Origin of the sequence: Streptomyces sp. NPDC048484 (assembly GCF_040651415.1) — a bacterium.
Taxonomy (GTDB): Bacteria; Actinomycetota; Actinomycetes; order Streptomycetales; family Streptomycetaceae; genus Streptomyces.
The window spans coordinates 1-188,442 of sequence record NZ_JBEZJY010000016.1 but is presented as its reverse complement, the minus strand read 5'-3'; the positions used below and the strand labels follow the sequence as shown (position 1 = coordinate 188,442).

Below are 188,442 nucleotides of genomic sequence, written 5' to 3'. Positions count from 1 at the left end.
GTGCGAGAGGCCCCCAGCGACGCTGGGGGCCTCTCGCACATCCGGGCCCTGCTCGGTCCTGCTCTCCGGCAGGGTCCGGCCGGGTCAGACCGTCGTGATGACCTGGTCGGCCGTCAGGCGCGGGGAGCGCGGGAACCAGGCGTCCTCGGCGGGCCTGCCGATGTTGACCACCATCAGCGGGGTGTGGTCGCCGTCGAGGAACTCCTTCTGCACGCCCGCGAAGTCGAAGCCGGTCATCGGACCGGCGGCCAGGCCGGCGGCACGGACACCGATGATGAAGTACGCGGCCTGCAGTGCGGCGTTGAGCGCGGCGGCACCCTCGCGGGCCGGGCGCTCGGCGAAGAAGACGTCCTTGGCCTGCGGGAAGTGCGGGAAGAGGTGCGGCAGCTCGTCGTGGAACTCGTTGTCCGCGGAGAGGATCGCGACGAGCGGGGCGCCGGCCGTCTTCGGCTGGTTGCCCTCGGCCATGTGCTGCACCAGGCGCTCGCGGGCCTCGGCGGAGCGGACCAGGGTGATGCGCAGCGGCGACTGGTTGAAGGCGGTCGGGCCGTACTTGACCAGGTCGTAGATCGCCTGCACCTGCTCCTCGGTCACCGGCTCGTCGGTGAAGGCGTTGGCGGTGCGGGCCTCGCGGAACAGCAGGTCCTGGGCGGTGGGGTCAAGGACGAGAGACATGTGGCAGAACCTCTTCGGAGCGTGCGTCGAATCCTGTGTCGGATCCTGTGGGGGGATCAGATGACACGTGAAACGGTACGCCAGATAGGTTTAAGGTTCAATCAAAAATGGAGCATGGTGATCCGGTTCACAGAACGCATGGTCTGGCCAATGATTGCGCGAGGGCGCGAGGGCGCGAGAGCGCGAGGGGTCGCGTCACGGACGGGCGAGGGCTCGCGCAATGAACGGGCGAGCGCCAGGGCTACGGACCCGTGACTGGTCGCGCAGTGAACCGGCGACACCCATTCATGATTAGTCGCCGGTTCAGCCGCCGGTTCGGTCGCCGGAGAGAAGACCGCGCCCGGCTACTCGGAGCCGGCGTCCGCCGCAGTGCCCTGCGCCGCTGCCCCGTCCTTCTCCTGCTCATCTTCCCCGGCCAGCGCTGCGTCGAGGCGGGCGCGGGCCCCGTCCAGCCACCGCCGGCACACCTTCGCCAACTCCTCGCCGCGCTCCCACAGGGCGAGCGACTCCTCAAGTGTCGTACCGCCCGTCTCCAGGCGTCGTACGACCTCGATGAGCTCGTCCCGCGCCTGCTCGTACCCGAGCGCCTCGTCCGTCTTGCTGGTCATGCGCCCACCCTAGGGTCTGCCTCAGACATCGACTCGTACCGTGAACTCGCCCTCGGCGACCCGCGCCCGCAGAGGCTCGTCCGCCGTCACCTCGTCCGCGGACCGGACGGCGTGGCCGTCGGACTTCTGCAGTACCGCGTAACCCCGCTTGAGGGTCGCGGCGGGGGAGAGGGCCACCACGCGCGCGTGCGTGTGCGTCAGCTCGGAGTCGGCCCGGTCGAGGAGATGGCCGAGCGTGCGGCGGCCGCGGTCCAGGAGCGCGGCGACGTGGTCGGCCCGCTCGTTCACCATCCGGTGCGGATCCTCTATCGAGGGGCGGGCCAGCGCGTGCGCGAGGCCCCGCTCCTCGCGCTCGATGAAGGACCCGACGCACCGCCGGGCACGGTCCCGCAGGAACTGGACGCGCTCGTACTCCTCGCCGACGTCCGGTACGACCTTCTTGGCGGCATCGGTGGGAGTGGAGGCGCGCAGGTCGGCCACGTGGTCGAGGAGCGGGTTGTCGGGCTCGTGACCGATGGCCGACACCACGGGGGTACGGCAGGCCGCGACCGCCCGTACGAGCTGCTCGTCCGAGAACGGGAGCAGGTCCTCCACGCTGCCGCCGCCGCGCGCCACGATGATCACGTCGACGTCGGCGAGCGCGTCCAGCTCCTTCACCGCCTGGACGACCTGGGGAACCGCGTGGACGCCCTGCACGGCGACGTTGCGCACCTCGAAGCGGACGGCCGGCCAGCGGTGGTGCGCGTTCTCCAGGACGTCCCGCTCGGCGGCGGAGGCGCGACCGGTGACCAGCCCGACGAGCTGGGGCAGGAACGGGAGCGGCTTCTTGCGCTCGGTGGCGAACAGCCCTTCCGCGGTGAGGGACTTCTTCAACTGTTCGAGCCGGGCGAGCAGTTCACCGACGCCCACGGGCTTGATCTCGGCGGCCCGGAGCGACAGCTGCCCGCGCGGCGCGTACCACTCGGGCTTCGCGTGGACGACGACACGCGCGCCCTCGCTCACCACGTCGGCGACGGCGTCGAACACCTGCCGGTAGCAGGTCACGCCCACGGAGATGTCGTGCGACGGGTCGCGCAGCGTCAGGAAGACGACGCCCGCGCCCGGGCGGCGCGACAGCTGGGTGATCTGCCCCTCGACCCACACGGCACCGAGCCGGTCGATCCATCCCCCGATGAGCCGCGACACCTCGCCGACGGGCAGCGGGGCTTCCGCGGACGTGTTGAGAGCCATACCGCGAGCGTAGCGCCCGCCTCTGACAGGACCCCGCCTGGTATTGGCGCCGACAGGGCTGCGTCGGGCCGGGCTGTGTCGGGCGTCCGCGGGCTTTCAGAGGCGCGGGGAACGGCGCGACCAGCGCGGGGAACGGCGCGACCAGCCCTCACCGGGCCCGCACCCGCCCGACGCGCTCCGCCGGGGGGTCTGGGGCGCGGCCCCAGGGACGGGAAGGGTGAGGGCGGCGGGGGCGAAAACGTCCGGGTCAGCCGGCCACCGGCGTCCGGCCCCGCTGCACCACCAGCACCGCGAGCCCGATCGCGAGCCACACCGCGCCCACCACCTGCGCCGCCCCGGACGCCTCGAAGATCACGACGACGGTGATCGCCGCTCCGACGACGGGAATCAGCACATGCCGCCACCACACGACCGGCCCTCCCCGCCGGCGCACGGCGAACCAGCCGACCACGCTCGCGTGCAGCAGGGTGAAGGCGGTCAGCGCGCCCACGTCGACCACCGACACCAGGTGGTCCATCCCGTCGTCGCGCCGCGCGGCCCACACGGCGGCGACCATGGTGATGACGGCCGCGCAGAGCAGCGCGGCGCGCGGCACCCCGGAGTCGGTCCTCGACAGTGCCCGCGGCAGCCGACGCTCCCGGGACATCGCGAACAGCAGCCGCCCCGCCGCCGCTTGCCCGGCCAACGCGGCGAAGGCCGCCCCGATCGCCTTGCTCACGGCCACCAGATCGTGCAGCCACGTGCCGACCGAGGCGTCCACGGCGTCGTAGAAGGCCGATCCCTGCTTGACCGGATCGTCGGCGAGCTGCGCCGACGACATCGGCTCCAGCAGCGCGATGAGGTACGTCTGCGCGATGAACAGCACACCGGCCAGGGCGAGACAGAACAGCACCGCCCTGGCGACCTTCTCCGAACTGCCGGTGACCTCTTCCGCGAAGGAGGCGATCGCGTCGAAGCCGAGGTACGACAGCACGGCGACCGACACCGCGCCGAGAACCGCGGACAGTGCGAACGCCCCCTGGGAACCGTCTCCGGAGAGAGGCGACAGCCAGCCCCGCTGTGCTCCGTCGCGCGCGAGGACCACGATCGCCGACACGACGAAGACAAGGAGGACGACGATCTCCATGGCGAGCACCAGGAAACCGACGCGGGCCGCGGCCCGTACCCCCCACAGGTTCAGCAGCGTCGTGACGACGACCGCGAGCGCCGTCCACACCCAGCGCGAGACGTCGGGGACCAGGGAGTTCATCGCGATCCCGGAGAAGAGGTACGCCACCGCCGGGATGAGGAGGTAGTCCAGCATCGCCATCCACCCGGCGACGAACCCCGCCTCCTTGCCGAGCCCCACGCGCGCGTAGGCGAACACCGAACCGGCCTGGGGGACCACCCGCACCATCTGCGCGTAGCTGAACGCGGTGAACGCCATCGCGACCGTGGCGACGACGTAGACCAGCGCGACCGCCCCGTGCGACTTGGCGTCGAGGGTCCCGAAGACACCGACCGGTGCCATGGGAGCGATGAACAGCAGCCCGTACACGACCAGGTCGCGGAAGCCGAGACTGCGCCGCAGGCCTCGTTCCCCGTCGGCCGCGCGGGCCGGCGTTCCCGTGTCGGACATCCGTGCCTCCCGAGAGTCGTGCCGTGTCCCCCCTCCCAGCTCCCCAGCTTCTGACCAGTCTCCCCAAAGGGGCGATCCTTGGCCCGCCGGGGGCGGCCTTACGATGGGACGCATGACTGCTTCGACCGGCCGCCGTGTCCTGCTCGCCGCCCCCCGTGGCTACTGCGCGGGAGTCGACCGTGCCGTGATCGCCGTCGAGAAGGCCCTTGAGCAGTACGGGGCCCCGATCTACGTCCGCCACGAGATCGTCCACAACAAGTACGTCGTGCAGACCCTGGAGAAGAAGGGCGCGATCTTCGTCGAGCGGACGGAGGAGGTCCCCGAGGGGTCCATCGTCATGTTCTCGGCGCACGGTGTCGCGCCGGTCGTCCACGACGAGGCCGCGGCCGGCAGGCTCGCCACCATCGACGCGACCTGCCCCCTGGTGACCAAGGTCCACAAGGAAGCCGTCCGGTTCGCGGGCGACGACTTCGACATCCTCCTCATCGGCCACGAGGGTCACGAGGAGGTCATCGGTACGTCCGGTGAGGCGCCCGACCACATCACGCTGGTCGACGGCCCCGATGACGTGGCCAAGGTCGAGGTCCGTGACCCCTCCAAGGTCGTCTGGCTCTCCCAGACGACGCTGTCGGTCGACGAGACCATGGAGACGGTGGATGCCCTCAAGGAGAAGTTCCCCCAGCTCATCTCCCCGCCGAGCGACGACATCTGCTACGCCACGCAGAACCGCCAGATCGCGGTGAAGAAGCTCGCCGAGGACGCTCAGCTGGTGATCGTGGTGGGCTCGAAGAACTCCTCGAACTCGATCAGGATGGTCGAGGTCGCCCTGGACGCGGGCGCCTCCGCCGCGCACCTGGTGGACTTCGCGGCCGAGATCGACGAGGCCTGGCTCGAAGGCGTCACCACGGTCGGTCTGACCTCCGGCGCCTCGGTCCCGGACGTACTGGTGGACGGCGTGCTGGAGTGGCTGGCCGAGCGTGGCTACGGAGACGTGGAGACGGTGAAGACGGCCGAGGAGTCCATCACGTTCTCCCTGCCCAAGGAGCTGCGCCGTGACCTGCGCGCGGAGGCGGCGGCCCTGGTGGCGGAGCGCACCGGAACAGCACCCTCGGGCGAGTGACTGTCCGTCGTACGACGTAACGTAGAGCCATGCAGATCTTCGGCGTGGACATCGGCGGATCAGGGATCAAGGGCGCTCCCGTGGACCTGGACCGGGGCGACTTGGCGGAGGAGCGCTACAAGGTGCTCACGCCGCACCCGGCGACACCCGACGCGGTGGCGGACGGTGTGAAGGACGTCGTCGGCCACTTCGGCTGGACGGGTCCGGTCGGGATCACCTTCCCGGGCGTGGTCACCGGCGGCACCACCATCCGCACGGCGGCCAACGTGGACAAGGACTGGATCGACACCGACGCGCGCGCCCTGCTCGGCGACCGGCTGGGCGGCCTGCCGGTGACCGTGCTGAACGACGCGGACGCGGCGGGCGTCGCCGAGATGCAGTTCGGCGCAGGCCGGGGCCGCCGGGGCACGGTCATCCTCCTCACCTTCGGTACGGGGATCGGCAGCGCCCTCTTCGTGGACGGCGTCCTCGTCCCGAACACGGAGCTGGGCCACCTGGAGCTGAACGGCCACGACGCGGAGAAGCACGCCTCCACGAAGGCCAAGGAGGACCACGACCTCTCCTGGGAGCACTGGGCCCACCGCGTCCAGAAGTACCTCGCGCACGTGGAGATGCTCTTCTCGCCCGAACTCTTCGTCATCGGCGGCGGCGTCAGCCGCAAGTCCCACAAGTTCCTGCCGCTGATCGAGGGCATCAAGGCGGAGATGGTGCCGGCCCAGCTGCAGAACAACGCGGGGATCGTGGGCGCGGCGATGCGGGCGGCGAAGACGGACTAGTGCCGCGGCGCGGCAGGCAACGTCTGCCCGTCGCGACATCAGACCCCAGACCCCAGACCCCAGACCCCAGACCCCAGACCCCAGACCCCAGGCCCCAGACCCCAGGCCCCAGACCCCAGGCCCCAGACCCCAGGGCGCCAGGCCTCAGGCGCTGGGCGCGGGCACTGGGCACCAGGCGCTGGGCACCGGGCACCCCGCATCGGGCATGAGCGTCAGACCGAACGGCGTCGCTGTGCGGCCTTGCGGGTCATCATCCGCGCCTTGCGCACGGTCACGATGACCCCGGCCAGCAGCGTCCCCCCGTACAGCCATCCCGCGTGCATCGCGAGCGCGGTGACGAGTCCCATCAGCCGTCCGCCGAAGCCGCCGTCACTGTCGGCGATCGGCAGCAGTCCGACGGCGAAGGCGATCGGCACGGCGACGACCGAGGTGACGAGGTCGGCCCGCCGCACCCACACGGCGGTCAGCACGCAGACCGGCAGGAACAGCACCCCGTAGACGACGATCGACGCCCCGAACAGCAGCTGGATCAGACAGGCCAGCGTGAACATCGACGCGGCACAGAACAGCCCGCTGCCCAGACCGGTGAGCCGGGGGTTGGGGAACCGGCGTACCGCCTGTACGAGCGGTGAGACGGGCGCCGAGGTCTTCGCGACACCGGCTCCGGCCTGCCGGGGCGTACGGGCACCGCCCCGCCCGGCCTGCGGGGGAAGGGGCGGGCCGCCTCGTGGCGGCCGTGACTGGGGAGGACGCGTCCTGTGTTGCTCCACTGGTCCAACTTAGGTCGGGTTATGTGCGGAATAGGCGCCGAGACACGCGCTTTGGTCGACCTTGGCCAAGCGTTCGATACGTCGCCGGTGCGAGGCGCGGCACGCCGTAGACTGGTGGATCGGCCCGAGCATCAAGAAGTACGCAACCCGGGCCGGTCCCGGCCCGGCCCTCGTGGCCCCAGTCCTCGCCCCACAACCTCACGTACGGGAAGTCGCAACGTGTCGCTCACGATCGGAATCGTCGGTCTGCCGAATGTCGGCAAGTCGACCCTTTTCAACGCCCTGACCAAGAACGACGTGCTGGCGGCCAACTACCCGTTCGCCACGATCGAGCCGAACGTGGGCGTGGTCGGTGTCCCCGACGCCCGGCTGGCCAAGCTGGCGGAGATCTTCGGTTCGCAGAAGATCCTGCCCGCCACCGTGGACTTCGTCGACATCGCGGGCATCGTGCGCGGCGCGAGCGAGGGCGAGGGCCTCGGCAACAAGTTCCTCGCGAACATCCGCGAGTCGGACGCGATCTGCCAGGTCATCCGCGCCTTCCAGGACGAGAACGTCGTGCACGTGGACGGCAAGGTCTCGCCCAAGGACGACATCGAGACGATCAACACCGAGCTGATCCTCGCGGACCTGCAGACCATCGAGAAGGTCCTGCCGCGTCTCCAGAGGGAGTCGCGGATCAAGAAGGACGTCGTGGCGAAGGTGACCGCGATCGAGGCGGCGAAGGACATCCTGGACGCGGGGCAGACGCTGTTCGCGGCGGGCATCAAGCAGGGCTCGGAGGAGGAGGCACTCCTCCACGATCTGCACCTGCTCACGGTCAAGCCGTTCCTGTACGTCTTCAACGTCGACGAGGACGAGCTGGTCGACGAGACCTTCAAGGCCGAGCAGAGCGCTCTGGTCGCCCCCGCCGAGGCGATCTTCCTCAACGCCAAGCTGGAGTCGGAGCTCGCCGAGCTCGACGACGACGAGGCCCTGGAGCTCCTGCAGTCCGTCGGAGTCGAGGAGCCCGGCCTCGCCACACTCGCCCACGTCGGCTTCAACACCCTCGGCCTGCAGACGTACCTCACGGCCGGCCCGAAGGAATCCCGCGCCTGGACCATCAAGAAGGGCGCCACCGCCCCCGAGGCCGCCGGTGTCATCCACACCGACTTCCAGAAGGGCTTCATCAAGGCGGAGGTCATCTCTTTCGAGGACCTCGTCGAGATGGGCTCGGTCGCCGAGTCCCGCGCCAAGGGCAAGGCCCGCATGGAGGGCAAGGACTATGTGATGCAGGACGGGGACGTGGTGGAGTTCCGCTTCAATGTGTAGCGGGTGACATATCGCCACGTCGCTGATCTGACAAACATGCAGGTCGGAAGGGGCCCGACTCTTCGGAGTCGGGCCCCTGGCCTTTTCCCGTGCTGGGTCGTGGACCGAGCCGTGCTTGGCGTGAGGGGGCAGCTTGATGCGGGTTCGCGGTGGGTCACTTCCGTGAGCGTGGCGGTAACACCACGGTATGGTTGAGCATGGCGAAGACGAAGAAAGTCACGATCACGCTGCCGGAAGAGCTGCTGGAGAGCATGAAGTCGCATACGGACAACGTCTCCGGCTACATCACCGAGCTGGCGGAGAGGGCCGAGCGGCGCAGGCTTCTGCGGGAGGAACTGGATCGCTACCAAGGGGAGTTCGGGGTATTCACCGATGAGGAGATGGTCGAGGCCCGTGCGCTCCTGCATGGGACCGAGGAGGCGGGGCGCGCAGCGTGAACGTCGAATCGCTGGTGCTTGACTCACACGGTTTCTCCTCGTGCATCGACCGGGACCGCAAGGTGATGCGGCTTCTGGAGCAGGCGGAGCGCGACGGAGTCGATGTCGTGATGTCGGCCGCCACGATCATCGAGGTGTCGTACGGGGGCGTGGACATGACCCGGCTGAACTGGTTGCTGTCCCGCATCCGAGTGGAGGCGGTGACCAAGGAGAGTGCCCGCCGCAGCGCGGGGCTTCTGAAGGGGGCCGGGCTGCCCGGGCACAAGCACGCCATCGACGCCATGGTCGCCGAAGTGGCGCTTCGTCTGCCGGGGCCGGTGGTGGTGCTCACATCCGATGCCGACGACATGGTCAAGCTGTGTGGGCAGCGGGTGCGAGTCGTCAGTCTGTAGGCGCGTGCGCTCGCGACTCCGGTGACGGCACGGACCCCTCGACCCGCTTCATCGCCCATGGATCGGCAATGCGGGCAGAATGCAAGGCGTGCCGCCTTTCGATCAGACCCTTCTCCGGCTGCCCCGTGGCGTCCGCGCCGACGTCCTGCTGGCCGGTGTGGTGTTCGTCCTGGTGGCGCTCGCCGAGGGGCAGCGGCTGGAGCGTGGCGAGGGCTCGCCAATCTCGCTGGTCGCGTCCTGGCTGCTGATGGTCACCGTGTGCGGAGCCCTGCTCCTGCGCCGTCGGTATCCGGTGGGGACGGGCTGGTTCACGGTCGTGGGCACGGGTGCCTACTACGTGGTGAGCGCCGTCGACGGGCCGCTGGTGCTGGTTCCGATCGTGACGCTGTACGCCCTTGCGGCTCAGGGTCGGATGCGGGCGGCTATCGCCACGTCGGCGGCCATGGTGACCGGCGTGGGCGCGGCCACCCGCACGGCGACGAGCGATGTCACCGGTACGGCGCTGTTCATGCTGACCGGCTGGCTGGTCGCCGTCGTGGCCCTCGGCAGTGTGCGGCACGGCCGGGTGGCCTACGCCGAGGAGGCGGCGCGGCTGCGAGCCACCGAGGAACGGCTGCGCATCGCACGTGAACTGCACGACATGGTCGGGCACAACACTTCGATGATCAACGTGCAGGGCGGGTGCGGCCCTGTACCGGCTGAAGAAGGACCCGGCGCAGGCCGAGGAGGCGCTCGGCGCGATCAAGGCGGGCAGCCGGGAGACGCTGCGCGAACTGAGGGCCACGCTCGGCGTGCTCCGCCAGGTCGACGAGGAGGCGCCCACGGCACCCGCGACTGGGCCCGCCCGGGTGGATGCGCTGGTGGCCTCGGCGAAGCCGGCAGGGCTCACGGTGCGGATCGAGCGGACCGGGGCCGAGCGCCCGCTGCCCGCACCGGTGGATCTGGCGGCGTATCGGATCGTGCAGGAGTCGCTGACCAACGCCGCCAGGCACAGCGGTGCCGGACGGGTCACGATCCGGCTCGCCTACGGCGACGAGGAGTTGGCCCTGGCCGTCGAGGACGACGGCCGGGGCGTGGCCGCCCGCCCTGCTGAGGCGGGTGGCGGCAGCGGGATCGCCGGCATGACGGAACGGTCGCGGGTCCTGGGCGGCAAGCTGACCGCGGGCCCCCTCCCGGAGGGCGGATTCGTGGTGCGGGCATGGTTGCCGTACGGGATCACAGAAGAGCCGACGGAGCGGAGTGACCGATGATCAGAGTCCTGCTGGCGGATGACCAGCGGCTCGTCCGGGCCGGGTTCCGGTCGATCCTCGCCGACCAGGACGACATCGAGGTGGTGGGTGAGGCCGGCGACGGGGAGTCGGCGGTCTCGGCCTGCCGCGAGCTGCGTCCGGATGTGGTCCTGATGGATATCCGGATGCCGGGTATGGACGGTCTGGAAGCCTCCAGGGTGATCATCGGGGATGAGCGGCTCGCGGCGGTGAAGGTGGTCATCCTGACGACCTTCGACCTGGACGACTACGTGTACGGGGCGCTGCGCGCCGGGGCGACGGGCTTCCTGGTGAAGGACACCGAGCCGGAGGAACTGGTGCAGGCGGTGCGGGTCGCCGCCCGGGGCGATGCCCTGATCAGCCCGTCGATCACGCGGCGGCTGATCGCCGAGTTCGCGGGCCGCGTGAAGGGTCCGGAGCTGGATGACACCCGGATCGAGGCGCTCACCGACCGGGAGCGCGAGGTCATGCGGCTGATGGCCGCGGGATGCACGAACGACGAGATCGCCCAGCGGCTGGTCCTTGCACCATCGACGGCGAAGACACATGTCAGCCGGATCATGGCGAAGCTGGGGGCGCGGGACAGGTCGCAGGTCGTGGTGCTCGCGTACGAGTCCGGGATGGTCAGCCCGGGCTGGCTGGCCTGATGGATCGCCGGTCGCGCGTCGCCGGCAGCGGGCGGCCGGGCCGGCCGTAGGGCGGTACTCCTGGGGTACGCCACTGCGGCGCCTGCACCCGCTGGGGTACGCCCGGTGTCAGCCGGAGACTGATGCCCCCGGCCCCACCGCGCGTGCACGCTCAAGGGCATGAGAACGCCCGCCTTCCCCGCACGTGCCACTGCCGCCCATGTCGGTGTGCTCGTGGGAGCCGCTGCCGGAATGCTGCTGGTCGCAGCCGCAGGGGCCGTGGCTTCTGACGTCGCCGGCGTGTTTGCCGCCCTGGCGATCGGCGTGCCCGCGCTGTGCGGCGCGGTGGTGGGTGTGGTTCTCACGCCAGGCAACTCCCGTTCGAATCCGAGGTAGTCGCTCATGTCTCCCACCCGCGGCGCAGCCGCACCCCTTGCCCCGCCCGCGCCCCCGGGCCGGCCGGACGAGCCCCGCGTCGGCCGGTTCGGCGCCCTGGCCGGCTGGGCACAGCGTCACCGCTGGGCCGCGCTGCTGATCTGGGTGGCCGTCCTGGCCGCCGTCACCTTGGGTTCGAGTTCCGCAGGCTCGGCGTACAAGAATGACTTCGCCCTGCCGGGCACCGACTCCCAGACCGCCACCGACCTGTACACCAAGCATGGCGCTGCCCAGGCCGGCGACAGCGTCGACATCGTGCTGAAGGACAGCCGGGGCCTTGGGACCGACAAGGCCGCGGTCGACAAGATGCTGGCCGAGGCGAAGGGGCTGCCGGGAGTCGCCGAGGTGCGCAGCCCGTACGACGATGCCTCCGCCGTGTCGAAGGACGGAACGATCGGCTACGCCACCGTGACGCTCGACGGCAAGGCCGAGGCCGTGCCCAAGGACGAGATCACCGCGATCATCGACACCGCCAAGGGCGCCGAGACGGACGGTCTCCAGATCGAGCTCGGTGGAGACGCGGTGCGCGGCGCCGAGGAAAAGGGCAGCCCGACCGCCGAGTTGGCCGGTGTCGGCGCCGCCGTCATCATCCTCGGGCTGCTCTTCGGTTCCCTGGTGGCGGCCGCCGTACCGCTGATCACCGCTCTCTTCGCGGTCGGCTCGGCACTGTGCCTGATCGTGCTCGCTTCGCACATCTTCACGATCGCCGACTTCACACCGCCCATCACGATGCTGGTCGGGCTCGGCGTCGGCATCGACTACGCCCTGCTGATCTTCTACCGCTACCGGCACGAACTCACCGACGGCGCCGACCCGGCCGAAGCCGGCCGCAAGGCCCTGGATGCCGCCGGCCGTACGGTCTTCTTCGCCGGCTGCACCGTGATCATCGCGCTCCTCGGCCTGGTCGCACTCGGCCTCGGCTCACTGCAGGGTGTGGCGCTCGCCCTGGCCCTGACCGTGCTGACCACCATGGCTGCCTCGCTGCTCCTGCTGCCCGCACTGCTCGCCTTCTTCGGTCAGCGCATTCAGCGCCACGTACTGAAGCAGGCGGCGAAAGCGGCGGCCAAGGGCAAGGTGGAAGGCCGCCGTTGGCGGGCCATGGCCGCCGCCGTACAGCGCCGCCCGCTGCCGGCGCTGCTTGTCGCCGTACTCGGTCTGCTGGCGTTGTCGGCGCCGGCCCTCGGTATGCGCCTGGGCTTCGCCGACGCGGGCAACGACCCGAAGACCACGACCACCCGGCAGGCGTACGACCTGCTCGCCGAGGGTTTCGGCCCGGGCTTCAACGGTCCGCTGGTGGTCCTGGCCCAGGGTGACGAGGCCGCGAGCCAGGCCGTCCGGGCGGAGCTCGCGAAGGCCGACGGTGTGGCCGCCGCCAGCCCTGCAATGCCCTCCGAGGACGGCGCCCTGTCCACCGTGATCGTCTACCCGGCGACGTCGCCGCAGGACGCGGGCACTCCCGATCTCGTGCATCACCTGCGTGATGACCTGGCCCCTGAACTGGAGCGCGACACCGGTGCCAAGGTGCTGGTCGGCGGCGCGACCGCCGCCTCCCAGGACTTCGCGGACACCGTTTCGAAAAGGCTTCCGCTCTTCGTCGCCGTCGTCGTCGGACTGTCCTCCCTGCTGCTGATGCTGGTCTTCCGGTCGGTGCTGATCCCCCTCAAGGCAGCCCTGCTCAACCTGCTCTCGATCGCCGCCGCACTCGGCGTGATGACCCTGGTGTTCCAGCACGGCTGGTTCGGGGTGCAGTCGGGACCGATCGAAGCCTTCCTGCCTGTACTGATCTTCGCGATCGTCTTCGGCCTGTCCATGGACTACGAGGTGTTCCTGGTCGGCCGGATCCACGAGGAGTGGGAGCGCACGCAGGATCACTCCCTCGCCGTACGGGAAGGACTGGCCACCACCGGCAAGGTGATCACGGCGGCCGGGGCCATCATGATCGTGGTGTTCGGCGCGTTCATGCTGAGCGCCGACCGGATGCTCCAGCAGTTCGGACTCGGCCTCGCCGTGGCGATCCTGGTGGACGCGTTGGTCATCCGCTGCCTGATCGTCCCCGCGATCATGCAGCTGCTCGGCACGTGGGCCTGGTGGCTACCCGCCCCGCTCGCGCGGTGGCTGCCCAAGGTGGCGCTGGAACGTATCGCGGAAGCCCCGGAGCCCTCGCGGGACACACTGCCCGCCGAAGTCAACTAGCTCTGTCCATCCGAGAGTTCGTATGTCTGATCGTGAATATCCGCGGCCAGACCTACGCTGTCGGTGCACTGTCATGGCTCAAACGAGCACGGACAGGACGGTTCTCGCGGACGGGCGGATCGGCCCCGTCCGTGGCGGCCCGCAAGAACAGCGGCGCCTGCCCCTGGCCCGCCCCCCGCCTCCCGCACCCCGCATCTGTGTGGTCTTGACGCAGCTTGATGTAACCAATACTGTTACATCTATAGAAGTAACAATACCTGTTACATCAAGAGATCAATCGGCGGAGGAAGTCATGGGGCAGCTCACCGGCAAAGTCGCGGTCGTCACCGGAGGAACCACTGGGATCGGACTCGCCGCGGCCAAACGCTTCGCCACCGAGGGTGCGCAGGTGTACGTCACCGGACGCCGCAAGCCTGAACTGGACGCCGCCGTCCAGGACATCGGACGGGGCGCCGTCGGGATCCAGGGGGACATCTCCCTGCTCGGCGATCTGGACCGGCTCTACGAGACGCTGGACCGGAGCGGCCGGCGCATCGACGTACTGTTCGCCAACGCGGGCGGTGGTGAGTTCGCCACCCTGGAGGAGGCCACTGCGGAGCACTTCGACACGACGTTCGCCATCAACGTCCGCGGCCTGTTCTTCACCGTCCAAAAGGCCCTGCCCCTGCTCAATGAGGGCGCGTCGGTGATTCTGCCCGGCTCCAGCGCCGCCTCGACCGGCCACGAGGCGTTCGGCGTGTACGCCGCAACCAAGGCGGCGATACGGTCCTTCGCCCGCACCTGGGCCAATGAACTCAAGGGTCGCCGCATCCGGGTCAATGTCATCGTGCCCGGACCGGTCGACACTCCCGGCATCACCGGCCTCGCTGCCGACGCCGAGCAGGCCGGGCAGCTCAAGGCCGCGTTCGTCGACATGGTGCCGCTGGGCAGGATGGGCCGACCGGATGAGATCGCGAGCGCCGTCCTGTTCCTCGCCTCGGACCAGAGCAGCTTCACCACCGGCGCGGAGCTGCATGCCGATGGCGGTACGAACCAGGTGTGAGGCGTGCCGTCCGGCGGGTGCTCCCCTGGTGGTGCCGGTCATCCACCTCTACGACCTCTACGACCGTGGTCAGACCCGCTAGGCCCAGCTCCCGCCGCAGGGGCCCGGAGGGCTTGCCTCGCATTGATGTAACTCATACTGTTACGCCCGAAAGGTGAGTGAGTATGAGCGCGAACAGCAGGCTGACGGTTGCGGCTCACGCCCTGGCATGGATCGGTCTGTACCAGCGCCGTGGCCACGAGGTGGCCACCTCGGAGCAGATCGCCGCGAGCGTCAACACCAATCCGGTCGTGATCCGGCGCTTGCTGGCCGAGCTGCGCACGGCCGGTCTCGCCGACTCGCGGCGCGGCGCGGGGGCGGGGTGGATGCTCTCCCGGGAACCCGCGGCGATCACTCTGCTCGATGTCTACGAAGCCGTCCAGCCAGGGCCGGTCTTCGCACTGCACCGCTCGACACCCGCCCCCGAGTGTGTCGTGGGCCGGGGAATCGGCCCGGTCATGACCGCCGTGTACGACGACGTGGAGACCGTCCTGCGCGGGGAGCTTGCCAGGACCACGCTGGAGGACGTACTTCGGGACGTGCTCACCGTCGACCAGGACAGGTCCTAGCGCCGCTGCTCGGTTCGGCAACCTTCAGTCACAACCTTCAGTCAAGGGAGCTGCTCTTGGCCGAATACACGTGACCGGAGGGTTACCCGCTGATGGGTGGCCTGTCCGGACGGTCGTTGGAGGACACGCCGTGGCGGATGACGCGGGTCGGGACGGTGACGCGGCGGGAGGCGGGCGGCTCCGCGTCGCGGTGTTCGAGGCGGTCGATCAGCAGGCGTGCGGCCTGACGGCCGATCTCGTCGGCGTCGTAGGAGACGAGGGTGAGGGGAAGACCCAGGACGTCGGACAGGTCGAAGTCGTCGAAACCCGCGACGGGGAGTGTGGTCCCCGCCTTGTAGAGAGCCCGGATCGCACCCTGGCTGATGCGGTTGTTGGTGCAGAACAGTGCGGTGGGGCGCTCGGCCTGCTCAAGCAGTGCGAGGGTCGCCGCCTCTGCTGTCGCGGAGTCGACCAGGCCCTGGCGGATGAGGGTGTTGTCGGGCTCGATGCCGACCTCCTCGTGCGCTGCCCAGAACCCGCGCAGGCGCTCGGCGCCGGTGTAGAGCGCGGGCGGGTTGCCGAGAAAGGCGATGCGGGTGTGCCCTTCGGCCAGGAGACAGGTGGTGGCTTCGCGGGCCCCGTGGAAGTCCTCGACCAGTACGCAGTCGGTGTCGAGTCCGGCGGGCGGACGTGCGGCGAGGACGACCGGGACATGGCGCATGGCGTCGGCCAGGTGTTGCTGCCGACTGCCCGCCGGAACCACGATCAGCCCCTCGGCCTGGTGATCGATGAGGTCGTCGATGAGTTGGGGCTCTCGTTCGGCTTGCTCGGCGGAGTTGCTGAGCAGCATGCGAAAGCCGTACTCCGTGGCGACTTCCTGGACGCCGAGCGCGAGGCGCGAATAGAACGGGTTGGCGAGGTTGGTGACGACCAGGCCGATCATGCCGCTGCCGCCGAGGCGCAGGCTGCGTGCGGTCTGGTTGCGGCGGTAGCCCAGTCGGTCGACCGCTGCGAAGACCCGCTCGCGGGTCGCTTGGGACACGCCCGGGTCGTTCTTGAGCACCCGTGACACGGTCATGGCGCTGACCTCCGCGAGCTTGCCGACGTCATGCATGGTCGGCCCGCTGCCTCGGCGAGCGGTCATGCCCCTGCCCCTTCCTCCGCCTGCCTGAGTCGGCGCCCCGGCGTTCATGGGGCGCCCGGTGTGACCTGCGCCCAGTGGGCGGCCCCGATCAAGGGTGCCTCCGCGGGCTGCCGGGCCGGCAGAACAGGTGCATCCGCGCTGCCCCCCGAAGCCAGTCCTGCGGTGAGCGCGGGGTGGACCAAGTCCCACGACTGGGCCATGGAACCACCGACGACCACCGCGGTGCTGTCGAAGCGGTCGATCCATGGAGCCAGGGCCTGGCCAAGGGCGTCGAAAGCGTAGCGGAAAGCCTCCACCGCGGCGGCGTTGCCCTCCTTGGCACGCGCGGCGATCTCATGGACATCGGGATGGATATTGGGATGGGCGTCCCGATGGGCGTCGGGAACGTCCTGATCGTTCGCCGGCGACGTGAGGCGGGAGTAGTGGGCGCGGATGCCACGGCGCGAGACGGTGTCCTCCAGGGGTCGACCGCGCACCGTCAGCCGGTGCACGTGCCCGCTCGGCGGTACCCGGGGGTCGTCGTGGACGGGCCGGCCGGTGGACAGGAACGAAGACCCGACGCCCGTGCCCAGCGTCAGGCAGACCACACGGTCGTGACCGGCAGCGGCACCGGCGCGGTGTTCACCGATGGCGAAGGCATCGGCGTCGTTGAGGAAGCACAGTCGCTCGGCCCGGTCGGCCAGCCTCTGCCGCAGGCCGGCCCCGACGTCGACGCCGGACAGGGACTCGAACTTCCCCATGCCGGTGAAGCGGCCGACACCGGTGGCGTAGTCGAAGGGCCCTGGCATGGCCACACCCCAGGTCGGCCGGTGCCCGGCAGGCAGCTCCAGGGCGGCTGCGGCGATGGCGTCGAGGATGCCGTCGGCCGCGGCGTGAGCCCCGAGGGGCCTGCGGGTCACCGAGGACGGGACGGGGCGGTCGGTCGAGGGATCGACGAGCGCGGCTGTGACGTGCGTCCCGCCGACATCGAGAACGGGGATGGGCGCGAGCGCCCCCCGAGCGGAGGCAAGGGTCACGGCTCGTGGGGAGGCCGCGGTGAGGGTTTGCGGGGAGGCCGTGGCCACGGCTCGCGGGGAGGGCCCGGTCACGTCTCGACCACCAGGGCCTTGACGATGTGCACCTCGTCCGGACCCGACGCGCGGATGCGGTACGGGCCGGCCGCGGCGGGCACCGTGATGGTCTCCGCGAAGGCCAGGAAGCAGGTGCGGCCGTCACGGGTCTCGATGACAGCGCCCTCGCCGGCGGCGACGTTGAGGATGTGGAAGCGACCGCCGGTGTCGTCGGCGATGTCCGCGTCCGGTGCCACCACCAGGCGGTGCACCGCGTAGAACATCTCCGGCAGAGCGCCGATGACCTCTTCGCGCCACCCGTCGCCCGCGCGCAGCGTGCGCGGCTGCTGGATCAGATCCTTGGTCACGTCCTCCCCGCGCCTGGCGGTGTCCAGGTTGGCGAAACCGTGCTCGTAGGGCAGGGGCCGGGAGCGGCCGGCGGCGTCCTTGCGCAGCCAGTCGTAGAAGCGCAGGGAGTACAGGTACGGCGTCGCGCTCACCTCCAGCACCAGATTGCCCGCGCCGGAGGCGTGGGGGGTGCCCGCGGGAATCATGAACAGCTGGCCCACCGTGGCCGGATGGCTCTGCACGTGATCCTCGACCGGCATCGGGGTGCCGTTGGTGATGGCATCCTCCACCTGCTCGCGCATGGTGTCGACATCCGCCGGTTCGGTGAGCCCCAGCAGTACCCGCGAACCCTCCTCGCCGGCCGTGACGTAGTACGTCTCGTGCTGGGTGTACGGCCAGCCGAACACGTCCCGCATGTACTGCTCCTGCGGGTGAAGGTGCAGGGACAGGTTGCCGCCCCCCATCGTGTCGAGGTAGTCGAACCGGATCGGGAACGAGGTACCGAACCGGCGGTGCACCTCCTCGCCGAGCAGATCCTCGGGGTGCCACACGCACAGCAGCTGGAACGGCACCTCGACCTGGGCTCCGCCGTCCTCACCGACGAGGACACCCGCCTCGGGGGCGATCAGCTCGTAGCCCAGGGCCGTGTTGCCGGCCTGGGGGGTGAAGCCCAGTTCGCTCGCTGCCCACTGTCCGCCCCACATGGTGGAGTTGAAGTACGGGCGGGTACGCACCGGGCCCCGGGCCAGACGCGCGAAGGTGGTACGCAGCGCGTCACCGTCCAGCGAAGCGGGGGACAGGGGGTCCTGCACGTCGATCCACCGCTCGACGCGGCCCGCGATCGCGTCGCGGTGCCGGTCCAGGACAGGCCAGTCGGTGTAGAACAGGCGCACCAGATCGCCGGGCTCGTCGGGACGGCCCAGGTTCACGCCCGTCGGCAGCTCACCCTTGGCCACGGCGGCTTCGGCGTACCGCTTCGGCAGGTCCGCGTACCACAGCACATCCGGCGCGCACAGCGAAGCGCCCGGCCCGGACACCACCGTCACACCGCCTTCGGCGGGCCGCTCGGGCCGCGGGACGGAGTCGAACATGTCCGCGATCCGCGCCTCGGACAACGGGGCGAAGAACGGGTCGCCGGCGGGGACGGGCGGAGTGGCTATGCGCTCGCCGGCCGCCGTCGCGTAACAGCCGCGGACATCCAGCAGGTCCACCTCGCGGCCCGCCGAGCGCACGGCCGACATGAGGCCGTCGGTCAGCGCGTCCCAGTCCAGGGCGGCGGGACCGTCAACTGCCAGGACGAGTGCGCCGGGCGGCAGATCGGCGACCGCAGCCGGCCAGCCGGCCACCACCTGCCCGCCGGTCGGCTGGTAGCTGGGGTGGGGGTCGTACGAACGAGAGGCGGGCACATCTGCTCCTTACTCGGCTCCACAGCGTCAGTTAACGATAACAGGACTTGCTCAGGGGTGGCCATGATCGAGCTCGCGACCTGCCTGGATGTTCCCTCTCGCCTGAGCTGCAAGTTTGTAAGGGTAGGTCTCGAAGTTGGCCTCTTCTGCTGCCGAACCCTTGCCACCGTCGAAATGGTGTCGTTAACCTCCCAGCAATACGCACCGGGCAGCTCCGGGCGCTTTCCGGGGCCACATGTGCCCTATGCGCCCTATGTGCTCCACCTGTTCTGTGCGTCCTGTGGTTGAAATCCGGCGTGGTTCATATCCAGCCATGCAGATGGCTCGATTCCGTGAAGGTGATCAATGTCAGCATCGGGCAGGACCAGCAGCGCAGCCGCGCCGCTTGCTCGGCGTCGCTTCCTTGCCGGGACGGTCGCCGGCGCGGCCGCCCTGACGGCCGGGGGCTGCGCCCGAGGAGCGAGTACGTCAGCGCAGCCGGGGAGCACGAGCATCGCCAACGACAACGCCACCTGGGACGACGGCTACCGCTCGGCCGGCCGCGAGCTGAAGAAGATCACCGGGTATGAGCTCAGGCCGCTGTCGAATCCGTCGGTGACCTCGTACCAGCAGGTCGTCCAGATGACCCTGCAGACCTCGAAGGCCTCCGACCTCGTCAAGTGGGCGTCCGGATATCAGCTCAAGCGGCTTGCACGCGCGGGCGGGCTCACGGATCTGACCCGCGTCTGGGAGAGGTACGCGGCCAAGGGGTGGGTGCGCGGTACCTCGATGGAGGCCGTCTCCTACCGCGGCAAGGCTTTCGGTATCCCGCTGTACGAGTCGTACTACGTGCTCTTCTACAGCAAGCCGGTGTTCAAGAAGCTGGGGCTGTCCGCCCCCGGCAGCTGGGCCGAGCTGCTGCACTGCGCGGAGGTCCTCAAGCGCAACGGAATCACCCCGTTCCTCGCGAGCCAGGTGGGCGGCTGGCCCGCGATCGAATGGTTCCAGGAGCTGGTCAGCAAGGTCGACCCGCACTTCTACCAGCGGCTGGTGGCGGGCAAAGCCTCCTACACCGATGACGCGGCACGCCAGGCGATGGACATCTGGCACGACTTCACGCGCAAGGGCTGGATGACGCCGCCCGACTACGACCAGGCCCGCGGTCCCGGCGCGCTGAAGGAAGGAACGGTGGGCATGTTCCTGCACGGCACCTGGCAGGCGTCAGGGATGTCGGCGGCGGGCATGAAGCCGGGCACCGACTACGGCGCCTTCATCCTCCCCACGGTGCGGCCCTCCACGCCGAAGAGCGTGATCGCCGAGTCGGGTGTCTTCGTGGTGCCCAGCCGCGCCTCTTCGCACAAGGCCGCGATGGCCAATGTCGGCGCCTGGCTCGATCCGTCCGTCCAGCGGGTGTGGAGCGAGTTTCTGCAGGACAGCTCCGCGAACCCGAAAGTGCGCTCCAGCAACCCGGTGGTGGCCGCACTTCAGCGGGACATCGCCCGTGAGCGCAGGATCGCACTGGTCCGTTACTGGGAGGCCAGCCCGCCGAGCCTCATCCAGGGCAACACCAACGACCTGGGCGGATTCTTGGCCGGGCAGACCTCACCGGCCACCACGCTGCGCCGGATGCAGGAGCGTGCACACGACGAATGGGCGGCCTGGAGGCGCGACGAAGCATGAGTATTTCTCCTTCTCCTTCTCCTTCTACTTCTATGACCGGCCGGCGTCCCTCTGCCACAGGCGGCGGGCCGGGAGGTCCCCAGGACGAGGCCGGGCGTTCACCGGTCTCGCACGCGTGGCGCAGGAAGCGTGAACGCCTGGCGGCCGGCGGGTTCATGGCCCCGGCCGTCCTCCTGGTCACGCTGTTCCTGCTGGCCCCGTTCGTGTGGACCGTCTACCGCAGCTTCTTCAGCGACACGAGGACCTCGCCGTTCAGCTGGTTCGACAACTACTCGCTGTTCGCCTCCGACCCGGCGTTGACCCGCTCCATCCAGAACACCCTGATGTGGGTGGTGGGCACGGTCGTGCTCCCGTTCGTGCTCGGGCTCGCCATCGCCTGCATGACCGACGCCGGCCGCTTCTCACGCCTCGCGCGGCTGTGTGTCGTGCTCCCCTACGCGCTTTCGGGTTCCGCGGTGGCGGTGGTGTGGAACTTCATGCTCACCACGGACGGAGCCGTCAACCAGGTTCTGACCGCCCTGGGGCTGGACTCGGTGGCGCAGGGATGGCTGCTGACCTGGCCGGGCAACACCGTCGTGATGATCCTTGCCAACGCCTGGCAGGCCACCGGCGTGGCTGTGATCCTCTTCCTGGTCGGCCTGCAGTCCATCCCACCGGAGACCCTTGAGGCCGGCGCTCTGGACGGCGCGGGCGGCTGGCAGCAGTTCCGTCACATCGTCCTGCCCCAGCTCCGCCCGGTGTCGATCATCGTGATCGGGATGAGCCTGGTGAACGGCCTCAAGTCGTTCGACCTGGTGTGGGTGCTCACACAAGGCGGCCCCGGACGGGCCACGGAGACCCTCGCGGTGTCCATGTACAACGAGACCTTCCTGGAACTGCGGCCCGGCGCGGGAGCGGCGATCGCGGTCGTCCTCACCATGATCGTGCTCGCGGCGTCCTGGCTCTACCTGCGCCGTCAGCTCGACGTGAAAGGCGTATGACGATGTCCCTTGGCCGAGTTCTGCGCAACAGCACGATCACGGTACTTGCCCTGCTGTGGCTGGTCCCGACCTGGCTCCTCGTGGTCAACGCGCTGGTGCCCGCCGAGAGTTACTCCGGCAGCCCGCACTGGCTGCCGCAGGAGTTCGGGCTGTTCGACAACATGTCCCAGGCCTGGGACAAGGCCAACCTCGGTCCGGCACTCGGCAACAGCCTCCTGTATTCCGTGGTCAGCGCGGTGGCCGCCGCGGTGGTCGCCAGCTTTGCCGCCTTCGCCACGATCGTCATGCCCGTCAAGCGGCAGGCGCTGTGGTTCTGGGTGATCTACTCCGGCACACTGCTGCCGCTGCAGGTCTTCATCCGTCCCCTGTTCCTGTCGTACGCGCAGTCGTCTCTGTACGACACCCAGATCGGGCTTGTGCTGATCTACACGGCGATCGCGATCCCCTTCGCGTTCTTCGTCATGCGCAACTACGCCCTGACGCTGCCGCGGGAAGTCGTGGAAGCCGCCCGGGTCGACGGTGCGTCGTGGTGGCGGATGTTCTGGCAGATCCACGTACCGCTGACCAGGTCCGCCATGATCGCCGTGTTCGTGTTCCAATTCGTGGCCGTCTGGAACGACCTGATGTTCGGCATCACGCTGGTCACGAGCCGCAACATCCGGCCCGTCATGGCCGCGCTCGCCGATCTGCAGGGCAACTACTCCAACGTCGGGCCGCCCATCGTGCTGGCCGGCGCCCTCCTGGTGTCCCTGCCGACCGTGGTGCTGTTCTTCTCCGCCCAGCGCTTCTTCGTCAGCAGCCTCAAGATTCACCGCTAGCAGCCTCAAGATCCACCGCTGACCCCGCGGGCCCCCTCCTGACCTCGCACGCTTTGCCCAGACCCCCGCACGCTTCCCCCTGACCGTCGTGAAGGGACCATCATGCTGAGATCGCTGCTCCGCCGTGCCACCGTGCCCGCCGTCTGCGCCGGACTGTTGTGGGGCGCCCTCCCCGCGCACGCCCAGACCCCCGAGGGCAGCCCCCGGCCGGTCTCCTCCGACGACTGGGCCGACCGCGCCACCGGCACCTACCGCACCTTGCAGAGCCAGCTGTACGAGGGCCGCGACCAGCACGGCCTGTACCTGGAACACACACCCCGACAGGCCGGCGACCCGGAGCACTCCTACCTGTGGCCGTTCCGCGAGGCTGCCGCAGCCGCCGTCGACATGCAGGAACTGCCGCGCACCGGGCCGGCCTACCGGCGGGACGCGGCCGAGCGATTCGACACGGCCGAGCTGTACTTCACCGCCGGGGAACGCCCGGGCTACGAGTCCTATCTGCCCGCCCCGCTGGGAACGGGCGGCGACGTGTACTACGACGACAACGCCGTGGTCGCCCTGAGCCAGCTCGACCAGTACGAGGCAACCGGCGACCGCGGCCTCCTGAAGCGGGCCGAGCAGGTCGTGCCCGTCGTCGCCCGTGCCTGGGACGGCGACACCGCCAAGGCGTGTCCGGGCGGCATGGACTGGTACGACTCACCCGACAACAACATCCGGGCCACCAACGTCACCGCCCTCTCGGCCCAGCTCGCCGCCCGGCTCTACGAGCACACCCGCAACCGCACCTACCTCGACCAGGCCGAGAAGTGGTACGGCTGGGTGTACTCGTGCATGCGCAAGGCACCGGGGCTGTACCTCAACGACCGCGGCGACGACGGCAGCACCAACGAGACGCTGTGGACGTACAACTCGGGCTCCATGATCGGCACTGCCACCGCCCTCTACCGCGGCACCGGCGATGCCCGCTACCTGAAGAAGGCCGTCGCGGACGCCCGCGGTTCCCTCGCCCACTGGACCGAGGGCAGCCGCCTGCACGACCAGCCGGCCGTGTTCAACGCCTTCTACTTCAAGGACCTGCTCGACCTGGACGACGTCCGCCCCGACGCCGCTTACCTGAAGACCATGAGCGCCTACGCGGACAGCACGTACAAGACCAACCGGGACGCCTCCACCGGCCTGTTCCGCTTCCAGCCGTCCAACGGCGGAGACTACGACCCCGACGCGCCGGCCGCGACCCTCAACCAGTCGGCCATGGTCCAGATATTCGCCACACTCGCCGACGCCACCCACCACGACCGCCGTTCCTAGTGCCTGTCGCGGCACCAGACAGGGTCCAGTGCCTGTCGCGGCGTCAGCAGGGCTGTCAGCGCTGCTGACGCCGCGGGCCGCACCACCACATCTTCGACGCGAAGGACAGCACGCACCATGCCCAAGCCACCGCTGACCAGGCCTTCCTGGTGGGACTCCGACATCGCGCGCGACATCCTGCGGGAGCGCGTGGCCATCACCGCCGGCATCGGCGGTCTTCAGGTGCGGCTGTCGGGCGAGCCCCTGCTGCGGCGCGACAGCGCGGGCGGACTGCTCCAGTCCATCCGGGTGCGGGTGTCCAGCCGTGAGGACGGGCGCCCGCAACCGCGTGTCACAAGGGCCCGTGTCACGACCGGCGGGGGCACTCCCGTCCACTGCGAGATCCTGTCCGGCCCCGGGGACGGCATCCGCCTGCTGATCCCCGAGGTGGACGCCCCCACCCCGCTGCTGATCGAGCTTCCCGAACTGGAGGAAGGCACCCGGCTCGCGTTCGAGGCACGGCCCCAACGCCACTGGACCCTGCACCTGGTGCAGCACTCCCACCTCGACATCGGCTACACCGACCCGCAGGGCCGGGTCATGGCCGAGAGCCGCTCCTATCTCGACTCGCTCCTCGAACTGTGCCAGGACACCGACGACTGGCCGGAGCCCGCCCGGTTCCGCTGGGCCGTCGAGGGCTTCCACTCCTTCCAGGACTGGGCGGCCAACCGCCCCCGCCGCCGGATCGACAACTTCCTCGACCGCGTACGCGAAGGGCGCGTCGAACTCACGGCGATGCCGTTCAACCTCCACACGGAGACCTGCTCCACGGACGAGCTGCACGAGCTCCTCCGTCCCATGACGCAGCTACGCGACCGGCACGGCATCGACATCCGCACCGCCATGCAGACCGATGTGCCCGGACAGGTCGTCGGCCTGCCCGACGTGCTGGCCACCAACGGCATCCGCTACCTCTCCGTGGCGCACAACTGGGCCGGACGCGCCGTTCCGCACCACGTCGGCGGGCACGATCTGCCGCGGCTGTTCCGCTGGCAGGCCCCCAGCGGCAACAGTGTGCTGGTCTGGCGTACGGACACCCCGCACGGCCTGGCCTACATGGAGGGCTCCGTCCTCGGCTTCGACGAGTCCTACGACCGGGTCGACGACCTCCTGCCCGCCTACCTCAGTGCCCTGGCGGAGTTCCCCTATCCCCATGAGGGCCGCGGGATCCCCGGCTTCCCCATCCTCGACAACACCGTCACCGCCGACCCGTACCCCTGGGACGTGCTGCATCTGCGCGTGCTGGGCAAGTTCGCCGACAACGGGCCGCCCCGCCGCATCATCTCCGACACGGTGCGCCGCTGGAACGAGGAGTGGGCCTTCCCGCAGCTGCGTGCCTCACGCAATCAGGACTTCTTCGAGGACGCCGAGAAACGGGTCGGCGGCCGACTGGAGACCTATCGGGGCGACTGGAGCGACTGGTGGGTCGACGGCGTCGGGGCCGGCGCCGTCCCCCTCGCCGCCACCCGGCGCGGCCAGGCCGCCCTCGCCGAGGCCCAGACCGTGGCCGGCTACGCCCAGTTGCTGGGTGTACCCGGCAGCACGGCCGTCACCGAGACCGCACCCGCCGTCTACCGCGCGGCCTCGTTGTTCAACGAGCACACCTGGGGGGCGGGTGATCCCTGGACCCACGGCGACCACGGCCACGGATCCGGTGAGAAGCAGTGGCACTGGAAGTACTCCCAGGCCCTGCGCGCCCAGGACGACGCGGAGACCCTGCTGGACTCCGCCGCCGCACTGCTCGGCGAGGCCTTCGCCCCCCGGGCGGGCGCCCTGGCCTCCTTCTACGTGGTGAACACGTGCAGTTGGGAACGTACGGAGACGGCGCGGCTCTTTCTGCCCGAGGCCACCGTCGCCCTGACCGAGCCCGTCGAGGTCCTCGACGCCCGCACCGGTGCGCCCCTGCCCTGCACGGAGGAAGCGCAGAGCAACGAGCGTCACCGGGCGGCCGGCCGGTTCTTCCTCGTGCCCCTGGCCGACGTCCCGGCCTGCGGCAGCGTGCGCCTGGACATCGTCTCCGCCGCCCCGTCCTCCGCGGCCCCGTCCTCCGCCGACGGCGACATCGGCGGCGATATCGGCGGCGACGGCGACATCGGCGGCGACACCTCTGTGCCCGCAGAGCCGACCGTCCTGGAGAACGATCACCTGCGCGTCACGGTCGACCTGCGCCACGCCTGCATCGGCTCCATCCTCGACAAGCACACCGGCCGCGAGCTCGTCCGGCAGGACGCCGTCATCGGATTCAACGGCTACGTGTACGACGAGTACGCCACGGCCGGCGCCTTCAACCACCAGTCCAGCAAGACCGTGGCCGACGACTCGATGCACCTGCTCGCCTCGCGGAGCACCGCGCCCCCGGCGGCACTCGTCGACCGTGTCACGGACGCCACCGGCCACACGCTGACTTACGAATGCGCCCCGGCCGGCACCCGCCGCCTGCGCGTGAGGGTGCACCTTCCGCACAACGCGGCCCGCGTCGACATGGAGAACCGCGTCGACAAGACCGCGACGCTGACCAAGGAGAGCGCGTTCTTCGCGTTCCCCTTCGCCCTGGACAACCCGGCCGTGCGCATGGAGGCCACCGGCGGCGTCACCGGCACCGGGCTGGAGACCGTGCCCGGCTCGGCCACCCATATGCGTGCCGTCCGGCGCTGGATCAGCCTCAGTGACGGCACCCACCACGCCGCGCTCGCCACGATCGACAGCCCGCTCGTCCAGCTCGGCGGGATCGCGATCCCCTACGTTCCCTACCCGCAGTCGCTGCCGCGCCAGGAACCGGCCACCGTCTTCTCCTGGGTGCACAACAACATCTGGGACACGAACTTCCCCGCCCAGCAGGCCTTCGACCACGTCTTCCGCTACAGCGTCGGCTTCGCCGGCACCGGCACCGACAGCGCATCCGGTACGCCGGCACACGGAGAGCAGCTGGCCTCGCGCACGGCGGCCGTCACCGGCCACCCTCTGGTGCCGGTTCGTGCCCGCGCGGCAGCCGAGGCAGAACCGACGGCCCAGCTGCGGTTTCTGACCGTGGACGATCCTCGCGTGCGCCTGGTGGGCCTGACCGCGCCGGGCGAGGGCACCCTCATGATCCGGCTGCAGTCCCTGACCGACACCCCGGTCACCTGCCGCCTCACCACCCCGTTCGCCGTCGCGCGAGCTTTCCACACCAACTACCTCGGCCTCGCCCCCGGCGAACTCGGTCTGGAGCCGGGCGGGGGGATCGCGGTGGAGGTGCCGGCGCTCGGCACGGCGGCCGTCACCCTGCAGCTGAAGCACCGGCCGCCGGCACAGCAGCGTCAGACGGCGACGAGTTCGATGCCGAAGTAACCGCCGCCCACGGGGTACGTCTTCGAGCGGTTCCATCCCGAGGCGGTGAAGAGGGCGTCGAATTCGGCCAGGTCGCGTTCCATGCCGTTCGTCATCGTGAGCATGGCCATGTCGCCGAGGGTGGCGAAGTCGGGCCGGCCGGGTTCACCGATGACCATCTCGACGATCAGCGCGCGACCGCCCTCATTCACGGCGGACCGGCAATTGCTCAGGATGGCCGTGCACTGGGCGTCGTCCCAGTCGTGCAGGATCGTCTTCATCAGATAGAGGTCCGTCGGCGGACCTCTGCGAAGAAGTCGCCCGCCACCGCGGAGAAGCGGTCGGACAGACCACGCTTCTCGGCTTCGGCGCGTGCGCCGTCGACGACGTGCGGCAGATCGAGCACCTGCCCGATCAGCTCGGGGGCGGCCCCCATCAGCGCCAGGACGAAATCACCGTTCGAACCGCCGACGTCGACAACGGTGGACACGCCCGAGGTGGAGACAGCGGCCACGGCGCCCTGTGTCACCAGGGCGGACATCTCTCCCATCGCCACGGCACCTGGCGCTTCGCGCATCCACGCGGCATGGGCGAAGTCACCGTACCGGCCGGGCAGTTCATCGCGCGGCACAACGGCCCTCCGGTGCGGTTCGAAGTGGCACCGCGTACGACGGCGAAGGTGCTGATCCTGCCGGCCTCGCAGCTCAGGCCGCTGATCGGAGACCGCGCCGTCGTCGGTCCTGCCGACTCGGCCGAAGTGCGCCTGCTCACGGCCCACGCCAAGATCGTCAACGCGATGCTGAACGACCTCACCGCTGCCGGTGTGCAGGCCGCTCGCAACGCGCTGATCGAACTGGTCAAGGGAGTGCTTCTGCAGGCGTTCGACGACAAGGAGCCCCGGCTGGCTCCCGCGCTGGCCCAGGCGGCCAAGGACCTCGCGGACAGCCGTCTCACCGATCCTGATCTCTCCCCATCGGGCCTGGCCCGCGAACTCAAAGTCTCCGTACGGACGTTGCACCGGGCGTTCGCCGCGGCTGAGGAGTCGGTGACCGGGTATGTCCGCCGCAGGCGGCTGGAGCAGGCCCGGCTCGAACTGGAGGCGGAGGCCGGCCGGCCGAACATCTCAGAACTCGCCGCACACTGGCGATTTGCCGACAGCAGTCACTTCATCCGTGTATTCAAGAAGCAGTACGGCCAGACGCCCACCCAGTTCGTCCGGTCGATCAGGCGCAAGGCGCCCGAAAGTCCCACCACCCGGACCAGTGACGCGGATTCTTGAAGCGTCCAGATCCGGTTGTCCTGACATTGCCAGTCCCCTGGGGTTCCTGAGGTCCCTGAGGTCCCGGAAGTTCCGGAGATTCCGGAGAAAGGTGCGCCATGCGACGTGCCACCATCCTGACCCGCTTCTTCGGCGGTGCCGCACTCGTCGCGGTTGCCGTCGTGGTAAGTCTCACCCTTGTACGGCACGACCCTCCCACCCCCAGATGGGACATCATCGGGGTACTCGGGGTCGCTGCCCTGACCGCCGGCGGATGGGTGGTCGCGTGCCGGGTGGCGCCCGCGATGCGGGTCGTGCCGCCCGTGACGGCACCGGCCTCCATACCGCGCTCGCTGCGCAAACCTCCTCACGACTGGGGGCTGGCGGCGGGCACGGTGCTGACGATCGTCGCTCCGCTCGCCGTGCTGCGGTACGGATTCACTCTGTACGAGGGGCCGCTGACGGCATTCGTCGGGGTCATCGGCATAAGCTTCAGCTTCTGGCTGCTCATCTATGTCGCGACCGGCTTGCTGGGGCGCCGGCTGGGACCCCTCCAGCGTGTCCTGTGTGCGGACGCGGCCGACGGGCAGGTGCATGCCGTGCGCGTACGGATCAAGGAACCCGTCTGGACGCGGCACGAGAAGCGTGGCGACAAACCCGGCACGACCACGGCCGAGCACACGCAGTGGCTCGAGGTGTCACCGGTCGAAGGTGGCACGTCTCTGCGGGTCTACCCGATGTATCCGGCGGCCGGCGGCAACGGTCTTACGCGCACCACCACGGATCTGCTCCAGGCCGGACTCCAACTCGCCGACCATGAGGCGTGGTTGTGCCTGCCGACGCGCTGGAAGCTGATCGAGAAGCAACTTCCCGTAGCTCTCGTCGCCTCCACCGGGCACGTGGTGTGGGGCGAGCTCGCCCGCGACGCCGCCCGCCAGTACCTCGTCGCCCCCGGCAACGGCGCCCCCGTGCATCTGCACCCCACCTCTCCCGACCGGCCGAGCCTCGCTCTGCCCGGTCGCGCGAAGTTCCGCCCGGAGGTGCACGGACGTCAACTCCTCTGGCTGCTGACCGCCTGCGCACTGACCGCACCGGTTCTGCTCGGCGTCGTGGAGGGGTTCCCCGGCTCGTTGCTCTGCCTCGGCGCGGCCGTGACCGTGACGGCTTCCGGAGTGGGCGTCACCCGCCGCGTCAGTGACCTGCCCGGCGCGATCGGCTGGACAGTCCGCGAGCGCCGGGACCCGGCGATCAGGTAGCGCCGCGGGTCGTGTAGAAAGCCAGGGACTCGACGCCCCGCGATCATCACCGCCCGGTGGACACCTGCGCGTAGCTCTGAGGGGGGACAGCCCCCTGGAGAACAGCCCCCTAGAGAGCTGTCGGCAGGCCTGTTTTCAGGCCTGCGCCGCACAGCGGGACCACGGCCGTACGCGTTCCCAGGGCCCCCTCGCGCACCGCGGCCCAGCACGCCACGCCCGTCGACTCCACGTACAGGCCGTGTGACGCCAAGTCGGTCTGGGCGTGGCGGAGCTGGTCCTCCGTCGCCGTGAGGAAGGTGCCGCCGGACTCGCGTACCGCGCGCAGGATCTGGCGCGCTCTCGGCGGTTTCGGGATCGCGATGCCCTCGGCGAACGTGGGGGCCGCCGGGGTGACTCCGACCAGGTCGTCCGCGCCCTCCTGCCAGGCGTGGGCCAGCGGGGCGACGGCGGCGGACTGGACCGCGTACAGGGCGGGTCTGCGGTCGATCAGGCCCGCCGCGTGCAGTTCGGCGATGGCGAGTGCCGCGCCGAGCAGGAGCGTGCCGTTCCCGACGGGGACGACGATCACCTCCGGGAGCCGTCCGCCGAGTTCCTCCCACACCTCGTGGACATACGTCTTCGTACCGTGCAGGAAGTACGGGTTGAAGACGTGCGAGGCATAGAACGTGCCCTTCTCGTCCGCCGCCTCCCGGGCCGCCCTCGCGGCCGCCTCCCGGTCGCCCGGGACCACCTCCAGGCGGGCCCCGTGCGCCCCGATCTGCTCCAGTTTCTTGGCGGACGTGCCCTCGGGGACGTACACCGTGCACGACAGCCGGGCCCGGGCGCAGTACGCGGCGACGGCCGTGCCCGCGTTGCCGCTGCTGTCCGCGACCACCCGTTCGGGCCGCAGCCGCAGAGCCAGCTCGGCGAGCAGGACGGCCCCGCGGTCCTTGAAGGAGAGCGTCGGCATGAGGAAGTCCAGTTTGGCCGAAACCCCGTCCTTCAGCGGGACCAGCGGGGTGCGCCCCTCGCCCAGCGACACCGAGGGGGCCGACAGCGGCAGGCACTCCGTGTACCGCCACAGTGAATTCACCCTGCCGGTCAGGGACTTGAGGGTCGCGGGTGTGGGCGCGAAGTCCAGGTCCAGCGGGCCGCGGCAGACCGGGCAGCACCACGCGAGCGAGTCCGTGGGGACGCGCGTGCCGTCCACCGGGCAGAAACAATCCGGCAATGGAGTCATCTCCGCAGGTTAGATGCCCCGGTTGATGACGGGCTGTCATGACTGGGGTCGGGCACCCGCGTCACGTCGCCGCAACGACGCCGTCGGCAACGGCACACCACCCAGGACGGCCACAGCACGCGGATCGGCGGGCTCGTCCCCCACATTCCGTCCCCGTCCGTACCGCGCTTACCATGCGCTCTGTCGTACATGAGTTCCACGCCATCGGAACGCATCACCAGAACGCATCACCAGAACGCACCAGCAGAACGCATCACTCGGACGAGGAGCACGGTACTAGTGGAGATACCCCCGCCTGCCGGCCCCCAGCCTCCACAGGGGCCGCCGCCGCAGATCCCGTACGGCGCGTATCCGGGCCAGGGGCAGGGGCAGGGGCAGGGCGCGGGGCAGTATCCGCCGCAGGGGCCGGGACCGTACGGCTATCAGCCCTGGGGTCACGGCTACTCCCCGTACAACAGCCCGGCGCCCGTCAACGGGCTCGCGATCTCCGCGCTGGTGCTCGGCCTCCTGTGCTTCCTGCCGTTGGTCGGGCTGGTCCTCGGGTCCTTCGCGCTGGCGCAGATCAAGAGGAAGGGCGAACGCGGCAAGGGCATGGCGATCGCCGGGATGATCCTTTCCGGCATCGGCTCCGCGACCCTCGTGCTCGCCCTCGTCGCCGGCGCCGCGTCCGAGTTCTGGAAGGGCTTCGAGGGTGGCGCGCGCGACACGAGCGAGGGCGGCGCCGCCTTCTCCGTGAACACGGGCGAGTGCTTCGACACGCAGGGCGGCTCTCTGGAGGGCATGGCCTACGACGTCGACACGGTGCCCTGCGAGGACGAGCACGACGGTGAGGTCTTTGCCAACTTCGAGATGGAGGAGGGCGGTTACCCGGGCGACGACGCCGTCATCGAGGCAGCCGACGACAAGTGCTACACGCTTCAGTACTCCTACGCGATGGACTCCTGGGCCGTACCGGACGACGTCGACATCTACTACTTCACTCCCACACGCGACAGTTGGAGCCTCGGTGACCGCGAGATCAGCTGTCTGTTCGGCAACGTGGACGAGAAGGGCAGCCTGACCGGGTCGCTGCGTCAGGACTCGACGACCCTCGACGCCGACCAGCTCGTCTATCTGAAGGCGGCCCGGATCTTCACCGAGTCGATGGACTCGGGGCCCGAGAAGGCGTACGTCGAGGACGACCTGCCCGGGCACAAGGAGTGGGCCACCAGGGTCTCGGGTGCCATCACCGAGCAGGTCGGCCTGCTGCGCGGCCACGAGTGGCCCGCCGATGCGAAGGGACCGGTCGCCACGCTCGTCAAGGACCTGGTGTCGGCGAAGGAGGAGTGGGACGAGGCGGCGAAGACCTCCGACGCGGACACCTTCTACGAGCACTATGGCGCGGCGCTCATCCTCACCGACGCGAAGAAGACGGTCACGGCACGCAAGGCTCTGGGCCTCGCGTCGACGCCTCCGGCCTCCTACGAGGATGAGGATGAGGACGGGAACGGCGGCGGTGGCGGCGGCGAAGACGCCGGTACGGGGGGCGGCTCTGGGGGCGGTTCTGGAGGCGGTACGGGAGGCGGCGGCATCGAGGTGTGACGGCGGCGCGGAGGTGTGAGCGGTGGCCGCGGCGGGGAGGAATCGCCTGCCCAAAACCCTCCACGGCCCTACGTCATCACATCGAGTGATTCTTTGGCCTCCACTTGCCTGCTGCAACCCACGGTCGCCACCCTGTTGCTGTCTGTACAACCTGAGGGAGTGGCCAGTGACATTCGGTGAGCAGCCGGCGTATCTGCGCGTCGCAGGCGATCTTCGCAAGAAGATCGTCGACGGATCGCTGCCACCTCACACCCGGCTCCCGTCGCAGGCCAGAATCCGCTCGGAATACGGGGTCTCGGACACGGTCGCCCTGGAGGCCCGCAAGGTGCTGATGGCCGAGGGGCTGGTCGAGGGCCGCTCCGGGTCGGGTACGTATGTGCGCGAGCGCCCGGTGCCCCGCCGGGTCGCCCGCTCCGGGTACCGGCCGGACAGCGGCGCGACACCGTTCCGCCAGGAGCAGGCCGACGTAGCCGCGCGCGGTACCTGGGAGTCGCACAGCGCGCAGGCGGAGGCGAGCGGTGCCGTCGCCGAGAGGCTCGGCCTCCGGGCCGGCGAGCGGGTGATGTGCACGAAGTACGTCTTCCGGGACGCGGGCGAGGTGATGATGCTCTCCACCTCCTGGGAGCCTCTCGCCGTCACGGGCCGCACTCCGGTGATGCTTCCGGAGGAGGGCCCCCTCGGCGGTATGGGAGTGGTCGAGCGCATGGCCGCCATCGACGTGATCGTGGACAACGTCACGGAAGAGGTGGGTGCCAGGCCCGGCCTCGCCGAGGAGCTGTCGGCGCTGGGGGGCGTGCCGGGACATGTGGTGCTCGTCATCCAGCGGACGTACTACGCGTCGGGCCGGCCCGTGGAGACGGCGGACGTGGTCGTACCGGCGGACCGGTACCGGATCGCGTACCACCTACCGGTCAAGTAGGCCGTCCGGCAGGTCCGGGTCGGCAGGTGCGGGCCGTCAGGTGCGGGCGGGCAGTGCGGGCCGGTGTAATCCGGTCGTTCTGGCCGGGGGGCCGGGCCCGGTTTCCGCGCTGCTGACGCGACCCGGAGGGGGATGAGCGGGGAAGCAGGGGGTCAGAGGGAGGATCAGGGGGCGTATCCCGGCGGATGCGCCCCCTCCGTGCTGGCCGGTTGCTTACCTCATGGGTACCTCTTTGTGTAAATCCGTGTTCGCTGCGTGAAGGTTAGGCGTAGGCTCGGGCATATGCGGATTGCGGTTTCCTTGGGTGTTGGGACTGGGCGCGAACCGGGGGCAGGGAGTGGAGGGGCGCGATGAATGACGGCACGATCACACTTCCCTGGCTCGTCGTGCGACAGGACGACAACGGCAATCGCTACCGCGTCGGCAGGTACGCGACCAGGGCCGAGGCCGAGAAGATCGCGGACAGCCTCGATGGCCGCGGGCGCGAGAAGTTGTACTGGGTCGAGCGGGTCGCGCAGAACGGCGCCAGGTGACCGAGGCCAGGGGTTTCGTGTGGCTCCCGTAGGCTCCGGCGCATGACCGAACGGATCGTGGTGGGGGCCGCCGTGCTGAGCGACGGACGCCTTCTTGCCGCGCGTCGCAGTGCGCCCGCGGAGCTGTCCGGGCGCTGGGAACTGCCTGGGGGAAAGGTCGAGCAGGGGGAGAGCCCCGAGCAGGCTCTGGTGCGGGAGCTTCGTGAGGAACTCGGCGTCGAGTCGGAGCCGGTGGACCGGGTGCCGGGCGAGTTTCCCCTGAGATCGCCCTATGTGCTCCACGTGTGGACCGCCCGCCTGCTGCCTGGTTCGCCTGATCCCAAGGCCCTCCAGGACCACGACGAGCTGCGCTGGCTGACCCCCGACGAGCTCTGGGACGTCGACTGGCTGGACCAGGATGTGGCCGCGGTGCTCGAAGTCGCGCGCCGGTCCTTCTAGGAGTCGGGTCAAGGGTGCAGGCCAGGGGTTCGGATGTCGGCCGCTTCGGGTGTCGGCCGCTTCGAGTCAGCCGGTTCGGGTCGGCCGGTTCGGGTGTCACCGGCTTCGGGTCGGCCGGTTCGGGTCACAGATTCGGACCGCAGGTTCGGGACGGCCGCGGGGCGGGATGCGGCCCGGTTCCCGGTGAAGCGCTCCGTCCAGGTGTGACCATCGCAACTTCGTGCACTCGGGTCTGCGGGGTGCGATGTGCGCACCGTACGTGGGACGCTCGGCCTCGCGGGGCGCGTGTGGTGTCTGATGCGAGCGCGCAGTACGCCGTTCGTGCCACAGCACGCCCTCGCGCACGGTACTGCGCCCGGGATATCGGGTATGTGCCCATTACCCCATGAACCACATAAACCCCATGAAACCGGACATGGTCTGCTTCTGGCCTGGGAGTGATCTGCGTGATCCACACCGAGGGCGATGTCGCCGAGTGGACCTTCCCCGCGGATCCGGGTGCCGTCAGGACCGCCCGCACCGTCGTGCGGGCGCAGTTGCGTGTCTGGGGTCTCGACCCGTTGTGTGATGTGACCGCCTTGCTGGTCAGCGAGCTGGTGACCAATGCCCTGCGGCACGCGACCGGCCCCATCGGGGTGCGCCTCGTACGCCCGTCGAAACGACACGACGCCCTGCTCGTGGAGGTCTCCGACCCGTTGCCCGACCCGCCCCGGGAGCGCGCCGCCCGCCCCGATGACGAGACCGGCCGAGGGCTCCAACTGGTGGCGAACTCCTCGCGCCGCTGGGGTACCAGACCGGGCGAAAAGGGCAAGACGGTGTGGTTCGAGCTGGCCCTCCCCGGCTGATCGCGGGCCCGCCGGAAGGAGTCCCCGGGCGGTTCGGCCGGCCCCGGGTGCGGAGGGTGGCCGGGACGGTGGTTCGACGGGGTCTCTCGTGGTTAGAAGACTGGGAGTGTTTGTCGCAGCCGGTCCTAAAAGCATCGGGACCGTGCTGTGATCGTGAACACCGTGTTGTGCGGCACCGTAGTGCTGGATACTGCGGGCAGCCGCTGTCGGTGACTGGTGCCGGGCGCGGTGAGCTGGAGGGGACGGTTCGCGTGAGCGAGATACCAGCGAAGGCCACGGAGTCCGAGGACCCGTCGGGCGGCGCGATGGCTGATGCGACGACAGGCGATGGCGCCGCGCCCGCCGCGGGCAGAGCGCTGGGCGGAAGGCAGCCGGCCGGAAGGCCGGACGAGGTGTCCGGGGGTGCGTCGGGCGAGGTATCGGGGGCTGTGCCGGGCGAAATGCCGGGTGAGGCGCCCGGCGAGGTCGTGTGGCAGAGCAGCCCGCCCGGTTCGATCTACGACTACATAAAGGTCGCCTCGTTCTCGATCGGCCCCGACGGCCTCGTCGACCAGTGGAGCCTGCGCGCCCAGCAGTTGTTCGGCATCACGGTCGACCGTGCCGTGGGCATGGACCCCATCGAGGCCTTCCTCGCCGAGGACAGGCGCGACTTCGGCCAGCGGAAGATGGCCGAAGTTCTCGACGGCAAGGAGTGGACCGGTGTGGTCCCCTTCCGGCTGCCCGACCCCGAGGGCACCGGTGGTGTCACCGAGGGACTCGCCGAGGTCTACGTCATGCCGACGCGGACCGAGGAGGGCGAATGGGCCGCCGTGTGCATCGTCGTGGACGTACGCACGCTCCGCAGCATCGAGACGGACCTCGCCGCTTCGCAGGCCATTTTCGGCCAATCTCCCTTCGGGTTCCTGCTGATCGATCCGGACCTGCGGATTCGCCGCGCCAACGAGCAGTTCGCCTCGACCTTCGGTGGCACGGTCGACGACCACCGTGGCCGCACGGTCAAGGACTATCTCTCGCCGGGCGAGGCCGACCGCGTCTCGGCGATACTGCGCCGGGTCATGGAGACGGGCAACTCCGTCACCGAGATGCTGGTCACGGGCACCGTGCCCGGTTCCGCGGAGCGCCGCCACTGGTCCATCAACCTCTACCGCGTACACGGCGGTTCGGGCCGTCCGATCGGCATCGCGTGGCTGGGTACCGACATCACCGCGCGCCGCGCCGCCGCCCGTGAGGCCGCGCAGGCCCGGCGCAATCTCGCCCTTCTGAACGAGGCGGGCGCGCGGATAGGCAACTCGCTCGATCTGGAGACCACGGCGCGCGAACTCCTCGACGTGGCCGTCCCCGGCTTCTGTGACCTGGCGTCCGTCGATCTCTACCAAGGCCTCCTCGCCGGTGACGAGACCCCGCCGGGCCTCGCCGACGGCAGTGCGGACCTGCGCCGTGTCGCCTACGCCAGTGCCGTGTCCGACGCGCCCTTCGTCGGCGGACCGAAGCCCGTGAGCGTCGGCGCGGTCCACCACTTCGCCTTCAACTCCGCCTGTGCGGACGCCCTGCGCACCGCCAAGCCGCAGAGCGTCCCCGCCGAGGAGGGCGGGATGATCCAGTCCACGCTCGCGGTGCCGATGGTCGCGCACGACACAGTCGTCGGCCTGGTCAAGTTCTCCCGCACGAAGGGCAGCGAGCCGTTCGGCGAGCGCGACCGGTCGCTGGCAGTCGAGCTGGCCGCCCGGGCCGCCGTCTGTATGGACAACGCGCGCCTCTACCGCCGTGAGCACGAACGCGCCCTGATCCTCCAGCGCTCCCTCCTGCCTCCCGGCGACCCGGAGGCCTCCGGCCTGGACATCGCCTGCCGCTACCTCCCGGGGAACGCGGCCACGGAGGTCGGCGGCGACTGGTTCGACGTCATCGAACTGCCCGGCCATCGCACGGCGCTGGTGGTCGGCGACGTCATGGGGCGGGGCCTTCGGGCGGCCGTCGCGATGGGTGAACTCCGCACGGCCGTACGCACCCTGGCCCTGCTCGACCTCGAACCGGCCGAGGTCCTCTCCGCGTTGGACGAGGTCGCCCGAGGCCTCGGCACGCCAGGCGGCACCCAGCAATCTACGCGCGGTGCTCGTAAGCCCCGGGACGCGGACCTCTCCGAGGTGTATCTCGCCACCTGCGTGTACGCGGTCTACGACTCCGTCACCCGGCGCATCACGTTCGCCAACGCCGGCCATCTTCCGCCGGTCCTCGTCGAACCGGGCGAGAGCGCGCTCATGCTCGACGTACCGCCGGGGATACCGCTCGGCGTCGGCGGCGAACCGTTCGAGGAGGTGGAGGTCGACCTTCCGGAGGGCGCCCTCCTGGCGCTCTACACGGACGGCCTTGTCGAGTCCCGCGACCATCCCCTCGACGAGGGCCTGCAGGCCTTCGTGGGGGCCCTCACCGACCCCTCCGACCCTCTGGAGGACGTCTGCGACCACGTCCTCAACACCCTCGACACACACCACGGCGAGGACGACATCGCGTTGCTGTTGGCACGTGTCCAGGGGCTGCCCGCCGACTCGGTGGGCGACTGGACGCTGCCGCGCGAGCCGCGCAGTGTGGGCCGCGCACGCGAGTTCGCCCGGAACCAGCTGGTCGCCTGGGACCTGGAGCCGCTCGTCGACACGGCCGAACTGCTCGTCAGCGAACTCGTCACCAACGCCCTGCGCTACGGCGAGGGCGAGATCCGGCTCCGGCTCCTCCTCGACCGCACCCTGGTCTGTGAGGTCTGGGACGCCGGTCTCGTCCAGCCCCGGCGCCGCCGGGCCCGCGACACGGACGAGGGCGGCCGCGGACTCCAGCTGGTGGGCCTCCTCAGCGCCGCCTGGGGCTCCCGCCGCACCCCCCGCGGCAAGACGGTGTGGTTCGAACTCCCCCTGCCCAACGGCGGAAAGGGCCTCGCGGACCCGGCAGCGGCCCTGCTGAGCCTGTTCTGAGGCCCCGGGCCCCCGGAGCCCCGCCCTGACATCATCGGCGTCGAAGTAGAGCAGTGGGAGCACGTCTTCCTGCGGCAGCGCTTCCACGAGCACTACGAGGCGGCCCTGCACGCCGGGGGACTGGACGAGGACAGGCTGCGCCTCTACCGCCTGGCGATGCATCTGTCCCTCGTCGCGGGGCCGCTGCGGCTCCTCGACGAGGGCGACTTCCCGGACCCGGCGTTCATGCGGGGGATCGCGGAGCACAGCCTGGAACAGGCCCTCACCCTCCTGAAGTGCGCCTCCTGATCTTCGAGCCCAGCCAGACCAGCGGGTCGTACTTACGGTCGGCCGCCCGTTCCTTCAGGGGGATCAGCGCGTTGTCCGTGATCTTGATGCCCTCGGGGCAGACCTCCGTGCAGCACTTGGTGATGTTGCAGTAGCCGAGGCCGTGCTCGTCCTGGGCGGTCTTCTTGCGGTCCAGGCCGTTCTCGTCGGCCGCGTCCAGCGGATGCATGTCCAGCTCCGCCACCCGCATCAGGAAGCGCGGGCCGGCGAAGGCGGTCTTGTTCTCCTCGTGGTCGCGCACCACATGGCACGTGTCCTGGCACAGGAAGCACTCGATGCACTTGCGGAACTCCTGCGACCGGTCCACGTCCTCCTGCATCATCCGGTACTCACCGGGCCCGACACCGGCCGGCGGCACGAACGCGGGCACCTCCCGCGCCTTTATGTAGTTGAAGCCGACGTCGGTGACGAGGTCGCGGATCACAGGGAACGCCCGCAGGGGGGTGACGGTGATCGTCTCCTCCCGCGTGAACACCGACATCCGGGTCATACACAGCAGCCGCGGCCGGCCGTTGACCTCGGCCGAACACGAACCGCACTTGCCCGCCTTGCAGTTCCAGCGCACGGCGAGATCCGGGGCCTGGGTCGCCTGGAGACGGTGGATGATGTCGAGGACCACCTCGCCCTCGTTCACCTCGACCCCGAAGTCCTCCAGACCGCCGCCCCCGACATCCCCGCGCCACACCTTGAAGCGGGCCTCATAGCTGCTGCTCACTCGTAGAGCTCCTCTTCGGCGAGGTACTTGACCAGCTCCTCTTTCTCGAAGAGGGCGAGCAGGTCGGGGCGAATGGGTTCGGTGCTCTCCCGGACGAGGTCGATCTGGCCGTGCACCGGGTCCGTGGCCGCCAGGCCGCCGGTGGGATCGGTCAGTTGACAGAGCAGGTTGATACGCCGCCACGCCCGGTCCATCCCCGGGTGGTCCTCCCGGGTGTGGCCACCACGCGACTCGGTGCGCTCCAGCGCGGCCCGCGCCACGCACTCGCTGACGAGCAGCATGTTCCGCAGGTCGAGCGCGAGGTGCCAGCCCGGGTTGAACTGCCGGTGCCCCTCGACCCCGGCCCGCCGCGCCCGCACCCGCAGGTCCGCGAGTTTCTCCAGGGCCGTCTCCATCTCCGCCTCCCTGCGGATGATGCCGACGAGGTCGTTCATCGTCTGCTGGAGCACCTGATGGAGGGTGTACGGGTTCTCCGGCGGCCGGCCGTCCGACGCGTCCGGCGCGGGCCCCTCGGCGGAGAAGGGCCGCAGCGCCTCCGCGGCGGCCGTGTCGACCTGGACCTCGTCCACGACGGGACGCTTCCCGGCGAGTCCGGCGGCGTACCGCGCCGCGTGCAGTCCGGCCCGCCGGCCGAACACCAGCAGGTCGGAGAGCGAGTTCCCGCCGAGCCGGTTGGAGCCGTGCATACCGCCCGCGACCTCACCGGCCGCGAAAAGGCCGGGCACCCCGCGGGCCGCCGCGGTGTCCGACTCGACCGCGATCCCGCCCATCACGTAGTGACAGGTCGGCCCGACCTCCATCGCCTCGGCGGTGATGTCGACGTCCGCGAGTTCCTTGAACTGGTGGTACATGGACGGCAGCCGGCGCCGGATCACCTCGGCGGGCATCCGGGTGGAGACGTCGAGGAACACCCCGCCGTGGGGCGAGCCGCGCCCCGCCTTCACCTCCGAGTTGATGGCCCGCGCCACCTCGTCCCGGGGGAGCAGTTCAGGTGGGCGCCGGTTGTGGTCCGGATCCTCGTACCACCGGTCGCCCTCCTCCTCCGACTGCGCGTACTTCTCCTTGAACACGTCCGGGATGTACTCGAACATGAACCGCTTGCCCTCGGAGTTCCTGAGCACCCCGCCGTCCCCGCGCACCGACTCCGTGACGAGGATCCCCTTCACCGACGGCGGCCAGACCATGCCCGTCGGATGGAACTGCACGAACTCCATGTTCAGCAGCGGCGCCCCCGCGAGCAGCGCCAGCGCGTGCCCGTCGCCCGTGTACTCCCACGAGTTCGACGTCACCTTGAAGGACTTGCCGATGCCTCCGGTGGAGACCACGACCGAAGGTGCCTGCAGCACGAAGAACCGGCCGGACTCCCGCTCGTAGCAGAAGGCCCCGGAGACCCGGCTGCCCTCCTTCAGGATCCGGGTGACCGTGCACTCCTGATAGACCTTCAGGCGCGACTCGTAGTCACCGGTCTCCTTGAAGTCCTCCTGCTGGAGCGACACGATCTTCTGCTGGAGCGTCCGGATCAGTTCGAGACCCGTACGGTCGCCGACGTGCGCGAGCCGCGGGTACTCGTGCCCGCCGAAGTTGCGCTGGGAGATACGTCCGTCGCCCGTGCGGTCGAAGAGGGCGCCCCAGGTCTCCAGCTCCCACACGCGGTCGGGGGCCTCCTGCGCGTGCAGTTCGGCCATCCGCCACTGGTTCAGGAACTTGCCGCCGCGCAGGGTGTCGCGGAAGTGGACCTGCCAGTTGTCGCCGGAGTTCACGTTGCCCATGGCCGCCGCGATGCCGCCCTCGGCCATCACCGTGTGCGCCTTGCCGAACAGCGACTTGCAGATCACTGCCGTACGCGCCCCGCGCTCACGTGCCTCGATGGCGGCCCGCAGGCCGGCTCCTCCGGCACCGACCACGACGACATCCCACTCCTGCCGGTCGACCACGGACATCAGAAGCACCTTTGCCTGTTAGAAGAAGGTCGGATCATCGAAGGCCCCGGACGCGACCAGGTACACGTAGAAGTCGGCTAGTGCCACGCTGATCAACGAGGCCCAGGCAAGCAGCATGTGACGGTCATTCAGTCTGCCGACCAGCTGCCAGGCCCGGTAGCGCACGGGGTGCTTGGAGAAGTGCTTGAGCTTGCCGCCGACGATGTGCCGACACGAGTGACAGGAGAAGGTGTACGCCCAGATCAGCGTGATGTTGACGAGGAACAGGAGGCTGCCGAGCCCCATGTGCCCCCACTCGTAGTTCTCGTCACGGAAGGAGAGCACCGTGTCGTACGTGAGGATCCCGGCGACCGGCACCGCCGCGTAGAAGAAGTAGCGGTGCATGTTCTGCAGGATCAGCGGGAAGCGCGTCTCGCCGGAGTACTTCTTGTGCGGCTCGGCGACCGCGCAGGCCGGCGGCGAGGCCCAGAAGCCGCGGTAGTAGGCCTTGCGGTAGTAGTAGCAGGTCAGCCGGAAGCCGAGCGGGAAGATCAGGACGAGCAGGGCGGGGGACAGGCCCCACCAGCTGCCGAAGAGCTCCCAGTTGGGGCCGTTCCTCATCGGCTCGCAGTTCTCCGCGAGACACGGCGAGTAGAACGGCGAGACGTACGGGGCGGCGTAGTAGTCGGCGTTCGAGAACGCCCGCCAGGTCGAGTAGACGACGAAGGCCAGCAGCCCGGCCGCGGTCACGGCGGGCGCCAGCCACCAGCGGTCGGTCCGCAGATGCGGGGCGGTGATCGCGGCGCGCGTACCGCTGCGTACGCCGCCGCTCTTCAGATGAGGTTCCGTACCAGTGGCCAAGGAGAGCTCCGGTCGGGGATCAGGGGGCGTGGCGGTCGCGGGAGCCGAGACCCTCGTCGTCGGAGTCCGTCCACAGGCTGTTGTCGTACGGGGTGTCGGGGATGGACACGAGGTCGGGGCGCTTCGGTTTGGCGAGGCCGGGTGCGGCCTCGCGCAACAGCGCCACGCTCTCGCGAAGGTGGTCGGCGTCGGTGCGCACCCTGCGCATCTCCAGACCGCCGCCATCCATCTGCTGTTCCAGGCGCTTCACCGACCTCACGAGATCGTCGAGGCAGCGCTGGACTGACGTCAGGTCGTCGTGCACGGACATGACTTGCCCTCACTTCCGCGGACCCATCGGCCCAAGGCAGCAACGTTCATGCGGCTGCGAGTGTCGCGCGCCACACCGGCCGGTGTGAAGGGATGTGCATGGATTGGCAGGGGCGTGCGGGTGCAGAGCCGCTCCGGCGCGGGGGCCGGGGCGTTGCGCCGCACGGGTGAGCTTCTCTGTCGCCGTCGCCGTGTCGCCGCCCGGTGGCGAATCCTTTCCTCTTCAGTGGCCGCATAGATCTGATCAACTCCAAATATCACCAAACATGATCAGACCGCCCGTTTTCACCCGTGGAGCGGCCCACCGGAGGTACCAGTCATGTCCCACGACGGCGTCGGACTGCGCACGGCGGTGCGCTCGGTCGCGTTCCTCACGGCAGGTGTCCTCGTGGTGCCCGCTCTCGCCGGGTGCAGCGAGCAGGACGAGGCCGGCAAACCCGCCGCCGGCCAGGACATCGCCTCGGCGAAGCGCGAGCGGATCACCGACGGCGGCACCGTGCGCTGGGCCGTGGACAACGTTCCGGAGACCCTCAACACCTTCCAGGCGGATGCGGACACCACCACCTCCCGGATCGCCGGCGCCACGCTGCCCGCGCTGTACCGGCTCGACGCGAACGGCCGGCCGCAGCGCAACCCCGACTACCTGGAGTCGGCGAAGGTCGTCGACCGCGAGCCCAAGCAGGTCGTGGTCTACAAGCTCAACCAGCAGGCCGTCTGGAGCGACGGCCGCGAGATCGGTGCCCCGGACTTCTCCGCGCAGTGGCGCGCCCTGTCCGGCAAGGACACCGCGTACTGGACCGCCCGCAACGCCGGCTACGACCGCATCGAGAAGATCGAACGCGGTGCGAGCGACCTTGAGGTGCGGGTCACCTTCAAGAAGCCGTACGCGGACTGGCAGTCGCTGTACTCGCCGCTGTACCCGAAGGACGTCATGGGTGCCCCGGACACCTTCAACGACGGCGCCCGCCGCAGGCTGAAGGTCACCGCGGGGCCCTTCACCGTCGACGCGATCGACCGCGAGGCCGGCGACGTCACCCTGAAGCGCAACCCTCGCTGGTGGGGCCGCTCCGCCAAGCTCGCTGAGCTGGTCCTGCGTGCCGTACCCCGGGAGAAACGTGCCGCCGCGCTCGCCGACGGCCGGCTCGACCTGGCTGAGATCGAGGCGTCCGAGGTGCGCCGCATCACGTCCGCCGGGCGGGGCGAGGCGGCGGGCAAGGGTGCACCGCTCACCCACGGCCCCGGCGCCGCCCTCACGCCGGGCAGGGCGCTGCGGTCCTGGGCGATCGCCCACGGCTCCGACGAGGAGGCGGCCGACGAGGAGATCACAGCCCGCAGGAAGCGCGTCAAGGCCGCCCTGAAGTACGCCGGCCAGCAGGCCTCCCTGCGCGGTTTCGTGGTCCGCAAGTCCCTCGAACCCGCCTTCACGCAGCTCGCGTTGAACGGCTCCGAGGGCCCGCTGGCCGACGAACGGGTCCGCCGGGCGGTGGCCCGTGCCATCGACCGCAAGAAGCTCGCCCAGGTCGTACTGAAGCCCCTGGGCCTGCCCGCCGAGCCGGTCGGCAGCCATCTCGCGCTCGCCGGGCAGCACGCGTACGCCGACAACAGCGGAGCGCTCGGCGGGCAGGACACCCAGGAAGCACAGGCCCTGCTGTCCGACGCCGGGTGGGTGGCGGGCGGACCCGTCAAGGAGAAGAAGAAGCCCAAGAAGGCGGCCGGCGCCGAGACCACCAAGAACTCGGACGACTCGGACGACGCGGATGACACGGACGGCTCCGGCGACGACGGTACGTACATCGTCGGCGAGACGGACAGCGGGACGGGCAGCGAGACGGGCAGCGGGACGGACGACAAGCCGGGCGGCAACGAGAACTCGATCGTGCTCGCGCCCACGCTGGACGAGCGCCGTGTGGCCGAGGACGACCAGGACGGCGGGAAAACCAAGAACACCAAGAACACCAAGGAGACCAAGAAGACCAAGAAGCAGGAGAAGCACCTCGCCCAGGACGGAAAGCGGCAGCTCAAGCCCGGCGGCGCCCCGGGGGCGTACGCCCCGAAGGGCACGGCTGCCCCGGCCCGCGCCGCGGCAGCACCGCTCGCCAAGAACGGCAAACCGCTGTCGCTGCGCTTCGTGCTCCCGTCGGGCCCGGGTTCGCAGTCGCTGCGGGCGGTCGGGGACCGGATCGCCCGGATGCTGGACCGCGTCGGCATCCGTACGAAGATCTCCAAGGTCGCGGACGCCAGCTACTTCAAGGACCACATCGCCTCGGGCCAGTACGACCTGGCGCTGTACTCCTGGCCCGCGTCCGCGTTCCCCGCGACCGACGCCCGCCCCATCTACTCCAAGCCGGTCCCGGCGGCGGACGGTTCCCTGAACGTCGAGCAGAACTTCACGCGGGTCGGCACCGACCAGGTGGACCAGCTCTTCGACCAGGCCATCGCCGAGCTGGACGCGGGGGAGTCCCGCTCGCTGGTCCGCAAGGCCGACGCCCGTATCTGGGCCGCCGCGGGCTCGATCCCGCTCTACCAGCGCCCGCAGCTGACGGCGGTCCGCACCAACCTGGCCAACGCGGGCGCCTTCGGCTTCCAGACCCCCATCTATGAGGACATGGGATACCTGAAAAAGGGTAAAAGCCGCAGGTGAGAGGCGCGCGTCCACCGGCGCTGCGCGCACCGGCCAGAACCCCGTCGAGCCTGAGCGGTTGCGGCCCCGTACGATGGGGTAAGGCCGTGGCACGTTTCAGCCCGGCAGGGCCCCGCGCAGCGGATGGCCGTCAACTCACTCCGGGAGAAGCGCCTCAATATGGCCACGCGCCACGACATTCGCAACGTAGCCATCGTCGCCCACGTCGACCACGGCAAGACCACCCTGGTCGACGCCATGCTCAAGCAGGCCGGTGCCTTCGCCGCGCACGCCGCCGAGTCGCTCGACGACCGCATGATGGACTCCAACGACCTGGAACGTGAGAAGGGCATCACGATCCTGGCCAAGAACACGGCGGTCAAGTACCACCCGAAGGATGGCGGCGACGTCATCACGATCAACATCATCGACACCCCCGGTCACGCCGACTTCGGTGGCGAGGTCGAGCGCGGTCTGTCGATGGTGGACGCGGTCGTCCTGCTGGTCGACGCCTCCGAGGGCCCGCTGCCCCAGACCCGCTTCGTGCTGCGCAAGGCGCTCCAGCAGCGCCTGCCGGTCATCCTGTGCATCAACAAGACCGACCGCCCGGACTCCCGGATCGACGAGGTCGTCAACGAGACCTACGACCTCTTCCTGGACCTTGAGGCGGACGAGGAGCAGATCGAGTTCCCCATCGTCTACGCGTGTGCGCGTGACGGTGTGGCGTCGCTGACGAAGCCGGACGACGGCACGGTCCCGGCCGACAGCGACAGCCTGGAGCCGTTCTTCTCGACGATCCTGTCGCACGTCCCGGCCCCCGAGTACGACGAGGAGGCCCCCCTCCAGGCGCACGTCACCAACCTGGACGCGGACAACTTCCTCGGCCGTATCGCGCTGCTCCGCGTCGAGCAGGGCCATCTGCGCAAGGGCCAGACGGTCACGTGGATCAAGCGTGACGGCACGATGTCGAGTGTCCGCATCACCGAGCTGCTGATGACCGAGGCGCTCACCCGCAAGCCCGCGGAGAAGGCCGGCCCCGGTGACATCTGTGCCGTCGCCGGTATCCCGGACATCATGATCGGCGAGACCCTCGCCGACCCCGAGAACCCGATCGCGCTGCCGCTCATCACGGTCGACGAGCCGGCCATCTCGATGACCATCGGTACGAACACCTCGCCGCTGGTCGGTCGCGGCGGCACCGGCAAGGGCGCCTCCGCGAAGGCCGCCGTCAAGGACCGCAAGGTCACGGCCCGTCAGGTCAAGGACCGCCTCGACCGCGAGCTGGTCGGTAACGTCTCGCTGCGGGTCCTGGACACCGAGCGCCCCGACACCTGGGAGGTTCAGGGCCGCGGTGAGCTGGCGCTGGCCATCCTGGTCGAGCAGATGCGCCGCGAGGGCTTCGAGCTGACCATCGGCAAGCCGCAGGTCGTCACCCAGCAGATCGACGGCAAGACCCACGAGCCCGTCGAGCGCATGACGATCGACGTCCCCGAGGAGCACATGGGCGCGGTCACGCAGCTCATGGGCGTCCGCAAGGGCCGCATGGACAACATGTCGAACCACGGTTCGGGCTGGGTGCGGCTGGAGTTCGTCGTGCCGTCCCGCGGCCTCATCGGGTTCCGGACCGAGTTCCTCACCGGCACCCGTGGCACGGGCATCGCGCACTCGATCCACGAGGGTCACGAGCCCTGGTTCGGTGTGCTGACGACCCGTAACAACGGCTCCCTGGTCGCCGACCGCGCCGGCGCCGTCACCGCGTTCGCGATGACGAACCTCCAGGAGCGCGGTGTGCTCTTCACGGAGCCCGGCACCGAGGTGTACGAGGGCATGATCGTCGGTGAGAACTCGCGCGCCGACGACATGGACGTGAACATCACCAAGGAGAAGAAGCTCACCAACATGCGGTCGGCCGCGGCCGACTCGTTCGAGGCGATCGTTCCGCCGCGCAAGCTCTCGCTGGAGCAGTCGCTGGAGTTCTGCCGCGACGACGAGTGTGTCGAGGTGACCCCGGAGTCCGTGCGTATCCGCAAGGTCAACCTGGACGCCCGTGAGCGTGGCCGCGCCGCGAGCCGCGCCAAGCACGGCTGACCCTGCCCGTACAGCCGATCCGTCCGCACGGCTGATCTCCTCCCAAGGGCCCCCAGGAGTGCGCTCCTGGGGGCCCTTGGGGGCCTCTGAGGGGTCTTCTGTGAGGCCTCGATGACGGCCCGGTGACGGCCCACTGAAGAGCCCGGTTCTCCGCACGGCGGGAAGCCGGGCCTTCGGCATGCATGTACGGCGAAACGGGCTCAGTTCGGGCAACGCCGGAAACGATGCGGTGGCGTTCGAATATCGGTCAACGCTCAATCAAGTTTCGGACACGTAAACGAAATTTTAGCGACAGATGACCGTTTTGTCGGAGTGCTGTCTCGCCTGTCAAGCGCGCGTAGGTGTCATTCTCTGCAATTTTTGCACAATATTTCGACAGTAGGGAGATCCCTATGCCTTCCGCCCTTGACGCGCGTTGACCCACTTGGTGAAAGTTCCCTGAAACCACAGAACCTGCCGGTATCTGTGCTGCGCTCAACTCTCCATCCCCCGGGGGAAGAACAAAGATGACCAGTCCAACCAAGGCTGAGGGCTCCGGGTCGTCGGCGGCCTTGGATCCCGAGCTCGCGTCGAACTCCGAGCCCGCCGAGGCCAAGAAGCTGGAAGGCCGCTCCCCCGGGCAGTTGATGTGGCACCGCTTCAAGCGTGACCGTACCGGAGTGGTCTCCGCGCTCGTAGTGATTTTCTTCTTCGCGGTCGCGGCCCTCGCTCCGGTCATCTCGAAGCTGTACGGCAAGGATCCCTACACGCTCTACGCGCAGGAGCCGGACTACCCCTTCCTGCTCGACGACTTCGCCATGCCCTCCGGCTCCTTCGGGGGGATGTCCGGCGACTTCTGGTTCGGCGTCGAGCCCAAGCTGGGGCGCGATGTGTTCACCATGCTGGTGTACGGCATGCGCACCTCGCTCTACATGGCTGTGGTCGTCACGCTGTTCAGCGTCCTGACGGGCGTGATCATCGGTATGGTCAGCGGCTACTTCGGCGGCAAGGTCGACTACTGGCTGGGCCGGATTACCGACTTCTTCCTGGCCTTCCCGCAGCAGCTGTTCTTCATCGCCTTCATGCCTGTGGTCACCGCGCTGTTCGTCTCCCCGACGGACGAGACCCCCACTTATCTGCGTGCCGTGGCGATCATCCTGGTGATGTGGTTCCTCGGCTGGATGGGCATGGCCCGTCTGGTGCGCAGCTCCGTGCTCTCCCTGCGGGAGCGGGAGTTCGTGGAGGCGGCGAAGGTCTCGGGTGCCTCTCCCGCGCGTATCGTGCGCAAGGAGATCCTGCCGAACATCGTCACGCCGATCCTGGTGCAGGGCACGTACATGCTGCCCAGTTCGATCCTCTCGATCGCGTTCCTCAGCTACGTCGGGGTGGGCTTCACGGAGCCGACGCCGGACTGGGGCCGGATGTTCGCCATCGGCTCCTCGATCTATGAGGAGGACCCCATGTTCATGTTCTTCCCGGGCATCGCCATGGTGGTCTTCGTGCTCGCCTTCAATCTTCTCGGCGACTCCGTCCGGGACGCATTCGACCCCAAGACCGGACGCTAAACGTCCATTGGTGGTGGGGGGGCTGCCACCCCCGTTCCGGTTCGACTGGTTCGACCGGATCGTCAGGCAGCACTCGTGGACAACTATCGACAGGTAGGTGCATAGGCATCATGAAGCCCATCAGAATGCGCACCATGCGCGCCATGGTCGTCGCCGTCGCGGCGGGGTCGCTGGCGCTGACCGGCTGCTCCGGCGACAGCGGCAAGGACAACTCCAAGGACGACTCCAAGTCCAAGGAAGACGCCGCCGCGCAGTCGAACCCTGTCGCCTACGGTGACGCCCAGGCGTCCAACGGTCCTGCCGAACCGGTGGCCGGTGCCAAGTCTGGCGGCACCATCAACGTGTACCAGCAGGCCGACCTGACCCACATGGACCCGGGTCAGATCTACGTCAGTGACGCCGGCCAGTTCGCCAACCTGATCCACCGCGGTCTGACGAACTTCCAGGAGGACGACAAGGGCAACCTGACCGTCGTCGGTGACATCGCCACTGACTCCGGCAAGTCGTCCGACGGCGGCAAGACTTGGACGTACACCCTCAAGGACGACATCAAGGACGAGGACGGCAACGTCATCACGTCCGCCGACGTCCGCCACACCATCGAGCGGCAGTACTCGAAGGTGATCTTCGACGGTCCGACCTACGTCCAGACCTGGCTCTCGGGCGCCGGCTACCGCAAGGCACTGCCCGACGGCCCGTACAAGGGCAAGCACCTCCCGGACTCCGTCCTGGAGACCCCGGATGACAACACGGTCGTCTTCCACTTCAAGGCCGCCCAGCCGGACCTCCCGCAGGCCCTGGCCATGGCCGGTTACGCCATCGTGCCCGAGAAGCAGGACACGAAGGCGAAGTACGACAAGGCCCCGGCGGCGCTCGGCCCGTACAAGCTCTCCGAGTACAAGGCCGGCAAGACCCTGAAGCTCGTCAAGAACGACCAGTGGGACGAGAAGACGGACTCGGTGCGCCACCAGTACGTCGACGGCTACAACTTCACCAACACCATCGACCAGGAGAGCCAGACCAAGCGTCTGATCGCCGACCAGGGCGAGGCCAAGAACGCCATCCAGTTCACGGACTCGGTGGCCCCGACCCAGATGTCGACGGTCATCGGCAACCCCGACGCGAAGAAGCGCACCATCCAGGGCTACCAGGTCTACGTCTGGTCACTGACCTTCAACCTCGACAGCGCCAAGATGAAGGACAAGAAGATCCGGGACGCGATCAGCTACGCGATCCCGAACCAGTCCATGGTGCAGGCCGACGGCGGCCGGTACGGCGGCGAGGTCGCGGGCGGTCTGCTGGCCCCGACCCTGCCGGGCTTCGACCCGAAGTACGACCCGTTCGGCAAGCTGAAGAAGCCCAACGGTGACCCGGCAAAGGCCAAGAAGCTCCTGGAGGAGGCCGGCTTCAAGCAGGGCACCAAGCTCAGCTACGCCTACTCCAACACCCCGCGTGGCCAGGCCCAGATGGTCATCATCAAGAACGCGCTGAACAAGCTCGGCTTCGACATCCAGGCCAAGGAGATCGGCCGCGACACCTTCTATGAGCAGGTCGGCAAGCTGAAGAACCCGTACGACCTGTACATGACCGGCTGGGGCCAGGACTGGCCGTCCCCGTCCACGGTCATCACCCCCGTCTTCGACGGTGATCAGGTCGCCGACGGCTCCCCGAACTACTCGCACATCGCCGACCCGAAGGTCGACGGCCTCATCAAGAAGGCGTTGACGGAGAAGCCGGAGCAGGCCGCCAAGACCTGGGAAGAGGCCCACCACGCCATCGTGGAGGACACCAACCCCAGCGCCCCGGTCTACTACTCCAAGCAGATGCAGCTCCACGGTTCGAACATCGGCGGTGCCCGGTTCAGCACGGAGTCGAGCTACGTCGACATCAACGACCTGTTCCTGAAGCAGCCGTAACCGAGCAGCCGTAACCAAGCAGCCGTAGACCGTCAGCTCGGCTGATCCGCGGGGGTGTGCGCCAGGCGGAGCGCACCCCCGCGGACGGTGTCCCCCTCCTGCCGCCGCGTTCCGAAGAGAGCACCCACCCGCCATGCTTCAGTTCCTCATCCGCAGGCTGAGCGGCGCCGTCGTGATCATGTTCCTGATCGGCGCCTTCACGTTCTTCTTGTTCTATACGATCCCTCAGGACTTCGCGCAGCTGTCCTGCGGCAAGAACTGCTCCCCCGAGAACATCGCGGTCATCCGCGAGAACCTCGGCCTGGACAAGCCCATCACCACCCAGTTCTGGGAATTCATGGTGGGCATCGTGTCCGGCCGTGACTTCCCGCAGGGACACTGCTCCGCCCCGTGTCTGGGTGTCTCGTTCAACAGCGGCAACTTCGTGTGGGACTCCATCATGGACCGCTTCCCGCTGACGCTCTCGCTGACCATCGGCGGCCTGGTGATCTTCCTGCTGTTCGGCCTCGGTACGGGTCTGATGGCGGCGTGGAAGCGCGGTACCGTCCTCGACAAGCTGGTCAGCGGCTCCTCGATGGTGCTCAGCTCGTTCCAGATCTACTTCCTGGGTCCCATCGTCCTCAGCATCCTCGTCTACAACAGCGGCTGGATGGAGAGTCCCGAGTACGTGCCGTTCACGGACGACCCGGGCGGGTGGTTCGTGGGCATGCTGATCCCCTGGGCCGTGATGGCCACCATCTTCACCGCCCAGTACACGCGTATGGCCCGCTCGACGATGATCGAGCAACTGCAGGAGGAGCACGTCCGCACCGCGCGCGCCAAGGGCATGCGACAGCGGTACGTCTTCTTCCGCTACGCCTGGCGCGGTTCACTCATCCCGATCGTCACCATCATCGGCATGGACCTCAGCGCGCTCCTCTCGGGCGCGGTGGTCACGGAGTTCACCTTCGACCTCGCCGGTATCGGGCGTCTCGCGGTCGAGGGCTCCCTGAGCAAGGACCTTCCGCTGACGATGGGCGTCATGCTGTTCGGGGCCTTCTTCATCCTGATCCTGAACATCATCGTGGACCTCGCCTACGCCTACATCGACCCGCGCGTGCGCCTCGCCTAGGAGAAATACCGTGACCACACTGACCAAGACCGAAGGCGAGAAGGCCCCGGGCGGGCCGGAGGCCTTCCTCTCGGTCCGCGACCTGCGCGTGCGGTTCTCCACAGAGGACGGCATCGTGAAGGCCGTCGACGGACTCTCCTTCGACGTAGAGCGCGGCAAGACCCTGGGCATCGTGGGTGAGTCGGGATCGGGCAAGTCCGTCACCAACCTGACCGTCCTCGGTCTGCACAACCCCAAGACCGCCACCGTCGAGGGCGAGATCGTCCTGGACGGCAAGGAACTGGTCACCGCGACCGAGAAGGAGATGGAGAAGCTTCGCGGCAACAAGGTCGCGATGATCTTCCAGGACCCGCTGACCGCGCTCTCGCCGTACTACACGGTGGGCCGGCAGATCGCGGAACCCTTCATGAAGCACACCGGCGCCTCCAAGAAGGAGGCGAAGGCGCGTGCCGTCGAGATGCTCGACAAGGTCGGCATCCCGCAGCCCGCGATGCGCTTCTACGACTACCCGCACCAGTTCTCGGGCGGTATGCGGCAGCGCGCGATGATCGCGATGTCCCTGATCTGCAACCCCGACCTGCTGATCGCGGACGAGCCGACCACGGCCCTGGACGTGACCGTCCAGGCCCAGATCCTGGACCTGCTCAAGGATCTCCAGCAGGAGTTCGGTTCGGCGATCATCTTCATCACCCACGACCTCGGCGTCATCTCCAAGATGGCCGACGACCTGCTGGTGATGTACTCGGGCCGGGCCGTGGAACGCGGCAGCGTCCGCGAAGTGCTGCGCGCGCCCCAGCACCCTTACACCTGGGGCCTGCTGAGCTCCATGCCGCGACTCGGCGGTGACACGGCGCAGGCGCTCACCCCGATCCCGGGGACACCGCCCAGCCTGCTGAACCCGCCGTCCGGCTGCCCGTTCCACCCGCGGTGCGGCTTCACGTCCGAGGTCGGCGGCAACCGCTGCTCCGGCGAGCGGCCGGAGCTGCCCGCAGGCCGCGGCGCCGCCTGTCACCTGGGCGACGACCAGAAGTCGACCCTTTTCCTCGAGCAGATCAAGCCCCGGCTGGGCTAGGGAGAACGACACATGAGCGACAAACTCACCCTGCCGAAGCCGCAGGGCCCGGTGGACGGAGCCAGCGAGACGCTGCTCTCCGTCGAGGGCCTGACGAAGCACTTCCCGATCTACGGTGGCTTCCCGATCAAACGCAAGGTCGGAGCCGTTCAGGCCGTCGACGGGATCGACCTGACCATCGGAGTCGGCGAGAGCGTCGGCCTGGTCGGCGAGTCCGGCTGCGGCAAGTCGACGACCGGCCGCCTCATCACCCGCCTCCTGGAGCCGACGGCCGGCAAGATCACCTATGCGGGCCAGGACATCTCGCACGCCTCTCGCCGGCAGATGGCGCCGGTGCGGTCCGAGATCCAGATGATCTTCCAGGACCCGTACTCGTCGCTGAACCCGCGGCAAACAGTCGGCACCATCATCAAGTCGCCGATGGAGGTCAACGGGATCAACCCGAAGGGCGGCATCGAGAAGCGCGTACACGAGCTGCTGGAGCTCGTCGGTCTCAACCCCGAGCACTACAACCGCTTCCCGCACGAGTTCTCCGGGGGGCAGCGCCAGCGCATCGGGGTGGCCCGCGCCCTGGCCCTGAACCCGAAGCTGATCGTGGCGGACGAGCCGGTCTCCGCGCTGGACGTGTCGATCCAGGCGCAGGTCGTCAACCTGCTCCAGAAGGTCCAGGAAGAGATGGGCATCGCCTTCCTCTTCATCGCCCACGACCTGGCGATCGTCCGGCACTTCTCGCGGCGCCTCGCGGTGATGTACCTCGGCAAGATCGTGGAGGTCGGCGACCGCGACTCCATCTACAACCGGCCGCGTCACCCGTACACCCACGCCCTGCTGTCGGCCGTCCCCGAGGTCACGCTCGACGACGAGACCGAGGACCGGGAGCGGATCCGGCTCTCCGGTGACGTCCCCTCGCCGATCCACCCGCCGTCCGGCTGCCGCTTCCGCACCCGTTGCTGGAAGGCGCAGGACAAGTGCGCGACGACGGAGCCGCCGCTGGTCCAGATCTCCGGAAACCGTGAGGGCCACCTGACGGCGTGCCACTTCCCGGAGAACCCGACGACCGAGGCCCGCGACGAGGACATCGTCCTCGACCCGGCGCTCGCGGCGCTGGAGAGCGAAGCGGAGTAGTTTCTCGAACGCCGGAGGGGCCGAGGTACCTCGGCCCCTCCGGCGTTCGAGAACGAGGCTGTCCAGGTGCCGGCCGCATCGGGTCGAAAACCGTTCGACATCCCCCGGGGCGTCCGTGAAGTTCCCGGTCCATGACCTGAACCGGCACACACCCCCCGGCGACGACTTCCGACGAGACTCCTGGAGGCGCCGGGTGAACCCCGCCATCCACAGCATCACCTTCGACTGCACAGGCGACCCGTACGATCTCGGGCTGTTCTGGAGCGAGTTGCTCGGCCGGCCGCTGGCCGACGACGACAAGCCCGGTGACCCGGAGGCGCTGATCCAGGACCCCGACGGCGGTCCGCGCCTGCTCTTCGTCAGGGTCCCGGAGGGCAAGACGGCCAAGAACCGTATCCACTTCGACCTGCGGCCGACGGGGCGTACCCGGGCGGCGGAGGCCGAGCGGGCGATCGCGCTCGGCGCGCGGCTGATCGCGGACCGGACGCGGCCGGACGGCGGCGGCTGGTTCCTCCTGGCGGACCCTGAGGGCAACGAGTTCTGTGTGGAGCGGGGTGAGGCGGACCACGCGCGGACACCCGACAGCGCGGCGCCCGAGGAGGAGCCTTCCCTGGTCCCGGCTCTGGGTCTGGGCCTGCGACTGGAGAAGGTCACCCCCGACAACGTCGAGGCAGCCATCGCCCTGAAGGTGCGCCCCGACCAGGAGCGCTTCGTCTCCTCGGTCGTGAAGTCCCTCGCCGAGGCCTACGCACAGCCGCAGCCCGGGACCGCCTGGCCCCGGCTGGTCTACGACGGTGATGAGCTCGTCGGTTTCGTCATGGCCTTCTTCGACGTCCGCTTCGACCCCGACAACCCGGAGGACCGGCCCCGCTCCGGCCTGTGGCGTCTCAACATCGCCGAGGGCAGGCAGGGGCGCGGATACGGGACCTTCGCCGTGCGCGCGGTCTGTGAGGAGATCCGCCGCCGTGGCCGCTCCCGGCTCGTCACGGTCACCTGGGAGGAGGGCGAGGGCAGCCCCGAGCCGTTCTACCTGAGCCTCGGCTTCCGCCGTACAGGGGAGACGAGCGGCGACCAGATCGTGGGGGAGCTGGACCTGGACGTCTGACGGCAACGAGTTCTGTGCGGAGCGGGGGGAGGGGGGAGTCGGACCGACCCGTCAGCTCTCGCTGTTTCCGGCTCTGCCGTAGCGGCGGAAGGCCCCGGTCTCCACCGTCCAGGGGCCGAACGGCACCGAATCCCCGAAGATGTACGGGTCCTTGTTCTGGTACCGGTCTTTGCACGGGGCCGAGTGCACCTCGATCGTGCCGGTGCGCGGGTCGACGATCATGTAGTGGCCGATGCCCATCGCCGGATAGTCGGCGAGCTTCTCGATGTAGTCGTTGTGCGGGTTGGACGGCGAGACGATCTCGACCACTGCCAGCACCTGCGTCGCGTCGACGGCGAGACCCTCTTCGTCGAGCACCTCCTCGGGGATGACGACCGCGTCCGGGCGCCGCATGCGGTCGATCGGCGGGTGCTCGATGTAGAGGCCGTTCGCACAGATGTAGCCGGCGTGGGTGGCGGGGAGCTGTTCGTCGAGCTGGTTCCGGATGCGGCGGACCGCGCCCTCGTGGCGCTTGGACGGGCTCGTCATGGCGAGAAACGGCCCCGAGGGGCCGATCTCGACGATCCAGGCCCCCTCAAGATGCTCGGCGTACCCCGTGAGCTCCTCGGCGATCGCGCGCATCTTCGCGACTCCATGGCGCCAGGGTAGGCGTCCGGTCGGCCGAGGGAGCGGTGGTCAGCGCCTCCGGCCACCGCCATGGGGACGCCCGGTCGTGTCGCTCCCTACGTGCATCCGGACGGCATCCCCACCCGTGTGGGTCGGTCAATGTGCGCTATGTGAGTTATGCACAGATATTGGGCGCAAAGGTACCGGCTTCGGCGCCGGAGTCGAAGCGCACCGATGAGGAGGCACTCCATGCGTGGAGCCACGCACGCCAGATGGGTCGTATGCGCGACGGCGGCAGCCCTCGCCGCGACGGCCTGCGGGGGCGGGGGCGGGGGCGGCGACAGTGGCGGTGGCGGTGACGGCTCCGGGATCGTCAGTTCCTCGTGGGGCGACCCTCAGAACCCCCTGGAGCCGGCCAACACCAATGAGGTGCAGGGCGGCAAGGTCCTCGACATGCTCTTCCGCGGTCTCAAGCGCTACGACCCGAAGACCGGCAAGGCGGGCGACATGCTGGCCGAGAAGATCGAGACCTCGGACTCGCAGAACTTCACCGTCACCGTCAAGGACGGCTGGACGTTCAGCAACGGAGAGGCCGTCAGCGCCAAGTCGTTCGTGGACGCCTGGAACTACGGCGCCAGCCTCAAGAACAACCAGAAGAACGCGTACTTCTTCGGGTACATCGACGGCTACGACAAGGCCCACCCGGAGGACGGCGGCAAGCAGACGGCCGACACCCTGAGCGGCCTGAAGGTCACCGGCGACCGCACCTTCACCGTCAAGCTCAACCAGAAGTTCTCGACCTTCCCCGACACCCTCGGCTACGCCGCCTTCGCGCCGCTGCCCAAGGCCTTCTTCGACGACCACGCGGCCTGGCTGAAGAAGCCCGTCGGCAACGGCCCGTACACCGTCGACTCGTACGCCAAGGGCTCGGCGATGAAGATGCGCAAATGGGACAAATATCCGGGCGAGGGCAAGGCGCAGAACGGTGGGGTGGACCTCAAGGTCTACACCGACAACAACACCGCCTACACGGACCTGATGGCCGGCAACCTCGACCTCGTCGACGACGTGCCCGCCGCCCAGCTCAAGAACGCCAAGAGCGACCTCGGCGACCGGTACATCAACACGCCCGCCGGCATCATCCAGACCCTCGCCTTCCCGTTCTACGACAAGAACTGGGACAAGGAGGGGATGGAGAAGGTCCGCACCGGGCTGTCCATGGCCATCAACCGCAAGCAGATCACCGAGACGATCTTCCAGAAGACCCGCACCCCCGCCACCGACTGGACCTCGCCCGTCCTCGGCGAGGCCGGCGGCTTCAAGGAGGGGCTGTGCGGTGACGCCTGCGAGTACGACCCCGACCAGGCCAAGAAGCTGGTCAAGGAGGGCGGCGGGCTGCCCGGCGGCCAGGTCAAGATCTCGTACAACGCGGACACCGGCTCCCACAAGGAGTGGGTGGACGCCCTCTGCAACTCCGTCAACAACGCGCTCGACAACGACAAGGCCTGCGTCGGCAACCCGGTCGGCACCTTCGCCGACTTCCGCAACCAGATCACCCAGTCCAAGATGTCGGGCCCCTTCCGGGCCGGCTGGCAGATGGACTACCCGCTGATCCAGAACTTCCTGCAGCCGCTGTACTACACCAACGCCTCGTCCAACGACGGCAAGTGGACCAGCAAGGAGTTCGACGACCTCGTCGACAAGGCCAACGCGGAGACCGACCAGGCCAAGGCCGTCAGCCTGTTCCAGCAGGCCGAGGAGGTCCTGCGGGACGACATGGGCGCCATCCCGCTCTGGTACCAGAACGGCAGCGCCGGCTACTCGGACCGGATCACGAACGTGGCGCTGAACCCGTTCAGCGTGCCCGTCTACAACGAGATCAAGGTCAGCTGAGCCACGGGGGCGCGCACTTCAGCAAGAAGGCAGGCACGCGCCCCCGTCTACCTCCGGAGCCCTCATGGGACGGTATGTGATCCGGCGTCTGCTGCAGATGATCCCGGTCTTCATCGGCGCCACCCTGTTGATCTTCCTGATGGTGAACGTGATGGGTGACCCCATCGCGGGCCTCTGCGGCGACCGGCAGTGCGACCCTGCGACGGCGACCCAGCTGCGCAAGGAGTTCGGCTTGGACAAGCCCGTGTGGCAGCAGTACGCGACCTACATGGGCAACGTCTTCACCGGCGACTTCGGCACCGCGTTCAACGGGCAGGAGGTCACCGAGCTGATGTCGACCGCCTTCCCGGTCACCATCCGGCTCACCGTCATCGCGATCCTCTTCGAGATCGTCATCGGCATCGCACTCGGCGTCGTCACCGGACTGCGCCGCGGCCGGCCCGTCGACACCGGCGTCCTGCTGGTCACCCTCGTCGTCATCTCGGTACCGACCTTCGTCACCGGCCTGCTGCTCCAGTTGCTGCTCGGCGTCAAGTGGGGCTGGATCAGGCCGTCCGTCTCCTCGGAGGCCCCCTTCGACGAGCTGATCGTGCCGGGCCTGGTCCTCGCGTCCGTCTCCCTCGCCTATGTGACCCGCCTGACCCGGACGTCCATCGCCGAGAACCGGCGCGCCGACTACGTCCGTACGGCCATCGCCAAGGGCCTGCCCCGGCGCCGCGTCATCACCAGGCATCTGCTGCGCAACTCGCTGATCCCGGTGGTCACCTTCATCGGCACCGACATCGGCGCGCTGATGGGAGGCGCGATCGTCACCGAGCGGATCTTCAACATCCATGGCGTCGGCTTCCAGCTCTACCAGGGGATCCTGCGCCAGAACACGCAGACCGTCGTCGGCTTCGTGACCGTCCTCGTCCTCGTCTTCCTGGTGGCCAACCTGCTGGTCGACCTGCTGTACGCCGTACTCGACCCGAGGATCCGCTATGCCTGAGCCGACGCCGCCGGAGCAGCCGACGCCGCCCGACCGGCCCATGCCGCCGGGGCCGCACCTGTCGGGCAAAGGCCACGCCCCGGAGGACGGTGCCATCGCCGCGACGGGCATGGGCGGCGCGATGGACCTCGCCACGGAGGGGGGCGCCTCGCTCGGGAAGACTCCGGCGGGATCGGACGGCACCGGCCCGCAGGACAGGGCCCGCTCCCTCTGGTCCGACGCCTGGCGCGACCTGCGGCGCAACCCCGTCTTCATCATCTCGGGGCTCGTCATCCTCTTCCTGGTCGTCATCTCCCTGTGGCCCTCGGCGATCGCCTCCGGCAACCCCCTCAAGTGCGACCTCGCCAAGTCCCAGGAGGGCTCGCAGCCGGGCCACCCCTTCGGCTACAACGGCCAGGGCTGCGACGTCTACACGCGCACGGTGTACGGGGCCCGGGTCTCCGTCACCGTCGGCGTGTGCGCCACGCTCGGGGTGGCGCTCCTCGGCTCGGTGCTCGGCGGACTCGCCGGGTTCTTCGGCGGGGTGTGGGACGCGATCCTCTCCCGGATCACCGACATCTTCTTCGCGATCCCCGTCGTCCTCGGCGGTCTGGTGCTGCTGTCCGTCGTCACCAGCTCCACGATCTGGCCCGTGATCGGCTTCATGGTGCTGCTCGGCTGGCCGCAGATCTCCCGTATCGCCCGCGGGTCGGTCATCACCACCAAGCAGAACGACTACGTCCAGGCCGCCCGCGCGCTGGGCGCCTCCAACTCCCGGATGCTGCTGCGGCACATCACACCCAACGCGATTGCCCCGGTCATCGTCGTGGCGACCATCGCGCTCGGTACGTACATCTCGCTGGAGGCGACCCTCTCGTTCCTCGGTGTCGGGCTGAAGCCGCCGACGGTGAGCTGGGGCATCGACATCTCCTCGGCGTCCCAGTACATCCGTACGGCTCCGCACGCCCTGCTGTGGCCGGCCGGGGCGCTGGCCGTCACCGTCCTCGCGTTCATCATGCTCGGCGACGCGGTGCGCGACGCCCTCGACCCGAAGCTGAGGTGACCGACGTGCTGCTCGAAGTGCGCGACCTGCACGTGGAGTTCAGAACCCGGGACGGGGTGGCCAAGGCCGTCAACGGTGTCACCTACGGCGTGGACGAGGGCGAGACGCTCGCCGTGCTCGGCGAGTCCGGCTCCGGCAAGTCCGTGACCGCGCAGGCCGTGATGGGCATCCTCGACACCCCGCCCGGGAAGATCACCGCGGGAGAGATCCTCTTCCAGGGCCAGGACCTCCTGAAGTTCAAGGAGGCGGACCGGCGCAAGGTCCGCGGCGCCCAGATGGCGATGATCTTCCAGGACGCGCTGTCGTCCCTGAACCCGGTGCTCAGCGTCGGCGCCCAGCTCGGCGAGATGTTCACGGTCCACCGAGGGATGTCCAGGAAGGACGCGAAGGCGAAGGCCGTCGAACTGATGGACCGGGTACGCATCCCGGGCGCGGCCTCCCGCGTGGGTGACTACCCCCACCAGTTCTCCGGCGGTATGCGCCAGCGCATCATGATCGCGATGGCGCTGGCCCTCGAACCCGCCCTGATCATCGCCGACGAACCCACCACCGCCCTCGACGTCACCGTCCAGGCCCAGGTCATGGACCTGCTCGCCGAACTCCAGCGCGAGCTCAACATGGGCCTCATCCTCATCACCCACGACCTCGGCGTGGTCGCGGACGTCGCCGACCGGATCGCCGTGATGTACGCGGGCCGGATCGTCGAGTCCGCCCCGGTCCACGACATCTACAAGGCCCCGGCGCACCCGTACACGAAGGGCCTCCTGGAGTCGATCCCACGGCTCGACCAGAAGGGCAAGGAGCTCTACGCGATCAAGGGCCTGCCGCCGAACCTGATGCACATCCCGCCGGGCTGCGCCTTCAACCCGCGCTGCCCGATGGCCCGGGACGTCTGCCGGACCGACGTACCGCCGCTGTACGAGGTGACCGGGTCGACCGGGGCGACCGAGGTGGCCGGGGTGGCCGAGGCGGGCCCGAACCGCAGGAGCGCCTGCCACTTCTGGAGGGAGTGCCTCCATGGCTGAGTCTGTTGAACCCGCTGAGCCGATCCTTCAGGTGCGGGGCCTGGTCAAGCACTACCCGCTCACCCAGGGCGTCGTCTTCAGGAAACAGGTCGGCGCGGTGAAGGCCGTCGACGGAGTCGACTTCGAACTCGGCGCCGGAGAAACCCTCGGCATCGTCGGCGAGTCCGGCTGCGGCAAGTCGACGGTCGCCAGAATGCTGGTCAACCTGGAACGGCCGACTGCGGGCGAGATCAGGTACAAGGGCGAGGACATCACCAAGCTGTCCGGCCGCGCCCTGAAGGCCGTACGCCGCAACATCCAGATGGTCTTCCAGGATCCGTACACCTCGCTCAACCCCCGGATGACCGTCGGCGACATCATCGGGGAACCGTACGAGATCCATCCCGAGGTCGCGCCGAAGGGCGACCGGCGCAGGCAGGTTCAGGACCTGCTGGACGTGGTCGGGCTCAACCCCGAGTACATCAACCGCTATCCGCACCAGTTCTCCGGCGGCCAGCGCCAGCGCATCGGCATCGCGCGCGGCCTCGCCCTGCGTCCCGAGATCATCGTCGCGGACGAGCCGGTGTCGGCCCTGGACGTGTCCGTACAGGCGCAGGTGATCAACCTGATGGACCACCTCCAGAGCGAGTTCAGTCTGTCGTACGTCTTCATCGCGCACGACCTGTCCATCGTGCGCCACATCTCGGACCGGGTCGGTGTGATGTACCTCGGCCGGATCGTGGAGACCGGCAGGGACGCCGAGATCTACGACCACCCGACGCACCCCTACACCCAGGCGCTGCTGTCCGCCGTGCCCGTCCCGGACCCGGAGGCCCGTGAGCACCGGGAGCGGATCATCCTCTTCGGCGACGTGCCCTCACCGGCGAACATCCCCTCCGGCTGCCGCTTCCGCACCCGCTGCTGGAAGGCCGCGGAGCGGTGCGCGATGGAGGTCCCGCTGCTCGCGGTGCCCGCGGCGTTCCGGTACGAGGCCGGTCCGGCCGCCCATGACTCGGCCTGCCACTTCGCCGAGGAGAAACAGGTCGTACCGCCCGAGGAGCCGCCGGGCGGGACTCCGGGCAGGACTCCGGGCAGGGTCCCGGGTAAAACTCCGGACGAGCCGACCGACGAGCTGAAATAGGATGACAAACACGCATCAACTTCGTTAACAAGCAGGCAACTTGGCCGACCCGGCACCGATATACGGACGCGCCACTCTGAACAGCGTACGGCCGTGCGGGTGCCGTGGACCGGCCGGGGAGCGCCATGTCTCCCCGGCCGGTCGCCATGTGTACGCGGTTCCGTCCGCCGATCCCCGCGCGGTTCCGTACCCCGATCCCCGCGCCGTTCCGTACCCCGATCCCCGCGCCGTTCCGTGCGCCGATCCCTGGGCCGGTTTTTCTACCGCAGTCCGAGCGACCGCTTCAGGAAGTCCACCTGGAGCAGCAGCAGGTTCTCGGCGACCTGCTCCTGCGGGGTCATGTGCGTGACCCCGGAGAGCGGCAGCACCTCGTGCGGGCGGCCCGCGGCCAGCAGCGCGGACGACAGCCGCAGCGAGTGCGCGACGACCACGTTGTCGTCGGCGAGACCGTGCACGATCATCATGGGCCGCGCCGGTTCGGCGGCCTCCACGAGGCCGTTGTCGTCGATCAGCGAGTTCGCGGCGTACACCTCGGGCTGCCGGTTCGGATCGCCCAGATACCGCTCCGTGTAGTGGGTGTCGTACAGCCGCTGGTCGGTGACCGGCGCGCCCAGCACGCCCGCGTGGAAGACGTCGGGGCGGCGCAGCACCGCGAGCCCCGCGAGATAGCCGCCGAACGACCAGCCGCGGATCGCCACCCGGGTCAGGTCCAGCGGGAAGCGCTCGGCGAGTGCCTGGAGGGCGTGGATCTGGTCGTCCACGGCGATTGCCGCCAGATCGTTCTTGATCGCCTTCTCCCAGGCCGGCGAGCGGCCCGGCATGCCCCGTCCGTCCGCCACGATCACGGCGAACCCCTGATCCGCGAACCACTGTGGAGTGAGGTACGCGTTGTGTGCGGCCAGCACGCGCTGCCCGTGCGGACCGCCGTACGGGTCCAGCAGAACCGGAAGAGGACCATCCGTGTAATCCGTGGGGAGCACAACGGCGCACGGCACCCGGCGCGCACCCGCTTCCGTGAGGTGCACGCGCGGGCTCATTCCGGGGTGCTCGGCGTACGAGGCCACTGTCACCGGCTCCGCCCGGCCTCCGGCCCGGTGGCCCCCCGCCTCCTTCCGGTCGCTGTCGCGCACCACCTGGACCTGGGTTCCCGGCCGTTCGGGAACGGCCGACAGGAGCACGGTCACGCCGCCCGCCCGCACCGCCGAGTGCACGCCGGGCTCCTGCGAAATCCGTTCCATGCCCAGGTCGTTGACCCGGTAGACGTGTACTTCCCCGGTTTCCGCGTCGGCCGCCGCCAGGCCGGCCGACGCGGAAACGAGTACATCGCCGTCCGACACGTCCAGCACGGCACGCACCTGCAACTGCGGTCCCGTCAGCGGGCGTTCGCCGACCGCCAGCACCCGCGCCCCGCCCTCGTCGGCGATCCGTACGAGCTGTCCGCTCGGGCTCCAGCTCGGCACACCGGGGAAAAGATCAAGCCATTGTGGATCTTCGTCCGCGTGGACCATCCTGGTCACCCCGGTGTCCGGGTCGACGGCCAGATAAAGCTGGCTCGTCTGGTCCCGCGCCTGCACGAGCAGCAGCGGTGCTCCGGCCGCTGACCAGTGCACTCGCGCCAGATAGGGGTAGCGGGCCCGGTCCCACAGAACCTCCGTGCGCGCCCCGTCGAGCCCCAGCACGAAGAGCCGTACGTCCGCGTTGTCGGTTCCGGCCACCGGGTAGGCGACCTGCTGCGGCTCGTGCCCGGGATGCGCGGGGTCGGAGATCCACCAGCGGCGTACGGGGGCGTCGTCGGCCCGGGCGACGAGCAGCCGGTCCGACGCCGGCGACCACCAGAAGCCACGCGAACGGCCCATCTCCTCGGCCGCGATGAACTCGGCGAGCCCGTAGGTGACGGTGTCCGACTCGGGCTTCGCGAGCGCCCTGTCCTCCTCGCCCTCGGCTCCGACGACCCGCAGGGCGCCCCCGGCGACGTACGCGACGAGCCGTCCGTCGGGGGACGGGCGGGGGTCGAGGACCGGCCCTGGAACCCGCAGCTCACGTGCCGTTCCGGCCCTCAGTTCGGCGGTGAAGAGCCGCCCTGACAACGCGAAGGACGCCAACTCCACGGCCGCGTCGGTGGCGTAGCCGACGATGCCCGCGCCACCCTCGCGACTGCGCTCGCGCCGTGCCCGCTCCGCCGCCGAGAGCCGTTCCGACGAGCCTCCGAGCAGCGCCCCCGGGTCGGCGGCCGGGCGCTCCTTGCCGCTCGCCACGTCGAGGACCCACAGCTGGTTCGCCCGGTCGGTGCCGGACGAGGACCGCAGGAACACGACACGCGAACCGTCGGGGGCCACGGTGAACGCACGGGGCGCGCCGAGGGTGAAGCGCAGGGTACGTGCCTGCCGGCGTGGAAAGGACAGAGGCTCGGTCGTCATGCTCCGACCATATTGGCCATGCGCCCCCTTGTGCGGCAGTGCGCCGATCAATGCGCACGCCCGAATAGTTATGATCACTAGCGCTGTGTGGGTATCAACCTGCTGGCTGCTGTACGGATTTACTGCCCCCACCCCCCCATCCCCCATCCCCCTGACCCCCGGCCCCCGTGTCCCTGGGATCCTTTGGAGGTGAGCCGCCGTGGCACTTTCGATTTCGGCGGTGGTGCTACTGGCGATCATCGTCTTCATCCTGGTCAAGAAATCAGGGTTGAAGGCGCCTCACGCCATCGTCTGTGTCCTGCTCGGCTTCTACCTAGCCAGTTCGACGATCGCCCCGACGATCAACGAGCTGACCACGAACATCGCCGGCATGATCGGGGAGATCAAGTTCTGATCCTGGTCCTGACGCCGCCGGACCGTGGGCTCTGGGCCGACCGTCCTGGCCGGCCTTCGGACGCGTACGGCACGAAGTCGGCCCCCGTCACCGGTGAGATCCGGAGGCGGGGGCCGACGACTCCCGTGGTGGAAGAGCCTGTGCCCGGACCGCAGGCTGAAGAGATCTTCGCGGAAGCGGGCGCTCGATCGGTGGCGGGCGAGCGCCTCGTAGGCTGGGGTCATGACGGAACCGCCCTCCTCCGGCCCCCGGCCGGGGGAAACCCCCTCCCGCCCCGCCCGGCGTCTGCTCCTGGTGCACGCGCATCCGGACGACGAGGCGATCAACAACGGTGCGACCATGGCCCGGTACGCGGCCACGGGCGCCCAGGTCACCCTTGTGACCTGCACGCTGGGCGAACAGGGCGAGGTCATCCCGCCCGAGCTGGCCCATCTGTCGGGCGAGGAGCTCGGCGCGTACCGCCGCGGGGAGCTTGCCGAGGCGATGCGCGAGCTGGGTGTCCGTGACGCCCGTTCCCTCGGCGGTGCCGGCCGCTACCAGGACTCCGGGATGATGGGCCTCCCGGAGAACGACAACCCGCGCTGCTTCTGGCGGGCCGATGTCGACGAGGCCGCCGCGGACCTGGTCCGGGTGATCCGCGAGGTGCGCCCCCAGGTGCTCGTCACCTACGACCCGAACGGCGGATACGGCCATCCGGATCACATCCAGGCCCACCGCGTCGCGATGCGGGCCGCTGACCTGGCGGCCGAGCCGGACTTCCGGACCGGCATCGGCGCCGGCATCGGTGCTGACACCGGTAACCGCGCCGGTACCGACCTCGGCGAACCGTGGGCGATCGCGAAGATCTACTGGAACCGTGTGCCGCGGTCCGTCGCCGAAGAGGGTTTCGCCCGCCTGAAGGACGTATCCGACGAACTGCCGTTCCCTGCCTCCGCCGCCGTTGACGACGTGCCGGGTGTGGTGGACGACTCCGTGATCACCACGGAGATCGACGGCATCGCCCAGGACGGCCTCAGCTACGCCGCCGCCAAGGCCGCCGCGATGCGGGCGCACGCCACCCAGATCGAGGTCGCCGAACCGTGGTTCGCCCTCTCCAACCGGCTCGCCCAGCCCCTCTTCCCCGTGGAGTACTACGAGTTGGTACGCGGCGAGCGGACCGGGACGGCACGCGAGACCGACCTGTTCGCAGGGATTTCCGCAGCAATCACCGCGGAGACCAGCGTAGAGACCAGCGCAGAAACTACCGAGGACGGTACCCGATGAACGCGGCGGACAGGTCGAACGCGAGCAGCATGCTCGCCCAGCCCCTGCGACCGCCCTCGGCCGCCCGGATCGCCGCCCACCTGGGGCTCTTCGTGCTCGGCGCGGTGGTCGCGGTGGCCGGGGCGCTGGTCCAGCCGGGTTGGTTCCCGGGCGGGTTGCTGCTCGCGCTGGCCGGTGCGGCGGGGCTGTTCCTGGGGGGATCGCGTGCGACCGGCGGCCGGGCCGGGGCGGTCGCGCCCGCGGCCGGCTGGATGATCGCCGTCGTCCTGCTCACCGCCAGTCGCCCGGAGGGTGACTTCCTCTTCGCCGCAGGAGCCGGCTCCTACCTCTTCCTGCTCGGCGGGATGGCTGTGGCTGTGATGTGTGCCACGCTTGGCCACGGGCGGCAACCAGGCGGACCCGCCGTCCGACTTGGCAAGTGACGTACCGCTTCGCCACAACGCGCAGGTGCAAGTCCGGTGTGGGTTTCCCCGATGGCCGCAAGATGCGGGAGGCAAGTGGCCAGTATGGTGGTGCGCGCCGCCGAGCCGCCCGAATCGAGGTCGAGTAAACGGGCGGTGGAGCCAACCAGGAGAACCTGCCTTGAGTCGTGAAACTGACAGTTCGTCCTCCGGGCCCAACGGGCGCGGGGGAACCGCATACCCGTCGGGGACTCCGCCGTACGGAACGCCCATGGCTTCCGACGCCGACGCCGACGAGGCTCGTACCGCCGGTGAACGGCCGGAACAGCCCAAGACCGAGACCACGCTGACGACGCGGATCCGCATCAACATCCCCGGATCCCGGCCGATTCCGCCGGTCGTCGTGCGCACCCCCGTCGCGAACAAGGGGCCCTCCGACGCCACTGGTGCGTCGCAGCCGCCCGCCCCGGACACCGGGCCGGGCGCCGGACCAGGGGCCCCTGCGGGCAGGCCGGTGGACTCCGACACGGGGTCCCACGCCATGCCCGGCGCCGGTGGCGGCGGCCCCGAGGACAAGACGAGCGACTGGTTCGCGCCGCGCAAGTCCGGTGCGCCGAAGAGCGGGCCGGGCGGCGGCAACGCCAACGGCGCCGGTCTGGCCGCCGGTTCGAGCGCCCAGGGCCCGGCGACGGGCACCGGTGCGGGAGTTGGTCCCACCGGCGCGCCCGCAGCGCGGCCCGGCGGCGCCGGTACGCCCACGGGCGCCGGTGCCGGTGGTCCCAGGCCCGGTGGTACCGGCGGTACCAACGGCGCCGGGCTGGCCGGCGCGGGCGGTACCGGGCCTGTGGCGCCCGGTCACGGCGGCGGTACCGGCTCCTTCGACGTGTCCCGGGCGCTGGCGGCGGGGCCGCTGGGCGCCGGACCCGGCGGGTCGCCGTATCCGACGGGCGGCAGCGACAGCGGCGGCGAACCGCGCCGCGACGGGCTCCCGTACTTCTCCGACGGCGTCCGGGGCGGGCCTGCGGGCCCGACCGCCGGACCGGCCACCGGCGACACGCCCCTGACGGCGCCCGGTGCCCCGCGCGGCCAGGGCTCCTCCGGCGGCCCGAGCGGCGGCCAGAGCGGCCAGAACGGCCAAGGCTTCCCGAATGGCCCTGGCGGCCCCGGAAATTCTGGCGGCCCTGGCGGCCAGGGTGGTCCCGGCGGTCCTGGCGGCGCGGGCTTCCCCGGCGGGCCCGGTGGCCAAGGTGCCCCCGGCGGCCAAGGCGGCTCCGGTCGCCACGGTGCGCCCGGCGGCCACGGTGCGCCCGGCGGCCACGGTGCGCCCGGCGGTCCTGGCGGCCCCGGTGGTCCTGGCGGCGCCAGCTTCTCCGGCGGGCCCGGTGCTCCCGGCGGCCAAGGCGGCCCCGGGCGCCACGGTGCTCCCGGCAGCCCCGGTGGTCCGGGCGGACCCGGTGTCCAAGACGCCTCCGGCTTCCCCGGCGGCAAGGGCGCCCAGGGTGGCTCCGCCTTCTCCGGCTTCCCCGAGGGGGCAGGCCGTCCCGGTGGCGCCATGAGCGACGACACCGCGATCCTCACCCCGCAGAAGCCCGCGCCCGAACCAGGTGCGCCGGGCTACGACGGCGTCGGTGAGAACGTCTCCGGGCACACCCTGACCAGCGGCATCCCCGTCGTGGCCCCCGCTCCGAACTCGCCGTTCGGACCGGGCGCGCACACCGACGGACCGCTTCCGCACCAGCCCCCGAAGCTGCCTGAGCCGGTCTCACCGGCCCCGCCCGCGGCCTCGCGGCCCAAGAAGAAAAAGGGGCGCAACAAGCTGGTGCTCCTGGTCACCGGCGCGGTGACCCTGGGCGGCATCGCGTACGGCGCCGGACTGCTCATGAACCACTCCGACGTGCCCAAGGGCTCCAGCGTGCTCGGTGTGGACATCGGAGGCGGCACCCGCGACGAGGCCGTCAAGAAGCTCGACGACGCGTTCAAGACGCGTGCGGCCAAGCCGCTCCAGCTCGCCGTCGAGGGCGACACCGTCGCGCTCAAGCCGGACCAGGCCGGGCTTCAGCTCGACAGCCAGGCCACCGTGCGGGCCGCCGCGGGCAGCGACTACAACCCCGTCTCGGTGATCGGCTCGCTGTTCGGCAACGAGCGTGTCATCGCCCCCGTGATGCCCGTCGACGAGGAGAAGCTGGCCGCCGCCCTGGAGCGGGCCGCGGGCGGCTCGGGCTCGGCGACCGAGGGCACGATCAAGTTCCAGTCGGGCAAGGCCGTCGCCGTCTACGGCAAGGCGGGCCAGGGCATCGACATCGGCCAGTCGACGGATGCCGTCGAGGAGGCGTACCGCACCCAGGTGGAGACCGGGAAGTCGGCCGCCGTGAAGGTGCCCACCACGGCCAAGGAGCCCAAGGTCACCAAGGCCGAGGTCGACCGCATGATGAAGGAGTTCGCGCAGCCGGCGATGTCGGGCCTCGTGACCGTCAAGGCGGGCACGGCGGTGGTCCAGTTCAGCCCGGAGAACTCCCTGTGGAAGTTCCTCGGCGTCAAGGCCACCCCCCAGGGCAAGCTGGTCGACTACTACGACCTGGCCGCGCTCAAGGAGCTGTACGGCGGCGCGTTCGACGGCGTGCTGATCACCCGGGGCAACGGCAACAAGACCGCCGTGACCCCGCAGGACGTGGTCGGCGCGCTGCGCAAGGCACTGCTCGGCAAGACGGCGGCGGACCGCGTCGGCACGATCGAGACCAACGCCGACTAGAGCCACGGCACCAGGACGGACCTGCCCGGTCGCAGCGTTGACAGGGCAGGCTGACAGGGCACCCGGCGATGACCGGGTGCCCTCTCCTGTTCGAACGCCCGCCGGGCCCGCACGGGCCCTCCTGGAACCTTCTGGGGCCTCAGTTGAGCATCGCGCGGGCCGCGTGCGCCTGGCTGCGTACGCGATCGGCCGCCGGTTCGTCGACGGCGGCCACGATCTCCGCGTACGCGTCGAGTTCCGTGGCGCCCGTGAGGAAGTCGCCCCGCTGAACGAGGAGCTGGGCGCGCTCGTAGCGCAGACGGGCCGGGTGGGAGGGAAGCAGAAGGGAGAGGTCGACCGCCCAGAGGGCGACGTCGGAACGTTCGGGACGGGCGGCGGCCCAGGCACGGATGTTGTTGAGGATGCGCAGGACGACGTCGAGCGGATCGGCGGGCGAGAGCATCGACGGGTCGAGCGGCGAGCCCGTGGCACCGGCCACCATCAGTTCGGCGTCGGTGCCGGTCAGGACGCGGCCGCCGTCGAAGGGGTCGACGAGGACCTGCTGCTCGGGCGGACCGAAGCCGACGACGAAGTGGCCGGGCAGGGCGACCCCGTAGACAGGCGCCCCGGCCCTCCTCGCGACCTCCATCCACACCACCGAGAGCAGGATGGGCAGCCCACGGCGGCGCCGCAGCACCTCGTGGAGCAGGGAGGACTGCAGACGCTGGTAGTCGCCGGGCGCACCGCGGAACCCGAGCCTGCCGCCGAGGTGCTCGGCGAGTGCCGTGGCCCAGGACCGCGGGCCGCCGGGCTGGAAGGGCAGTTCCCCCGCCAGCCGGTCCAGCTCCATCTGTGCCGCGTCCATCCCGGACTCGGCCAGTTCCCCGTCCGCCTGTCCGCCCACCAGCAGACACAGGGCGGCCAGGTCGGGGCGCTCGGCCCGTGCCTCGTCGCCGAACCGCCGCCGCCACTCGGCGCTCCGCTCCGGCCCAGGAGGATGAAGAGGACGCATAGCTGCCTCGTGCCCTTTCACGCCGATCGATACCGGTCCGTGGCTCCGCCACCGATTTCCCCGCGAGGACCGCTGGTGCGGCCGAAGCTGCCCGAGTGCTCGACATCCCCGTCCGGGCCCCCGTCCGGGCCCCTTCGCGGGATCGGGTCGGCCGTCGCCGTAGTCGTCGCCGTCTCCGTCTCCGCGGGCTCGCGGTAGTGGTGGTACGCGTGATGGGCGGCGAAGCCCATCCGGCCGTACAGCGCCCGTGCTCCCGTGTTCTCGGCCTCCACCTGGAGCCAGCCGGCCGAGGCACCCTCGGCCAGGGCCCGGCGGGCGAGCGCCGTCATGACGGTGGTGGCGAGGCCCTGACGGCGCAGCGCGGGGTCCACCTCCACCGCGGCGAACCCGGCCCAGCGACCGTCGACCACACAGCGGCCGATCGCCGCCGGCACGCCCGGCTCGGTGCCGGGCACGGTCGCGAACCACACCGAGGGCCCGCTGCCCAGCACCTTCAGGGCCACCTCGCTCACCCCCTTGCGCTGGTAGCGGCCCAGCCAGCCCTCGTCCGCCGCGCGCGACAGTGTGACCGTCCGCTCCGGGTCCGGGTCCGGGAGGTCGGCCACCGGTGCCAGCGCGCCGATCCACAGCTCCGCGGTCACCTCCCGCACCCAGCCCCGCGCTTCCAGCTCGGCGCACAGCGGCTCCTGCGTGCCCTCCGCGCCCGTCGCGGTCTGCGTGTACGCGGGCAGCCCCCGGGCCGCGTACCACTCGCGTACGAGCGACAGCGCCTCGTCCAGGGGTACGCCAGGATCACCGAGGGGCAGTACCGAGTTGGCGCGCCGGGTGAAGCCGGACGCGGCCCGCAGTTCCCACTCGCCGAGCCGCTCCCGTTCCACCGGCTGCCAGGCTCGCGCGGCGACCCGCGCGAGTTCCCCGTACGAGGCCGCGGGGCCTCGCCGACGAGCCGGCGCGGAGGGGACGACCTTGCCCGCCACCAGCGCCGATTCCGGAATCCGGACGCTTTCCCCGGACCGGCGTGTGATCAGCAGCACACCGGCGTCCCATGATGTGAGAACGCCGACCGTGTCGGTGAACTTCTCACCCTCGGGGGCCCCTTCGCGCAACCGTCGTACCGAGACGCGTTTCCCCACGTCAGCGGGGGTGACACGGACCTTGAGGCGGAAGTGTGCAGAGAAATCCACAGCTCAGTCCAACCCTCCTGTTCGGATCATGCCCAAGAACGGAGATACTAGGTGTGGGCATCGACGACGCCGCGCTCCCGCGCGCCAGGTGGCGGAGCCTGAAGACGGCTCGCCAGCGCCCTATCGAGGAGGAACGACAGCGTGACCTACGTCATCGCGCAGCCTTGTGTCGACGTCAAGGACAAGGCGTGCATCGAGGAGTGCCCGGTCGACTGCATCTACGAGGGCTCCCGGTCCTTGTACATCCACCCGGACGAATGCGTCGACTGTGGTGCCTGTGAGCCGGTCTGCCCGGTCGAGGCGATCTTCTACGAGGACGACACTCCGGAGGAGTGGAAGGACTACTACAAGGCGAACGTCGAGTTCTTCGACGAACTCGGCTCGCCCGGCGGTGCCAGCAAGCTGGGACTCATCGAGCGCGACCACCCCTTCATCGCAGCGCTGCCGCCGCAGAACCAGTAAGCGGCCCGTGCGCTCGCGGCCCCCGCCCGGCGGTGGCCGGGGGAGTGCCGACTCGGTCCCGTACGGCGCCGCCGTACGGGACCGCCGTGTTTGCCGCGCGCGCCCACACGTACGCATGTATGCCTGTGTGTATGTACGTACGTGCGGACGTGTGGACGTGTCGTTCGTGCGAGAAAGTGAGTCAGAACCCGTGTCCGCAGTCTCCGACCGGCTTCCCGCCTTCCCCTGGGACAAGCTGGACCCCTTCAAGGCGACGGCCGCCGCTCACCCGGGCGGCATCGTCGACCTCTCCGTCGGTACCCCGGTCGACCCGGTGCCCGAGCTGATCCAGAAAGCTCTGGTCGCGGCCGCCGACTCGCCCGGCTATCCCACGGTGTGGGGCACCCCGGAGCTGCGGGACGCGCTGGTCGGCTGGTGCGAGCGGCGGCTGGGCGCTCGGGACTTCACTCACCGCAACGTACTGCCGGTGGTCGGGTCCAAGGAGCTGGTGGCCTGGCTGCCGACCCAGCTGGGACTCGGACCGGGGGACAAGGTGGCCTACCCCCGACTGGCGTACCCGACGTACGAGGTCGGCGCCCGGCTGGCCCGCGCGGACCATGTCGCGTACCAGGATCCGACCGAGCTGGACCCCGCCGGCCTGAAGCTGCTGTGGCTCAACTCCCCGTCGAACCCCACGGGCCGGGTGCTCTCCCTGCCGGAACTCACCCGGATCGTGGCCTGGGCGCGCGAGCACGGCATCCTCGTCTTCGCCGACGAGTGCTACATCGAGCTGGGCTGGGAGGCCGACCCGGTCTCGGTCCTGCATCCCGAGGTGTGCGGCGGTTCGTACGAGGGGATCGTCGCGGTCCACTCGCTGTCGAAGCGGTCGAACCTCGCCGGCTACCGGTCGGCGTTCCTCGCCGGTGACTCCGCGGTCCTGGGCGACCTTCTCCAGATCCGCAAGCACGGCGGCATGATGACCTCCGCGCCCACGCAGGCCGCCACGGTCGCCGCCCTCTCCGACGACACCCACGTCCATGAGCAGCGCGAGCGGTACGCGGCCCGCCGCCAGGTCCTCCGCGACGCCCTCGTGTGGCACGGCTTCCGTATCGAGCACAGTGAGGCGAGCCTCTACCTCTGGGCGACCCGGGGCGAGTCCTGCTGGGACACGGTGGCCCACCTGGCCGCCCTCGGCATCCTGGTGGCCCCGGGTGACTTCTACGGCCCCGCTGGCGACTCGTTCGTACGCGTGGCCCTGACAGCGACGGACGAGCGGGTCCAGGCAGCGGTGGACCGCCTGGCGCCCCGATGACGCCTGACGGCACAGCCGGAACCCCGTAACGCCTGACGGCACAGCAGGAGGGGCCCAGAGACAGACTCCCTGGGCCCCTCCGTCATTCGGTCCGGGCGACTAGCCCAGCGGCAGCCCCTGCAGCGGGAGCTGCTCGGTGGGCAGTCCGCTCGTGGCGACCGCGCCGGCCGGCAGGCTGCCACTGGTGGCCGATCGTGCGGTGTCACCGAGCACGCTGCCCGTGGTCCCGGCGACCTCCCCGGCGGTCCGCTGCGCGGCGGGCGTCGCGGTCTTGATGGCCTTGCCGCCGGCCTTGCCCGCGGTCGGCACGGCCTTCTTCACGGCCTTGCTGCCGGTGTCGCCGGCCATCCCGGTGACGTTCTGAGTGGCACCGTCGATGGTGGTGCCCGCGTTGTCCAGCGCGGTCATGCCGCCGAGGTCGGGGGTGGCCGGCAGTTCGGCCGCGCTCGCGGAGCCGGCCGCACCGACCACGGGCGCCGCTCCCGCCGCGATGAGCAGCGCGACACGGGCGATCCGACGGGTCAGGGGGAGGGACATGGTGCTCCTTTGACGGAAGAGAACGATGAAATGTTCTGCCGTGCCCGGCAGTTGACCGACTGGCTGTCGGACGGCCGTTGATCGACCGGCTGTTGATCGTTCCGGGCTCGGACGCAGTGACTACCGCTCGAAGTCCGCGAAGGTTGCGGTGGCCGGACGTAAAGAGTTGGTAATGCGTCGCATTATCGGCTGCGGAGAAACCCGGGCAAAGGTGGCCTGGTAGGAAAGTCTGCTGAATCCCTACGCCCCTTTGTTCCCAAGGGATTTGCCGTCAACGGGGCAGGTGTGCGGGAGGTCCTGAGAAAACCTGGGCAAGTCTGCGACCCGGCACGCCGGGAGTGCCCCCAACGGGTGAAGGTCCGTACTACTGCCCAGTGACGATTCGGACTTCGCCCGTGGCGTTCCCGGAGGCCGAGTCGCCGATCCGCCATTCACTCCGGGCACTTCGGGTGTTCCCGGCCGTCCCCACGCGGCCCGCGTAAGAGACCCGCTCCACGCGTTGTGGGCCGGCGAGGCCGGTACGGGGCGGCGCGTTAGGGTCGACGGTATGGCCGACACCCCACTTGACCTCACCCTGGACGCCGCCCGGCTCACCGCGCGGCTCGTCGACTTCCCCTCGGAGAGCGGCACGGAGAAGCCCCTCGCGGACGCCGTCGAGACCGCTCTGCGCGCCCTGCCGCACCTCACGGTCGACCGGTACGGCAACAACGTCGTCGCGCGTACGAACCTGGGCCGGGCCGAGCGTGTGGTCCTGGCCGGACACATCGACACGGTCCCCATCGCGGACAACGTGCCGTCGCGCCTGGACGAGGACGGCGTGCTCTGGGGCTGCGGCACCTGCGACATGAAGTCGGGCGTCGCGGTGCAGCTGAGGATCGCGGCCACGGTGCCGGCCCCCAATCGCGACCTCACCTTCATCTTCTACGACAACGAAGAGGTCTCCGCCGACCTGAACGGTCTGAAGCATGTGGCCGAGGCCCGTCCCGAGTGGCTGGAGGGCGACTTCGCGGTCCTTCTGGAGCCCTCCGACGGGCAGGTCGAGGGCGGCTGTCAGGGGACCCTGCGGGTGCTGCTGACGACGAAGGGCGAGCGGGCGCACTCCGCGCGAAGCTGGATGGGCTCGAACGCCATCCACGCCGCCTCCCCGATCCTCGCGCGCCTCGCCTCCTACGAGCCGCGCTACCCGGTCATCGACGGCCTGGAATACCGCGAGGGCCTGAACGCCGTAGGGATCTCGGGCGGGGTCGCGGGCAACGTCATCCCCGACGAGTGCGTGGTGAGCGTCAACTTCCGCTACGCGCCCGACCGCAGCGAGGAGGAGGCCATCGCCCACGTCCGCGAGGTCTTCGCCGACTGCGGTGTCGACGAGTTCGTCGTCGACGACCACAGCGGCGCCGCGCTGCCCGGTCTGTCCCACCCCGCGGCGGCCGCCTTCATCAAGGCCGTCGGGGGCACTCCCCAGCCCAAGTACGGCTGGACGGACGTCTCCCGTTTCAGCGCGCTCGGTATCCCGGCGGTCAACTACGGACCTGGCAATCCACACTTGGCGCACAAGCGCGACGAAAGGGTGGAAACCGGAAAGATCTTGGCGGGCGAGGAGCGGCTGAGGGCCTGGCTGACGGCCTGACCTGCCACCGGCCTGCCACCGGATCCCATGCTTCCGTCACAGGGGTTCGTGGCGGACATGCCCAGGTCCCCCCTCCGTAACCCGCGTAGATCTACGCTGAGGTGGAACGATCGCCAAGCGGAGGGAGCGGACATGGCTACCGGCAACCCCGAGGGCAGCAAGCAGCCACCGGAGGAGCAGCAGCTGGGCCCCGTGCTGCGCAGGCGGGGACAGGTGCAGGCGAGCACGACGGACCAGCGGCTGCTGGACGCCGGCGGGCCGTCGGACTGGGTGCACACCGATCCCTGGCGCGTGCTGCGCATCCAGTCGGAGTTCATCGAGGGCTTCGGCACACTGGCCGAACTCCCGGCCGCCATCAGCGTGTTCGGCTCGGCGCGCACCCCGGCGGGCTCTCCCGAGTACGAGGCGGGGGTCGCGCTCGGCCGCGGTCTGGTCGAGGCGGGCTTCGCGGTGATCACCGGCGGTGGCCCGGGGGCCATGGAGGCCGCCAACAAGGGCGCCTGCGAGGCGGAGGGCATCTCCGTCGGCCTCGGCATCGAGCTGCCCTTCGAGCAGGGGCTCAACGAGTACGTCGACATCGGTCTCAACTTCCGGTACTTCTTCGTCCGCAAGATGATGTTCGTCAAGTACGCGCAGGGGTTCGTGGTCCTGCCCGGCGGTCTCGGCACCCTTGACGAACTCTTCGAGGCCCTCACCCTCGTGCAGACCCAGAAGGTCACCCGCTTCCCGATCGTGCTCTTCGGCACGGAGTACTGGGGCGGTCTCGTGGACTGGCTCAAGAACACCCTGATCGCCCAGGGCAAGGCCTCGGAGAAGGACCTGCTCCTGTTCCACCTCACGGACGACGTGGACGAGGCGGTGGCACTGGTGTCGAAGGAGGCGGGGAGGTAGGGGGGGCGGGGTTTGTCAGCCCGTCCGGCGTTTGAGGACGAGCGCGTTCAGCGCGATTGCGGGGGCCTGGGGGCGCAGCCCCCAGGTACGGGACGGGAAGGGGCGGCGGGGGCGAAAAGGCTTAGGCCAGCCCCCGCCGGGCAACCGCCGGCGCCCGGTGCCCCGCGATCGACGCCACCATGTCCAGCACCTGCCGGGTCTCGGCAACCTCGTGGACCCGGTACACCTGAGCCCCCAGCCAGGCGGACACTGCAGTGGTCGCGAGAGTCCCCACCACCCGCTCCTTGACCGGCCGGTCGAGCGTCTCACCCACGAAGTCCTTGTTGGACAGCGAGACCAGCACGGGCCACCCGGTGTCGACCATTTCCCCGAGCCGCCGCGTGGCCTCCAGACTGTGCCGGGTGTTCTTGCCGAAGTCGTGCCCCGGATCGATGAGCACGGCTTCCCGGGGCACCCCCGACGACACGGCCCGTTCGGCCAGCCCCAGCGTCACCCGAAGGATGTCGGCCATGACGTCGTCGTAGGCGATGCGGTGCGGACGCGTACGAGGCTGCGTGCCGCCCGCGTGTGTGCACACGATGCCGGCCCCGTACCGCCCGGCGACCTCGGCGAGCCGCGGATCGACACCGCCCCACGCGTCGTTCAGAAGGTCCGCGCCCGCCTCGCACACGGCCTCGCCCACGTCGTGCCGCCAGGTGTCGACGCTGATGACCACGTCGGGGAAGCGACGCCGCACCTCGGCGACGAAGCCGACGGTTCGCCGCGCCTCCTCCTCGGCGGACACCTCCTCGCCGGGCCCGGCCTTGACCCCGCCGATGTCGATGATGGCGGCGCCCTCGGCCACCGCCTGCTCCACGCGCTCGAGCGCCGGCTCGTCGCGGAAGGTGGCGCCCTGGTCGTAGAAGGAGTCCGGGGTCCGGTTCACGATCGCCATGATCACCGGCTCGTGCGCGTCGAACTCGCGCCTGCCCAGCCTGAGCATCCCCTGTGACCTCTCCCAGTAGTTGACAGCCAGTGATTGCCGGCTGGATGACAGCCGGTAATCGCCGGCGGACGTCGCCGTTCCGCCGCCTGCGACCCTAACTCTCAGAGTCGCATGGCACGATCGGTGCCTGACACTTTCCGTGCCGACGCGCCCCGCGTCGGCATCAGAGCGTGGGGACCTCAGAGATGTTCATGTTCCTGTTCCTGGTCGTCGCCTTGGTCGTCGTGGTCGGCGCGGTGACCCTCTCCCTGGTCGGAGGCGGTGACAGCGGTGCCCTGCCGGAGGTGGCACCGGAGCGTCTGCGGGACCCGCTGCCCCTGGACCGCCCCCTGCACCGCGGCGACGTGGAGGCAGTGCGCTTCCCGCTGACCCTGCGTGGCTACCGCATGGCGGACGTCGACGACGCCCTGGGCCGCCTCGGCGCCGAACTGGCCGAGCGGGACGACCGGATCGCCGGCCTGGAGGCCGCGCTGGCCGGGGCCCGCTCGACCGCGGTCGCCTCCCTGGAGAAGCCCGCGGAGGAGGACCACCGGTGAGCGACGCTCTGAAGGGCGCCGACGGGGCGCTGCGCTGCCCCTGGGCCCTGTCGGCCGAGGACTATGTGGCCTACCACGACGACGAGTGGGGCCGCCCGGTCCACGGCGACGACGCGCTGTACGAGCGGCTGTGCCTGGAGGCCTTCCAGTCGGGCCTGTCCTGGATCACGATCCTGCGCCGCCGCGAGGGCTTCCGTACCGCCTTCGCCGGCTTCAGGATCGCCGAGGTGGCGATGTTCACGGACGTCGACAAGGAGCGTCTCCTCGCCGACCCGGGCATCATCCGCAACCGCGCCAAGATCGAGGCGACGGTGGCCAACGCGCGCGTGCTGGCCGACTGGGCCCCGGGCGAGCTCGACGAGCTGATCTGGTCGTACGCACCGGATCCGGCATCCCGCCCCGTCCCCAGGACCCTCGCCGACGTCCCGGCAGTCACCGACGAGTCCACGGCTCTTTCCAAGGCCCTGAAAAAGCGGGGCATCCGCTTCGTGGGCCCGACGACGGCCTACGCGTTGATACAGGCCTGCGGTCTGGTCAACGACCACCTGGCAGGCTGCGCCTCCAGAGCGGCGGCGTGCGTCACCGTCCCAGGTACTTAGGTTTCTCCTTGTTGACGAACGCCTGCACCGCGATCATGTGGTCCTCCGAGGACCCCGCCCGCGTCTGCAGTTCGTCCTCCTTCTCCAGCGTCTCCTCCAGGGAGTGGGAGATCCCGTAGGCGAGGGACTCCTTGAGCGCCGCGTACGCCACGGTCGGCCCCTCGGCCAGCGTGCGGGCCAGCTTCAGGGCCTCGGCGGCCAGTTCGGCGGAGGGTACGACCCGGTTGGCGATCCCCAGCTCGTACGCCTCCTGCGCGGTGATGCTGCGCGGGAAGAGCAGCAGGTCGGCGGCGCGGGAGGGCCCGACGACCCGGGGCAGCGTCCACGAGATCCCCGAGTCGGCGGTCAAGGCGACCCCCGCGAAGGACGTGTTGAAGGCGGCAGTGTCGGCGACGATGCGGTAGTCCGCGGCGAGCGCGAACCCGAAACCCGCGCCGGCCGCGACGCCGTTGACCGCGGCCACCACCGGCTTCGCCGCCCCGGTCAGGGCCCGCACGATCGGGTTGTAGTGCTCCTGGACCGTGCTCATCACGTTGTCGCCCGCACCTGATTCGCGCGCTGTCAGCAGCCCACCGACGTGCTCCTTGAGGTCCTGGCCCACGCAGAACGCACGGTCACCGGACGCGGTGAGCAGCACGGCCCGTACGGAGTCGTCCGCCGCGGCCGCCCGCGCCGCCTCCCGGAGGGCGACCTTGGTCTCGGTGTTCATCGCGTTCATCGCCCCGGGGCGGTTCAACGTGATCGTCGCCAGTCCGTCGCTCACCTCGTAGAGCACGGTGTCGGCCATGATGATCCCCTCGGTGTCGCGGCTCCGTCGTACCCGTCGGTACGGCTTCCGAGGACAGCATGGCGGAGATCACGATGAGCGGCGGGGTTCGTACATGTGACCTGCGTCAAAGAATTCCGCTGTCCGAAAGTCCATGCAGTGGCGCAGTATCGCAGCCACACCGCCGAAATGGGTGGTTTTGCTCAAGCGCGTTGCGCAAGCGATGCCGACTGATGTTGGTCATCGGGTCCTGAGATGCGGGATAATGGCTTGGAAGCAATGTGTTCGATGCCGGTGACGCGTGTCCGACGAAAGGATGCGTGCCCTTCAACGGGGCCGTCGGCGACGATGAGCTGGTTTCAGGAAGGGGAACGAGCATGGCGGCCATGAAGCCGCGAACGGGCGATGGCCCGCTCGAGGTGACCAAGGAGGGGCGGGGCATCGTCATGCGCGTTCCGCTCGAAGGCGGCGGTCGGCTCGTCGTCGAGCTGACCCCCGACGAGGCTGACGCGCTGGGCGATGCCCTCAAGAAGGTCGTCGGCTGACGCGGAACGCGACCATACCTTTCGCCTGCCCCGGCATCAACGCGATGCCGGGGCAGTGGTGTGTCCGAGGTACGTCACCGACGCGCGCCCGAGCGTCACGGACGCGCGCCCGAGGCGTCACAGACGTGTGCCTGAGGGGTCACCGGCGTACGTCTGAGGGCTCACCGGCGTGCGTCCGAGGTTCCGGTGTGCGCTTGAGGGCTCACCGGTGTGCGCTTGAGGTGGCGGCGCGGAGCAGTCGCTGGGTCCGTGCGGGCCGACGCGGTTCCTGTGCTCGTCCGGGTGGGAACGGATCAGCGCTTGACCGCGCACAGCAGGCCGTCGCCCACCGGCAGCAGCGAGGGAACCAGCTCCTGGCTCTCGCGGACCGTGCGCAACAACTCGCGCAACCGCAGTACCTCCGTGGGCTGCGGGCCCGACTCCACCGTCCGCCCGTTCGCGAACACGCCCTCGAAGACGACGAGGCCGCCCGACCGCAGCAGGCGCAACGATTCAGCGAGGTAGTCGAGGGACTCCAGCCGATCACCGTCGCAGAAGACGAGGTCGTACCCCGCGTCCGCGAGCCGGGGCAGGACGTCCAGCGCCCGGCCCGGGATGAAGCGGGCCCGGTTGCTGGCGAAGCCGGCCGCGCGGAAGGCCTGGCGGGCGAACTGCTGGTGCTCCGGCTCCGGGTCGACGGTCGTCAGTACGCCGTCCGGCCGCATGCCGTACAGCAGATGGATTCCGGAGACTCCGGTTCCGGTACCGATCTCCGCGACCGATTTGGCGTCCACGGTGGCGGCGAGCAGGCGCAGGGCTGCGCCCGTGCCTCGCGACACCGAACGCAGACCTGCCTCCCGGGCCCGCTCCCGGGCCCAGTGCAGCACCTCGTCCTCGGAGACAAAGGCGTCGGCGAACGCCCAGCTCGTCAGCCGGTTGCCGGTAATGGCCCTCTCCTGTCCCCGTGGTTGCCTGGGCGTGACTGTATCCGTTGCCGCCGGGAACCTGCAGATGGGACCAGGCGTTCAGAGAGGGTGGGGAACTATACGGGGGTAGCGGATGGATCAGGATGCCCAGCAACTGCTGACGCGGGCAAATGAGCGTGTATCAATTTCTCGTAAAAGCGCTTATCCGGAGCTAACGGGCGAGGTGACTATGGTAGGGGCTCCACTGGACACCACCAGAGCCGACAGGGGAGGTGCGGCTGAACCTGTGGATCGAGGAGGGGTGCTCCGGCGCCTGCTCAGATCGTCGGGGGAGCCGAAATCCGTGAACAACACCGCTGACCGAGCCCGCACTGATTCCGCTCAGACCGCGACCTTCACGTCCGACGCGGACTCGCAGGCGTGGACTCCTCCCACCTGGGAGGAGATCGTCAGCACGCACAGCGGCCGGGTGTACCGGCTCGCCTACCGCCTGACGGGCAACCAGCACGACGCCGAGGACCTGACGCAGGAAGTCTTCGTCCGGGTCTTCCGCTCCTTGTCGACCTACACGCCCGGCACCTTCGAGGGCTGGCTGCACCGCATCACCACGAACCTCTTCCTGGACATGGTCCGCCGCAAGCAGCGCATCCGCTTCGACGCCCTGGGCGACGACGCGGCCGAGCGCCTGCCCAGCCGCGAGCCCTCCCCGCAGCAGGTCTTCAACGACACGCACTTCGACGCGGACGTCCAGCAGGCTCTCGACACCCTCGCACCCGAGTTCCGTGCCGCGGTCGTCCTCTGCGACATCGAGGGGCTTTCGTACGAGGAGATCGCCGCGACCCTGGGCGTCAAGCTCGGTACGGTCCGCAGCCGGATCCACCGCGGTCGCTCCCAGCTGCGCAAGGCGCTCGCCCACCGTTCTCCCGAGGCCCGTGCCGAGCGCCGCGGTTTCGCGGTCACCGGAGTGCCCGCTCTGGGAGGAGGGGGCGCGAGCGCGTGAGCGGATCACGGCTGAATCCTGCCGACGGCCCTCTTGCCGAGCAGCACCTCGGCGACCGACTCTCCGCCCTGGTGGACGGTGAGCTCGGCCACGAGGCGCGTGAGCGCGTCCTGGCGCACCTCGCCACCTGCGCGAAGTGCAAGTCGGAGGCCGACGAGCAGCGACGACTGAAGAACGTGTTCGCGGAGGTCGCCCCGCCACCCCCTTCCGAGAGCTTCCTGGCCAGACTCCAGGGGCTCCCCGGAGGAGGTGACTCGGACGGCGACAGCTCGCGACTGGGCCGGGGAGCGTTCGGGACGTCCGGAGTCTTCGACATGAAGCCGGACTCCTTCGGTTACGTACCCTCCGGCCCCCACGCGGCCGTGCTGCCCTCGGAGCAGCGCGGGTTCCGCATCCACGACATGAGCCGGCGTGAGGCCGAGCGGTCGGCCTCCCGGGGCCTGCGCTTCGCCGCTGCCGCGGCCGGTGCCGTCTCACTCGCCGCGATCGCGCTCGGCGGGGTGTCGACCGGCGTGCCGGCCGACACCGCGGACGTACGGGGCGGTTCGGGTTCCGGAAGCAACGTCACCCCGGCGCGCACCTCGACTACGAGCGGCACGGCCGGCTCCGACTCACAGCGCCGTCGGTCCGTCGCACCGCTGCTCGCGCAGGGCCAGCGCTCCTTCGCCAACGAGGGGGGCGCGCAGACCGAGATGTCCGCGCCGCTGCTGCCCGGCGGTCAGGCGCCCGGTGTGCCCTCATCCGCCGAACCGAGCAAGGGCTCGCTGCACGCGCTGACCACGCCCGTGATGGTGGGTGCCGCCGCGATGTCCCCGCTCATACGTCCGTTTGCCCCGGCCCCACCGGTCGCGCTGACCGCGTGGTCGTCGGCATCGGAGTTCGAGGCGTCTCTGCTGTCGGCCGTTCCGTCGTCCGACCCGTTCGCCGCACCCACGCCTTCCTCCTCGGCCTCCTCGGGCTGAACCGGCCCTCTGCGCGGCGGCCCGCGAACCTGGTTGAATCCAGGGATGGGCCGCGCCTGCCGCAGGGATCCGGGCGTGGAGGTCGACGTACCGCGGCGACCGCCGACGTGCGAGCCGCGGGTCAGGTGTGGGGAGAGCATGGACGAGGGGAAGCCCACGAAGCCGAAGTGGTGGAGCCGGCCACGGACCCACGTGCCGGATTCCGCCCCGGCGGACCCGGTTTCCGCGGGGGACGGCACGAGTGGGCTGCACGGGGGCGACATGGACGGCGACTTCGAGCTGGAGAAGCCTGCGGGTGCCCGTGCCGGGCAGGCCCCAGGTGACGTGAGCGCGCCTGCTTCCGGTGAGCGGCCCAGGCCCCTGCACGCCCCGGACCCCTACAGCACACCGCCGTACGGCGGGCCAGGGCCCTGGGCGCCCGCGCCGCCGGTGCAGCACCCCGCGACGACGCCCGCGCAGGGTACGGCGACGGAAGCCGCGGCTCCGCCCCAGGACACCCCCGGGGAAGCCGGATCCGAGGCGGCTGCCCCGCAGCTGCCCGGCCCGCAGGCGCCCGATTCGCAGTTGCCTGGCCCGCAGACGTCCGGTCTGCAGGCGCCCGATTCGCAGTTGCCCGGCCCGCATGTGCCTGGCCCGCAGGCGCCCGGGCCGCCGCTGTCCGGGCCGCAGCTGCCCGACCCGCACGAGCGGGGTGCTCTCAGCCCGGAGCTGCCCGCCGGCTATCAGGCGGCGGCGCCCCTCCACAGCGCTGCCGACCACGGCGCTCCCGTACCGATTCCCCACACCCCCTGGCAGAACTACGACCCCTGGGCCGCCGCTCCCCTCCAGCACAGCGGGGCTACCGCCGAGGCGCCGAGCGGGCGTCGCCGGCCGACCAGGCGCGCACTGGTCCTGGGCGCCGCCCTGCTCGCCCTCGCCTCCGGAGGCGTCGGCGGGGCCGTGGGCGCCTATCTGGAGCGGAACGGGGGGATCGACGACGTCAAGCTCCCGCAGGTCGGCGTCGAGGCCAAGGGGCGGGCAGCGGACAGCGTGGCCGGTATCGCGGCCAGCGCCCTGCCGAGCGTGGTGACCCTGCACGTGAGCGGCTCGGAGGCACAGGGCACCGGCACGGGCTTCGTACTCGACCGGCGCGGTCACATACTCACCAACAACCACGTCGTCGACCCGGCGGACGGCAGCGGCGAGATATCCGTGACCTTCAGCGGCGGCGAGACCGCCAAGGCGAAGGTCGTGGGCCACGACAGCGGCTACGACCTCGCCGTGGTCAAGGTCACCGGCGTCAGCGGCCTCAGGCCCCTCTCGCTCGGCAACTCCGACAACGTCCAGGTCGGTGACCCCGTCGTCGCCATCGGAGCACCCTTCGACCTGGAGAACACCGTCACCGCGGGCATCATCAGCGCCAAGGAGCGCCCCATCACGGCGGGCGGCGAGGAGGGCGACGGCAGCGACATCTCGTACGTGGACGCGCTGCAGACGGACGCCCCGATAAACCCCGGCAACTCGGGCGGCCCCCTGGTCGACTCCAAGGCCCGCGTCATCGGCATCAACAGCGCCATCCGCTCCGCCGACAGCGGCTCCGACCTGGAAGGCGGCCAGTCCGGCTCGATCGGACTGGGCTTCGCCATACCCATCAACCAGGGCAAGCGCGTCGCCGAGGAGCTCATCAACACCGGCAGGGCGACCCACCCGGTGATAGGCGTGACGCTCGACATGGAGTACACCGGCGACGGCGCCCGCGTCGGCACCAAGGACAAGGGCGGCGGCCCGCCGGTCAACCGGGGCGGCCCCGGCGCCCGGGCCGGCGTCGAGGCCGGCGACGTCATCACCGAGGTCGACGGGCAGCGTGTGCACTCCGGTGAGGAACTCATCGTCAAGACGCGTGCGCACCGGCCCGGCGACCGGCTGGAGCTGACGCTGGAGCGCGACGGCGGGGAGAAGAAGGTCACCCTCGTCCTCGGCTCCGCCGACGGCGACTGACACGGACGGTGACCGGCGGCCCGCCGATCCGACAGGAACTTCACAGGAAGCGGCCCGAAGCCCCGCCCCACAAGGCAAACATCCGGGAAAACCCGCCGTGTACACACGGGACGGGGCCGCGGGACAGTACCGGTCGGACAGGATCGCCGGGTACCGTGGACCCGGCCCGGACCATGGAACGAACTGCCGAGCACCGAGGACATCGCAAGGAGCTGAAGGTGTTCAATGACATAGGACCGCTCGAGCTGGTGACGATCATCGTCCTTGCCGTGCTCGTCTTCGGTCCGGAGAAGCTCCCGAAGATGATCCAGGACGTCACGCGCACCATTCGCAAGATCCGTGAGTTCTCGGAGAGCGCCAAGGCGGACATCCGGGAGGAACTGGGCCCGGAGTTCAAGGACTTCGAGTTCGAGGACCTCAACCCGAAGGCGTTCATCCGCAAGCAGCTGGACAACGACGAGCTGGGGCTCAAGGAGATCCGTAACGGCTTCGACCTGAAGAAGGAGATGGCCGAAGTCACGGACTCCGTGCACAGCAGTGAGTCCGAGACGTCCTCGTCCTCGTCGACGACGTCGTCCTCGTCCTCCTCGGCGGGTTCCACCGGCGGCTCCGTCGACATGACGAAGAAGCGCGAGAAGCTCGCATCGGAGGAGCGCCCGCCGTTCGACGCGGACGCGACCTGAGCCCCGAACGGGCCTGAGCTGAGCCGTCCGCGCCGGCTCCCCCGAACGGGGCCGGCTTCCTCGAACGGGGCCGGCTTCCTCGAACGGGGCCGGCTTCCTCGAACGGGGCCGCTTCCGCCGGGCGGCGCGCCCGCCGTCCGGCATGCGCTTCACTTTCAGTCGAACGCCGTCCGCCGCCCTGTGTATCGCTTGGCTTCCGCCCGGTCGGAATGGACCGGATCCGGTGCGTATGTGAGCCATGTGCCGACCGGTTTCCTGGTCTGCCTCGGAGCTGTGGCTATCCTGCCTAGTTGTTGTGCGGACCGGAAGGACGCCCGAAGGGGGGCGGGCCCACCCGGTTCGACGAGAGCAAGGAGGCGTCCGGGCAGATGGAGACGACAAGTCGGGTAGGCGCGCAGGCGCCGGCTGCGGAGGGTGGACAACAGCTCGCCTCCGCCCGGCGAACGGTCGACGGCTACCTACTGGCGCCCTTCCCGTGGTACGGCCTCGACGAGGCCTTCACGGGGCCGCGCTGGCTGATGCAGGTCGGCACCGCGGCCGACGGAGCCGTCGAGCACGGCTCGATCGGACACGGTGACGAACCGTCGGTTCGCAGCGAGTCCACCGAGGACAAGGAGCGATTCGCGGTCGTGGTCACCGTGGGGACCAACCCGGTGCGGCGCAGCGCCGACGGGACAGGGCTGCTGGAGGCCACTTCGGTGTCCTCCGCGGCCTGGCTCGCCGGAGTGGGGCTGCTGTCCTTCACCTGGCCCAGCCAGATGGACCACACCCTGCGCGACGACTGGCTGGACCAGCAGACCGAGACGGCGTGGGTCCTCGCGGACGACCTGACGGGGTCCGACTGGTCGACGCTGTCCCTTCCCGTGGACGGAGTGCCGACGCCGTTCCACTACAGAGAATCCGAGTACGGCTGGGTTCTCGCGGGCTCCACGCAGGAAGGGGTTCACGTGGGGGCGTACGGGCGTGGGATGAGCGCGTACGGGGTGGGCTTCGCCGTGATCAAGGACATCGGCACGTACGCCTAGGCGGCGGGCTGAGCGAAGGGGGCACCGTCTTGCGACGGTGCCCCCTTTTCGTACGTGGGTGCCCTTTTGGTACGTGACCTTTTTGGTACGTGACCTTCGGCCGGGTTGTCGGCCGCGGGTGGCGGGGGCTGAGCGCGCAGTTCCCCGCGCCACTGGAGACAGCCCGTTCCCCGCGCCCCTGGAGGCAGCCCGCAGGCGCCCACGCAGCCCTAGAACTGCCCTAGAACTTGTTCCTCGGGGTGATTCCCAGGGACATGCCCGACAGGCCGCGCTGGCGGCCGCCCAGTTTGCCGGCGATGGCGCGCAGGGCGGAGCCGGCGGGGGAGTCGGGGTCGGTCAGGACCACCGGCCTGCCGTCGTCGCCGCCCTCGCGCAGGCGGACGTCGATGGGGATGGAGCCGAGGACGGGGACGGTGGCGCCGGTGGTGCGGGTCAGCCCGTCGGCGACCGACTGGCCGCCGCCCGTACCGAAGATGTCGACCATCTCGTCGCAGTGGGGGCAGGGCATGCCCGACATGTTCTCGACGACGCCGACGATCTTCTGGTGGGTCTGCACGGCGATCGAGCCGGCCCGCTCGGCGACCTCGGCGGCGGCCTGCTGAGGAGTCGTCACGACCAGGATCTCCGCGTTCGGGACGAGCTGCGCGACCGAGATCGCGATGTCGCCCGTACCCGGCGGGAGGTCAAGGAGCAGTACGTCCAGGTCACCCCAGTAGACGTCCGAGAGGAACTGCTGGAGGGCGCGGTGGAGCATCGGGCCGCGCCACACGACTGGCGCGTTGCCCGGAGTGAACATGCCGATCGAGATGACCTTCACACCGTGCGCCGACGGCGGCATGATCATGTTCTCGACCTGGGTCGGGTGGCCGTCGGCGCCGAGCATGCGGGGCACCGAGTGGCCGTAGATGTCGGCGTCCACGACACCGACCTTGAGGCCGTCCGCGGCCATCGCCGCCGCGAGGTTGACCGTCACGGACGACTTGCCCACGCCGCCCTTGCCGGAGGCGACCGCGTACACGCGCGTGAGCGAGCCCGGCTTGGCGAAGGGGACCTCGCGCTCGGCCTGGCCGCCCCGCAGCGCGGACGCCAGGTCCTTGCGCTGCTCGTCGCTCATCACGTCCAGCGTGACATCGACGCGCGTGACGCCCTCGACGCCCTCGACCGCCTCGGTCACGTTCTTCGTGATGGTGTCGCGCATGGGACACCCGGAGACGGTCAGGTACACCGCGACCGCGACCGCGCCGTCCGCGTCGATCTCCACCGATTTGACCATCCCCAGCTCGGTGATGGGTCGATGGATCTCGGGGTCGTTCACCGTCGCCAGTACTTCGCGCACCGCGTCTTCCGTAACCATGGGGTCGATGGTACGGCGCCGGGCCCGGGGGCAGGAAAGCCCCGTCACCGATCGTCTACGTCACGTCCCCGAGGGTGTTCTGCCGGGAATACGACACGGCCGTCGTCGGGCCCGTCATGGCGCTGCTCCTCCAGCTCCTTGACCAGGTCCGTCAGCTCGGAGCGGATCCAGTCCCGGGTGGCGACCTCGCCGAGGCCCACGCGCAGCGCGGCGATCTCCCGGGTCAGGTACTCGGTGTCCGCGATGGACCGCTCGTTCTGCTTGCGGTCCTGTTCGAGGTTGACCTTGTCGCGGTCGTCCTGCCGGTTCTGCGCGAGGAGGATCAGCGGGGCGGCGTACGAGGCCTGGAGCGAGAGCATCAGGGTCAGGAAGATGAACGGGTAGTTGTCGAAGCGCAGATCACGCGGCGCGGACACGTTCCAGACGACCCACAGGATGATGACGAACGTCATCCAGACGATGAAGCGTCCCGTGCCCAGGAACCGCGCGATCCGCTCGGAGAGCCGTCCGAAGGCCTCCGGGTCGTACTCGGGCAGGAGCCTGCGCCGCGGCGGCTGCGGCTGGTCGAGCCGCAGCCGCGTCCGGGTGGTGGCGCTCGCCCCGGTGGCGACCCGTTCACGGGCCTCGCGCTCAGGAGCCATCAGCGGCCCCCTCGGCAGCGGTGTGCCCGGCGGCTTCCTGGTCCTGCCGGTCCTGCCGGTCCTGCCGGTCGTGCAGGTCGTGCTGGAGGTCCTGCTGGTCCTGCCGGTCCAGGTGGAACTCCTTCTCCCGCCAGTCCTCGGGCAGCATGTGGTCGAGGACGTCGTCCACGGTGACCGCGCCGAGGAGCGAGCCGCTCTCGTCGACGACGGGCGCCGCGACCATGTCGTACGTCGCGAAGAAGCCGGCCACGACGGGCAGCACGGCCTCCGGGTCCAGCGGCTGCAGATCGTCGTCGATCATCGAACCGACGAGCGTGTACGGCGGGTCGCGCAGCAGCCGCTGGAAGTGGACCGTGCCGAGGTACTTGCCGGTCGGTGTCTCGTCGGGGGGACGGCACACGTACACCTGGGCGGCCAGCGCGGGGGAGAGGTCGGGGTTGCGCACCCGGGCCAGCGCGTCCGCGACCGTCGCGTCGGGCCGCAGCACGATCGGTTCGGTCGTCATCAGACCGCCCGCCGTGCGCTCCTCGTACGCCATCAGCCGCCGTACGTCCGCCGCGTCGTCCGGCCGCATCAGCGCCAGCAGCCGCTCCTTGTCCTCCTCCGGCAGCTCGCCGAGCAGGTCGGCCGCGTCGTCGGGATCCATGGCCTCCAGGACGTCCGCGGCACGCTCCTCCTTGAGCTTGCCGAGGATCTCGATCTGGTCGTCCTCCGGGAGCTCCTCCAGGACGTCGGCGAGCCGGTCGTCGTCCAGGGCCGCCGCGACCTCGGCCCGCCGCTTCGCGGACAGGTGATGCAGAACGTTCGCGAGGTCGGCGGGGCGCAACTGCTCGAAGGTGGCGAGCAGGTTCTCGGCGCCCTGCCCGTGCTCCTCCAGCGAGAACCCGGTGACGGCCGACCACTCGACGGTCAGCGTCTCCCCCTTGGCCCGCCGAAACGCGCCGCCCGCTCTCCCCTTCCGTACGAAGACCCGGTCGATCTCCCAGTCGCGGCGGGCGGGCAGTTGCTGGATGGACACGTCCAGGACGGTGACCGTCTCGGACTGTTTCCCGGTGGACGGCTCCCCGGTCTCGACGAGCGTGACGCGCCGGTCGAGGAGTTCGCCGAGCACGAGCCGCTCGGTGGGGCGCTGCTCGAAACGGCGGACGTTCAGCACACCGGTGGTGATGACCTGCCCCGACTGGATGCCGGTCACGCGGGTCATGGGCAGGAAGATGCGGCGGCGGGTGGACAGCTCGACGACGAGGCCGAGCAGCCGAGGGGGCCGCCGTCCGACGCGCAGTATGGCGACCAGGTCGCGCACACGTCCCACCTGGTCGCCACTGGGGTCGAAGACGGCGATGCCGGAAAGGTGTGAGACGAAGATCCTGGGGGCGGCTGCCGCCATCCCGGCGCCTCCTTCCTCGTACGTCGTACGGGCTTCGGTACGGGTGCTATTGACTCTCATGTCCGCTCGGGTGGGCTTCAGGCTAGCCCGTACCGGTCGGATACGCCCTGGTGAGCGGTCCGGACGGACTGACTCCGAGTGCCGTGGCGGACCCCGGTACGCTGCGGTACGCCGTTGAGGTCAACCGCATGAGAGGCAGCGCCACCTGTGACTGCGATTCCCCAGGGACGTACCCGTAAGGCAGCGCTGGCGAGGGGCGTGTGCGCGCTCGTCGTGGCGGGGGCAGGGGTGACGGGGTGCGGCAGCGACGATCCGGACGCGGGTACCAACGGGGTCGGGAAACTTCCCCCCGCCAAGATCCACAGCAGCACCCGGGCGGCCGCCGAGGCCGCCGGGACGGTACGGCTGTCCGGAGCCGTGGTCAGCAACAAGCGCACGTACAAGCTGGACATGCAGCTCAAGAAGGACGGCGGTACCGGCTCGGTCGCCTCGAAGGGTGTGACGTTCCGGTTGTTGCGGGTCGACGAGCACCTCTTCATCAAGGCCGACGCGGACTTCTGGGGCCGGCAGGAGGGCAAGAGCGACGACAGCACGTCCGACACCGCGGCCGCGGGCAAGCTCGAAGGCAAGTATGTGAAGGTGCCCAAGGGCGACCCCGCCTACCAGCAGCTCAGCGTCTTCACCGACAAGGACGTCCTTCTCGACGGCCTCCTCGGTCTGCAGGGGGAACTCGCCACCGACGGCCACCACGAACTGAACGGCACCCGCATCATCCGCCTCATCGGTGACGAGGGCTCCGGCGGCCGGATCGACATCTCCCTGGAGGGCAAGCCCTACCCTCTCCTCCTCGTCCGCGCCGGCGACGCGGGGACCATCCGCCTGACGGACTGGGGCAAGGATTTCTCCCTGCGGGAACCGGAGAAGGACGACACGGTCGACTACGGCCAGCAGCTCCCGTCCTCCTGAGGGCCCACTCGGCGAGCAGGGAGCAGGGAGCAGGGAGCAGGGAGGGGGGGAGAGGTGAGGGGTGAGGGGTGAAGGGGGCGGCCCGCGCGGACAGGTCCTAGCGGCGCTTGCGGCCTCCGAAGAGCAAGCGCGGCACTGACGCCGGGATCGGCTGCCGCGTAGTCGCCACCGTAGGCACCGGCGCCGCAGCCAACGATCCCTCGGGCAATGACGCGGTCGAACCCGTCGGCGTCAGCCGAACGACCCGGCACTCACGAGCCCACCGCTCCGTCATGGCCTCGCCGTCAGGTGCGTTCAACCGCTTCCCCTTCAGCTCGCCGACGGCCAGGGCCCACTCCTCGGACCGGGGAGCCAGCTCCAGGACCGTCGCGGACCAGGAGACGAGCCGCCCGCCCTTGTCCTTGCTGCGGACCGTGACCTCCGCCTCGCGGCCGTCCACGAGCCCGGGCAGCGGCTGCTCACCGGGTCCGTCCCCGATCAGGTACACCGCTCCGTCGTGCCACACGTGCCACAGCGCACGGGCCGGCTCTCCGGGGCCCTGCGGGTCCAGCGAGGGAACACCGCTGCCTCGCACCCAGATGAGCCCGGACTTCTTGGTGGCCTCCTCGATGAGGGCCCGGTGGTCGGGCGAGGGGCTGGCCTGATCCGTCATGACGCCCAGCCTAGTCGGGCCCCGCCCGGCCCCGCCGGGTCCTTCAGAGCCAGCCGTTGCGCTTCAGGGTCCGGTGGATGCTCAGGCAGAGCATCACCGTGATGCCCATGATCACGGGATACCCGTACCGCCAGTGCAGCTCCGGCATGTGCTCGAAGTTCATGCCGTACACCCCGCACACCATCGTCGGCACGGCGATGATCGCCGCCCAGGACGTGATCTTGCGCATGTCCTCGTTCTGCGCGACGGACGCCTGCGCGAGGTTGGCCTGGAGGATCGAGTTGAGCAGCTCGTCGAAGCCGACGACCTGTTCCTGTACCCGCGCCAGGTGGTCGGCGACATCCCGGAAGTACTTCTGGATGTCGGGGTCGACCAGCCGCATCGGCCGCTCGCTCAGCAGCTGCATGGGTCGCATCAGTGGCGACACCGCGCGCTTGAACTCCAGGATCTCCCGCTTGAGCTGGTAGATCCGGGCCGAGTCGACACCGCGCGACACCCCACGGCGGCCGGGCGAGAACACCTCGGTCTCGACGTCGTCGATGTCGTCCTGCAGGGCGTCCGCGACCGCGATGTAGCCGTCCACGACATGGTCGGCGATGGAGTGCAGCACCGCGGAGGGGCCTTTGGCGAGCAGCTCCGGGTCGTCCTGCAGCCGGTGCCGCAGCGCCCGCAGCGAGCCCTGTCCGCCGTGCCGCACGGTGATGAAGAAGTCCCGCCCGGTGAAGCACATCACCTCGCCGGTCTCCACGACCTCGCTGGTGGCGGTGAGTTCGGCGTGCTCGACGTAGTGGATGGTCTTGAAGACGGCGAACAGGGTGTCGTCGTACCGCTCCAGCTTGGGCCGCTGGTGGGCGTGGACGGCGTCCTCGACGGCGAGCGGGTGCAGCCCGAACTCGGCGGCCACGCCCGAGAATTCGTCCTCGGTGGGCTCGTGCAGGCCGATCCAGGCGAACCCTCCGTCGCGTCGCACCTGGCGGATGGCCGCCCGCGGCGTGAGGCTGTCGTCGGACGGGAGGCGGGCGCCGTCGCGGTAGACCGCGCAGTCGACAAGGGCCGAACTCTCCCCGGCCGCCCGGGTGGTGTCGTAGGCGCCGCCGTCCTTGCGCAGCGATGGGCGGACCGCGGCCCGCAGAGTGTGGATCATCGACATGGCTGGCTCCTTCGCGAACGAAGGCCGCCGACGACGGTTGGAACCGCCCGGAATGGGGACGTCCTGACTGCGGATGTTTGGCACGTCCACAAAGCGGGGAGCACCGCACCGTCACGGTGGCAGCTTCGCTACTGATACAGATCAGAAAAATTCAGACAGATCAGGAAAAACGAAGTGCTCTTCCGTTGTGCACCGGACCGGCCATGACGCGAGCGCGAGAGGTGGCAGCCAGTAGAGCGTGAGCTCTGGAAGCTGAGAGGAACTCAGCAGCCGGAAGAGCGGGTGGTACTACCTGGTCGACTTCGATCCATGGAGCCCCACCTCCTCCGGCCGGTCCCCCGTAGGGGAGGTCCATCCCCCGTAGGGGAGTCTCATGCGTCGAGACGTGGGCCGGGACTCGAGAGCGACGCTTCTGCGTGCTGCCCCGGCCAGCGGCCAAGAGTATCAGCCGACTGAAGTGTCAAGTCGTCGCTTTGCCTGCTGCTGACGAGTTCTATGCTCGGCGCATGGTTGATGTTCTTCCTCTGGTGGAAGCCCGGTTGCGTACTGCGCTGGGCGAACCGGACGCGCGCGCCGCGGTGACCTTCCTCGGCACCGACCGCATCGAGGTGCTCCGTTTCACGGACGCGGACACCAGCGGTACGGGCCGTGCGGATGGTACGGGCCGTGCGGATGGTGCGAGTAGTACGGCGGGCGCGGGGATCGTCCGCTACGCGACGCTCGGTATGTCCGCCCAGCCGATGGCGGACCCCACGGCGGTCCTCGCCGACCCGGTCGCGGGCCCGCGCGCCGAGCTGGTCCTCTCGGTACGGGCAGGCGCCGCCGACACCGACAAGGTGCTCCGCGCCCTCGCCGTACTGGCCGCGTCGCCGCAGGTCGAGGGACTGGTCGTGGCTCCGGGTGCCTCGCTCGACGTGGGCGATCCGCTGTGGCCCGGCGCTTCCTTCACCTCCGTCCTGGTCGCCGAGCCGGGCGGCCTGGTCGAGGACCTCGAACTCGACGCACCCCTCGATCCCGTACGGTTCCTGCCGCTGCTCCCCATGACGCCGAACGAGGCCGCGTGGAAGCGGGTCCACGGCGCGGGGGCCCTCCAGGAGCGCTGGCTCGCAAGCGGAACGGACCTGCGCGATCCCTCACGCAAGTCCGTTTCCCTGGACTGACCGGACTGACCGGACTGACCGGACTGACCGGACTGACCGGACTGACCGGACTGGACAGACGGACCGGGCTGGCCCTCAACTGGCCGATCTCAAGTGGCCAGTTGGGAATCTCACACTCCGTTCGAGCGGGCCTCGGTTCGAGTTGGTCTCCGATCGAGCGGGCCTCAGTTCGCGAAGACGGTGACGCTGTCCTCGGTCGCGTGCCGCTCCTCCAGCCGCTCCGCCTGGTGCGTGAGGGCGTCGCGGCGTACGAGGACGACGAGCGCGCCCAGCGCCGCCGTGACGGCCGCGACCACGAACGGGATGTGGACGTCGGTCCACTCCTCGATCCTCGGCGCGAAGAAGGGAGCCGCGGCGGCCGCGAACCAGCGGACGAAGTTGTAGCCGGCGCTCGCCACCGGGCGAGGCGCGTCCGACACACCGAGGGCGAGTTCCGTGTAGACGGTGTTGTTCACGCCGATGAACGCGCCGGACAGGATCGTGCAGACGACGGCCGTGGTGTGGCTGCCGTATCCGAGGGCGAGCACGTCGGCCGCGAGCAGCACCAGTGAGCCGCCGAGCACCTTCAGCGAGCCGAACCGTGCCTGGACGCGTGGCGCCACGAGCACCGAGAACACCGCGAGCAGCACACCCCAGGCGAAGAAGACCGCGCCCGAGCTGTAAGGACTCATGTTCAGTACGAACGGCGTGAAGGCCAGCACGGTGAAGAACGTGTAGTTGTAGAAGAACGCCGAGGCCGCCACCGAGGCGAGGCCCCCGTGACCCAGTGCCTTGACCGGGTCGAGCAGACCCGTCTTGCGCGCGGGCTTCGGCTGCTCCTTCAGGAACGCCGTGATGCACAGGAACCCGATTGCCATCAGGAACGCGGTGCCGAAGAACGGGTAGCGCCAGCTGGCGTCACCGAGCAGCGCGCCCAGCAGGGGCCCGCAGGCCATGCCGAGGCCCAGGGCGGACTCGTACAGAAGGATCGCCGCCGCGCTTCCGCCGGCCGCAGCGCCGACGATGACGGCGAGGGCGGTGGAGACGAAGAGGGCGTTGCCGAGCCCCCAGCCCGCCCGGAAGCCGACGAGTTCGCCGACCGAGCCGGATGTGCCGGACAGACCGGCGAAGACCACGACCAGCGCGAGGCCCAGGAGCAGGGTGCGGCGGCCGCCGATACGGCTGGAGACGAAGCCCGTGACGAGCATCGCGAGGGCGGTGATCAGGAAGTACGAGGTGAAGAGCAGGGAGACCTGGCCGGCGGTGGCGTCCAGGCCCTTGGCGATGGACGGCAGGATCGGGTCGACGAGACCGATGCCCATGAAGGCGACGACGGATGCCCCGGCGGTCGCCCAGACCGCCTTCGGCTGACGCAGAAGGCCCCCGGCCCCCGCGTCGAACGTGTCCCCCTTCGCGTCCCCGCTCGTGTCCCCCTTCGCGTCCTCTTCGGTGGGACCTCCCGTGCTGATGGTCATGCCCGCTCCTTCACTGCTCGCGGAGATGGTTGGCGTATACACACAATAAGTTAGATCGCCTAATGAATGCAAGCTACATCTAGTTTTGTGCGGTGAGGAGCCACGGCAGGGAGGTGACAGGCGCACGCCGGACGGGTGATCGTCCTTGACGCGACGAAGGACGGGGAGGACCGTTGTGCCTTATGAGGGGCGAACCCAGTTGCCCGAAGTGTGGTGGCCGGGTCAGGGCTCCCGGCCTCTTTGCCGACTCCTGGCAGTGTGATGTGCACGGCATCGTGCATCCGCTGCAGCCCGTGATCCCGCCCAGCGTCGAGGCCCTCGGTGTGGTCGTGCACCGTGCGCGCGTACCGGTGTGGATGCCGTGGCCACTGCCTGTCGGCTGGCTCTTCACGGGTGCGGCGTTCGCCGGTGACGACCGCAGTGGCGGTCGCGCGACGGCGGTGGCCTGCTCGGGGCCCGGGCCGCTCGGCGGTATGGGGGAGCTGATGCTTGTCGCCGAGGAGCTGGGCGTGGGCCTCGGCGCGCGGTACGCGGGCATCGACGGACTCGATCCGGGTCCGTACATGAACGTCGAGAAACCCGCGGAGGCGAAGGTGCTGGCCGCAGGGCGGCCGACACCCCTCTGGCACGTCCCCGGGGCGCCCGACGACCGGGCCGTGTTCGCGGGTGAGGCGCGCGGACTGTGGCTGTGGGCGGTGGTGTGGCCCGAGCAGGCGGGGTTGATGATGTACGACGAGCTGGTGCTGACGGACCTGCGGGACGCCGGCGCGGAGGTCGACCTGCTGCCGTGCGGGGCGCTGTCCCCGCGGATCCTTGAGCCGTAGGGCTCCGTAGGGCTCCGTAGGGCTCCGTAGAGCTTCGCGGGGCTGGGCAGGGCTTCGTAGGGCGTCGTGATGCGTCGATGCGCAGGCGCAGGGGCGTGGGGGTGCTTCTGTAGGGGGTGCTCATGTGTTGTGGGTGTGACAAGAGTGGTCCGGAAGGCCGTTATCCTTGAGCGGTTCCCTTCGTTCCGCCTGTGTCTGGAGTTCGCGTCGTGCGCATCGATCTGCACTGCCACTCCAAGGCCTCCGACGGTACGGACACCCCGGCCGAGCTGGTGCGGAACGCGGCCGCGGCCGGTCTCGACGTCGTCGCGCTGACCGACCACGACACCACCCGCGGATACGCCGAGGCGATCGCGGCCGTGCCCGCCGGACTGACACTCGTGACCGGCGCCGAGCTGTCCTGCCGCCTCGACGGCGTCGGTCTGCACATGCTGGCGTACCTCTTCGATCCCGAGGAGCCGAACCTGTTGCGTGAGCGCGAACTCGTACGCGATGACCGGGTGCCGCGTGCCCAGGCGATGATCGGCAGTCTGCGGGAACTGGGCGTGCCCATCACGTGGGAGCAGGTGGCGCGGATCGCGGCCGGTGGGTCCGTGGGCCGTCCGCACATCGCCACCGCTATGGTCGAACTGGGTGTCGTGCCCACTGTCTCGGACGCGTTCACGACCGAGTGGCTAGCCGACGGCGGCCGGGCGCACATCCGGAAGCACGAGTCGGACCCCTTCGAGATGATCCGGCTGGTGAAGGCCGCGGGCGGGGTGACCGTCTTCGCGCATCCCGCCGCCGCCAAGCGGGGGCGGACCGTGCCGGAGTCCGCGATCGCCGAGCTGGCCGCGGCCGGTCTCGACGGGATCGAGGTCGACCACATGGACCACGACGCTGACACCCGGGCCCGGCTGCGCGGGCTCGCCGGCGACCTGGGGCTGCTGACGACCGGGTCCAGCGACTACCACGGCAGCCGCAAGGCGTGTGAGCTCGGGGAGTTCACCACGGATCCCGAGATCTACGGCGAGATCACCCGCCGCGCGACCGGGGCGCTTCCCGTTGCCGGCGCGGGCGGGAACGCGGGCGCGTAACGGAGTTCGTCCCGTTACCTTTTCCGTGGCCCCGCAATGGGGCGCCCTCGACACCCACGCAAGGCCTCACTCATGTTCGACCTCGCCGTCTTCGGCTCCCTCTTCCTCACGCTCTTCGTCATCATGGATCCCCCCGGGATCACCCCGATCTTCCTCGCGCTGACGTCCGGACGGCCCGCCAAGGTGCAGAAGCGGATGGCCTTTCAGGCCGTCTGCGTGGCCGGCGGGGTCATTGCAGTCTTCGGACTGCTCGGGCACCAGATCCTCAACTACCTGCACGTGTCCGTGCCGGCACTGATGATCGCGGGCGGTCTGCTGCTCCTGCTCATCGCGCTCGACCTGCTCACGGGCAAGACGGACGAGCCCAAGCAGACGAAGGACGTCAACGTCGCCCTCGTACCGCTGGGCATGCCGCTGCTCGCCGGTCCCGGTGCGATCGTGTCCGTCATCCTGGCCGTGCAGAAGGCCGACAGTGTGTCGACCCAGGTGTCGGTGTGGGCGGCGATCGTCGCCATCCATGTCGTGCTGTGGGTCGTGATGCGGTACTCGCTGCTGATCATCCGTGTCATCAAGGACGGTGGTGTGGTGTTGGTGACGCGGCTCGCGGGCATGATGCTCTCCGCGATCGCCGTGCAGCAGATCATCAACGGCGTCACGCAGGTCGTCCAGGGCAGCTGAAGGCACAACCGAAGGCGCAATCGAAGGCGCAACCGAAGACGCTGCTGAACGCGTAGCTGAACGCGGAACCCCCGCCCGGCATCGTGCCGGGCGGGGGTTCCGAAAACTGTCAAACGACCGCTGCTATGAGGCCGAGGTGTCGGCCGGGCGGATCCAGAGGCGCTGCCCGATGGCGGCGGCCTGCTGAACGATCCGGTTGACGGAGGCGGCGTCCACGACGGTGCTGTCCACGGCCGTGCCGTCGACGTCGTCGAGTCGCATGATTTCGAAGCGCAAGGGCTTCTCCCTTCGTCTGGTCATCCTCCTGAAGGAGAACTACTGGTGGGTGGGTGAGCGAGGCGTATGCGTCCCGCGTTCCCACAGGAGTCAACGGGATGTTTGTTACGAACATTCCCTACGCTAAAGAAAACTTTCGAACGTCTAACTACTTGTGAGTATCGGGACTGCGTGTGTTCACGCGATGACGTCCTGCGACAATGAGGCACATATGAATGACGACTTCGCGGCAACCGACGACCTCGCCGCCCTCGGTGCGCGCGTCGACCGCACGAACGAGCTGCTTCACCGCGTGCTCGCCGAGGTGGCGAAGACGCCGTCGACCCATGCGATCTTCGTCGACGCCGGGTACCTGTACGCGGCCGCGGGCCGGCTCGTCGCCGGAACTGAGGACCGCCGGGCCTTCGAGCTGGACGCCGAGGGGCTCATCGACGCGCTGATCGACCGGGCTCGCACGATCTTCGCGGACAGCAGGCTGCTGCGCGTCTACTGGTACGACGGAGCGCGGCGCCGCATCCACACCGCCGAGCAGCAGTCCATCGCCGAGCTGCCCGACGTCAAGGTCCGGCTCGGCAACCTCAACGCCAACAACCAGCAGAAGGGCGTCGACTCCCTGATCCGTTCCGATCTGGAGTCACTGGCCCGGCACCGCGCCATCAGCGACGCCACGCTCATCGGCGGCGACGAGGACCTGGTCTCGGCGGTCGAGGCGGCGCAGGGGTACGGGGCCCGGGTCCACCTCTGGGGCATCGAGGCGCCGGAGGGCCGCAACCAGGCGGAGCCGCTGCTCTGGGAGGTCGACAGTCAGCGCACCTTCGACCTGGAGTTCTTCAAGCCGTACGTGGCCCGGCGCACGGCGGCCTCGTACGACGCCTCGGCGGTGAGCAGGCCCGCCCGGGAGGACGTGCGGTTCGTGGGGGCGCAGATCGCCGCGAAGTGGCTGGCCTCTCGGGGGCGGGAGTCGCTGGCGGAGCTCCTGCCCGGACACCCGTATCTCCCCGGGCCGGTCGACCAGGAACTGCTCGTGGAGTCCGAGGGGCTGCTCCAGTACTCGCTGCGGGGCCAGGCCGATCTGCGGCGGGCACTGCGGGACGGCTTCTGGGACCACCTGCAGGGCCAGTACTAGCCGGGATCACCTGCAGGGCCAGTGCTAGCCGGGATCACCTGCAGGGCCAGTGCTAGCCGGGATCACCTGCAGGGCCAGTACTGGACGGCCCTGCGGTGACGTGCTCAGCCCACGCGGTCCCAGAACGCGGCGAGGGACTCGGCCGTCTCCAGGGGGCGGTCGGCGTTGGGCGAGTGGTCGGCCCCGTGGACCACCGTGCGGTGTGCCTCCAGGCGCAGGGCCATGTCGTCGAGGAGCGGGACCGGCCAGGTGTCGTCGCTCTCGCCCGACAGGACGTGCACGGGCAGTGGCAGGGCCGCCAGGTCGTGCACCCGGTCGGGTTCCTCGCACAGTTGCCGACCCGCGGCGGTGAGCTGAGCCGGGCTGTTGCCGAGCCAGCGCCGCCTCAGGTCCTCCTGCTCGTCGAGGCCGGCGTCCAGCTCGCCCTCGGCGTCCTCCGGGGCCTCCAGTGCCCGGATCGCCTCCCACACCTGTGCCATGTCCATCACGGCGAGCGCGTCCCGCAGCAGCTTCACACGCTGCCGCTGGCTGGGGGAGATCTCCGCGGGCCCGGAGGACACCAGGGTGAGCGACCGGAAACGGGCGGGCTCCAGCAGGACGGCCGCCCGGGCGACCTGTCCGCCGAACGAATGGCCCACGAGGTGGAAGCGGTCCTCGGGGCCGTCGGCCAGCGCGTCGATCTGAGCAAGCACATCTTGCGCCAACTCGCCCTGTGCGTAAGGCGTTTCGTCGTCCCGAGGGCCCGGTGTCTCGTACTGGCCCCGGCCGTCCACCGCGACGGTCCGGTATCCGGCCGCCGCTAGTGGTACGTGCAGCGAGATGAAGTCCTCCTTGCTGCCGGTGAACCCCGGCAGCAGCAGCGCGGTTCCCTTCACGGGGCTGCCCGCGTCGATCACGGCGAACTCCCCGCGCGCGGTGCCGAGGCGATACGCGCGGGCCCCGGAGGGCGGGACGAAGGTGGCGGGCCTGCTCATGAGAAGGAGGCTATCCGGGGAACCTGACGGGCGGCATAGCGGGCGGTGGCACCGGCCTCACACCGCCGTGTCGGGTCATGGTCATGGTCACGGACGGAACGCCGAACGGCCCGGCCCCCACCATTGGGGACCGGGCCGTCGGGTGCGAACCTCAGCTCTCCGCGGGCTCGGCGGCCGCGGCCGCCTTGCGCGCGCGGCGGCGCGGCTTGGCCTCGGGCGCGACCTCGGCCGTCACCGCATCCGTCACCGACTCCGTGGCCGCATCCGTGGTCGTGGCCTTGGCGGCCGTCTTGCGGGTACGGCGGGGCTTGGCAGGAGCCTCGGCGCTGTCCGACTCGCCCTCGGTGGCCTGGGCCGGGATGTCGGTCTCGGCGACCGCGACCTTGCGCGCGCGGCGGCGGGGCTTCGTCTCGGTCGCCTCGGCCGTGTCCACGGCGCTTTCCGCGGCCTCCGTGGGTACGGCGGCCTTGCGGGTACGGCGCGGCTTCGTCGCCGTGGCCGCCGGTGCCTCGACCGTCGTGCCTTCGGCGGTGTCCACCGCGGTCTCGGCGGCCTTGCGCGTACGCCGACGCGGCTTGGCCTCGGGCTCCTCGGTCACCTGCGCCGGGATGCCGGCTTCGGCAACCGCGGTGACCTCGGCGGTTTCTGCGGCCTTACGGGTCCGGCGGCGCGGCTTGGCCTCAGCGGCCTCGGCGGTGTCCAGGGCTGCCTCGGCGGCGACCGTGGTCGTGGCCTTGCGCGTACGGCGCGGCTTCGCCTCGACGGCCTCGACCGGGTCCACGACGGCTTCCACCGTGGCTTCGGCGGCCTTGCGGGTGCGACGGCGCGGCTTGGTCTCGGTGACCTCCGCGGCCTCCGGCACCTCGACGGCCGTGCCCTCGGCGGTGTCCACCGCGGTCTCGGCGGTCCCGGCGGCCTTACGGGTCCGGCGGCGGGGCTTGGTCACGACGGCCTCGGCGACCTCGGTCGACTCGGCCGCGGGGGCGTCCTCGACGACGACGGCCACCTCGGGCTGCCCGGCCTCCGCGGTGCGGCGCGTGCGACGGCGGCGCGGCTTGGCCTCCGCATCCGCCACCGGCTCGGCGGTCGGTGCGGCGGCAGGCTCGGTGATGTCGAGGTCCGTGCCCTGGTCCGTGCCCTCAGCCGTGGCGAGCGCGGTCTCTGCCGCGTCCGACCCGCCTCCGACCCGTGTGCGACGACGCCTGCGCGGGGTGCGCGGCTCGGTCGCCGGGGCCGACTCGACCGTCTCCGGGGCGGTCTGTGACGTGGATTGCGATGTGGTCTGCGCGGTCGTCTGCGGCTCCGCGGCGTCGAGCGCCGTGCCGTTGCGCGTACGACGGCGGCGGCGCGGTGTGCGCGCCGCACGCTCGCGGTCACCGCCACGGTCACGATCACCGCCACGGTCCCCGCCACGATCGCGGTCACGGTCCCGGTTGCGCTCGGCGACCGGAGCCGGACCCGCGGAACGGCCGCCGCGGCCGCCGCGAGCGCCACGCCCGCCGGTCTCGCCGAGGTCCTCGACGACCTCGGCCGACAGACCGGCGCGGGTGCGCTCGCCACGCGGCAGGACACCCTTGGTGCCTACCGGGATGTTCAGCTCCTCGAAGAGGTGCGGGGACGTGGAGTACGTCTCCGGCGGGTCCGGGAAGCCGAGGTCCAGCGCCTTGTTGATCAGCTGCCAGCGCGGGATGTCGTCCCAGTCGACGAGCGTGACCGCGATGCCCTTGGCGCCCGCACGGCCCGTACGGCCGATGCGGTGCAGGTACGTCTTTTCCTCTTCGGGGGACTGGTAGTTGATGACGTGCGTGACGCCCTCGACGTCGATGCCGCGCGCGGCCACGTCGGTGCAGACGAGCACGTCGACCTTGCCGTTGCGGAACGCGCGCAGCGCCTGCTCGCGGGCGCCCTGGCCGAGGTCGCCGTGGACCGCGCCGGAGGCGAAGCCGCGCTGCTGCAGCTGGTCGGCGAGGTCCGCCGCCGTCCGCTTCGTACGGCAGAAGACCATCGCGAGACCGCGGCCGTCGGCCTGCAGTATGCGCGAGACGAGCTCGGGCTTGTCCATGTTGTGCGCGCGGTAGATGAACTGCGCGGTGTTCGCGACCGTCGCGCCCGCGTCGTCCGGCTCCGAGGCGCGGATGTGCGTGGGCTGCGACATGTAGCGGCGCGCGAGGCCGATGACCGCGCCCGGCATGGTCGCCGAGAACAGCATCGTCTGACGGCGGACCGGCAGCATGTTCATGATCTTCTCGACGTCGGGCAGGAAGCCCAGGTCGAGCATCTCGTCGGCCTCGTCGAGGACGAGGGCGCGCACGTGACTCAGGTTCAGCTTCTTCTGGCCCGCGAGGTCCAGCAGCCGGCCCGGGGTGCCGACGACGACGTCGATGCCCTTCTTGAGGGCCTCGACCTGCGGCTCGTACGCCCGGCCGCCGTAGATGGCGAGAACGCGTACGTTGCGGACCTTGCCCGCGGTGAGCAGGTCGTTGGTGACCTGGGTGCACAGTTCGCGCGTCGGGACGACGACGAGGGCCTGCGGGGCTTCGGTGAGCTGCTCGGGCTGCGCCCGGCCGGCCTCGACGTCCGCGGGGACGGTCACGCGCTCAAGGAGCGGGAGGCCGAAGCCCAGCGTCTTGCCGGTACCGGTCTTGGCCTGGCCGATGACGTCGTTGCCCGCGAGGGCGACGGGGAGCGTCATCTCTTGGATGGGAAAGGGACTCATGATGCCGACGGCCTCAAGGGCCTCGGCAGTCTCGGGAAGGATCCCGAGGTCTCGGAAAGTAGTCAGGGTGCTGCCTCTTCTGTGTACGCGGTGCGAGGCGAGCGCGGGGGTCGTGTCGGGGACCGTGCCGGGGACGTCGGCCGCTCTTGACCAGCGGGCCGGGTGGCATGGGACCACTGCCGACGCTCGAGCGTTCGTACCGCTGAGGGTCCCTCCGAATGCCGTACGAACTGTGCCGTACGGGCTAGGAGGGCTGTCTGATCGGAGCCGATCGGGCCACCGACCGGGCATCCTCATTCGTGCGGGCCCGCCAAGTTACGTAGATCAACTCAGCGAACGCAATACCACCATACCCTGGATCCGTGCATATGCGATGGCCGATTTGGTCACGTAGTCGTTGTCACACTGATTGACCAGGGCCTTCCACCGCACGGTGAGCGGGCTATTGTGCGCTTCATGACGACGCCTGACAACGCTTCCGACACACCCGCCGAACCCACCGGAGTCGCCGCCCAGGACTGGGGCAAGGCTTCCGTCGACCCCCAGTACCGTGCCGCGGTCGTGGACCTGATCGGAGCGCTCGCATACGGGGAACTGGCGGCGTTCGAGCGTCTCGCGGAGGACGCCAAGCTGGCACCGACGCTCGGCGACAAGGCAGAGCTGGCGAAGATGGCCTCAGCGGAGTTCCACCACTTCGAGCAGCTCAGGGCCCGGCTCACCGAGATCGGGGCCGAGCCGACCCAGGCGATGGAACCGTTCGTCGCCGCGCTCGACGGGTTCCACAAGCAGACGGCGCCCTCCGACTGGCTGGAAGGGCTCGTCAAGGCGTATGTCGGCGACTCGATCGCCAGTGACTTCTACCGGGAGGTCGCGGCCCGGCTCGACGCCGACACACGGAAGCTCGTGCTGGCCGTCCTCGACGACACGGGGCACGCCTCGTTCGCCATCGAGAAGGTGCGGGCCGCCATCGACGCGGATCCGCGGGTGGGCGGGCGGCTCGCCCTCTGGGCGCGGCGGTTGATGGGTGAGGCGCTGTCGCAGTCCCAGCGGGTGGTTGCCGACCGGGACGCCCTTTCGACGATGCTCGTCGGCGGGGTCGCGGACGGGTTCGATCTCGCGGAGGTGGGGCGGATGTTCTCGCGGATCACCGAGGCGCACACCAAGCGGATGGCCGCGCTCGGGCTGGCTGCCTGAGGCTGCCCGCGCCCTGTGGGACCGCGACCGAGCGGCCCCTGACGGAGCCGGGGCCGCAGTCGTCGTCAGCTGTCGTCAGTCGTCGTTGCGTGAATCGCCGCTCAGACCGTTGCCGAGTGGTGGTGGCGGAGTCTTCCCGCGGGGCGCAGGAGCAGGGAGACGGAGGCCGCGGCTACGGCGATCGCGCCGAGCATCACCGGCAGGAAGCCGGCGGACCCGAGCGCGGTGTGGGTCAGGAAGGCGCCGAAGAGGCTGCCTGCGACGCCTGTCGAGAGGACGAGGCTGCGGACCGGCAGGCGGTGCGGCAGCCGGTATGCGGCCGCCCATGCCAGGGCCAGACCGAGGATGGCGGAGCCGAGCGCTTCCAAAAACATTAGGTGGTCCCTCCCGCACGGCTGTGTGCACTTCGGTCGTAGCCCGTCATACCCGTGACCTGCGGAATGCAATCCTCCCGTGTGGACGAGTTGTGCTCTGTCTGTGAAGTGCGCGGACCTGGACGGTGATCCCGGGGCGACCTTGAGGATGACTCCGAGGGGCACCATGAAGGTGACGTCAGGCGGGCACGGAAGGTGACGTCGGATGCCACGGAAGGTCACGGAAGGTGACGTCGGGCGGGAATGAGAGCGGGAATGAGAGAGGGGCTCGGTGGCCGACGCCACCGAGCCCCTCTCCTGCGTCCTACAGCTACGCCCTACAGCGCGCTGAAGCCCACCTTGCGGGCCGTCGGCTCGCCGAGCTCCACATATGCGAGGCGGTCCGCCGGGACCAGGACCTTGCGGCCGTGGTCGTCCACGAGGCTGAGCAGCTGCGACTTGCCGGCCAGCGCCTCCGACACCGCGCGCTCGACCTCTTCCGGGGTCTGACCGCTCTCCAGAACGATCTCGCGGGGCGCGTGCTGCACGCCGATCTTGACCTCCACGGCTATGTCCCTCCGACGGTCACTGATGTGCGCGTTCGTCCGCGCCGTACGCAGCACACATTAGCCCGGTGAGGGGATGTGCATGCCCCGCCCGAGAACGCCAGGAGCGAACACCTCGTGGGAACAAAGTGGCGCCTGGCGCTCGGCGGCGCCCGGAGTTCGGGGGCGTTCGAGGGAGTTCGGCGGCGATTCGCCGGGACGGTCGCCGTCAGTGGTGCTCGGTGCTGTGCAGGGGGAAACCCGCGATGCCCCGCCATGCCAGAGAGGTCAGCAACTGCACCGCCTGGTCGCGCGGCACGCTGCGGTCGCTGTGCAGCCAGGATCGGGCCACCACCTGGGCGAGTCCGCCCAGGCCCGAGGCAAGGAGCATCGATTCGGCCTTCGACAGACCGGTGTCCTCCGCGATGACCTCGCAGATCGCCTCCGCGCACTCGAACGTGACCTTGTCGACCCGCTGGCGCACCGCGGGCTCGTTCGTCAGGTCCGACTCGAAGACCAGCCGGAAGGCGCCGCCGTCGTCCTCCACGTACGCGAAGTAAGCGTCCATGGTGGCCCGTACGCGCAGGCTGTTGTCCGAGGTGGACGCCAGCGCGGTCTGTACGGACTGCAGCAGTGACTCGCAGTGCTGGTCCAGCAGGGCCAGGTAGAGGTCGAGTTTGCCGGGGAAGTGCTGGTAGAGAACCGGCTTGCTGACGCCCGCGCGTTCGGCGATGTCGTCCATCGCGGCCGAGTGATATCCCTGTGCAACGAACACTTCCTGGGCGGCGCCGAGGAGCTGGTTGCGTCGGGCACGGCGCGGCAGGCGTGTGCCCCGCGGGCGTGCTGCCTCTGTCTGCTCGATGGCTGTCACGCCGCCTCCCAAAATCGTCCACATGCGGTGAGCGCCGCGCGGCCATCGTACTTTTCAGTAACCGTGGTGTGCGCGGTGCGAGCGGAGAATTTCACGAACCGGACGCCGGTAAAATCGTGCCTATCGCCCCATATGGGGGCGTAGTGGACTCGTGGGACTCCTGGTGTGCACCGGTGCATGCTCCGCTGCGTGCCCCGGTGCACACCGGCGAGCGGCCGTCCGGGTGGTCGCCGGCGACCACCCGGGTCCGGTTCACCGATGGTCGTCCTCGTCGAGTTCCACCACTCTCGCCTGTTCGACGAGGTCCGCCTCGCTGGCACTGTCCGGGTCCACGCCGGTCAGCGGGTCGTCCCGGTGGGGCGCGAGATCCTGGTGCTGCTCGGCGATGTCGGCTTCGGGGGCTTCCATGTCGATCTCGTTCCCGTCGGTGTCGTCCGTGTCCTCAAGTGCCTCGGGGTCGGTGGGGTCGACAGTCATGTGTCCTCTTCCCGAGCGGTGCTGGTGCGCTCTTGCGTCGCTCTTGCACGAGTGCGAGTGCCCACGTTCACGAAGCGTATGAGACCTGGGATGGGGGCGCTACGCGATCCGCCCCCGACCGGATCCCTCGGAGGCGCTGCTCCGGTGCTGCTCCGGCAGTCGTCCGGTGCTCCGGCAGTCGTCCGGGCCGGGCCCGGCGGCTCATCCCCTGTGGTGCGGCCGGGCTTTGACTGGGCCCTGTGATGGCGAACACACGATCTAGCGCGTGATCGTCTCGTAACATTGCCGCATGTCTTCGACCGAACTGCCATCAGTGCTGGCCACTTCCGTCGCGCCGAAGGTCAGTTCCGTTCGGGTGGCGGCGGGGGAGCGGCTGCGCGCGATCGGGCTCCCCGGGGTCACCCTGACGGTCCGTTCGAGACCGCCGGCCAGGGAAGGGCTGCCGCCCGCGCTGTACGTGCACGGGCTGGGCGGCTCCTCGCAGAACTGGTCGGCGCTCATGCCGCTCCTCGACGGCCTCGTGGACAGCGAGGCCGTCGATCTGCCGGGCTTCGGCGACTCGCCGCCACCGGACGATGGTGACTACTCGGTGACCGGGCACGCGCGCGCGGTCATCCGCTATCTCGACGCTGCCGAGCGCGGGCCCGTGCACCTCTTCGGGAACTCGCTGGGCGGCGCCGTCACGACGCGCGTGGCCGCCGTACGGCCCGATCTCGTCCGCACGCTCACGCTGGTCTCGCCGGCACTCCCGGAGCTTCGGCCGCAGCGCAGCGCGGTGCCGACGGCGATGCTGGCCGTACCCGGCGTGGCGGCCCTGTTCACCAGGCTCACCAAGGGCTGGTCCGCCGAGCAGCGCGTACGGGGCGTCACGGCGCTCTGTTACGGGGACCCCGGCATGGTGACGCCCGAGGGGTTCCGTAACGCGGTCGAGGAGATGGAGAGGCGGCTTGCCCTTCCCTACTTCTGGGATGCCATGGCACGCTCGGCACGCGGCATAGTGGACGCGTACACACTGGGCGGTCAGCACGGACTGTGGCGCCAGGCCGAGCGGGTGCTCGCGCCGACACTCCTCGTCTACGGGGGCCGCGACCAGCTCGTCTCGTACCGTATGGCCCAGCGTGCGGCGCGTGCTTTCCGGGACTCCCGGTTGCTGACGTTGCCCGACGCGGGGCATGTGGCGATGATGGAGTACCCGGGGACCCTGGCCACGGCCTTCCGTGAACTCCTCGCGGACACAGGCGAGTTGACCGACATCGGCGCTACCGGCGCGAGGAGCTGAAGCGGGACGTGGGACGTCACAGCCGGCGCGGGCCCGCCCCCAAGGGCGACACCGCCGACCCGTCCGCGGTTCCGGCCGCCCGGCCGGAGACGGGGACGACAGGGGTAGGGGTAGGAGCGGCGCGCCGACGGGTCCCCGCGGGGCAGTCCGCCGCAGGGCAGCCGCCGCCGCTGCCTGAGGGATGGGTGCCGCAAGGGCCGCAAGGGTCCGGAGGCCGGCCCGGACAGGGAGTTCCGCCTTCCGGAGGCCAGGTGTCTCCGAGCGGGGCTCCCCGGTATACCGGTGGGGCTCCGCAGCACTCGGAGCAGTACCACCGGGACCAGCACCACGTGGACCAGCACCACGTGGACCAGTACTCGAACTCGTACTCGGACGGGATGCAGGCAGGGGGAACGCCACAGCTTCCCGACGGCACACCCGCGCACGGATTTCCGCGCCTGCCGGACGGGACGCCCGCGCACGGGTTTCCGCGGTTCCAGGACGGGACTCCGGCCCATGGGTTTCCGCGGTTGCCCGACGCCGCTCCGGCTCCCGGTGCGCCGCGTCCTGCCGATGGCACCCCGGGCCGGGGCGTGCCCCGCGTCCGCGGTGGACACCCCGAGCAGCGGGAGGCCGGCGGCGGCTGGGGCGAAGCGAGGGCGGGCACCGGATACGGGGTGCCGCAGACGTCTCCGCAAGGGTCGCCGAATGGACCGCAGCCAGGGCCGCGGAATGGACCGCGGCAAGGGCCGCCGAATGGGCCGCAGCAAGGGTCTCCGCAGGGGGCGCCGCGAGGTCCGGGCCAAGGCGCGCCCCGGGACCGCCAGGGACTCCCGATCCCCGGGCAGCGGTACGCGCCGGCCGCGGCGGGAGCCGGCGGCCCCCGCCAGACCTACGTCGACGCTTTCGGCCGGCGCGGCGACGCCTCCGGTCGGGACGGTGACGCTTCCGGTCGGGATGGTGACGGCTTCGCGCCCCGTTCCGCCACAACGGCGGGGACGGCGCTCCGCGCAGACCCCTTCGCCCCCGTCACCGACTGGGACGAGGAGGCCGACCACAAGGCGCCGCCCCGGGAGCGGGTGGCGCCCGAGGTTCTGCCGGGGAAGGCCAAGGGCGGTAAGGGGCGGGCCTTCACCGGCATCGCGGCCGCCGCCGTCACCACCGTGCTGGCCGTCGTCGTGGCGGGTCAGGTCGCCGACGGGGGCAAGGACGACACCGCACAGCCGGGGACGTCCAGCGGCGCCGACCGGCAGGCCAAGGACTCCGCGTCGCGCACCGACAAGCGGGCTGCCCCGCCCGCGAAGCCGGGCGTGGCGACGCTGCCGTACGCACAGCAGATGGCGGCGAAGTACCCCCTGGCGGCCGGGCTCAAGGGCGGCGGGAAATTCGAGGCGGTCGCGGGCCTCGACAAGGCACCGGGAACCGGACGGAAATACACCTATCGTGTCGACGTCGAGAAAGCCATCGGCCTCGACGGAGAGCTCTTCGCGCAGGCCGTGCAGAAAACCCTGAACGACAAGCGGAGTTGGGCTCACGGCGGTGGCCGCACCTTCGAGCGGATCTCGTCCGGGAAGCCCGACTTCGTCATCACGCTGGCCAGTCCGGGCACCACCGCGTTCTGGTGCGCCAAGTCGGGTCTCGACACCACCCAGGACAACGTCTCCTGCGACTCGGCCGCCACCGACCGCGTGATGATCAACGCGTATCGCTGGGCCCAGGGCTCCGAGACATACGGGAACAAGATGTACGCGTACCGTCAGATGCTGATCAACCACGAGGTCGGCCACCGGCTCGGATTCGGCCATGTGAGCTGCAGCGTCGACGGAGGGCTGGCCCCTGTGATGCAGCAGCAGACCAAGTTCCTGAACCATGACGGAATCAGCTGCCGCCCCAACCCCTGGGCCTTTCCCGGAAGTTGATCGTGGGCCGGCCGTGACTCGGTCACGAGTCCGGCCATGAGCCGGCCGGGAGCGGCCGAAGAGTGCACATCTCACATTGACACCCGGGGAAAATTCGTTCATATTTTCTCGCATGTCGCCTCGTCACATCTCCGGACGCGCAGCCCTTGAGCTGGCGCTGTTCGGCGTGACCGCGCTCTGCGTGGCCGACATTCACTGTCGCTGACCTTCGCCCCTGGCGCGCGTCGGCGTTTTCCTCGCTTTCCACCGGCAGAGCACCGTAATTACGGTGCCTGGGTGCTTTTCGACGTGCCTCCGTGCCCTCGGGGCGATTTCCGCGATTTTTCCGCCGCCGCGTCCTGTTTCCGCGCGGTATTCGCCGAATTCTCCGAGGGGTTTCCTCCCATGCGTCAATCGTCCGTCACAGCGCGCCGTCTGGCCGCCGTATCCGTCAGCCTGGCCGTGGCAGCGGGCGCAGTCGCCTGTGGGCCAAAGGACAACGATGCCAAGGCCGAGCCCGGCAGCGCAGGAGCCCAACCGCGCAAGGGCGGCACCCTCACTGTCCTCAACACCGACCCGCAGCAGGACTTCGACCCCGCCAGGCTCTACACCTCCGGTGGCGGCAACGTCCCGTCTCTCGTCTTCCGTACGCTCACCACGCGCAACCGTGAGAACGGGGCGGAGGGCGCCGAGGTCGTGCCCGACCTCGCCACCGACACCGGCAGACCGAGCCAGAACGCGACCGTGTGGACGTACACCCTGAAGAAGGGGCTCAAGTACGAGGACGGTACCGCGATCACCTCGGCCGACATCAAGTACGGCATCGAGCGGTCCTTCGCGGCCGAACTCTCCGGCGGGGCGCCCTACTTGAGAGACTGGCTGATCGGCGGGGCCGACTACCAGGGGCCCTACAAGGACAAGGGCGAGGACAAGGGCGAGGGCAAGGGCAAGAAGGGCCTCGACTCCATCGAGACGCCCGACGAGCAGACCATCGTCTTCCGCCTCAACAAGCCCGAGGGGGAGTTCCCCTACCTCGCCACGCAGACCCAGTTCGCGCCCGTCCCGGAGGCCAAGGACACAGGGACGAAGTACGAGCAACACCCGGTCTCGTCCGGTCCCTACAAGGTCGTCACCAACGAGAACGACGGCGAGCGGCTGGTCCTGGCGCGCAACACGCACTGGTCCGCGACGACGGACGCCGAGCGCAAGGCCTACCCCGACAAGATCGACGTACGGTCCGGTTTCGACTCGTCGGTCATCAACCAGCGGCTGTCGTCCTCGCAGGGCGCGGACGCCGCCGCCGTGACCACCGACACCAACCTGGGGCCGGCCGAACTCGCCAAGGTCAGCGGTGACAAGGAACTCGCCGCGCGGGTGGGTACCGGACACTTCGGCTACACGAACTACATCGCCTTCAACCCGAAGGTGAAGCCGTTCGACGACCCGAAGGTGCGCCAGGCGATCTCGTACGCCGTCGACCGCACCTCCGTGATCAACGCGGCGGGCGGGTCCTCCCTGGCGGAAGCCGCGACGACATACCTGCCGGACCAGAAGTCCTTCGGCTACACGGAGTACGACCACTTCCCGGCGGGCAGGTCGGGCAACGCGGCCAAGGCCAAGGAGCTGCTGAAGGAGGCGGGGCACGCGAACGGGCTCACCGTGACGCTCACCCATTCCAACGCCAAGGATTTCGAGACCAGCCCGGAGATAGCGACCGCGATCCAGGACGCTCTGAAGAAGGCCGGCATCACGGTCAAGCTCCAGGGACTGGAGGACAACGACTACAAGGACAAGATCCACGGCGCCAGGACCGAGCCCGGCTTCTTCCTCGCGCACTGGGGTGCCGACTGGCCCTCGGGCGGACCCTTCCTGGCTCCGATCTTCGACGGTCGGCAGATCGTCAAGGACGGCGCCAACTTCAACACCGGCTTCCTCGACGACAAGGCGGTCAACGCCGAGATCGACGCGATCAACAAGCTGACCGATCTCGACGCGGCTGCCACGCGCTGGGGCGCACTCGACAAGAAGATCGGCGAGCGGGCGTTGACCGTTCCGCTGTTCCACCCGGTCTACAAGCGGCTGTACGGCAAGGACATCAAGAACATCGTGATCAGCGACTGGACCGGGGTGCTGGACATCTCGCAGGTTGCGGTGAAGTAGCGCCGTGAACGAAGTACTAGTCGCCTCCCAGGGCCCGGGGAAGGGCCCCTCTCAGGCCCCGGGGAAGGGCCAGGTCCTTGGGACGGGGACCGACTCGGCCGTTCTCCCGGGGGTCTCGGGGGTCTCGGGGGTCGCGGGGGCCTCGGGGACTCGTCAGTTCTGGCGGCGGCTGCGTGCCCGGCGTGCCGCCCTCGTGGCGGCGGCTGTCGTCGCCCTGCTCGTCCTGGTCGCGCTCGCCGCTCCGTTGCTCACCGCGATCGAGGGCCAGGACCCGACCACGTACCACCCCGACCTGATCGATTCCGCGCGCGGTGGTGTGCCCGTCGGATCGTTCGGCGGCATCAGCGGCGACCACTGGCTCGGCGTCGAGCCGCAGACCGGACGTGATCTGTTCGCGCGGCTCGTGTACGGAGCCCGGGTCTCGCTGGGCGTCGCGCTGGCCGCGACCCTCGTGCAGATCGTCATCGGGGTGGTGGTGGGGGTCGCGGCAGCGCTCGGGACCCGCTGGGTCGATCAACTGCTGAGCCGGTTCACCGACATCATCGTCTCCATGCCGCTGATGATCATGTCGCTGGCGTTGCTCGCGATCGTGCCGTCGAGTTTCCCGCGGCCCGTACTGGTCGCCCTCGTCATCGGCCTGATCGCCTGGGGCAACATCGCGAAGATCGTGCGCGCCCAGACGCTCACACTCAAAGGGCTCGACTATGTCTCCGCCGCCCGGCTCAGCGGCTGGGGCGCCTGGCGGATCGCCCGCCGAGAACTGCTGCCGGGACTCGCCGCACCCGTCATCACGTACGCGGCGATCCTCATCCCGCAGAACATCAGTGTCGAGGCGGCCCTGTCCTTCCTCGGCGTCGGTGTGAAGCCCCCGACACCGTCGTGGGGGCAGATGCTCACCGCCGCCGATGTCTGGTATCAGGCCGCACCGCAGTACCTGTTGCTGCCCGCGGGCGCGCTCTTCCTGACCGTGCTCGCGCTGACCGTCCTCGGTGACGGGGTGCGTACGGCTCTCGATCCGCGTGCGGCCTCACGCCTGCGGATCGGCACGGGCCGCAGGCGTGAGGCCAAGGCGGCCGAGACTGTTGAAACCGCTGTGGCCGCCAAGCCGGGCGGAAGGTCCGCCGAGTCGGAGCGGGGAGATGCCTCATGAGTGGGTTCACGGGGTTCGTCCTGCGCCGGTTCGCCGGCACCCTGATCACGCTGTTCGCCATCTCAGTGATCATCTACGTCGTCTTCTACGTCACCCCCGGCAACGTCGCCCAGATCACCTGCGGCCCACGCTGCTCGCCCGCCCAGGTCCAGCAGGTCGCCGACCAGCTGCACCTCGACGACCCGCTGTACGAGCGCTACTGGCACTTCCTGGCAGGGCTTGTCGCCGGCCAGGACTACTCGACCGGCACCTCGGTGCAGCACTGCCCGGCGCCCTGCCTCGGGCTGTCGTACCAGAGCGACCAGCAGGTCACCGACCTGATCCTGGCGAAGCTTCCGGTCAGCCTGTCGCTCGTGTTCGGGGCGATGGTGATGTGGCTGATCCTCGGCGTCGGCACCGGCATGCTCTCGGCGTGGCGGCGGGGCCGGCTCTCCGAGCGGGTGCTGACCGGCATCACGCTCGTGGGTGTGGCCACTCCCGTCTTCGTCATCGGCCTGGTCCTGATGATCGTCGTCTGCGGCGAACTGGAGCTGCTGCCCTTTCCGCAGTACGTGAAATTCACCGACGACCCCGAACAATGGGCCTGGAACCTGCTGTTGCCATGGCTCTCACTCGCCCTCATCGAGGCTGCCGCGTTCGCCCGGCTGACCAGGGCGTCGATGCTGGAAACGCTGGCCGAGGACCACATTCGGACCTTCCGGGCGTACGGCGTGGGTGAGCGCTCGGTCATCGGACGCCACGCGCTGCGCGGAGCGTTCGCGCCGGTCATCGCACTGAACGCCAACAACGTCGGTTCGGCCGTCGGCGGCGCGGTCCTCACCGAGACGCTCTTCGGCCTGCCCGGCATCGGAAGGGAACTGGTCCACGCCGTCGATGTCGTCGACCTTCCCGTGGTGGTCGGGATGGTCCTGGTCATCGGGTTCTTCGTCGTCATCGCCAACGCCGTCGCGGACGTGCTCTACGCGGTGGCCGACCGACGGGTGGTGCTGACATGAGCACGGATGGCGGCGGCACGAGCACGGGTGGTGCCCACCTGGGTACGGATGGAGTCGGCATGAGTCTGGTCGAAGTCACTGATCTCACCGTCGGATTCGGCGAACTGCGTGCCGTCGACGGGCTCTCCTTCCGGCTGGCGAGGGGCGCTGCGCTCGCCCTGGTCGGAGAGTCCGGCTCGGGCAAGTCCACGGTCGCCTCGGCCCTGCTGGGGCTGCACCGTGGCACGGGCGCGCGGGTCGGCGGCTCGGTCGAGGTCGCCGGCGTCGACGTACAGCGGGCGTCGGACGACGAACTGCGGCGGCTGCGTGGTGCGGGGGCCGCGATGGTCTTCCAGGACCCGCTGTCGTCCCTCGACCCGTACTACGCGATCGGGGACCAGATCGCCGAGGTGTACCGCGTGCACACGCGTGCGTCCCGGCGAGCCGCACGCGCGCGTGCTGTGGAGGTACTGGACCGGGTCGGGATTCCGGACGCGGGGCGGCGGTCCCGTTCGCGCCCGCACGAGTTCAGCGGCGGAATGCGCCAGCGGGCCCTGATCGCCATGGCTCTGGCCTGCGAGCCAGGCCTGCTGATCGCCGACGAGCCGACCACGGCGCTGGACGTGACCGTCCAGGCCCAGATCCTAGATCTGCTGCACACGCTGCGCGAGGAGACCGGAATGGGCCTGCTGCTCGTCACACACGACGTGGGCGTCGCCGCCGAGAGCGCCGACGAGATCCTGGTCATGCGCCACGGGCGCGTGGTCGAACACGGCCCCGTCGCCACGGTCCTCGGGCAGCCCGCGGAGCCCTACACCCGCGAACTGCTGGGCGCGGTCCCGCGGCTGGACGCACCGCGGGCGGGCCGACCGGGTGTGGGCACACCGGGTGTGGGCGTGCCACGGGTGGGCGCGCCGGGCGTGGATGCGCCGGGCGTGGGCGTGGACGTGCCGAATGTCGGCCTGGCGGGTGTCGGCGCGTCGCGCGAGGCCGCATCGCACGAGGCCGTGGCGCGCACGGCGCCCGCAGGGAGCGCGTCGGACGCGGCGTCCCGCACGGCGTCCAGCGCGGAATCCCGTACGGCATCCCGCAGGGAGCCACCGGCCCCGGCGGACGAGGTCGTGCTGGAGGCGGTCGGTCTGCGGCGCGAGTTCGGGCGCGGAAAGCGCGCGTTCGCGGCCGTCGACGACGTGTCGCTCACGGTCCGCCGGGGCGAGGCGCTCGGCATCGTGGGGGAGAGCGGCAGCGGCAAGACGACGCTGGGTCGCATGCTGGTCGGGCTGCTGGAACCGACAGCGGGGAGGATCATCCCCGGCGGAGGGGTGCGCCCCGACGTGCAGATGGTCTTCCAGGACCCGGTTGCCTCCCTCAACCCCCGCCGCAGCGTGGGCGAGTCGATCGCCGACCCCCTGCGGGCGCGCGGCTCGGGCGTCTCCACGATCGGACGGATCGGACGGATCGGACGGATCGGATGGGGCCGAGAGCGGGAACGGGGCGAAGGGTGCATTCGGGCGCGCGTACAGGAACTGTTGGAGCGCGTGGGGCTCGAAGGGGCGCACTACGACCGCTATCCACACGAGTTCAGCGGCGGTCAGCGCCAGCGCGTGGGGATCGCGCGGGCACTCGCCGCCGACCCGAGGGTCATCGTGTGCGACGAGCCGGTCTCCGCGCTCGACGTCACCACCCAGGCCCAGGTGGTCGCCCTGCTCGACGAGCTGCGGCGGGAACTCGGGCTCGCGCTCGTCTTCGTGGCGCACGATCTCGCGGTGGTGCGCCAGGTCAGCGACCACGTCGCGGTGATGCGCCGCGGCCGGATCGTCGAGTACGGACCCGCCGACGAGGTGTACGAGTCGCCGCGGGATCCGTACACGAGGCAGCTGCTCGCCGCCGTTCCCGCGCTGGATCCGGCGGTCGCGGAGGCCCGTCGCGCGACCCGTCGCGCAGCCCGGCAACAACTGGCCGCGGTATGACGAAACGTGTTCGGTTGATCTCCTAGCGCGACGAAACGCGACCCGCACGGGAAAGTTACGATCGTTCACCCCTTTTGGTGGTGCGATGGACAACCGTCCGTCGTACCACCGCCATATCCGCTTACGTTCTTCCCGCTGCGAGCCGCCGGGTCAACGGCGGCTCCCCATACGGGAGATCGGGGGTGCGCTCGTGCGCATCGGACTGCTTACGGAGGGTGGCTATCCGTATGTGAGCGGTGAGGCCAGGCTCTGGTGCGACCGGCTCGTGCGCGGGCTTGGACAGCACGAGTTCGACATCTACGCCCTGAGCCGCAGCGAGCAGCAGGAGGACGAGGGCTGGATCCAGCTCCCCTCCCAGGTCAGCCGTGTGCGTACCGCACCGCTCTGGACGGCGGACGCCGCCGGGGTCGGACACGGGCGACGGGCACGGCGGCGATTCGCCGAGTGCTACGGGGAGTTGGCGGCGGCCATATGCGCGGGCGACGCACTCGGCGGTGCCGTGGAGAGCGACTCCGGGAGGCTCCCCGGAGGGTCTGCCGCAGTCGAGCGACAGGCCGGGGACACTCCGGCCGGTGTGGCGGACCGTTTCGGCGGTGCCCTGTACGGGCTCGCCGAACTGGCCCGGGACGAGGGCGGCCTGGGCGGCGCCCTCCGCTCCGAGGCCGCCGTGCGCGCCCTCGAACGCGCCTGCCGTGCGACCGGCGCACTGCGTGCCGCGCGTACCGCGCGCGTGCCCGATCTGCTCACCGTCGCCGCCCAGGTGGAACGCGCGCTGCGCCCGCTCTCCCTCGACTGGTACGGGGACGACGCGCTCGGCTCGGTCGACCTGTGCCACGTCACGTCCGGCGGCGCCGCGACCCTGCCGGGGCTTCTCGCTCGCCACTTCGCGGGCGTCCCGCTGCTGGTCACGGAGTACGGGGTGCAGCTGCGGGCGCACTATCTGGGCGCGCGTGAGGATCTGGAGGGTCGCGCGGCGTCGGCTCCGGCGCGGGCTCTGCTCGCGGCGTTCCACGGCAGGCTCGCCGCGGAGGCGTACCGGCAGGCCGCGGTCATCACCCCCGGCAACGCGCACGCCCGCCGCTGGCAGGAGCGCTGCGGCGCCGACCGGGCCAGAATCCGTACCGTCTATCCCGGCATGGAGGCGTCCCGCTTCTCGGAGGTGGGCGAGAGCGCCGAATGCGCCGATCCGGACACGCTGGTGTGGGTCGGGCGCATCGAGCCCGCCAAGGACCTGACTGCGCTGCTGCACGCCTTTGCGGAGATCCGCAGGGGCGAGCCGAAGACGCGGCTGCGGATCGTCGGCGCGCCCCCTGACGGACTGGAGAGCGCCACGTATCTGGCACACTGCAAGGCGCTGGCCGCGCAGCTCTTCCCGGACGAGGCCGACGGCGTACACGCCGTCGGCGACAGCCCCGTCTCCTTCGAGGAGATCGGCGCACCGGACGTACCGACCCTCCCGGAGGCCTACGCGGCGGGTGCCCTCGTCGTCCTGTCCAGTGTCGTCGAGGGCTTCCCGATCAGCCTGGTCGAAGCGATGTTCTCCGGCCGCGCCACGGTCTCCACGGACGTCGGAGCGGTCGTCGAGGTCATCGGCGGTACGGGCCTCGTGGTCCCGCCGCGCAATCCGCGAGCGCTCGCCGAGGCGTGCCTCGCCCTGCTGCGCGATCCGGAGCGCCGGTCGCGCCTGGGTGCCGCCGCCCGTGCCCGGGCACTCGAACTGTTCACCGTCGAGCAGAACATCACGGCATTTCACAGCATTTACCTTGAAATCGCCTCGCGCTGTCCGGTCCGCCGGATCGCGGTCGGCGAATCGGGTGGGCCCCTTCCGTTCGCCGTACCTGCCGAGGCACACGTGCCGGGACGGTGGTCGGAGTCCGCGCCCCGACTGGTGGCCGGGAGACCGGGGCAGGGACGGGCGGGGCAGGGACGGACAGGGCCGGGCTGGGCGGCGGGACCGCCGGTACGGGGCGCTGCGCCGCGGCTCGCCCCGGGATCCGCCACGGCCGTGTCCGCTGCTTCGGGCGCGCCGGTTCCCGCGAGGGAGGGGGCGTGGTGAGCCTGCGACGGTCCGAGGCGTGGCTGCTGCGGGATGCGGAAGCCGAGGTGGGCGAGACGAAGGTGGTGGACGTCCAGTCGGGAGAGACGCGGGTGGTGGACGTCCAGTTGGGCGAGTCGCGCATCGCGGACTCCCGAGCGGACCGGTTGCACCGGCCGGACGACCAGCCGGACGATCGGCGGAACGACCGGCAGGACCAGCCGGGTGAGGCACATACCGCCCAGATCGCCGCGCGGGGCGCCGCACAGGCGCCGCCGGGCTCGTGGACGACGGCGGCGGATGCCCGGCGCAGGTGGGACGCCGTGACGGTCACGGAGGAGGCTTCCGCTTCCGGCCGGCACACTTCCGGCCTGCGCACTTCCGCTCCGGTGAGTGAAGCCGCTGCCTCCGACCACGGGTCCCCCGACCACGGGTCCTCCGATCACACGCCTTCCGCCCATGTGCCGGAAGCTCCCGCAGAGCGCACGCCCTCCGTGCGTCGCGGTGCCGCCGACCCGGTGAAGGCCCTGATGCACCGCCATCGGGAACTGTGCGAGCGCGCGGTGGACCCACTGGAAATCGCGGCGGGCCTGGAAGCGCACGGAGTGACCGACCGGACCGCCACGCGCTTCCGGCACCGGGACGTCTTCTCGCTGGCCGAGGAGATGTACGCGCGTGTGCCCCGCGTCGGCGACGTGACATCGCCGTCCGGCACACCCGGCACCCCCAAGGCCCGCGCGGACTGGGCCGTGCTCGCGCTGCTGCCGGGCGCCCTGTGCGCGGCAGTCGTGACCGGCCTGCGGTACACGGAGGGGCGGCCGCGTCTCGCGGTGGCCGTCGTGGGCGTACTCGCCGTGGCCCTCGGGCTGCGAGCGACTCTCAGCCGAGGCCCGCTGCACGCCACGCGAGCCTGGTCCCCGACACCGTCCGCGCGCGTGTGGACCTCCTGGCTCGTCGCCTACGCGCTCCTCGGCGACGGCCTGCTCACCACGGGCATCGTGGGCGGCCCCGAGGGGCTGCCCACCGGCGGCCCCGACAGCCCCTGGCCGATCGCCCTCGCGCCCGTCCTGGCCCTCACCGCGGCCTGTGCCCCGGCGTCCTGGTGCGCGCACCTCTTCGCCGTACGGGCTCGACGCCGACTGGCCACCAGCCGGGTCCTGGAGGAGTTCGCCGCCTCCGTAAGACCCCTGCTCCTGGGTGTGTTCGGGCTGTTCCTCTGCGCCCTCGGCGGCCTGCTCGCCTTGACCGGCGCGGTACTGGACCAGCCCACCGCATACGCCGGAGCCGGCGCTCTCGGCGCACTCCTCCTGCTCGCCCGGCTTCTCACCGTGCACGGCTTCACACACGCTCCCGCAGTCGCTCTCGGGGCCGCGGGCACGGGCGAGGCGGCGGCGCTCCTGAGCGTCTTCGGGGGCCGTCTGCCCGGCTGCGAGGCGCTGACCGTGCCCGTCGAGACCGTCGCCGACGCCTGGGGAGCGGGCGCGATCCCGGCTCTCGTGTGCGGGGCCGCGGCGCTCGTACTCCTGTTCCACGCGACCAGGAACCTCACCCGGGCCTCGGCCCACGCGGCACGCGGCGACGCGCAGTGAACCGCCACCGACTCTCGGCCTCCGTGCCGAGTGCACCCCTTCCCGCGGGTCCGACACCGCGGGCCTTCCGCACACCCCACGGCACCACCCTGAAGGAGAACGCCAGATGATCACCCTCCGCATCGGAGAGTCCGCCCCGGGAGCCGCCCGATGAGGGTGCTGCTGATCGGAGCCAACGGATACCTTGGCCGGTTCGTCGCCGACCGACTCCTCGCCGACCCGGCCGTGCAGCTCACCGCACTCGGCCGGGGCGACGACGCGGACGTACGCTTCGACCTCGCCAGCGGCAGCCCGGGAGCGCTCACCCGCTTCCTGGACGCGGTGCACCCCGGGGTCGTCGTCAACTGCGCCGGTGCCACCCGCGGCGGCGCCCGCGACCTCACCCGGCACAACACCGTCGCCGTCGCCACCGTCTGCGAGGCCCTGCGCCGCAGCGGATGCGGGGCACGCCTCGTGCAGATCGGCTGCGGCGCGGAGTACGGCCCCAGCCAGCCCGGATCGTCCACGGCCGAGGACGCCGTGCCCCGCCCCGGGGGCCCCTACGGCGTCAGTAAACTCGCCGCCACCGAACTGGTCCTCGGATCCGGTCTGGACGCCGTCGTCCTGCGGGTGTTCTCGCCCGCCGGACCGGGCACCCCGGCAGGCTCCCCCCTGGGGCGCCTCGCCGAAGCCATGCGCCGCGCCATGCAGTCCGGCGACGGCGAACTCAAACTCGCCGGCCTCGGCGTCCAGCGCGACTTCATCGACGTGCGCGACGTCGCCCGTGCCGTCCATGCCGCCTCCCTCTCCGCCGCACAGGGCGTCATCAACATCGGATCCGGTCGTGCCGTACGCCTGCGCGACGCCGCCTCCGTCCTCGCGCGCGTCGCCGGATACGCCGGAGCCCTCCATGAACTCGACGGCCCCTCCGGCCCCGGCAGGCCGACCATCGGCCACCCCCGCTCCGAAACAGAGCCCACGGCCCCGGCCGCGTACCCCTACCCGGACGGTTGCGGCAGCTGGCAGCAGGCCGACGTGCGCACCGCACGCGACCGGCTCGGCTGGCGGCCCCGGATCAACCTCGAAGAATCCCTCGCCGACATCTGGATGGAGGCCGCATGCCGTATCTGAGCAGCACCGCGAGGGGCGCCGCGAGTACGAACCTGAGGACCGGCTTCGGTGTCCCCGGCTATGCGCACCCCCTGGTCGCCCCGGTCGAATGGAGCGAACTCACCCGCCCGGGAACCCCCTTGCACTGGGTCGTCCTGAACGTCTGCGACGGTCCTGGCGCCCGCCCGGACCCGCACTGTCTGGAAGCCGCCGGACGGCTGCGTAACGCGGGCTTCCGCGTACTCGGCCACCTGGACGTGACACACGGCGCGCGCTCCCTCGGTGAACTCGTCTCCGACGCGCAGTGCTATCTCGACTGGTACCAGGTCGACGGCTTCTTCCTGGACCGCTGTCCCACGGATCGGACAGCGCTTCCGGGGATCCAGCGCACGGTCGGCACCCTGCGGGCACTCCTCGGCGGCGGCCATATCGTCCTGGGTCACGGCACCCACCCCTGTCCCGGCTACGCCGAAGTCGCCGACCAGTTGGTGACCTTCGCCGGGCCCTGGAACGATTACCGCTGGTCGCAGGTGGCGGAGTGGACCGCCGAACACCCGCCCGAGCGTTTCTGCCACTTCGTGCACGGTGTCCCCCGAGGCCATCTCGACGAGGCTCTTCGCATCGCCCGCTGGCAGGGCGCCTCGACGATCTACTTCACCGACCGCACGGACCGTGGAGGCTCGGCCGATCCCTGGGAGAGCCTGCCCGGCTACTGGGACGACCTCGTCTCGCGGATCGGAACAGGTGTCTCGGAATGAAGAGGGGCGTGGCAGTGTTACACGCAGAACAACTGTAGTGATTGACCGACCAACGGAGTCCCCGTGTCGCTGCCACCCCTGGTCGAGCCAGCTGCTGAGCTCACCGTAGACGAGGTCCGCAGGTACTCCCGCCACCTGATCATCCCCGACGTGGGCATGGACGGGCAGAAGCGGCTCAAGAACGCCAAGGTGCTCTGTGTGGGCGCCGGCGGCCTGGGTTCGCCGGCGCTGATGTACCTGGCCGCCGCCGGCGTGGGCACGCTCGGCATCGTGGAGTTCGACGAGGTCGACGAGTCGAACCTGCAGCGCCAGATCATCCACAGCCAGGCGGACATCGGCCGCTCCAAGGCCGAGTCGGCCCGCGACAGCGTGGTCGGCATCAACCCGTATGTGGACGTGGTCCTTCACGAAGAGCGGCTTGAGGCCGAGAACGTGATGGACATCTTCAGCCAGTACGACCTGATCGTCGACGGCACGGACAACTTCGCGACCCGATACCTGGTCAACGACGCGTGCGTGCTGCTCAACAAGCCGTACGTCTGGGGCTCGATCTACCGCTTCGACGGACAGGCCTCCGTCTTCTGGTCCGAGCACGGTCCCTGCTACCGCTGCCTGTACCCGGAGCCCCCGCCGCCGGGCATGGTCCCCTCCTGCGCCGAGGGCGGCGTCCTCGGCGTGCTGTGCGCGTCCATCGGCTCCATCCAGGTCAACGAGGCCATCAAGCTCCTCGCGGGCATCGGTGAGCCGCTCCTCGGCCGCCTGATGATCTACGACGCCCTGGAGATGCAGTACCGCCAGGTCAAGGTCCGCAAGGACCCGGACTGCGCGGTCTGCGGCGAGAACCCCACCGTCACCGAGCTCATCGACTACGAGGCCTTCTGCGGCGTCGTGTCCGAGGAGGCCCAGGAGGCGGCCGCCGGTTCGACGATCACTCCCAAGCAGCTCAAGGAGTGGATCGACGACGGCGAGAACATCGAGATCATCGACGTCCGCGAGATCAACGAGTACGAGATCGTCTCGATCCCCGGCGCCAAGCTGGTCCCGAAGAACGAGTTCCTCATGGGCACCGCCCTGGAGACCCTCCCGCAGGACAAGAAGATCGTCCTGCACTGCAAGACGGGTGTCCGCAGTGCGGAGGTCCTCGCGGTCCTCAAGTCGGCCGGATTCTCGGACGCCGTGCACGTGGGCGGCGGCGTGATCGGCTGGGTCAACCAGATCGAGCCGCAGAAGCCGATCTACTAGGACAGGTCCTGGACGCACTCTGTACGGAGAGGGGCTCGGCACCGCGTGTGCCGGGCCCTTTTCCGTCCCTCGGCCCCAGGGCGCTTTTGGCGCGTGGAGCCGGGACTTGCGAGTGGTGGCCGGGAAAACCCCGCCCGCCGCCCGGGTCCGCCGGGCAGCCGGGGTCACTACGAACCGCAGACCTTGCCGTCCTTCGGCACCGATCCGTCCAGCAGGTAGTCGTCCACCGTGCTGTCGACGCAGCTGCTCCCGCTCCCGTACGCCCCGTGACCCGCGCCCTTCCAGGTGAGCAGCACACCGACGCCCTTGCCCAGCTCGTCCGCCATCTTGCGGGCACCCTCGTACGGCGTCGCCGGGTCGCCGGTGTTGCCCACCACCAGGACGGGCTCCGCGCCGGCCGCGCTCACCTCCGGCGTCTCGTACTGCCCGGCCACCGGCCAGTCGTGGCACCAGCCGGCCGTGTCCCAGCCCATCGAATCGCCGAACACGGGCGAGATCTTCCGGAACTCGGAGAGCCGCTTCTTCGCCTCCGCGGAAGTCGGCCGCTCCTTGTCGTCCAAGCACGATATGACCCGTTGGGAATGCGTGGTCGTGCCGTAACGGCCCGAAGCGTCACGGTCGTTGTAGCTGTCGGCCTGCGCGAGTAGTTCCGTACCGTCGCCGTCCTCGGCGGCTTCGAGCGCGCCGGTGAGGGCGGGCCACGACGACTTGCTGTAGAGCGGGTTGACGATGCCCGTGAGGGCCAGCTGCTGGGTGAGGTCGCGGTCGCTCGCGGTCGGCAGTGGTTCGGCGTCGATCCGCTTCAGCAGCGCCGCGACCTTCTGAGAGCCCTGCTCGGGGTCCTGGCCGGTCGATTCGAGGTAGTCCTCCAGAGCGCGCTGGAAGCCCCTGGCCTGGTTCTCCGCGTGTCCCACCGTGCCGGCGCTCGGGTCGACGACCGCGTCCAGGACCAGCCGCCCCACGTTCTTGGGGAACAGGTGGGCGTAGACGCCGCCCAGTTCGGTGCCGTACGAGATGCCGAGATAATGCGTCTTCCGGTCACCGAGGACGTGCCGCATCAAGTCCATGTCCCGGGCCGTGTCGGTCGTCGAGACATGCCCCATGAGCGGGCCCGCCGACTTCTGGCAGCCCTTGCCGAATTCCACGGCGTCCTTGAGGAACGAGGTCTCCTCGGCGGAGGTGTCCGGTGTGGTGTCGATCGACTCGGCCGCCTGGATCTCCTTGTCGCTGCGACAGCGCACGCCTTCGCTGGCGGCGACACCGCGCGGGTCCCAGCTGACCAGGTCGTACCGCTCGTGGAGCTTCGCGAACGTCGGCCCGTACGGCGGCAGGTAGTCGACGCCCGAGCCGCCGGGGCCGCCGAAGTTGAACAGCAGCGAGCCGATGCGGTTCTTCGAGGATCCGCTCGACTCACTGCGGATCAGTGCAAGACCGATGGTCTCGCCCTTCGGCTTCGCCCAGTCCAGTGGCACCTTGAGCGTCGCGCACCGCCAGTCCCCGCCCGGCGCGGGGCCGGTCTCCGTGGCCTTGCAGCCGGCCCAGTCGAGCTTCTGCGAGGTGAGTGAGGCGGGCAGCCCCGGCATCATGGCGGAGGAGGGTGGCTTGCCGTCGGCGTCGTCCTTGTCGTTCCCGCCGTCGCTCCCGGACGAGCCGCTGCAGCCGGCCACCAGCAACGCGGCGGCGGCCAGTGCCGTCCACCGTGCAATACGCGCCATGAACTTCCCCCCTCGCATCGTCGTCCGCCGGATGTCGCGGATGACTGTCAGGCCATAGTAGGCAGATCTCCACGAGCACCGCGGAGCCCTGTGGATAACCGTCTGACCTGCTGGTTAACGTGTTGAACCTGGGGTCATCGTGAGCGGGCCAGGCCTTCTCAGGAGCAGACCGTGCCGGTCGAGGGGACCTTGCCGTCCAGCAGATAACCGTTCACGGCGTCGCGCACGCACTTGTTCCCGCTGTCGTACGCGCCGTGTCCCTGCCCCTTGTACGTCAGCTCGACACCGACGCCCTTGCCCAGCGAGTCCACCATCTTTCTGGCGCCCTCGTACGGGGTCGCCGGATCGCCGGTGTTGCCGACCACGAGGATCGGCGCCGAGCCGGGCGCGCTCACGTCGGGGTGGTCGGCGGCGCCCGCCACGGCCCAGTCGGTGCAGTTGACCATGCCCCACGCCAGATAGTCGCCGAAGAGGGAGGAGGCCTTGCGGAACTCCGGTAGCTTCGCGCGCACGTCGGCGACGGTGTAGCGCGATCTGTCGTCAGCACAGTTGATGGAGACGTTGGCGGCGCTGAGGTTGCTGTACTCGCCGTCCTGGCCGCGCCCGTTCATCGCGTCGGACAACAGCATCAGAGCCTGGCCGTCACCGTCGTACGCCTGCTGGAGCCCCTTGGTGAGGAACTCCCAGAACTCCTGGGAGTACAGGGCCTGCGCAATACCGCTGGTGGCGGCGGTCTGGGTGAGTTCGCGGGGGAGGATCCCCGGGATCGGCTTGCCGTCGAGGTCCTTGAGGAGCTTGGCGATCCGGTCCTTCACGTTCTGCGCGCTGTCGCCGAGCGGGCACTTCTGCGTCTTCGAGGCGCAGTCCTCGGCGAAGTTGTCGAGCGCGAGCTGGAAGCCCTTGGCCTGCCCGAGGGACCCCTGTTCGAGATTCTGCGTCGGGTCCACGACCGCGTCGAAGACGGCCCGCCCCACCTTCTTGGGGAACAGGTGGGCGTACACGCCGCCCAGTTCGGTGCCGTACGAGATACCGAAGTAGTGCAGTTCGTCGTCGCCGAGGACCTGGCGCATCAGGTCCATGTCGCGGGCCGCGTCGGTGGTGCGTACGTGCGGGAGCACCTTCCCGGAGTTCTTCTCGCAGGCCTCGTTGAACTTCTCCGTGTTGTCCAGGAGAGTCTGCCGCTCGGCGTCGTCGTCCGGGGTGCCGTCCTGCTGGAAGTACTCGTCGAGCTGTTCGTCGTCCTCGCAGGTCACACCAGCGCTGCGGCCGACGCCGCGCGGGTCGAAACTGACCAGGTCGTAGCGCGTGCGCAGTTGTTCGTAGTCCTGGCCGAACGAGGGGAGCGTGGTCACGCCCGAGCCGCCCGGGCCACCGAAGTTGAAGAGCAGCGAACCGATGCGCCGGTCCTCGGCGCCGCTCGACGCCGCGCGGATCAGCGCGAGCCCGATGGTGTCCCCCTTGGGCTTGTTCCAGTCGAGGGGTGCCTCAAGAGTCGCGCATTTCCAGGCGTCACCGTCCGGCAGAGCCGACGGGGCGCCGGAGCCGCCCTCGGACTCGGACGGCTCCGGGCAGTCCTTCCAGCTGAGCTTCTGCGCCGACAGGTCCTCGTCCTTGTCCTTGGAGTCGCCGTCGTCGCCGCAGCCGGCGAGGCCTGCCAGCAGCAGAAGGGCGGTGGCGGTCAGAGCGGTGACACGCAGCGGGGAAGGGTTCGGCATGGTCCCATCCTGAGGTCGCTCGGCACCGGCCGCTCGGGACGCGGGCCGTGCGGGTGAGGACCCCGCACGGGCCCTGTCCGTCTCTGGTTCTAGAGCGCGCCCTTGCGCGTCAGGTGGTTGAAGAACAGCCATCCCGGCAGCACGGGCAGCCACAGCGTGAGAAGGCGGTACAGGAGCACGGCGGGCGCGGCGACCTCCTTGGGGAGCCCGACCGCGATCAGCCCGACGGTCAAGGTGGCCTCGACCGCACCCACACCGCCCGGGGTGGGCGCCGCGGAGCCGAGCGCGTTTCCGGCGAGGAACACCACGGCCACGCTGGCGATGCTGATCGCGGGCATGTCCTCGTTGCCGAACGCCCGGATCGACGCGTCCAGGCACATCACGAAGCAGGCCGTCAGCAGGAGCATGCCGCCGATGCCGGTGATCAGCTTCTGCGGCCGCTGGAGGACGTCCAGCATGCGCGGGACGACACCCGCGAAAAGCGACCGCACGCGCGTGGACACGAATTTCCGCAGGAGCGGCACCGAGGTCACCACGAGGACGAGGACCGCCACGGTCAGCAGCCCCGCGATGACGGTCCGGGACGGCGACAAGGAGGGAGTCTTCTCAGTACCGGTCAGGTATCCGAACGACAGCAGCATCAGGATGTGGCAGCCGAGCCCGAACAACTGCGACGCGCCGACACTCGCCACCGCGAGCCCGGGCCGTACGCCCGCGCGCTGGAGGAACCGTGTGTTGAGGGCTACACCGCCCACCGCCGCGGGCGCCACGATCTTCACGAAGGAGCCGGCGACCTGCGCCGCCACGGCCCGCATGAACGGCACCCGCTCGGGCACGAACCCCAGCAGGCTCATCGCCGCCGCGAAGTAGCTCAGCATCGAGAAGAGCACGGCCGCGGCGACCCAGCCCCACTGGGCCTGGTCGAAGAGCGTGCCGAACTCGATGTGCGTGAGCTGCGTCAACAGGAAGTACGCGCCGAACGCACCCGCGATGAAACTGATCAGCGTGCGTGGACGGATGCGCTCCAGACGAGCCGGCTCGACCGGAGCCTGCGGCCTGATCAACAGCACCTGGTGGCGGATCTGGGTGAGCAGATCCTCCTCGCGGGCCCCGTCCAGTGCCTCGTCGATCGCCCGCTTCTCGGCCCGCTGCTCGGCGCGCACGGCTTTCTTGTCGGGCTTCTCCAGGACGGGTCTGGTGTCCTCGGGCGTGTCCTCCAGCTCCTCGGCACGGGCCAGCTTGGCCTGCCGGGAGGCCTCAAGGACCGCCTCGCGCTCGCGCTCCGAACGCTCCCGGGCCAGCTTCCGCAGCGTCGCGCGGTGGGAGCGCGTGAGCGCGATGGGCTGCAGCATGGGCAGGCAGTCGGCGACCGCGTCCGGGCCGAGCACGCCGACGGCCGAGGCCACCGCGCGCTCCGCGCCGACCCGCAGGCCGAGCGTGGTCACCAGCTGCGCCACGTCCATACGCAGCATCAGTTCACCGGCCGCGATCTCGCCGTTGCGCAGGTCCGTGAGGATCACCGTGCCGGAACGATCCACCAGGATCGCGTCCCCCGCCAGCCTGCGGTGCGCGATGCGCCGCGACTGCAGCGCCTGCACCTGGTGCCAGGTCTCGCGCAGCAGGTCGTCGGTGATGTCCTCGTCCGGCAGCGTGTCGAGGGTGCGCCCGCCGATGTGCTCGTAGACCAGCATCACGGCGTCCGGGCCCAGCTCGGAGGTCGCGATCAGTTTCGGCGCGTTGGCCCCGGCCGCGATGGCCGCGTACGCGAGGAGCGCTTCCTGTTCCAGGGCCTGGCGCAGTGACTGGAGGCTGCGGCGCGTGGTGATGCCGCGCAGCGTCATACGGCGCCACGCGCGGTAGAAGAAGCCCTGTGCCTGCTGTTCGCGGTCCACCACCGTGACGTCCAGTGGGGCGCCGTCCTGGAGCGTCACGAAGTACCGGCGGCCACGGTCGCCGTCCGGGGCCTCCGGAGTCTCGTCCCGTGCCGCGCTCACCGGATGGAAGCCGACGTACCGCAGGCCCGCCATCAGGGTCCGGCCCGTGGGCCGTACGTTCGGTGAGCCGACCGCGTACAGCGTCCCGTACGCCACGCTCCAGCCGATCAGCACCGTGAGGATGATCGAGAACGGTGTCGTGTAGCCGGTGACCAGCATGGAGAAGGCGTCGAGCATCAGCACGACCCACAGAACCGCACGCCAGCGCGGTCGTCGCGACATGCCGACGGCCGTCATGTACGCGATGACCGGCGCGAGATAGCCGTGCACCGGGTCGGTCAGGGCGTGGATGTCGCTGGGCGAGGGCTGCGTGAGCGCTTTCTGAATCGAGGCCGGGGCGCCCTGGGCGACCCACAGATCAGTGGCGAGTGTCACTCCGTGGGCGAGGACCGCGGCCAGCACACCGTCGGCGATCCGCAGCCCGTCCCGCTTGATCAGCCGCTCGATGGCGAAAGCGACCGGCACCAGGAGGATCGCGATGCTCGAAGCGAGCCCGGCGATCTTGATCAGCAGGTCGGGTGCCTCGTCGGTGCCCTTGTTGATGTCCTGCGCCAGCCCCGACGTCGTGCCGTGCGCGAACGCGGCGATCGACAGCAGCACGGCGATCGCGAGGACACCCACCAGAAGACGCATGAGGTCGGAGGGGCGGTGCACGCGCGCGGGGAGCAGCGGTTCGTCGCCCTCGACCTCTTCGGCCGGGGCGTCGTCGATCACACCGCCGCTCTCGTCGGCTCCGCTCTCCGTCTCCTTGCGCATGTCCTTCTTCTGGGACGTGTCCGGATCCCCGGACGACCGTGACGCCACGGACGCCCCTGACGTCTCGGACGCCCCTGACGTCTCGGGCGGGCTCTCGTCCGGGTCGTCGCCGCTGTCAGGGCGCGACGAAACCTCAGAGGTGCCCTCCGCGTCTTCGGGATGCACACCCTGCTGTCTCATCGTCTCTTCTTGGTCTCGTATCACCAGTAACCGCCCGCACGATGGTGGCATGCCCCGCCGACACAGGAGGGCATCAGGGTGCGATGCGGGGTCGCACAGTCTGCCCGACGCGCTGCTACGGGGGGAGCGATACGCACAGTCGCCGCCGGGTCACGTTGTCGGCGGGGTGGGGCAGGATGGGTCGGATGAGCGAGCAGAGCCTCCCGGCGGACGCCTTGCCGGAGTACGCGGAGCGGGTCCTCGACGCCGCCGAGCGCATTCCGCCCGGGCGCGTCATGACGTACGGAGACATCGCGGAATGGCTGGAGGACGGCGGCCCGCGACAGGTCGGCCGGGTGATGGCCCTCTACGGAGGAGCCGTTCCGTGGTGGCGGGTCGTCCGCGCGGACGGGACGCTGCTCCCCGGGCACGAACTGGACGCGCTGGCGCACTACCGGGCGGAGGGCACGCCGCTCAAGGAGGCCGGCAGGGCCTCCGAAGGCCACCTCCCGCGCCTCGACATGAACCGGGCCCGGTGGGACGGCGTTGATCGCGCGGAGGGTCATACCTGACAGCTTCCGGCATGGGAACAGCGAGAGGGGGACAGATGGCCCGTACGGGGGAATGCGGGCACGCCCGTGACATGCCGTACGTTCGTGATGCGGGGGACACGGGTGCCAGGAGGGAACACGAGGAAGCGCTGCTTCCACAGCATCCACCGGCGTAGCGTCGACGGCACGCATCCCGCCCATCCCGCGGCCACCGCCCGTCTCGCGCCGCCGTCCGCCCGCCCGCCCGAGCTTGACCCTTCAACGACGGCGTTCCGCGCCGACAGTGACAACCCCGAGCACACCCACCAGGACCGGCGAACCACGTGAGCACCTCTTCCTCCACCAGGCGCCTGTCGTACCCCCAGGGTCGACAGGGGAGCCGTGGCGCTTACCGGCTGGTGCGTACCCCGCCGGCCCGGGTGGCTCCCCCTCAACTGGACGCAGCACAGTCCGCGGCGGTTGACCACGAGGGCGGTCCGCTGCTCGTCCTCGCAGGTCCGGGGACCGGCAAGACGACCACGCTCGTCGAGTCCGTGGCAGCTCGGATCGCACGTGGCGCGGACCCCGAGCGGGTCCTGGTACTGACGTTCAGCCGCAAGGCCGCCGTGGAACTGCGCGACCGCATGGCGCTGCGCATGGGAGCGGCCCGCGCGCCCCGGGCGACCACCTTCCACTCCTTCTGCTACGCCCTGGTCCGGGCACACCAGGACAGCGACCTCTTCGTGGAACCGATGCGATTGCTCTCCGGTCCCGAACAGGACGTGGCGGTACGGGAACTGCTCGCGGGCCAGCCCGGCCTGGAGCGGCTCGGCCTCGCCCACGTGCGCTGGCCGGACGAACTGCGCGCCTGCCTGACGACGCGCGGCTTCGCCGACGAGGTCCGCGCGGTTCTCGCCCGCAGCCGTGAGCTGGGCCTCGGCCCCGACGCCCTCCGGACCTTCGCGCGGCGCATCGGCCGCCCCGACTGGCTCGCGGCCTCCGCCTTCCTCGCCGAGTACCTCGACGTGCTCGACATGCAGGGAGTGCTCGACTACGCGGAACTGGTGCACCGCGCCGTGCTGCTCGCCCGGCGCCCGGGCGTGGCCGAACGGCTCGCCGAGCGGTACGACGCGGTCTTCGTCGACGAGTACCAGGACACAGATCCGGCGCAGCTGCGGCTCCTGGATGCGCTCGCGGGCGGCGGCCGCACCCTGGTGGCCTTCGGGGACCCCGACCAGTCGATCTACGCGTTCCGGGGCGCCGACGTGAACGGCATCCTGGACTTTTCGGATACCTTCCCGCGCGCGGACGGCACACCCGCGCCGGTCGAGGTCCTGAGGACGTCACGCCGGTCCGGCGCCGGCCTGCTGGCGGCCACCCGACTGCTGACCCAGCGCATGCCCCTGACCCGCCTCCCGGCGGAAAAGGTGCGTGCCCACCGGGAGCTCGCTCCCGTACAGGACGGCGGCCAGGTGGAGGTCTACACGTACCCGACGGCCGGTACGGAGTTGGACAACGTCGCGGACATCCTGCGCCGCGCCCACCTGGAGGACGGCGTTCCGTGGAACGAGATGGCCGTCCTGGTACGCGCCGGTTCCCGCGCCATTCCGACGATCCGCCGCGCGCTCACCGCGGCCGGCGTCCCGCTCGACATCGACGGCGACGATCTGCCGCTGCGCCACGAACCGGCGGTGACGCCGCTGCTGACGGCGCTCAAGGCGGTGGCGGCGGCGGAACTGGGGGAAACAGCGCAGGACCCGGTGCCGGCGGGCGAGGAACTCGAAGCGGCCGAGCCCCCACCTGCGCCCCTTCTTTCCGAGGAGCCGGCCCTGGAGGAGCCGGCCCTGGAGGAGCCGGCCTCGGAGGAGCGGGCCGTCCGGGAGAAGTCGTGGCTCGGCATCGAGACCGCGCTCACCCTCCTCGCGTCCCCGCTCGGCGGCATGGACGCCGCCGATCTGCGCCGCCTGGGCCGAGCCCTGCGCGAGGAGGAGCGCGCCGCGGGCAACCACGTGCCGCCGCCCTCCGACGAGTTGCTGGCACGGGCACTGGCCGAGCCGGAGCGACTGGTCGCCCACGACCCCTCGTACGCGCGCGGGGCCCAGCGTCTGGGCGCACTCCTGCGCAAGGCACGGGAGCGCCTCGCCGGGGGCGGCACGGCCGAAGAGGCGCTCTGGGAGCTGTGGGAGGGCACACCCTGGCCGCAGCGCCTGGAGCGGGCCGCCCGGCGCGGCGGCGCGGCCGGGCGCAACGCGGACCGCGACCTCGACGCCGTGTGCGCGCTGTTCGCGACGGCCGCCCGCGCCGAGGAGCGCACCGGCGGCCGCGGCGCCCTCAACTTCCTGGAAGAGGTCGACGCCCAGGACATCGCCGCCGACACGCTCACCCGAAGGGCCGTGCGGCCCGACGCCGTACGCCTGATGACCGCGCACCGCTCCAAGGGCCTGGAGTGGCGCCTCGTCGTCGTCGCGGGCGTCCAGGAGGGTCTGTGGCCCGACCTGCGCCGTCGAGGCTCCCTCCTGGAAGCCGACCGCATCGGACGGGACGGCCTCGCGGAGCCCCTCACTCCCGGAGCGCTCCTCTCCGAAGAACGCCGCCTGTTCTACGTGGCCGCCACGCGCGCGCGTGAACGCCTCGTCGTCACCGCCGTGAAGGCCCCCGCCGACGACGGCGACCAGCCCTCCCGCTTCCTCTCCGAACTGGGCGTGGAGCCCAGGGACGTCACGGGCCGTCCCCGCCGCCCCCTGTCAGTCGCCGCACTCGTCGCCGAACTGCGGGCCACGACGGTCGACCCCCGCGTCTCGGACACCCTCAGGGAGGCCGCGGCCCGCCGCCTGGGCAGGCTCGCCGCGCTCGGCGACGAGGACGGCCGCCCCCTGGTGCCGTCCGCGCACCCCTACCGCTGGTGGGGCATGTACGAACCGACCGAGAGCAAGGTGCCGCTGCGCGACCGTGACCATCCCGTCGTGCTCTCCGGGAGCGCCCTCGACCAGCTCGCCAACACCTGCGCCCTGCAGTGGTTCCTGGGCCGCGAGGTGAAGGCGGACGCCCCCGCGACCGTCGCCCAGGGCTTCGGCAACGTGGTGCACGTCCTGGCCGACGAGGTCGCCTCCGGCCGTACGCCCGCCGACCTCGCCGTCCTCATGGAGCGCCTCGACTCCGTGTGGGAGGCGCTCGCCTTCGACGCGCCCTGGAAGTCGGCGCAGGAGAAGGAGCACGCGCGCGTGGCGCTCGAACGCTTCCTGAAGTGGCATGTCATGGACCGCGCCGAACGGACTCCGGTGGCCAGCGAGCACGACTTCGACGTCACCCTCGAAGCGGGCTCCTACGAAGTCCGCATCCGCGGCTCCATGGATCGCGTCGAGCGGGACGCCGACGGCCGTGCCTACGTGGTCGACTTCAAGACCGGCAAACAGGCACCGAGCGCCGCCGACGTGGCCCACCACCCGCAGCTCGCCGTCTACCAGCTCGCGGTCCGTGAGGGCGCCGTGGACGAGGCCTTCGACGGTGACCGGCCCGACCCGGGCGGCGCCGAACTCGTCCAGCTCCGCCAGGGCGCCCCCAAGAAGGACGGCGGCGAGACCCTGCCCAAGGTGCAGGCGCAGGAGCCACTGGAGGGGGAGTGGGTCGGCGACCTGCTCGCCACCGCCGCGGGCAAGGTCCTCGACGAACGGTTCACGCCGACGACCGGCCAGCACTGCACGCACTGCGCGTTCCGGGCCTCGTGCAGCGCGCGCCCGGAGGGGCGCCAGGTCGTCGAGTGACGGGACGCGGCGCCCCGGGCGGCCGTCCGGGGCGCCGGGGATGAGGCGCGCCGTACGAGGGACGGGAAGTGACGTATGGCACCACACGTGCTGACCTGCGCATCCTCCGGCCCGGCCGCCGAATCGGCACCGACTGTCAGTGGGCGCGGCTAGCCTCTCTGACGTGCCAGCCCGTATCTCCGATCCCGAGCAGCTCAAGGAGCTCCTCGGTATCCCGTTCACCCCGGAGCAGACGGCGTGCATCACCGCACCGCCCGCCCCGCAGGTGATCGTGGCCGGCGCGGGCTCCGGCAAGACGACGGTGATGGCCGCGCGCGTGGTGTGGCTCGTCGGCACCGGACAGGTCGCCCCCGAGCAGGTCCTCGGCCTGACCTTCACCAACAAGGCGGCGGGTGAACTCGCCGAGCGGGTACGGAAGGCCCTGATCAAGGCCGGGGTCACCGACCCGGACGTGATCGACCCGGACAACCCGCCGGGCGAGCCGGTGATCTCCACATACCACGCCTTCGCCGGCCGGCTGCTGACCGACCACGGGCTGCGCATCGGGCTCGAACCCACCGCGCGCCTCCTCGCCGACGCGACGCGCTACCAACTCGCCGCACGCGTCCTGCGCGAGGCGCCGGGCCCCTATCCGGCGCTCACCCGCTCCTTCCCTGACCTGGTCAGCGATCTCCTCACACTCGACTCCGAGCTCGCCGAACACCTCGTACGCCCCGAGGACCTGCGCGCGTACGACGCCGGGCTGCTGCGTGACCTGGAGGGCGCCAAGCTCACCAACGCCGACCTGCGCAAGGTCCCGGAGACGGCCGCCGCCCGGCGTGAACTGGCCGAGCTGGTGGGCCGCTACAGGACCGCCAAACGCGAGCGCGACCTCCTCGACTTCGGCGACCAGATCGCCCTCTCGGCGACTCTCGCCCGCACCCGCCCCGAAGTCGGCGGCATCCTGCGCGACGAGTTCCGGGTGGTCCTCCTCGACGAGTACCAGGACACGTCCGTGGCCCAGCGCATCCTCCTGGCGGGACTGTTCGGCGGCGGCACGGGCCACCCGGTGACCGCCGTCGGAGACCCCTGCCAGGCCATCTACGGCTGGCGCGGCGCCTCCGTGGCCAACCTCGACGACTTCCCCGAGCACTTCGCGCACGCCGACGGCCGTTCTGCGACCCGGCAGTCGCTCAGCGAGAACCGCCGCAGCGGCGGCCGCCTCCTCGACCTCGCCAACGGGCTCGCGGAGCCCCTGCGCGCCATGCACGCGGGCGTGGAGGCCCTCCGCCCCGCCCCCGGCGCCGAGCGCGACGGCATGGTGCGCTGTGCCCTGCTGCGGACGCACGCCGAGGAGATGGACTGGCTCGCCGACTCCGTCGCCCACCTCGTACGCACCGGAAAAGCACCCGGTGAGATCGCCGTCCTGTGCCGCACCGCGACGGACTTCGCCGAGATCCAGGGCGCACTCGTCGCCCGCGACGTCCCCGTCGAGGTCGTGGGCCTCTCCGGGCTGCTGCACCTGCCCGAGGTCGCCGACCTGGTCGCCGTCTGCGAGGTCCTCCAGGACCCCGGCGCCAACGCCTCACTGGTCCGCCTGCTCACCGGCCCGCGCTGGCGCATCGGCGCCCGCGACCTCGCCCTTCTGGGGCGCCGGGCCCGGTCGCTGGTGTCCCACGCGCGCGTGGGGGCCGACGACGATCCCGATCTGCGGCTCGCCGCGGCCGTCGAAGGGGTCGACCCCGCCGAGGTCATCTCCCTCGCGGACGCGCTCGACACGTTCCTGGAGACGCCCCTCGGCGGCGACGGGGACGACGACGGGCTGCCGTTCTCGGCCGACGCCCGCGTACGGTTCGCACGGCTCGCCACCGAACTGCGCGACCTGCGCCGCTCACTCGCCGACCCGCTCATGGACGTCCTGCACCGGGTCCTCGCGACCACCGGCCTGGAGGTGGAGCTCTCCGCGTCCCCGCACGCCCTGGCCGCCCGCCGCCGCGAGACCCTGTCCAACTTCCTGGACGTCGCCGCCTCCTTCGCCGCCAACGAGGGCGAGGCGAGCCTGCTCGCCTTCCTCGGTTTCCTGCGTACCGCGGCCCAGTACGAGAAGGGCCTCGACAACGCGCTGCCCGGCGGTGAGAACACCGTCAAGGTGCTCACCGCGCACAAGTCCAAGGGCCTGGAATGGGATGTCGTCGTCGTCCCGGGGCTCGTCACCGGCACGTTCCCCAGCGGCCAGGGCCGGGAGAAATGGACCGCCCAGGGCAAGGTCCTCCCACACGAACTGCGCGGCGACGCCGACACCCTGCCCGACATCGAAGCCTGGGACTCCCGCGGCATGAAGGCCTTCCACGAGGCCATGAAGGAGCACCAGCACACCGAGGAGCTCCGCCTCGGCTACGTCACGTTCACCCGCCCCCGGTCCCTGCTGCTCGGCTCCGGCCACTGGTGGGGCCCCTCCCAGAAGAAGCCCCGCGGCCCCTCGGACTTCCTGCACGCCCTGTACGAGCACTGTGAGGCCGGGCACGGCGAGATCGAGGCATGGGCGGACGAACCCGAGGAGAACGAGGAGAACCCCGCACTGCGGGCGGCCGACGGAGACCACGCCTGGCCGCTCCCGCTCGACGACCTGGCGATGGCCCGCCGTCGGCAGGCCGCACAGACGGTGCTGGCCCACCTGGAGTCCGGCCACTCCCACGAAACGGCCCACCCTTCGGCTCCCGATGCCCCGGGCCCGTACGACGACCCGGACTGGCCGCCCCCGCCGGAGGAGGACGAGCCCCCCTACGGGGACGGACATTTCACCGACGAGACCGACGAGACCGACGAGACCGACGAGACCGACGAGCCACCTCCTTACGAAGAGACCGATCTCACACGCGAGCTCTCCGACGGCCCGGACGACTGGGACTCGTGGACCCCGGACCGTCCGAGGGTCCCGCACCCCACCCCGGCCCCCGACGCCCGCCCCCACCCTCCCGAGACCCCGCGGCCCACCCCCGAGGAAGCTCGCACCATCGCCTCCTGGGACCGCGACCTGGACGCCCTCACCGGAGAACTCCTGCGCGCCCGCGAGAGCGTCACGGACGTTCCCCTGCCGGTCTCCCTGACCGCGTCCCAGCTGCTGCGCCTGGCCGCGGACCCGGACGGCTTCGCACAGGAACTGGCGCGCCCCATGCCGCGCCCGCCCCAGCCCGCCGCACGCCGCGGCACCCGCTTCCACGCCTGGGTCGAAGCCCGCTTCGAAGAGCTGATGCTCCCGATGCTGGAGCCGGAGGAACTACCCGGCAGCGAGGCCGAGATCGCCGACGAACGCGACCTGGAAGCCCTCAAGAACGCCTTCGAACGCACCCCCTACGCCCACCGAACGCCCTACCGGGTCGAGGCCCCCTTCCAGCTCGCCATCGCCGGACGCGTCGTACGGGGCCGTATCGACGCCGTCTACAAGGAAGAGCCGGAAGAAAGGGACGGGGAGGACGGCGGGACAACGACGTACGAGATCATCGACTGGAAGACCAACCGCACCCGCACCGCCGACCCCCTCCAGCTCGCCCTCTACCGGCTCGCCTGGGCCGAGCAGCGGGGCATCCCCCTGGAACACGTACAGGCAGCGTTCCTGTACGTGCGCAGCGGCGAACTCGTACGCCCCGAGGCCCTGCCGGACCGGGCCGCGCTGGAACGCCTCCTCCTGGAAGAACCACCCGAAGGGGTCCCCGACGAACCGCCGGACCAGCACGCGCGCGTGGACGGATAGGCTCGTGACCATGAGCAAGACTCCGGACAGCGCCGTCCGCGCGTACATCGAGCAGCACCGCGCAGCCTTCCTCGACGACCTCGCCGAATGGCTGCGCATCCCGTCCGTTTCGGCCCAGCCCGAACACGCCGCGGACGTACGGCGCAGCGCCGACTGGCTCGCCGCGAAACTCCTGGAAACGGGCTTCCCGACCTGCGAGGTCTGGGCCACCCCCGGCGCACCCGCGGTCTTCGCCGAATGGCCCTCCGACGACCCGCAGGCACCCACGGTCCTCGTCTACGGCCACCACGACGTCCAGCCCGCCGCCCCGGAGGACGGCTGGGAGACCGACCCCTTCGAGCCGGTCGTCCGCGGAAACCGCCTCCACGCGCGCGGGGCCGCCGACGACAAGGGCCAGGTGTTCTTCCACACACTCGGCGTTCGCGCCCACCTCGCCGCCACGGGCCGCGCCACTCCCGCCGTCCATCTGAAGCTGCTCATCGAGGGCGAGGAGGAGTCCGGTTCCCCGCACTTCCGCGCCCTCGTCGAAGCACGCAGGGACCGGCTGGCCGCCGACGCGGTGATCGTCTCCGACACCAGCATGTGGTCCGAGGACACCCCCACGGTGTGCACCGGCATGCGCGGCCTCGCCGAGTGCGAGATCCAGCTGTACGGACCCGACCAGGACATCCACTCCGGAGCCTTCGGCGGCGCCGTACCCAATCCGGCCACCGTCGCCGCCCGGCTCGTCGCCGCCCTGCACGACGAGCACGCGCGCGTGGCGGTCCCCGGGTTCTACGAAGGCATCACCGAGCTCACCGACCGTGAGCGGGAACTCTTCGCCGAGCTGCCCTTCGACGAGGAGCGCTGGCTGCGCATCGCCAGGTCCACGGCCACCCAGGGAGAGAGCGGCCACACCACCCTGGAGCGCGTCTGGGCCCGCCCGACCGCCGAGGTCAACGGTATAGGCGGCGGCTACCAGGGCCCCGGCAGCAAGACGATCATCCCGTCCTCGGCGATGGTCAAGCTCTCCTTCCGGCTCGTCGCCGGTCAGGACCCTGACTACATCGAAGAGGCCGTCCGTACCTGGGTCGCCGAGCAACTGCCCGCCGGAATCCGCCACGAGATCACCTTCGGCGCCGCCACGCGCCCGTGCCTGACACCGCTCGACCACCCGGCCCTGCAGTCCGTCGTACGCGCCATGGGCCGCGCCTTCGAGCAGGAGATCCGCTTCACCCGCGAAGGGGGATCAGGGCCCGCCGCGGACCTCCAGGACGTCCTCGCCGCCCCCGTGCTGTTCCTCGGTATCTCGGTCCCGTCCGACGGCTGGCACGCCCCCAATGAGAAGGTCGAGCTCGACCTTCTCCTCAAAGGCGTCGAAACCACTGCCTATCTGTGGGGCGATCTGGCCCAGAACTGGCGAGATGCACACTGAAGAAGCCCCGCCGCACACGTCCTGCCGTACATCCGGCTGAACAGCCCACCGAAACAACCGTTTCACCGGGGGAGTTGGAAGCACCCGTGACCACCTGGACCGACCGCACCGCCGACCGTCCCATCTCGCTCACCGCCCCGAGCGGCATCGACCGGGCCGCCCACCACCGGCTCGACGAGGCCTGGCTCGCCGCGGCGTGGAGCCACCCCACCACCCGCGCCTTCGTGGTCTCCGGCGGCCAGGTCCTCATCGACGAGACATCCGACGGCACCACCGAACTCGTCATGACCCCATCCTTCGAGGCGCCCCTCACCGAAGCGCACCGCTACTTCCTCGGCACCGACGACGACGGCGTCAGCTACTTCGCCCTCCAGAAGGACACCCTCCCCGGCCGCATGGACCAGTCCGCGCGCGCGGCGGGTCTGCGCGAGGCCGGCCTGCTTCTGTCACCCCGCGACGCCAGCCTCATGGTGCACGCGGTGGCACTGGAGAACTGGCAGCGTCTGCACCGCTTCTGCTCCCGTTGCGGTGAACGCACAGTGATCGCCGCGGCCGGCCACATCCGCCGCTGCCCCGCCTGCGGCGCCGAGCACTACCCCCGCACCGACCCGGCCGTGATCATGGCCGTGACGGACAACGAGGACCGCATCCTGCTCGGCCGCCAGGTGCACTGGCCCGAGGGCCGCTTCTCCACCCTCGCCGGCTTCGTCGAGCCCGGCGAGTCCATCGAGCAGTCGGTCCGCCGTGAGGTCTTCGAAGAGGCCGGGATCACGGTGGGCGAGGTCGAGTACGTCGCCAGCCAGCCCTGGCCCTTCCCCTCCAGCCTCATGCTGGGCTTCATGGCCCGCGCCACCTCGGCGGAGATCAACGTCGACGGCGAGGAGATCCAGGAGGCACGCTGGTTCTCCCGGGAAGACCTGCGGGCCGCGTTCGAGTCCGGGGAGGTCCTGCCTCCGTACGGCATCTCGATTGCGGCCCGGCTGATCGAGCTCTGGTACGGCAAGCCCCTGCCGACGCGCGGAGCGGCCGGCTGAGGCAGCTCACGGCTGCCTGAGCCGGTACCTGCACGCCCTAGGCGCCGACCTTCTTCTTGACCTGCGCCAGCGAAGGGTTCGTCAGCGTGGAACCGTCCGGGAAGAGGACGGTGGGAACCGTCTGGTTTCCGCCGTTCGCCTTCTCCACGAACGCCGCGGACTCCGGGTCGTGCTCGATGTTGATCTCCTCGTACGTGATGCCCTCACGGTCCATCTGGCCCTTCAGCCGACGGCAGTAGCCACACCACGTGGTGCTGTACATCGTCACAGTGCCCGGCATCTGCCTCATGCTCCTTCGCTGCAGGGAGTACGTCTTTGCTGTGAAGGCAACGTATGCGACCGGGCTGCCATTCCCGTACGTGGCCGGGCTGGGGCGACGCCGGGCCGGGGCGACGTCGGGAAGGGGCGACGCCTGTCGCATTAGTACGACTGCAAGCGTCTCCCTGTGGACAACCGGCACACCCGCCTCGGCCGACCTGTCAGCATGGCGGGGTGACAGCAGCAACGCATTCCCCCCTCTTCCCGCAGGGCACCCACGGTTCGCAGTACTCGGCCGCGCCGAGCGGGGCCGACGCGGTGCTGGAAGGGCTCGACCCCGAGCAGCGCGAGGTCGCCACCGCCCTGCACGGCCCGGTATGCGTGCTCGCAGGAGCCGGTACGGGCAAGACCCGCGCCATCACCCACCGCATCGCCTACGGAGTACGGGCAGGAATCCTCCAGCCCTCCAGCGTGCTCGCCGTCACCTTCACCAACCGCGCCGCCGGTGAGATGCGCGGTCGCCTCCGCCAGCTCGGAGCCTCCGGAGTTCAGGCCCGCACCTTCCACTCCGCCGCCCTGCGTCAGCTCCAGTACTTCTGGCCGAAAGCAGTCGGCGGCAGCCTGCCCCGCATCGTCGACCGCAAGTTCCAGCTCGTCGCCGACGCCGCGGCCGCCTGCCGCATCCGCCTCGACCGCGGCGAACTGCGCGACGTCACCGGCGAGATCGAATGGTGCAAGGTCACGCAGACCGTCCCGGCCGACTACGCCGCGGTGGCGGTGAAGGCCGGACGCGAAGCCCCCCGCGACCGAGCCGAGATCGCCCAGGTGTACTCCGCGTACGAGGACCTCAAACGCGAGCGCGGCGTCATCGACTTCGAGGACGTCCTGCTGCTGACCGTCGGCATCCTCCAGGACCAGCACCACATCGCGGAAGCGGTCCGCGCCCAGTACCAGCACTTCGTCGTGGACGAGTACCAGGACGTCAGTCCCCTCCAGCAACGCCTCCTGGAACTGTGGCTCGGCGAGCGCGACAGCCTCTGCGTCGTCGGCGATGCCAGCCAGACCATCTACTCGTTCACCGGCGCGACCCCCGACCACCTCCTCGACTTCCGCACCCGCCATCCCGGAGCCACCGTCGTCAAACTCGTCCGCGACTACCGCTCCACCCCTCAGGTGGTCCACCTCGCGAACGGTCTGCTCGCACAGGCCCGCGGCCGCGCGGCGGACCACCGGCTGGAACTGATCTCCCAGCGTGCCGCGGGCCCCGAGCCCGGTTACGCCGAGTACACCGACGAGCCCGCCGAGGCCGAAGGCGCGGCCCGCCGCATCCGTGACCTCATCGCCTCCGGCACCCCCGCGAGCGAGATCGCGATCCTCTTCCGTACGAACTCGCAGTCCGAGACCTACGAACAGGCCCTCGCCGACGTCGCAGTGCCCTACCAACTGCGCGGGGCCGAGCGCTTCTTCGACCGCCCCGAGGTCAAGCGAGCCATCCACGCCCTGCGCGGTGCGGCCCGCTTCGGAGGCAACGACTCACTCCTCGACGGCGCCCCCGACCTCCCCTCACAGGTACGAGCCGTCCTGTCCGGAGACGGCTGGACACACCAGCCACCCGCGGGCTCCGGCGCCGTCAGAGAGCGCTGGGAATCCCTCGCCGCCCTGGCGAACCTGGCTCAGGACTTCGCCGCTGCCAGGACCGACGCCACCCTCGGTGACTTCGTGGCCGAACTGGAGGAGCGCGCCGGCGCCCAGCACGCCCCGACCGTCCAGGGCGTCACCCTCGCCTCGCTCCACTCCGCCAAGGGCCTGGAGTGGGACGTCGTCTTCCTGGTCGGCGTCGCCGAAGGCATGATGCCGATCTCCTACGCGAAGACCGAGGAGCAGATCGAGGAAGAGCGCCGCCTCCTCTACGTCGGCGTCACCCGAGCCAGAGAGCACCTCTCCGTCTCCTGGTCGCAGTCCCGCTCACCCGGCGGCCGCGCCAACCGGCGGCCCAGCCGCTTCCTCGACGGACTGCGCCCCGGCTCCGTCACCACCGCGGGCCGCAGAGGCACGACCGGCCCCGGCGGCTCGGGCGGTATCGAGCGCGGAGCCCCGGGAAGCGCCCCCGGTGTGGCCCGACGGAGCATCCGCACCCCCGCCCGCTGCCGGGTCTGCGGCCGTACGCTCAGCGACGCCGGCGAGATGAAACTGATGCGCTGCGAGGACTGTCCGTCCGACATGGACGAAGGGCTCTACGAACGGCTGCGCGACTGGCGAGCGATCCAGGCCGGGCGCAGCGGGCAGCCGGATTTCTGCGTCTTCACGGACAAGACGCTGATGGCCATCGCGGAAGCGGTACCGTCCAGTCCGGTTGAGCTGGCCCGCATCCCGGGCGTCCGCGCCCGCAAGCTCAACCGCTACGGGACCGACGTACTCGCCATCTGTGCAGGTCAAGAGCCAGAGGCCGACGAGAACGAGGAATGATTCAAACTCGTCGAGAAAATAGTTTGCGCATGCCCCAGCAATCCCCATAGGTTCTAAAGCACGGAAACGGCGGCCTTCTCGAAGGCCCTGGTTTCGTGCTGTACTTAAGAACCGTCGGACCGGCTCGCCCGGTCCCAGAGACGCCGAGAGGAGGCGATTCCAGTGATCAGCATCAACACCAGCTCTGTCAGCACCGCCAAAATGACCGATCGCTCGGTCGTCTCCACGTGCCTGCTCGGCATCTCGAACCTGGGCACCGGTCTGTCCGGCATCGCTGCCACCCGGCCGGCGTCCTCCGTGTCTCTCGCGGCACTCCCTGTTCGCGAGCGCAATGAGCGACCGATGAAGGCACTGGAAGCAGTAGAGGCACAGGCGAAGGCCTATGCCTTTGCGGTCACCGGTGCCGGAGCCAGCAAGCAGACGCATCACAAGATGTGGGCCTTCCGTGGGCCTGACCCCTGGAGTGATCCAGCCTGATCGACGATCAGGCCGGCGCCTTCAGGGCCGCGGAACCCCACCCGGGATCCGCGGCCCTTTTGTTTGTCCCCGACCGGGGACAGCGGAGCGAAGGGGCCTCGGGACAACAAAAAACCCCGGTACCAGCCGCCAACCGGCCAACCGGCCGGCACGACCAGACGAGGAAGACAAACCGTGCAACTCGAAGCGCACGCCCCGTCCGTACCGCCTTCCGAAACGATCGCCCCGCCCGGCTCCACGGAGGACTCCACCTTGACCCCGCTCACTGCGCTGACCGCGCTCGACGACGCCATCGAGAACCTCGGCGTACCCGTCCCCTGCCGTTCCTACGACCCGGAGGTCTTCTTCGCCGAGTCGCCGGCCGATGTCGAGTACGCCAAGTCCCTCTGCCGTACCTGCCCGCTGGTCGAGGCCTGCCTCGCCGGTGCCAAGGAGCGGCGTGAGCCCTGGGGCGTCTGGGGCGGCGAGCTCTTCGTCCAGGGTGTCGTTGTCGCCCGGAAGCGGCCGCGTGGCCGCCCGCGCAAGAACCCGGTTGCGGCATGAACATCACAGGAACGATCGATCGCCCCCTGACGCACGACCCCAAGAAACAGGCCCCGATGAAGCCGTCCGCCGGCGAGCCCGCAGGCTCCGCGATTCCAGACTTCACCTCCACCGGCGCGAACGACTCGCGTCAGAACAGGACCCGAGAGATGCAACTCATCCCAGAAGCCCTCGCGCGTGCGCATATGCACGACCGAATCCATGAAGCAGAGCAGGAACGCCGGGCGATGCGCCTGGTGGTGGCCCGCCGCATGCAGCGCCGTGCCGAGCGCGCGTCGCTGCGCGCCCGCCGCGCTCTGGCCATGGCGGTCATGCAGTAAGGCTCGTCGGCCGAGGAGCAACAGGAACAACAGGAACAACCGCTGATCGCGGGGGCCGGTCCGAACGGACCGGCCCCCGCGGTGCGTTGTACCGCTGGATCCGCCCCGGTGATGAGGAGCTCACGCCCCGGCCGCGGAGCCCTCGTCGCCCAGATCCAGGTCCAGGCCCATTTCCAGGTCCGCTTCTGGTTCCGCGTCCGCGTCCGGTAGGAAGCCTGGAAGCCATTCCTCGAGTTCCTGCCGCAGCCGTACCGTCGCTCCCAGCTGGCACAGCACGCCGATCGTGCTCAGGGTCACCCGGTGTATCAGCAGATACGCCGGGGGCAGGTTGAGCTGCTTGCCCAGTTGGTGTGCGGGGGAGCGGGGATCGGCGATCCGGGCTGCCTGGCTTCGCATCCAGCCCCGGCTGAAGGTGAACTCGTCGAGCTGGGCCGGCTCGATGATGGGGAGCAGGTAGTCCAGGACGGCGTCCGGGTCCAGGTCTATGGACTCCTTGACGAAGCCCTCCTCGCAGAGCAGTTCGTAGACGGCTTCCGCCTCGCCTTCGAGGGTCATGCGAAGCGAGCTGCCGATCGTCGGCGGGAGGCCGGCCGGAAGGCGGTCCACCGTGCCGAAGTCCAGTACACCCAGCCGCCAGCCGCTCTTGTCGCCGGAGCCATCCGTGCCATCCGTGCCATCGGAGACATCCACGCCATCGGAGCCCTCGGGGTCCTTCGGGTCGTCCGGCAGGAGGCGGAAGTTTCCCGGATGCGGGTCTGCGTGCAGCAGGCCGGTGCGAGAGGGGCCGGAGAAGAGGAAGCGGGCGAGGAGCTGACCCGCTCGGTCCCGCTCCTCCTGCGTACCGTCGGTTATCACCTCGGACAGCGGTATCCCGTCGATCCACTCCGTCACCAGTACCTGCTCGCACTGGTGGACCACGGCCGGCACCAGGACATCCGGGTCGTCCGCGAACTCCTCCGCGTGTGCCTGCTGAGCCTGGGCCTCCAGGCCGTAGTCGAGCTCCTCGGACACCCGGTCGCGCAGTTCCGCGATGAGTGGCTTGATGTCCACGCCCGGAATCAGTGGCCCCAGCAGCCGGGCGAAACGGCTCAGCTGGTTCAGATCGGACAGCAGGGCTTCGCCCGCCCCGGGGTACTGGACCTTGACGGCGACCTCCCGGCCGTCGTGCCAGACCGCCCGGTGCACCTGTCCTATGGAGGCCGCCGCGGCCGGTTTGTCCTGGAACTCCAGGAACAGATCCTCCCAGTCCTCGCCGAGCCGCTCCGTCAGCACGGCGTGCACCGTGCGCGTCGGCATCGGCGGGGCCGCCTCCTGAAGCTTGGTGAGCGCCGCGCGATACGGGCCCGCGACCTCCTCGGGCAGCGCCGACTCGAAGACGGACATGGCCTGTCCGAACTTCATCGCGCCACCCTTGAGCTCGCCGAGCACCTTGAACAGCTGCTCCGCCGTGCGCTGTTGCAGCTCGCGACCCACGAGTTCCGCGGACTTGCCGCCGATTCGTTTGCCGAGTCCCCAGGTCGCGCGCCCGGCGAAGCCGAGCGGTAGTGCGGCGAGCTTGGCGGTTCGGGTGACCGCCTTCCGGGGAAGATCAGACATGCGCCCTCCAAGTACCGGACAGCCGTGCCGCGTGCGGCTGTTGCCCGGCCATTGTCTCGTGCGGCCCTTCGTCGTCAGCGGCAGCGGTCTGCTCCCCCTTACCTTTCTCCCCGGGACCGCAGGGACATGCGGGATGCTGCCACACCGGGCGGGCGTGCCAGTCGAAACCAGGTACCGAAACCTCCCAGCGGGCGCCCGCACTCGACGGTAGCCCCCCGTCCAGGAAGGCGAGCGCATGCCCCGCGGCCAGCCCGGCGACCGTGGCCGCCAGTGTCAGGTCGCATGCCGGCACCTGGCGGAGCTGTCCGGAACGCCACTGCGCGAGCAGGCGCGGCCAGGTCGGATCCCGGTCCGTGCGTCCCAGATCGAGACAGCCCGCGCAAGCCGTGTCACCGGGCAGGACCAACGGGCCGACGACGCCGGTGCCCTCCACCACCCCGGCGAAGAGATGAGGCGTACCGGAGCCGATCAGTGGCTCGTACACCGCCGGGTCGGGCGCGTGGACGGCGAGTCCGTCCCGGGGCGCGATGATCACCAGGGAGAGGCCCGGGTCGTCCTGTTCGGGAACGGACCGGGCGCCGCCTCGCCGGGGCGGGCGGCCGGGTGCCGCTCCGCGCACCGCACGCCGTGCGGCCTCGTCCCTGCGCTCGCCGATGGACTCCACAGGCAGCCCGCCCGGCGCCACGTCCCAGGGTTCGACGCAGCCGCCGTCCTGTACTTCGACCCGGCCCACGCCCGCGGCTGCCAGGGCCGAGGCCAGGACGACTCCGACCCGGCCCGCACCCCGTACCAGTACACGCAGCGAGCGGCGGGCCGCGAGCCGGCGCATGGCCTCGCCGGGTTCAGGGGCGACGAGGGAGAGTGAGGCGGCGTCCGGCCGGAGCCGGTCCAGCACTGCCGTTTTCCCGCGCAGGGCGTCGGCGGCCGGGCCACCGCCCGTGGCGTCGTCCAGCAGTCCGGCCCGGGACAGCCGCTCCACGAGACCGTCGACATGACCGTCGGGCAGACCCATGCGGCGCCCCTCGTCGCGCAGGAGAGGCAGCCCGCGTGTTCCGTCGAACAACGTCAGGAGACTGCCTGTCGCCGTGTCCATCGGGCCGAGCACCATCGCATGCGCCGGTGCCATACCGAACTGAACGGTGTTCGGATCCCGCCAGCCGCGCCGCAGCGCGGGTTTCACCATCGGATGCATGAAGCGACCCCCGTACGTCCCCGTGGTGCCGGAGGAGTTCGTCCTGCTCCGCCGGTCGAATGCCAGGATGCCCGCATTGCCCGGCGCGTGCCGAAAGTTATCCACAGGCGGTGGGTGTTCGTCGTATAAATCGAGCCCATGGGGTGCGGTTCGGCATCGATGCGTACCGGAGACGGGACTTCCCCCTTGTGCAACGGGTAACGTCGGGGCGTGCCCGCCGACCCACTGCACCGCGCCGGAAACCCACAGCGCAGCACGACGAGCCAGCCGCCAAGCGGCTCGGGGGCGAGCGCGATCGAGGTCCGCAGGAGCGCGCGACGACGCAGAACGGTCTCCGCGTACCGTGAGGGCGATCGCACCGTCGTGCTCATTCCCGCCCGGATGTCCGAGGCGGAGGAGCAGCGCTGGGTCACTGTCATGCTCGACAAGCTGGCCGCCCAGGAGAACAAGCGGGTGCTCGGCGACACGGAACTGTCCGAGCGTGCCGCCCGGCTCTCGGAGCTGTACTTCGACGGCCGGGCCCGGCCCACCTCGGTGCGCTGGGTCACCAACCAGAACACGCGATGGGGCTCGTGCACCCCGGCCGAGGGCAGTATTCGACTCTCGCACCGCTTGCAGGGCATGCCCGAGTACGTCGTCGACTACGTCCTCGTCCACGAACTCGCACATCTGCTCGTACCTGGTCACGGAGCCGATTTCTGGCGGCTCCTGGAGGCCTACCCGCGGACCGAGCGGGCCCGCGGCTACCTCGAAGGAGTGGTCGCCGCGGACTGGCTGCCCCACCTGCCCGCGGCGCGCGGCGAGTGACGCCGGCCTGAGCCGGACCCCTGGCCGGACGGTCGGTGGCAGGGATTTGTACCGGGTCTGTACCGGCCTCGTCCGCGGCTGGATTTTGCCGTTAGCCTGACGCGACGCACTTGTATTCGGGATGGGGGACGGTCGTTACGCATGGCCAGGGAATTCCAACGCGGCCACAAGGCCAGGATCAGTGACCTCACCGCGGGCACCGATCTGTACGTAGGCGTGCAGATCACCGGTCCCGGGCTGACCTTCGACATCAGCTGCTTCGGTCTGGACGCCGACGAGCGGCTGTCGGACGACCAGTATTTCGTTTTCTTCAACCAGCCGAAGACTCCTGAGGAGTCCGTCCAGCTTCTGGGCGCGCAGGCGGGCGACTCGGAGTCCTTCCGCGTCACCCTCGACAAGATCCCTCCGCGGATCCAGAAACTGTCCTTCACGGCGACCGTCGACGGCGTGGGGCAGATGTCCCAGATCGCCCCCGGCTACATCCGTATCGTGGCGGGCGGCGAGGAGGTGGCCCGGTACTCCTTCACCGGCGCCGAGTTCTCCACCGAACGCGCCGTGATGCTGGGCGACTTCTACCTGAAGGACGTCTGGCGGTTCGCCGCGGTCGGGCAGGGCTTCGACGGCGGACTCGACGCGCTGCTGAAGAACTTCGGCGGCGAGGTCGCCGAGGCGGAGCCGGTCGCCGCGCCCGCGCCGCAGGACGGCGCCCCGTCGTTCGCGCCGCCGGCCCAGGCCTCCGTGCCGCCCGCGTTCGGGGCTCCCGCAGGCCCCGCCACGCCGGCTCCCGCACCGCAGCCCGCTCAGGGTTTCGTGCCGCCCCCGGGGCCCACGCCGCCGCCGGCGCCCGCACCTTCGGTGCACGCTGCGCCGACCATCATCGCGCCCATGACTCCGCCGAGTGGTGCCCCCGTACCGCCTCCGGCACCAGCTCCCGCGCCGTATGGGCAGCCGGGCCAGCAGCCGCCGTACGGCCAGGCCCCCGGCCAGAGCGCACCCCTGCCGCCCGGTTACGGACAACCGCAAGCACCTCAAGCACCCGCCCCGCCTCCCGGTTACGGCCAGTCGCCTCCGCCTCCGCCTCCGCCTCCGCCTCCGCCTCCGCCTCCGCCTCCGCCTCCGCCTCCGCCTCCGCCTCCGCCTCCGCCTCCGGGCTATGGCCAGCAGCCGCCGTTCGGCCAGGTGCCGGGTCAGCCCGGCGCCCTGGGTGCGCCCGCCGCGTACGGGGTGCCGCAGGGCGCTCCCCCGGGTGGTGCCGGTGTCACCGCGGCGCTGCAGGCGTACAAGGAGACGCCCACCGGGCAGCGCTGGACCCAGCAGAACAAGAAGATGGTCCGTGTCGATCTCGGCATGGGCGGCGACCAGGCCGTACTGGCCCGCCAGGGCAGCATGGTGCTCTACCAGGGCAAGGTCGACTTCAGCTACAAGGGCGCAGGGTTCTCCGGCCGGGTCGTGGGCAACGCGACCGGCCAGGAGATGCAGCTCATGCGCTGTTCGGGCCGTGGCCAGGTCTTCCTCGCGGAGAACGGCGCCATGCTGCACCCCATCGAGCTGCAGGGAGACGCCGTCTGCGTCTCCGCGGAGAACGTCCTGGCCTTCGACGAGACGCTGCAGTACGAGGTGCGCCGCGTCGAGGGGCACGGCATCCCCGGAGGCGCGCTGTTCACGATGCAGTTCCAGGGGACCGGCACGATCGTAGTGAAGACGCGTGGTGTGCCTGTCGTCCTGCCCGTGACGCCGACGACGTTCGCCGACTGCAACGCCGTCGTCGCGTGGTCCGCCGCCTCTCAGGTGATCGTTTCCAGCCAGGTACGGATGCGCCGCAACGCCTACCCGGGCGACACAGGGGAGAGCGTGAACCTCCAGTTCCGCGGCGCGCCCGGCAATTTCATCGTCGTCCAGCCGTACGAGGTCTGAGGGAGCCCGTTTTATGAACCAGCAACTCGCGGGCTTCGCCCCGGCACCCGTTGCCGCGCGCATGGAGAACCACGGCAATCACATGCTCAAGGTCGCCATGCAGACCGGAAACGACCTCCTCGCGCGCGTGGGGTCGATGGTCGCCTACGAGGGCTTCGTCCAGTACGAGCCCAATCCGCCGGCCGTGCGCCAGATCGCCAAGGACTGGATGACCGGCGAGGGCGCACCCCTGATGAAGTGCTCCGGAGACGGCCTGCTCTACCTCTCCGACTACGGGGCGAACGTCGTCGTCATCAACCTCAACGGCGACGCGATCTCCGTCAACGCCACCAACCTGCTCGCCTTCGACGCTCACCTCACGTGGGGTGTCGAGCGGGTCAAGGGGCTGGCGAAGTTCGCCGGCCAGGGACTGTGGAACACCAAGATCTCCGGGCAGGGCTGGGTCGCGCTGACCTCCCGGGGCAAGCCCATAGTCGTCGACTGCGGAGGCGGCGAGGACGAGACGTACGTCGACCCGGACGCGCTCGTCGCCTGGTCCCCGAACCTCAAGGTGAAGGGCAAGCGCAGCTTCAAGGCACAGTCGCTGATCGGGCGGGGCAGCGGCGAGGCCTTCCAGATGGCCTTCTCCGGACAGGGCATCGTCGTCGTCCAGCCCAGCGAGGACAGCACCGACCGTCTCCGGGTCCGGGGCTGAGGGGGAGGACACACCATGCAGAGCCCGCTTTTCGCTTACAACGACCAGCAGTCCCAGGACCGCTACAGCCTGCAGAACAAGCAGATGCTGCGCGTTCTTCTGGAGGGCCACGACGACGTGCTCGCCCGCAAGGGCACCATGATCGCCTACCAGGGTCTTGTGGAGTTCGACGCCGAGTTCCAGAACTCCGGACAGCAGCGTTCGCGCGCGCACACCGGGGAGGGCCTCGACCTGATGCGCTGCCACGGGCAGGGCACCGTCTACCTGGCCAACCTCGCCCAGCACATCCATGTGGTGGACGTGGACCAGGACGGTCTCACCGTGGACAGCAGTTATGTCCTGGCGATGGACTCCTCGCTGCACCACGACGTGATCGCCGTGGACAGCCAGTACGGCATCTCCGGTTCCGGCAAGTATCAGCTCAACATCTCCGGGCGCGGCAAGGTCGCGCTGATGACGTCGGGCATGCCGCTGATGCTGCAGGTCACGCCCGACAAATACGTCAACTGCGACGCCGACGCGATCGTTGCCTGGTCCACGGGTCTGCGCGTCCAGATGCAGGCCCAGACGCATTCCTCCGGAGTCTTCCGCCGTCGCGGCAACACCGGTGAGGGCTGGGAGCTCAGCTTCATGGGCCAGGGGTACGCGCTCGTCCAGCCCAGCGAGATGCTGCCGCCGCAGAACGCGGTGCTCGGGTCAGGCGTCGCCGCCCAGTACGGAATGGGACAGCAGGGGGCCCGGGGACAGAACCAGGGCAACGCCTGGAGCTAGGGCGTGTTTCGAAAGTCCCGTCTGCCCGGCGACGCCATGCACGCACTCTCGCCGCACCGGGCGCAGACCCAAGTACGTCCAGTACGAGGGTCTACGCCCGGCACGCCGAGAGCACGCACCTGACGCCGCCGGGCCCGCCCTCCGGGCGGACGACGCTACTTTCGAAACACGCCCTAGGGGCCGTTGATGGCTCTTCGTCGCGCAGGCGCTCCGGGGACGCTCTTCGGAGCGTCCCCCTGAAGACTGGCGTGATGTAAGGGGCGGTCGCTATTGCGGTCGCCCCTTACCCGTTCCTCAGAGCCTTGCCCGTGTCGCTGCCACGAGGCGTACGACCGAGTCGTCGGCCACCCGCGCCACCTCGTCGTACGCGAACCAGCGCAGGTCGAGGGACTCGTCGCTGATCTCCTGGACTGCGCCCGGGACGGCCACGACCGCGTACTGGACGTCGAAGTGGCAGTGACACGGCGGCGGGATGGGATGCCTGTCGAGCCGTACGGGGCCGCCCGGCAGCAGTGTCAGCCCCGCGATGCCCGACTCCTCCGTGGCCTCACGCAGGGCAGCGGCCTCCAGGGTGGCGTCCCCGGGCTCGCAGTGCCCGCCCATCTGGAGCCACATCCGAAGCTTCCTGTGGAGAGTCAGCAGAACCCTGCCGTGGCCGGGATCGATCACCAGGGCGCTCGCCGTGACGTGCCCGGCCGCACAGGCCTTCCACATGCCGTCCGGATGAGCCTCCAGGTGGTCGAGGTAGGCCTGGCGCAGTTCGTCCTGTCCCTCGATGCCCTTGAGGACCACGACAGCGTCGTCGTACAGGCTCACTTGTCGTCGTCGCCCTTGTCCTTGTCCGCGGCCCCGTCCCCGCCCTTGCTCTCGCCCTTGGTCTCTTCCTTCGTCAGGTTCGGCTGATCGGGTGAACCGCCCGCGGCCTCGCCGAGCATCTTGTCGAGCTCGGAGAAGTCCAGCTGCTCGCGGTGCACGAAGCCGTCCGGGTCGTCCAGGTCGGAGGCGGTCGGCAGCATGTCCGGGTGCGCCCACAGGCCGTCCCGGCCGTCGACGCCGCGCGCGTCGGTGAGCGAGGCCCACAGGCGGGAGGCGTCCCGCAGGCGTCGCGGACGAAGCTCCAGGCCGATCAGCGTGGCGAAGGTCTGCTCCGCCGGACCGCCCGTGGCGCGACGGCGGCGCAGCGTCTCGCGCAGCGCGTCCGCGGACGACAGGCGGGGCTTCGCGGCCGAGTGGACCACCGCGTCCACCCAGCCCTCGACGAGCGCGAGCGCCGTCTCCAGGCGGGCCAGCGCGGCCTTCTGCTCCGGAGTGTCCTCCGGCTGGAACATGCCCTGCTGAAGCGCCGCCTGCAGCTCCTCGGGGTTCTGCGGATCGAACTGGCCGACCACGTCCTCCAGCTTGGCCGTGTCGACCTTGATCCCGCGTGCGTACCCCTCGACCGCGCCGAACAGATGCGAGCGCAGCCACGGCACGTGGGCGAAAAGCCGCTGGTGAGCGGCCTCGCGCAGGGCGATGTAGAGGCGCACCTCGTCCTGGGCGATCCCCAGGTCCTTGCCGAACGCCTCGATGTTCAGCGGCAGCAGCGCGGCCTTGCCGGCCGGGCCGAGCGGCAGACCGACGTCGGTCGAGCCGACGACCTCGCCCGCCAGCATGCCGACGGCCTGCCCGATCTGCGTGCCGAACATGGCGCCGCCCATGGAACGCATCATCCCGAGGAGCGGGCCCGCCATGGCCTGCATCTCCTCGGGAAGGACGTCGCCCATGGCCGCGCCGACGCGCTCGGCGACCGGGTCGACGAGCTCCTTCCACACCGGCAGGGTCGCCTCGACCCACTCCGCGCGGCTCCAGGCCACCGCGGAGGCGGCACCGGACGGCAGCGACGTCGAGTCGTCCAGCCACAGGTCGGCCAGACGGACCGCGTCCTGGACCGCGGTGCGCTCGGCGGGGCCGATGCTCGAGTCCTTCGTGCTGTCGGAGGTGCCCTGGGAGACCGTCTGGCGGGCGATCTGCTTGGCCATGTCCCAGTTCACCGGGCCGCCCTCGTAGGAGAGCATCTGGCCCAGCTGCTGGAACGCGGCGCCCAGATCGTTGGGGTTCAGCGAACCGAACATGGCTGCGAGCGGATTGTCGCCTCCAGGTCCTCCGGGCCCGAAACCGAACGGGTTGGCAGGTCCCTGACCACCACCGCTCTCCTGGTCCTTCTTCTTGCCCTCGTCGCCGTTTTCCGGCTCCTCCGGCGGAAGGCCGAATCCGAATGGGGTGTCACTCACGGGATTCCTCGGCTGTTAAGGCCGCCGGTTCGCTCCGACGGCGGCTGCCCTGCATCACCACCCAGCGTAGACACCACAACCGGTTCGGGCCTCGGTGCGTCGCCGACTCGGCGGCTGCGGCAGGATGGATGCCACCTGGTACGTACGCGTCAGTCGCGTTCTTACTGAAGACAACCGCTGGAGACGCCCGGTGAGTTCCCCAGATCCACAGGTTCGCGCAGCGCGAAACCCCTCAACCCACCCGACGCCCGAAGACCACCCCTCGACGTCGGCGGCGCGGGCCGGCGGGACATCCGCCGTACGCGGTCCCGTCGTCGCGATCACCGGCGCCGCGGCCGGGATCGGCGCGATGCTCACCGAGCGGCTCGCCGCCAGTGACGAGATCAAGCAGGTCATCGCCATCGACGAGCGGCGCGGTGAGTGCGCGGGCGTGCAGTGGCACATCCTGGACGTCCGGGACCCGGCCATCGCCGAGAAGCTCCGCGGAGCGGACGTCGTGGTGCACCTCGCACTCGACCTCGATCTGGAGACGGATCCGGCGGCGCGTACCGCGTACAACGTGCGGGGTACCCAGACCGTGCTCACGGCTGCCGCGGCCGCCGGGGTCCACCGGGTCGTGCTGTGCACGTCGGCCATGGTGTACGGAGCGCTGCCCGACAACGAACTGCCCCTCTCCGAAGACGCGGAGCTACGGGCCACCGCCGAGGCCACGGGGGTCGGGGACCTGCTGGAGGTCGAGCGGCTCGCCCGGCGGGCACCCCGCGCGCATCCCGGGCTCAACGTCACCGTGGTCCGTCCCGCCGTGCTCGTCGGAGGCACTGACACAGCGCTGACCAGGTACTTCGAGTCACCTCGACTCCTGGTCGTGGCCGACTCCCGGCCCGCCTGGCAGTTCTGCCACGTCGAGGACCTGTGCGCCGCTCTGGAGTACGCCGCCCTGGAGAAGGTCGAGGGAGAGCTGGCCGTCGGCTGTGACGGGTGGCTGGAGCAGGAGGAGGTCGAGGAGCTCAGCGGGATCCGGCGGATGGAGCTGCCGTCAGCCATCGCCCTGGGAGCCGCGGCCCGGCTCCACCGGATCGGGCTCACCCCGTCGCCGGCCGGGGACCTCGCGTACACGATGTATCCCTGGGTGGTCAGCGGGAGCCGGCTGCACGATGCCGGGTGGCGGCCCCAGTGGACCAACGAGGAGGTCCTCGCCGAACTCCTGGGAGAGGTCGCCGGAAGGCACACCGTCGCCGGACGGCGGCTCGGACGCAAGGACGCCACCGCGGCGGGAGCCGCGGGAGCGACGGTCGCCCTGCTCGGCACGGCCGCGTTGGTGCGGCGGGCGCGGAAGGCCCGGAGGCGGATCTGAGGCGGAGGCGGACGTGAGGTTGGCGGAAGGGGTGGACCGCTTGAAGGTGTTCCTGAGGTGTTCCTGCAGAAGGCCCCCACGCCGGGGTGGGGCACGATGGGGGTATGGCACTCATGAATGATCATCCTGGTGAGCACGCCGCGCGGGAGCCCATCAAGCTGCTGGCGATTCGGGAGACCGACCTCTCCCTGGACGAGGTCTTCCGGGCCGTCGGTGACGACGCCTCCGGAGGGACCGCGCTCTTCGTGGGGACCGTACGCAACCACGACGGGGGAGCGGACGTCGACGCCCTCGGGTACTCCTGCCACCCCAGCGCCGAGGCCGAGATGCGGCGGGTCGCGGAGAAGGTCGTCGCGGAGTATCCGGTGCGGGCGCTGGCCGCCGTGCACAGAATCGGTGACCTGCGGGTGGGTGATCTCGCGGTGGTCGTCGCCGTCTCCTGTCCGCACCGGGGCGAGGCCTTCGAGGCATGCCGGAAGCTGATCGACGACCTGAAGCACGAGGTCCCGATCTGGAAGCACCAGAAATTCTCCGACGGTACGGAGGAATGGGTCGGGGCCTGCTGACCTGCTGACCGCACGGGAGTCCTGTCTCCCCCGAGAGCGCATTCGTCCCATCAGCCCCGCCAGTCCCATCGACCCCTTCAGACCCCCCGGCCTCACCCGTCCGGGCCTCCGGTTGCGTAACCCGACCCCTGCCGTGAGCGTTGAACAAGCAGATGGTTAATCTGCTGATCAGTCAGTTGCGGTGGTTCATCGGGGTTGGGAGGTCGGCATGGCGGCGCTCGCCTGGTTGCTGATTCCATTTTTCGCCGCGATCGGTGCCGGAGCCTGGGGCAGTTGGGCGGGACGGAACCGCAAGACCATCGGTGACGGTCACGAGCTCGCGGGCTACACACGCTTCCGCGAGGCCATGGAGAAGTCGCACACGGACGTCTGACCGGTCGTCGGCCCCCGGACGGACGGCCCCGACGGTGCGTTGACAGTGGGGTCCCGTACTGTCGTTCCATGCCACGCCGCACCGCGACGATGCTCGCCTCCACCCTGATGCTGATCGCGCTCCTGTGTGCGGGAGTCTTCATCAACGTGCCGTATTCGGAGATGTCACCGGGCCCGACGGTGAACACGCTCGGCAAGCACGACGGCGAGCCGGTTCTCGACATCTCCGGTCGCAAGACCTATCCGACGAGTGGCCATCTGAACATGACCACCGTCCGGGTCACCAGCGCCGACTACAACATGAACCTCGTCGAAGCCGTGTCCGGCTGGCTGGCACACGACAACAAGGTGGTCCCGCACGACACGCTGTACCCCAACGGCAAGACGGAGGAGCAGTCGACGCAGGAGAACGCCGAGGAGTTCAGCCAGTCCCAGGAGAGTGCCAAGGTCGCGGCCCTCAAGGAACTGGACATCCCGGTGAAGTCCTGGGTGATCGTCTCCACCGTCGTCAAGGACACCCCCGCCGAGGGCCGACTGCACGCCGGTGACGTGATCAAGGCTGTCGACGGCAAAGAGGTGAAGGAGCCCGGTGACGTGGCGAAGCTGGTCACCGAGCACAAGCCGGGCGAGAAGGCCGTCTTCACGATCGTGCCCGTCAAGGAACAGGCCGCCGCCGAGAAGAAGAACACGACGGCGACCAGAACCGAGGACGTCACGGTCACCACCGTCAAGTCCGACGACGACGGCGAGGACCGCGCGATCGTCGGTATCTCGGCCGGGACCGACCACACCTTCCCGTTCACCATCGACATCAAGCTCGCCGATGTCGGCGGCCCCAGCGCCGGTCTGATGTTCTCCCTCGGCATCGTCGACAAGCTGACCCCTGGGAGCCTCACCGGCGGCAAGTTCGTCGCCGGCACCGGCACCATCGCCGACAACGGCAAAGTCGGCCCGATCGGTGGAATCGAGATGAAGACGGTCGGTGCCAGGGCCAAGGGCGCCCAGTACTTCCTGACGCCCAAGGACAACTGCGCGGCCGCCGCCCGTGACGTCCCCGACGGGCTCACGCTCATCAAGGTCGACACCATCGACGACGCGATGGGCGCCCTCAAGGACATCCGTGGCGGCGACACGGCCGACCTGCCGAAATGCGTCGGCTAGCGCACCGGCAGGCACAGGCCGCGGCTCCTCAACGGGCAAACGTTGCCTGCCGCGGCACCAGCGCCGCGACAGGCACAGGCCGCGAGGTTCCGGACTACTCCGCGAACGTCGCCGTGAGTGCCTCGGCCAGTCCCGGCACGAGGTCGGATCCGGTGAGCACGTCGGTCGCCGCGTCCTTCTCGCGCAACCGCAGTGCCGAATCGCGCTTCCCGCCGCGCAGTACCGCCACGGTCATCCGGACCTCCTGGCGCTCCGGGTGCTCGGCGACCCACTTCGCCAGCCGGGACTCGTCGAGGCCGTCCGGTACGGACACCTCCGCGGACGGCGGCAGCATCAGCCGCTCCACGGACAGCGCGCAACCGACCACGGCGTCCGGCCACGCGATGGTGCCGAGGAACTCGTCCAGCGGGCTGCCCGCCGGGAGTTCGTCCTGCTCAATAGGTGTGAGGGTGCCCTCGGGTACGTCTTCGGTCAGACCGAGACGCTCAGCGAGCCCCGGTTCCTGGGAACGCAGTCGGGTGGTGTCGACCAGAGCGAAGAGCCGGGCGGGCTGGTCCCAGCCGAGCCCGGAAACGTACTCGTCGATTTCGAGGACGGCGCGGGTGAGGGGCCCCGCCGCCATGGGGGTGCCTGAGGAGGTGGTGTTGGACATGGTCACAATCCTGCCTCGTTCGGCCCCGGAAGCGGGAACCGAGTAAAGCATTAGTAAGTTGCATAGATGTGGCCCGGCGTTTGCAGGGTCCCCAGATTCCAACAGCGAACTTCGAGGTGCGCACCTTGGCTTTCCAGATGCCGGACCGCGGCGGAGGCCCGTCAGGGCCGCGGATGAGAGTGGGCCGACCGTCCCGGCGCGTTCGGACCCTGCTCATGACACTGGGCGTACTGGCCGTGCTGGCCATGGCCTTCGTCATGTTCGCGGGGTTCTGGACGGACTGGCTCTGGTACCGGTCGGTGAACTACTCCTCCGTCTTCACGACCACCCTGTGGACCAAGATCGGCCTGTTCTTCGTCTTCGGACTGCTGATGGCTGTGGCCGTCGGAGTGAACATCTGGCTGGCCCACCGCCTGCGGCCGCCGCTCAGCGCCATGTCCATGGAGCAGCAGAGCCTCGACCGCTACCGGATGGGCGTGGCCCCGTACAAGAAGTGGATCCTTCTCGGGATCACCTCACTGGTCGGGCTGATCGCGGGCGCGTCCGCGGCGGGTCAGTGGCGTACGTGGCTCATGTGGGTGAACGGAGTGGCCTTCAACCAGAAGGACCCCCAGTTCCACCTCGATGTGTCCTTCTACGCCTTCGACCTGCCCTGGTACCGCTTCATGCTGGGCTTCGGCTTCGCGGCCGCGATCCTTTCCCTGATCGCCGCCGCGCTGACGCACTACCTGTACGGCGGGCTGCGCGTCACCAGCCCCGGAGCGCGCGCCACGGCAGCGGCCACCGGTCACCTGTCGGTGCTGCTGGGCATCTTCGTCGCGCTGAAGGCGGTCGCGTACTGGCTCGACCGCTACGGGCTCGCGGTGAAGTCCAGTGACTTCAAGGCGACCGGCAACTGGACGGGCCTCAGGTACGTCGACGCCAACGCGTACCTGCCGGCCAAGACGATCCTCTTCTGCATCGCGGTCATCTGCGCCCTGCTGTTCTTCGCCACCCTGTGGCGCCGCACCTGGCAGCTGCCCGTCATCGGCTTCGGCCTGATGGTGCTCTCGGCGATCCTCATCGGCGGTCTGTACCCGGCGATCGTGCAGAAGTTCCAGGTCCAGCCGAACGAGCAGGCCAAGGAAGCGCCGTACGTCGAGAAGAACCTCAAGGCGACCCGTGACGCGTACGGGATCAACGGCACCGAGGTCAAGGAGTACGCGGGTGCGAGCACGACCAAGGACAAGGCCAAGCTGCGCGACGACGCCGACGGCGCCGCGAGTATCAGGCTCCTGGACCCGAACGTCGTCTCGCCCACGTTCCAGCAGCTCCAGCAGGTGCGGAACTACTACGCGTTCCCGTCGAACCTGGACGTCGACCGCTACAGCAAGGACGGCAAGGACCAGGACACCGTCATCGGTCTGCGCGAGCTGAACCTGCAGGGCATTCCGAAGAGCAACTGGATCAACAACCACTTCCGCTACACGCACGGCTTCGGAGTGGTCGCGGCCAAGGGCACCAACGCCGACGCCGAGGGGCGCCCGGAGTTCACCGAGTACGACCTGCCGTCCAAGGGCGACCTCGGTGAGTACCAGCAGCGGATCTACTACGGCGAGAAGACCAGCCAGTACTCGATCGTCGGCGGTCCGCAGAAGGAGATCGACTACTCCGACGACACCGGCGAGAAGACGACCAGTTACAAGGGCAAGAGCGGCGTCAACCTCTCGAACCCCGTCAACCGGGCGGCGTACGCGGTGGCGTTCAGCGAGCCGCAGATCCTCTACTCCGGCGCGATCGGCGAGGGTTCGCGGATTCTCTACAACCGCACGCCCAAGGAGCGCGTCGAGGCGGTGGCCCCCTGGCTGACCATCGACGGGGACGCCTACCCCGCGGTCGTCGGCGACAAGATCGAGTGGATCGTCGACGCGTACACGACGACCAACGGCTACCCGTACGCCTCGCGCACCACCCTCGGTGACACGACGGCCGACTCGTTGACCGCCGCCAACAACCAGCGGGCGGTGGTGGCCCAGCAGAACCAGGTCAACTACATCCGCAACTCGGTGAAGGCGACCGTCGACGCGTACACCGGCAAGGTGACGCTCTACGAGTGGGACACCAAGGATCCGGTCCTGAAGACCTGGAAGAAGGCGTTCCCCGGGACGGTGCAGCCGAAGTCCGACATCCCGCAGGCTCTCATGGACCATCTGCGGTACCCGCAGGACCTGTTCAAGGTCCAGCGGGAGCTGCTGACCCGCTACCACGTGAAGGACGCGGAGACGTTCCTCAGCGGCAGCGAGGTGTGGCAGGTGCCGGACGACCCGACCAACAAGTCGGGCAACGCGGTGCCGCCGTACTACCTCAGCATGAAGATGCCGGGTGAGCAGTCCCAGGCGTTCTCCCTGACGACGACACTCACACCGAACGGCCGCGACAACCTGAGCGCCTTCGTGTCGGTCAACGCCGAAGCCGGCACGAGCGACTACGGCAAGATCAACGTCCTCAAACTGCCCACCGGCAGAACCGTCGACGGACCTAAACGGGTGCAGAGCCAGTTCAACTCCGAGCCGTCCATCGCCGAGTCCATCAGGCTCCTCAGAGGTGGCGACTCGGAAGTCGAGTACGGCAACCTGCTGACGGTGCCGCTCGACGGAGGCCTGCTCTACGTGGAGCCCGTCTACGTGAAGGGTGGGGGACTCAAGTACCCGCTGCTGCGGAAGGTGCTGGTGACCTACGGAGGCGCGACGGCCTTCGAGGACACGCTGGAGGAGGCGCTGAACAAGGTCTTCGGAGCCGACGGTTCGACCGCCGAACCACCGGACGAGAGCGAGACGAACCCGCCGCCGGCATCCAGTGACCCGACGGTCCAGAAAGCGCTCGACGACGCCCAGAAGGCCTTCGAGCAAGGCCAGGAAGCCCTCAAGAAGGGCGACTGGGAGGCATACGGAACGGCGCAGAAGGACCTGGAGGACGCGCTGGAGCGGGCCGAGGACGCCCAGGCGGCGGCCGACAAGAGCGCAGGCAGCAGCGGCAAACCCAGCGGCTCCGGTGACAAGAAAACCGAGGAGAGCGGCAAACCGAGCAGTAGTCCCAGTAGCAGTCCGAGCAGCAAGAACCCGGACAGCAGCTGAGTCAGGAGCTCCCCTCGCGCCGTGGTACGGTTGCAACACAACGGCGCGGGGTGGAGCAGCTCGGTAGCTCGCTGGGCTCATAACCCAGAGGTCGCAGGTTCAAATCCTGTCCCCGCTACTGAAGTTGAAGGACCCGGATCCTCCAAGGATCCGGGTCCTTCTGCGTGCGTGGACTCTCGCTGTGGACCGTCGTCGGGCCGTGTGTGAGTGCTCCTCGTTCACCAGTGCTGCCGCGGTGAAGGCTGCGCCAGAGGGAGGGAGTTGCGCGAACTGTGTTTCACTTGTCTCTCTGTGGGCATGTCGACAAAACGCTGAAGTGACCTCACTGGCTGCGGTATACCAGGTGTACCCAGGTTGCAGGTGGTGCGACGATGGACGTTATGGGGGACAAGGCAACTCTGTTGGATACAGGGCGGTTTGTGCAGCCTTCCGACCGGGACGAAACCGGTGAGGCTGTCGAGGAGGCTCGTCAACGGCTCGCCGCGCAAGAGGGCGACGTCGAGGCGATGAGTGTCTTCGGAGCCATGCTGCTCCGCCGCGGTGATCTCGACGGGGCCGAGCCTCAGCTGCGCGCTGCCACCGCGGCCGGCGACCGGGCCGCCGCCAACAACCTCGGTGTCCTCCTGCACCAGCGCGGATACGCGGAGGAGGCCGCCGGATGGTGGCGGATCGCCGCCGTCGCGGGCTCCGCGGCCGCCGCGCACGCACTGGGCCGCCACCACCGCGAGCGGGGCGACGAGCCCGCCGCCGAGTACTGGCTGCGGCAGTCCGCCGAGCAGGGGCACTCCTTGGGCGCGTACGCGCTCGCCGATCTCCTGGAGCACCGAGGTGACGCCCGTGCCGAGGACTGGATGCGCGCGGCCGCCGAGCGGGGACACCGCGAGGCGGCCTACCGGCTCGCGCGGGCACTGGACCGGACCACCGCGCGGGCGGGCGACGCCGAGACCGACAACGGTGTCGCGGAGGGCGCCGGCGAAGCGGCCGAGCAGTGGTACCGGCAGGCGGCCGCGCGTGGTCACCGCCGGGCCGCGCTGCACCTCGGGGCGATCCTGGAGAAGCGCGGAGAGCTGAAAGAGGCGGGGCGCTGGTATCTGACCTCCGCCAAGGACGGCGAGGCGCGGGCGGCCTGCGCACTGGGCTTCCTGCTGCGGGACGCGGGTGACACCGAGAGCGCGGCCGTGTGGTGGCTGCGGGCGGCTCAGGACGGCGACGGGAACGCCGCGAACGCGCTGGGCGCGCTGCACGCCGAGCGGGGCGAGACGCAGACCGCCGAGCGGTGGTACCGGGCCGCGATGGACGCCGGCGACGTGAACGGCGCGTACAACCTCGGGCTGCTCTGTGCCGAGCAGACGCGGACCGCCCAGGCCGAACAGTGGTACCGGCGGGCGGCGTACGCGGGGCACCGCGAGGCGGCGAACGCCCTGGCCGTCCTGTTGCTCCAGGTCGGCGACGCGGCCGGGGCCGAGCCGTGGTTCTCCAAGGCCGCGGAGGCCGGCAGCGTGGACGCCGCGTTCAACCTCGGGATCCTGCGCGCGGGCCGGGGCGAGAACGCGGCGGCGCTGCGCTGGTACGAGCGGGCCGCTGCCGCCGGGCACACGGAGGCAGCGCTGCAGGTCGGCATCGCCCGGCTGCGGGACGGTGACGAGGGGGCCGCCGAGCGGCATCTCCGGTGCGCCGCGGGAGGTGGCAGCGCGGAGGGGGCCTACCGGCTGGCGACCGTGCTCGACGCGCGGCGCCCGCCCTCGCCCGCGCACGAGCTGGGGGAGCCGGCCACCGAGAAGAGCGAGTGCGAGGAGTGGTACGAGCGGGCCGCCTCCCAGGGGCACCGGCGCGCCCAGGTGCGCGTCGGGATGCTGGCAGCCGCCCGCGGGGACGTCGTGGAGGCGGCCCGGTGGTACCGGGAGGCCGCGGAGGCGGGGTCCCGCAACGGCGCGTTCAACCTGGGGCTGCTGCTGGCCCGGGAGGGGAGTGAGCCGGAAGCCGCCCTGTGGTGGGCTCGCGCCGCCGATGCGGGGCACGGGCGGGCGGCGTTGCGGCTCGCTCTGGTCTACGCGCGTCGTGGGGAGCTCGCGGAGGGGCAGCGGTGGGCCGACCGTGCGGTGTCGCTCGGGCCGGACGAGGTGTCCGAGCGGGCGACTCGTCTGCGGGACGCGTTGCGTCAGGAACTGTCGGCGTGACGGGGCGGCGGACGCGCCGGGGTGGCAGGGGTCGGACAAGGGATTTGCGCTGGTCGGGGGTGGTGACGTAACGTTCAGTTCATCGCCGCGGGGTGGAGCAGCTCGGTAGCTCGCTGGGCTCATAACCCAGAGGTCGCAGGTTCAAATCCTGTCCCCGCTACTGAAGACCGAAGGCCCGGAACCACTGGTTCCGGGCCTTCGGTGTTTTTCTGTGCCTGTGCGACGGAGCGCTGCGACGGAGCGCTGGAACCGGGTACTGCGACGGAGCGCCGGAACGGGGTGCTGAGGCGGGGTACTGAAAAGCCCCGGCCCACAGGGCCAGGGCTACGAGGTCAAGGCTACGAGGTCAGGGCTTCCATGCTTCCGGGCCGGAGCTTCGGGGCTGAGGCTTCGGAAGGCGTGCCGTCAGGCTGCCGCGCAGTTCGGGCACACGCCCCGGTAGGTCACCTCTACGCCCGAGACCGTGAAGCCGAAGCGCTCGGAGTCGGGGAGGTCCGTCAGCGGGTTGCCGCCCGGGTGCACGTCCTTGATCGCGCCGCACTGGGCGCAGACCAGGTGGTGGTGCGGCCGGTGGGCGTTCGGGTCGTACCGCTTGGCGCGCTTGTCCGTGGCGACTTCCAGCACCTCGCCGAGCGAGACCAGCTCACCCAGGGTGTTGTAGACGGTCGCCCGGGAGATCTCCGGGAGCTTCACGACGGCCCGCGCATGTACCTCGTCGGCCGTCAGGTGGACGTGATCGCCCTCAAGGACCTCAGCCACGACACGCCGTTGCGCGGTCATTCGCCAGCCGCGTCCGCGCAGTCGTTCCAACAGGTCACTCATGCGCCACAGCTTAACAGCTACTTGACCAGATCCTGAATAGGTGTGACTTTGGAGCCTTGCTTGACTTAGACATTGTCTATTGTGGGATCGAACTCGGCTTTGGCCAAGGGGCAGGATCGGCAACTTCCGTCAGGCCGACGGAGACTTCGGCAAGCGGCTGGAAGCCGCGGCCAGGCCCTGCGCGGCTGATGCCGGCACTGGAACGCTTGCCGTAGGGGCGGGCCGGATCCTCCGTACCGGGGATCCGGCCCGTTCGCTTTTCCACTGCTGTCCCGGCGCTGTCCACCACTCTCCCCGCCGGCTGCGGGTCGAAGCGGGCCGCCGGAGTGCCCTCAGGCCGGGGCGTGCTGCCGCAGGGGAGCCCAGCAGCGGATGATGTCGCGGACCGAGACGATGCCGACCGGCTCGCCGTGGTCGAGGACGATGAGATGCCGGAAGCCGCCGTGTGCCATGGCTTGAGCGGCGTCCTCCAGCGTCCAGGTCGGGGTGGCGAACACCACGTCGGTGGTCGTGTGGGCATGGGCCCGCTCGGTGTCCGGGCTCTGGCCCAGGCCGACGGAGTTGAGGAGGTCGCGCTCGGTGAGGATGCCGATGCCGATGCCGTCGGGATCGAGGACAACGGCTGCGCCGATGGAGCGCGCGGACATCAGTGCGGCGGCTTTACGAAGGGTGTGGGCGGGGCCGATGGTGAGGACCACCGTGCTCATGGCGTCGCGGACGAGCATGGACGGAGCCACCTCCTACGAATCCGTTCGTTAACGAATTCACAAGTTCACAAGTGGGGGGACTCTCAGAGTCGCAGTTAAAGGGAGGGTCAACAAGAGGGCGTGCGCGGCAGGTTCGGGGCGCGTGCCCTGTCGCCCGTGCCCCGAACGACTCCACGCGCCTCAGTAACGCTGGTTGGTAGCACTGGTGGGCAACGCTGATCAGTGACGCTGGTTGGTCCCGCCGGTCAGTAGCGCTGGTTCAGATATCCCAGCAACTCGTCGTGGAGGATGCCGTTCGACGCCGCCGCGTTGCCGCTGTGCGGGCCCGGCCGGCCGTCGAGGCCGGTGAAGGAGCCGCCCGCCTCGGTCACCACGATCGCGGTCGCCGCCATGTCCCACAGCGACAGCTCGGGCTCCGCACAGATGTCGATCGAGCCCTCGGCGACCATCATGTAGGGCCAGAAGTCGCCGTACGCGCGCGTGCGCCACACCTCGCGGGTCAGGTCCAGGAACCCGTCCAGCAGACTGCGCTCCTCCCAGCCCCCCAGCGAGGAGTACGCGAAGGAGGCGTCCTGCATGCGTGAGACCTCGGAGACCTTCAGCCGGGACGCGGACGACAGGCTGCGGCCGGTGAACGCGCCGTGGCCCTTCGACGCCCACCAGCGACGGGCGAGCGCGGGTGCGGAGACCACGCCGACGACCGGCTGGTAGCCGCCCTCGCCCGCCTCCATCAGCGAGATCAGCGTGGCCCAGACGGGCACGCCGCGTACGTAGTTCTTGGTGCCGTCGATCGGGTCGATCACCCAGCGGCGGGGGCCCGTGCCCTCGACCCCGTACTCCTCGCCGAGGATCGCGTCGCGCGGCCGTGCCCGCCCGAGGTGGCCGCGGATCAGTTCCTCGGCGGCCTTGTCGGCCTCGCTCACCGGTGTCATGTCCGGCTTGGTCTCGACCTTGAGATCGAGCGCCTTGAACCGGTCCATCGTCGCGGCGTCGGCGGCGTCCGCCAGGACATGGGCGAGGCGCAGGTCATCGCGATAGTCGAGCATGGGTGAACCGTATCTTCCGGGCGGTCCCCAGGAAACGGGGGGAGAGGCCCAGGTTGTGCCATGACTGCGGGGCGGCCCCGGCCGCCGGCGTCCCGCGGCGGATCCGCACATCGGCACGGCCCCGCGCCCCCGAAGGGGCGCTCCTGGTACGTCGCACTTCTCGGTGATGCCGCGAACCCTTGACAGTGCCCCTGTGCGCGTCAACTCTGATGCGCAGAGCCGATCGCCCCAGGGAGGCGATGATGCCTGCAGCGCGGGAATCCCTATTGGACGCCGCCTACACGGCGCTCGGACGCCGTCCGTGGTCCGCCGTGCGGATGGTCGATGTCGCCGCCGTCGCCGGGGTGTCCCGGCAGACCCTCTACAACGAGTTCGGGAGCAAGGAAGGCCTTGCCCGGGCGCTCGTACGGCGGGAGGCCGATGCCTACCTCGCCGGGGTGGAACGCGCTCTGGTGAGCCGGCCGGAGCCCCGGGAGCGGCTGGCCGCCGCTGCGGAGTGGACGGCGTCCGCAGCGCGGGGGAACGTGCTGGTGCGGGCGATGCTCACGGGGTGCTGGGGTGAGCGGCTGCCCTCCTTGACCCTGTCCGCCGTGCCGTCGTCCTCGGCCGTGCCGGCTCAGCGGCGGGCCGACGGGCCGCTGCCCTCGCCCGGCGACCTCGTGACGCTGGTGCGGGACCGCGCCGTCGTCTCGCTGGCCGTACCCGGAGGGTCCAAGTCCGAGGCGGCGGAGCTGGCCCGGGCCTGTGAACTCGCGGTGCGGCTGGGGGTGTCGTGTGTGCTGGCCCCGGCGGGGGAGGGGGGTGCGGCGGGCCTGGTCCGGGACACGCTGGCCACGGTGCGGTCCGTGGTCTGAGGCGGGTGCTGGGCCGTGGTCCGACGCGTTCACGGAGCCGTGGTCGGACGCGTTCACGGAGCCGTGGTCTCCCGCGCATACGAGGTCGTGGTCTCTCACGCGCGTACGGGGCTGTGGTCTGACGCGTACACGGGGTACGCGTACACGAGGTCGTGGTCCGACGGTCCTCGGGACGGGCAGCGGCCGAAGTGGCCGGCTCAGTTGGCCGAGCCCGACAGCTGCAGGCCGATGACGCCCATGATCACGAACGAAATCGAGATGATCTTCAGCGTGGACACCAGATCGTCGAGGAAGATCATGCCGTAGATGGCGGTGCCCGCCGCGCCGATGCCCGTCCACACCGCGTAGGCGGGTCCCACGTCGAGCTTCTTCAGGGACAGGGTGAGGAGACCGAAGCTGCCCAGCGCGAAGATGCAGAAGGCGACCGTCGGCCAGAGTCTCGTGAAACCGTGGGAGAGCTTGAGGCAGACCGCGAAGCCCGTCTCCAGGAACCCCGCCACGACGACCAGCAGCCACGCCATGTGATGCCCTCCCACGCTCCGTGACCGCTTCGTCTCGCTTGGATCCGGCTTGGTGCGATTATGCCTTTACCATTACGAGAGGGATGCAAACAACACAGAGGTCACGCGGGGATCAGTCGCCCTCGCGCCGCTCCCGTGTCGAGAGCAGTCGGCGCAGCGAGTACAGGCGGGCCGGGTCCGCGTGCCCCTCGGCGACCCACGCGTCCAGCGCGCAGTCCGGCTCGTCGTGGCTGCACGCGCGCGGGCAGCCCTCCGTGCCGGGTTCCAGGTCGGGGAACGCCTTGATGACCCGCGACGGATCCACGTGGTGCAGACCGAAGGACCGTACGCCCGGTGTGTCGACCACCCAGCCCTCGTCGTCCGGCAGGGGGACCGCGCGCGCCGAGGTCGTGGTGTGCCTGCCGCGTCCGGTGACCGCGTTGACCACACCCGTGGACCGCCGCCGCTCCCGCGACACGAGCGCGTTGACCAGCGTCGTCTTGCCGACACCCGAGTGCCCGACGAACGCCGTGATCTTGCCGTCCAGCTGCTTGCGTACGCGGTCCACGGCCTCGCCGCTCTCCAGCTCCGCACGGCTTGTCACGACATAGGGAACCCCCAGCGCCCCGTACGACTCCAGGAGTTCGTCGGGGGACGCGAGGTCCGACTTGGTGAGGACGAGGAGCGGGTCGAGACCGCTGTCGTACGCGGCGACCAGGCAGCGGTCGATCAGGCGCGGGCGCGGCTCCGGATCGGCGAGGGCCGTGACGATGGCCAGCTGGTCGGCGTTGGCTACGACCACCCGCTCGTACGGATCGTCGTCGTCGGCCGTGCGGCGCAGGACCGAGGTCCGCGGCTCGATGCGGACGATACGGGCGAGAGTGTCCTTCTTGCCGGTCATATCACCGACGATGGCCACCCGGTCGCCGACGACCGCCGCCTTGCGGCCCAGTTCGCGTGCCTTCATGGCGAAGACCATGCGGTCCTCGACGAGGCACGTCAGCCGGCCCCGGTCGACGGTGACGACCATGCCCTCCGCCGCGTCCTCGTGCTTGGGGCGGATGTTCGTCCGCGGCCGGTTGCCCTTGCGGTTCGGGCGCTCGGGGATGTCGTCCTCGTCGGTGTGCTTGCCGTAACGGCGCATTATTCCGGTCCGCCCGTCAGTTCCCGAGCATTCCGGTCCACAGATCGGGAAAGTCCGGCAGAGTTTTCGCCGTCGTCGCCACGTTCTCGATCTGTACGCCGTTGACCGCGAGGCCGATGATCGCGCCTGCGGTGGCCATGCGGTGGTCGTCGTAGGTGTGGAAGACCCCGCCGTGCGGTTGGCGCGGGCGGATGTGGAGGCCGTCGGCGGTCTCGGTGACATCGCCGCCGAGCGCGTTGATCTCCTTGGTGAGCGCGGCCAGCCGGTCCGTCTCGTGCAGCCGCAGATGGGCCACGCCGCTGAGGGTCGAGGGGGAGTCGGCGAGGGCCGCTACCGCCGCGATGCCCGGCGTCAGCTCGCCGACCTCGCCCAGGTCCACGTCGATACCGTGGATCGAGCCGGATCCGGTGAACTCCAGACCTCGGTCGGTCAGTTCGCAGGAACCACCCATCTCGGTGAAGACCTCGCGCAGCCGGTCGCCCGGCTGGGTGGTGCGGGCAGGCCAGTCGGGGATGACGACGGTACCGCCGGTGACCAGCGCGGCCGCCAGGAACGGCTGCGCGTTCGACAGGTCCGGCTCGACCGTCAGATCGCGGCCAAGGAGCGCACCCGGCGTGACCCGCCAGACGTTCGGCTCGCCGCCCGACTCCGGGGTGTCCACCTGGGCGCCGATCGAGCGCAGCATGTCGACGGTCATCCGGATGTGCGGCATGGACGGCAGCGTCGAGCCGGTGTGCCGTACCTCCACGCCCTGGTTGAAGCGCGGGCCGGAGAGCAGCAGAGCCGACACGAACTGCGAGGACGAGGACGCGTCGATCTCCACCGGGCCGCCCTCCAGCGCCCCGCCGCCCTGCACGGTCAGGGGCAGTGCGCCCCGGCCGTCGTCGTCGATCCGGGCACCGAGGGCGCGCAGGCCGTCGATCACGCCGTTCAGCGGGCGCTCGTACGAACGGGGATCGCCGGTGAAGCGGATGGGACCGTCGGCGAGCGTGGCGACCGGCGGCAGGAAGCGCATCACCGTGCCGGCGTTGCCCACGTCGACCGTGGCCGGGCCGTGCAGGCCCGAGGGGATGACACGCCATGCCTCGCCGGAACCGTCGGGGCCCACGCCCTCCTCGATACCGACGCCCATCGCCCGCAGGGCACCGGCCATCAGAAGCGTGTCGCGGGAGCGCAGCGGGCGGCGGAGCCAGCCGGGCTCGGCGGCCAGGGCGGCCAGGACGAGCGCGCGGTTGGTGACCGACTTGGACCCGGGCACGTGGACCGTCGCGTTGACGGCTCCGCTCGCGTGCGGGGCGGGCCAGAGGGCGGTGTGGGCGGGGTTAACGGGCATGCCCTCACTTTAGTGGGGGTTCGCTCCGCTGGGTTTGGCCGGGAAAGGGGGGTGTGGATTCGGCGGGCCCGCGTTGTGGCTGGTCGCGCCACGATCAGGGTCCCCGCTTGAGCGAAGCCGAGACGAAACCAAGCCGAAGTCGAGAGCGGAGAGTCGAGAGCGGAGAGTCGAGAGCGGGAGGAGCCGTATATCGGCACAGCTCCGCGCACCCGGAGGCCTTTCAGGGAGCCTTCACACGTCCAGCAGCCACCTGCCGCCGCCTATCAGTGAGCACAGCGACACCGTGTGGAACAGGAACAGCCACAGCCCCGCCGGTGCGTGCGTCAGCCGGGACAACTGGTCGGCGTCCGAGTCGCCCGCCCCGCCCCGCATGCGCTTCGCCTGGAGCTCGAAGGCCGGGCGTACGCCGCCGAGCAGCAGGAACCAGACGACGGCGTACGCGAACGCCGCCTGCACCTGGGGGCCGGCCAGCCAGGACACCACCACGAACGTGCCGCCGGTGAGGAGCACCGTGAGCGCGCCGTACGCGTTGCGGATCATCACCAGTATGGCCACGAGCAGCAGCGTGGCCAGCCAGAGCAGGGCGGTGATGTGGCCGGCGGCCAGCAGGGCGGCGCCGCCCAGACCGAGCAGCGGGGGAGCCGTGTAGCCCGAGGCGGCCGTGAGGATCATGCCGGGGCCGGTCGGTTTGCCGCGGCTGACGGTGAGACCGCTGGTGTCGGAGTGCAGCCGGATGCCGCTGAGGCTGCGCCCCGTGAGCAGCGCGATCAGACCGTGGCCGCCTTCGTGGGCGATGGTGATGGCGTTGCGCGAGAGGCGCCACACCGGGTGCGGGACGATCACGGCGAGCGCGGCGGCCATCGTGGCGACGACGACCCAGGTGTCGGGGTCGGGCTGGCTCCCGAAGACCTCGTCCCAGAGGGTCGCCAGCGAGGTCGCTGCGGTGCTGTCCATTGTCGGTTTCGGCTCCCTTGGGGCGAAGTCGCTAGGGGTCTGTGCGTAGCGCGATCTTGAGGGGTGGTCGTCGGGCGGCAGCTGGGGGAAGGGTGAGCCTGGCAGTCTGGCACGTATGTGCGGACGGTATCTGAGACGCCGGAGCAGCAGCGATCGTTCCTGACGGCAGAACATGCAGGTCACAGCAGTGAAGCCCCGGAGTGATCCGGGGCTCCTGCTCTACCCGTGCTGGCTGTGTGCTGCCTTGGGGGGTGTCTGTAATCACCTGTGGTCACCCGGGGAACCCGGCGAACCCGGGGAACCCGGCGAGGGAACCTGGGGGAGTCCGCAGATCCACACCGGCGCCGGCAGGGCTGTGCCGTCTCCGGGAGGGGCCGGGAGGGGCCGGGAGGGTTACGCCGACACCGCCACCACCTGCTTGCCCACGGCCCCGCCTCGCTCGAACGCCTCGTGCGCCGCCGCGATCTCCGCGAGCGGGTACACCCCGGCGACCACCGGGCGCAGCGCACCCGAGGTGACATGGGCGGCCACATCGCGGAGCACCGCCGTGCCGGGGTTCGCGCTGAACGTGCGGATGCGGCGGGAGCCGTACACCGTCGACGCCGCGATGGCGGCCAGGGCGGGGGCAGACAGGCCGACCGTGACCATCCGGCCGCCCTTGGCCAGCCGGCTTCGATAGCAGTTCAGTTCCTTGCCGACCGTGTCGACAATGACGTCGAACGGGCCGAGCCGGTCCGAGGCGGTGGTGCCGTAGTCGAGGACTTCGTCGGCCCCCAGGCCGGTCAGGATCTGGGCGTGGCGGTCGCGGGCCAACGCGGTCACGTGGCAGCCCAGCGCGTGGGCCAGTTGGACGGCGGCCGTGCCGACTCCGCCAGCCGCGCCCCGGACCAGTACCCGTTCCCCCTCCGCGGCGTGCACGGAGTCCCGCAGCGCGATGAGCGCCGTCGCGCCCGTGACGACCAGGGAGGCCGCGTCGACGGACGAGACGCCCGCCGGGGCGGGCGAGATACGGTCCGCGAGGACCACGACGTACTCGGCCACCCCAGCGATGCTGTGCCGCTGCCGCGGATGCACCGCGCCCCACACGCGGTCCCCGACCCGGTAGCCCTCGACACCGGCGCCGGTCTCGGCCACGACACCCGCGAAGTCCAGCCCCGTACCGATCGGGAAGTTGCGTCCCGACACCATCTTGAGCTCCCCGGCGCGCACGATCGCGTCGTGTCCGTTCACGCTGGACGCCTCGACCGACACCAGCACCTCGCCCGCGCCCACGGCGGGACGGGCCACCTCGTTGACCCGCAGAACGTCCGGGGCACCGTAACTCGTGATCTGGGCGGCCTTCATGGGGGTGTCCTTCCGGAGTCGGCTGGTATGGATCCCACTCTGGGGCCGACGCGGGGGATCACGGTCGTTCGGCTTTTCCTGGGACCGGCAGACCCACCCTCCCGAACCGTACCCGCGTCATACTGACGCCGTGACCGATGACTTCCCTGCCACGACCGTCGACGTGACGAAAGACCCCCGGCGTGAACTCGCCGAGTTCCTGCGGACCCGCCGGACTCGCGTCCGCCCGCAGGACGTTGGGCTGGAGCCCGGCCCGAGGCGACGCGTCGCCGGGCTGCGGCGGGAGGAACTGGCCCTGCTGGCAGGGGTGAGCGCGGACTACTACCAGCGCATGGAACAGGGACGGGACGTACACCCCTCAGAACAGGTCCTGGACGCCCTCGCACGCGCCCTCAACTTCACCGTCGAGGAGTCCCGGCACCTGCACGGCCTCGCCGCCGCGGCCCGTACACCCGCCCGCCGTCCGCGTGAACACGCGCCGGAGGAGGTGCCGTCCACCACGCTGCGGCTGCTGAGCACCATGCCCGCACCCGCACTGGTCGTCGGCCGTTTCCTGGACGTGCTGGCCTGGAGCCCGCTGGCCGGGGCGCTGTTGGGCGACTTCACCCGGCTCCCTCGGGAGGAACGGAACCTGCTGTCGCTGCTGCTGCACCCGGAGGCCGATCAGACCTGCCCGAACCGGGCGGCCACCGTCGCCGAGCTGACCGCGATGCTGCGCACACAGGTCGCCGCCGACCCGGGGCATCCGCGTGCCGTGGGGCTGATCGGTGAACTCGCGGTGCGCAGCGACGAGTTCGCCGCGCTGTGGGCCCGGCACGATGTGGAGGGCACGACGCGCGGCCAGATGCGCGTGAAGCACCCGCTGGTCGGGGAGCTGAAGCTGGACTGGGACGCGTACCCGCTGCCCGGTGGCCCCGGTCCGATGCTGATCGTCTACACCGCAGAGGAGGGCGGCCCCGACGCCGAGCGACTCCAACTGCTCGCCGGCCTGGTGACGGGCCCGGTGAACTCCGGCCGGGCGTAAGGTCCGAAGGCCCTGGTTTCCGGACGTAAGGCCGGAGGGCCCCGGTCCGCTGTAGGGCCGATGGGTTTAGGTCTGGTGTAGGGCCCGAGGCGGACCGGCCTGGTGCAGGGCCGGTGGGTTTCGAGAGCCTCCAGCCCGAGCGCCACGTGCCCGGTCAGGGATGTGACACGGGCTCTCAGGGTGTGAGGATGATTTTGCCGAGGTTGGTGCGGCCGGAGGACTCCGCCAGTTCCATGGCGGCGGCCGCCTCGCTCCGCGGGAAGCGGGCGGCGATCTTCGCCGTGAGCACACCGTCGCGCAGACCGAGGCAGAACGGGTCCATTTCCGGTCGTGGATAATTGCCCCAGCTGATGGCTCCCGGCCCCGGTCCGGCCCTGTGTTGACGGGGACTGGTGGGGATCGACGGGCGTCGGCGGGTGCCGGCGGGTGCTGACTGAGGCGGCGTGATCTGGCGTTTTAGCAGGTCGGAGGGGTGTTTCCAGATGTGCGGACGGTATGCGGCGAGTCGTGGGCCCGAGGATCTCGCAGGAATCTTCGAGATCGAGAAGTGGGAGCCGGAGGAGACTCTGGACCCCGATTTCAACGTGGCTCCGACCAAGGAGGTCTACGCGGTCCTGGACCGTCCTCTCAAGGACGCGGAAGCCGCCTCTACGGGTTCCTCCGCCACGGGCAAACCGGTTCGGCAGCTCCGCCGCCTCAAGTGGGGTCTGATCCCCTCCTGGTCGAAGACGCCCGAGGGCGGCGCCCGGATGATCAACGCCCGCGCCGAGACCGTCCACGAGAAGCCCTCCTACCGGCGGGCCTTCACCTCCCGGCGCTGTGTCATTCCCGCCGACGGCTATTACGAGTGGGTGACCGGCACGGGCGAGCGCGATCTGGAGGTCGAGGGCAAGAAGAAGCGGCCCCGCAAGCAGCCGTACTTCGTGCTCCCCGCCGACGGCTCCGTCTTCGCGATGGCCGGGCTCTACGAGTTCTGGCGGGACAAGACGCTGCCGGACGACCATCCGCGGGCCTGGTGGGTGACCTGCTCCGTCATCACCACGGAGGCGGAGATTTCTCCGCTCGCGGTCGCGCCGGAGGAGGGCCCGCGCTCCCTCGCCGACATCCACCCCCGCATGCCGCTCATGCTCACCCCGGACCGCTGGGACGCCTGGCTCGACCCCGCCCGCACGGACGTCGAGGACCTGCGTTCGCTGCTCGCGCCGCCGCCGGAGGGGCTGATGCGGGCGTATCCCGTCTCCACGGCGGTGAGCAACGTCCGCAACAACGGCCCGGAGCTGCTGAAGGAGCTGGAGGGGCCCGAGGAGGGCACACTCTTCTGACGTGACGCACGAGGTGAAGCATGTGACGAAGATCAACGGGACGGCCGGGACGGTCGAGTCGGTCGAGACCGACGCGGGCACGGCCCGTGTCACCTGGCACCGGGCGAAGAAGAAGGCGCGGTCGGCTCGGCTGGTACTGGCCGTCAGCCATGGCGCGGGTGGTGGGATCGAGGCGCGCGACCTGCGGGCCCTCGCCGCCGTACTGCCCGCGCACGGAGTGACCGTGGCCCTCGTCGAACAGCCCTGGCGGGTGGCGGGCAAGAAACTGGCGCCCGCGCCCAAGACGCTGGACGTGGGATGGCGGGGCCTGTGGCCGGCGCTCGCGAAGCCGGGGCTCCCCGTCATCGCCGGTGGCCGCAGCGCCGGAGCCCGGGTCGCCTGCCGCACGGCCACCGAGTTGGGCGCCCGAGCCGTCCTCGCGCTCAGCTTCCCGCTCCACCCGCCGGGCAGGCCGGAGAAGTCCCGCGCAGGCGAACTGCTCGGCGCGGGGGTACCCACGCTCGTCGTACAGGGCGGCAATGACCCGTTCGGACGCCCCGAGGAGTTCCCGCAGGAGTTTCGGCACGGGTTTCGGCAGGAACTGTCGCGACAGACCCCGCCGGGCTCGTACGAACTGGTCGAGGTGCCGTACGGCGATCATGGGTTCGCCGTCCCGAAGCGCGCCCCGGTCGACCAGGACCAAGCCCTGACGATTATCACCGACGGCGTCCTGAAGTGGGCCTCGTCACTCGGGTGACCCAGGGAATGTTGAGCCCCGGACCACTGTTGTGCGGATCAGACAGCACGGAACGCGTGGTGTGAGAAGTCGTACGAGAGGAAGTCCGCCGCATGGGTTCGACCTTCTGCCCGAGCCGTACCGGCAGCGCTGACCTGGAGTGGTCGGTGCTGCACGCGGCGAAGACCGCCCCTGTTCGGGTGGCGGGCGGACAGAATCGGCAAGCCGCCGTGACCGCTGGTCGTCTATTCTCCGATTCAGGTGGGGCCGGTTTCGGTCCTGCCCAGACTCTGGAGGAGGTGGGTCCGGTCACAGGGACCGACGCAGGGACCGAAAACGGCCAGGCGGAGCAGCCCGAGAACACGGGCAGCAGCGAGTCGGCAGCCGAGCGCAACGTGCGTTTCGAGCGGGACGCGCTGGAGTTCCTCGACCAGATGTACTCGGCCGCGCTGCGCATGACGCGGAACCCGGCCGACGCCGAGGACCTGGTGCAGGAGACGTACGCGAAGGCGTACGCGTCCTTCCACCAGTTCCGTGAGGGCACCAACCTCAAGGCGTGGCTGTACAGGATCCTCACCAACACCTTCATCAACTCGTACCGCAAGAAGCAGCGCGAGCCTCAGCGGTCCGCCGCCGAGGAGATCGAGGACTGGCAGCTGGCGCGTGCCGAGTCGCACATGTCGACCGGTCTGCGCTCCGCCGAGTCGCAGGCGCTCGACCACCTGCCCGACTCGGACGTCAAGTCGGCGCTGCAGGCGATCCCCGAGGAATTCCGCATCGCCGTCTATCTCGCGGACGTCGAGGGCTTTGCGTACAAGGAGATCGCGGACATCATGGGGACACCCATCGGTACGGTGATGTCCCGTCTCCACAGGGGCCGTCGTCAGTTGCGCGGCATGCTGGAGGACTACGCCAAGGACCGCGGCCTGGTCCCGGCGGGCGCCGGAGAGTCGGACGGAACGAAAGGCTCGGGCTCATGAGCTGCGGAGAGCCGCACGAGACGGACTGCAGTGAAGTACTCGATCATCTCTACGAGTTCCTCGACCACGAGATGCCCGATGCCGACTGCACCAAGTTCGAGGTGCACTTCGAGGAGTGCTCCCCGTGCCTTGAGAAGTACGGCCTGGAGCAGGCCGTGAAGAAGCTCGTCAAGCGGTGCTGCGGTCAGGACGACGTGCCGACCGACCTGCGCGCGAAGGTCATGGGGCGCATCGATCTGATCCGCTCGGGCCAGGCCGTGCCCGAACACGAGATCACGTCCACGGATGTCCGTGGCGCTGCCGCCGAGGGCTGAGCAGCCCCTCCCGGTACAGCTGAGAAGCCGCTACCGGAGCACCTGACAGCACCGGAGCATCCGACAGCACCGGAGCACCCGACGCCGGACCGGTTCAGCCGGTCCGGCTCCTGGGCGTGGCGTCAGATGTCCAGTGTGCTCTCGATCCTCTTCAGGCTGTGGCGGGCCAGCGCCAGGTTGCTGCGGCCCCGGTCGAGCGCGAGGTACAGGAAGAGCGTTCCGCCACTGGCGGTGAGCGGGCGTATCAGGTGGTACTGCTTGCCCAGCGTGATCAGGATGTCTTCGATGGTGTCGTCCATGGCCAGCGAGGAGAGCGTCCGCATCTTCGCGCGCACCACCTCGGTGTTGCCCGCCGACGCGAGTTCCAGGTCGAGCGTCGGCCCGCCGCCGAGTGTGCCGAGCGCCATGCCGCTCTCGTAGTCGACGAGGGAGACGCCGATGGCACCCTCCACGGACATGGCTTCCTTGAGCGCGGTCTCGATGTTCATGCTGCCCCAATTCTTCGGTGACGCCGCCTGGTTGTCGCTCCTACAACTACGATCAAACGCAAGCGAGTAGTGCGTCACAAAATACAAAATATGACGCCTGTTGAGTAAGTTGAAGCTCAAAGTAGTGTGCGACGTCAAGATGTGAAGGGGGAACGGGGAAATGACGACGGCTGTTGACGCCTCTCTGGCCCGGTTCCTGGACTCCCCCGGGATCACCGGCGTCGCCCTGGTCGACGCGGTCACCGGTCTCACCTACGGAGTGGCCGGTGACGCCGACGAGGCCGGAGACGGCGAGGAGTGCGCCGAACTCGCGGCCCTCATCGCCGAACGGCTGGGGCGGGCGGGCGCCGAGGGGGAGTTGGAGAGCGTGATCATGACCAGCACGCGGCGCCATCAGGTGCTGCTCGCCGTCGGCCGGCCGACCGGCGACCCACTGTTGCTGACGGCGGGCATGGACCGGGAGCGGGCCAACCTGGCGCTCGCCACGCGGAGTCTGGGCGACCGGGCCGCCGAGGTGCTCGCATGACGGCGGCCGAGGCGCGCAATCTGCCCGCGCTCCTGCAGAGCTTGTACGAAGACGGCCACAGCGGCACCGTGAGGGTCTCCGGTTCCCCAGGAGGAACGATTCACCTGAGGGGCGGACTGATCGGCGCGGTCGAGACGCCGGGCGCGCCGACCGCCACATCGGTGCTGCTCACGCCGGGCCGCATCGACGACGAGACCTGGCTGGCCGCCTGTGCGGCGGAGCGCGACACGGACCGGCTGGGCGGGCATCTGGTCGCCGCCGGCCTGATCGGCGCCGCCGAACTGGAGATCGTGTGCACCGCGGCCGTGTTCGACGCGGCCTTCGCCATGGCGATCAGCCCGCCCGGTGGCTGGACGCTGGGCGACCCGGAGCCCACCCTGCTCGCGGGCCCCGGTGTGGAGCCCCGGCGGCTGACCGAGGAGACCACGCGGCGCATCATGCGGCTCTCCGGTCCGTGGGGAGCGCCGGGTGAACTCGCCCGGGTGCGGCCCGCGCCGGTTCCGGATGCCGGGCTGCGCCGCGGTCTGTCGGAGCGGCACCGGTCCGTACTGAGCACCGTCAATGGGCGGCGTACCGCCCGGGACATGGCCTTCACGCTCGGACGCGGGCTGTACGCGATCATGCTGGACCTGACCCGGCTGGAGGCCCAGGAGCTCATCCGGTGGGAGGCGGGCGGGGCGTCCGAGGGCCGGCCGAGCACCGCGCCGCGGGTACTGCCCGGACGCGGCGCCCCGGACGCGCCGCCTACGAGGGCCGCATCGACCGCGTCGACCGCGTCGGGTGCGAAGGCCGCGCCGCTGCCGAGGCGTACGCCCGGCGGGGCCTCGCGGCCGGGGGACCCCCAGGCGCGGGAGAGCCCGCCGAGGCGGGGGCCCGCTGAGGGAAGCGACGCTTTTCCTGCGGGAACCACAGGAACTAACGGGGGGCACGGGGGCTTGTGAGTTCAAGCAGACGTCGGGCGGCGAAACGTCTTCGACGCGGCACGGGCGCCGATTCCCGGCGGACCGCGAAACGTCGGGCAGGGGGACCGGACACCACACCGGCACCCGGCGCCACACCGGAACCGTCCCACCGCCCGGGACCGGACGGCGGACCAGGGCCCGACGCCGGACTACGGCCGGACGGCGGGGCAGGGTTGGACGCCGCTCCTGGGTCGGACGGCGGACCAGGGCCAGACGTAGGACCAGGTCCGGACGGCGAGGCAGGGCTGGACGCCGGGTCGGGGGCGGACCGGGAAACGGACGGTCGGCGCTCGGCGTCCGCGGTGTCCGGGGCCTCGGCGGCCCGCAGGCCGCCGCCGCTGCCCGTGCGGGGCGCGCCCACGTCCTCCGAGGGGTCGCAGACCGGGGCCGACCGGGGCACCACGGGCGAATCCGGCGGGGCCCAGCCCTTCGCCCTGCCCATGCTGTCGCCCGAGCAACTGGCCGCCGATCAGCCCTCGATCGACATGCTGCGCCGAGTCCGCCGGGGCCTGGGAGCACTCCCGGGACCCGACTGACGCTGCTCCCTCCGCCCCACGACCACCCGCGCACGCAGCGCACGCAGCAAGGAGCGCCATGAGCGACACGTCGCCGCCCAACCCCCTCACCGAGATCCTGACCTCTCTGCGCGACCGGGTGATGGGGGTGTCCGAGAGTGTTCTGTCCACGGCGGACGGGCTTCTCGTCGTCGCCGACACGGACTCCTCCCACGCCGAGTCCGTCGCCGCGCTCGCCGCCGCCACTCTGGGTGTGAGTCGCCGGATGGCCGACCAGACCGGCGTCGGCGCGCTGCGCGAAGTGGTGGCGAGGTGCGGCTCCGGGCACGTCATCGTGCTGGCCGTCGGCGACCGGGCGCTGCTGACCGTGATGGGGGACGACGGCCTCGACCTCGCCGCGTTCCAGCGGGAGTCGCCCGCCACGGTGGAGCGACTGAGCCAGGCGCTCGCGGCCGACGTGGCGCACTGAGCGGTGCTCTGAGTGGCGCATCGAACCGTCAGCCGGTAATGCGTGCCGGGCGACCGCATCCCGGCCTTCCGAAAGCGGGCCCGCGCTCCCGTACGACCCCGTACGACCCCGTACATGCGACCCCGTACAAGCGTCCGGCCGCAACGGAGCGCATGCCCTCGTACGTGCGGGCGCATGCCCCCGCACGTACGCGCTGCTCACTCGAACGGGCGAATCTGATCCCGTCGGCCCGGTGAGCGAATCGGACCGTACGTCCCCGCGGCAGCCGCTCTGGCCCCCGACGACCAGCGGCGCATCGCCCTGCTGGGCGGCGCCGTGGTGTGCGGCCCGGGACTGGAAGCCGAGGTCGCCGTCGTGGTGGAACGGCAGGCGGCCCGGTACCGCGAACAGCCGGTCGGCGCCAGAATCGTGTGAGCTGTGAACGCGTACGAGGAGAAAGCCCGGGGAAGCGAGTCCGGGTGGGCCCTGAAGGGGCTGGAGGAACTGCGGCCGGGCACCGCGCGACCACCAGCCCGAGGTCGTCGAGTTGCTGGCCAGGGTGCTGGTGGGAGACGGTCTTACCTTGCCCCTGGTTGGGTAACCCATGGGTAATGAGCGCCCTTCGGACCGTCCGTGGTTGGATGCGAGGAAGAGGACATCAGGGGGCACAGTCCAGCCCGAGGCTGCACGCTCTTCAACGAACTGGCAGGCGGGAATCGTGAGGATCTTCGGCAAGGGACGGCACCGGCCCTCCGCCTCATGGCGGCAGGCCACCGACCGTGCCTTCACACTGATCGGCGACGGCCGGTACGAGGACGCGGGGGCGCTGCTGACGCGTGCGGCGGACCTGGAACCCTGGCTGTCCGAGTCCTGGTTCAACCTCGCGCTGCTGCACAAGTTCCGGCACGACTGGGAGCAGGCGCGGGCGGCCGGTCTGCGGGCCGTGGCGCTGCTCGACCGGGAGACCGGAGCCCCCGACTGGTGGAACGTGGGGATCGCGGCGACCGCCCTGCAGGACTGGCCGCTGGCACGGCGGGCCTGGCAGGCGTACGGCCTGCGGGTGCCCGGCGGTCCCTCCCGGCCCAAGGCCGGCCTGGGTCCCGCCGCGTCCGGGGAGCCGGTGGGCATGGATCTCGGCAGCGCGGCCGTACGGCTGTCGCCCGAGGGCGAGGCCGAGGTCGTGTGGGGGCGGCGGCTCGACCCCGCCCGTATCGAGGTCCTCTCCATCCCGCTGCCGTCCTCCGGACGGCGCTGGGGCGAGGTCGTGCTGCACGACGGCGTGCCTCACGGGGAGCGGACGACCGCCGCGGGGCACGCTTATCCCGTGTTCGACGAGATCGAGCTGTGGGCGCCCTCACCGGTGCCCACCTGGGTCGTGCTCCTGGAGGCGGAGACCGAGGACGACAGGGACGCCCTGGAGCGGCTCGCCGCCGACGCGGGTTTCGCCGCCGAGGACTGGTCGTCATCCGTACGGCTGCTCTGCCGGATGTGCTCCGAGTCGCGGATGCCGTCCGACGAGGGCGACGGCGAGCATCTCGACCCGCACGACCACAGTGAGCCCGGACATCCCGGGCCGCTCGGTCACCGTACGGACGGGCAGCTCTGGGTGCCCGAGCGCGAGTGCGGGCTCGCGGCCCCTGCCTCGCTGGTGCGGGGGCTGCTGGACGGGTGGGTTGCCGACAGTCCTGACTCCCGGGCCTGGCGGGATCTCGAAGAGGTCTGTTGAGGGCTGGGACCCCGCGCCCCTGAAGGAGCGCCCCCGCGGGAACATCCCTGGTGGAGTGCATCTGAAGGAGCGCCCCTGGGGGAACGCCCCTGCGGGAACGCCCCTGATGGAGTGTCCCTGAAGGAACGCCCCTGCAGGAGCGCCCTGTAGGAGCGTCCTGCGGTGCGGTTCCTCGACAGGCAGCTCGTCGGCGGGCGGTTCCAGACCGGGCGGCTTCCGCCGTAGCGCGCCCCGTACCCTGTATTCGCATCGCTACCCCCGTTTTTCCGAGGAAGGCATACGTCGGTCATGGCGCAGCAGGACACCGATCAGCAGCACGTGGGCGTGCTCCCCGTGGACGACGAGGGTTTCGTCATCGACACCGAGAACCCGGAGGAGCGCGAGGCGGCCTACCGTGAGCGCGGGACATCCCGGCCCATCACGGTCGTCGGGAATCCGGTGCTGCACAAGGAGTGCAGGGACGTCACGGAGTTCGGTGACGACCTCGCCCGGCTGGTCGACGACATGTTCGCCAGCCAGCACACCGCCGAGGGTGTGGGCCTGGCCGCCAACCAGGTCGGCGTCGACCTGAAGGTTTTCGTCTACGACTGTCCGGACGACGACGGCAAGCGGCACACGGGAGTGATCTGCAACCCCGTCCTCGTGGAACTGCCCGCCGAGCGGCGTCAGCTGGACGAGAGCAACGAGGGCTGCCTCTCGGTGCCGACCGCGTACGCGTCGCTGGCCCGCCCCGACTACGCCGAGGTCACCGGACAGGACGAGAAGGGCAACCCGGTCAAGGTGCGCGGCACCGGTTACTTCGCGCGCTGCCTCCAGCACGAGACGGACCACCTGTACGGGTACCTCTACATCGACCGGCTCTCCAAGCGTGAGCGTAAGGACGCGCTGCGGCAGATGGCCGAGAACGAACCGCGGTACCCCGTCGTCGCGAACGACTGACACAGCGTCCGACTGGGACGGTGTCCGACTCGGGCAGCGTCCGACCGGGACGGCGAACGAATGAGACAGAGAACGACAACCGGGACCCGAGTGTCCCGGACCCACGGCGCCTGGTCGGAACCCCTTCCGACCAGGCGCCGTTCGTCTGCGCGTCGCATGTTCGATCCTTTGTGCGCTTTTAATGGTCCATATTCAGTCACGCAGGGGGAGATTCTCGGCGTCATGGGCCAGTGAGTGAAGCAACTCCATTCCCAGAACGGTCAGTTGTGGTGCTGAATAGGAAGTGCGGGGATACGCAACGGCGCACGTCCAGCACAGCGGGAGGGCGTGTCGTCAACAGGCGGCTGAGAGGGGCTTGTTCGTGCCTGCTTTCTCACAGAGCACCACAACGACGTACACCTCGGCCCTCGTCCCACCGGCGCTCTCTCTCCCGGTGATCGAGACCGAGTTTCCCCGTCAACTCCATCCGTATTGGCCGAAGCTCCAGGGAAAGACCAGGGCCTGGCTCCTGGAAATGCGCCTCATGTCGGCAGCCACAGTTGAGGCATATGCCGACGGGCTTTGCTACACCGACCTCATGGCGGGCTACTACATCGGCGCGCCCGACGAGGTCCTCCAGGCGATAGCGGACTACAGCGCGTGGTTCTTCGTCTGGGACGACCGTCACGACCGTGACGTCATCCACGGCAGGCCGGCGGCCTGGCAGCGGCTCAAAATCCTGCTGCACGCGGCCCTCGACTCACCGAAGGAGCATCTGCACCACCCGGATCCGCTGGTCGCGGGGTTCGCGGACACCATGGTGCGGCTGTACTCGTTCCTGGGCGAGGGGTGGAACGCACGGTTCGCCGACCATTTCCACGCCGTCATCGAGGCATACGACCGGGAATTCCTCAACCGTACGTCGGGCGTTGTCCCGACCGTCGAGGAATACCTTGAACTGCGCCGGATGACTTTCGCGCACTGGATCTGGCTCGACCTGCTGGAGCCGAGCGCGGGGTACGAACTGCCGGCCACGGTGCGGGAGAACGCCGCGTACCGGCGGGCCGCTCTGCTGTGCCAGGATTTCGCCGCCTGGTACAACGATCTGTGTTCGCTCCCCAAGGAAATCGCGGGCGACGAGGTGCACAATCTCGGCATCAGTCTCATTCATCACGAGGGAATGCGACTAGAGGAGTCGGTCAACGAATTGAGGCGACGGGTCGAGGAATGCATCACCGAATTCCTCGACGCCGAAAAGGAGGTATTGAGGTACGTGGAAAGGATCGATGACGGGTCCACACGGGGCGCCGAATTGGCCGCTGCCGTGCGGACGTGTCTGTTCAATATGCGGAACTGGTTCAGTTCCGTGTACTGGTTCCACCACGAGTCGGGCCGGTACATGGTCGACAGCTGGGACGACCGCTCCACACCCCCGTACGTCAACAACGAAGCGGCAGGTGAGAAATGACCGTCGAGTCTGTGCGGTCCGCTGCACACCAAGTGGCAGAACCGATCATCCCGCCCCTCGCCGGGGGCGGCGTCCCCGGCCTCGGACACGGCCTGAAACTGGTCCGCGACCCGCTGGGCTTCCTCGGCCGGCTGCGCGACGAGGGCGACGTCGTCCGGCTGAAGCTGGGCCCCAAGACGGTGTACGCGGTCACCGCGCCGGCCCTCACCGGGGAGCTGGCGCTGAGCCCCGACTTCAAGATCGACGGACCTCTGTGGGAGTCCCTCGAAGGCCTGCTCGGCAAGGAGGGAGTGGCGACCGCCAACGGGCCGCGGCACCGGCGCCAGCGGCGGACGATCCAGCCCGCGTTCCGGTTGGACGTCATCCCCGAGTACGGGCCGATCATGGAGGAGGAGGCGCACGCCCTCGCGGATCGCTGGCGGCCGGGCGAGACGGTCGACTGCACCGCGGAGTCGTTCCGGGTCGCCGTCCGCATCGCCGCCCGCTGCCTGCTGCGCGGCGACTTCATGGACGAGCGGGCCGAGCGGCTGAGCATCGCGCTCGCCACCGTGTTCCGGGGCATGTACCGCCGTATGGTGATTCCGGCGGGACCGCTCTACCGGCTTCCGCTTCCGGCCAATCGTAAATTCGACCGAGCGTTGGCCGATTTACACTCCCTGGTCGACGAGATCGTGGCCGAACGCCGCGCATCCGGTCAGAATCCGGACGATTTGCTGACAGCATTGCTGGCAGCGAAGGACGAGAATGGCGAGCCCATCGGGGAACAGGAGATCCACGACCAGGTGGTCGCGATCCTCACCCCCGGCAGTGAAACCGTCGCTTCCACGATCATGTGGCTCCTGCAGGTCCTGGCTGAACATCCGGAACACGCGGACCGTGTACGCGAAGAGGTTGAATCCGTCGCGGGTGACCGACCTGTCGCATTCGCGGATGTGCGCAAGCTGTCCCACACGAACAATGTTGTCGTCGAAGCCATGCGGCTGCGTCCCGCCGTATGGATATTGACGCGCAGGGCGGTGACCGAAACCACACTCGGCGGGTATCGCATTCCGGCCGGGGCCGACATCGTCTACAGTCCGTACGCGATCCAGCGCGATGCGCGTTCCTACGACGGGAACCTGGAGTTCGACCCCGATCGCTGGCTTCCGGAACGCGCCAAGGACGTGCCGAAGTACGCGATGAGCCCGTTCAGTGTGGGCAACCGGAAGTGTCCGAGCGACCACTTCTCGATGGCCCAGCTCGGCCTTGTCACGGCGGCGGTGGCCTCGCGCTGGCGCCTCGAACAGGTGACCGAGTCGAACGACGCGACGCGGGTCGGGATCACGCTGCGGCCGCACCGGCTGCTGCTGAGGGCCGTGCCGCGGTGACCGCGCGGCGCACGTTCAGGCGGCCTGCGAACCCCTGAACGTGCGCCGATACGCGTGCGGGGTCGTCCCCAGCGCGCGAACGAACTGGTGGCGCAGCGCGGCCGCGGTCCCGAACCCCGTGCGGTCTGCGATGAAGTCCATCGTCCCGTCCGTGCCCTCCAGCAACTCCTGGGCCAGCAGAACCCGTTGACGCAGAACCCAGCGGTACGGGGTCGTCCCCGTCTCCTGCTGGAAACGGCGGGCGAAGGTGCGCGGGGACATGTGTGCGCGGGCGGCGAGCTGTTCGACGGTCACCTCCTCGCTGAGGTGACGCTCCATCCAGACGAGCACCTCGCCGACCGTGTCGCACTGGGAGCGCGGCAACGGCCGCTCGATGTACTGGGCCTGTCCGCCGTCGCGGTGCGGAGGCACGACCATGCGGCGCGCGATGCTGTTGGCGACCTCGGGGCCCTGTTCCTTGCGGACGATGTGCAGGCAGGCGTCGATGCCGGAGGCGGTACCCGCCGAGGTGATCACCGGGTCCTCGTCCACGTACAGCACGTCCGGTTCGACCTTCGCGAGCGGATGGCGTGTGGCCAGCGTTTCGGCGTGCCGCCAGTGGACCGCGCAGCGCCGGCCGTCGAGCAGCCCGGCCGCCCCCAGTACGAAGACCCCGGAGCAGACGCTGAGCACCTTGGCGCCGCGGTCGGCGCCCCGGACGAGGGCGTCGAGCAGTTCGGGCGGGTAGGTGCGCCCCATGTAGTCGCTCCCGGCGGGCACGACGATCAGGTCGGCCTCCTCCAGCCGGTCGAGGCCGTACGGGGTGGAGACGGTGAGCCCCGGGACATGCGTTTCGAGGTTCGGCCCCTCGGCCGAGGCGACCGCGAAGTCGTACACCGGCAGCCCCTCGTCACTGCGGTCGAGGCCGAACACCTCGCAGACCACGCCGAGTTCGAAGGGATGCGCGCCGTTCAGCAGGACGGCGGCCACGTTGGTCAGCATGCTGCCCAGTGTGCACCCGATCTGGCAGGAAATCGAGGGTCTACGGCAGTCCTGCCACTCACGGTAAGGAGTGTTCGGCGCGAGAGTGGTGTCCATGAACACAACACAGCTGGAAGGCCTGATCGGAATGCTCTTCGTCCTCGGAATCCTGGTCCTGCTCGTCCTCCCGTCGGTGATCGGCATCGTGCGCGACCGGCGCATCGACCGTCAGCTCAGGGAGGCCGAGCAGGGCCCCGTCCGGACCTCTCGGAACCCCCGGGGTCAGAAGTCCTCGTCGAGGTCGACCGTCCCCTCCACCGCCACCTGGTACGCCGAGGGCCGGCGCTCGAAGAAGTTGGTCAGCTCCTGAACCCCCTGGAGCTCCATGAACGAGAAGGGGTTCTCGGAGCCGTACACCGGGGCCAGGCCAAGGCGCTGCAGGCGCTGGTCGGCGACGCACTCCAGGTACTGCCGCATCGATTCGGTGTTCATACCGGGGAGGCCGTCGCCGCACAGGTCACGCCCGAACTGCAGCTCGGCTTCGACGGCCTCGCGCATCATGTCGGTGACCTGCTGCCGGAGCTCGTCGTCGAAGAGCTCCGGCTCCTCCTTGCGGACGGTGTCGACCACCTCGAACGCGAAGGCCATGTGCATGCTCTCGTCACGGAACACCCAGTTGGTGCCGGTCGCCAGACCGTGCAGCAGGCCCCGGCTGCGGAACCAGTAGACGTACGCGAAGGCCCCGTAGAAGAACAGTCCCTCGATGCACGCGGCGAAGCAGATGAGGTTGAGCAGGAAGCGGCGGCGGTCGGCCTTCGTCTCCAGCCGGTCCAGCTTCTCCACCGAGTCCATCCACTTGAAGCAGAACTCGGCCTTCTCACGGATGGACGGGATGCTCTCGACGGCGTCGAAGGCCCCCGCCCGGTCCGCCGGGTCGGGCAGATACGTGTCGAGCAGCGTCAGATAGAACTGGACGTGCACGGCCTCCTCGAAGAGCTGGCGGCTCAGATACAGCCGCGCCTCGGGGGAGTTGATGTGCTTGTACAGCGTCAGCACCAGGTTGTTCGACACGATCGAGTCGCCCGTCGCGAAGAACGCGACCAGCCGGCCGATCATGTGCTGCTCGCCCGCTGACAGCTTCGCGAGGTCGGTGACGTCCGAGTGGAGGTCGACCTCCTCGACGGTCCAGGTGTTCTTGATCGCGTCCCGGTATCGCTCGTAGAAGTCCGGGTAGCGCATGGGACGCAGGGTCAGCTCGAAGCCGGGGTCGAGAAGGTTCTTCTCGACCTTCTCGACCTTCTCGACCTTCTCGACCTTCTCGGTCTTCTCGTTCTTGTCGGGCGCGGTGGTCATTACTGGCAGGCCTCGCAGGACTCGGGGTTCTCAAGGGAGCAGGCGACGGCGTCATCGTCGGGAGTCGCCTGTACGGGAATGGGGGCGCCCGCGGCCGAGGAGGAACCCGCGGCCGAGGAGGAACCCGCGGCACGGGCGATGCGTGTCGCCGGGCGCGAGCGCAGGTAGTACGTCGTCTTCAGGCCCGACTTCCAGGCGTACGCGTACATCGAGGAGAGCTTGCCGATGGTCGGCGTCTCCAGGAAAAGGTTCAGCGACTGCGCCTGGTCCAGGAACGGGGTCCGGGCGGCGGCCATGTCGATCAGACCGCGCTGCGGGATCTCCCACGCCGTGCGGTACAGATCGCGTACGTCCTGCGGTACCCAGGTGAAGCCCTGCACCGAGCCGTTCGACTCGCGCAGCGCCTCCCGGGTCTGCGCGTCCCACACGCCGAGCTTCTTCAGCTCGGCCACCAGGTAGGCGTTGACCTGGAGGAACTCGCCGGACAGGGTCTCGCGCTTGAACAGGTTGGAGACCTGCGGCTCGATGCACTCGTACACGCCCGCGATGGACGCGATGGTGGCGGTGGGGGCGATGGCGAGCAGCAGCGAGTTGCGCAGGCCGACGGCGGCGATCCGCTCCCGCAGGGCCGCCCAGCGCTCCGGCCAGTTCAGCTCGACGTCGTAGTGGTCCGGGTGCAGCACACCCTGGGCCGTACGGGTCTTCTCCCAGGCGGGCAGCGGGCCGCTGCGCTCGGCGAGGCCGGCGGACGCCTCGTACGCGGCGAGCATGATGCGCTCGGCGATCCGGGTCGAGAGGGCGCGCGCCTGCGGGGAGTCGAACGGCAGCCGCAGCTTGAAGAAGACGTCCTGCAGACCCATCGCGCCCAGGCCCACCGGACGCCACCTGGTGTTGGAGCGGCCCGCCTGCTCGGTCGGGTAGAAGTTGATGTCGACGACCCGGTCGAGGAAGGTGACGGCGGTACGGACGGTCGCGTCCAGCCGCTCCCAGTCGATGTCCTGCGCGTCCGCGTCCACGAAGGCGCCCAGGTTGACCGACCCGAGGTTGCAGACCGCGGTCTCGCCGTCGTCCGTGACCTCCAGGATCTCTGTGCAGAGGTTCGAGGAGTGGACCGTGTGGCCGGGCAGCGCCGTCTGGTTGGCCGTGCGGTTGGCGGCGTCCTTGAAGGTCATCCAGCCGTTGCCGGTCTGCGCGAGGGTACGCATCATGCGGCCGTACAGGTCACGGGCCGGGATGGTCTTCTTCGCGAGCCCCTGCTCCTCCGCCTTGCGGTACGCGGCGTCGAACTCCTCGCCCCACAGGTCGACCAGGTCGGGCACGTCCGAGGGTGAGAACAGCGACCAGTCGCGGTTCTCGTTCACCCGGCGCATGAACTCGTCCGGGATCCAGTGCGCGAGGTTCAGGTTGTGCGTACGCCGGGCGTCCTCACCGGTGTTGTCGCGCAGCTCCAGGAACTCCTCGATGTCGGAGTGCCAGGTCTCCAGGTAGACCGCGGCCGCGCCCTTGCGCCGGCCGCCCTGGTTCACCGCGGCCACCGAGGCGTCGAGGGTCTTCAGGAACGGGACGATGCCGTTCGAGTGCCCGTTCGTGCCGCGGATCAGCGAACCGCGCGAGCGGATCCGGGAGTACGAGAGGCCGATACCGCCCGCGTGTTTCGAGAGGCGGGCCACCTGGTGGTAGCGGTCGTAGATGGAGTCCAGCTCGTCCAGCGGGGAGTCGAGGAGGTAGCAGGACGACATCTGGGGGTGGCGCGTACCGGAGTTGAAGAGTGTGGGGGAGGAGGGCAGGTAGTCGAGGCGGCTCATCAGCCGGTACAGGGAGGCCACTTCGTCGACCGCGCCGGTCGTGTCGTTCTCGGCGAGGCCGCTCGCCACTCGCAGCATGAAGTGCTGGGGTGTCTCGATGACGGACCGTGTGATCGGGTGCCGCAGCAGGTACCGGCTGTGCAGGGTGCGCAGGCCGAAGTAACCGAAGCGGTCGTCGGCGCCCTCGGCGGAAGAGGCGTCGATCAGCGCGTCGAGACGGGCCGCGTGAAGGCCTACGAACTCGGCCGTGCGGTCGGCGATCAGGCCCTCGCGGTGGCCGACGGCGACCGACTCGGAGAAGGAGCGCACGCCCTGCGAGGCGGCCTCTTCGGCGATGCCGACGGTCAGCAGGCGGGCGGCCAGCTTCGAGTACACGGGGTCCTCGGAGATGAGACCCGCGGCCGCCTCCGTGGCGAGCTCGCGCAGCTCCGCGGTGATCCCGTCGGCCCCGACGGCGGACCGGCCGCGCAGCGCGGCGGCGGCGACCCGGCCGGGCTCGGTGCCGGGGAGATCGGCGGTGAAGTCGGTCAGGATCCGCAGCAACGCGGTTCCCGGTCCGTCGGCCTCGGCCCTGTCCTGCTGGTCCCGGGTCGCTGTCGCTGTCGCGGAGACCGGATCGGCTGGCGCGATGGTCACGTGGGGCTCTCCCTCGCTCGGCACGGGGCCTGCGGGGAGAGGGGGTCGGGGCACACGGGGGCACATGCTCTGCGCAGCGCTGCTCCGCGTCCACCGGCCCACTCCACGAGGCCCGGACGTCATGCACCCGGGCCGGACGGCCTGGGTGCGCTGTCAGCAGGTCCTCGGACTGACTCCCGTACGACGGTATGGGGGCATGCGGGCATGCAGACATACGCGTACAAGTACACCGTTGCGGGACAGTTCCGGATTCGCACCGGATTCCCCTGCGACGACAGCGAGCATGAGCATACATCTTGTGTCGGGCTCCGGAAGCACCCCCACATGTTGTGTCGTGTCGGCCCTGGACGGTGTAGCGGAGCGTGTCAGAGCGTCAACTCGTAGGTGAGGAGCCTGATGTCGTCCAGGTGCGGGACGGGGCTCCAGTCCCGGGCCGGGGTGCGGGTGAAGCCGAGGTGCTCGTAGATGCGGTGGGCGCTGTGCATGGTGCGCTGGGTGGACAGCGTGATGCCCGTGCAGCCGGCCGTGGCCCGGGCGCGGTCGACGCAGGCGCGTACGAGGGAGGTGCCCACGCCACGGCCGCGGGTCTCCTTGGCGACCGCCAGCATCCGTATCTCGGCCTCGCCGTCGCGCGCGATGTCGGCCATGGGCCCGCCGGACGGCACGAAGGTCACACCGCCGAGAACTCGGTCGCCCGCCACGGCCACCAGCACCTCGGCTGCGGCGGCCCGCTTCGCCGCATCCCGCAACTCATCCAGGTACTCGTCACTCTCCCCGAAGTCGAGCAGCCCGTCCCCGAGGTAGGCCTGTGCGGTGATCTCGCCCAGCGCCGCGTACTCCCCGGGCTTCGCCCGTCTGATCACGATGTCCATGCGGGGCATTCTCGCCCCCGCCGCCCCTTCCCGTCCCGTACCTGGGGGCTGCGCCCCCAGACCCCCGCAATCGCGCTGAACGCGCTCGTCCTCAAACGCCGGAC

General features: G+C 70.0%; 163 protein-coding genes, 2 tRNA genes, 6 pseudogenes and 1 riboswitch. Of the genes and pseudogenes, 113 read left to right on the top strand and 58 right to left on the bottom strand.

Annotated features, from left to right (window positions below; translation table 11 throughout):
* Positions 1-84: 84 nt before the first annotated feature.
* The 4 genes from AB0D14_RS18440 to AB0D14_RS18425 form a co-directional block, all read right to left on the bottom strand.
* Positions 85-675, bottom strand: a complete 591-nt coding sequence (locus AB0D14_RS18440) for a malonic semialdehyde reductase (RefSeq protein WP_362780069.1) — start codon at positions 673-675, stop codon at positions 85-87.
* A gap of 344 nt (positions 676-1,019) precedes the next feature.
* Positions 1,020-1,283, bottom strand: coding sequence for an exodeoxyribonuclease VII small subunit (locus AB0D14_RS18435; protein WP_362780066.1), 264 nt, complete (start codon positions 1,281-1,283; stop codon positions 1,020-1,022).
* 21 nt (positions 1,284-1,304) lie between these two features.
* On the bottom strand, positions 1,305-2,513 hold the full coding sequence (gene xseA, locus AB0D14_RS18430) for an exodeoxyribonuclease VII large subunit (protein ID WP_362780063.1): 1,209 nt from the start codon (positions 2,511-2,513) through the stop codon (positions 1,305-1,307).
* A gap of 247 nt (positions 2,514-2,760) precedes the next feature.
* Positions 2,761-4,131, bottom strand: coding sequence for an APC family permease (locus tag AB0D14_RS18425; RefSeq protein ID WP_362780060.1), 1,371 nt, complete (start codon positions 4,129-4,131; stop codon positions 2,761-2,763).
* Between the two features lie 103 nt (positions 4,132-4,234).
* Here AB0D14_RS18425 and AB0D14_RS18420 point away from each other — a divergent pair, with 103 nt between their 5' ends.
* On the top strand, positions 4,235-5,251 hold the full coding sequence (locus AB0D14_RS18420) for a 4-hydroxy-3-methylbut-2-enyl diphosphate reductase (RefSeq protein WP_362780058.1): 1,017 nt from the start codon (positions 4,235-4,237) through the stop codon (positions 5,249-5,251).
* A gap of 29 nt (positions 5,252-5,280) precedes the next feature.
* Entirely contained in the window at positions 5,281-6,027 is a 747-nt protein-coding gene (gene ppgK / locus AB0D14_RS18415) for a polyphosphate--glucose phosphotransferase (protein ID WP_362780056.1), read from the top strand.
* A gap of 212 nt (positions 6,028-6,239) precedes the next feature.
* Here ppgK and AB0D14_RS18410 read toward each other — a convergent pair whose 3' ends face one another.
* Positions 6,240-6,797, bottom strand: coding sequence for a DUF6542 domain-containing protein (locus AB0D14_RS18410; protein WP_362780054.1), 558 nt, complete (start codon positions 6,795-6,797; stop codon positions 6,240-6,242).
* 219 nt (positions 6,798-7,016) lie between these two features.
* Between AB0D14_RS18410 and ychF the strand changes: the two genes are divergently transcribed.
* The 11 genes and pseudogenes from ychF to AB0D14_RS18355 all read left to right on the top strand — a co-directional run bounded on the left by ychF (position 7,017) and on the right by AB0D14_RS18355 (position 15,106).
* Complete coding sequence (ychF, locus tag AB0D14_RS18405) at positions 7,017-8,105, top strand: redox-regulated ATPase YchF (protein WP_362780052.1); 1,089 nt, start codon at positions 7,017-7,019, stop codon at positions 8,103-8,105.
* Positions 8,106-8,302: 197 nt separating this feature from the next.
* Positions 8,303-8,542: a hypothetical protein gene (locus AB0D14_RS18400; RefSeq protein ID WP_362780049.1), complete on the top strand. Its 240-nt coding sequence runs from the start codon at positions 8,303-8,305 to the stop codon at positions 8,540-8,542.
* Positions 8,539-8,934: a PIN domain-containing protein gene (locus AB0D14_RS18395; RefSeq protein WP_362780047.1), complete on the top strand. Its 396-nt coding sequence runs from the start codon at positions 8,539-8,541 to the stop codon at positions 8,932-8,934. The genes AB0D14_RS18400 and AB0D14_RS18395 overlap by 4 nt, the downstream gene beginning before the upstream one ends.
* Before the next feature lie 508 nt (positions 8,935-9,442).
* Positions 9,443-9,583, top strand: a pseudogene (locus tag AB0D14_RS18390) (sensor histidine kinase); the annotation flags it as partial.
* A gap of 40 nt (positions 9,584-9,623) precedes the next feature.
* A pseudogene (locus tag AB0D14_RS18385) lies at positions 9,624-9,683 on the top strand (hypothetical protein); the annotation flags it as partial.
* A gap of 42 nt (positions 9,684-9,725) precedes the next feature.
* Positions 9,726-10,184 (top strand): ATP-binding protein, encoded by a 459-nt coding sequence (locus tag AB0D14_RS18380; protein WP_362780046.1) that lies wholly within the window; start codon positions 9,726-9,728, stop codon positions 10,182-10,184.
* Positions 10,181-10,849, top strand: coding sequence for a response regulator transcription factor (locus tag AB0D14_RS18375; RefSeq protein WP_362780043.1), 669 nt, complete (start codon positions 10,181-10,183; stop codon positions 10,847-10,849). Before AB0D14_RS18380 ends, AB0D14_RS18375 begins: the two co-directional genes overlap by 4 nt.
* A 159-nt stretch (positions 10,850-11,008) precedes the next feature.
* Positions 11,009-11,224, top strand: coding sequence for a hypothetical protein (locus AB0D14_RS18370; RefSeq protein WP_362780042.1), 216 nt, complete (start codon positions 11,009-11,011; stop codon positions 11,222-11,224).
* Positions 11,225-11,230: 6 nt separating this feature from the next.
* Entirely contained in the window at positions 11,231-13,456 is a 2,226-nt protein-coding gene (locus tag AB0D14_RS18365) for an MMPL family transporter (protein ID WP_362780040.1), read from the top strand.
* Positions 13,457-13,748: 292 nt separating this feature from the next.
* Positions 13,749-14,498 carry an SDR family oxidoreductase gene (locus AB0D14_RS18360; RefSeq protein ID WP_362780037.1) on the top strand — a complete coding sequence of 250 codons (750 nt, stop codon included), beginning with the start codon at positions 13,749-13,751 and terminating at the stop codon, positions 14,496-14,498.
* Positions 14,499-14,662: 164 nt separating this feature from the next.
* Positions 14,663-15,106: an Rrf2 family transcriptional regulator gene (locus AB0D14_RS18355; protein WP_362780035.1), complete on the top strand. Its 444-nt coding sequence runs from the start codon at positions 14,663-14,665 to the stop codon at positions 15,104-15,106.
* Positions 15,107-15,188: 82 nt separating this feature from the next.
* On the opposite strand, the gene AB0D14_RS18350 is transcribed toward AB0D14_RS18355, so the two are convergent.
* The 3 genes from AB0D14_RS18350 to AB0D14_RS18340 are packed head-to-tail and all read right to left on the bottom strand — an operon-like array spanning position 15,189 to position 19,032.
* A complete protein-coding gene (locus tag AB0D14_RS18350) occupies positions 15,189-16,229 on the bottom strand; it encodes a LacI family DNA-binding transcriptional regulator (protein WP_362780032.1) in 1,041 nt (346 codons plus the stop codon).
* Between the two features lie 44 nt (positions 16,230-16,273).
* Positions 16,274-17,317: an ROK family protein gene (locus tag AB0D14_RS18345; RefSeq protein WP_362780029.1), complete on the bottom strand. Its 1,044-nt coding sequence runs from the start codon at positions 17,315-17,317 to the stop codon at positions 16,274-16,276.
* Positions 17,314-19,032, bottom strand: a complete 1,719-nt coding sequence (locus tag AB0D14_RS18340) for a hypothetical protein (RefSeq protein WP_362780027.1) — start codon at positions 19,030-19,032, stop codon at positions 17,314-17,316. The genes AB0D14_RS18345 and AB0D14_RS18340 overlap by 4 nt, the downstream gene beginning before the upstream one ends.
* 345 nt (positions 19,033-19,377) lie before the next feature.
* Here AB0D14_RS18340 and AB0D14_RS18335 point away from each other — a divergent pair, with 345 nt between their 5' ends.
* From AB0D14_RS18335 to AB0D14_RS18315, 5 genes are all read left to right on the top strand, one after another.
* On the top strand, positions 19,378-20,691 hold the full coding sequence (locus AB0D14_RS18335) for an extracellular solute-binding protein (RefSeq protein WP_362780025.1): 1,314 nt from the start codon (positions 19,378-19,380) through the stop codon (positions 20,689-20,691).
* A gap of 155 nt (positions 20,692-20,846) precedes the next feature.
* Positions 20,847-21,671 (top strand): sugar ABC transporter permease, encoded by an 825-nt coding sequence (locus tag AB0D14_RS18330; protein ID WP_362780022.1) that lies wholly within the window; start codon positions 20,847-20,849, stop codon positions 21,669-21,671.
* Positions 21,668-22,489 (top strand): carbohydrate ABC transporter permease, encoded by an 822-nt coding sequence (locus AB0D14_RS18325; protein ID WP_362780020.1) that lies wholly within the window; start codon positions 21,668-21,670, stop codon positions 22,487-22,489. Before AB0D14_RS18330 ends, AB0D14_RS18325 begins: the two co-directional genes overlap by 4 nt.
* Before the next feature lie 102 nt (positions 22,490-22,591).
* On the top strand, positions 22,592-23,797 hold the full coding sequence (locus tag AB0D14_RS18320; protein ID WP_362780018.1) for a glycoside hydrolase family 76 protein: 1,206 nt from the start codon (positions 22,592-22,594) through the stop codon (positions 23,795-23,797).
* Between the two features lie 117 nt (positions 23,798-23,914).
* The gene (locus AB0D14_RS18315; RefSeq protein WP_362780015.1) at positions 23,915-27,163 is read left to right on the top strand and encodes a glycoside hydrolase family 38 C-terminal domain-containing protein; all 3,249 of its coding nucleotides are present in this window, start codon (positions 23,915-23,917) and stop codon (positions 27,161-27,163) included.
* Here AB0D14_RS18315 and AB0D14_RS18310 read toward each other — a convergent pair.
* A pseudogene (locus tag AB0D14_RS18310) lies at positions 27,133-27,683 on the bottom strand (methyltransferase). The gene AB0D14_RS18315 and the pseudogene AB0D14_RS18310 sit on opposite strands and share 31 nt — an antisense overlap.
* A gap of 45 nt (positions 27,684-27,728) precedes the next feature.
* On the opposite strand from AB0D14_RS18310, the gene AB0D14_RS18305 reads away from it, so the two are divergent.
* Together AB0D14_RS18305 and AB0D14_RS18300 are read left to right on the top strand one after the other, a co-directional pair.
* Positions 27,729-28,421: a helix-turn-helix domain-containing protein gene (locus AB0D14_RS18305; protein ID WP_362780012.1), complete on the top strand. Its 693-nt coding sequence runs from the start codon at positions 27,729-27,731 to the stop codon at positions 28,419-28,421.
* 98 nt (positions 28,422-28,519) lie between these two features.
* On the top strand, positions 28,520-29,656 hold the full coding sequence (locus AB0D14_RS18300; RefSeq protein ID WP_362780009.1) for a hypothetical protein: 1,137 nt from the start codon (positions 28,520-28,522) through the stop codon (positions 29,654-29,656).
* 109 nt (positions 29,657-29,765) lie between these two features.
* Here the strand turns inward: AB0D14_RS18300 and AB0D14_RS18295 are convergent, their stop codons facing one another.
* On the bottom strand, positions 29,766-30,875 hold the full coding sequence (locus AB0D14_RS18295; protein WP_362780006.1) for a threonine synthase: 1,110 nt from the start codon (positions 30,873-30,875) through the stop codon (positions 29,766-29,768).
* 279 nt (positions 30,876-31,154) lie between these two features.
* On the opposite strand from AB0D14_RS18295, the gene AB0D14_RS18290 reads away from it, so the two are divergent.
* From AB0D14_RS18290 to AB0D14_RS18260, 7 genes and pseudogenes are all read left to right on the top strand, one after another.
* Positions 31,155-32,456, top strand: coding sequence for a DUF4190 domain-containing protein (locus AB0D14_RS18290; RefSeq protein WP_362780003.1), 1,302 nt, complete (start codon positions 31,155-31,157; stop codon positions 32,454-32,456).
* 166 nt (positions 32,457-32,622) lie between these two features.
* Complete coding sequence (locus tag AB0D14_RS18285) at positions 32,623-33,375, top strand: GntR family transcriptional regulator (protein ID WP_362780001.1); 753 nt, start codon at positions 32,623-32,625, stop codon at positions 33,373-33,375.
* A 350-nt stretch (positions 33,376-33,725) separates the two neighbouring features.
* On the top strand, positions 33,726-33,908 hold the full coding sequence (locus tag AB0D14_RS18280; protein ID WP_362779999.1) for an SPOR domain-containing protein: 183 nt from the start codon (positions 33,726-33,728) through the stop codon (positions 33,906-33,908).
* A gap of 42 nt (positions 33,909-33,950) precedes the next feature.
* Complete coding sequence (locus tag AB0D14_RS18275) at positions 33,951-34,346, top strand: (deoxy)nucleoside triphosphate pyrophosphohydrolase (RefSeq protein WP_362779996.1); 396 nt, start codon at positions 33,951-33,953, stop codon at positions 34,344-34,346.
* A gap of 437 nt (positions 34,347-34,783) precedes the next feature.
* Positions 34,784-35,191: an ATP-binding protein gene (locus AB0D14_RS18270; RefSeq protein WP_362779994.1), complete on the top strand. Its 408-nt coding sequence runs from the start codon at positions 34,784-34,786 to the stop codon at positions 35,189-35,191.
* Between the two features lie 251 nt (positions 35,192-35,442).
* Positions 35,443-38,151 carry a SpoIIE family protein phosphatase gene (locus tag AB0D14_RS18265; RefSeq protein ID WP_362779991.1) on the top strand — a complete coding sequence of 903 codons (2,709 nt, stop codon included), beginning with the start codon at positions 35,443-35,445 and terminating at the stop codon, positions 38,149-38,151.
* A gap of 45 nt (positions 38,152-38,196) precedes the next feature.
* Positions 38,197-38,439, top strand: a pseudogene (locus tag AB0D14_RS18260) (aminoglycoside phosphotransferase family protein); the annotation flags it as partial.
* On the opposite strand, the gene AB0D14_RS18255 reads toward AB0D14_RS18260, so the two are convergent.
* The 4 genes from AB0D14_RS18255 to AB0D14_RS18240 are packed head-to-tail and all read right to left on the bottom strand — an operon-like array spanning position 38,414 to position 42,283.
* A complete protein-coding gene (locus AB0D14_RS18255; protein ID WP_362779988.1) occupies positions 38,414-39,193 on the bottom strand; it encodes a succinate dehydrogenase/fumarate reductase iron-sulfur subunit in 780 nt (259 codons plus the stop codon). The pseudogene AB0D14_RS18260 and the gene AB0D14_RS18255 overlap by 26 nt on opposite strands.
* Positions 39,190-41,133: a fumarate reductase/succinate dehydrogenase flavoprotein subunit gene (locus tag AB0D14_RS18250; protein ID WP_362779986.1), complete on the bottom strand. Its 1,944-nt coding sequence runs from the start codon at positions 41,131-41,133 to the stop codon at positions 39,190-39,192. Before AB0D14_RS18250 ends, AB0D14_RS18255 begins: the two co-directional genes overlap by 4 nt.
* Positions 41,134-41,151: 18 nt before the next feature.
* Positions 41,152-41,973 (bottom strand): hypothetical protein, encoded by an 822-nt coding sequence (locus tag AB0D14_RS18245; RefSeq protein ID WP_362779983.1) that lies wholly within the window; start codon positions 41,971-41,973, stop codon positions 41,152-41,154.
* Between the two features lie 19 nt (positions 41,974-41,992).
* Positions 41,993-42,283 carry a hypothetical protein gene (locus AB0D14_RS18240; RefSeq protein WP_362779981.1) on the bottom strand — a complete coding sequence of 97 codons (291 nt, stop codon included), beginning with the start codon at positions 42,281-42,283 and terminating at the stop codon, positions 41,993-41,995.
* Between the two features lie 318 nt (positions 42,284-42,601).
* Between AB0D14_RS18240 and AB0D14_RS18235 the strand changes: the two genes are divergently transcribed.
* The 9 genes and pseudogenes from AB0D14_RS18235 to AB0D14_RS18195 all read left to right on the top strand — a co-directional run bounded on the left by AB0D14_RS18235 (position 42,602) and on the right by AB0D14_RS18195 (position 54,863).
* Positions 42,602-44,923, top strand: coding sequence for an ABC transporter family substrate-binding protein (locus AB0D14_RS18235; protein WP_362779979.1), 2,322 nt, complete (start codon positions 42,602-42,604; stop codon positions 44,921-44,923).
* A 159-nt stretch (positions 44,924-45,082) separates the two neighbouring features.
* Entirely contained in the window at positions 45,083-46,990 is a 1,908-nt protein-coding gene (gene typA, locus AB0D14_RS18230) for a translational GTPase TypA (protein ID WP_362779977.1), read from the top strand.
* A 506-nt stretch (positions 46,991-47,496) separates the two neighbouring features.
* Positions 47,497-48,534, top strand: a complete 1,038-nt coding sequence (locus tag AB0D14_RS18225) for an ABC transporter permease (protein ID WP_362779974.1) — start codon at positions 47,497-47,499, stop codon at positions 48,532-48,534.
* Between the two features lie 110 nt (positions 48,535-48,644).
* Positions 48,645-50,450: an ABC transporter substrate-binding protein gene (locus tag AB0D14_RS18220; RefSeq protein ID WP_362779972.1), complete on the top strand. Its 1,806-nt coding sequence runs from the start codon at positions 48,645-48,647 to the stop codon at positions 50,448-50,450.
* Positions 50,451-50,583: 133 nt separating this feature from the next.
* Positions 50,584-51,561: an ABC transporter permease gene (locus AB0D14_RS18215; protein ID WP_362779970.1), complete on the top strand. Its 978-nt coding sequence runs from the start codon at positions 50,584-50,586 to the stop codon at positions 51,559-51,561.
* Between the two features lie 10 nt (positions 51,562-51,571).
* On the top strand, positions 51,572-52,633 hold the full coding sequence (locus AB0D14_RS18210; protein WP_362779967.1) for an ABC transporter ATP-binding protein: 1,062 nt from the start codon (positions 51,572-51,574) through the stop codon (positions 52,631-52,633).
* Between the two features lie 12 nt (positions 52,634-52,645).
* Positions 52,646-53,758: an oligopeptide/dipeptide ABC transporter ATP-binding protein gene (locus AB0D14_RS18205; protein ID WP_362779966.1), complete on the top strand. Its 1,113-nt coding sequence runs from the start codon at positions 52,646-52,648 to the stop codon at positions 53,756-53,758.
* A gap of 193 nt (positions 53,759-53,951) precedes the next feature.
* Positions 53,952-54,317, top strand: a pseudogene (locus AB0D14_RS18200) (VOC family protein); the annotation flags it as partial.
* A 63-nt stretch (positions 54,318-54,380) separates the two neighbouring features.
* The gene (locus tag AB0D14_RS18195; RefSeq protein ID WP_362780089.1) at positions 54,381-54,863 is read left to right on the top strand and encodes a GNAT family N-acetyltransferase; all 483 of its coding nucleotides are present in this window, start codon (positions 54,381-54,383) and stop codon (positions 54,861-54,863) included.
* Between the two features lie 51 nt (positions 54,864-54,914).
* Here the strand turns inward: AB0D14_RS18195 and AB0D14_RS18190 are convergent, their stop codons facing one another.
* A complete protein-coding gene (locus AB0D14_RS18190) occupies positions 54,915-55,484 on the bottom strand; it encodes a Uma2 family endonuclease (RefSeq protein WP_362779963.1) in 570 nt (189 codons plus the stop codon).
* A 234-nt stretch (positions 55,485-55,718) separates the two neighbouring features.
* Here AB0D14_RS18190 and AB0D14_RS18185 point away from each other — a divergent pair, with 234 nt between their 5' ends.
* The 5 genes from AB0D14_RS18185 to AB0D14_RS18165 all read left to right on the top strand — a co-directional run bounded on the left by AB0D14_RS18185 (position 55,719) and on the right by AB0D14_RS18165 (position 61,537).
* Positions 55,719-57,362, top strand: a complete 1,644-nt coding sequence (locus AB0D14_RS18185) for an ABC transporter substrate-binding protein (protein ID WP_362779961.1) — start codon at positions 55,719-55,721, stop codon at positions 57,360-57,362.
* 64 nt (positions 57,363-57,426) lie between these two features.
* Complete coding sequence (locus AB0D14_RS18180; protein ID WP_362779958.1) at positions 57,427-58,350, top strand: ABC transporter permease; 924 nt, start codon at positions 57,427-57,429, stop codon at positions 58,348-58,350.
* Positions 58,351-58,390: 40 nt separating this feature from the next.
* Positions 58,391-59,392 (top strand): ABC transporter permease, encoded by a 1,002-nt coding sequence (locus AB0D14_RS18175; protein ID WP_362780087.1) that lies wholly within the window; start codon positions 58,391-58,393, stop codon positions 59,390-59,392.
* Positions 59,393-59,397: 5 nt separating this feature from the next.
* Positions 59,398-60,417 carry an ABC transporter ATP-binding protein gene (locus AB0D14_RS18170; protein ID WP_362779956.1) on the top strand — a complete coding sequence of 340 codons (1,020 nt, stop codon included), beginning with the start codon at positions 59,398-59,400 and terminating at the stop codon, positions 60,415-60,417.
* A complete protein-coding gene (locus tag AB0D14_RS18165; protein ID WP_362779954.1) occupies positions 60,410-61,537 on the top strand; it encodes a dipeptide ABC transporter ATP-binding protein in 1,128 nt (375 codons plus the stop codon). Before AB0D14_RS18170 ends, AB0D14_RS18165 begins: the two co-directional genes overlap by 8 nt.
* A 260-nt stretch (positions 61,538-61,797) precedes the next feature.
* Here AB0D14_RS18165 and AB0D14_RS18160 read toward each other — a convergent pair whose 3' ends face one another.
* Positions 61,798-63,954, bottom strand: coding sequence for a prolyl oligopeptidase family serine peptidase (locus AB0D14_RS18160; protein ID WP_362779951.1), 2,157 nt, complete (start codon positions 63,952-63,954; stop codon positions 61,798-61,800).
* Between the two features lie 199 nt (positions 63,955-64,153).
* On the opposite strand from AB0D14_RS18160, the gene AB0D14_RS18155 reads away from it, so the two are divergent.
* The 4 genes from AB0D14_RS18155 to AB0D14_RS18140 all read left to right on the top strand — a co-directional run bounded on the left by AB0D14_RS18155 (position 64,154) and on the right by AB0D14_RS18140 (position 68,761).
* Positions 64,154-64,348, top strand: coding sequence for a hypothetical protein (locus AB0D14_RS18155; RefSeq protein WP_362779950.1), 195 nt, complete (start codon positions 64,154-64,156; stop codon positions 64,346-64,348).
* Positions 64,349-64,570: 222 nt separating this feature from the next.
* Entirely contained in the window at positions 64,571-65,611 is a 1,041-nt protein-coding gene (gene mshB, locus AB0D14_RS18150) for an N-acetyl-1-D-myo-inositol-2-amino-2-deoxy-alpha-D-glucopyranoside deacetylase (protein ID WP_362779947.1), read from the top strand.
* A complete protein-coding gene (locus AB0D14_RS18145) occupies positions 65,608-66,033 on the top strand; it encodes a DUF6113 family protein (protein ID WP_362779945.1) in 426 nt (141 codons plus the stop codon). Before mshB ends, AB0D14_RS18145 begins: the two co-directional genes overlap by 4 nt.
* Positions 66,034-66,283: 250 nt before the next feature.
* Positions 66,284-68,761, top strand: coding sequence for a hypothetical protein (locus AB0D14_RS18140; RefSeq protein WP_362779942.1), 2,478 nt, complete (start codon positions 66,284-66,286; stop codon positions 68,759-68,761).
* A gap of 139 nt (positions 68,762-68,900) precedes the next feature.
* Here the strand turns inward: AB0D14_RS18140 and AB0D14_RS18135 are convergent, their stop codons facing one another.
* Complete coding sequence (locus AB0D14_RS18135; RefSeq protein WP_362779939.1) at positions 68,901-69,752, bottom strand: transglutaminase-like domain-containing protein; 852 nt, start codon at positions 69,750-69,752, stop codon at positions 68,901-68,903.
* 17 nt (positions 69,753-69,769) lie between these two features.
* The gene (locus tag AB0D14_RS18130; RefSeq protein WP_362779936.1) at positions 69,770-70,936 is read right to left on the bottom strand and encodes a GNAT family N-acetyltransferase; all 1,167 of its coding nucleotides are present in this window, start codon (positions 70,934-70,936) and stop codon (positions 69,770-69,772) included.
* Positions 70,937-71,077: 141 nt separating this feature from the next.
* Between AB0D14_RS18130 and fdxA the strand changes: the two genes are divergently transcribed.
* Both fdxA and AB0D14_RS18120 read left to right on the top strand, forming a co-directional pair.
* Positions 71,078-71,398, top strand: a complete 321-nt coding sequence (fdxA, locus tag AB0D14_RS18125; protein WP_018089397.1) for a ferredoxin — start codon at positions 71,078-71,080, stop codon at positions 71,396-71,398.
* Positions 71,399-71,588: 190 nt separating this feature from the next.
* Positions 71,589-72,689, top strand: a complete 1,101-nt coding sequence (locus tag AB0D14_RS18120; protein WP_362779933.1) for a bifunctional succinyldiaminopimelate transaminase/glutamate-prephenate aminotransferase — start codon at positions 71,589-71,591, stop codon at positions 72,687-72,689.
* Positions 72,690-72,788: 99 nt separating this feature from the next.
* Here AB0D14_RS18120 and AB0D14_RS18115 read toward each other — a convergent pair whose 3' ends face one another.
* A complete protein-coding gene (locus AB0D14_RS18115) occupies positions 72,789-73,226 on the bottom strand; it encodes an ATP-binding protein (RefSeq protein ID WP_362779932.1) in 438 nt (145 codons plus the stop codon).
* A 547-nt stretch (positions 73,227-73,773) separates the two neighbouring features.
* Here AB0D14_RS18115 and dapE point away from each other — a divergent pair.
* Together dapE and AB0D14_RS18105 are read left to right on the top strand one after the other, a co-directional pair.
* Positions 73,774-74,853, top strand: coding sequence for a succinyl-diaminopimelate desuccinylase (dapE, locus tag AB0D14_RS18110; protein WP_362779929.1), 1,080 nt, complete (start codon positions 73,774-73,776; stop codon positions 74,851-74,853).
* A 132-nt stretch (positions 74,854-74,985) separates the two neighbouring features.
* Entirely contained in the window at positions 74,986-75,744 is a 759-nt protein-coding gene (locus AB0D14_RS18105; protein ID WP_362779927.1) for a TIGR00730 family Rossman fold protein, read from the top strand.
* Between the two features lie 121 nt (positions 75,745-75,865).
* On the opposite strand, the gene folP is transcribed toward AB0D14_RS18105, so the two are convergent.
* The gene (gene folP, locus AB0D14_RS18100; protein ID WP_362779924.1) at positions 75,866-76,726 is read right to left on the bottom strand and encodes a dihydropteroate synthase; all 861 of its coding nucleotides are present in this window, start codon (positions 76,724-76,726) and stop codon (positions 75,866-75,868) included.
* Positions 76,727-76,914: 188 nt separating this feature from the next.
* Here folP and AB0D14_RS18095 point away from each other — a divergent pair, with 188 nt between their 5' ends.
* Together AB0D14_RS18095 and AB0D14_RS18090 are read left to right on the top strand one after the other, a co-directional pair.
* The gene (locus AB0D14_RS18095; RefSeq protein ID WP_362780085.1) at positions 76,915-77,265 is read left to right on the top strand and encodes a DivIVA domain-containing protein; all 351 of its coding nucleotides are present in this window, start codon (positions 76,915-76,917) and stop codon (positions 77,263-77,265) included.
* Complete coding sequence (locus AB0D14_RS18090) at positions 77,262-77,864, top strand: DNA-3-methyladenine glycosylase I (protein ID WP_362779923.1); 603 nt, start codon at positions 77,262-77,264, stop codon at positions 77,862-77,864. Before AB0D14_RS18095 ends, AB0D14_RS18090 begins: the two co-directional genes overlap by 4 nt.
* Here the strand turns inward: AB0D14_RS18090 and AB0D14_RS18085 are convergent.
* Positions 77,845-78,651 (bottom strand): enoyl-CoA hydratase-related protein, encoded by an 807-nt coding sequence (locus AB0D14_RS18085; RefSeq protein ID WP_362779921.1) that lies wholly within the window; start codon positions 78,649-78,651, stop codon positions 77,845-77,847. The two genes, AB0D14_RS18090 and AB0D14_RS18085, sit on opposite strands and share 20 nt — an antisense overlap.
* Positions 78,652-79,007: 356 nt before the next feature.
* Between AB0D14_RS18085 and AB0D14_RS18080 the strand changes: the two genes are divergently transcribed.
* Complete coding sequence (locus tag AB0D14_RS18080) at positions 79,008-79,175, top strand: DUF3117 domain-containing protein (RefSeq protein ID WP_003966491.1); 168 nt, start codon at positions 79,008-79,010, stop codon at positions 79,173-79,175.
* A 293-nt stretch (positions 79,176-79,468) separates the two neighbouring features.
* On the opposite strand, the gene AB0D14_RS18075 is transcribed toward AB0D14_RS18080, so the two are convergent.
* Positions 79,469-80,167, bottom strand: a complete 699-nt coding sequence (locus AB0D14_RS18075) for an O-methyltransferase (RefSeq protein ID WP_362780083.1) — start codon at positions 80,165-80,167, stop codon at positions 79,469-79,471.
* Positions 80,168-80,381: 214 nt separating this feature from the next.
* On the opposite strand from AB0D14_RS18075, the gene sigE reads away from it, so the two are divergent.
* From sigE to AB0D14_RS18050, 5 genes are all read left to right on the top strand, one after another.
* On the top strand, positions 80,382-81,080 hold the full coding sequence (sigE, locus tag AB0D14_RS18070; protein WP_362779918.1) for an RNA polymerase sigma factor SigE: 699 nt from the start codon (positions 80,382-80,384) through the stop codon (positions 81,078-81,080).
* Positions 81,077-82,042, top strand: coding sequence for an anti-sigma factor (locus AB0D14_RS18065; protein ID WP_362779917.1), 966 nt, complete (start codon positions 81,077-81,079; stop codon positions 82,040-82,042). The genes sigE and AB0D14_RS18065 overlap by 4 nt, the downstream gene beginning before the upstream one ends.
* A 138-nt stretch (positions 82,043-82,180) precedes the next feature.
* A complete protein-coding gene (locus AB0D14_RS18060; protein ID WP_362779915.1) occupies positions 82,181-84,019 on the top strand; it encodes a trypsin-like peptidase domain-containing protein in 1,839 nt (612 codons plus the stop codon).
* 218 nt (positions 84,020-84,237) lie between these two features.
* Positions 84,238-84,702, top strand: coding sequence for a sec-independent translocase (locus AB0D14_RS18055; protein WP_362779913.1), 465 nt, complete (start codon positions 84,238-84,240; stop codon positions 84,700-84,702).
* A 368-nt stretch (positions 84,703-85,070) separates the two neighbouring features.
* Complete coding sequence (locus AB0D14_RS18050; protein WP_362779911.1) at positions 85,071-85,727, top strand: hypothetical protein; 657 nt, start codon at positions 85,071-85,073, stop codon at positions 85,725-85,727.
* A gap of 220 nt (positions 85,728-85,947) precedes the next feature.
* Here AB0D14_RS18050 and AB0D14_RS18045 read toward each other — a convergent pair whose 3' ends face one another.
* Genes AB0D14_RS18045 through AB0D14_RS18035 form a run of 3 tightly spaced genes read right to left on the bottom strand, consistent with a single transcriptional unit; the run spans position 85,948 to position 89,109 of the window.
* Positions 85,948-87,081 carry an Mrp/NBP35 family ATP-binding protein gene (locus AB0D14_RS18045; RefSeq protein ID WP_362779909.1) on the bottom strand — a complete coding sequence of 378 codons (1,134 nt, stop codon included), beginning with the start codon at positions 87,079-87,081 and terminating at the stop codon, positions 85,948-85,950.
* Between the two features lie 44 nt (positions 87,082-87,125).
* Positions 87,126-87,722, bottom strand: a complete 597-nt coding sequence (locus AB0D14_RS18040) for a DUF1003 domain-containing protein (protein WP_362779906.1) — start codon at positions 87,720-87,722, stop codon at positions 87,126-87,128.
* A complete protein-coding gene (locus AB0D14_RS18035; protein ID WP_362780081.1) occupies positions 87,712-89,109 on the bottom strand; it encodes a CBS domain-containing protein in 1,398 nt (465 codons plus the stop codon). Before AB0D14_RS18035 ends, AB0D14_RS18040 begins: the two co-directional genes overlap by 11 nt.
* Positions 89,110-89,316: 207 nt before the next feature.
* Between AB0D14_RS18035 and AB0D14_RS18030 the strand changes: the two genes are divergently transcribed.
* Positions 89,317-90,075: a hypothetical protein gene (locus AB0D14_RS18030; protein ID WP_362779904.1), complete on the top strand. Its 759-nt coding sequence runs from the start codon at positions 89,317-89,319 to the stop codon at positions 90,073-90,075.
* Positions 90,076-90,172: 97 nt separating this feature from the next.
* On the opposite strand, the gene AB0D14_RS18025 is transcribed toward AB0D14_RS18030, so the two are convergent.
* Positions 90,173-90,727, bottom strand: coding sequence for a hypothetical protein (locus tag AB0D14_RS18025; RefSeq protein ID WP_362779901.1), 555 nt, complete (start codon positions 90,725-90,727; stop codon positions 90,173-90,175).
* Positions 90,728-90,770: 43 nt separating this feature from the next.
* On the bottom strand, positions 90,771-91,877 hold the full coding sequence (locus AB0D14_RS18020; RefSeq protein ID WP_362779899.1) for a magnesium and cobalt transport protein CorA: 1,107 nt from the start codon (positions 91,875-91,877) through the stop codon (positions 90,771-90,773).
* A 506-nt stretch (positions 91,878-92,383) separates the two neighbouring features.
* On the opposite strand from AB0D14_RS18020, the gene AB0D14_RS18015 reads away from it, so the two are divergent.
* Positions 92,384-93,037, top strand: coding sequence for a suppressor of fused domain protein (locus tag AB0D14_RS18015; protein ID WP_362779896.1), 654 nt, complete (start codon positions 92,384-92,386; stop codon positions 93,035-93,037).
* A 164-nt stretch (positions 93,038-93,201) separates the two neighbouring features.
* Here the strand turns inward: AB0D14_RS18015 and AB0D14_RS18010 are convergent, their stop codons facing one another.
* A complete protein-coding gene (locus AB0D14_RS18010; protein ID WP_362779894.1) occupies positions 93,202-94,491 on the bottom strand; it encodes an MFS transporter in 1,290 nt (429 codons plus the stop codon).
* A 182-nt stretch (positions 94,492-94,673) separates the two neighbouring features.
* Here AB0D14_RS18010 and AB0D14_RS18005 point away from each other — a divergent pair, with 182 nt between their 5' ends.
* The 3 genes from AB0D14_RS18005 to AB0D14_RS17995 all read left to right on the top strand — a co-directional run bounded on the left by AB0D14_RS18005 (position 94,674) and on the right by AB0D14_RS17995 (position 97,069).
* The gene (locus tag AB0D14_RS18005) at positions 94,674-95,315 is read left to right on the top strand and encodes a DUF6758 family protein (protein WP_362779893.1); all 642 of its coding nucleotides are present in this window, start codon (positions 94,674-94,676) and stop codon (positions 95,313-95,315) included.
* Between the two features lie 209 nt (positions 95,316-95,524).
* Positions 95,525-96,391, top strand: a complete 867-nt coding sequence (locus AB0D14_RS18000; protein WP_362779891.1) for a PHP domain-containing protein — start codon at positions 95,525-95,527, stop codon at positions 96,389-96,391.
* A gap of 72 nt (positions 96,392-96,463) precedes the next feature.
* Positions 96,464-97,069 (top strand): MarC family protein, encoded by a 606-nt coding sequence (locus AB0D14_RS17995; RefSeq protein ID WP_362779888.1) that lies wholly within the window; start codon positions 96,464-96,466, stop codon positions 97,067-97,069.
* A gap of 123 nt (positions 97,070-97,192) precedes the next feature.
* Here AB0D14_RS17995 and AB0D14_RS17990 read toward each other — a convergent pair whose 3' ends face one another.
* On the bottom strand, positions 97,193-97,345 hold the full coding sequence (locus AB0D14_RS17990; RefSeq protein WP_328479845.1) for a hypothetical protein: 153 nt from the start codon (positions 97,343-97,345) through the stop codon (positions 97,193-97,195).
* A gap of 211 nt (positions 97,346-97,556) precedes the next feature.
* Here AB0D14_RS17990 and AB0D14_RS17985 point away from each other — a divergent pair, with 211 nt between their 5' ends.
* Positions 97,557-98,471, top strand: a complete 915-nt coding sequence (locus AB0D14_RS17985) for an NYN domain-containing protein (protein ID WP_362779886.1) — start codon at positions 97,557-97,559, stop codon at positions 98,469-98,471.
* Positions 98,472-98,575: 104 nt separating this feature from the next.
* Here the strand turns inward: AB0D14_RS17985 and AB0D14_RS17980 are convergent, their stop codons facing one another.
* On the bottom strand, positions 98,576-99,445 hold the full coding sequence (locus AB0D14_RS17980) for an alpha/beta hydrolase (protein WP_362779883.1): 870 nt from the start codon (positions 99,443-99,445) through the stop codon (positions 98,576-98,578).
* 151 nt (positions 99,446-99,596) lie between these two features.
* Positions 99,597-102,137 (bottom strand): DEAD/DEAH box helicase, encoded by a 2,541-nt coding sequence (locus AB0D14_RS17975; protein WP_362779881.1) that lies wholly within the window; start codon positions 102,135-102,137, stop codon positions 99,597-99,599.
* Positions 102,138-102,617: 480 nt separating this feature from the next.
* Between AB0D14_RS17975 and AB0D14_RS17970 the strand changes: the two genes are divergently transcribed.
* A complete protein-coding gene (locus AB0D14_RS17970) occupies positions 102,618-103,355 on the top strand; it encodes a ferritin-like fold-containing protein (RefSeq protein WP_362779878.1) in 738 nt (245 codons plus the stop codon).
* Between the two features lie 101 nt (positions 103,356-103,456).
* Here the strand turns inward: AB0D14_RS17970 and AB0D14_RS17965 are convergent, their stop codons facing one another.
* The 4 genes from AB0D14_RS17965 to AB0D14_RS17950 all read right to left on the bottom strand — a co-directional run bounded on the left by AB0D14_RS17965 (position 103,457) and on the right by AB0D14_RS17950 (position 105,601).
* Positions 103,457-103,729 (bottom strand): hypothetical protein, encoded by a 273-nt coding sequence (locus tag AB0D14_RS17965; protein ID WP_362779875.1) that lies wholly within the window; start codon positions 103,727-103,729, stop codon positions 103,457-103,459.
* Between the two features lie 317 nt (positions 103,730-104,046).
* Complete coding sequence (locus tag AB0D14_RS17960; protein ID WP_055519750.1) at positions 104,047-104,274, bottom strand: DUF3107 domain-containing protein; 228 nt, start codon at positions 104,272-104,274, stop codon at positions 104,047-104,049.
* Between the two features lie 208 nt (positions 104,275-104,482).
* On the bottom strand, positions 104,483-105,124 hold the full coding sequence (locus AB0D14_RS17955) for a TetR/AcrR family transcriptional regulator (protein ID WP_362779873.1): 642 nt from the start codon (positions 105,122-105,124) through the stop codon (positions 104,483-104,485).
* A gap of 252 nt (positions 105,125-105,376) precedes the next feature.
* Positions 105,377-105,601, bottom strand: a complete 225-nt coding sequence (locus AB0D14_RS17950) for a hypothetical protein (RefSeq protein ID WP_362779871.1) — start codon at positions 105,599-105,601, stop codon at positions 105,377-105,379.
* Between the two features lie 289 nt (positions 105,602-105,890).
* On the opposite strand from AB0D14_RS17950, the gene AB0D14_RS17945 reads away from it, so the two are divergent.
* The 12 genes from AB0D14_RS17945 (at position 105,891) to moeZ (ending at position 121,724) form a co-directional block, all read left to right on the top strand.
* Positions 105,891-106,880, top strand: coding sequence for an alpha/beta hydrolase (locus tag AB0D14_RS17945; protein WP_362779870.1), 990 nt, complete (start codon positions 105,891-105,893; stop codon positions 106,878-106,880).
* 377 nt (positions 106,881-107,257) lie between these two features.
* On the top strand, positions 107,258-108,778 hold the full coding sequence (locus AB0D14_RS17940) for a DUF3152 domain-containing protein (RefSeq protein WP_362780079.1): 1,521 nt from the start codon (positions 107,258-107,260) through the stop codon (positions 108,776-108,778).
* 112 nt (positions 108,779-108,890) lie between these two features.
* On the top strand, positions 108,891-108,983 hold the full coding sequence (locus AB0D14_RS17935) for an Ms4533A family Cys-rich leader peptide (protein WP_362779868.1): 93 nt from the start codon (positions 108,891-108,893) through the stop codon (positions 108,981-108,983).
* A 179-nt stretch (positions 108,984-109,162) separates the two neighbouring features.
* A complete protein-coding gene (locus AB0D14_RS17930) occupies positions 109,163-110,917 on the top strand; it encodes an ABC transporter substrate-binding protein (protein ID WP_362779866.1) in 1,755 nt (584 codons plus the stop codon).
* A gap of 4 nt (positions 110,918-110,921) precedes the next feature.
* Positions 110,922-112,067 (top strand): ABC transporter permease, encoded by a 1,146-nt coding sequence (locus AB0D14_RS17925; protein WP_362779864.1) that lies wholly within the window; start codon positions 110,922-110,924, stop codon positions 112,065-112,067.
* Positions 112,064-113,062, top strand: coding sequence for an ABC transporter permease (locus AB0D14_RS17920; RefSeq protein ID WP_362779861.1), 999 nt, complete (start codon positions 112,064-112,066; stop codon positions 113,060-113,062). Before AB0D14_RS17925 ends, AB0D14_RS17920 begins: the two co-directional genes overlap by 4 nt.
* 59 nt (positions 113,063-113,121) lie before the next feature.
* Positions 113,122-115,011 (top strand): ABC transporter ATP-binding protein, encoded by a 1,890-nt coding sequence (locus AB0D14_RS17915; protein ID WP_362779859.1) that lies wholly within the window; start codon positions 113,122-113,124, stop codon positions 115,009-115,011.
* A 190-nt stretch (positions 115,012-115,201) separates the two neighbouring features.
* Positions 115,202-117,067 carry a DUF3492 domain-containing protein gene (locus AB0D14_RS17910; protein ID WP_362779857.1) on the top strand — a complete coding sequence of 622 codons (1,866 nt, stop codon included), beginning with the start codon at positions 115,202-115,204 and terminating at the stop codon, positions 117,065-117,067.
* Positions 117,064-118,635: a hypothetical protein gene (locus AB0D14_RS17905; protein ID WP_362779854.1), complete on the top strand. Its 1,572-nt coding sequence runs from the start codon at positions 117,064-117,066 to the stop codon at positions 118,633-118,635. The genes AB0D14_RS17910 and AB0D14_RS17905 overlap by 4 nt, the downstream gene beginning before the upstream one ends.
* Before the next feature lie 150 nt (positions 118,636-118,785).
* Entirely contained in the window at positions 118,786-119,745 is a 960-nt protein-coding gene (locus AB0D14_RS17900) for an NAD-dependent epimerase/dehydratase (RefSeq protein WP_362779852.1), read from the top strand.
* Positions 119,733-120,482, top strand: coding sequence for a spherulation-specific family 4 protein (locus AB0D14_RS17895; protein WP_362779850.1), 750 nt, complete (start codon positions 119,733-119,735; stop codon positions 120,480-120,482). Before AB0D14_RS17900 ends, AB0D14_RS17895 begins: the two co-directional genes overlap by 13 nt.
* A 63-nt stretch (positions 120,483-120,545) precedes the next feature.
* Positions 120,546-121,724, top strand: coding sequence for an adenylyltransferase/sulfurtransferase MoeZ (moeZ, locus tag AB0D14_RS17890; RefSeq protein WP_362779847.1), 1,179 nt, complete (start codon positions 120,546-120,548; stop codon positions 121,722-121,724).
* Positions 121,725-121,891: 167 nt separating this feature from the next.
* On the opposite strand, the gene AB0D14_RS17885 is transcribed toward moeZ, so the two are convergent.
* The 3 genes from AB0D14_RS17885 to AB0D14_RS17875 form a co-directional block, all read right to left on the bottom strand.
* Positions 121,892-123,439, bottom strand: coding sequence for an alpha/beta hydrolase (locus tag AB0D14_RS17885; protein WP_362779845.1), 1,548 nt, complete (start codon positions 123,437-123,439; stop codon positions 121,892-121,894).
* A 158-nt stretch (positions 123,440-123,597) separates the two neighbouring features.
* The gene (locus AB0D14_RS17880; protein ID WP_362779843.1) at positions 123,598-125,154 is read right to left on the bottom strand and encodes an alpha/beta hydrolase; all 1,557 of its coding nucleotides are present in this window, start codon (positions 125,152-125,154) and stop codon (positions 123,598-123,600) included.
* Positions 125,155-125,243: 89 nt separating this feature from the next.
* Positions 125,244-128,084, bottom strand: a complete 2,841-nt coding sequence (locus AB0D14_RS17875; RefSeq protein WP_362779840.1) for a lysylphosphatidylglycerol synthase transmembrane domain-containing protein — start codon at positions 128,082-128,084, stop codon at positions 125,244-125,246.
* Between the two features lie 185 nt (positions 128,085-128,269).
* Here AB0D14_RS17875 and AB0D14_RS17870 point away from each other — a divergent pair, with 185 nt between their 5' ends.
* The 5 genes from AB0D14_RS17870 to nudC all read left to right on the top strand — a co-directional run bounded on the left by AB0D14_RS17870 (position 128,270) and on the right by nudC (position 138,532).
* Positions 128,270-128,635, top strand: coding sequence for an MGMT family protein (locus AB0D14_RS17870; protein ID WP_362779838.1), 366 nt, complete (start codon positions 128,270-128,272; stop codon positions 128,633-128,635).
* A gap of 302 nt (positions 128,636-128,937) precedes the next feature.
* Entirely contained in the window at positions 128,938-132,354 is a 3,417-nt protein-coding gene (locus AB0D14_RS17865) for an ATP-dependent DNA helicase (protein ID WP_362779836.1), read from the top strand.
* Positions 132,355-132,517: 163 nt separating this feature from the next.
* The gene (locus AB0D14_RS17860; protein WP_362779835.1) at positions 132,518-136,084 is read left to right on the top strand and encodes an ATP-dependent DNA helicase; all 3,567 of its coding nucleotides are present in this window, start codon (positions 132,518-132,520) and stop codon (positions 136,082-136,084) included.
* 10 nt (positions 136,085-136,094) lie between these two features.
* Positions 136,095-137,498 carry a dipeptidase gene (locus AB0D14_RS17855; protein WP_362779833.1) on the top strand — a complete coding sequence of 468 codons (1,404 nt, stop codon included), beginning with the start codon at positions 136,095-136,097 and terminating at the stop codon, positions 137,496-137,498.
* An 86-nt stretch (positions 137,499-137,584) separates the two neighbouring features.
* Entirely contained in the window at positions 137,585-138,532 is a 948-nt protein-coding gene (gene nudC, locus AB0D14_RS17850) for an NAD(+) diphosphatase (protein ID WP_362779830.1), read from the top strand.
* A 37-nt stretch (positions 138,533-138,569) separates the two neighbouring features.
* Here the strand turns inward: nudC and AB0D14_RS17845 are convergent, their stop codons facing one another.
* Positions 138,570-138,812: a mycoredoxin gene (locus AB0D14_RS17845; RefSeq protein ID WP_362779827.1), complete on the bottom strand. Its 243-nt coding sequence runs from the start codon at positions 138,810-138,812 to the stop codon at positions 138,570-138,572.
* Between the two features lie 212 nt (positions 138,813-139,024).
* Here AB0D14_RS17845 and AB0D14_RS17840 point away from each other — a divergent pair, with 212 nt between their 5' ends.
* The 4 genes from AB0D14_RS17840 to AB0D14_RS17825 all read left to right on the top strand — a co-directional run bounded on the left by AB0D14_RS17840 (position 139,025) and on the right by AB0D14_RS17825 (position 142,596).
* On the top strand, positions 139,025-141,256 hold the full coding sequence (locus tag AB0D14_RS17840) for an ATP-dependent DNA helicase UvrD2 (protein WP_362779825.1): 2,232 nt from the start codon (positions 139,025-139,027) through the stop codon (positions 141,254-141,256).
* A 162-nt stretch (positions 141,257-141,418) separates the two neighbouring features.
* Positions 141,419-141,733: a hypothetical protein gene (locus tag AB0D14_RS17835; protein WP_362779823.1), complete on the top strand. Its 315-nt coding sequence runs from the start codon at positions 141,419-141,421 to the stop codon at positions 141,731-141,733.
* Between the two features lie 174 nt (positions 141,734-141,907).
* On the top strand, positions 141,908-142,276 hold the full coding sequence (locus AB0D14_RS17830; protein ID WP_362779820.1) for a WhiB family transcriptional regulator: 369 nt from the start codon (positions 141,908-141,910) through the stop codon (positions 142,274-142,276).
* Positions 142,273-142,596, top strand: coding sequence for a hypothetical protein (locus tag AB0D14_RS17825; RefSeq protein ID WP_362779817.1), 324 nt, complete (start codon positions 142,273-142,275; stop codon positions 142,594-142,596). The genes AB0D14_RS17830 and AB0D14_RS17825 overlap by 4 nt, the downstream gene beginning before the upstream one ends.
* A gap of 120 nt (positions 142,597-142,716) precedes the next feature.
* Here AB0D14_RS17825 and AB0D14_RS17820 read toward each other — a convergent pair whose 3' ends face one another.
* Positions 142,717-144,192 (bottom strand): AarF/ABC1/UbiB kinase family protein, encoded by a 1,476-nt coding sequence (locus AB0D14_RS17820; protein WP_362779815.1) that lies wholly within the window; start codon positions 144,190-144,192, stop codon positions 142,717-142,719.
* Positions 144,185-145,384 carry a TOMM precursor leader peptide-binding protein gene (locus AB0D14_RS17815; protein ID WP_362779812.1) on the bottom strand — a complete coding sequence of 400 codons (1,200 nt, stop codon included), beginning with the start codon at positions 145,382-145,384 and terminating at the stop codon, positions 144,185-144,187. The genes AB0D14_RS17820 and AB0D14_RS17815 overlap by 8 nt, the downstream gene beginning before the upstream one ends.
* 210 nt (positions 145,385-145,594) lie before the next feature.
* Here AB0D14_RS17815 and AB0D14_RS17810 point away from each other — a divergent pair, with 210 nt between their 5' ends.
* The 4 genes from AB0D14_RS17810 to AB0D14_RS17795 all read left to right on the top strand — a co-directional run bounded on the left by AB0D14_RS17810 (position 145,595) and on the right by AB0D14_RS17795 (position 149,570).
* Positions 145,595-146,191 (top strand): M48 family metallopeptidase, encoded by a 597-nt coding sequence (locus AB0D14_RS17810; RefSeq protein ID WP_362779810.1) that lies wholly within the window; start codon positions 145,595-145,597, stop codon positions 146,189-146,191.
* Between the two features lie 141 nt (positions 146,192-146,332).
* A complete protein-coding gene (locus AB0D14_RS17805; protein WP_362779808.1) occupies positions 146,333-148,105 on the top strand; it encodes a TerD family protein in 1,773 nt (590 codons plus the stop codon).
* A 13-nt stretch (positions 148,106-148,118) separates the two neighbouring features.
* Positions 148,119-148,799, top strand: coding sequence for an AIM24 family protein (locus AB0D14_RS17800; RefSeq protein ID WP_055610520.1), 681 nt, complete (start codon positions 148,119-148,121; stop codon positions 148,797-148,799).
* Between the two features lie 15 nt (positions 148,800-148,814).
* Entirely contained in the window at positions 148,815-149,570 is a 756-nt protein-coding gene (locus tag AB0D14_RS17795; protein WP_362779805.1) for an AIM24 family protein, read from the top strand.
* Positions 149,571-149,864: 294 nt separating this feature from the next.
* Here the strand turns inward: AB0D14_RS17795 and AB0D14_RS17790 are convergent, their stop codons facing one another.
* Complete coding sequence (locus AB0D14_RS17790; protein WP_362779802.1) at positions 149,865-150,386, bottom strand: NUDIX hydrolase; 522 nt, start codon at positions 150,384-150,386, stop codon at positions 149,865-149,867.
* Positions 150,383-151,840 carry a zinc-dependent metalloprotease gene (locus AB0D14_RS17785; RefSeq protein ID WP_362779800.1) on the bottom strand — a complete coding sequence of 486 codons (1,458 nt, stop codon included), beginning with the start codon at positions 151,838-151,840 and terminating at the stop codon, positions 150,383-150,385. Before AB0D14_RS17785 ends, AB0D14_RS17790 begins: the two co-directional genes overlap by 4 nt.
* Before the next feature lie 190 nt (positions 151,841-152,030).
* Between AB0D14_RS17785 and AB0D14_RS17780 the strand changes: the two genes are divergently transcribed.
* From AB0D14_RS17780 to AB0D14_RS17765, 4 genes are all read left to right on the top strand, one after another.
* Positions 152,031-153,194, top strand: coding sequence for an SDR family oxidoreductase (locus AB0D14_RS17780; protein WP_362779798.1), 1,164 nt, complete (start codon positions 152,031-152,033; stop codon positions 153,192-153,194).
* Positions 153,195-153,298: 104 nt separating this feature from the next.
* Entirely contained in the window at positions 153,299-153,760 is a 462-nt protein-coding gene (locus AB0D14_RS17775; RefSeq protein ID WP_362779795.1) for a molybdenum cofactor biosynthesis protein MoaE, read from the top strand.
* A 208-nt stretch (positions 153,761-153,968) separates the two neighbouring features.
* Positions 153,969-154,133, top strand: a complete 165-nt coding sequence (locus AB0D14_RS17770; protein WP_362779792.1) for a hypothetical protein — start codon at positions 153,969-153,971, stop codon at positions 154,131-154,133.
* Between the two features lie 68 nt (positions 154,134-154,201).
* Complete coding sequence (locus AB0D14_RS17765) at positions 154,202-155,293, top strand: PDZ domain-containing protein (protein ID WP_362779790.1); 1,092 nt, start codon at positions 154,202-154,204, stop codon at positions 155,291-155,293.
* A 94-nt stretch (positions 155,294-155,387) separates the two neighbouring features.
* On the opposite strand, the gene AB0D14_RS17760 is transcribed toward AB0D14_RS17765, so the two are convergent.
* A complete protein-coding gene (locus AB0D14_RS17760; protein ID WP_362779788.1) occupies positions 155,388-155,945 on the bottom strand; it encodes a PPA1309 family protein in 558 nt (185 codons plus the stop codon).
* A 137-nt stretch (positions 155,946-156,082) separates the two neighbouring features.
* On the opposite strand from AB0D14_RS17760, the gene AB0D14_RS17755 reads away from it, so the two are divergent.
* The 4 genes from AB0D14_RS17755 to AB0D14_RS17740 all read left to right on the top strand — a co-directional run bounded on the left by AB0D14_RS17755 (position 156,083) and on the right by AB0D14_RS17740 (position 161,395).
* On the top strand, positions 156,083-159,058 hold the full coding sequence (locus tag AB0D14_RS17755) for a UPF0182 family protein (RefSeq protein WP_362780077.1): 2,976 nt from the start codon (positions 156,083-156,085) through the stop codon (positions 159,056-159,058).
* A 44-nt stretch (positions 159,059-159,102) separates the two neighbouring features.
* Positions 159,103-159,176, top strand: a tRNA-Met gene (locus tag AB0D14_RS17750).
* Between the two features lie 253 nt (positions 159,177-159,429).
* The gene (locus AB0D14_RS17745; protein WP_362779786.1) at positions 159,430-161,235 is read left to right on the top strand and encodes a tetratricopeptide repeat protein; all 1,806 of its coding nucleotides are present in this window, start codon (positions 159,430-159,432) and stop codon (positions 161,233-161,235) included.
* 86 nt (positions 161,236-161,321) lie between these two features.
* Positions 161,322-161,395: transfer RNA gene (locus AB0D14_RS17740), tRNA-Met, on the top strand.
* Positions 161,396-161,640: 245 nt separating this feature from the next.
* On the opposite strand, the gene AB0D14_RS17735 is transcribed toward AB0D14_RS17740, so the two are convergent.
* The 3 genes from AB0D14_RS17735 to hisN all read right to left on the bottom strand — a co-directional run bounded on the left by AB0D14_RS17735 (position 161,641) and on the right by hisN (position 163,810).
* Positions 161,641-162,057: a Fur family transcriptional regulator gene (locus tag AB0D14_RS17735; protein ID WP_362779784.1), complete on the bottom strand. Its 417-nt coding sequence runs from the start codon at positions 162,055-162,057 to the stop codon at positions 161,641-161,643.
* A 332-nt stretch (positions 162,058-162,389) separates the two neighbouring features.
* Positions 162,390-162,782 (bottom strand): CBS domain-containing protein, encoded by a 393-nt coding sequence (locus AB0D14_RS17730; RefSeq protein ID WP_362779782.1) that lies wholly within the window; start codon positions 162,780-162,782, stop codon positions 162,390-162,392.
* A gap of 227 nt (positions 162,783-163,009) precedes the next feature.
* The gene (gene hisN, locus AB0D14_RS17725; protein ID WP_362779780.1) at positions 163,010-163,810 is read right to left on the bottom strand and encodes a histidinol-phosphatase; all 801 of its coding nucleotides are present in this window, start codon (positions 163,808-163,810) and stop codon (positions 163,010-163,012) included.
* Between the two features lie 239 nt (positions 163,811-164,049).
* Between hisN and AB0D14_RS17720 the strand changes: the two genes are divergently transcribed.
* Positions 164,050-164,664, top strand: a complete 615-nt coding sequence (locus tag AB0D14_RS17720) for a TetR/AcrR family transcriptional regulator (protein WP_362779778.1) — start codon at positions 164,050-164,052, stop codon at positions 164,662-164,664.
* Between the two features lie 197 nt (positions 164,665-164,861).
* Here AB0D14_RS17720 and AB0D14_RS17715 read toward each other — a convergent pair whose 3' ends face one another.
* The 5 genes from AB0D14_RS17715 to AB0D14_RS17695 form a co-directional block, all read right to left on the bottom strand.
* Positions 164,862-165,185: a multidrug efflux SMR transporter gene (locus AB0D14_RS17715; RefSeq protein ID WP_362779775.1), complete on the bottom strand. Its 324-nt coding sequence runs from the start codon at positions 165,183-165,185 to the stop codon at positions 164,862-164,864.
* 112 nt (positions 165,186-165,297) lie between these two features.
* Complete coding sequence (rsgA, locus tag AB0D14_RS17710) at positions 165,298-166,308, bottom strand: ribosome small subunit-dependent GTPase A (protein ID WP_362779773.1); 1,011 nt, start codon at positions 166,306-166,308, stop codon at positions 165,298-165,300.
* A 16-nt stretch (positions 166,309-166,324) separates the two neighbouring features.
* Positions 166,325-167,641 carry a 3-phosphoshikimate 1-carboxyvinyltransferase gene (gene aroA, locus AB0D14_RS17705; RefSeq protein ID WP_362779771.1) on the bottom strand — a complete coding sequence of 439 codons (1,317 nt, stop codon included), beginning with the start codon at positions 167,639-167,641 and terminating at the stop codon, positions 166,325-166,327.
* A 231-nt stretch (positions 167,642-167,872) separates the two neighbouring features.
* Positions 167,873-168,595: a M50 family metallopeptidase gene (locus AB0D14_RS17700; protein WP_362779768.1), complete on the bottom strand. Its 723-nt coding sequence runs from the start codon at positions 168,593-168,595 to the stop codon at positions 167,873-167,875.
* A gap of 393 nt (positions 168,596-168,988) precedes the next feature.
* Positions 168,989-169,939: an NAD(P)-dependent alcohol dehydrogenase gene (locus AB0D14_RS17695; RefSeq protein WP_362779765.1), complete on the bottom strand. Its 951-nt coding sequence runs from the start codon at positions 169,937-169,939 to the stop codon at positions 168,989-168,991.
* Positions 169,940-170,102: 163 nt separating this feature from the next.
* Here AB0D14_RS17695 and AB0D14_RS17690 point away from each other — a divergent pair, with 163 nt between their 5' ends.
* Positions 170,103-170,963 (top strand): helix-turn-helix transcriptional regulator, encoded by an 861-nt coding sequence (locus AB0D14_RS17690; protein WP_362780074.1) that lies wholly within the window; start codon positions 170,103-170,105, stop codon positions 170,961-170,963.
* 175 nt (positions 170,964-171,138) lie between these two features.
* Here the strand turns inward: AB0D14_RS17690 and AB0D14_RS17685 are convergent, their stop codons facing one another.
* A complete protein-coding gene (locus AB0D14_RS17685) occupies positions 171,139-171,285 on the bottom strand; it encodes a hypothetical protein (RefSeq protein ID WP_362779763.1) in 147 nt (48 codons plus the stop codon).
* Between the two features lie 160 nt (positions 171,286-171,445).
* Here AB0D14_RS17685 and AB0D14_RS17680 point away from each other — a divergent pair, with 160 nt between their 5' ends.
* From AB0D14_RS17680 to rsrA, 4 genes are all read left to right on the top strand, one after another.
* Positions 171,446-172,285, top strand: a complete 840-nt coding sequence (locus tag AB0D14_RS17680; protein ID WP_362779761.1) for an SOS response-associated peptidase — start codon at positions 171,446-171,448, stop codon at positions 172,283-172,285.
* Position 172,286: 1 nt separating this feature from the next.
* Positions 172,287-173,021 carry an alpha/beta family hydrolase gene (locus tag AB0D14_RS17675; RefSeq protein ID WP_362779759.1) on the top strand — a complete coding sequence of 245 codons (735 nt, stop codon included), beginning with the start codon at positions 172,287-172,289 and terminating at the stop codon, positions 173,019-173,021.
* Positions 173,022-173,299: 278 nt separating this feature from the next.
* Positions 173,300-173,980 carry a sigma-70 family RNA polymerase sigma factor gene (locus tag AB0D14_RS17670; protein WP_362779757.1) on the top strand — a complete coding sequence of 227 codons (681 nt, stop codon included), beginning with the start codon at positions 173,300-173,302 and terminating at the stop codon, positions 173,978-173,980.
* Positions 173,977-174,294 carry a mycothiol system anti-sigma-R factor gene (gene rsrA / locus AB0D14_RS17665; RefSeq protein ID WP_362779755.1) on the top strand — a complete coding sequence of 106 codons (318 nt, stop codon included), beginning with the start codon at positions 173,977-173,979 and terminating at the stop codon, positions 174,292-174,294. The genes AB0D14_RS17670 and rsrA overlap by 4 nt, the downstream gene beginning before the upstream one ends.
* A 122-nt stretch (positions 174,295-174,416) precedes the next feature.
* On the opposite strand, the gene AB0D14_RS17660 is transcribed toward rsrA, so the two are convergent.
* Positions 174,417-174,782: a hypothetical protein gene (locus AB0D14_RS17660; protein ID WP_362779752.1), complete on the bottom strand. Its 366-nt coding sequence runs from the start codon at positions 174,780-174,782 to the stop codon at positions 174,417-174,419.
* A gap of 160 nt (positions 174,783-174,942) precedes the next feature.
* On the opposite strand from AB0D14_RS17660, the gene AB0D14_RS17655 reads away from it, so the two are divergent.
* From AB0D14_RS17655 to AB0D14_RS17615, 9 genes and pseudogenes are all read left to right on the top strand, one after another.
* The gene (locus AB0D14_RS17655; RefSeq protein ID WP_362779749.1) at positions 174,943-175,308 is read left to right on the top strand and encodes a hypothetical protein; all 366 of its coding nucleotides are present in this window, start codon (positions 174,943-174,945) and stop codon (positions 175,306-175,308) included.
* Positions 175,305-176,249, top strand: coding sequence for a hypothetical protein (locus AB0D14_RS17650; protein ID WP_362779746.1), 945 nt, complete (start codon positions 175,305-175,307; stop codon positions 176,247-176,249). The genes AB0D14_RS17655 and AB0D14_RS17650 overlap by 4 nt, the downstream gene beginning before the upstream one ends.
* Positions 176,250-176,572: 323 nt before the next feature.
* Positions 176,573-176,806 (top strand): hypothetical protein, encoded by a 234-nt coding sequence (locus tag AB0D14_RS17645; RefSeq protein WP_362779743.1) that lies wholly within the window; start codon positions 176,573-176,575, stop codon positions 176,804-176,806.
* A 58-nt stretch (positions 176,807-176,864) separates the two neighbouring features.
* Positions 176,865-177,254, top strand: coding sequence for a roadblock/LC7 domain-containing protein (locus tag AB0D14_RS17640; RefSeq protein ID WP_362779741.1), 390 nt, complete (start codon positions 176,865-176,867; stop codon positions 177,252-177,254).
* 261 nt (positions 177,255-177,515) lie between these two features.
* Positions 177,516-177,834 (top strand): annotated as a pseudogene (locus AB0D14_RS17635) (metal-dependent phosphohydrolase); the annotation flags it as partial.
* 117 nt (positions 177,835-177,951) lie between these two features.
* Positions 177,952-178,959: a hypothetical protein gene (locus AB0D14_RS17630; protein WP_362779738.1), complete on the top strand. Its 1,008-nt coding sequence runs from the start codon at positions 177,952-177,954 to the stop codon at positions 178,957-178,959.
* Positions 178,960-179,247: 288 nt separating this feature from the next.
* A complete protein-coding gene (def, locus tag AB0D14_RS17625; protein ID WP_362779736.1) occupies positions 179,248-179,898 on the top strand; it encodes a peptide deformylase in 651 nt (216 codons plus the stop codon).
* 361 nt (positions 179,899-180,259) lie between these two features.
* Entirely contained in the window at positions 180,260-181,345 is a 1,086-nt protein-coding gene (gene cyc1 / locus AB0D14_RS17620; RefSeq protein WP_362779734.1) for an epi-isozizaene synthase, read from the top strand.
* On the top strand, positions 181,342-182,712 hold the full coding sequence (locus AB0D14_RS17615; RefSeq protein WP_362779732.1) for a cytochrome P450: 1,371 nt from the start codon (positions 181,342-181,344) through the stop codon (positions 182,710-182,712). Before cyc1 ends, AB0D14_RS17615 begins: the two co-directional genes overlap by 4 nt.
* Positions 182,713-182,727: 15 nt before the next feature.
* Here the strand turns inward: AB0D14_RS17615 and AB0D14_RS17610 are convergent, their stop codons facing one another.
* Entirely contained in the window at positions 182,728-183,693 is a 966-nt protein-coding gene (locus AB0D14_RS17610) for a helix-turn-helix domain-containing protein (protein WP_362779729.1), read from the bottom strand.
* 94 nt (positions 183,694-183,787) lie between these two features.
* Between AB0D14_RS17610 and AB0D14_RS17605 the strand changes: the two genes are divergently transcribed.
* Positions 183,788-184,042 carry a hypothetical protein gene (locus tag AB0D14_RS17605; RefSeq protein WP_362779726.1) on the top strand — a complete coding sequence of 85 codons (255 nt, stop codon included), beginning with the start codon at positions 183,788-183,790 and terminating at the stop codon, positions 184,040-184,042.
* Here the strand turns inward: AB0D14_RS17605 and AB0D14_RS17600 are convergent.
* The 3 genes from AB0D14_RS17600 to AB0D14_RS17590 form a co-directional block, all read right to left on the bottom strand.
* On the bottom strand, positions 183,955-184,911 hold the full coding sequence (locus AB0D14_RS17600; RefSeq protein WP_362780071.1) for a ribonucleotide-diphosphate reductase subunit beta: 957 nt from the start codon (positions 184,909-184,911) through the stop codon (positions 183,955-183,957). The two genes, AB0D14_RS17605 and AB0D14_RS17600, sit on opposite strands and share 88 nt — an antisense overlap.
* Before the next feature lie 113 nt (positions 184,912-185,024).
* Entirely contained in the window at positions 185,025-187,466 is a 2,442-nt protein-coding gene (locus AB0D14_RS17595) for a ribonucleoside-diphosphate reductase subunit alpha (protein ID WP_362779724.1), read from the bottom strand.
* A gap of 137 nt (positions 187,467-187,603) precedes the next feature.
* A riboswitch (cobalamin riboswitch) is annotated at positions 187,604-187,774 on the bottom strand.
* Between the two features lie 57 nt (positions 187,775-187,831).
* Entirely contained in the window at positions 187,832-188,338 is a 507-nt protein-coding gene (locus tag AB0D14_RS17590; RefSeq protein WP_362779721.1) for a GNAT family N-acetyltransferase, read from the bottom strand.
* Positions 188,339-188,442 lie beyond the last annotated feature (104 nt).

Coding starts and splice junctions, on each gene's coding strand:
- AB0D14_RS18440 (WP_362780069.1), bottom strand. CDS start 675: ATGTCTCTCGTCCTTGACCCCACCGCCCAGGACCTGCTGTTCCGCGAG.
- AB0D14_RS18435 (WP_362780066.1), bottom strand. CDS start 1,283: ATGACCAGCAAGACGGACGAGGCGCTCGGGTACGAGCAGGCGCGGGAC.
- xseA (WP_362780063.1), bottom strand. CDS start 2,513: ATGGCTCTCAACACGTCCGCGGAAGCCCCGCTGCCCGTCGGCGAGGTG.
- AB0D14_RS18425 (WP_362780060.1), bottom strand. CDS start 4,131: ATGTCCGACACGGGAACGCCGGCCCGCGCGGCCGACGGGGAACGAGGC.
- AB0D14_RS18420 (WP_362780058.1), top strand. CDS start 4,235: ATGGGACGCATGACTGCTTCGACCGGCCGCCGTGTCCTGCTCGCCGCC.
- ppgK (WP_362780056.1), top strand. CDS start 5,281: ATGCAGATCTTCGGCGTGGACATCGGCGGATCAGGGATCAAGGGCGCT.
- AB0D14_RS18400 (WP_362780049.1), top strand. CDS start 8,303: ATGGCGAAGACGAAGAAAGTCACGATCACGCTGCCGGAAGAGCTGCTG.
- AB0D14_RS18375 (WP_362780043.1), top strand. CDS start 10,181: ATGATCAGAGTCCTGCTGGCGGATGACCAGCGGCTCGTCCGGGCCGGG.
- AB0D14_RS18370 (WP_362780042.1), top strand. CDS start 11,009: ATGAGAACGCCCGCCTTCCCCGCACGTGCCACTGCCGCCCATGTCGGT.
- AB0D14_RS18365 (WP_362780040.1), top strand. CDS start 11,231: ATGTCTCCCACCCGCGGCGCAGCCGCACCCCTTGCCCCGCCCGCGCCC.
- AB0D14_RS18360 (WP_362780037.1), top strand. CDS start 13,749: ATGGGGCAGCTCACCGGCAAAGTCGCGGTCGTCACCGGAGGAACCACT.
- AB0D14_RS18355 (WP_362780035.1), top strand. CDS start 14,663: ATGAGCGCGAACAGCAGGCTGACGGTTGCGGCTCACGCCCTGGCATGG.
- AB0D14_RS18350 (WP_362780032.1), bottom strand. CDS start 16,229: ATGACCGCTCGCCGAGGCAGCGGGCCGACCATGCATGACGTCGGCAAG.
- AB0D14_RS18335 (WP_362780025.1), top strand. CDS start 19,378: ATGTCAGCATCGGGCAGGACCAGCAGCGCAGCCGCGCCGCTTGCTCGG.
- AB0D14_RS18330 (WP_362780022.1), top strand. CDS start 20,847: ATGGCCCCGGCCGTCCTCCTGGTCACGCTGTTCCTGCTGGCCCCGTTC.
- AB0D14_RS18325 (WP_362780020.1), top strand. CDS start 21,668: ATGACGATGTCCCTTGGCCGAGTTCTGCGCAACAGCACGATCACGGTA.
- AB0D14_RS18320 (WP_362780018.1), top strand. CDS start 22,592: ATGCTGAGATCGCTGCTCCGCCGTGCCACCGTGCCCGCCGTCTGCGCC.
- AB0D14_RS18315 (WP_362780015.1), top strand. CDS start 23,915: ATGCCCAAGCCACCGCTGACCAGGCCTTCCTGGTGGGACTCCGACATC.
- AB0D14_RS18305 (WP_362780012.1), top strand. CDS start 27,729: ATGGGCGAAGTCACCGTACCGGCCGGGCAGTTCATCGCGCGGCACAAC.
- AB0D14_RS18300 (WP_362780009.1), top strand. CDS start 28,520: ATGCGACGTGCCACCATCCTGACCCGCTTCTTCGGCGGTGCCGCACTC.
- AB0D14_RS18295 (WP_362780006.1), bottom strand. CDS start 30,875: ATGACTCCATTGCCGGATTGTTTCTGCCCGGTGGACGGCACGCGCGTC.
- AB0D14_RS18280 (WP_362779999.1), top strand. CDS start 33,726: ATGAATGACGGCACGATCACACTTCCCTGGCTCGTCGTGCGACAGGAC.
- AB0D14_RS18275 (WP_362779996.1), top strand. CDS start 33,951: ATGACCGAACGGATCGTGGTGGGGGCCGCCGTGCTGAGCGACGGACGC.
- AB0D14_RS18250 (WP_362779986.1), bottom strand. CDS start 41,133: ATGTCCGTGGTCGACCGGCAGGAGTGGGATGTCGTCGTGGTCGGTGCC.
- AB0D14_RS18240 (WP_362779981.1), bottom strand. CDS start 42,283: ATGTCCGTGCACGACGACCTGACGTCAGTCCAGCGCTGCCTCGACGAT.
- AB0D14_RS18235 (WP_362779979.1), top strand. CDS start 42,602: ATGTCCCACGACGGCGTCGGACTGCGCACGGCGGTGCGCTCGGTCGCG.
- typA (WP_362779977.1), top strand. CDS start 45,083: ATGGCCACGCGCCACGACATTCGCAACGTAGCCATCGTCGCCCACGTC.
- AB0D14_RS18225 (WP_362779974.1), top strand. CDS start 47,497: ATGACCAGTCCAACCAAGGCTGAGGGCTCCGGGTCGTCGGCGGCCTTG.
- AB0D14_RS18220 (WP_362779972.1), top strand. CDS start 48,645: ATGAAGCCCATCAGAATGCGCACCATGCGCGCCATGGTCGTCGCCGTC.
- AB0D14_RS18215 (WP_362779970.1), top strand. CDS start 50,584: ATGCTTCAGTTCCTCATCCGCAGGCTGAGCGGCGCCGTCGTGATCATG.
- AB0D14_RS18205 (WP_362779966.1), top strand. CDS start 52,646: ATGAGCGACAAACTCACCCTGCCGAAGCCGCAGGGCCCGGTGGACGGA.
- AB0D14_RS18190 (WP_362779963.1), bottom strand. CDS start 55,484: ATGCGCGCGATCGCCGAGGAGCTCACGGGGTACGCCGAGCATCTTGAG.
- AB0D14_RS18185 (WP_362779961.1), top strand. CDS start 55,719: ATGCGTGGAGCCACGCACGCCAGATGGGTCGTATGCGCGACGGCGGCA.
- AB0D14_RS18180 (WP_362779958.1), top strand. CDS start 57,427: ATGGGACGGTATGTGATCCGGCGTCTGCTGCAGATGATCCCGGTCTTC.
- AB0D14_RS18175 (WP_362780087.1), top strand. CDS start 58,391: ATGCCGCCGGGGCCGCACCTGTCGGGCAAAGGCCACGCCCCGGAGGAC.
- AB0D14_RS18165 (WP_362779954.1), top strand. CDS start 60,410: ATGGCTGAGTCTGTTGAACCCGCTGAGCCGATCCTTCAGGTGCGGGGC.
- AB0D14_RS18160 (WP_362779951.1), bottom strand. CDS start 63,954: ATGACGACCGAGCCTCTGTCCTTTCCACGCCGGCAGGCACGTACCCTG.
- mshB (WP_362779947.1), top strand. CDS start 64,571: ATGACGGAACCGCCCTCCTCCGGCCCCCGGCCGGGGGAAACCCCCTCC.
- AB0D14_RS18145 (WP_362779945.1), top strand. CDS start 65,608: ATGAACGCGGCGGACAGGTCGAACGCGAGCAGCATGCTCGCCCAGCCC.
- AB0D14_RS18140 (WP_362779942.1), top strand. CDS start 66,284: ATGGCTTCCGACGCCGACGCCGACGAGGCTCGTACCGCCGGTGAACGG.
- AB0D14_RS18135 (WP_362779939.1), bottom strand. CDS start 69,752: ATGCGTCCTCTTCATCCTCCTGGGCCGGAGCGGAGCGCCGAGTGGCGG.
- AB0D14_RS18115 (WP_362779932.1), bottom strand. CDS start 73,226: ATGTCCCTCCCCCTGACCCGTCGGATCGCCCGTGTCGCGCTGCTCATC.
- dapE (WP_362779929.1), top strand. CDS start 73,774: ATGGCCGACACCCCACTTGACCTCACCCTGGACGCCGCCCGGCTCACC.
- AB0D14_RS18105 (WP_362779927.1), top strand. CDS start 74,986: ATGGCTACCGGCAACCCCGAGGGCAGCAAGCAGCCACCGGAGGAGCAG.
- folP (WP_362779924.1), bottom strand. CDS start 76,726: ATGCTCAGGCTGGGCAGGCGCGAGTTCGACGCGCACGAGCCGGTGATC.
- AB0D14_RS18095 (WP_362780085.1), top strand. CDS start 76,915: ATGTTCATGTTCCTGTTCCTGGTCGTCGCCTTGGTCGTCGTGGTCGGC.
- AB0D14_RS18085 (WP_362779921.1), bottom strand. CDS start 78,651: ATGGCCGACACCGTGCTCTACGAGGTGAGCGACGGACTGGCGACGATC.
- AB0D14_RS18080 (WP_003966491.1), top strand. CDS start 79,008: ATGGCGGCCATGAAGCCGCGAACGGGCGATGGCCCGCTCGAGGTGACC.
- AB0D14_RS18060 (WP_362779915.1), top strand. CDS start 82,181: ATGGACGAGGGGAAGCCCACGAAGCCGAAGTGGTGGAGCCGGCCACGG.
- AB0D14_RS18050 (WP_362779911.1), top strand. CDS start 85,071: ATGGAGACGACAAGTCGGGTAGGCGCGCAGGCGCCGGCTGCGGAGGGT.
- AB0D14_RS18045 (WP_362779909.1), bottom strand. CDS start 87,081: ATGGTTACGGAAGACGCGGTGCGCGAAGTACTGGCGACGGTGAACGAC.
- AB0D14_RS18040 (WP_362779906.1), bottom strand. CDS start 87,722: ATGGCTCCTGAGCGCGAGGCCCGTGAACGGGTCGCCACCGGGGCGAGC.
- AB0D14_RS18035 (WP_362780081.1), bottom strand. CDS start 89,109: ATGGCGGCAGCCGCCCCCAGGATCTTCGTCTCACACCTTTCCGGCATC.
- AB0D14_RS18025 (WP_362779901.1), bottom strand. CDS start 90,727: ATGACGGATCAGGCCAGCCCCTCGCCCGACCACCGGGCCCTCATCGAG.
- AB0D14_RS18020 (WP_362779899.1), bottom strand. CDS start 91,877: ATGTCGATGATCCACACTCTGCGGGCCGCGGTCCGCCCATCGCTGCGC.
- AB0D14_RS18015 (WP_362779896.1), top strand. CDS start 92,384: ATGGTTGATGTTCTTCCTCTGGTGGAAGCCCGGTTGCGTACTGCGCTG.
- AB0D14_RS18010 (WP_362779894.1), bottom strand. CDS start 94,491: ATGACCATCAGCACGGGAGGTCCCACCGAAGAGGACGCGAAGGGGGAC.
- AB0D14_RS18005 (WP_362779893.1), top strand. CDS start 94,674: ATGAGGGGCGAACCCAGTTGCCCGAAGTGTGGTGGCCGGGTCAGGGCT.
- AB0D14_RS17995 (WP_362779888.1), top strand. CDS start 96,464: ATGTTCGACCTCGCCGTCTTCGGCTCCCTCTTCCTCACGCTCTTCGTC.
- AB0D14_RS17985 (WP_362779886.1), top strand. CDS start 97,557: ATGAATGACGACTTCGCGGCAACCGACGACCTCGCCGCCCTCGGTGCG.
- AB0D14_RS17980 (WP_362779883.1), bottom strand. CDS start 99,445: ATGAGCAGGCCCGCCACCTTCGTCCCGCCCTCCGGGGCCCGCGCGTAT.
- AB0D14_RS17975 (WP_362779881.1), bottom strand. CDS start 102,137: ATGACGCTCCCCGTCGCCCTCGCGGGCAACGACGTCATCGGCCAGGCC.
- AB0D14_RS17970 (WP_362779878.1), top strand. CDS start 102,618: ATGACGACGCCTGACAACGCTTCCGACACACCCGCCGAACCCACCGGA.
- AB0D14_RS17965 (WP_362779875.1), bottom strand. CDS start 103,729: ATGTTTTTGGAAGCGCTCGGCTCCGCCATCCTCGGTCTGGCCCTGGCA.
- AB0D14_RS17950 (WP_362779871.1), bottom strand. CDS start 105,601: ATGACTGTCGACCCCACCGACCCCGAGGCACTTGAGGACACGGACGAC.
- AB0D14_RS17945 (WP_362779870.1), top strand. CDS start 105,891: ATGTCTTCGACCGAACTGCCATCAGTGCTGGCCACTTCCGTCGCGCCG.
- AB0D14_RS17940 (WP_362780079.1), top strand. CDS start 107,258: ATGCAGGCAGGGGGAACGCCACAGCTTCCCGACGGCACACCCGCGCAC.
- AB0D14_RS17935 (WP_362779868.1), top strand. CDS start 108,891: ATGTCGCCTCGTCACATCTCCGGACGCGCAGCCCTTGAGCTGGCGCTG.
- AB0D14_RS17930 (WP_362779866.1), top strand. CDS start 109,163: ATGCGTCAATCGTCCGTCACAGCGCGCCGTCTGGCCGCCGTATCCGTC.
- AB0D14_RS17920 (WP_362779861.1), top strand. CDS start 112,064: ATGAGTGGGTTCACGGGGTTCGTCCTGCGCCGGTTCGCCGGCACCCTG.
- AB0D14_RS17915 (WP_362779859.1), top strand. CDS start 113,122: ATGAGTCTGGTCGAAGTCACTGATCTCACCGTCGGATTCGGCGAACTG.
- AB0D14_RS17900 (WP_362779852.1), top strand. CDS start 118,786: ATGAGGGTGCTGCTGATCGGAGCCAACGGATACCTTGGCCGGTTCGTC.
- AB0D14_RS17895 (WP_362779850.1), top strand. CDS start 119,733: ATGCCGTATCTGAGCAGCACCGCGAGGGGCGCCGCGAGTACGAACCTG.
- AB0D14_RS17885 (WP_362779845.1), bottom strand. CDS start 123,439: ATGGCGCGTATTGCACGGTGGACGGCACTGGCCGCCGCCGCGTTGCTG.
- AB0D14_RS17880 (WP_362779843.1), bottom strand. CDS start 125,154: ATGCCGAACCCTTCCCCGCTGCGTGTCACCGCTCTGACCGCCACCGCC.
- AB0D14_RS17875 (WP_362779840.1), bottom strand. CDS start 128,084: ATGAGACAGCAGGGTGTGCATCCCGAAGACGCGGAGGGCACCTCTGAG.
- AB0D14_RS17870 (WP_362779838.1), top strand. CDS start 128,270: ATGAGCGAGCAGAGCCTCCCGGCGGACGCCTTGCCGGAGTACGCGGAG.
- AB0D14_RS17855 (WP_362779833.1), top strand. CDS start 136,095: ATGAGCAAGACTCCGGACAGCGCCGTCCGCGCGTACATCGAGCAGCAC.
- AB0D14_RS17845 (WP_362779827.1), bottom strand. CDS start 138,812: ATGCCGGGCACTGTGACGATGTACAGCACCACGTGGTGTGGCTACTGC.
- AB0D14_RS17825 (WP_362779817.1), top strand. CDS start 142,273: ATGAACATCACAGGAACGATCGATCGCCCCCTGACGCACGACCCCAAG.
- AB0D14_RS17820 (WP_362779815.1), bottom strand. CDS start 144,192: ATGTCTGATCTTCCCCGGAAGGCGGTCACCCGAACCGCCAAGCTCGCC.
- AB0D14_RS17815 (WP_362779812.1), bottom strand. CDS start 145,384: ATGCATCCGATGGTGAAACCCGCGCTGCGGCGCGGCTGGCGGGATCCG.
- AB0D14_RS17805 (WP_362779808.1), top strand. CDS start 146,333: ATGGCCAGGGAATTCCAACGCGGCCACAAGGCCAGGATCAGTGACCTC.
- AB0D14_RS17800 (WP_055610520.1), top strand. CDS start 148,119: ATGAACCAGCAACTCGCGGGCTTCGCCCCGGCACCCGTTGCCGCGCGC.
- AB0D14_RS17795 (WP_362779805.1), top strand. CDS start 148,815: ATGCAGAGCCCGCTTTTCGCTTACAACGACCAGCAGTCCCAGGACCGC.
- AB0D14_RS17775 (WP_362779795.1), top strand. CDS start 153,299: ATGGCACTCATGAATGATCATCCTGGTGAGCACGCCGCGCGGGAGCCC.
- AB0D14_RS17770 (WP_362779792.1), top strand. CDS start 153,969: ATGGCGGCGCTCGCCTGGTTGCTGATTCCATTTTTCGCCGCGATCGGT.
- AB0D14_RS17765 (WP_362779790.1), top strand. CDS start 154,202: ATGCCACGCCGCACCGCGACGATGCTCGCCTCCACCCTGATGCTGATC.
- AB0D14_RS17760 (WP_362779788.1), bottom strand. CDS start 155,945: ATGTCCAACACCACCTCCTCAGGCACCCCCATGGCGGCGGGGCCCCTC.
- AB0D14_RS17755 (WP_362780077.1), top strand. CDS start 156,083: ATGCCGGACCGCGGCGGAGGCCCGTCAGGGCCGCGGATGAGAGTGGGC.
- AB0D14_RS17745 (WP_362779786.1), top strand. CDS start 159,430: ATGGACGTTATGGGGGACAAGGCAACTCTGTTGGATACAGGGCGGTTT.
- AB0D14_RS17735 (WP_362779784.1), bottom strand. CDS start 162,057: ATGAGTGACCTGTTGGAACGACTGCGCGGACGCGGCTGGCGAATGACC.
- AB0D14_RS17730 (WP_362779782.1), bottom strand. CDS start 162,782: ATGCTCGTCCGCGACGCCATGAGCACGGTGGTCCTCACCATCGGCCCC.
- hisN (WP_362779780.1), bottom strand. CDS start 163,810: ATGCTCGACTATCGCGATGACCTGCGCCTCGCCCATGTCCTGGCGGAC.
- AB0D14_RS17720 (WP_362779778.1), top strand. CDS start 164,050: ATGATGCCTGCAGCGCGGGAATCCCTATTGGACGCCGCCTACACGGCG.
- AB0D14_RS17715 (WP_362779775.1), bottom strand. CDS start 165,185: ATGGCGTGGCTGCTGGTCGTCGTGGCGGGGTTCCTGGAGACGGGCTTC.
- rsgA (WP_362779773.1), bottom strand. CDS start 166,308: ATGCGCCGTTACGGCAAGCACACCGACGAGGACGACATCCCCGAGCGC.
- aroA (WP_362779771.1), bottom strand. CDS start 167,641: ATGCCCGTTAACCCCGCCCACACCGCCCTCTGGCCCGCCCCGCACGCG.
- AB0D14_RS17700 (WP_362779768.1), bottom strand. CDS start 168,595: ATGGACAGCACCGCAGCGACCTCGCTGGCGACCCTCTGGGACGAGGTC.
- AB0D14_RS17695 (WP_362779765.1), bottom strand. CDS start 169,939: ATGAAGGCCGCCCAGATCACGAGTTACGGTGCCCCGGACGTTCTGCGG.
- AB0D14_RS17685 (WP_362779763.1), bottom strand. CDS start 171,285: ATGGACCCGTTCTGCCTCGGTCTGCGCGACGGTGTGCTCACGGCGAAG.
- AB0D14_RS17680 (WP_362779761.1), top strand. CDS start 171,446: ATGTGCGGACGGTATGCGGCGAGTCGTGGGCCCGAGGATCTCGCAGGA.
- rsrA (WP_362779755.1), top strand. CDS start 173,977: ATGAGCTGCGGAGAGCCGCACGAGACGGACTGCAGTGAAGTACTCGAT.
- AB0D14_RS17660 (WP_362779752.1), bottom strand. CDS start 174,782: ATGAACATCGAGACCGCGCTCAAGGAAGCCATGTCCGTGGAGGGTGCC.
- AB0D14_RS17655 (WP_362779749.1), top strand. CDS start 174,943: ATGACGACGGCTGTTGACGCCTCTCTGGCCCGGTTCCTGGACTCCCCC.
- AB0D14_RS17650 (WP_362779746.1), top strand. CDS start 175,305: ATGACGGCGGCCGAGGCGCGCAATCTGCCCGCGCTCCTGCAGAGCTTG.
- AB0D14_RS17640 (WP_362779741.1), top strand. CDS start 176,865: ATGAGCGACACGTCGCCGCCCAACCCCCTCACCGAGATCCTGACCTCT.
- def (WP_362779736.1), top strand. CDS start 179,248: ATGGCGCAGCAGGACACCGATCAGCAGCACGTGGGCGTGCTCCCCGTG.
- AB0D14_RS17615 (WP_362779732.1), top strand. CDS start 181,342: ATGACCGTCGAGTCTGTGCGGTCCGCTGCACACCAAGTGGCAGAACCG.
- AB0D14_RS17610 (WP_362779729.1), bottom strand. CDS start 183,693: ATGCTGACCAACGTGGCCGCCGTCCTGCTGAACGGCGCGCATCCCTTC.
- AB0D14_RS17605 (WP_362779726.1), top strand. CDS start 183,788: ATGAACACAACACAGCTGGAAGGCCTGATCGGAATGCTCTTCGTCCTC.
- AB0D14_RS17600 (WP_362780071.1), bottom strand. CDS start 184,911: ATGCGCTACCCGGACTTCTACGAGCGATACCGGGACGCGATCAAGAAC.
- AB0D14_RS17590 (WP_362779721.1), bottom strand. CDS start 188,338: ATGGACATCGTGATCAGACGGGCGAAGCCCGGGGAGTACGCGGCGCTG.